Consider the following 221,159-nt stretch of genomic DNA (forward strand, 5'->3'; position numbering starts at 1 on the left):
GGCCAAGGCCAAGCCGGCCGCCCCGGCCGCTCCGACGCCCGCTCCGGCTCCGGTCGCCCCGCCGGTCGAGGCCGCCGCGCCTGCGCCGACCCCGGCTCCGGCCCCCGCGCCGCGTCCGGCCGCTCCGGCCCGCCCGGTGGTCAACTTCGGCCAGCGCGCGCCCAAGCCCCAGGCTCCCGGCCGCACTCCCGCTCCCGGCTTCGGCGCCCGTTCGGCCCGTGAACAGGCCATGGGCGGCGGCGAGCGCAGCTTCACCGACCGTCCCGCCGGCGCCGCCCCGGCCCGGCCGCAAGGCGACCGTCCCCAGGGTGATCGTCCGCAGGGCGCCCGCCCCGCCGGCGCCCGCCCGGCCCAGCCGGTCCGTTACTCGGCCCTGGACCCGCGCCCGGCGCCCGGCGCCGCGCGTCCCGGCGCCCGTACCGGTCCCGGCGGCCGTCCGGCCCCGAACGCTCCGCCCGCGACGCCTGAAGTCGCCCGTCCCGCCCGCGCCGGCTTCGGCCGTCCCGCCGGCAGCCGCGCCGAAGAGGATCGTGACAAGCGCTTCTCGGACGCCGGCCCGGGCAAGGCCGTCAGCCGCACGCGCGGCGAGCCCAAGCGCCGCGAAGGCCGTCTGACCATCCAGGCCGTGGCCGGTGGCGACGAGGACGCCGCCGAGCGCATGCGCTCGCTGGCCTCGGTTCGCCGGGCCCGCGAACGCGAGAAGGAAAAGCGCAAGGGTGGATCCACCGACGCGCCGAACCGTCCGCGTGAAGTCGTCATCCCTGACGTCATCACCGTGCAGGAGCTGTCCAACCGGATGGCCGTGCGCGGCGTCGACATCATCAAATTCCTGATGAAGCAGGGCCTGATGATGAAGATCAACGACGTCATCGACACCGACACCGCCGAGCTGGTCGCCGACGAATTCGGCATGGCCGTGCGCCGCGTGTCCGAGTCCGACGTCGAGACCGGCTTCCTGTCCGACGACGTGGACGACGATGCGACCACGCCCCGCGCGCCGGTCGTGGCCATCATGGGCCACGTCGACCACGGCAAGACCTCGCTGCTCGACGCCCTGCGCACCACCGACGTGGCCGCGGGCGAAGCCGGCGGGATCACCCAGCACATCGGCGCCTATCAGGTCCGCCTGCCGGACGGCCAGCGCGTGACCTTCCTGGACACCCCGGGCCACGCCGCCTTCTCGGCGATGCGCGCCCGCGGCGCCAATGTGACGGACATCGTGGTTCTGGTCGTGGCCGCCGACGACGGCGTCATGCCCCAGACGATTGAGGCCATCCAGCACGCCCGGGCGGCCAACGCGCCCCTGATCGTGGCGGTCAACAAGATCGACAAGCCGGACGCCAACCCGCTGAAGGTCGTCAACGAGCTGCTGCAGTACGAAGTCATCGCCGAGAGCCTGGGTGGCGACACCCAGATCATCGAGGTGTCGGCCAAGAACCGCACCAATCTCGAGGGTCTGATCGACGCCATCCTGGTGCAGGCCGAGGTCATGGACCTTAAGGCCGACCCGGAACGCTCCGCCGAAGGCGTGGTCATCGAGGCCAAGCTGGACAAGGGCCGCGGCCCGGTCGCGACCGTCCTGGTCAAGCGCGGCACGCTGAAGCGCGGCGACATCATCGTGGCCGGCTCCGCCTGGGGCAAGGTTCGCGCCCTGCTGAACGAGCGCAACGAGCAGCTGACCGAAGCCGGTCCGTCCGTCCCCGTCGAGATCCTCGGCCTGGACGAGGCGCCCAGCCCCGGTGAACCGCTGGCCGTGGTGGAATCCGAAGCCCGCGCCCGCGAGCTGACCGAATATCGCGCCCGCGTGAAGCGCGAGAAGGCCACCGGCGGCATCAACCAGGTCTCGCTGGCCGACATGATGGCCAAGCTGGGCACCAAGAAGATCTCGGAGATGCCGGTCATCATCAAGGCCGACGTCCAGGGTTCCGCCGAAGCCATCGTCGGCTCGCTGGAGAAGATGGGCAACGACGAGGTGCGCGCGCGCACCGTCATGTCGGGCGCCGGCGGGATCACCGAGAGCGACGTGCAACTGGCCAAGTCGGCCGGCGCGCCGATCCTCGGCTTCAACGTCCGTGCGTCGAAGCAGGCCCGCGACCTCGCCGACCGCGAGGGCGTCGAGATCCGCTACTACTCGATCATCTACGACCTGCTGGACGACATGAAGGGCGTGCTCTCGGGCATGCTGGCCCCACTGCAACGCGAAACCTTCCTGGGCAACGCGGCCGTGCTTCAGGTCTTCGACATTTCCAAGACCGGCAAGATCGCCGGTTGCCGGGTGTCCGAGGGCGTGGTCCGCAAGGGCGCCAAGGTCCGGATCATCCGCGACGACGTGGTGGTTCTGGAACTGGGCACCCTCACGACGCTCAAGCGCTTCAAGGACGAGGTCAACGAAGTCACGGCGGGCCAGGAGTGCGGCATGCACTTCCAGGGCTTCCAGGACATCAAGGCCGGCGACTACATCGAGTGCTTCACGGTCGAAGAGATCAAGCGCACGCTGGACTAGTCGTTCAGGGGATAAGGGAAAGGCGACGCCGCGGCGTCGCCTTTTCGCCATCCGGATTGGGGATCACTTTTCCATGCGTCGTTTCCTCATCGCCCTGCTGACCCTTTCCGCCGTCGCCGGTCCGGCCGCGGCCGAGACCCGCTACCTGGCCTATGACGCCTCGGACCGGGTGACCCAGGCCCTGACGCGGGGCATCACCCTGGAAGGCAACCGGGGCCTGTTCGGCGCCATCACCGTGCGGCGCATCATCTCCACCTCGAACCGCGGTTCGGCCGAGATTCGCATCGGCGGCCCGGACGCGGCCCGGCGCGCCCTGCCGGCCGGATCGACCGAGAACATCCTCTACACCGTCACGTCGGAAGGCGGCGGACGCGGTCTGGCGCGCGCCCTGTGCCCGGGCGCCGACCAGGCTTTCCTGATCCTGGGCCAGGTGCGCCTGGCCCGCCCGCTGACCGCCCAGGCCATCGGCCGCTGGCCCGACGGCGCCTACCGGCACTGCGTGACCCTGTCCTACACCTGGCGCGGGGAATGGGCGACGCCGCCCGCCGGCGGTCCGGACGAGGATTCGTCTGCCCCTATCGGGCGATAGGTTTTGCACCGGCCGCGCACCCCGCTAGGGTTGCGCGAATGAGCGCCACCGCCATCCCACGACCGCCGGCCGGACGCCGCCGGGGCCTGAAGGGCCTCGCCGGGGCGCTGAGCTTCGTCTGCCTGGTGCTGTTCCTGCTGGCCATCGAGCAGAAGCAGGCGGTCCAGGCCTGGACCGCCGTGCGCGACGGCGCCGCCCCCGCCATGGGCCGCGTCTTCCACTGGGCCGCCGACGGCGCCTCGGACGGATTGGCCGGACTGAAGACCGCCGCGGTTGGGACTGACGGACCGCTGGCCGCCTCCCCGGACGCCGTGGTGCTGGCCGGGGAATTCGGCCCCGCCGACGACGCCACGCGCGACACGAGCGGCGGCGTCACCTTCACGGGGGCGACGATCCGGCTGGAGCGCGGCGAGACCTTCCGCACCCGCCCCCTGCGCATCGCCGCCGGAAGCGAGGCCTTCAACACCCTGCGCGAGACTTTCGCCTCCCGGCTGGACGCCGCCGGAAACGCCCAGATCGAACTGCGCGCGGTGGTCCCTCAGGCGCGCGGTCAGACGGTCGCCGCCTCGCCCCTGTGCGGGGGCGCGGCGCCCGGGGTGGCGGCCTTGCTGCATCGCCGGGACCATGTCGAGCTGATGCTATTCCGTGAGCGGACGATCGTCGGACCGGACGCCCCGGTGGACGGCCTTTGCGGCGTATGGAGATTCCGGGCCCGATGAAGCGTGAACGGACTGGCGTGGGGGCCTTCGTCGCCGCCGGCGTGATCGGGGCGCTCGCCGCCCTGTGGACCTGGACCGCGCCCGGCGATCCGGCGCTGTGGCCGGCGCGGGCCGACGCGCCTGGCGTTGAGATCAGCCTGCTGAACAACGGCTTCCACACCGATCTGGCCGTGCCGCGCGCGGCGCTGGAGGCCCGGGGCGGGCCCCTGGCCGCGGCCGTGCGCGGCCTGCCGCCCGGCGACTGGATCCTGATCGGCTGGGGCGACGCCAAATTCTATGTCGACCAAAGCCCCATCGGCGATCGCCTGCCCGACGGCGCCCGCGCCTTCTTCCGGCCCGGCAACCCGTCCGTGGTCATGCTCGATCCGGCCCAGCGCGACCCGCGCCGGATGTTCTCCGCGGAGAGCCGCCGCGACTTCCGGCTGTCGCAGGCCGGGTTCGAGGCCATGGCCGCCCGGATCGAGGCCTCGCTGGACCTGTCGACGGGCGCGCCGCATGTCGCCGCCGCCCGGGCCGGCGACGACGCCCGCTTCTTCGCCAGCCGCGAGCACTTCTCCATCGGCCACCTGTGCAACCACTGGACCGCCGGGGTGCTGAACGCCGCGGGCATGCCGATCCGGCCCGTGCAATCGATCCGGTCGTCCGAGGTCGTGGCTACTATCGACCGGGCGCAACTGGACACTCCGGCCGCGGGGGACTAGACCGCGCCCTCTTCAATTCCGGGGCGGCGTTCGCCCCCTCGCCTTCCAGCCGGGTCCGAGCCCCGGCGGGCGATCCAGAAGGAGGCCGCCGTCATGGGCCGCAAGCAACACACCCGCAACGCCTCCGGACCGCAAGGACCGTCCCAGCGCCAGCTGCGCGCCGGCGAACTGATCCGCCACGCCCTCGTCGAGGTGCTGCGCGAAGAAGAGATCCACGACCCCGCCATGGAAGGCGTCTCGGTGACGGTGACGGAAGTGCGCCTGTCGCCCGACCTGAAGCACGCCACCTGCTTCGTCGAGCCGCTGGGGGCCGGCGTCGCCGACGCCCCGACCGCCGGTCACGTGAGCGAGATCGTCAAGGCGCTGAACGCCCACGCCAAATTCCTGCGCGGCGTGCTGGGCAAGCATATCGACATGCGCTTCACGCCCGACCTGCGCTTCCGCCACGACGAAAGCTTCGAGGCCGCCGAGCGCCTGAACCGCCTGCTGGACGACCCGCGCGTCCGCGCCGACGTCGAACACTCCGACGAAGACGACGACGCCTGATGGGCCGCAGGAAACGCGGCGAGATCGTCAACGGCTGGGTCTGCCTGGACAAGCCGTACGAGATGGGCTCGACCGAGGCGGTCAGCCGCATCCGCCGCCTGTTCGACGCCCAGAAGGCCGGGCATGCGGGCACCCTGGACCCGCTGGCGTCCGGCATCCTGCCCATCGCCCTGGGCGAAGCGACCAAGACCGTCCCCTTCATGATGGAGGCGCAGAAGATCTATCGCTTCACTATCCAGTGGGGCGTCTCGACCGACAGCCTGGACCGCGAGGGCGAGATTATCGCCCGTTCGGACGTGCGTCCGTCATTGGAGGCGGTGAAGGCCGCCCTGCCCGCCTTCGTCGGCGAGATCGATCAGGTGCCGCCCGCCTTCTCGGCCATCAAGGTGGACGGCCAGCGCGCCTACGACCTGGCCCGCGAGGGCATCGAGGTCGAACTGAAGGCCCGCCGGGTGACGATCCACGAGGCGGCGGTGACCGGCGCTCCGGACGCCGACCACCTGGAAATCACCATGCGGACCGGCAAGGGCGTCTACGTCCGTTCGCTGGCCCGCGACCTGGCCGTCATGCTCGGCGCGGAGGGCCATGTCTCGGCCTTGCGGCGCGAACGGGTGGGGCCGTTCAGCGTGGAAAACGCCGTGACGCTGGATTCTCTGGAGGAAATGGTGCATAGCGGCGCCGCCTCGGAAGGCTTGCTTCCCGTCGCGACCGCCCTGGACGACATCCCGGAGCTGGCCGTGACGGATCAAGACGCCTTCTCGCTTCGGCAGGGACGGCCGATTGTTCTGCTCCCCAGACAGGTCGAAACGCTCAAGGGTCAGCTTCACGGCGACGCCCGAACCGTTTCGGTTTTCCTGGGCCAGACCCTCGTCGCTCTCGGTCAGTTGCGGGCCGGCCGGCTAGAACCCGACCGCGTTTTCAATCTCCCCTGACCAAGCTGTCGGGGGCTCCAACATGGAGAATTCCGATGTCGATCACTGCTACCCGCAAGGGTGAAGTCATTGCCGATAACGCCCGCTCGGAAGGCGACACCGGCTCTGCTGAAGTCCAGGTCGCGATCCTTTCGGAACGCATCGCCAACCTGACCGAGCACTTCAAGACCCACAAGAAGGACAACCACTCGCGCCGCGGCCTGCTCAAGATGGTCTCGCAGCGTCGTCGCCTTCTTGACCACCTGGCGAAGGTCGATCGCGAGCGTTACGCCGCTCTGATCGGCAAGCTGAACCTGCGCCGCTAAGCGCAGATCGCGGAACAGATTCGAGGCGCGGGCCATGTCCGCGCCTCTTTCCGCATCCAGAGACCAGCCGCGCGCCGCGGTTCTTGTTCCGGCGCATGACGCGAGGGCTGAAACCGGTCCTCAGAGACTCCCGGACGGTTCGCGATGGCGCGGACGTCCATGGACCGAAGGACTGAACGCCCGACGCTCCACCCATTGATGGGACTCCGCCGGGAATACGCCCGCCGGAATACGAAAGACGAAACATGTTCGATATCAAACGCAAGACGATCGACTGGGCCGGCCGCCCGCTGACGCTGGAAACCGGCCGCATCGCCCGTCAGGCCGACGGCGCCGTGCTGGCGACCTACGGCGAGACCGTGGTTCTGGCCACCGTCGTTTACGGTCGCGCCCCCAAGCCGGGCCTGGATTTCTTCCCGCTGACCGTCAACTACCAGGAAAAGACCTTCGCCGCCGGCAAGATCCCGGGTGGCTATTTCAAGCGTGAAGGCCGTCCGACCGAGAAGGAGACCCTGGTCTCCCGCCTGATCGACCGTCCGATCCGCCCGCTGTTCGTCAAGGGCTTCAAGAACGAGACCCAGGTCGTCATCACCGTGCTGCAGCACGACCTCGAGAACGATCCGGACGTCGTCGGCATGATCGCCGCCTCGGCCGCCCTGACCATCTCGGGCGTTCCCTTCATGGGCCCGATCGGCGCCGCGCGCGTCGGCTACATCGACGGTGAGCTGGTCCTGAACCCGACCATCGACCAGCTGCCGGACTCGGCGCTGGACCTGGTCGTCGCCGGCACCACCGACGCCCTGATGATGGTGGAATCGGAAGCCAAGGAACTGTCGGAACAGGTCTTCCTGGACGCCCTGATGTTCGCCCACCGCGGCATGCAGCCGGTGATCGAGGCGATCATCGAACTGGCCGAACACGCCGCCAAGGAGCCGTTCGACTTCCAGGCCGAGGACCACTCGGACGTCGTCGCCGCGATCCAGAAGCTGGTCGGCGAGGACATCAAGGCCGCCTACACCCACCCCGGCAAGCATGCCCGCCATGAAGCCGTCGGCGCCGCCAAGAAGAAGGCCTCGGCCGCCCTGGTGAAGACCGAAGAGAACCCGGACGGCGTCGAGTCGGCCAAGTTCGCCACCGCCTTCAAGGAATGCGAAGCCCACGTCCTGCGTCGCGACATCATCGACAACGCTCACCGCGTTGACGGCCGCGCCCTGGACAAGGTCCGCTCGATCGTCTCGGAAGTCGGCGTCTTCCCGCGCACCCACGGTTCGGCCCTGTTCACCCGCGGTGAAACGCAAGCCATCGTCGTCGCCACCCTCGGCACCGGCGAAGACGAGCAGTACATCGACGCCCTGACCGGGACGTACAAAGAGAAGTTCCTGCTCCACTACAACTTCCCTCCCTATTCGGTCGGTGAAACCGGTCGTATGGGCGGCGCGGGCCGTCGGGAAATCGGTCACGGCAAGCTGGCCTGGCGGGCGATCCGTCCGATGCTGCCGACCTCGGAAGAGTTCCCCTACACGATCCGCCTGGTCTCCGAGATCACCGAGTCCAACGGCTCGTCCTCGATGGCCACGGTCTGCGGTTCGTCGCTGGCCCTGATGGACGCCGGCGTGCCCCTGAAGAAGCCCGTCTCGGGCATCGCCATGGGCCTGATCCTGGAGCCGTCGGGCGAGTTCGCCATCCTGTCGGACATCCTGGGTGACGAGGATCACCTGGGCGACATGGACTTCAAGGTCGCCGGCACGCGTGACGGCATCACCTCGCTGCAGATGGACATCAAGGTCGCCGGCATCACCGAAGAGATCATGAAGAAGGCCATCGCCCAGGCTTCGGCCGGCCGCCTTCACATCCTCGACGAGATGGACAAGGCCATCGACGGCGCCCGCACCGAGCTGGGCGAGTTCGCCCCGAAGATCGAGTCGATCAAGGTCCCGGTCGACAAGATCCGCGAAGTGATCGGCACCGGCGGCAAGGTGATCCGCGAGATCGTCGAAAAGACCGGCGCCAAGATCAACATCGAAGACGACGGCACCGTGAAGATCGCCGCCTCGGACCAGGAAAAGATCGACGCCGCCAAGGCCTGGATCTCGTCCATCGTGTCGGAGCCGGAAGTCGGCACCATCTACACCGGCAAGGTCGTGAAGGTCGTCGACTTCGGCGCCTTCGTGAACTTCTTCGGCGCCAAGGACGGTCTGGTCCACGTGTCGCAACTGGCCCTGGAACGCGTCGCCAACCCGGCCGACGTCATTTCGGAAGGCCAGGAGGTCAAGGTCAAATTCCTGGGCCTGGACGACCGCGGCAAGACCAAGCTGTCGATGAAGGTCGTTGATCAGGCCACGGGTGAAGACCTGACGGACAAGATCAACGCCGAGCGCGCCGAGCGTGGCGAAGCCCCGCTGTCGGACGACACCGGCGGCCGTCCCAAGCGTGACGGCGACCGTGGCGGCGACCGTGGTCGCAGCCGCAGCCGCCGGGACTAATCGTCCCGCGCGTCCGCGCTGACTGAACAGGGGCCCCGGTGGAAACGCCGGGGCCCTTTTTCGTGGCCGGAGAACGGTTGATCCGGACAAAAAAGCAGGTGCGGACAGTGCGGATGGAAACACCGTCCGATGCGTCCGATGCGTCCGATGCGTCCGGGTCGCTGACGCCGGGCGGATGTAATGTCAAAGACCAACGCCAGCAGGCGCATGCATCAAAGCACGCGCCTGCGTCAGGATTGGACGTGGTCGCCGTGGATCAGGGGTAGAGGGCGGCGCAGTCGGCGCGGACGGCGGCGGCGCAGGCCTCGAAGGCGATGCCTTCCGGCGTCTCGGGGCTGGGCTTGTAGATGGCCCCGTTTCCGTCGCGCGGGTAGCAGGGCATCATCCGCTGGCCCACGCACTGGCGGTACTGCGGATTGTTCTGGGACGCCGAGACGCCGACCGAAGGGGCGACCGCGAGCAGCAGGACGGCGGGCACGGCGAGCAGGATCTTCATCGGGGAACCTCCGTTAGAGAACGGGCGGCAGGTTCGCGCGCAGGTTGGAGAGATGCAAGCCTTGCGGTTGCGGACTCCCTGAAGGACTAGGCCGCCTCAGGCTGCAGCGGCGCGCGAGGCAGGAGCCAGGGCCCCGCCAGCAGACCGAACAGGAAGCCGCCGACGTGGGCTTCCCACGCCAGGCCGCCGCCAACGCCGGAGAGACGGGCCACGGCGAAGAAGAGCAGGAACAGGATGATGTTGATCTGGGCGACCTGTCTGACCTGGAGCCAGACCTGTCTGGAGCGCAGCGGAGCCACGCCGCCGTCCGGCCCGATGCGGGCGGCCACGCCCCACAGACCGAAGATGGCGCCCGAGGCGCCGACCATGGGCGTGACGCCGGTCGGGTTCACCGCCAGATAGGCGACCGCGCCGGCCAGACCGGTCAGCAGGAACAGGCCCGCATAGCGCAGCCAGCCGTCAGGCCCCGTTCCGAGCCGCGTCATGACCACGGGGGTGAGCCCCAGCAGGACGCTGGCGTTCATCAGCAGATGGCCGAGGCCCCCGTGCGCGAACATGTGGGCCAGGAGCAGGTGCCAGCGTCCCTCGGCCAGGGCCAGGGCGGACACCCCCCAGGCCAACGCCCCGCCGCCCGTGAGCTCGGCGACGAAGACGGCGACGAAAACCACGACCAGCACGATCCCCGGCGCGCCCTCACGGGAGACGAGACCGCTCCATTCGCGCGGATCCAGTATCGACCCCGCCAGCCCCGACCGACCGTCTGAGGCGCGCCGCAGGGCCGCGCTGGCTGTCGTGGGGGTTTCATCGCTCATGCCGGGACTGTGCGATGGAAGGGCGCGGGTTGGCTAGAGCCGCCCCGGCTGTCGCGGGAGTGGCGACGGAGGCGCTGGTCATCAAACCCGGCGGGGCGTTCGAAGGCTGAGCAGACCGAGACCGAGGAGCGCGCCGGTAAGGCCGACCAGCAGAACGATCAGCGCCTCGGCGTAGAACTGGGCGTAGATGGAGAAGGGGAACGGGGGGGTCATACAGATCAGCCCATTCCGTGCGCCCGCCGCGCCATAGAAGGCGCCCAGAACGCCCCAACCGAAGGCGCCGCCGATCCCGATCAATGGGCCAGGCTTCGCGCCGGCGCGCAGGCTGACGACCCCGATCCCGGCCGAGAGGACCGACAGCACCACGCAGGCCTTCAGCACGATGTCCATGTCGATCAGCAAGTACAGCGCGTGGTGAGGGCGCAACTGCGCCAGGGTCATCATCCAGACGAGGCCGACGAGGGCGACGACCCAGGCGACGCCGAGTGTGACGAGCAGGGCGCGGGTTATCATGGCAGCGGCCCCTCCATGACAGTCTCGTTGCGCCGCTCGCCAGGATCATGTGGCGATGAGGGCCCGATACGTCCCCATGCGCGGAGCCTATCCGCTTCAGTCCTCATTCGGGACGAGGCGGCCAAGTGGTTATGTCTGAACTTTCAACAACGGTGTTAGCAGTAGGATTGAGCTGATTTTGCAGTCTACCCAGGGCGATCTTTCGCTCCATTTGTCGAAGTCGCTCTTCCTCTTCAATGGCTTGGGGGTAATAAACCCGGCCAAGATCATCACCGCGAAGGCTATCTGCGATCCCCAGGTCAACAGCCATCTCGCGCAACAGTAGTCGCAACCTCTCATCCTGAACATGACGAGGAACAGCGCTGTCTGTCGCATACGCCAAGAAGAGATTAGCCCAAGCCTCTCGAACCGGACTTGCGTCTCTAAAAACAACATCAATCAGATTGAGAGCTCGCACGGCATCGATGCTGGCGATATACGCCCTCTCCTGCATCAGCGTAGAGAACACCCACATTTTCAGTCTTCGGCGCTCATGCAGATCGTCGTTGTTTCTTCGCAAATCCTCGGCGGCTCTGGCGGCCGCGATAGGTCCCTTCCAAGCGGCCCACGCAGCAATGCCTGTGGCAACGGCACTTAAGAATGCTGCGAGAACAGCAGGATTTTCCAGAAAGTAGTCGATCACGCCAAACCCCGAAGAAGCTTTAGTTTGAAATTCACGGGGCCAAGCGGAGTTGTGAGGGTGATGAAGGGCCTTGTCTCGAAATCCGAAGGAATCTCGATCCCTACGTCGTAAACAAGTCCGTCCGGCCCGGTCGTTACGCCCTGTACAAGCTCGCCGTTGGGTGGGGCCTTAACCGTTACGTGTCCGGTGAAGCCGCCGCTGCTGTCGGGGGCATAAGAGCCATCAAAGATCACACCGAGCGGGTCTGCTCCGACCAGCTTTCCGTCCGAAAGAATAAACATCGCCGAGCCTTCACCAGCTCGACCGGAGAAGAGTGCAGAATAGAATCCATCGAATGATCGCGTCATGCGGGCGGTCCTTGTTTGGATCATCCTATGCGATTCGCGACGCCTTCAAGAATCGCCGTTCGTTAATGCACCCGCGCCTTCCCGATCTCCAGCCCCTCCCCGCCCGCTGACACGGCGATCACCGACCCGTCCTCGATCTCGCCCGCCAGCAGCTTGCGTGCGATCGGATCCACCAGGTCCTTCTGGATGACGCGCTTGAGCGGGCGCGCGCCGTACACCGGGTCATAGCCCTTGTCGGCCAGCCAGGCGGCGGCGCTGTCGTCCAGCGCGAGGGTCAGGCGGCGGTCGGCCAGGAGCTTTTCGAAGCGGGCCAGCTGGATGCGGACGATGCCGCCCATCTGTTCGCGGCCGAGACGGCGGAACAGGATGATCTCGTCGATGCGGTTCAGGAACTCGGGGCGGAAGTGGGCGCGGACGGCGTCCATGACGTAGGGGCGGACCGACTCGACGTCGTCGCCCTCGCCCTGGTTGGCCAGGGCCTCGGAGCCGAGGTTGCTGGTCATGATGATCAGGGTGTTGCGGAAGTCGATGGTGCGGCCCTGGCCGTCGGTCAGGCGGCCGTCGTCGAGCACCTGGAGCAGGACGTTGAAGACGTCGGGGTGGGCCTTTTCGACCTCGTCGAACAGGACGACCTGATAGGGCCGGCGGCGCACGGCCTCGGTCAGGGCGCCGCCCTCGTCATAGCCGACGTAGCCCGGAGGGGCGCCGATCAGGCGGCTGACCGAGTGCTTCTCCATGTATTCGCTCATGTCGAGGCGGGTGATGGCGGCCTCGTCGTCGAACAGGAAGTCGGCCAGGGCCTTGGTCAGCTCGGTCTTGCCGACGCCGGTGGGGCCCAGGAAGAGGAAGCTGCCCAGCGGGCGGTTGGGGTCGTTGAGGCCGGCGCGGGCGCGGCGCACGGCGTCGGAGACGGCCTCCAGCGCCGCGTCCTGGCCGACCACGCGGTGGCGCAGGGCGTCCTCCATCTGGAGCAGCTTCTCGCGTTCGCCCTCCAGCATCTTGTCGACCGGGACGCCGGTCCAGCGGGAGACGACGGCGGCGATCTGTTCGGCGTCCACGACCTCGGGCGTCAACGGTCCGGACCCGGAGCTTTCGGCGGCTTCGGCGTCCGCGAGCTGTTTCTCGATCTGGGGGATCTGGCCGTAGGCGATCTCGGACGCGCGGCCCAGGTCGCCCGCGCGCTGGGCGGCGGCCAGTTCGGCGCGCAGGCGGTCGAGCGTCTCGCGCAGCTGGGCGCCGGCGCCGACCTTTTCCTTCTCGGCCTTCCAGCGGGCGGTCAGGTCGTCGGACTGGCCCTCGAGATCGATGATCTCGTCCTCGAGCTTTTCGAGGCGGTGCTGGGAGGCGTTGTCGGTCTCCTTCTTCAAGGCCTCCCGCTCGATCTTCAGCTGGACCAGGCGGCGGTCGATCTCGTCCAGGGACTCCGGCTTGCTGTCGACGGCCATGCGCACGCGGCTGGCGGCCTCGTCGATCAGGTCGATGGCCTTGTCGGGCAGGAAGCGATCGGTGATGTAGCGGTTCGACAGGGTGGCGGCGGCGACGATGGCGGCGTCGGAAATGCGCACCCCGTGGTGGACCTCATACTTCTCCTTCAGTCCACGGAGGATCGAGACCGTGTCCTCGACCGTGGGCTCGGCGACGAAGACCGGCTGGAAGCGGCGGGCCAGGGCCGCGTCCTTCTCCACGTGCTTGCGGTACTCATCCAGGGTGGTGGCGCCGACGCAGTGCAGCTCGCCGCGGGCCAGGGCGGGCTTGAGCAGGTTGGAGGCGTCCATGGCCCCGTCGCCCTTGCCGGCGCCGACCAGGGTGTGCATCTCGTCGATGAACAGGACGATGCCGCCCTCGGCCGCCGCGACCTCGTTGAGCACGGCCTTGAGCCGCTCCTCGAACTCGCCGCGGTATTTCGCGCCGGCGATCAGGCTGCCCATGTCGAGCGACAGGACCTTCTTGTCGCGCAGGCTTTCGGGCACGTCGCCGTTGACGATGCGCAGGGCCAGGCCCTCGACGATGGCGGTCTTGCCGACGCCGGGCTCGCCGATCAGGACGGGGTTGTTCTTGGTGCGGCGGGCCAGGACCTGGATGGTGCGGCGGATCTCCTCGTCGCGGCCGATGACCGGGTCGATCTTGCCGTCGGCGGCGGCCAGGGTCAGGTCGCGGGCGTAGCGCTTCAGCGCGTCATAGCCGTCTTCGGCCCCGGCGCTGTCGGCGGTCTTGCCCTTGCGGACCTCGACGATGGCGGCGTCCAGCGCATCGGGCTTGGCCCCGGCGGCGGACAGGACGGTGGCGGCCACCCCGCCTTCGCGCGCCAGGGCCGACAGCAGGCGTTCGGTGGTGACGAAGGCGTCGCCGGCCTTCTTGGAGGCGGCCTCGGCGGCGGCGAAGACCCGGGCGGTGTCGCCGTCCAGATAGAGCTGGCCCGAGCCGCCGGAGACCTGGGCGCGCTTGCTCAGCGCGGTCTCGACGTCGGCTTCGGCGCGTTTGGGGTCGCCCCCGGCGGCGGTGATCAGATTACGGGCGAGGCCGTCACGCTCCTCCAGCAGCACCTTGAGCAGGTGCTCGGGCGCGAACTGCTGGTGCCGGCGGGCTAGCGCCAGCGACTGGGCGGACTGGACGGCCTGTTTGGCGCGGTCGGAGTAGAGGTCGAGATTCAAGGCGGGCATCCCCTTCTGAGGCGGATTCCGGAAGACGCGCCCTTTCAAGCAAGCGACGCGCCGTCCGGCTGCAGCTCAGGTGGGTGTGGCCCATTCGCCACGCAAGAGCGAGCCCTTGCGTGGCGTGAGAGCGATCAGCTGCCGGTCGACGGCGCCGAGAAGTCGAACTGTTCCGGCCGCCGCTGGCCGGAGCCGAACGTCCAGGTCAGGCCGATGTAGGCCGCGCGGCCGCCGAAGGTCATGTCGGTGCGGTCGGTGAAGGCCGGGGTGCGGATGGTGGTGGTCGCCCCGAACTCGTCGAAGACGTCACGCACGGTCGCCTGGAAGGACCAGTCCTTGTTGAGCTTGCGGCGGTAGCCGAAGTTCACCAGCGTGGCCTGCACGCGCTCGCCCTGGGCCAACAGCTGATCGCCGGTCCAGATGCCGGAAAGCTGCACGAAGTCGTCCTGGGTCGGCTGCCAGTTGAGCGTCAGACGGCCGCCGACGCTCTCGATCGAGCGGTTGACCGCGCCCGGAATGCCCGCGGCGTCGATCTCCTGGCGGAAGGCGTTGATGCTGGCGTTGTAGCGCAGGGTCGGGTGCAGCGCCCCGTTGGCCACCAGCTCGATCCCCGTGGCGGTGCTGGAGCCGAGGTTCTCGGGCCGGGTCAGGAAGACGCCGCCGCCGATGTCGCTGGTCACCTGGGTGAAGGCGTCCTGGGTGTCGCGATAGTAGACGGTCGCCTGGTAGAAGGTCTGCTGAACCCGCTTCTGCCACATGATCTCGAAGGAATCCGTCTCCTGCGGCAGCAGGTCCGGGTTGCCCGAGCGGTAGTTGAGGTTGTCCTGATAGCTCAGGAAGGGGTTCAGGTCCTGCGGATTGGGCCGCTGGATGCGGCGGCTATAGCTGCCGCGCAGGGTTTCGCCCTCGCTGAGCGTGTAGGACAGGTGCAGCGTCGGATAGGCGCGGAAATAGTCGTTGGACGACTGGATGTTGGTCGTCACCTGGTCGAGGTCGATGTTCGCCTGTTCCAGCCGCAGGCCGAACTGGGCCGACAGCTTCTCGCTGAACGGCTTTTCCCAGGTCGCATAGAGGGCGTGCACCGTCTGATCGACGTGGAAGGCGTTGGAGACGATCGGATCGGGGATCATGCCGCCCGGCGTCGGGCCACGCGCGACGAAGTTGTCGAGCTTCAGGTTCGACGCCTGCAGCTCATAACCGAGGCGCAGGCGGCCGCCGTCGGACAGAGGGCGGACATAGGCGCTGGTGAACCCCAGCTGGTCCTGGCGATTCTGGTTCTCGACCGTCTCATACGACAGGGCCGGCGTCGGAATGCGCAGGTCCACCGTGGTGTCGAAGTCGAGGCTGAAGCGGTTGTGGTCGAAGCGGATCTCGTTGGACCATTCGTGGCCCTGGCCGTCGAAGCGGCGCAGGACGCGCGCCGAACCGCCCGAGAACTGGCCGGAGAAGCCGCCGGTCGAGTTGCGGGCATAGGCCGAGGCCAGGCCGCCGCCGGCCGCGTCGGCCTCATAGAGGTCGAGGGCGTTGATCACGGTGTCGACGTCGACGTGGCGGACTTCGCCGGTGATCTGCGTCTTGTCGTCGAGGTTATGCTCGGCCGCGAGCCGGACGAAGACGTTGTCGGAATGGCCGTCGGCGTCCAGGTTCGAGCGCGCCTGGAGGAAGCGGCCGGCGCCGGTGTCGAACCGTTCACGCAGGCGCTCGATCTCCTGAACGAAGGTGTCGTGACGCACCCCGATATCGGCCGACAGGGTCGTCTTGCCGATCACATGGGCGATGCTGCCGCCGAAATTATAGCGCTCGTTGTCGCCGATATTGGCGCGGATCGAGCCGGTGGTGGTCGCGCCGGGCCGCACGGCGTTGGGCTTGGAGATCAGGTTGATCACCCCGCCCGACCCCTCGGGGCTGTAGGCGGCGGAAGGGTTGGTCATCACCTCGATGCGGGCGTACTGGCTGGCCGGAATCTGCAGCACCATCTGGGCGCGGCTCGGGCCGTTGAACTGGGTCGACGGCCGGCCGTCGACCAGGATGGTGACATTGGCGTCGCCGCGCAGGCTGACGTTGCCGTCGGGATCGACCTCGACCGACGGCACGTTGCGCAGGGCGTCCGCCAGGCTTCCGGTCGCCGCCTGCAGGTCGTTCGCCAGGCTGTAGCTGGTCGAGTCGATCGAGGTGCGGACCTCGTTGGGGGCGGCCGCGACGACCACGTCGCCGATCGTCGTCGGCTCGGCCGGAGCCTCCTGAGGCTTCTCGCCCTCGGCGGCGGGCGGGGCCGGAGCAGGCGTCTGGGCCGGCGCTGGAGCGGGGGTCGGAGCCTGAGCCTGGGTCGGGGCGGGACGCGGCGCGGGCTGCGGAGCCGGAGCGGTCTGGGCGACCGCGGAACCGACAGGCAGCGTCAGGGCGACGCCGGTGAGCAGGATGAGCTTAAGGTTCGACATGGCCCCCAGCCATAGAGATGCGAAAGCCGGGACCGCCTTCGCGCAGCCTTCTGACTAACAGCGAATTGTGTCTCGCCCGAGTTACATCTTTTTCATTTCATTACGGTTTTTACATAACACGTCACTTTTCCGCCCTCTCGTCTGCACAACGATGCGGCGCGGGGATGACGCCGGAAGACGGGCGAGCTAGCGTCCCGGCGAAGTTTGTCGGGAGCATCTCCATGTCCATCCGCCTCACGCGCCGCGCGGCGCTGATCTCGTCACTGGCCGGGGGCGCCGCCCTGCCCGCGACCAGTTGGGCGCAGACGGCGGATCCGGCGACGCTGGCGGATCAGGTCGACGCCTTCGTGAAGCGGGCCATGGCCGCCTTCCCGGGCCAGCCGGCGGTGTCGATCGCCGTGGTCAAGGACGGCCGGCCGGTGCTGACGCGCGGCTACGGCGTGCGCGCCATCGGCGGGGCGGCGGTGGACGAGCACACCCTGTTCGCCATCGCGTCCAACACCAAGGCGGTGACCTGCGCCGCCCTGTCGATCCTGATCGACGAGGGGAAGGTGAAATGGGACGAGCCGGTGCGGACCTATCTGCCTGGTTTCAGCCTGTCCAAGCCCGAGCTGAACGACATGGTCACGGTGCGCGATCTGGTCAGCCACCGCATCGGCTTCGGCCTGGGCGCCGGAGACCTGCTGTTCTGGCCGAACGGGAACCGCAGCCGCGCCGAGATCATGGCCGCCATTCCACATGTGCCGATCGAGGACAGTTTCCGCACGTCGTACCACTACTGCAACCTGATGTTCGTGGCGGCGGGCGAGGTGGTGGCGGCCGCCAGCGGCATGCCGTGGGAGCAGTTCATCCAGACCCGCATCCTGACGCCGCTGAGCATGACCGAGACCCTGCCGCTGATGACCCATGCCGATCCGGCCAAGTCGGCGCTGCCACACGGCCGGATCGGGCCGCCGTTGCGCTACCAGGGCCCGATGCAGACCATCGGCCAGTCGATCAAGGAGGTCTGGGACTGGTCGGCGGCCGGCGCGGCGGGCGGCTTCGTCACCAATCCGGTCGACTGGGCCAAATGGATCGCCGTGCAGCTGAACAGGGGCGCCCTGCCCGACGGGACACGCCTGTGGTCCGAGGCGCGGTCGAACGAGATGTGGCGGCCGAACATCATCATCTCCAGCTCGGGCGGGCCGACGGCGGAACTGCCGGGCCGGGCCATCGCGGCGACCTACGCCACCGGCTGGCAAGTGCAGGACTATCGCGGAGAGCGCTTCATCACCCACGGCGGCGGGGCCCCCGGCTATCTGTCGGGCACGGTGCTGCTGCCGGGCCGCAACGCGGGCTTCAGCTATTTCACCAACGCCGAGGAAAGCCAGCTGACGCGCGCCCTGCGTAGCGGCATCGCCGACATCATCATGGGCAAGGCCGGTTTCGACTGGATCGCCGACGCGGTGCGGCTGACGCAGGAAGGCAACGCGAAATCCATCGCCGCCGCCGCCGAGATCGACGCGAAACAGGCGGCGGGCGCCGCGCCGTCCCTGCCCATCGCGGCCTATGCCGGAGCATGGCGCGATCCCTGGTACGGCGAGATTCGCATCGAGGAGCGCACGACCGGGCGCGGCCGCAACCGCCGCACCGGCCTGCACCTGGACTTCACCCGCACCAACGCCCTGAAGGGGCCGCTGGAGCCGTATGACGGCGACACCTTCCGCACCCGCTTCCCCGACAAGCGCGAGGAGGACGTGTTCGTGACCTTCAAGGTCGAGAACGGCGTGGCGGTTTCGGCGACGATGAAGGCGGTCAGTCCGGACGCGGACTTCAGCTACGATTATCAGGACCTGCGGCTGATGAAGAGCTGACCCGATGATCACGCTCGCTTTTGCATTGATGCTGTCGGCGGCCGCCCCACAGGTCCAGGACGCACCGGTTCCTCCGGCCTGCCTCGAGGCCACCTTCGGCGGCTGGGAAGCCTGTGCGGAGGCCGCCCAGGAGGGCACGCCCGCCTACAGCCTGGCCATGATCAACCTGGGCACCGAGGCCTATTCGCGGGGCGACCTGACCGAGGCGCTGCGATTCTATGACAAGGCCGAGATCCCCGGTCACGCCATGACCTCGGATGTCGTGCTCCACACCTTCAGGGGCGACGCCCGCCGTTATGGCGGGCGCATGGAAGACGCCCGCGCCGACGCCGCCATCGCCTGGGGCTTCCTGGACGGCCGCCCGCCGCCTGATACGCCCGCCTACGCCCTGGGGCCGGTCAATGACGACATGCGCGCCCTGATCCTCAGCATCCTGCTGCCGATCCTGAAGGAGGGCGATCCCGGGGCCTTCCAGAAGGCGCGGGCGATGTATCTGGCGCTTCCGGCAACCGACTGGGAGGCCCTGAGCCGCCGCGCGGGCGCCCTGAGCGAAGTGGGCGAACACGAAGCCGCCGTGGCCGCCAGCAAGGGCGCGTTGGACCTGCAGCCCACGGATCCGCTGACGCAGAACAACCATTGCTACACCCTGGTCGCGGCCGGTCGCGCCGCCGAGGGCGTGACCTATTGCGAGAGGGCGGTCGCGGGTCGACCGGAACTGGCGCCGGTGCGCCACTCCTATGCGGCGGCGCTGGCGGCCTTGGGGCGATGCGCGGACGCCGAGGCCCAGATGGCCGAAGCGCGACGGCTCGATCCCGGCGCAGCCCTGTATCGCGAACCACTGACCTGCACGCCGAAGGGCTGAGGCCCCGTCACCGCACCAGTTCAAGGATCTCCAGCTTGGACTCCACCCGCGGCCACGGGACGACCATGCGCCAGCGCTCGGGGCCGATGCGTTCGAAGACGCCGACCTGGTCGCGTTCGGTTTGGGCGCCGTAGACCGGGAAGCCGGTTTCGTCCGCGCCCCAGGCCTGGGCGCCGATGAAGACAAGGCGACGATCCGTGTCCGGATAAAGCAGGCCGCGCGTGCGCTGCGAACCCGTCGTCTTGGTCAGGATCAGGTCGCCGCCGGGGGTCAGCTCGACCGTGCAGCGGAAGAAGGGGTAGGCGACGTAGGCCAGTCCGCCCTCGGCCTTGGCCCCCAGCTTGACGGTGCGGCAGCGGTAGGTTCCCGGCGAGGGCTGCAGACGCCCCGCCTGACCGGCGTTGGGATCGACCAACGGCCCCAGGGCCTCGACCTGCGATGCGAAGCCCTTGTCCTCGGCCTCGGCGCGGCCGAGACGCCAGGCCTGATCGAGGCGGCCGAGATTGGCGGCGTCGGCGCTGGAGGCGAGGCCGCGCCAGCCGGAGGCTTGCTCCTGCTCTTCTGCCGCCGGAACGGGCGGCGGGGCAGCCGGTTCTCCGGCGGGGGTCGGCGCGGCGGCGGCTTTGTCCGGCGCCGTGGCGGGATCGCGGGTCGCGGGCGCCGAATTATCCCCACAGGCGGCAAGCAGGGCGGTGACGGAAACGACGGCGATCAGGGTCCGCATCGGGCAGGCTCCATATGGCTGAGCTTGCACAACGGGCGACCGTCGATCGGGTTTCCGATCAGGCGGGAACGAGTTCGATCAGGTCGAGGTTGGACTCGTTCTGGGGCCAGGGGATCACCAGCCGCCAGCGGCGCTCGCCGATCCTCTCCAGCGTCGCGACCAGATCCCGGTCGGGGCGCTGACCGTAGGAGTTGGCCGGGGGCTCGGAAGCCAGGGCCATGGAGCCGAGCAGGACCATATGACGGTCGTCCTCGGGGAAGAGCAGGCCGGACGGGCGCTGCGAGCCGGTCAGCTTGACGAATTTCAGCCCGTTAGGGGTCTGTTCGATGCGGCAGGCGAACCAACCGTAGACGACATAGCCCAGACCGTCCTCACCGCCCTGGGAACCCAGTTTGACCGTGCGACAGCGATAATCGCCGGCGGCGGGAATGACGGAGGGCCGCCGCGCGTCCGGATCGATCAGGTCGCCCAGGCTGTTGAGGTCGCCCGAGCCGCGCTGGCGGCGCGCCTGCTGCAGGGCCAGCGACCAGGCCGCGTCGCGGCGGGCGTAGCGATCACGATCGGCGGCGGTGACGATGCCGCGCCAGTCGCGCAGGGTCGCGCCCGGCCCGCCCGAAGGCGGCGGTGGCGGCGGGGCCGGCGGCGTGGCGCAGGCGGACAGGGCCAGAACGGCGCCGACGATCAGGGTCGGCAGCCGGAACAGACGAGGCATGGGCGCTCCCGAACACAGGCTGAGGGCGTGGCTCGGCTCTTTTGGACCGGTCCGGACGGCCGACGTCAAGCACCCTCGCGTCGCGGGGACCTCAGAGACCGGATCGGCGATGACGGTTTTTCCCTCGCGGGAGGCCGCGTCAGCTCTCTTCAGCGGGAGCGTCGGCCTTGCGGCGGGGCGCACGACGCTTGGGCGCCGGAGCCTCTTCAGCGGCCGCCTCGGGCGCCGGAGCGGGCGCGGACGGGGCGGCCGAACGGGTCAGGAAACCCGGCAGGGCGGTGGGCGCCTCGTCGGCGGGCTGTTCCTCGCGGCGCGACCGGCGCGGGGCGCGCTCGGCGCGTTCCGGGGCCTGGACCGGGGCCGGAGCGGTCTCGGCGACGGGCGCGGGCTCGGCCTCGAAGGCCGGAGCGTCGTCACCGGCGTCGGCGGGGGCGTCGCCCTCGCCGTCAAAGCGACGGTTGCGTTCGTCCCGGCGGCGCTCCCAGCGTTCGCGGCGGCTCTCGCGGCGACCGCCCTCGCGGGCCTCGCCGTCAGCGGCGGCGGCGGGCGCGGCGCTTTCGGCGCGCGGTTCACGCGGTTCGCGGGGTTCCCGCGGCTCACGGTCGTCGCGATCACGCCATTCACGGCGCGGCTGTTCGCCCGAGCGTTCGTTCTGGCGCTCTTCCTGTTCGCGCTGACGGGCTTCCTGCTGCGCGACACGGTCGGCCTCGGCCTGTTGGGCGGCCATGATGGCCGCCGCCTGGGCGCCGGATTCGTCCTCGAAATCGATGTCGAAGCCCTGGCCGGCCAGTTCGCGCTGGGCGATCTCGGAGACCGAACGCTGGGGCTGCAGGGCGCGCAGGACGCGGAAATAGTGTTCGGCGTGCTGGGTGTAGTTCTCGGCCAGAACGCGGTCGCCGCCGGCCGACGCGTCGCGCGCCAGCTGCATGTAGCGCTCATAGACGGTCTGGGCGTTGCCGCGGACCTTGATGTTCTCGGGACCTTGCGAGTCCCAGGAACGATTGGGGTTGGTGGCGTTGGCGTTGTTGTTGCCGCCGCTGCCGGGCTTCCTGTTGCGTCCGCGTTGACGCTTCATGCCCTTGAAATCTCTCATCGGACGCTACCGTGCCTTGATGGGGAGGGCGGACCGGGCCTCTGGGCTCGGTATCCGTCCGGGGGTGTTCCGTCTCGGGCGGGGCCTATTCCCCGCTGGCGATGTGTTCGGAAAGCCGTGTCGCCCCGTGGTCCGCCGGGCGACCGGCCCGACCGTCACTGCCCTGAACGCGCGCGAGTCATGAACCAGAGCGGTTCGAGGCGTGCGTTTCGGGTGGGAGACAAGGGAGACTTAGCGCGGGATCATGGCGTTTCCAAGGGTTTTTGTTTTCACCTCAACGGTTCGCCAACCCTGACCGATGAGACTGGGACGCATGGCTTCGTCCTTTTCAACGACGGTTCGGGACATCGGCGTGGGCGTGGCGCTGGGCGTGCTCATCCCCGCCGGGCTGATCTGGTTCGGATTGTGGTTCTGGGCCGATCAGCACTACCGGAAATATATCCCCGAGCAGGTTCCGATCCAGATCATGACGTCGCAGCGTTCACAGGGCTGGTACTCGGCCTGCGGAGGCGCGATCTTCTCCATGTCCCCGGCGGAGAGCGCCCGCTTGCGCCGCGAGGGTTTGGCCGCCTTCGAAGGCGGGACGGTCGGGCGAGGCTATGTCCACACCCGCCGCCCCTCGCCGACCTGGGCGCCCTGGCGGGAAACCACGACCCGGGCGGACCTTGGCGAAGGGCCCCGCCCCGGCCTCCTTTGTCTGCGATCGCCGCTCCAGGACCGGATCGTTGACGCTCTGATGAGGCCCGGATCCTACACGACGTGGGGCGTCGACAGTCAGTTGATCGTGATCCCAGACCTGAACATCGTCGTCTTCCTGTTCGACGACTGACCTACATCTTCGGAATCGGATTGGTCCGGGGATTGGGGCCATTGGTGACGACGCGGTCGCGGTCGGACAGATCCTTGACCACGATGACGTCCTCGAAGCCCGCGGCCTCGAACAGGGCCTTGACCTGCGGGCCCTGGTCCCAGCCGATCTCGACCGCGAAGGTCCCGCCGGGCTTGAGGATGCGCATGATTTCGGGCGCCAGCTCGCGATAGGCGACCAGGCCGTCCTCGCCGCCGTCCAGGGCCAGATGGGGGTCATGCTCGCGCACCTCGGGGTCGAGGCCGGGGATGTCGCCCGACGGAATATAGGGCGGGTTGGAGACCACCAGGTCGAAGCTGTGTTCCGCGAAGCCGGTGGCCCATTCGGTGCGGATGAAGTCGCAGCGGCCGGCAAGATCCAGGTTGGCGGCGTTCTCGCGCGCCACGGCCAGGGCCTCGGTCGAGATGTCCGTGCCGACCCCCTTGGCCGCCGGGCGCTCGGCCAGGGTGGCCAGAAGGATGGCGCCCGAGCCGGTGCCCAGGTCGATCATCGTGAAGGCCTCATGCGGGGCGTAGGCCAGCATGACCACGTCCAGCAGGGCCTCAGTGTCCGCGCGCGGGCTGAGAACGTCCGGGGTGACGTTCAGCATGATCTTCCAGAAGCCCTTCTGGCCGAGGATCTTCGACACCGGCTCACGCTTCAGGCGGCGGGCGATATAGCCGTCCAGCACGGCCCGCTGGGCGTCGGTGACGACGCGGTAGGGGTCGGTCAGGATATCAGTGCGCGAGCAGTCGGCGGCGACCTCCAGCAACAGGCGGGCGTCGATCGAAGGGCTGTCGATGCGGGCCGCCTTGAGGTCGGCCGTGGCCGCCTTCCAGGCGGTCAGCAGGGTGCGGGCGGAGGCAGTGTCGGTCATGCGGACGGATTGGCGCGGCTGGCCGACGATTTCAAGCTCTACCGACCGCAGCGGGGCGGCTTGCCGGACAGCGAAGCCCGCTCTCCAGGAAGCGCCATCATCGACGACTCCAGCTCGATCAGGGGCGCGGCGCGATCCGCATAACCGGCCTCCGACAGGGCCTCGCCGAGCACATAGCCGGCGTAGCCCATGTTGAGACCCAGCCGATCCGACAGCGCATTCATCTTGTCCAGCACCGCGCAAGCCTCGTCAGGCCGCCGCGCGCCCGCAAGGAAGACCGTCCATTGATTGAACAGCATGGTCAGATCCTGGCCATCCGTCCCCTCCACCGGGTCAGCCCTCAGCAACGGTTCGTAGAGGGCGGCGACCGCTCGCACGCGCGCCGGATCGTCGTTGAGACCATCAGCGACGCCGCGAATGTCGGCCAGTCCGGTCAGGGTCGAGAGCGTCTCGATATGACCGGGTCCCAGCCGCGCCACGCGGATGCGATGGGCCTCTTCCAGCCACAGCTCCGCATCCGCCGAGGTCTGAGAGCCGCGGGCCATGAACTCGGTTCTGGCCGCGTCCGAAAGCAGCATCGCCAGCATCCGGCTGTCCGCAGCGAAGCCCTGCCGTCCCTCTGCGACGGCGCGCTTCATATATGGCAGGGCCTGAGTCGCGGCGGAGATGGGGTCGGCGTCGCCATCGACCATCAGGTTCACGCCATAGGCGGTCAGCAGCCGCGCCCGCTCGGCCGCGCCAGGAGTATTCGAGAGCCGGGTTTCGAGCGCCGCGTCGCCGGCCGCCGCGCCGCTCAGGCGGCGAAGCTTGAAGAATGGCGCGGCCGCCTCCTCCAGCGCCTCCGAACTCCAGAGACCGGTGCCGGGATCATCCGGATCCGGCGCCGTTCGGGACGCCTGCGGGGCTGACGGCGGCGGCGAAGCCACCGCGATAGGGGCCACGGCCAGTCCTGCGAGAAAGACGAGACTTGTGAGCCGCATGTTGGTCCCCCGAACCACCCCAAGCTATGACGGGGTTCGCGGAGTCCGCAAGACGGCGGGAACGGCAGGGGCAGCTTGGCCGTTGTCGCGCCCATGCAGCGACAGTCGGGAAAGACAGGCTTGGACAGGAAGACGGGACCGGGTCTGTGGCGCGTCGCCGGCGCCATCGTGGGCGGCCTGGCCGCCGGCGCGGGCGCCGCGCACCTGCTGTACACGCGCGGGCACAAGTTCGGGGTGGAGCTTCGCCCGCAGCGGCCTGAGCCCCTGCCCCCGCGCCCGCCGACGCCCGAGGACTTTGACGCCCAGGAGCCCGGTCGCGGCCGGACGGCGCGGCGGCCCGAACATATTCCGCACAAGGGCTGGGTCGACATCCTGTGGCGCTGGGGCGCCTCCTATTTCGGCGACCGGGTCGGATTCGTGGCCGGCGGGGTGACCTTCTTCGTGGTCCTGTCGCTGTTCCCGACCCTGGCCGCTTTCGTGACCATCTACGGCCTGTTCGCCGATCCGAACGACGCCTGGGGCCGGCTGGAGTTCCTGTACTCGGTGCTCCCGCAAGGGGTGGCCGAGTTCCTGGGCGGGGAGATGCAGCGGCTGGCCGAGAACTCGACCGGCCAGTTGACCTTCACCCTGGTCTGGACGCTGGCGCTGTCGCTGTGGACGGCCAACGGGGCGATCAAGGTGCTCTTCTACGGGCTGAACGTCGCCTATCACGAGGTCGAGCGGCGCAGCCTGATCCGGTACAACCTGCTGTGCATGGCCTTCACCGTGTCCGGCCTGCTGGCGGTGCTGCTGGCGGCGGGCATGGTGGTCGGCGTGCCCGTGGCCCTGAGCGTGCTGGGGCTGGCTGATGAATGGGCCTATCTGGCGCCGTTCCGCTGGCCGCTGCTGCTGCTGATCTACGGCGCGGCGCTGACGCTGATCTACCGCATGGGCCCGTGCCGGCAGAAGGCGCGGTGGCGGTGGCTGACGCCGGGGGCGATCTTCGCCGCCCTGCTGAGCGTGGGGCTGTCGCTGGGCTTCAGCTGGTACCTGCAGACCTTCGTGCGCACGGCCTCCTACGGCCCGCTGGCGGCGATGATGGGCTTCCTGCTGTGGACCTGGCTGAGCGTGCAGATCATCCTGATGGGCGCCGAGCTGAACGCCGAGATCGAGCACCAGACCGCCATCGACACGACCACCGGCGAGCCCATGGCGCTGGGCGAGCGCGGGGCCGTCATGGCCGACAGCGTCGGGCCCAAGCGCGGCAATCCGGCGGCCCTGGCCTTCACGCTGAAGCACGCCGAGGCCCTGTCGGACCGACTGCTGCGACGGAGGATCCGCCCGCGGAACTGAGGGTCAGCCGAACTCGGCTTCCAGATCGGCGAGGCGGGCGGCCTGGTCCTCGGCGATCAGGGCGTTGAGCATCGGGTCGATGTCGCCCTCGAGGATCTGGGGCAGGCTGTGCAGGGTCAGGCCGATGCGGTGGTCGGTGACCCGGCCCTGGGGGAAGTTGTAGGTGCGAATGCGCTCGGACCGGTCGCCCGAGCCGACCTGCGACTTGCGGGCGTCGGAACGGGCGGTGTCCTTCATCTGACGCTGCATGTCGTAGAGGCGGACGCGCAGGTTCTTCATCGCCTTGTCGCGGTTCACGTGCTGCGACTTCTCGGACGAGGTCACCACGATCCCGGACGGGAAGTGGGTGATGCGGACGGCGGAATCGGTCTTGTTGACGTGCTGGCCGCCCGAGCCGGAGGCGCGGAAGGTGTCGATGCGGATGTCCTTGTCCTGGATGTCGATCTCGACGTCCTCGACCTCGGGCAGGACGGCGACGGTGGCGGCCGAGGTGTGGATGCGGCCGCCGGCCTCGGTGGCCGGGACCCGCTGGACGCGGTGGACGCCGCTTTCGAACTTCAGGCGACCGAAGACGCCGTCGCCGGTGACGGTGGCGATGATTTCCTTGTAGCCGCCGGCCTCGCCCTCGGTGGCGCTGTCGACCTCGACCTTCCAGCCCCGGGTGGAGGCGTAACGCGAATACATGCGGAACAGGTCGCCGGCGAACAGGGCGGCTTCGTCGCCGCCGGTGCCGGCGCGAACTTCCAGCACGGCCGAGGCGTTCTCGTCGGCGTCGCGCGGCGCCAGCAGGAGGGCGACCTCGCGCTCCATCTCCGGCAGGCGGTCCTTGAGCGACTGAAGCTCGTCGGCGGCCATGTCGGCCATCTCCGGGTCTTCGGCCATCAGCTCCAGATCGGCCATCTCGGCGCGGGTCCGGGCCAGGCCCTGGACGGCGTCCGCGACCGGCTTCAGTTCGGCGTGCTCCTTGGACAGGCGCACGATCTCGGCGCCGTCCGAGGCCGCGCCCATGCGCGCCTCCACCTCGTGGAAGCGGTCGAGCACCTGATCGAGCCGGGCCTGGGGAAGTCGCAAGTGTTTCTCCGGAAAGGGGCCGATCTCCTATCCGGCCCGTCGGGACCTGTCCAATGCGGCGTCAGTACAGCAGGGTTTTCCGGTGCAGGGTTCCGGCCGTCCCGGGGCTTTCCATCTTGATCAGTTGCTGGGTCGACTTGGCCAGCCAGAAGCGCGCGATCGAGGCCCCGCCGGAGTTGTAGTCCGTCTCGACCACCCAGCAGTCGATCGCCGCGCCGTCCGGACCGGTCAGGACGGCCTCGTCGCCGGCCCGCCAGACATAACGCGCCGGCGGCCCTCCGCCGGGATGGTAGAAGGGGATGGAGACCGCGTACCCCGGCGCCCAGGGCAGGGTCTGCAGCATCTCCATGTCGGTCTCGAAATTGTACGCCGCCTCAGGCGACGGGACTGAGAAGTCGGCGCGGCTGTTGTCGGGCAGATCCGGCAGGCCGGTGATGGCCTCGGGCGAGAAGCGGAACCCTTCGACCACGCGGGTCCCATCGCGGGTGGTGGTCCGGATGTGGGTCAGCGGGCGGAACGTCCCGATTTCGAAGACGGAATCGCGCTCGGCCAGGGACGGCGTCTGCCCGGTCCCGTCCCAGCGCTGGACGATGTGAAGACGCCGGACGCCTTCGATGTCCTCGAAGCGGACCTCGCGCCGCCAGATATCGACGGCGATATGGGCGCCGTCCTTCTCAACCGAGCGCAGATAGGTCCGAGCGCCGGGCTTCAACAGATCGAACCGGGGCAGCGGACGGCCCACGGTCAGCCTATCGACATCGGCGGCGCGGGCGGCGCCGGCCAGGGGCGCGGCGGCCGCGGCGGCCAGGACGAAGCGGCGGGTCGGTTTCATCGACGGCCTCCCGCGGGACGGGCCAGAACTTCGCCGCGGCCCAGGTCGTGGCGCAGCTCTCCATATGCCGCCCAGTCGAACACGGCCTGGATGTAGCCGTCCGAATAGCGGGTCTCGATCCGCGTCCCGTTGGGGCCGGGCTCGAACTGGACGATGCCGTGGTCGGCGTCGGGATATTGAACGACGGTGACGGGACGGCCCTCGGCGGCGAGCGCGGCCAGGCGCGGGCGCGTGCCCTCCATCGGCGCCTCGGTGTCGTTGGCGGCGAGGATCCACAGCATGGGGACATCGAGACCGCGCAGGGTCGGCAGGGGGTCGTAGTCCCACATGATGCCCCACTGGATCTGGGCGAGGATGGCGGTGACCTCTTCGTTCGAAGACTTCAGGAGGATGGGGGTGAAGTCTCCGCCGACGTCCTTGAACCACGGCTCGGCGCCGTAGCGGGCGCGCACGGCGTCGAGATCGGCGAAGCCGACCGCGCCGTTCGACGACATGAAGGCGGCCGTGACGGCGTAGATCTTCTCGGCCTCGGCGAGCACCTCCGGTCCCCAGCCCTTGTCCGTAAGGCTGTCACGGATCTCGCCATGCTCCTCGGCCAGGACGCCCTCGGCCATGCCGAAGCCGATGGTGACGAAGTCGACCGGGGTCTTGGTCGCCGCCAGCGGAGCGACCCAGCCGCCCTGGCTGCCGCCGTGCAGGCCGACGCGTCCGGCGCGGGACCCCGCCGCCCGCCGCGCGGCCTCGACCGCCGCCGCCGCGTCAGTGGCGAGCAGGTCGAAATCCTGGGTGTAGGTCCCTTGAGACCCTCCGGTGCCGCGCTTGTCGTAGACGAAGACGCCGACGCCCGAGGCCGGGGCCAGCCGCTGGAACCAGTTGTAGTCGAGCGCCGCGCTGCTCTCGGAGCCGTGGACCTCGATCATGATCGGAACCGGCCCGTCGCCAGGCGGCAGGATCAGCCGGCCCGCCAGCTGCGCGCCCTCGCCGCCGATGAACGACACCGCTGTGGTGGGCAGTTCGACCCGGCGCGCCTCGCGGCCGTCGAAGGTCATGCGGTCGGCGGTCGTGCAGTCGCCGAAAGAGGCCGCGATGGGGGCGGGACGGTCGGTCCAGCCCTCGGTTCCGGTCCAGGCGCCCGAGGCGTCCTGGCGCAGCCGGGCGGTGCGGCCGTCGATCAGCCGCCAGCGGCCGCCAGGGCCGTCGATGGGCGCAACGTCGATCAGGGTCCCGTCGGCGAGGCGATACAGGCCCACATGACAGGCGAAGGCGGGGTCAGGCCTGGACGGTTCGTTGCCCATCTGCGCCGAGGCCTGTCCGGCGAACATGAGGGCGGTGAAAGTGGCGGCCAGGAGCGTTCGGATCATCATCGCATCATCCCTTCGCGGCGTCGCGAAGCAGGACGAAGCCTTCCAGACGACGCACGGTCCAGTGAAAAAGGGGTAATGCAGCCTGACGGAAACGTGACAGCGTCGCTGTTACAACCGGCGGCTTCGCGCATTAGCTCGATGGGACGCCTCCCGTCCGCGACACCCAGAGCCTTCATGGAAACCTTCCTGCTGTTCCTCGTCGTCGGCTTTGTCGCACAGGCCGTCGACGGGTCCCTGGGCATGGCCTACGGCGTAATCTCCTCCTCGGTGCTGCTGGCCTTCGGCGTGCCGCCGGCGACGGCGTCGGCCAGCGTGCACGGAGCCGAAGTCTTCACCACGGCGGCCTCGGCGGGCAGCCACGCCTGGCACCGCAACGTCGACTGGAAGATGCTGCTGCCGCTGGCGGCGGCCGGCGTCGTCGGCGGTTGTATCGGCGCCTATGTGCTGGCGGGACTGGACAGCAATGTCATCAAGCCGTTCGTCATCGCCTATCTGGCCCTGATGGGGATCTGGATCCTGTGGCGCGCCGGACATGACGTGAAGCCGCGCCTGATCCGCCCGACCTGGATCGTCGCGCCCCTGGGCGCGGTCGGCGGCTTCCTTGACGCCATCGGCGGCGGAGGCTGGGGCCCGACGGTGTCGTCCACCCTGGTCGGCGCCGGGCAGGAACCGCGCCGCGCCATCGGCACGGTCAACACCGCCGAGTTCTTCGTCACGGTCGCCGTCAGCGCGACCTTCGTCTGGTCCCTGCTCAGCGGTCACTGGGAAGAGGCGGACGCCCTGCAGAACCACGCCGCCGCCGTGGGCGGACTGGTGGTCGGCGGCCTGCTGGCCGCGCCTTTCGCCGGCCTGATCGCCAAGCGCGTCCCACGCCGGCCGATGACCTATGCGGTGGGCGGCCTGCTGGTCCTGTTGGCCGGCTTCCAGGGCTTGCAGTTGTCGGGCGTGATGGGCTGAAACGAAAGGCGCGGGACGGACCTAGGTCCGCCCCGCCCCCAGCGGGTTCGAAGACCGGTTCGGCCTACGGATTGGCGCCGGACGTGGCCGCGGCGGCGGCCTGACGGGCGCGTTCGGCTTCCGAGGCCTGCCATGCGGCCTCTTCGGACGGCGTGCGCAGGGTCACGATCAGCGGGTTCGGCTTGAGGTCGTTCAGAGCGCCCGAATTGGCGTCCACAACGCCGCCGACGATGCCGCCGAAGATCACATTGCCGGCCAGACCGGCGGCGCCGCTTCCCGACATGCTGCTTTCAATGTGGTGTTCCTGGGTGACGTAGCCGTTCATCGAAATGGTGGCGCGGAACTCATCCTTGCGCGGCATGCGGAAGGTGCAGGGCGTGGAATCGCACTGGAAGCCGTTCGAGGTCGAGACACGCGCGCCGGGCGGCGTGCTTTCGACGGTGAACTCCTGGCTCGAACCGCGCGTGATGGTGGCGCAGGCAGGCAAGGTCAGCGCGGCGGCGACAAGCGCCAGCGCGCGCACGCCGAAGCGCGCGTAACGGTTGGAAATCATTGGAAGCCCCAAACTAGAGCGGCTCACCCCCCCGGTGAGCCGTGGCGACTACCTGCCATCCAGAAAATCCACGGTCAACGACCGTAGGTAGGTCTGACCTCAGAGTCTCGCCATGGTTCGGCTCAGGCCGGCCGGGTTTCCATGAAGCTGGGCCGCGCCTCCAGCGCCGCCTGCAGGGCGACCAGGCGCGGACGGCCGGTCGTCCAGTCGAAGTCCGGATGGCGGAAGTCGATCCAGGTCAGGGCCACGCCGGTGTTCAGCACGCCGACGTGGAAATCGTCCGCCGACAGGTCGGCGGCTTCCAGCGCGTCGAGGCAGCGATGCATGTTCTCGGTCCAGCGCGTCATCCACGAGGGCGAGCGCTCGCTTTCCGGACGGCGCTTCTCCAGCACCAGTTTCACGCCCATCTCCAGCAGGCCGTCGGCCAGCACCTCAAGCCGCCGCACGCGCAGCCGCTCAGCCCCTTCGGCGGGCAGCAGGCGCGGACCGGAACCGAGGCCGTCCAGATACTCGCAAATCACCGGGCTGTCGTTCACCGGCAGGCCGTCCGGCGCGATCAGCGTCGGGACCTGCACGACCGGATTGGCGGCCAGCAGCTCGGGCGCGTTGGCGTAGGGGTCGACGAAGATCTCCTCGACCGCCAGCCCCTTCTCGCGCGCGACGATGCGGCATTTGCGGGCGAAGGGCGACGGGGCGGTGATGTAGAGCTTCATGGGATCAACGGCGCTCGATGGTCACGCCCTCGGGCGCGGTCAGGGCGTCCAGTCGGGCCTGGGCCGCCGCGTCGCCGAGCGCATGGGCGCGCATGAAGTCCACGGTGGTGGCGGCGATCAGGTCGAAGTCGGCGGCGTCGGCGTTGCCGATCAGGCTGTGGTCGCCGCCGGCGAAGGTCAGCAGCATCTTGCCGCCCGCCGCGCTGGTGTCGAAGGCGAAGCGGTGGTCGACGGGGTCAGTCACGAAGCCCTGCACCAGATCGGCGTCGCCGGTGACGATCAGCACCGGCGTGGTCACCGTCGCGAAGGTGGAGGGATTGATCACGCCGGGGATCTTCCCGGGCGTGGACAAGGCGATGACCGCCTTGACCGCCGGATCGCCCAGCGGGCCCGCGATGGTCTCGGCGCCGGCCTCCATCAGGGAATTCAGCGACCCGAAGGAGTGGCCCGCCGCGATCATCGGCTTGCCCGGATGCGAGGCCTGCACATAGCCGCGCACGGTGGCCAGATCGACGATGCGGGTGATGAAGACGCTGCGCTCGTCGGCCTCGGCGTGGCGCGGGTGCAGCAGCGAATCCAGATGCGTCGGCGCCACGACGGTGAAGCCGTGGGCGGTCCAGTAATCGATGATCCGGTGGTAGCGGGCCGGGTCGCTGTTCCAGCCGTGGCTGAAGACGATGACGCCCTGCTCATCCGCCGCCTGCCAGACGCTGAGGTCGATGGCGCGCCCGTCGGGCGCGGTCAGCGGGACGTGGGTGGCGGCGGAGGCCTGGGCGGAAGCCGGAACAGCCTGCGCCAGAGCGGGCGCGGTCGAGAGCGCTCCCAACGACAGGACAAGCGCGAGCGCGATGACGGCGCGACGGATCATGGACAGTACCCCCAAACCAGACTTCCCGCCTTGCTAGCGCAGGATTCCCGGACGGGACAGACGCTGATTACTCCGCCGCCTCGAAGGCCGGCTCTTCGGCCGCCTTGCGGGCGGCGTCCAGTTCGGCGGCCTTGGCTTCGACCTGGGCGACGATCTCGTCGATCATGCCGTCGTTGGCCTGTTTGTGGGCGATCTTGCCGTTCAGATAGACCATGCCCGCGCCCTTGCCGCCGCCGGTGAAGCCGACGTCGGTGTACAGCGCCTCGCCCGGGCCGTTGACCACGCAGCCGATGATCGACAGCGACATGGGCGTGGTCACGTGGGCCAGCTTCTCTTCCAGGATGCCGACGGTCTCGATGACGTTGAAGCCCTGACGCGCGCAGGACGGGCAGGCGATGATGTTGACGCCGCGGTGGCGCAGGCCCAGCGACTTGAGGATGTCGAAGCCGACCTTGATCTCTTCCACCGGATCGGCGGCCAACGACACGCGGATGGTGTCGCCGATGCCGGCCCACAGCATGGAGCCCATGCCGATGGCCGACTTGATGGTGCCGGTGCGCAGCGGTCCCGCCTCGGTGACACCCAGGTGCAGGGGGCAGTCGATGGCGTCGGCCAGCTGCTGGTAGGCGGCCACGGTCAGGAAGGGGTCGGACGCCTTCACCGAAATCTTGAACTCGTGGAAGTCGTTGTCCTGCAGGATGCGAGCGTGGTTGAGCGCGCTTTCGACCATCGCCTCGGGGCAGGGCTCGCCGTACTTCTCCAGCAACTCGCGCTCCAGCGAGCCGGCGTTGACGCCGATGCGCATGGAGCAGCCGTTGTCGCGGGCGGCCTTGATCACCTCGCGCACCCGGTCGGCGTTGCCGATGTTGCCCGGATTGATGCGCAGGCAGGCCGCGCCCGCCTCGGCGGCCTCGATGCCGCGCTTGTAGTGGAAGTGGATGTCGGCGACGAGCGGCACCCTGGCCTCGCGGGCGATGGTGCGGAAGGCGGCGGTCGACTCCTCGTCCGGGCAGGAGACGCGGACGATGTCGGCGCCGGCCTCTTCCAGCTGACGGATCTGGCCAATCGTCGCATTGGCGTCCGAGGTCGGCGTATTGGTCATCGACTGGACGCTGATGGGCGCATCGCCGCCCACGGCGACATTGCCCACCATGATCTGGCGGCTCTTGCGGCGTTCGATGTGACGCCAGGGACGGACGTGGGTGTGGTCAGCGCTCATTGCGAAGACAACATAGGCTCACGAATGCGGCATGGCCACGACACGCAACGCCGCGCCGTTCAGCCGCCCTGTTGCGCCGGGGCCGGCGAGGCCGACGCGGACGCCTGCAGCGCCACCGCCTGGATCTGGGCCTGGGCCGCCTGGGCGGCGGCCTCGGTGCGGGCGGCGACCTCGGAAGCAGCCTGACGGGCCAGGGCCTGGGCGCGGGTGTTCAGCTGCGACAAGGGCGTCTGCGCCGCCTGCAGGGCGCCGCCGTGCTCGCCGTTCAGATAGACGTCGAAGGCGGCGAAGTCCGAAGCATCGATCACCGCGGCCACGCCCGCCGGAGCGCGCCAGGCCTCGCCGGCGGCCAGTTGGCGGGCGAACAGCACCCGGCCGTCGGCCATGCGCACGACCAGGGCCGCGGCCTTGCGGGCCTGGATGATGACGTCCGAAGCGCTGGCGGAGGCGCCGTAGATGGCGCCGCGCGGGTTGAAGGCCTTGGCGACCGGGGTCGCGGCGGCGGCGGCCATGCCCTCGGGCGAGGTCGGATCGATCCCGGTCAGCTGGGCCTCAAGGCCCGGAGTGACATAGAGGGCGGGAATGGTCTGATCGGGCGGCGCCGGGCGCGGCGCGGTCAGGCGGATGACCGCCTCCTGGCCTGGAACGGTGCCCAGACGCCAGGTTTCCGGCACGTCGGCGATGTCCGAGGGCTGGGGCGCGCGCATCAGGCTGACGCGCTGGAAGACATTCCAGCCGACGACGGCGATCAGCAGCACGGCGCAGCCCGCGATCAGACGGGGCGAATAGCGCTTCACCTCCTCGAAGGCGACGCCGACCGGCGGCTGCAGCGGCACCGACGGATCCGGGCTCTCGCGCTTGAAGCGCTCGACCGCCAGCTGCTCGTCGAGCCCCAGGGCGGCGGCGTAGGCGCGGACATAGCCGATCGAGAAGACGCGGTTGGGCAGGACAGAGAAATCGTTCTGTTCCAGGGCGGTCAGGTAGCGGCCGGGCACCCGCGTGACGCTGGACAGCTCGGCCAGCGATCGGCCCGAATGGTCTCGCGCGATCCGCAGACCTTCGCCCAGAGTCGGAGCATCCGTGACGGAAGGGACCATGTCCTTCCAGTCAGCCTGCGCACCATACTCTTCCGGGCTCTTGCCCGCATCCAGCGCCATAACGCCCGACCCCACACTCGGCGACGCGTCATCCACGCCCGCCGTACTCGAACTCGGCCCCTGTATCATATCGGGATGACAGTCCGAGCCTGCCCCCGCAGACCCGCCGAACTCGCCTTGTGGATAACTCATAAGAGTCGACCGATCAATGATTTGTTAAGCACCTGGACCGTTCCGGCCCGGCACAGATCAAATCGCGACGTTCAACTTCCGGGCCAGAGTTTCGAGCTCGCCGCGCACCGAGCCGGAGGAGGAGCCCAGCAGGCTTGTCATGCCGCGGCGGGCGGCGGCCAGATCGGTGGACAGGATCATGCGCTTGACCGGTCCGACGCCCCCGGCCGGGGCCGACAGACGGGTGAAACCGAGGGTCAGCAGGGCGAAGGCCTCCAGCGGCCGTCCCGCCAGTTCGCCGCAGATCGAGACCGGCGTGCCGGTGTCGGCGCATTTGCGCTGGATCTCGGCCAGAGCCCTCAACGCCGGCGGCGACAGGGGGTCGTAGCGGTCCGAGACCAGAGGGTTCGTGCGGTCGGCGGCGAACATGTACTGGAACAGGTCGTTTGTGCCGACGGAGACGAAGTCGGTCAGCGGCAGCAGGGCGTCCAGGTGCCACAGCAGGCTGGGGCATTCGATCATGGCCCCGACACGCAGCAGGGCCGGCAGCTCGCGGCCCCGGCGGCGCGCCCAGTTGCACTCGATGTCGACCAGTTCGCGCGCAGCGCGGAACTCGTCCACCGTGGCGATCATCGGGAACATGACGCGCAGCTCGCGGCCCGCGGCGGCGGTCAGCAGGGCCCGAAGCTGCAGGCGCAGCAGCCCCGGGCGGTCGAGTCCCAGACGGATGGCGCGGCGGCCCAAGGCGGGATTTTCCTCCCGCTCCGTCTCCAGATAGGGCAGCACCTTGTCGCCGCCGATGTCGAGCGTGCGGAAGGTGACGGGCCGGTCCCCGGCGGTATCGAGCACCAGTTTGTAAAGGGCCGTCTGGCTGTCGAGACGCGGCAGTTCCTCGGAGACCATGAACTGGAACTCGGTGCGGAACAGGCCGATGCCCTCGGCGCCGGTAGCGTCGAGGTTCTCGAGATCCACCGCCAGGCCGGCGTTGGTCAGCAGGCTGATGCGCTGGCCGTCGGCGGTGACGGCGGGCGTGTCACGCAGCTTGGCGAACTCGGCCTGCCGCTGGTGACGCACTTCCATGCGCGACTGGACCGCCGCCAGCATGTCGGGGCGGGGCCGCAGATAGGCCTCGCCGGTCTCGCCGTCGACGATGACCAGATCCGCCTCAGACAGGCGGTCGCGCAGGCCCTGCAATCGTCCGACGCAGGGAATGCCGAGGGCGCGGGCGACGATGGCGGCGTGGCTGGCCGCCGAGCCCTCTTCCAGCAGCAGGCCCCGGAGCTTGTGGCGCGGATACTCCAGCAGGTCGGCGGGACCGAGGTTGCGGGCCACCAGGATCGCGTCGTCCGGCAGATCGCGCTCGCCGGGGCGGTCGCCGGCCAGCACCCGCAGCAGGCGGTTGGCCAGATCCTCGAAGTCGTGCAGCCGCTCCTTGATGTACGGATCGCGGGCCTTGGCGAAGCGGGCGCGGTGTTCGTTGCGGACGCGGTCGACCGCGGCCTCGGCGGTCAGGCCGGTGCGCACCGCCTCCTCCAGCGACCGGTTCCAGCCCCGGTCGTCGGCGAACATGCGGTAGGTTTCCAGCACCTCGAACGACTGGCCGCCCAGCTTGCCGGCGCCGCCTTCCAGCATGCCGTCGATATTGGCCTTCAGCCCGATGAGAGCTTCGCGAAGACGGATCTCCTCGACCTGCTGGTTCTCGGCCAGCAGGTTCTCGGGCGCGACCGGAGCCTCGTGCAGGACCACATGTCCGTAAGCGAGGCCCTCGGCGAAGCGCTGGCCTTTGAGACGTTCCGGACGGTGCGGCGCGACCTCGATGTCGCGCAGTTCGTCCTGGCCCAGCAGCTCGCCCGAGGCCACGGTCTCGGCCAGCACCATGGCGATGGTCTGGATGTCCTCGACCTCGTCCTCGTCATAACGCCGCTCGGAGCGGTTCTGGACGACCAGCACGCCGATGGCCCGGCCGCCGCGCAGAAGCGGTGCGCCGAGGAAGGCGTGATAGGGGTCTTCGCCCGTTTCCGGACGGTAGGAGAAGCTGGGGTGCGACGGCGCATCCGACAGGCTGATCGGGACGGCGCTGCGGGCGACCTCGCCAACCAGCCCCTCGCCGGGGCGCAGGCGGGTGTTGTGCACGGCGTCGGGCCTCAGGCCCTGGGTGGCGAACAGCTCCAGCTCACCGGACGCGCGGCGCAGATAGATGGAGCACACCTCGGCGACCATCGATTGGGCGATGATCCTGACAACGGTGTCGAGCCTGTCCTGGGCCGGCGCGGCCCCCGCCATAGCCTCGCGGATCTGGCGAAGGAGGTTACGCGGCCCCCTCGTCGTCAATCCGCCAATCGGCAATGGCCCCTCCCGAAGATCGGCGCCTCAGATGGGCGCCGCCAAGCTTGATTCCTAGACCGCTTCCAACCCGTAAGCCGAATGAAGCGCACGAACGGCCAGTTCCGCATAGGCCGCATCGATCAGCACGCTGATCTTGATCTCCGACGTGGAGATGGCCTGGAACTTCACGCCCTTGTCCGCGAGCGCCTTGAACATGGTCTGAGCGACACCCGCGTGACTGCGCATGCCGACGCCGACGACCGAGACCTTGGCCACGTCCTCGTCGATGCGCAGTTCCTCGAAGCCGATCTCGCCTTGCGCTGCCTGCATCAGCTCGGCGGCGCGCTGGGCGTCGCGACGACCGGTGGTGAACGTCAGGTTGACCGTCCCGGCGGTGCGGGCCTGCGACTGGACGATCATGTCCACGTTCACATTGGCCTCGGCCAGGCGGGTGAAGACGTCGGCGGGGGCGTCGACCCGGTCGGACAGACCCAGCAGGGTGATGCGGGCCTCGTCGCGGCTCATGGTCACGCCGGACACGATGCGTTTTTCCACGATCTCCTCCTCGTCGCAGATCAGGGTTCCACCCTTGTCGGGCATGACGCCATTGGCGTCCGGTTCGATAAAGCTGGACAGGACCCGAACGGGGACCTGTTTCGCCATGGCCAGTTCGACCGATCGGGTCTGCAGCACCTTGGCCCCCAGGGAGGCCATCTCCAGCATCTCCTCATAGGAGACCTTTTCGAGGCGCCGCGCGCGGGATTCGATGCGCGGGTCGGTCGTGTAGACGCCGTCGACGTCGGTGTAGATGTCGCAGGGGCACTCCAGCGCCGCCGCCACCGCCACCGCCGAGGTGTCGGAGCCGCCGCGGCCCAGGGTCGTGATGCGGCCGTCGCGGGTGACGCCCTGGAAGCCGGGGACCACGGCGATCTCGCCCTTGTCCATGGCGGCGCCCAGCACCTCGCCCGGCACGTCCTCGATCCGGGCGCGGCCGTGGGCGTCGTCCGTGATGATCGGAATCTGCCAGCCCATCCAGCTGCGCGCATTCAGGCCCATGTTGCGCAGCGTCAGGGCCAGCAGGCCCGAGGTCACCTGCTCGCCCGAGGCGACGACGACATCGTATTCGTCGTCCGACATGGCGACACCGGCGCCGGGGCGGCCCGCGCCGTCGGTCCAGGCGACAAGCTCATTGGTCTTGCCGGCCATGGCCGAGACGACGACGGCGATTTTCTTGCCCGAGGCGGCTTCCGCGGCGACGATGCGCGCGGCCCGACGGATACGTTCGAGGTCGCCCATGGACGTGCCTCCGAACTTCATCACCAACCGATCTGACTCAGGCCGCGTCATCTTGCGCAGGTCGCTCCGTCTTGCGTGAAACGGCGCGCGGGTTCATCGCTGCGCCATGGTCGCTTCTAACGGCACGGTATCGGCGCGGGAACCCCAAGGCGCCAAGGAATTCAACGATCAGGCGGCGGGGCCGTCGATCGATCCCGCGGACGTGGCCCGCTTCTCGGCGCAGGCCGCCGAATGGTGGGACGCACGGGGCCCGTTCGCGCCCCTGCATCGCTTCAATCCGGCCCGGCTGGGCTTCGTGCGCGACCGCGCCGCCGAACGTTTCGGACGCGACGTGAAGACCCGTGAAGCCTTCTCCGGCCTGACCCTTCTGGACGTCGGCTGCGGCGGCGGACTGATCGCCGAGCCCATGCGAAGGCTGGGTTTCGCGGTCACCGCCGTGGACGCCTCGGCTGAGAACATCGGCACCGCCCGGGCGCATGCGGACCAGCAGGGCCTCGACATCGCCTACCGCGCCGCCACGGTCGAACAGCTGGAGGCCGAGGGCGCCGGACCGTTCGACGTGGTCCTTACCATGGAGGTCATCGAGCACGTGGCCGACCCCGAGGCCTTCGTGCGCGCCTGCTCGCGGCTGGTGAAACCGGGGGGCCTGATGATCGTGGCGACCCTGAACCGCACCCTGAAGGCGCTGGCGCTGGGCAAGGTCGCGGCGGAGTACGTGCTGCGCTGGGTGCCCGCCGGGACCCATGACTGGCGCCAGTTCCTCAAGCCGGACGAGATCCGCGCCATGTTGGCGGCCGAGCCCGTGACGGTCACCGGCCCCTTCGGCCTCGAGTACAATCCGCTCACGGATCGCTGGAGCGAGGGCGATCCCGACATCAACTACATGATGATCGCCACGCGGGACTGATCCGCCTTACGACGAATTCACCCACCTTGCCCCCTGTAACGGGATCGGGGCAGGACCGTGTGCGACCCCTTGAGCGTCAACTTCGACCTGGGGAACACCATCATGAAACGCCTGCTCATCATCTCCGCCGTCACGGCCGCCGCCCTGCTGAACGCCGCCTGCGTCACCGTCATCGGAGTCGACGGCGACTACCGCTGGACCGGTGAGAACGCCCAACCCTTCGACGGCGCCAAGCGCGACTGCCGCCGCGCCGCAGGCAATGATGAGGGCTCAACGGCCTTCGTTCAGTGCATGGCCGACAAAGGCTGGACCCGCGTCGCCGACTAGAGCGCGCGCATCATGTAGCGGGCGTCGGAGCCATAGGAGGCCAGCTTGGCGGCCAGCTCCAGCGTCTCGCGCACGACGAAGCCGTGCCGGGCCCAGAAGGGCGCGGCGTCATTGACGGCCACCAGCGCCACGGCGGGCCAGCCCGCCCGACGCGCGTCGTCCGCCAGCCGCTCGACCGCCACGCCCGGATAGCCGCCGCCGCGCGCATCGGGATGCAGGGCCATATCGTGCAGGTACATGACCGTCGCGTCGTCGGGGATCGCCTCGATCAGGGTGTTCAGCGCCGGCGCCGCGTCCGCCCGCCAGGGATAGGCGACCATATAGCCCTTCGGTTCGCCGTCGCCGTCCGCCAGCACGAAACAGCCGGACGGGTTCACGGCCAGCCGGTTCACGAACAGGTCGCGGCCCTCGAAATGATCAGGGAAGCCGAGCACGGCGATGGCGGCGACGGCGTCCAGATCGGCCGCCGTCATCGCCCGCCAGGTCAGGTCGGGCAGCGCGCGTTCAGCTCGGCCTTCTGGAACCGCCATCGGATCGCCCTCGCCTGTCCGTCGATCTCGCCCTCGATGCGGGCGTTCAGCACATCGCCGTCGCGTTCATAGATGACCCGCTGCGGGAAGTCGTGGGCCGACTGTTGGAAGACCACCCGGTTCGGAGCGGACTCGATCACCGGGAAGACGGTCAGGGCCTGCCCTTCGGGGTGGGCGAAATAGGCGAAGGGGGCGTTCGTTTCGGGCCCGGTCGGCGCGATCCGCGACAGCTCCCAGCCGACCTGGCCGTTGCGGACCGTGATCGAGGTGCCCGCCATCAGGTTCAGGCGCGGGACGCTCCAGGTCTCGGCCACCTCGCGCCCGCCTTCGCAGGACAGCCAATAGCCGGACATCCACCCCAGATCGGGGCGCAAATCGGTCTGCGGGGCGGCGGTCAGGGCGGCGGTCAGGATCAGGGCGGTCAGCATGGTCGGGTCTCTCCCTCGGTTTCGAAGGCCAAGCTAGGCCGGATGATCGGTCCCGGGCTTGTAGGATTGCGACGCGATGGCCCGGGCCAAGGCCTGCTGCTCGCGCGCCCATTCAGTGGCGGTGCAGCCGAGGAAGCGGCGGAAGTCGCGCGCCATCTGCGGCTGGTCGAAATAGCCGGCCCCCAGCCCCGCCTCCAGCCAGCCCTCGGCTTCAGGGCGGTCCGGGTGAGCGGCGTGGTCGAAGACCCGTCGGAAGCGGAAGATTGACCGCAGCATGCGCGGCGACACCCCCACCCGGTCAGCGAACCGCCGCTGCAGGGCGCGCTGGTCGGCGGGCGAACGGACGGGCGAAGGGCGATCTCCGGCGGCGGCTTCGATCTCGGCCTGAACCAGCGGATCGACGGTCCAGTCGGCGCGGCGGCGCTGATCCGCAAGCCAGGCGGTGAAGGCCGCGACCTGGGCCTCGGGATCGCCGGCAAGCGCCGAGAAGCCTCTCAACCGCTCGACCATGTCCAGCCGCCGGTCGGTGGCCTCGGCCAGAGGCAGGCCCAGCCAGTCGCGGGCGCCGTCGGGCGCGAAGCGGATCGCCACCAGCTCGGTCGGCCCGACCGGCCGCAGGGCCAGGGGCCGGGTCATCTGGCCGGCGAACAGGGCGGACGGCTGCAGCCGCCATTCGCCGTCGTCGGCCTGTTCCTCATAGGGCGCGCCGATGTCGAAGATCAGTTCAGGACAGCCGTCGGGCGCGATACGCTGCACGACCGGAGCCGGGTCGGGGTCGGCATAGGTCCAGATCACCCGCACGAAGGGCTTGAGCGCCACGGGCGGCTCGAACTCCTGATAGCGCTCCCCGCCCCCCGGCATGGCTCAGTTCATCCCGGACTTGTCGGGCGGCAGGACGGGAAGCGGGGCGCAGGGCACGCCGTCGTCCTTGAGTTTCTTCACCTCTGCGGGCGTGGCCTCGCCGTAGATCTCGCGCTTCTCGGATCGGCCCTCATGGATGTCGCGGGCCTCGCGGGCGAAGGCGTCGCCGACGTAGTCGAAATTCTGCTCGACGTGGGTGCGCACCTCGCGGGCCGCCTCCATCATCATGGTCTGCATCTTCGCCGCGACGTCGGGGGCGGGGGTCGACCTCTTCGTGCCCGCGACGGCGGGGGCCATGATCTGCTTGGCCACCCTGGTCGAGCCGCACATCGGGCATTCGACCAGACCGCGCCCGGCCTGATCGTCATAGTCCGACGATGATCCGAACCAGGCCTCGAACCCATGGTCGTGATCACAGCTGAGGGCGTAGCGGATCATGCCGGAAGCGGGGCGGGCGGCGCGAAATCGCGGTCATGGGTCAGTTGCGGCACCGCATGGCGGGCCTTGTCGACCGCATCGAAATCAAGCGTGGCGAACAGGACGCCGGGTTCGTCATTGTCGAGCTTGGCGACGACCTCGCCCCAGGGCGCGACCACGGTCGAGCGGCCCCAGGTGCTGCGTCCGTCCTCGTGCGTCCCGGCCTGGGCCGGAGCCAGGATATAGGCGCCGGTTTCGATGGCCCGGGCGCGCAGCAGGGTTTCCCAATGCGCCTCGCCGGTCGGGACGGTGAAGGCGGCGGGGACCGCGATCATCCTTGCCCCGGCCTTGGCCAGCGCCCGGTACAGCTGCGGGAAGCGGATGTCGTAGCAGATGGTCAGGCCCAGTCCGCCCCAGGGCGTCTGCGCCAGGACCGCCGCCTCGCCCGGCCGGACCGAGGCGCTCTCGCGCCAGCGTTCGCCGGTCGGCAGGTCAACGTCATAGACGTGCAGCTTGTCATAGGTCGCGGTCACCGCGCCCGTGTCGTCGATCAGGAGCGAGCGGTTGGCGGCGCGGTCGTCGCCCTCATGTCCCGACCGCACGATGGCCGAACCGATCAGCAGCCAGACGCCCAGCTCACGGGCCAGATCGCGCAGCTTCCGCACCCCCTCGTCCCGGTCGTCCGTGGTCAGGGCGGCCGCGCGGGCGGCTTGATCACGGATCAGGAAATTGGTGGCCTCGGGCGTCAGGATCAGCTTGGCCCCGCCCGCCGCCGCCTCGCGGATCAGCGGCTCGACATGGGCGAAGGCGGCCCCGGGCGAGGCCGGGGTGCGCGTCTGGATCAGGGCGACGGGGAGCGTGCTCATCAGGCCGCGAGCAGTGCGTCCAGCTCGCCCTTGCGGTCAAGCGCGTGCAGATCGTCGGAACCGCCGATGTGCTTTCCGCCGATGAAAATCTGCGGGAAGGTCATCCGGCCGTTGGAGCGCTGGATCATCTCCTGCTTCTTCTGCGGATCGTTCGAGGCGACAATCTCGGTGTAGTCCACGCCCTTGCGGGCCAGCAGGGCCTCGGCCGCCGCGCAATAGGGGCAACCGGGCTTGGTGTAGATGACGACGTCGGCCAATTTTATCTCCAGACTGATACGACCCCTGTCGCTCGCCGCGCGGCGGCTCGTTGATCGAGGGGCTTCTTCTTCGCTCCCTACATAGTCAGTTCGCGCACGGTTCGCACGCGGGCGATGACCGCCAGGTCCACCGCGCGGGCGCCGGCCTCGAGCAGGGCGCGGGCGCAGGCCTCGGCGGTGGCGCCGGTGGTCAACACGTCATCGACCAGAAGGATGCGCCGCCCCTTGATCCGCCGGGCGCCCCCAGGGGTGACGGCGAAGGCCGCCTTCACGTTCAGGCGGCGGCCACGCGCCGACTTGCCGCCCTGGCTTGTGGTGTGGGCCTGGCGCACCAGGGCGTCGGGCAGGTAGTCGAGCCCCGCGCCCCGGGCCAACGGCCGCGCCACCTCGGCGGCCTGATTGAAGCGCCGCGACAGCAGCCGCCAGCGGTGCAGGGGCACCGGCGCCACCACGTCGGCCTCGGCCAGCAGGGGCGCGGCGGCGCGGCTGAGCCAGCGGGCGAAAAGCGGCGCGAACGGCTGGTGATCGCCGTGCTTGAACTTCAGGATCAGACCGCGCGACGCCTCGTCATAGAGACAGGCCGCCCGCGCCCGGGCGAAGGCGTAGGGCTGGGCCAGGCAGGCCGCGCAGCGCTCGGATGCGAAGACGCCGCCGTCCATCTCGAACGCCGCGCCGCAGCCGTCGCAGACCGGCTCTTCCAGAAACACTACCCGGCTCCAGGCGTCGGCGGTGAGGCCGGCGGAGGCGGAGGCTTCGGGGCTGTCATGGGCCAGCGGCGGCAACAGCAGATCGGCCACGCCCCGGCCCAGAAGACGGCCGAAACCGGCGGCGGCTTCCCATCGCGTGCGCCAGACCCCATCCTGAAGGCTCATGAGCTCCTCCTCCGGTCCCCCCGTCATCTTCGACAGCCAGCGCCGAACGGCAAGGCTTGAGCGCAGCGAAAAGTTGTTTTCCAGCGCCGACTTCCTGCACGCGCGAGCGGCGCAGAACGCTGCCGACAGCCTGGACGCCCTGCTGCGCGACTGGCCCGAGGCCGCCGATCTGTCGGCCCATCCCGGTCCATTCGCCGCCGCCCTGGCCGACAGTCATGCGGCGTCACGGGTCGGGCCGGTGAAGACGGCGGGGGACCGCGCGGCGCGCGCGGCGCCTGGCGCTGCACCGCTGAATCTACCGGACCAGTCGCAGGATCTGATTGTCAGCCTGATGAGCCTGCACTGGGCCAACGATCTGCCGGGCGCGCTAAGCCAGATTCGCCGGGCGCTGAAGCCGGACGGCCTGTTCGTGGGCACGCTTCTGGGCGCGGGGACGCTGAAGGAACTGCGCGCGGTGCTGACCGAGGCGGAGCTGGAGCAGCGCGGCGGAGCGCAGGCGCGGGTGTCGCCCTTCGCCGACGGCTTTGACGGCGCGGCCCTGCTGCAACGGGCCGGCTTCGCCCTGCCCGTGTCAGACGTGGACCGGCTGACGGTCCGCTATCGCAACCTGTTTGCCCTGATCCGCGACCTGCGCGCCATGGGCGAGACCAATGTGCTGGCGGACGGGGGGCGGCCCCTGACGCGCGGCATCGTCGCCCGGGCGGCGCAGCTCTATTCGGAACGGTTCGGCGAACCGGACGGCCGCATCCCCGCGACCTTCGAGATCGTCCACCTGGCCGGGTGGGCGCCGCATGAAAGCCAGCAAAAACCCCTGCCGCGAGGCTCGGCCAAGATGCGGCTGGCGGATGCGTTGGGCGTGAAGGAGCAGACGGGGGACGAGTAGGCCGAGCGGGCCCTCAGCCGCCCATCGCCGCGCGGATCGCATCCATCGCGCCGTTGAAGACGCCGCTGCCGGTCGCGCCGAAGGCGGTCAGGGCGGACAGGATGACCAGGAAGATCAGGGCGAGGATCAGGCCGTACTCGATGGCCGTCGCGCCGCTCTCGTCGCGCCGGAAGCGATCCAGGAAACGTTTCATCGTCGCCTCCCTTTCCGGACGGCTAGAGCAGATCGCGCAACCAGGCGATCAGGGGTTCGTCCGCCGGAGGCATGGGATAGTCCGACAACTGCGCCGGCCGAACCCATTTCAGCGCTGAATGCTCATGCGCCTGAACCACCCCCGACCAACGTCGGCACAGGTACAATGGCATCAACAGGTGAAATGACTCGTAACCGTGACTGGTAAACACGAAGGGCGCCAGGCAGGCCTCGTTGACGTCGATGCCCAGCTCTTCCTTCAGTTCGCGGATCAGGGCGGCCTCGGGGCGCTCGCCCGGCTCGACCTTGCCGCCCGGGAATTCCCACAGCCCCGCCAACTGCTTGCCCTCGGGCCGCTGGGCGATCAGCACCCGGCCGTCAGTGTCGATGAGGGCGACGGCGACGACGAGGACGGTTTTGAGGGGCTCGGTCATAGGCCTTTGCTGATCCACCAGTCTTCAGATTGAAATTCAACCGGAGCGTTCTCAGCGTCGTCCAGACCTTCTGTCAGACCAAGGGCCTCCAGCTCGTCGAAAAATCGGTCACGCAATGGCGCTGGGAAAGCCTTGCCGCTGAACGGGCAGAAGCTCAGGACCTGAATGATCGGGCTTCGCGATCGGACTTTCACGGAAAACTCCCTCATCTTTGGCGAATAGCCAAAGCCGCACTCTCCCCGATCTACGAAGAAGAAGAACTCAGGATAGGAGTCGCGGAAGCAAGTCCTGATCGTCTCCGTCACGAGCGATAGTCGCCGTTGATCTCGACGTAGCGCTTGGTCAGGTCGCAGGTCCAGACGGTGGCCGAGGCGCGGCCCGAACCCACGTCGACGGTGATGTCGATCTCGGCGTTCTTCATATAGGCGCTCATCTTGGCCTCGTCGTAGGTCTGCGACGGAGCGCCGTCGACAGCCGCGACGTGCGGGCCGAATTTGATGGCCAGGCGGTCGCGATCGACCGGCTCCTCGGTCTTGCCGACGGCCATGACCACGCGGCCCCAGTTGGCGTCCTCGCCGGCCAGGGCGGTCTTGACCAGCGGGCTGTCGGCGATGGACTTGGCCAGCTTGCGCGCCGAAGCGGGGCTGGCGGCGCCGTCCACCGTGACCTTGACGAATTTGGTCGCGCCCTCGCCGTCGCGGACCAGTTGGTGGGCGAGGTCGAGCATGACCTGGTCCAGCGCGCGGCTGAAATCCTTCAGGCGGCGGTCGCCGACCCGGCCGATGCGCGGCGCGCCCGAGGCGCCGGTGGCGAACAGCAGGGCGGTGTCATTGGTCGAGGTGTCGCCGTCGACCGTCACGCTGTTGAAGGTCGTGCGGACATGCAGGCCCAGCAGGGCGCGCAGGACGTTCGGATGAATGTCGGCGTCGGTGACGATGAAGGCCAGCATGGTGGCCATGTCGGGCGCGATCATGCCCGAACCCTTGGCGATGCCGGCGATGCGGACCGTATGCCCCTCGATGTCGCACTCGGCGTACGACCCCTTGGGGAAGGTGTCCGTGGTCATGATGGCCTGACCGGCGGCGGCCCAGTTGTCTGAATCCAGGCCCGCCTCGATGTCGTGCAGGCGGGCCGCGATCTTGCGATCGTCCAGCACCACCCCGATCACCCCGGTCGAGGCCAGCATGACGTCGCGCTGACGGCAGCCGAAGCGTTTGGCGACCTCGGAAGCGGTGCGGCGCGCCGCATCGGCACCGGCCTTGCCGGTGAAGGCGTTGGCGCAGCCGGCGTTGACCACCAGCGCCCGCACGTCCTGACCGCCGTCCTCGGCGCCCAGATGGCGTTTGCACCAGTCGACCGGGGCCGAGCCGACCTTGTGGCGGGTGAAAACCCCGGCACAGCTGGTGCCGCGCGCGAAGCTGAACACCACCAGGTCGTCGCGCTCGTGCTTGTAGAAGCCCGCGCGGCCGGTCGCGATCTCGACCCCGCCGATGGGCGGGATGACCGGGAACGGCACGGCCAGCGGCGACACCTGCAGGCCCGGCTTGCCCGGCGCCGCGGCGGCCACGGCCGGTTTCGACGGAGTCGTGGCGCGCTTGATCGCCGTGGTCACCGGCTCCAGGGCCTTCTCGAACGCCTGTTCGATCATCTGGCCGGTCGAACCCCGACCGGGAGGAGTGGGCGTCTTGCTCATCGGGCCTTGGCGGGGACGGGGGCGGGAACAGGGGCGGAAGCGGGAGCGGCCGGGGCCGGCTGGGCGGGGGCCGCCGCGGGCGGTGCTGTGGCGGCGGCCGAGGCGGGTTCCTGCGAAGGCGCGCCCTCGCCGCCCAGCAGGACCTCGACGGCGGCCTTGCCGCGCAGTTCCTCCAGCAGCTGACGCACGCCCTCATAGGTCAGATAGCGCACAATCTGCGGCCGGGCCTGCTCCATGGTCGGCGGGGTCTCACGGCGGCGATCCTCGACGCGCAGCACGGCCCAGCCGCCCTCGGTCTGGAAAGGACCGACGGTCGAGCCGGCGGGCCGGTCGCGCAGGGCATTGCGATAGGCCTCGGGCATGACGTCCAGCGTCGAATAGCCGAGATCGCCGCCCGAGAAGCGGGTCGCGTCGTCGATCGAGCGCTCCATGGCCACCGCCTCGAAGGCCGCGCCCTGCCCCAGGATGCCGACCACGGCGTCGGCCTCGGCGCGGGTGCGCGACAGGATCAGGCGGGTGCGAACCTCTTCCGAGGTGCGGGCCAGGTTCAACTGCCCCTGGTAGATGGCCTCCACCGCCTTGTCGGAAATCTTGTCGTTGACCACCGTCTCGACCAGCATGTCGCCGAGGATGCGTTCGCGGGTGGCCGCCAGGCGACGCTGGGCCAGGGGCGAATTATCCAGACCCCGGCGCTCGGCCTCGTGGGCCAGCAACTTCTGGTCGATGACCTCGTCCAGGACGCGGCGGAACAGGTCGGAGGTCACGTCCAGCGGCTCGCCCTCGCCCACCAGCCCCTGCGCCACGGCCTCGCGCTTCACGTCGGAGGCCCAGATGGTCTCGTCCTGGACCTTCGCCACGGCGCGGTCGCCGGGCTCCGGCGGACGATCGGAGCCGCCGCCCCGGCCGCAGGCGGCGACGGTCAGCGCAAGCGCCATCAGCAGGGGAAACAGGACGCGGGAAGACCTCATGCAGACGCGCTCCGTCGGCGGGCGGCGAAAGGCCCTCGCGTTGACAGGGATAAGGCCGGTGCTTAAGTCCCGGCTGCGCCCAAGTCGAGGGGTTTTCGATCGTTCGCGCGGCCCTCGCGCGCGCCTGTTTTCAAGGGCGCACCGGGCCGTCGTCGCCGGAGCCCCTCTGCGGCGTCCGCCGCCGCCCTTCCGGGACCACAACCAGAGCCATTTGTCGCTCGCCCGCCTTCGGATCCTCCATGCTCGGCTTTGCCAAGAAGATTTTCGGCTCCTCCAACGACCGCAAGGTCAAGGACTTCATGGGCCGCGTTCAGAAGATCAACGCGCTGGAGGAGAAGTACGCCGCCCTCTCGGACGACGAACTGCGGATGATGACGGACGCCTTCCGCGACCGTCTGGCCGGCGGCGAGAGCGTCGACAAGGTCATGAACGACGCCTTCGCGGTGGCTCGTGAGGCCTCCAAGCGCGTCCTCGGCCAGCGCCAGTACGACGTGCAGCTGACCGGCGGCATGATCCTGCATGACGGCGGCATCGCCGAAATGCGCACCGGCGAAGGCAAGACCCTGGTCGCCATCGCGCCGGCCTATCTGAACGCCCTGTCCGGCAAGGGCGTGCACGTCATCACCGTGAACGACTACCTGGCCCGCCGCGACGCCGAATGGATGGGCCGCGTCTATCGCTTCCTGGGTCTGGAAGTGGGCGTGATCGTCAACGGCCTGTCGCAGGGCCAGCGCCAGGCCGCCTACGCCGCCGACATCACCTACGGCACCAACAACGAGTTCGGCTTCGACTATCTGCGCGACAACCTGGTCTATGACCGCAAGGAGATGGTGCAGCGTCCGCACCACTTCGCCATCGTCGATGAAGTCGACTCCATCCTGATCGACGAAGCCCGGACCCCGCTGATCATCTCGGGACCGACCGAGGACCGTTCCGACCTCTATGTGACGGTCGACGCGATCATCAAGGAGCTGATCCAGGACAAGGCCACCTTCGACCTCGACGAAAAGCAGCGTCAGGCACTGCTGACCGAGGAAGGCTCGGAGCTGATCGAACAGCTGATGGAAGAGCGCGGCCTGTTCGCCGAGGACACCACCGGCCTGTACGACGCCGCCAACATCACCCTGGTGCACCACATCAACCAGGCCCTGCGCGCCAACACCCTGTATCAGAAGGACAAGGACTACATCATCAAGGCCGGCGAGGTCATGCTGATCGATGAGTTCACCGGCCGCATGATGCAGGGCCGCCGCCTGTCGGAAGGCCTGCACCAGGCGATCGAGGCCAAGGAGGGCGTGAAGATCATGCCCGAGAACCAGACCCTGGCCTCGGTGACGATCCAGAACTATTTCCGCCTTTATGAGAAGCTGTCCGGCATGACCGGCACGGCCGCGACCGAGGCCCAGGAATTCCTCGACATCTACAAGATGGACGTCCTGGAAGTGCCGACCAACCGTCCGGTTCAACGCATCGACTACGACGACGAGATCTTCCGCACCGAGCGCGAGAAGAACCTGGCCATCGCCGCCCAGATCGCCGAACGCCATCTGGCGGGCCAGCCGGTGCTGGTCGGCACGGTGTCGATCGAGAAGTCCGAGACCCTGTCCGAACTGCTCAAGAATTTCGTCTACAAGGTCGAGGTCTCGCGCACGCCCAAGAAGGAGTTCGAGGGCAAGCCCAAGGACGCCGAGAAGATCGGCGATGCGGCCTATGACATCGAGTACGAGGTAAAACTGCGGGGCATTCCGCACAGCGTCCTGAATGCCCGCCAGCACGAGCAGGAAGCCTATATCGTCGCCGACGCCGGCCTGCCCGGCGTCGTGACCATCGCCACCAACATGGCCGGCCGCGGCACCGACATCCAGCTCGGGGGCAACCTCGAGATGCGGATGCAGAAGTGGCGCACCGACCTGCGCAACATGGCGCAGGAGGTCACCACCGAGATGGAAGCGGCCGAAGAGGCCCGCCTGAAGGCCGACATCGCCGTCCAGAAGGAAATCTCGCTGGCCGCCGGCGGCCTGTTCGTGCTCGGCACCGAACGCCACGAGAGCCGCCGCATCGACAACCAGCTGCGCGGCCGGACCGGCCGTCAGGGCGACCCCGGCACCTCGAAATTCTTCCTGTCCTGCGAGGACGACCTGCTGCGCATCTTCGCCGGCGACCGCCTGGACTCGATCATGAAGTCGTTCGGCGTCGCCGAGGGCGAGGCCATCAGCCACCCGTGGCTGAACAAGGCCGTCGAACAGGCCCAGAAGCGCGTCGAGACCCGCAACTACGACATCCGCAAGAACCTGCTGAAGTACGACGACGTCGTGAACGACCAGCGCAAGGCCGTGTTCGAGCAGCGCCAGGAGTTCATGGACGCCACGGACCTGTCGGAACTGGTCAACGAGTTCCGCAGCGACGTGATTTCGGACCTGGTCGAGAAGCATATGCCGCCCAAGGCCTATGCCGAGCAGTGGGACATCGCCGGCCTGGACGAGAAGGTTCGCTCGACCCTGGGTCTCGAGCTGCCGCTGGCCGACTGGGCCGCCGAGGAAGGCGTGTCCAACGAGGAGATCGAGGAGCGTATCGTCACCGCCGCGGACGCCCGCGCCGAGGAACGCATCGCCCTGGTCGGCGCCGAGCAGATCCGCAACCTCGAACGCCAGTTCATGCTGCAGATGATCGACATGCAGTGGCGCGAACACCTGGTCCAGCTGGACCACCTGCGCGGCGTCATCGGCCTGCGCGGTTATGGCCAGCGCGATCCGCTTAACGAATACAAGACCGAGGCCTTCAACCTGTTCGAGTCGCTGCTGTACGGCCTGCGCCACGATGTGACGCGCTGGCTGATGACGGTGGAGTTCCGCTTCGAACAGCCGCCGGCGATGGAGATGCCCGAGTTCCAGGAAATCCACCTGAACCCCGGCACCGGCGAGAACGAGATGGCCAACCCGCTGGCCCAGCTGCCGGAAGGCGCGCTGGAAGGCGACGCCCGGTCGCGCCTGCCGGTCGACGTCCTGCCCGTCGGCTGGGAGCGCACCTCGCGCAACGCCGACTGTCCCTGCGGCTCGGGCCGCAAGTTCAAGCACTGCCACGGCAGCTTGATCTAAGGGCGCTATCGCTCGGCTCGCGGAGCCTCGCTGCCTGGGCGCGGTGAGGCGCTCGCGCGGTTTGGGCGGCGGTTCAGATCGCCGTCGCCCGGAACCGGCTCCGCGAGGGCGCCGTCGCGACTTCACGCCCCGCAAAGCGCACGATCCGGCGGAATTTGGCGCATGCCATCAGCGTCGGCGCCGTGCAGGCCGAAGCGTGCAGCAGGCCTTCGCGCATTCGCGACAGCTCTTCGATACGGCGGCCGATCTCGTCCGCCCTCGCCCGCAACCGCGCCTTGTCGATGACCGGCTCGGGCGCGCCGCCCAGCATGGCCGCGATCTCGTCCAGCGAGAAGCCAGACGCTTGACCCAGCGCGATCAGGGACAACCGCTCCAGCACCTCCGGATCGAACAGGCGCTTGAGCCCCCGGCGCCCCGTCGAGGCGATCAGCCCCCGCTCCTCGTAGTAGCGCAGCGCCGAGGCGCGCACGCCCGAGCGGCGGGACAATTCGGCGATGTCGATGTCGCGCACTCTTGACCTCAAGTCGGCTTGAACTTGCAGGATGGCCTTGCGGTCCCTTCGCCGCAACCTCGATGGAGACCGAGATGACCGCACCCGCCCTTCCTGGCGTCCCAGGCCAAAGCTACTGGACCCGCTCGGGCGGCTCGGCCTGGGCCGATCTCCAGACCCTGATGGACCGGCTGTACCAGCCGATCGGCGAGGCGGTCGCGGACCGGGCCGACCCGCCCATCGGCGCGCGGGTGCTGGACGTGGGCTGCGGCGCGGGCGCGACGACCCTGGACCTAGCCCGCCGCGTGGGTCCGGCGGGAGGCTGCACCGGCGTCGATATCTCCGCCCCGCTGCTGGAGGCCGCGCGGGGCCGGGCGGCGGCGGCCACCAATGTCGATTTCATCGAGGCCGACGCCCAGACCCACGACTTCGGCGAGGCGGCGTTCGACGCCGTGACGTCACGGTTCGGGGTGATGTTCTTCACCGATCCGGACGCCGCCTTCGCCAATCTGAGGCGGGCGACCAAACCCGGGGGCCGGCTGACCTTCGCCTGCTGGCGTGCGGTCGCCGAGAATGCCCTGACCCAGGTCCCGCTGGAGGCCGCCACGCCCTTCCTGCCCGACCTGCCGCCGCCGCCGCCCGTCGACGCGCCCGGCCGGTTCGCCTTCGCCGATCCGGAACGGGTGCGCGGCATCCTGCGGCGCAGCGGCTGGACCGACATCGAGATCGCGCCGCTGGACACGCCCACGCCCCTGAGCCTGGACGAAATGCTCGACCTCGGCCTGAAGTTCGGCGTGCTGGGAACGGCGCTGCCGCAGCAGGATGAGGCGGTGCAGGCCCAGGTGCGCGAGGCGGTGACCGACCGGCTGAGTACGCACCTCCGGGACGGGATCATTCCGATGAGCGCCGCCTGCTGGCTGGTCTCCGCCCGGGGCTGAGGGCCGCTGGCGGAGACCGCCGCGCCGTGCGACATCCACGACATGACCCACAAGGCCCTGTTCTCCCGCGCCCTGTCCCTGGACCCGGAGCGCCTGCATTTCGCCGCCCACAGTCATCACCTGTGGCCCGACGCCAGCTTCGACGGCCAGATGCGGGCCTGGGTCGAGGCCAACCGGTTCGCCGACCGTAAATGGGATCTGGTCTTCGGCGACGTCGTGCCCGAGGCGCAGAAGCACGTGGCGACGGAGTTGAACCTACCCTCGCCGGACAGCGTCGTCTTCGCGACCAACACCCATGAGTTCCTGCTGCGCATCGTCTCCGGGATCGAGGCCAAGCCCGTGCGCATCCTGTCGACGGACGGCGAGTTCCACTCGTTCCGCCGCCAGGGCGAACGCTGGGAAGAGGCGGGCGAGGCGGTCATCACCCGCGTGCCCCTGCAGCCATTCGACACCTTCGAGGACCGCTTCGTCGAGGCGGCCAAGGGAGGCGGCTTCGACCTGATCGTGATCAGCCAGGTCTTCTTCCGCACCGGCCAGGTGTTCGGCGGCGTCGAGGCCCTGGCCGAACTGGCCAAGCCCGAGGGCCCCTGGGTGGTCATCGACGGCTACCACGGCTTCATGGCGACCCCGACGGACCTGTCGGCGGTGGCGGACCGGGTCTTCTATGTCGCCGGGGGCTACAAATACGCCATGTCGGGCGAAGGCGCGGGCTTCCTGCATGCGCCGGACGGCTTCTGCCCCCGTCCGGTGATCACCGGCTGGTTCGCCGAGTTCGGCAATCTGACCGGGCCTCCGGACGGCGTTCAGTACCGCGAGGACGCGGGCCGCTTCTGGGGCGCGACCATGGAGGCGACGCCCCTGTATCGCTTCAACGGTGCTCGCCGCATGCTGGACGAAGCCGGACTGAGCACCGCGGACGTGGCCGCCCATGCGCGCGGGCTGATGGCGCGGTTCCAGAACGCCGTGCAGGCAGGCGGGGCCGGGCGGCTGGACAAGGCCGAGCTGATCAATCCGGTCGCCGGCGACGCGCCCCGTGCCCGCTTCCTGGCTTTCCGGCACGCGGACGCCCAGGACTGGCGCAAGCGGCTGCTGGACGCCCATGTCGTCACCGATGTGCGCGACGACGTGATCCGCTTCGGCTTCGGCCTGTATCAGGATGAGGCGGACGTGGACCGGCTGATCGAGGTCTGCCGCCGCGTCCTGTGACGCCCTTCTAGTAGAAGGTGGTGTCTTCCTGCTGGCGCGGCTCGGGCGCCTTGCGCGGGGCCGGCGCCTGGATCGGACGCGCCGGAGCCGGGGTCGTCCCTGGCTGAGCCACGCCCGGCTGAGCGGCGCCGGGCTGGGCCGGGGCCTGGCCGGGCACCGGCGTCACCTGCGGCAGGGTCGGATACGGCAGGCCCTGCGGCGCGGGGCCGCCGTCGGGATAGGGCAGCGGCGCCTGACCATCCGCCGCGGGCGCGGCCACCTCAGGCGCGATCCGGTCCGGAGCGTCCAGATCATCGCGGATAAAGGCCCATGAGCGGGAGTCGGAACAGGCGCAGGCCTTCATGAAGCCCTCGCGATCACGCCAGATGATCAGCGGATAACGGGTCTGCAGCCCGGCTTCGCTCAGATTGCGGCTCAGCTGGCCGACGAAGTCGCGGCCGGCGTCTACCACCGCCCCCCGGGCCAGGTTGCCGTCGGCGGACGGAATGCCCGCCGCCGTCCAGTTGTTCACCGGCGTTGCGGTCCAGCGCTGGTACAGGACCCAGTCGCGCGTCAGCCACAGCTCGGCCACCGTGGCGCGCTCAGCGGCCGTGGACTGCTGCAGTCCCTCGCGATCACCGCGCGCGAAGACGAGAATGCGCATCTCGACCCCGGCGGCGCGCAGCTTGGGCCCCTCCTCGCGCTCGAACCGCTGCATGGCGGCGCTGTCGCGATAGCCGATGACGTAGAGAGCCTGACCGCCGCCGCCCGCCGAGATCCACGAGCTTTCATCCAGCAGGCGCTGAATCTCGACCTGGTTGCGAGTGACCGTCACCGGTTGGAAGCGGGCGTAGAAATTCCAGTAGGCCCAGTAGCCGCCGCCCGCGAGGGCGAGGCCGATCACGGCGGCGAGGGCGGACCAGACGAAAAAGCGACGCATGCGGGGGAGCGCTCCAGCTTCACAGTGCGTGGAGGTTAACGCCTAACATCGAAATGCGCTGCCGCGAACGCCGGAAAGGCGAAACCTTTCCGGCTTTCGTCAATCTCAGCCCATCGTCGGAATGACGAAGGAGCTGTCGGCGTGTTCCAGCTCCGAGTCCGGCCAGCGGGCGGTGATGGTCTTGACCTTGGTCCAGAACTTCACGCCTTCCATGCCGTGCTGGTTGGTGTCGCCGAAGGCCGAGCGCTTCCAGCCGCCGAAGGTGTGATAGGCGACCGGCACCGGGATCGGCACATTGATCCCGACCATGCCGACGTTGACGCGGGCGGCGAAGTCGCGGGCCGCGCGGCCGTTCTGGGTGAAGATGGCGACGCCGTTGCCGTACTGGTGCTTGGACGGCAGCGACAGGGCCTCCTCGAAGCTGGCGGCGCGCATGATCTGCAGCACCGGGCCGAAGATCTCTTCCTTGTAGGATTCCATGTCCGCCGTGACGTGGTCGAACAGCGACGGGCCGACGAAATAGCCGTTCTCGTGGCCCTGCAGGGTGAAGCCGCGGCCATCGACGACCAGCTCGGCGCCGTCCTTGACGCCCTGGTCGATCCAGCCCTCGACGCGGGCCTTGTGCGCGGCGGTGACCACCGGGCCGTAGTGGGCGCCCGCGTCGGTCGAGACGCCGACCCGCAGGGTGTCGATCTCGGCGACCATGCGCTCGCGCAGTTCATCGGCGGTCTTCTTGCCCACCGGCACCACGACCGGCAGGGCCATGCAGCGCTCGCCGGCCGAGCCGAAGGCCGCGCCGGACAGGTCCTTGATCACCTGGTCCATGTCGGCGTCGGGCAGGACGATGCCGTGGTTCTTGGCGCCGCCCATGGCCTGGACGCGTTTCCCGTGGGCCGCGCCCAGCTGGTAGACGTAGTGGGCGATGTCGGACGAGCCGACGAAGCTGACGGCGTGGACCTGCGGATGGGTCAGGATGGCGTCGACGGCGGCCTTGTCGCCGTGCACGACGTTCAGCACGCCGGCGGGGGCGCCCGCCTCCATCATGAGCTCGGCCAGACGCACCGGCAGCGAGGGATCACGCTCGGACGGCTTCAGCACGAAGGTGTTGCCGACCGCGATGGCGACGCCGAACATCCACATCGGGATCATGCCGGGGAAGTTGAACGGGGTGATGCCCGAGACCACGCCCAACGGCTGGCGCATCGAATAGACGTCGATGCCGGGGCCGGCGCCGTGGGTGTATTCGCCCTTCAGCACATGCGGGATGCCGCAGGCGAACTCGATCACTTCCAGGCCGCGCTGGATGTCGCCCTTGGAGTCGGCGATCACCTTGCCGTGCTCGCTGGACAGCAGTTCGGCCAGCTCGTTCATGTTCGCCTCGACCAGGCGCTTGAACTCGAACATCACGCGGGCGCGGCGTTGCGGATTGGTCGAGGACCAGCCGTCGAAGGCGGCCTGGGCGGCCTGCACGGCGCGATCGACCTCGCCGGTCGTGGCCAGCTGGACACGGGCCTGGGCCTCGCCGGTGTTCGGATTGAACACATCGCCGAAGCGGCCCGAGGCGCCGACGAACGAGGCGCCGTCGATGAAGTGGTTGATGTCACGCATGATTGAGGCGTTTCCCTGAACCGGAGGCTTGTTCTTGTGGGCGGCGGTTTAGCCGGTGCCGCAAGGGAAAACCAGCCGCGCACGCCCGGCTCGGGCATTGCGAAACGGTAACTGTGCGGCGGAGACGGGCCGTGATCCAAAAAGGCCCGCCCCCGCGCGAGACGCCGCCGGGAGCCGCCGATGGAGGTCGCTATGGACGATGGATCCCTGGAACAACGCCTGATGAGGCTTGAGAGGCGCAATCGCCTGCTGACCGCGGGACTGGTCGCGACCGCGGCCATGGGCCTGATCGCCGCGGCGTCCGCAGGCGCAAATCTCGACCGCTCGCCCCAGGTGTTCGACAAGATCGTCGCGCGCGAGATCGTCGTGGTCGACCCCAACGGCCGCGAACGGGTGGTGATCGCCGCACCCCTGCCCGAACCGCGTCTGGCCGGATCGCTCAGCAAGCGCGGCGAGGCCCTTTCCGGCATCCTGCTGTTCGACAGCGAGGGCAATGAGCGGGGCGGCTATGTCACCGGCGACGATCCGTCGAGCGGGATATCCCTGACGCTGGACGAAATCGGCCGGATGGCCGTGTCGCTCTGGGCCGGCGAGCGCGGATCGTCCGGCCTCAGGTTCGGCAACCAGGACGGCAACTCCGTCGATCTGCAGGTCAATCCGGCCGGAACCTTCCTGACGCTTCGAGAGAAGGGCCAGATCACCGCCGTGTTGCCGGCGTCCGCAACGCCGCCCCCGGCCGCGACCACGCCTCCTCCCGCCCCGGCGGCGCCCGCGGGAGCACCACGATGATCTTTCGCTCCTTGAAACCCGCGGCCCTGGCCGGTCTCTCCCTTCTCGCCATCAGCGTCGGCCCGGCGCAGGCGCAGGACGGCGGCCAGGCGATCCACGCCGCCGGCGATCCCATCAGCCTGAGCCAGCCTCGGGCGGTGACATCCCTGGATATAGACCCGCGCGGCGGGACGCTGGCGGTGAGCGGGCTCGACGGCGCGGTGCGCCTCTGGTCGCTGGCGACCGGCGCCGCCGGGCCGGTGTTCCCGATTCACGAAGGGGACGCGGCGGTCGTGCGCTTCACCGCCGATGGTCGCCGCCTCCTGACGACCGGCGCGGACGGTCTGGTCGCCCTGCTGGACGCCGGCGCCGGAACGCGCGTCCGGACGTGGCGCTTTCCGACCTGGTGCCTTGGGTTGGCCGTCGTGGACGCGGACACCGCCGCCGTGGGCTGCGCCGACCTGAAGATCCGGATCCTGAACCTCGGCGACGATCAGGTGGTGCGCGAAATCCAGGCTCCCGGAGACCTGCAGTACCAGTATGTCCTCTCGCTTTCGGCCTCGCCGGACGGACGACTGCTGGCCTCGAACAACCCGCTCACCCTTTACGACGTGGCGACCGGCGAGCAGCGGGGCAGCGTGCCCAGCTTCGCGCAGCGTGTGACGTTCTCGCCCGATGGCCGCAGCCTTCTGGGCGGCAGCATGAAGGCCGGCGCCTCGGTGGTGTCGGTCGATCCCCTTCAGGCCCGCGCGCGTCTTGTCACGGACGTGGAACAGCAGGTGCAGACGCCGTCCGGGCGCCAGACCGTGCGGCAGGGGATGCCGATCTACGGCCTCGCCTGGTCCCCCGACGGCCGCTTCTTCGCGACCGGCGGCCTGGACCGGCTGGTGCGCATCTGGCGCATGGAGGACGGAGCCGACCCCGTCGAGGTGGCGCGGCTCGAGGGCCATGAAAGCGCGATCTCCGCCCTGGCTTGGCATGGCGACCGGTTGGTCAGCGGCGACCTGGGCGGGCACATCCGGATCTGGCGTCTGACAAGAGGGTCGTGAGACCGCTCCCTCTCAGACCGCCGCCTCGAACAGGGCGTCGCGGGCGACGTCAGCCTTGAGCATGGGGAAGAAGTGGGTCCCGCCCTTCACCGTTTCGACGGTGACCTTGGGCAGACCCGCGGGGCTGCGGGTCGGGAAACAGGTCGAGCCGGTCTCGGCGCGCAGAATGCGGACCGGGCGATCAACCTGCCCGAGCGCCCGCCACGGATCATGGGACTGGGCCGCGTAGTTGGAGGCTTCCCATTCCGGCGCGCAGGCCAGGACGAAGCCCTCGGGCGTCTCGATCAGGCCATCGACCAGATAGTCGGCGATCATCATTTCGGGCCAGCCGCGGAAGGCGCCCCGGCCCGAATAGGCGGCGAGCGCCTGCTCCCGACTGTCGAACACGGCCCGGCGCTTGAGGGCGTTCTTCACCAGCGGAATGCGCGAGGCCAGGCGGTCGAACAGGGGCAGCTGGAACAGGGCCACGGTGACCCGGCCCCAGATCACGGGATCCATCAGCACCAGCTTCGACACCCGCTCCGGACGTTCAGCGGCGGCCAGCAGGGCCGCGGTGCCGCCCATCGAGTGCCCGGCCAGCACCACCGGCGGGCCATCCAGCGCATCCAGCAGGGCGACCAGGTCGTCGCGGTGATCGCTCCAGCCGCGCCGCGCCTGTCGCTCCGTCGGCAGGGTCGTGCGCCCATGGCCGCGTAGATCCGGCGCCCAGATGCGCAGCGTCCCGGACAGGGGCGCCAGCAGGGTGCGGTAGGTCATGGCGTTGAAGCCGTTGGCGTGGACAAAGACCAGGTCCACGGGCCGCTTCGGGTCGCCGAAATCGAGGATCGACATTTCGCCCGCGCCCCACCGGTTATCGACCGGCAGGCTCAGGCGACGGGGCGGGGAGAGCCGGATCGCGTCCATGCGGCAGAGATAGAGACCCGGGAGCCCGTTTTCCAGAGAAACCGACCCGAAGCGGACGTCAGCCGGCGACGCGGCAGGCCGGGCAACGGCCGTGAGCCTCGATCGTGGTGCGCTCGATGACGTAGCCGGCGGCGCCCGCGGCCCGGTCCAACCCCTCGGCGACAGCGGCCGAAACCTCTTCGGTCGCGCCGCAGCAGTCGCAGATCAGGAAGGCCGCCGCATGGTCCGCCGAGCCCGAAGAGCAGGCGACATAGGCGCTGATCGAGGCGATGCGGTGGGCCAGGCCCATGCGCTCGAGGAACTCCAGCGCGCGATAGACGGTGGGCGGCTTGGCCGGCTGACCGTCCTCGCCGAAACGGGCGATCAGGTCATAGGCCTTCACCGGCTCGCCCGCCGCCAGCAGCAGCTCCAGGACCCGCAGGCGGGCCGCGGTCATGCGCTCACCCTCGCCCCTCAGGCGCGCGTCGGCGGCGGCCAGGGCCAGGGCCACGGTCGAGGCGGACGGCGGACCGTCGTGGTGGTGGTGATGACAGGCGTCGCCCATGCCCGAAGAGCTAATGCTTCCCCCGCCCCTCCGCAACCGGATCCCGCTTGACTTCGTGTGATGTTATCTCATAACACCCAAGCACCTGCACCATACGAGTCCCCTCCATGACCCTCGCCGCCGTTTCCCGCGCCGCCCTTCTGACCGCCCTCGGCTGGAGCGCGCTGGCGGGCGCCGCCTCCGCCCAGAGCGCGGCTTCGGCCCCCCGGCAACCGGCGACCGAACTGGACGAGGTGGTCGTGACCGGCGCGCCCTTCGGCATCAGCCAACGGGCCACCACCATCGCCACCACCGTCCTGACCGAGGAACAGCTGGCCCAGGCGCCGGCCGCCTCGCTGGGCGATCTGGTCAACGGCCTGCCGGGTGTGCGTTCGACCGATTTCGCGCCCGGCGCCAGCCGCCCGGTGATCCGCGGTCTGTCGGGCCCCCGCGTGCAGGTGCTGACCAACGGCATCGGCCTGATCGACGCCAGCTCGGTCTCGCCCGACCACCAGGTCGCCACCGACCCCGCCGAAGCCAATCGCATCGAGATCGTGCGCGGCCCGGCGACCCTGGCCTATGGCGGCACCGCCATCGGCGGCGTGGTCAATGTGCTGGACGGCCGTATCCCGGACGCCCTGCCCGATGGCGTGGACGGGATGGTCTCGACCCAGGCGTCCAGCGTCGATGACGGCTGGTCGGCCTCGGGCCGCGCCACCTTCGCGCTCGGCCCCATCGCCGTGAATGTGGAAGGCGTGAAGAAGGACGCCTCGGACTACGACATCCCCGCCCCTGCCATCTCGCAGCGACTGGCGGACGCTGAAGGCGTCGCGCGCGGCGACGGCGGCACGCAGCCGAACAGCTTCTCGCAACTGGAAAGCTGGGGCCTGGGCGCGTCGTACATCGGGTCGCGCGGCTATATCGGCGCGTCGTACAAGGACCTGTCCTCGACCTATGGCACCGTCGCCGAGCCGGATGTCTTCATCGAGCTGAAGCAGACCCGCGAGGATGTGCGCGGCGAGCTGCGCTTCGACGGCGGCCTGTTCCAGGCCCTGCGTGGCTCGGCCGGTCATGCCGAATACACCCACACCGAGTTCGAGGGACCGGGCGAGCCGGGCACCATCTTCAACTCCGATGGTCAGGAAGGCCGCATCGACCTGATCCAGCGCACCCGCGACGGCTGGAACGGCGCCTTCGGGGTGCAGGCCCTGTCGCGCACCTTCGAGGCCATCGGCGACGAGGCCTTCGTCCCATCCAGCAAGATCGAGGAAACGGGCGTCTACACGGTCCAGCGTCTGGACCGCGACGGCTGGGGCCTGGAGGGCGGCCTGCGCTATGACCGGCGCAGCCTCGCCGCCAATCCGCTGAACGGCGACCCGCGCGTCGACCGCAGCTTCGACAACTGGTCCGGTTCGGCGGCGGTCTTCATCCGCCCAACGCATGACCTCTTCCTGGGTCTCAGCCTGGCCCACAACGAACGCGCGCCGTCAGAGGTCGAGCTGTTCGCCGACGGCCTGCACATCGCCACCGCCGTCTATGAGACCGGCGATCCGACGCTGGACAACGAGAAGGTCTCCACCATCGAGGGGACCGTCCACTACGACGCCGGCAAATTCCGCGGCGACCTGCACGTCTATGCGTCCAAGTACGACGGCTTCATCGACGAGCGCGACACCGGCGCCACCTTCATCGACGACGGTGAGGAATTCCCGATCTTCCAGTTCGTCCAGACCGGCGCGAAATTCCGCGGATTCGAGGCCGAGGCCGAATACGAGTTGTGGAGCTCGGGTGATCGGGCGCTGTCGCTGGAAGGCGCCGCCGACTATGTGCATGCCCAGACCGATGTCGGTCCCGCCGCGCGCATCCCGCCCTACAGCGTGACCGGCCGCCTGGCCTGGACCTCGACCCCGTTCGACGCGACCTTCGAGGTCCGCCACGTGGGCGAGCAGGACCGTCTGGCCGAGAATGAGTTGGGCACGGACGGCTACACCCTGGTGAACCTGTCGGGCGTCTGGCGTCCGTTCAGCGACCGCAAGGTCTCCGTCTTCGCCGAGGGCCGCAACCTGACGGACGAGGAGGCTCGCGAACACGTCAGCTTCCTGAAGGATATCGCCCCCCTGCCCGGCCGAAACTTCCGCGTGGGGGTGAGCTACAGCTTCTAGACGAACCTGGAAGGCGAGCCGGTTTGCCGGTGTCACATCTCTGGGCTAGAACGCCCGCCTTCCTCTTTTTTCCAGAGCTGATCGCGTCCATGACCGACACTACCGCCCAGACCGCCGGCCTGTCCGGAAACGTTCTCTTCTACAGCCAGCCCGAGCCCCTGTCGGTCGAGGCCCACGGCACACTCGGCGTCGACCCGGTCGACAAGCCCTACGCCTTCGCCGCCGTCACCAACCTGGTGCCGCTGACCGTGACCGAGTTCGCTCCGGCCGCTCTGTCCTATCCGGTCATCTTCGTGGGCGAGTCCAAGCAGCCGGTCTCCGTGATGGGCCTGCGCACGGGCGAAAACCTGTACGTCAGCGACAACGGCGACTTCCGTCCCGAAGCCTACATCCCGGCCTATGTGCGTCGGTATCCGTTCGTCTTCGCCAATGACGACGCCCAGAAGCGCCTGATCCTGTGCGTCGACCGTGGCGCGTCCTTCCTCAAGGAAGCCGGCCAGACCCCGCTGTTCGTCGACGGCCAGCCGTCGCCGTACACCCAGCAGGCGATGGAGTTCTGCAACAATTTCGAACAGGAACGTCAGCGCACCGACGCCTTCGTCGCCCTGCTGACCGACCTTGATCTGTTCGAGACCAAGGAAGCGGTCTTCACCCCGCGCAACCCGGACGGCACCGCCGCCGAGCCGCAGAAGCTGGCTGAGTATTACGCCATCTCGGAAGACAAGCTGAAGGCTCTGCCGGCCGAGAAGCTGGTTGAACTGCGCGACAACGGCGCCCTGGGCCAGATCTACGCCCACCTGGTGTCGCTGCTGGGCTGGGACCGCCTGATCGCCATGGCTTTCCAGCGCGCCGCGGAACAACCGACCGCCGCCAACGCCTAAGCGTTCGCCGGACCTGAAAATGAAGAGGCCCCGCCGGCGACGGCGGGGCCTTTTTCTTACCGCCGGGCCAGAAGCGAGCGGGTCAGGCAGGAGAAGATCAGCCGTCCCGCCTCGTCCAGCATGTCGTGCTGGGCGATGACGATGCCCTTCTCGTCGCCCACGGGATCCTTGCCCATGACGGTCATGCGTCCGCGCATCAGCTCGCCGGCGGGCGGGTTGCGCATGTAGCGCAAGCCGTCGACCGCCAGCACCTTGGACTGGGCCCATCCCGCCGCCTTGTCGGCGAACAGCCGGCTCCACAGCGCGTAGACCATGGCGTCGGGCGCGCCGTAGGCCGGATCCCAGCCGGGCAGGAAGCGTTCGATGAACACCTCCATCGCCGTCTGGTCGACCATACAGGCTCCCAGCGGCACCACCTCGCCGACGCCCAGATCCTCGAAATGGACGTGCAGGGATTCGGTCATGCGGGGCGCTCCGTCAGGCGGCCGGTTCTTCCGACACCCGAACCAACAGCTTGCCGTCGTGGTCGCCGGTGAACAAGCGGTTCAGCGAGTCGAGCGCGCCTTCCAGCCCGTCGTCGACGTGGACCTTCCACTTCACCCGGCCGTCGGCGAGCATCGGACCGACCTCGGCCACCATCTCCTTGCCGCGATGGCCGTAGTCCAGGACCAGGAAGCCGCGCACGTCGAGCCGATGGGTGATCAGCCGGCTGAAATTCGGCGACGGCGGCATGCGGGTGGCGTTGTACGACGAGATCAGGCCGCAGACGGCCATGCGGCCATGGATCTTCAGCCGGTTGAAGACGGCGTTCATGATATCGCCGCCGACGTTCTCGAAATTCATCTCGAAGCCGTCGGGGGCCAGGCGGTCCAGTGCGTCGCCCACGTCCTCGTTCTTGTAGTCGATGGCGGCGTCGAACCCGAGATCCTCGGTCAGCCAGCGGCATTTCTCGGGCCCGCCGGCGATGCCGATGACCCGTACGCCCCGTGCCTTGGCGATCTGGCCGGCGATCGAGCCGACGGCGCCGGCGGCGGCGGAGATGACGATGGTCTCGCCCGCCTGCGCCTTCAGCACATCGGTGACGCCGGCCCAGGCCGTCAGCCCAGTCATGCCCATCACCGACATGTTGGCGGTCAGCGGCAGGCCGGGCGCGCGATGCACGCGCGAGGCCGTGCTGTCGGGGATGACGGCGTAGTCGGCCCAGCCACCGGCCGCCGTGGTGACGACGTCGCCGGCCTTGAAACGTTCAGACTTGCTGTCCTCGACCACGCCCAGCGTCAGGCCGCGCATCACGCCGCCCAGCGGCACGGCCGGCAGATAGCCCTCGGCCTCGTTCATCCAGGTGCGGTTGGTCGGGTCCAGCGACAGATAGACGGTCCGGACCAGAATCTCGGAATCCTTCAGCTCGGGAAGGGCCGCCTCGATCAACTCCAGATCACCGGGTTGGATCAGGCCCTTGGGTCGCTGACGCAGCACCCACTGACGGTTGGTTCGAGCCATGGGATGTCCCTCCGGGTTTTCTTTCTGGACCCACATAGTGGCGCTCGCCGCGCGCCTGTCCAGACGGGGCAAAGAAAAAGGCGGATCGCAAGGGATCCGCCCGAAGTGGCATCATCGAGAATGAGGCGCGGAGGCGACAGACTGGCTGTGGCCAGTCCTAAGTCGGGGGGGCGTCGCCGCCTCCGCAGATTGATAACGGGGTCTCCCGAAAGGGGTTCCGGACCGCTTCGGATTTTTTCGCGCCTCGAGCGAGACCGGAACGGCGGCGCCGACCGCCGCGTTTAAGAGCTGACCAGGCAACACCGGGAGGCCGTCATGACCCACCAATCCCCGCACGACAAATCCGCCGACGCCGTCCACGAGGGCCGGCCCGTGGAGGCCCAGTATGTCCGGGGCGGTCGGGGCGGCGTGCGCATCCTGACCCTGCTGATCGTTTCGGTCGGCGCGGCGGCCGTCCTGCTGCTGGGCATGTGGTTCGTCAGCAACGGCGGGTTCGAACGCACCAACGCCAACAACGGCGAGCAACCGGTCGACGCCCAGGCCTTCAACCAGGGAGCGGCCACGCCCCCGGCCGCCAACACCTCGACCGGCGCGGCGCCCAACGTCAACGCGCCGACGGCGTCGGCTCAGTAAACGACAAAGGCCCCGGTCGCGGGACCGGGGCCTTATCTTCATGCCTCAGAAGGCGGAAACGGTCAGGCCGCTTCCCGCTGACGCGACGGATGGAAGAACAGCGCCTGGCTGATCGCCGCCTTCACCGTCTCCGGCTGGAAGGGCTTGGTGATCAGGAAGGTCGGCTCCGGCCGCTCACCCGTCAGCAGACGCTCAGGGAAGGCGGTGATGAAGATCACCGGCACATCGACCCGCTTCAGGATGTCCTTGACCGCGTCGATGCCCGACGAGCCGTCGGCCAGCTGGATGTCGGCCAGGACCAGTCCCGGACGGTGGCGGGCGACGGCGTCGACGGCCTCATCGTGGGTGGTGGCGGTGCCGGTGACGCGATGGCCCAGCTCCTTCACCAGGCTTTCGATGTCGGCCGAGATGATGGCCTCATCCTCGATGATCAGGACGTCGGTGGCCAGTTCGGCGTCGATGTCCGACTGGGCTTCTGAGATCAGGCGCTCGACGTCCTGGGCGTCGGCGTCGAGGATCTGGGCGGCTTCCGAAGGTGTGAAGCCCTCGAGAGCGGTCAGCAGGAACGCCTGGCGCGACCGGGGCGCGATGCGCATCAGGCGACCCGAGGGATCGTCGCGGCCTTCGATGCCGCTCTTGTCCTCGAGCTGGGCGCCGGTCGAGGTCCAGATGGCGTGGAACACGTGATAAAGCGCGACGCGCGGCGTCATCTCGGCGGGCAGTTGGCGTTCGCCGGCGGCGAGGGCCTCCAATGCGACACGGACGTAGTTGTCGCCGGTGGTCTGGTCGCCGGTCAACGCGCGGGCGTAGCGGCGAACATAGGGAAGGTGCGGCGCAAGGCGGGCCAGCAGGCTCATACTCGAAGTCCCCGACATAGTTTGCAGGCCCCTGAAGCGGGACCGCGGCAGTCAGTCGAAACGTATCAAATCAGTCACGGTTCCCGGAAGCGAGAGAAAGCTTGAGCATATTTTGGTTCCATGCCCGGAACCCGAAACCGGGGGTGGCGTTTCTCGCTTCTACAATAGCGTCTGGGTGGCGATCTTTTTTACGATGACAGACAAATCCAACCCTCCGGGGAAACCGGCCAAGGATGGAGCCGGCCTCGAAGAGGCTCGCCTGCGTCAGCAGGCCATCGGCGTGAAGCTTAGGCATATGTTCGACGAGGTGGTGAACGAGCCCGTGCCGGACGAGTTCCTCGACATTCTGAGGCGCGCCGACGAGCGCGGGAGCGGCGCATGAGCGGCGCCAACCCGCCGCCCAAGCCGCCTTCAGCCGACGACAACGCCTTCAAGAAGGAGTTGGTCGCGCTGATTCCGCATCTGCGCGCGTTCGCTCGCACCCTGACCGGCGATCCGACGGCGGCCGATGATCTGGCCCAGGACGCGATGATGAAGGCGTGGGACGCCCGCGCCAGCTATCAAATGGGCACCAACATGAAGGCCTGGACCTTCATGATCCTGCGCAACCAGTTCTATTCCGAGAAACGCCGCTCGTGGCGCCAGTCGCAGCTGGACCAGGAAGCGGCCGAGCGGACCCTGGTGGCCGTGGACGATCCGGAATCCCCCGTCGCCCTGGACGAATTGCGCCTGGCCCTGGCCACCCTGCCCGAAGAGCAGCGCGAGGCGCTGATCCTGGTCGGCGCCGGGGGCTTCGCCTACGAGGAGGCCGCCGAAATCTGTCAGTGCGCCGTCGGCACGGTCAAAAGCCGCGTCTCCCGCGCCCGCAAGGCGCTTCAGGCCACGCTGGAGAAGGGCGGTTACGCCCGCGACGGCCGCGCCGCCGGCGACGCCATGCGTTCCATCCTGGCCGCCGCCGATCGCTTGAGCAGCGTCCGGAACTGATCCGGTGCGGATCGGGCGCGCACTAGGAAGAGGACTGGCCCAGCCGAAATTCCAGGGCATCCGCTTCCGACTGGGCGTCGCCCTGGCTCTCGCCCTGCTGCCCATCCTCCTGCTCGGCGCCTTCCAGGCCCAACAGCAGTTCCGCCTGCAGAACACCGAGCGGCGGCAGGACTTGCAGCTGGCCGCCGAACGCACCGCCGCCAGCGCCAAGGCGCGGCTGGACAGCACCAGCGTGCTGCTCCAGGCGCTGCGGCCGGAGGCGCTGGAGCTGTTTTGCGAGCCCCGGCTGACGGCGCTGGTCGACCGGCTGGACGACCTTGACGGCCTCGCCCGACTGACCCCCACCGGCCACACCGCCTGCGCCTCCCAGGCGCTCGGCGCCGCGCCGCCGCCGTGGCTCATCGACGCCCGGCGCAGCGTCTGGTTCCAGCGCCTGCGCGCCGGCGAGAATACGGTGCTGGCCCGCGCGCCCGCCGCGCCGGGACGACCGCCGGGACTGATCGTCGCCCTGCGGCTCGAACGGCCCCTGGGCGCCTTCGACGGCGCCATGATCGCCGTCATCCCCCTGGCCTCGCTGCAGCCGGATGTCGCCGACGCCGCCCTGCCCGAGGGGTCGCAGGCCGCCCTCACCGACGCGCAGGGCCGCATCCTGACGGCCACCGACATCGACGCCTTCACCCTGACCGGCGACCAGAGCCTGCTCGGCTGGGTCGATCGTGCTCGCACGCAGGGATCGTCCATTTTCGAAGGCGATTCCGGCGGTCGGCGCCGGGTCTTCGCCGGCGCGGCCCTGGCCGGACGCGATGTCTACGCCCTGCTGTCGGCGCCGTCGCCGGGCCTGCTGTCGTGGGCGCGGCTGAATCCGGTCGGCCTGCTGCTGATGCCGTTGGCCGCCTGGCTGGCCGCCTTCGTCTCGGTGATGCTGTTCAGCGAGCGCATCGTGGTGCGCTGGCTCGACTATCTGGAGCGGATCGCCGCCATCTACGCCCGCGGCCGCTTCTCGGTGCGCCCCGTGCAGGCGGTCAACGCCCCGTCCGAGATCCGCGTGCTGGCCAAAACCCTGGACGAACTGGCCGAGACCATCACCACCCGCGACGCCGCCCTTCTGGCCTCGGTCGAGGAAAAGGACGCGCTGATGCGCGAGATCCATCACCGGGTGAAGAACAATCTGCAGATCATCTCGTCCCTGCTGTCGATGCAGCAGCGCGCCCTGAAGGATGAGCCGGCCAAGGCGGCCGTGGGCGACACCCGCCAACGGATCGCGGCCCTGGCCCTGATCTACCGCACCCTCTACCAGAGTGACGACCTGCGCTATGCGGACGCCCGCATCTTCCTGACCGAACTGGTCGGCCAGCTGATCGCCAGCGAGAGCGGGCGCGGCCATCTGGTGACGTCGTCAGTCGAGGCCGATTCGCTGGTCGTCGATCCCGACAAGCTGGCCCCGCTGGCCCTGTGGTTGGTCGAGGCGGTGACCAACGCCCAGAAGCACGCCTTTGCGGGCAGGGGCGGTGATCTGAAGGTCCGCTTCCGGGTGCAGGGCGACCAGAGCATCCTGGAGGTGCAGGACAACGGACCGGGCGTCAGCGAGACGGAACGCGCCGGCGTGGGGCGCACCCTGATGGGCGCCTTCGCCAAACAATTGCGCGGCGACGTCGAGATGCTGCCGGCCGAGGGCGGCGGCACGATCGCCCGCATGACCTTCGCCACGCCCGAGGCCGTGGTGCCCGTCGATCCGGCCGACCTGGGAACCGCCAAAGCGCCGCGACGTTGATATGGCAGACGCCTCCCCGGCCTCATGGAGTTCACCGATGCGCAAGATTTTCATTCTGGTCGCCGCCGCCGCCGCCCTGACCACCGCCGCCTGCAACACCGTTTCCGGTGTAGGCCGTGACGCCTCCGCCGCCGGCCACGCGGTCACGGGCGCCGCGGAAGACGCCAAGAACTAGACCCGTTTTCTGAGTTCCCGGCTGCGGTTCCCCCCGACCCGCGATCCGGTTGAAAGAGGCCCGCCGGCGCCCCCCGCCGGCGGGCCTTCGCCTATTCCGTCCACCCTTCCCGCTTGCGCCCGGCGCGGCGCGCTCTAGCATCGCCCCGAAGCGTCCGCAGACGACGCTCACGACGCGGGGAGACGTTGGATGACGCAAGCAGATGAAACCCGGGATGGACCGGGCCTGAAGACGGTCGTGGGCGCCTCGGCGGCGGGCACGGCGTTCGAATGGTACGACTTCTTCGTCTTCGGCTCCCTGGCCACCGTCATCGCCAAACATTTCTTCGCCGACGCGGGCGAGACCGTCAGCTACATCATGGCCCTGCTGACCTTCGGTCTGGGCTTCGTGGTTCGTCCCCTCGGCGCCCTGGTGTTCGGCTGGTTCGGCGACCGGACGGGACGCAAGACCACCTTCCTGGTGACCATCACCCTGATGGGGCTGGCGACCGTCGCCATCGGCCTGCTGCCCGACTACGGAACCATCGGCATCGCCGCGCCGATCCTGCTGCTGATCATGCGCATGCTGCAGGGCTTCGCCCTGGGCGGAGAGTACGGCGGGGCCGCCATCTATGTCGCCGAGCATTCGCCGCCGAAGAAGCGCGGCCTGCTGACGGGTTGGATCCAGACCACCGCCGCCATGGGCCTGATCGGAGCCTTGGCCGTAATCCTCACCACCCGCGCCATCGTCGGGACCGAGGCCTTCGACGACTGGGGCTGGCGCATTCCCTTCTTGCTGTCGGCCCTGCTGCTGATCGTGTCCCTGTGGATCCGGCTGAAGCTGAACGAGAGCCCGGCGTACAAGCGGATGGAGGCGGAGGCCGGTGAAAACCGCGCACCGTACCGCGAAGCCTTCTTCCAGTGGGGCAACGGCCGCTTCGTCCTGATCGCCCTGTTCGGGATCATGATCGCCCAGGGCGCCGTCTGGTACTGCGGCTATTTCTACACCCGCTTCTTCATGGAGAAGGTGCTCAAGGTCGACACCAACACCGTCGACCAGCTCGTGCTGATGGTCACCGTGGCCTCGGCCTTCCTCTATGTCTTCTTCGGCTGGCTGTCGGACAAGGTGGGGCGCAAGCCGGTCATGCTGTTCGGCATGATCCTGGCCCTGATCGCCTTCTTCCCCGGCTTCCACGCCCTGACGAAGGCCGCCAACCCCGCGTTGGCCGAAGCGCAGGCCGCCAGTCCGGTAACCGTCGTGGCCGACCCCGCCGACTGCAACCTGCTGTTCGATCCGATCGGCAAGGCGGTCTTCTCCAGCTCCTGCGACATCGCCCGTATCGCCCTGTCCAACGCCGGCGTTCCTTATGAGACCGTCCACGCGCCCGCCGGCGCGCCGACGGCGATCCGGGTCGGGGACGCCGAGGTCGCCTCGGTCGATGGAAGCGCCATGGCCCCCGCCGCGCTGAAGGCGGCGCGCGCCGACCTGGACACCCGCGCCAAGGCCGCCCTGACCGCCGCCGGCTATCCGGCCAAGGCCGACCCGGCGCGGATCAACATGCCGCTGACCTTCGCCATCCTGATGATCTTCATGGTCGCGGCCTGCGCCCTGTACGGACCGCAGGCGGCGGCGCTGGTCGAGCTGTTCCCGACCCGGGTGCGCTACACGGCGATGAGCCTGCCCTACAACATCGGCACCGGCTGGGTCGGGGGATTATTGCCCGCCGCCAGCTTCGCCCTGGTGGCGGCGTCGGGGAATATCTATTTCGGCCTCTGGTATTCGGTCGCCTTCACGGTGGTGGCGGTCATCGTCAGCCTGATCTGGCTGCCGGAGACCAAGGGCCGCGACCTGGACACGATCCGGACCTGACGCGTTCCCTCCGTTCCTCCCCGAACCGGACGACTGACCATGAACACTTCCGCCCGAGACGCCGGCCTGGCGCTCCTTCGCGAACACGCCTTTATCGCCGGCGAGGCGGTGACGGGGGCGAAGCGGATCGCCGTCGATGATCCCGCCACCGGCGAGGTCATCGGCCACGTCCCCGACCTTGGCGTCGCCGAGACCGAGCGGGCCATCAAGGCGGCGGACGAGGCCTTTCCCACCTGGTCCCGGTCCGACCCGCACAAACGCGCCGCCTTCCTGCGCGAATGGGCGCGGCTGATCGACGAGAACACCGAGGGACTGGGGGCCTTGATGGCGCTGGAGAACGGCAAGCCGTTCGAGGAGGCCAAGGGCGAGGTCGCCTACGCCAACGGCTTCATCAAATGGTTCGCTGGCCAGGCCGAGCGGCTGATCGGCGAGACGCAGGACAGCCCGCTGGGCCACGTCATCCTGACCTTCCGCGAGGCGGTCGGCCCCTGCGCCCTGATCACCCCGTGGAACTTCCCGGCGGCCATGCTGACCCGCAAGCTGGGTCCGGCCTTCGCGGCGGGCTGCACCGCCGTGGTCAAGCCGGCCAGCCAGACGCCGTTCACCGCCCTGGCCCTGGCGGAGTTGGCCTATGCGGCGGGTCTGCCCAAGGGCGCGTTGAGCGTCATCACCGGCGACGCGGCCACCATCGGCGCGGTGCTGACCGCCTCACCCCTGATCCGCAAACTGAGCTTCACCGGCTCGACCCCGGTCGGGCGCAAGCTGGCCGAGCAATGCGCCCCGACCCTGAAGCGGGTGTCGATGGAACTGGGCGGCGCCGCCCCCCTGATCGTCTTCGCCGACGCCGACCTGGATCTGGCGGTGGCCGAGACCATCAAGGGCAAGTTCCGCAACTCGGGCCAGACCTGCGTCTGTCCCAACCGGGTCTATGTCGAGGCCTCGGTCGCCGAGGCCTATGCCGAAAAGCTGGCCGCCGAAGTGGCGAAGATCCCGGTCGGTCCCGCCTTCGAGGCCGGGGTCAAGGTCGGCCCCCTGATCGAGGACAAGGCCATCACCAAGGTCGAGGACCACCTGACCAAGGTCCAGGCCTCAGGCGGTCGAGTGTTGACCGGCGGCGCGCGTCACGAATTGGGCGGACGTTTCTTCCAGCCGACGGTGACCCTGGGCGGCGACGACAAGCTGTTCCGTGAGGAAGAGACCTTCGGCCCGCTGATTCCGGTCTTCCCGTTCGACAGCGAGGACGAGGTGCTGGGCAAGGCGAATGACAGCGAGTTCGGCCTGGCCTCCTATCTGTTCACCCGCGACCTGGACCGCGCCTTCCGCATCGGCCGCCGGATCGAGGCGGGGATGTGCGGCGTGAACACCGGCCTGATCTCGACCGCCGTGGCTCCGTTCGGCGGGGTGAAATCCTCCGGCTACGGCAAGGAGGGCTCGGTCCACGGCATCGACGAGTATGTGGACATCAAGGCCGTGACCCTGGCTCTGAAATAGGCGTCAGGCGAAGACCAACCCCGGCCCGTCGGCGTCGGCGGGCGGGGCCTTGCGGCGCAACGCAGGACGAGGCGTTCGGGCGCCGCGCGCCGCCGGCCGGGGACGGACCGCGGGGATGACGGTCTGCATCCGGGCCTTCGCCGAGGCCAGCAGCGGTTTGAGCCGGGTGTTGGCGGCGATCAGACTGACGGCGGCCATGACCTCGACATAGGCCAGGGCGTCTCCGGCGGCGAGCAGGGCCAGCTCGACCGGCAGGAACTGGATCAGCATCAGCGCACCGACGATGACGAGGGTGTCGCGCACCGCCGAACCGGAGAAGGCCTTCAGCGCCCAGCCGGTGATGCGGTCAGCGATCCGGCGGTCGATGAGGGCGGCGCCAGAAAAGAGAACGGCGAGGCCGGGAAGGAACAGGCCGCCGCCTGTCGCCAAGGCGACCAAGAGTCCGAAAACGCCGAGGAGAAAAAGCAGTCTCCAACCCGCACTGCGATCCTGCATCCACCCCTCCGCTACCTTGACCGTGAGGTGGGGACGGGGCGGCGGGATGCAAGGCTCAGCTGTCGGACGCCAGCGGCCAAAGCTGATCGACAGGCCGTTCCAGCACGCGGGCGGCGACCGGATGGAGGACCTCGGGCGCGAGCCGTCCGCGGCGGACAGCATCGGCGAGCCAGGTCTCGATCGAGCCGCCCTCGCGCGACCAGCGATCCTCGCGCAGCAGGCCGTAGAGCCCCGCCGCCAGCACGTGCATGCCGTCATCCTGGGTGCGCCAGCGGTCGGCCGGATTGCGCGCCACGCCCAGGACCTCGCTGACGGTCTGGTCCAGCGCCTGGCACATGTCCTCGTTCAGGACGCCCTCCAGGGTCGTGTAGCCGAAACGGGGATCGTGCTCGCGGACGATGCGGGTGATCAGCGGATCCCTCTCCAGCACGGCGAGCGCGGCCAGGGCCGTCGGCCCCTCCATCGGCACGGGCGGGTGCAGCAGTTCGTGGGCGGCGATCCGGACGGTGAGGCCCACGTCATAGTCGGCCGACTGCAGGAAGCGCTGGCCGTGCACCTTGATCCCGTGAGGCTTGGAGAACTGCATCAGGGTGATGTCGATACGGGGATCGAAGGTCCGTCCCGTCAGCTTCTCCTCGACCTTGATGATGTCGAAGGCCGGCAGGGCGGCGCGGAGCATCGTCAGCCCGGCCGCCAGCGCCGCGCCGGCCCGCTCGCGGCGCCAGGCGGAGAAGCCGGCCGCCTTCATCGCCTCCAGGATCGAGCGCGTCTCCGGCGCATGGCGGACGAACCAGTCCCAGTCCTTCTGGTCCCAATAGGGGCCGGCCTGATAGGTCGGACGAACGATCGTCTCCGGATCGGCCAGGGCGGCGATCATGTCGTCCAGGGTCGTATCGCGGTCGGCATGGGACAGGATGGTGTTCAGGTTCGGCGAGAACAAGCCGAAGCCCTCGTCCTCGGCCGTCCGCCACAGGGCCGGGACGGCGGTCCGCACCGCCTCGGGCAGACGGGGCGCGAAGGCGGCGACGTCCTCGGCGTAGTAGCGGGTGTAGAGCTCACGGCCCGACAGGGGCGCCAGGAAGGCGATGGCGTCCTGACCCTCGGAGTCATTCACCCGCCAGTCGGTGCGGCCTGTCGGGCGGCTCGAACCCGCGGTCTGCGCCCGTGGGGATGAAGGGACGGCGAGCGCGACGGCGGAAGCCAGGGGCGCGGCCAGGGCGGCGGAGAGGAGGGTGCGTCGATCCATGGCCCAGACCTAGCCGAGCCCGGAGCCTCAGGATTGAACCGACTTGACCCGAAGACGCCCCGGCGAAAGACCGGTCAGGGCGGAGACGGCGCGGCTCATGTGCGCCTGGTCGGCGAAGCCGAGCTCGGCCGCCAGCGCCGCCGGCGGATCCTCGCGCCGCTGAAGCGCCCGGGCGGCCCTCAGCGCCCGCTGTTCGGCGCGATAGCGCCGGGGTGTCGTGCCGAAGACCTGGCGGAAGCCCCGGCTGACCGTCTCGGGAGCCAGGCCGGCGCCAGCCGCCCAGGCCTCAAGCCCAACATCCGACCCTCGGCGAAGCGCGGCCGCCAGCAGGTCCGGCCAGTCGCCTCCCTCATCAGACACGGGTTTCAGCGCTTCGCGGAACAGGCCCAGGGCCTCGACCATGTCGCGCCCGGCGGCCCGTGCGACGACGTCAGGATCGGCGATCCGGCCGACGCCGAAAGCCACCGGATCGACGAAGGGCAGGTTCAACACCATCGCCCCCGACGCCGACACGGCGTCCATGTGGGACTCCCAGGCGCCGTGGATCAGCACCTGACCCGGCGCGGCGCGAAAGCGGCCCCGATCTCCCGCCTCGACATAGCCGCCGGACAGCACGAGAGCGGCGTAGGCGTGCGCGTGGCGATGCCGCTCCATGCGGCCGTCGGCGGTCAGGGTCTGGAAAAGCGAGTGGGCCACCCCGCCAAACTGGGGGCGGGATCGGCCGGGGTCCAGTGTCAAACCGGTAATGCGCCGCGCTTGACCACCGTGCGCATCGCCACGCTGGACGACACCCGGGTCACGCCCGGGATGCGGGTCAGCTCGCGCGAGTGGACCCGTTCCAGGTCGTCCACGTCGCGGACCACGAGACGCAGCAGATAGTCCGAACCGCCGGTCATCAGATAGCATTCCACCACCTCCGGCACGGTGGCGATGGCGGTCTCGAAGGCGGTCAAAGAGGCCTCGGCCTGGGACGACAGGGTCACCGTCACGAAGACGCTGATCGGCAGGCCGACGGCGCGCTCATTGATGATCGCGGCGTAGCGGCTGATCACCCCTTCGCTCTCCAACGCCCTGAGCCTGCGCAGGCAGGCGCTCTCCGACAGGTTCACGGCCCGGGCCAGATCAGCGTTGGTCATGCGCCCGTCGCCCTGCAAGGCGCGAAGCATCTTCCGGTCGGTATCGTCCAGGGCGACAGCGGAAATCGTCTTCACGGGCGGCCTCGTTCGCAGATTCTGCGACTTTACGTCGATCAGTCAGCAAAAAGAACAGGAACCTGCGCGGAAACCGCCGCTAGATTGCGCGCGAAACGCGGCCGCCGCAGAGTGGCTCGTACCCGGTTCAGGCAAGGAAACTCCCCATGCGCGTCGGCGTCCCCAAGGAAATCAAGAAGAACGAGCACCGTATCGGCCTGACGCCGACCGCCGTGCGCGAATACGTGTCCCACGGCCACGCCGTCTCGATCGAGAAGGGCGCCGGTCTGGGCGCAGGCTTCACCGACGCCGACTACGTCAAGGCGGGCGCCAAGATCGTCGACACCGCCGCCGAGATCTTCGCGAACAACGACATGATCGTGAAGGTCAAGGAGCCGCAGAAGGTCGAGTGGGAAATGCTCCGCGAGGACCAGATCCTGTTCACCTACCTCCACCTGGCGCCCGATCCCGAGCAGACCAAGGGCCTGATCGCCTCGAAATGCGCCGCCATCGCCTATGAGACCGTGACGAACGCCCAGGGCGGCCTGCCGCTGCTGGCGCCGATGTCGGAAGTCGCCGGCCGCATCGCCGTCTTCTCGGCCGCCGAGACCCTGCTCAAGCACAACGGCGGCATGGGCCTGCTGTTCTGCGGCGTTCCGGGCGTGGCTCCGGCCCGCGTGCTGGTGCTGGGCGGCGGCGTCGTCGGCCTGAACGCGGCCCGCATGGCCATGGGCCTGGGCGCCGAAGTGGTCGTTCTCGAACGCTCGATCCCGCGCATGGCCTATATCGATGAGGTCACCAACGGCCGGGTCATCACCCGCTACTCCGCGATCGGCGCGATCGAAGAGGAACTGGTCAAGGCTGACGTCATCATCGGCGCCGTCCTGGTCCCGGGCGCCGAGGCGCCCAAGCTGATCAAGAAGGAACACCTGAAGTCGATGAAGCCCGGCTCGGTGCTGGTCGACGTCGCCATCGACCAGGGCGGCTGTTTCGAGACCAGCCACGCCACGACCCATGAAGACCCGACCTATGTCATCGACGGCGTCGTCCACTACTGCGTGGCCAACATGCCGGGCGCCGCCCCGCGCACGTCGTCGGAAGCCCTGAACAACGCCACCCTGCCCTTCGGCCTGGCGCTGGCGGACAAGGGCCTGGACGCCCTGAAGGACAACCCGCACCTCGCCCGCGGCCTGAACGTGCTGAAGGGCGAGCTGACCTATCCGGCCGTCGCCGAGGCGCTGGACATGCCGTGGAGCGATCCGTTCGGCGTCTGGGCGAAGTAGGCCTTCAACCCGATTGAGCGATGAAGGGCGGGATCGGCGACGATCCCGCCCTTTTTCGTCGCCCACCGGTCATGAAATTATCTCGGGGCAGGCCGGAGTTCTCATCCTTTGTGAGACGTCCGCCGCCATGGCCTTCTTCTCCTCGACACAGGGGAAGTGCGCCGATGCCCGGAATGAGAGTGATCCTGATCAGGGTGGTCGCGCTGGCGACGGTCTGCGGCGCTCTGGCCTGCACCGGAAGGCCCGAGGCGGAACCGCGCCGGGCGGCGGCGGTGGCCGCGCCTCAGGAGATCGGGACGCATGTCGGCGTCTGGCGGCAGCCCGAAGGTCTGATCCAGACCCCCATCTGGCCCGGCGCCGCGCCGGACATGGAGGGCGTCTCCCAGCCTCCCGAAAGCGTCCTGACAAAGGAAACGCCCGACGCCATCGGCGGCACGACCTCGCAGGCCGTCCTCGACGTCTCCGTTCCGACCATGACGGTCTTTCCGCCCAAGGGCCGCAACACGGGGGCCGCCATCGTCGTCTTCCCGGGCGGCGGCTTCCGCGCCGTCGTCCTGACCCTCGAGGGCACGGAAATCTGCGACTGGATCACCTCCAAGGGGATCACCTGCATCCTGTCCAAATACCGCGTGCCGGGCAGCAATCACTATTGGAACCCGGAATGCCGCTGCAGCATCACGCCGGAGATCCCCCGGGCCCTTCAGGACGCCCAGCGCACCATCCGCCTGGTCCGCGCCCGAGCCGCCGAGCTCCAGGTCGATCCGGGCAAAATCGGCGTCATGGGCTTCTCGGCCGGGGGCTATCTGGTCGCCCAGACCAGCAATATCTTCGCCCCCGCCTATACCCCCGTCGACGCCGCCGACCGGGTCAGCAGCCGCCCGGACTTCGCCATCGCCTTCTTCCCCGGCCACATCTGCCGTCGTGGCGAGACGCTCGATCCCGGCCTCCGCGTCACCGCCCGGACCCCGCCGACCTTCCTGCTGCAGGCCTGGGATGATCCGGTGGACGACATCTGCAACAGCACCCTGTACGCTCGTGCGCTGGACGCCGCCGACGTCCCGGCGGAGGTGCATTTATTCGCCCGGGGCGGGCACGCCTTCGGCCTGAGGCGTCACGAAAGCCCGGACACCGTCTGGCCCGGACTGGTCGAGACCTGGCTGAAGGGGCTCGGCGTCCTCTAGACGATCAGCGACACCAGACCGCCGCCCAGATCGGCGCCGGCCTGTCCGACCTGGCGGTCCATCTCGGCGACCGCCTTCTCGAGTTCGGCGGCTTCCTGTGGCGACATGGCGTCGTCGTCCTTGCCGGCCTTGGCGCGTTCGGTGGCGGCGCGGACGAGGGCCTTCAGTTCAGCCGCCATCTTGCGGACATCGGCCATCAGTTCGTTGTCGGCCTGCTGCTGACCGCTGCGGCGGGCCATGTCGGCGACCTGCGCCTTCTGCTCGTCGATGGCCTGCTGATAGGGATTGGCGGACTTGCCCGCGTCCTCCTTGCCGGCGTCGGCGTCCCCGGTCTGCGTCTCGCCCGCCGGGGTCTGGTCTCCGGACGCGACGGGCGAGCCCTCGCCCCCGCCCGCCGCGGCGTCACCCTGTGCTCCGGCGGCGTCAGAGCCTGATGCGGGAGCCGCCGGCGCGCCGCCCACGCCCATGCCGGAGGTCACCCCGCCCGCCGCCGCATATTCCTTGACCGCCGCGCCCAGTTCACGCGCGATCTGGGCCGCGATCCGCGCCGTGCCCTTGGGATCGACGGCGGCCATGGAGCGCAGCATCTGAAGCCGCGCCTTCAGCTGTTCGATCTTCTGGCGCGCGGCAGCCTTGCGCTCTTCCGAGGCCTGGCTGCTCTTCGCCCGGAGCGTCTCGGAGGCGGCCTTGGCCTCCCGCAGCCTCGCCTCGGCCGAAGCCTTGAGCCGATCCTCACGCGCCGTGTCCGCCGCCTTGGATGGCGACAGCAGGTTCATCAGGCTTTCGGACGAGATCTTCACCCCACGGATGGTGAGGTGATGCGCGCCGCCTGTAAATCGCCGCTCTCTTGCGGCATAAGCCGCCGATGAAGTTTCTCGACCAGGCCAAGATCTATATCCGCTCCGGCAACGGCGGCGGGGGCTCCGTTTCGTTCCGCCGCGAAAAGTTCATTCCCAACGGCGGGCCGGACGGCGGCGACGGCGGTCATGGCGGCAACGTCTGGATCACGGCCATGGACGGCCTGAACACCCTGATCGACTTCCGCTACCAGCAGCATTTCAAGGCCCAGACCGGTCATCACGGCCAGGGCCGCCAGATGCACGGCGGCAAGGGGGAGGACGTGATCCTGAAGGTCCCGGTCGGCACCCAGGTGCTGGACGAGGACAAGGAGACGGTCCTGCTGGACATGGACTACGCCGGCAAGACCGAGATGTTGCTCAAGGGCGGCAACGGCGGCTGGGGCAACACCCGGTTCAAGGGTCCGTCGAACCAGGCGCCGACCTACGCCAATCCCGGCCAGGAGGGCCAGGAACGCTGGATCTGGCTGCGGCTGAAGCTGATCGCCGACATCGGCCTGGCCGGCCTGCCCAACGCCGGCAAGTCGACCTTCCTGGCAGCGGCGAGCGCCGCGCGGCCCAAGATCGCCGACTATCCGTTCACGACACTGGTGCCCAACCTGGGCATGGTCGACCTGTCGCCCACCGAACGTTTCGTCATCGCCGACATCCCGGGCCTGATCGAGGGCGCCAACGAGGGCGCCGGTCTGGGCACCCGCTTCCTGGGCCACGTCGAGCGCTCGGCCTCGTTGATCCACCTGATCGACGGGACGCAGGAGGACGTAGCCGGAGCGTACCGGATCATCCGCGGCGAACTGGACGCCTATGGCGAGGGCCTGGCCGACAAGACCGAACTGCTGGCGTTGAACAAGATCGACGCCCTGTCGCCGGAAGAGCGCGAAGCCAAGGCCGCGGATCTGGAGGCCGTATCGGGCAAGCGGCCGTTCCTGGTGTCCGGCGTGTCCGGCGAGGGCGTGACCCCGCTGCTGCGCGCGGCCTGGAACGAGGTGCGCAAGACGCGCGGCGAGCTGACCCGGGTGGACGACGAGGACGAGGGCGTGGTCGAGACCCCCGGCGGCTGGGCGCCCTGATCCTCCGTTGAAGCGCCGGCGAAGGCGCCCGCTGACAGCGGCCTAGGCGACCCGGCTCCACTGCATGATCCAGTTCCAGTCCCAGGTCGCGCCGCCGTCGCGGGACGCGCCCTGACGCCAGCGGCAGCTCGTGGCGGTGATCTGATCCCAGCAGCCACGATAGATGACCGCTCCCTGATCGTCGGTGTCGGCGGCGTCGAAATCGCCGACGCCGTCCACGAAGCGGCCGGGCGTGCCGGCCGATCCGGGCACGCCGGTCCTGGCGTTCATCCAGTAGTCCAACCAGACGCCGTTGGCGGCGTCGAGGGTGCGCAGGCCCATGCCGCTGAAGTCCCGGGCCGGAATGCGCAGCTCCTCGACGCTGGCCACGCCGCCCAGAATGCTCCAGCAGGTCGCTTCTCCTTCGAACTCGTCCCAGTCGCCCGGAGCCTTGAGGCGCCGGTTCCGTATGCGCCACTCGCCGGACAGGAAGTCGAACTCTCCGGCGCGCGCCGCGACCTGGGCGCGGGCCGGGACAGCGCCCAGGGCGGGTGCGACGGCGAGGCCGGCGGCGGCTTTCAGGACGCCCCGGCGGCCGGGGCGAAGCGATGCGTCTGTCATGGAATCCTCCCTGTGGAGACCGAACCTGCGCCGGGGCTGCCGCCACCCTGCTGTCAGCATCGGCGACCGACAGCGAAACTGAGGCGACACGGACGATCCCGCGTGTTAGGGCGCGGATGAGCATAAGTCGCGCGAGCCCGCCTTGCCCTTCTTCCACGCCGGTCCCGCGCCGAAGATCGCCGGCCCCCGCACGGGGGCGTTGCGCGACGGCCTGGACCTGCGTCCCGGCATGTCGGTCGGTCTGTTCGGCGGCTCGTTCAATCCCGCCCATGACGGCCACGCCCATGTCGCCGAAACGGCCCTGCGGCGACTGGGGCTGGACCGGGTGGTCTGGCTGGTGTCGCCGCAGAACCCGTTGAAGGACGCCCGCGACAGCGCGCCCCTGGCCGAACGCATGGCCTCCGCCGCGAAAGCGGCCCGGCTGGCGGCCTCCGGCCCGTCGATGATCGTCTCGGATGTCGAGACGCGGCTGGGCACCCAGTGGACCATCGACACCCTGCGCGCCCTCGTCGCCCGTCATCCGGGGGTGAATTTCGTCTGGCTCATGGGTTCGGACAACCTGGCCAGCTTCCACAAATGGCGCGGCTGGACGGACATCATGCGGCTGATGCCGGTGGCGGTGATCGCCCGGCCGGGCTCGCTGCTGGACAGCCGCACCGCACCGGCGGCGGCCCGCTTCGCCGAAGCCCGCATCCCCGCCCAGAAGGCCCGGCTGCTGTCGTCGATGGACGCTCCGGCCTGGACCTATCTGACCGCGCCGCTCAATCCGCGCTCGTCCACGGCGCTGCGCGCGGCCGCCAAAAGCCGCGGTGCGTGACGGCGGGGGCCGTCCGTGCTAGACTGCCGCTTTAGTAACGACCCCCGGAGCCCTCCGCTGACCCCCTCTACCGCGTATGACGCGCACGATGACGCCGTCTCCAACACGGCGCACGAGATGGACGAGATCGAACCCGTTCACTCCGAAGACGGTCAGCAGGCTCCCCTCCCCGTCGGCCTGACGGACCTCGAAAACGCCATCCTGGGCAAGCTCGACGACGACAAGGCGCAGGACATCGTCCTGATCGACCTGCGCGGCAAAAGCCCCATGTCCGACGCCATGATCGTGGCTTCGGGCCGCTCGCACCGCCACGTCGGCGCCCTGGCCGACCACCTGCAGCGGCTGATGAAGGAAAAGGGCCTGGGCAAGGTCAAGGTCTCTGGCCTGCCGCACTGCGACTGGGTGCTGCTGGACGGCGGCGACGTGATCGTCCACCTGTTCCGCCCGGAAGTGCGCGCCTTCTACAACATCGAGAAGATCTGGTCGGTCGAGAGCGGCCACCGCACCGACAGCCGCGCCTGATCCCCTGATCCGACCATGAAGCTGGGCGTCATCGCGATCGGCAAGCCGGGACGCGGGCCCGAAGCCATGCTGGCCGAGGACTACGCCCAGCGCGCCACCCTGGCGGGCCGGGCGCTGGGTCTGGGGCCGCTGGAGCTGATCGATCTGGAGCCGCGCAAGCCGGGCAAGGCGCCGGAAGCCGAGTTGATCCTCAAGGCGGCCGAGGGCGCGCACCTGATCGCCTGCGACGAGCGCGGCAAGACCTTCTCCAGCCGCGCCTTCGCCGACCATATCGCCCTGCTCCGGGACCGGGGCGAGCGGCGGCTGGTGTTCGCCATCGGCGGAGCCGACGGACTGGACGCCAGCGTGCGCGAAGCGGCGGGATCGACCCTGGCCTTCGGCCCCCAGACCTGGCCGCACGCGCTGGCGCGGGCGATGCTGGCGGAACAGCTTTATCGCGCCGTGACCATCCTGGCCGGATCGCCCTACCATAGGGACTAGATGCGTCCCGTCCTTCCCATCCTGCTGATCGGCCTGATCGCTCTGCCCGTCGCCGCCGCGGCGCCGCAGGAGCGAGGCGAGGTCGCGCGCCTGCAGGCCGAGTTCCGCGACGAGCAGGCCCGCGCGCGCCGCCTGAGGGCGGAGGCCGACGACGCGGCCGCCGAAATCGTGAACCTGGAACGCGAACTGGGCCGCCTGACCGCCGCCGTCAGCGCCGACGATCAGCTGATCACCGCCCAGCGGACGCGGCTGCGCGAACTGGGTCAGCGCGAGAACGAGCTGGTCGCCCGCCTGGCGCTGGCGCGCGGACGCCAGGCCCGGCTGCTGTCGGCCCTGCAGATGATGAGCCGTAAGCCGCCGCCGCCCCTGCTGGTGCCGGCCGACGAGGCGGTGGACGCAGTGCGGGCCTCCATCCTGCTGCGCGCCATCGCCCCCGAACTGCAAAGCCGGGCCAGGGCGCTGGCGGATGAGCAGTCCGAACTGACCCGCATCCGGCGGCTGGCCGCGTTGAACAGCGAACAGCTGTTCACGACCGAGAGCGCGCGGGGCGACCGGCGCGGCGAGATCGAAAGCCTGTCGGCCCGCAAGACGGCGCTGCAGGCCGTGTTGCGCGCCGAGGCCGTGCAGGCGGAACGGGCGGGGCGTGCGCTGGAAGCCCGGCTGAACGCGCTCGGCGCCGCCGTGCCCGCGCCGGAGATCGACGCGCCGACGACCGTGGCGCGCCTTCCCGCGGGACGCAGCCGCCTGACCGCCCCAGTCGATGGGGCTCCCTCGACGCGCTTCGGACGCGGCTCGAATGGATGGCGCTGGAGCGCGGACCAGTTGGAGGCCCGCGCCCCTGCCGCGGGGCGCGTGGTCTTCGCCGGCCCCCTGTCGGGTTGGGGGCAGGTGGTGATCGTCGACCTTGGACCCGGCTGGCGCGCGGTCATCGCCGGGCTGGACGAGGTTTCGGTCGAGACCGGGACCCGGGTCTCGGACGGCCAGGCCGTGGGCCGCACCGCCCCCGACGGCGAGGTCTGGTTCGAGCTGCGGCGCGACGAACGCGCCGTCGATCCGGCGCCTTGGCTGAATTGATCCCGGTTGGGTCCCGGACGGGCGAATCCGCTTCCCATCCGCCGATGACGCTGATTTTATCGACCGTTCCCGGATCGGCCACGATTTCGTCGTCGCCCGGGACCTAACTGCCGCCCTGTAAGACCGCCTCCCCGGTCCGCTGAGAAGAAGACGAATGCGCAAGCTGCTGATGATCGGCGCCGCCGCCGCCACCGTGGTCGGCCTGGGGGCCGCGACCGCCGCCGGTCAGACTCCGCGCAACGAAGCCTTCCGCATGATCGGCCTGTTCGGCGACGTGCTGGGCATCGTCGAGCAGGCCTATGTCGTGCCGGTCGACGACAAGAAGCTGATCGAGGCGGCGCTGCAGGGCATGATGGGGGCGCTGGACCCCCACTCCAACTATCTGCCGCCGGAAGGCTACGGCGATCTGCGCGAGCGCACCGAGGGCCACTATTCGGGCGTCGGCCTGACCATCTCGTCCGAGGGCGGGCTGGTGAAGATCATCTCGCCGATGGACGGCGGCCCCGCCGCCCGCGCGGGCGTCAACGCCGGCGACGTCATCTCGGCCATCGACGGCCAGAGCGCCTCGGGCCTGACCGTCAGCCAAGTCTCCGACAAGCTGCGCGGCGCCGTGGGCACCACGGTCAAGGTCACCTTCCTGCGTGACGGCGAGGAGCCGCGCGAGGTGACCCTGACCCGCGAAGTGATCCGCATCGAATCCGTCACCGGCCGCGTCGAGGGCGAGTTCGGCTACCTGCGCGTCTCGACCTTCAACGAGAACACCGGCCGCGAACTGACCGAGACGATCGCCAAGCTCAAGGCCGAGAACCCGGCGTTGAAGGGCTATGTCCTGGACCTGCGCAACAATGGAGGCGGCCTCCTGGACGCGGCCATCGCCGTGTCCGACGCCTTCCTGGAACGCGGCGAGATCGTCAGCCAGCGCGGGCGCAAGCCGGACCAGATCCAGCGCTACGCCGCGACCGCGGGCGACCTGACCAACGGCCTGCCGCTGGTGGTGCTGATCAACTATGGCTCGGCCTCGGCTTCGGAGATCGTCGCCGGCGCCCTGAAGGATCACCAGCGCGCCACGGTCGTTGGCCTGACCAGCTTCGGCAAGGGTTCGGTCCAGACGGTGATCCCGCTGCGCAACGGCGCCGACGGCGCCCTGTCGATCACCACGGCCCGCTACTACACGCCGTCCGGCGCCTCGATCCAGAAGATCGGCATCGAGCCGGACCTGGAAGTGGCCCGCTCCGAGGCCGAGGCGCGCATCATCTCGCGCTCCAGCTTCATCTATTCCGAGGCGGCCTACGCCACGGCGCTGGACGCCTCCATCGGGGCCGAGCGCAAGGGCGCCCACGTGCCGCACGAGGCTCCGGGCGAGGCCTATGACAAGGACAAGGATTACCAGCTGGAGCGCGCCTTCGACGTGCTGCGCGCGGGCGGTCAGCTGACCCGCCTGGCGGCGGCGCCGGAGGGCATCGTCACCTCGGCGCCCGGCACGGTGCTGGCCGACAACGGCGCCGCGGGAAGCCCCGGCGAATAAGCCCGCACATGGCTAACGCGCCGTTAGGGTTTCTTAACCGGCGCTCGGCAATGTGAGCCTCGAAGGGGTCCGCGTGCGCGGGTCCCGCCCATCGAGCGTGCTCACCTGTCCATGTTCGCCAAGCGCCAGTCCGCCCTCGCCGCCACCGCCGGAGCTCCGCCGGTGAAGATTCCCCTGCGCGACCGCCTCGCGCCGCTCGGCCGCGTGCTGAAGAAGCCGCCCGTCGCCGTGGCCGGCGCGGGTTTTCTGCTCCTCGCCGCCGCCGCCCTGTTCATCACCGTGCTGGGCGATCCGCGCGCCGGCGCGCCCTCGGCCCGCGCCACCCTGAAGCGGGAGGCCGCCGCCGGCGCGCCCGCCCCGTCCGGGCTGGACGCCTTCTCGATGAACGGCGGGGCCTATGAGGACCTGATGACCGGCGACGGGACGCTGGATCCTTCGGCCATGGGCCAGGCCATGATCACCCTGCCCGACGGCGCCAGCGTATCGGGCGACGGCGCGCCGGTGACCGCCCCGCGCATCGCCGCCCAGCCCCTGACCCAGGCGCCCATCGCCGGCCTGCACCAGCCCGGTCCGGACGGCGTCCTGCCGCGCATCGCCAGCGACGGCCGCGTTCCCGCCCAGGCCTATGCCCGCCCGTTCAGCGCCAACGGCCGCCCGCGCGTGGCCGTGGTGGTCGGCGGCCTCGGCCTCAACGCCGTGACCACCCGCGCCGCCATTGAGCGCCTGCCCGCCGAGGTGACGCTGAGCTTCGTCCCCTATGCCGAGGGCCTGCAGGGCTGGATCGACCTGGCCCGCGCCCAAGGCCACGAGGTGATGATCGAGATGCCGATGGAGCCCACCGGCTATCCATCGAACGATCCGGGCCCCTACACCCTGCTGTCCTCGGCCGACGCCGCCGATGTGACGGCCAAGATGAACTGGCTGCTCAGCCGCGCCACCGGCTACTTCGCCGTGACCAACTATCTGGGCGACCGCTTCCAGACCTCGGACGAGGGCATGAACGCCTTCATGGGCATGCTGCGCGCGCGCGGCCTCGCCTTCATCGACGACGGCTCCATGAGCCGCAAACCGGGCGCCTGGGCCCGCGCCAGCGCCAACCGCGTCATCGACGAGGAACAGACCCCGGCCGCCATCGTCGGCCAGCTGAACGCGCTGGAGGCCCTGGCCAAGTCGCGCGGACAGGCCATGGGGACCGGCTTCAGCTATCCGGTGACGGTCGAGGCCGTAGCCCGCTGGACCGCCGGCCTGGAAGCGCGCGGACTGCAGCTGGCGCCGGCGAGCGCGATGACGCAGCGACCGGGGCGGTAGCTGTCGAAGCGATTAGTGGTTAGTCACTCCCCTATGACCGACCTCTCCCAGTATCGTCCCAACGTCGGCGTCGTGCTGTTCCATCCGGACGGACGGGTCTGGTACGGGCGACGCGCGGGCACGCCGGGGCCCCATAACTGGCAGTTCCCGCAAGGCGGCGTGGACGACGGCGAGGACTATGAGACCGCGGCCCGCCGGGAACTGGCCGAGGAGACCGGCGTCGTCTCCGCCGACCTGATCGGCGAGATCAGCCAATGGGTCGCCTATGACTTCCCCGAGGGCTACGGCGGGTCCAAGTCCGCGCGCGGCTGGAAGGGACAGAAGCAGAAATGGTTCGCCTTCCGCTTCACCGGCGAAGAGACCGAGATCGACCTCGAACAGCATGACGAGATCGAGTTCGACGCCTGGCGCTGGGGTCGTCTGGACGAGGCGCCCGACCTGATCGTGCCGTTCAAGCGCGAGGCCTATCAGGTGATGGTGTCGACGTTCGCGGCGCTGCTGATCTAGGCCGCCACGCAGCCCCCGGGCTTGAGCACCCGCGCGGTGGAGGCCGGATATTTCGCCAGCAGTTGGGCCGGCCGGATCGGGCGGGCCGCGAATCCGCCGCCGCAATTCGGGCAGACGCCCTTGAGCCGCGTTTCTACGCAGGCGGCGCAGAAAGTGCACTCAAAGGTGCAGATGCGGGCGTCGGCGCTGTCCGGCGGCAGGTCGCGGTCGCAGCATTCGCAATTGGGACGGAGTTCAAGCATCGGAGCCTCCCTCGAGGGACCCTGACACCGGCTCCGTCCCACCGCAACGTCAGTGGGCGCCGCCGCCCGGCGCCAGGCGGAAGAGCACCAGGCCCGACAGCACCAGCACCGCCGCCAGGATGCGCAGCGGATTGATCTGCTCGCCCAGCAGGACCACGCCAACCACGAAGGCGCCGACCGCGCCGATGCCGGTCCACATGACGTAGGCCGTACCCATGGGCAGGGTCTTCATGGAGATGGACAGCAGGGCGAAGCTGACGGTCATGAAGCCAAGCGTGGCGACGCTCGGCCACAGGCGGGTGAAGCCGTGCGACTGCTTCATGAAATAGGCCCACACGATCTCGAGCAGGCCGGCGATGAGAAGATAGATCCAGGCCATGGGTTGCGGCCCTCCTTGCAAAGGGCCGGGCCGTCCCGGACTTGACCCGGCGCTGGAACGCGGGGGCGAGGACGTGGCCTCGTCTTGCAGGGGCTATCTAGGGCGCCGGGCGCGGGGGTCAAGAGCCGGGGCGAACAAGAAAAATCCGGCGGACGCGCTGGGCGTCCGCCGGATCTTCAGATCAGATTTGCGAGGCCGATCAGGCCGCGGCCACTTCCGAGGCTTTTTCAGCCAGGATGGTCAGGCCGGCCGGGGTCACGTCGGCGAAACCGCCGTGGACCTCGAACTGGCGGCGCGAACCGCCGTCGATGACCGTGACCACGCCTTCGCGCAGGGCGGTCATGAAGGGCGCGTGGTCGGCCAGGACGCCGAAGTCGCCCTCGACGCCCGGCGCGTCGACCTGATCCACGAGGCCCGAGAAGACCTCGCGTTCAGGCGAGACGAGGGAGAAGCTCAGCTTGCCGGCCATGATCAGGCTTCCGCGGCCAGCTTCTGGGCCTTCTCGACGGCTTCCTCGATGGCGCCGACCATGTAGAAGGCCGCTTCCGGCAGGTGGTCGTATTCACCGGCCACGATGCCCTTGAACGAGCGGATCGTGTCTTCCAGCGAGACGAACTTGCCGGGCGAGTTGGTGAACTGCTCGGCCACGAAGAACGGCTGCGACAGGAAGCGCGAAATCTTGCGGGCGCGCGACACGACCAGCTTGTCCTCTTCCGACAGCTCATCCATGCCCAGGATGGCGATGATGTCCTTCAGGGCCTTGTACGACTGCAGGACTTCCTGAACCGAACGGGCGACGCGGTAGTGCTCCTCGCCGATGACCAGCGGGTCCATGATCCGCGAGGTCGAATCCAGCGGGTCCACGGCCGGGAAGATGGCCTGGGCGGCGATGTCGCGGCTCAGAACGGTCTTGGCGTCCAAGTGGGCGAACGAGGCGGCGGGCGCCGGGTCGGTCAGGTCGTCGGCGGGAACGTAGATGGCCTGGATCGAGGTGATCGAGCCCTTCTTGGTCGAGGTGATGCGTTCCTGCAGGTTGCCCATCTCGGTCGCCAGCGTCGGCTGATAGCCCACGGCCGACGGGATGCGGCCCAGCAGGGCGGACATTTCCGAACCGGCTTGGGTGAAGCGGAAGATGTTGTCGACGAACAGCAGCACGTCCTTGCCTTCCTCGTCGCGGAAGTACTCGGCCTGGGCCAGACCGGTCAGGGCGACGCGGGCGCGGGCGCCGGGGGGCTCGTTCATTTGGCCGTAAACCAGGGCGCACTTGGAGCCCTCGGTCGAGCCGCCGTTCTTGGCCGGGTCCACGTTCACGTTGGACTCGATCATCTCGTGGTACAGGTCGTTGCCTTCGCGGGTGCGTTCACCCACGCCGGCCAGAACCGAATAACCGCCATAGGCCTTGGCGATGTTGTTGATCAGTTCCTGCATGGTGACGGTCTTGCCGACGCCGGCGCCGCCGAACAGGCCGGTCTTGCCGCCTTTGGTGTAGGGGCACATCAGGTCGATGACCTTGATGCCCGTGACCAGGATTTCCGACGAGGTCGACTGCTCTTCGAACGAAGGCGCCTCGCGGTGGATCGGGCGGTACATGTCGGTCTTGATCGGGCCCTGTTCGTCGATCGGCGCGCCGACGACGTTCATGATGCGGCCGAGCGTGCCCGGGCCGACCGGCGCCAGGATCGAGGAGCCCGTGTCGGTCACCGGCTGGCCGCGCGTCAGGCCTTCCGAGGTGTCCATGGCGATGGTGCGGACCACGTTCTCGCCGAGGTGCTGGGCGACTTCCAGAACCAGGGTGAAGGGCTCGCCCGTCTTCTGGTCGATGTTCTGGGTCGTCAGGGCCGAGAGGATGGCCGGCAGGTGGCCGTCGAACTCAACGTCGACGACGGCGCCGATGACCTGAGAGATGCGGCCGGTGGCGACAGCGCCCGTAGCCTTCGGCGCAGCCTTGGCGGCGGCGGTCTTCGGGGCGGCCTTCGGAGCGGCGGGCTTCTTGGCGGCGGGTTTCTTCGGGGCGGCGGTGTCGGTCATCGGTTCGTTCCGTTCGGAAAGTCTTGTCTGTGCGGGGGTCGGATCAGAGCGCTTCAGCGCCGGCGATGATCTCGATCAGTTCGGTGGTGATCTGGGCCTGGCGCTTGCGGTTGTACTGCAGGGTCAGGCTGTTGATCAGGTCACCCGCGTTGCGGGTGGCGTTGTCCATGGCGCCCATCTGGGCCCCGAAGAAGCTGGCCTGGTTCTCGTACAGCGCGGCCAGCACCTGGGTGGTGATGTTGCGCGGCAGAACGACGTCGAGGATTTCCTCTTCCGAGGGCTCATAGTCGTAGACGGCGCCGTTCAGGTTGATCGGCTCGGCGTCGCCGTCGACGACCGCCGGGATCAGCTGCTTGGGGGTCGGGACCTGGGCGATGACCGACTGGAAGCGGCTGTAGAACAGGGTCACGACGTCGGCGTTGCCGGCCTCGAACTCTTCCGCGATCAGCTGGGCGATCGGCTCGGCGGCGGGCAGGCCCACCACCTTGTGGTCGCTCATCTCGAACGTCTTGATCAGCTTGTCGCCATACAGGCGGGCCAGGCCGTCACGAACCTTGCGGCCCACGGCGACGATCCGCACGTCCTTGCCGGCGGAGACCAGGCTGTTGATCCGTTCCTTGGCGGCGCGGATGACGTTGGTGTTGAAACCACCCGCCAGACCCTTGTCGCCGGTGGCGACGACGATCAGGTGCTTCTGGTCCTTGCCCGTGCCGGCCAGCAGCTTGGGCGCGCCGTCGCCGGACACGCCGGCCGCCAGATTGGCGATCACGGCGGCCATCTTCTTCGCGTACGGACGGGCGCTTTCAGCCTGGTCCTGGGCGCGCTTCAGCTTGGCCGCGGCGACCATGTTCAGGGCTTTCGTGATCTTCTGCGTGGACTTCACGCTGTCGATCCGATTGCGCATTTCCTTGAGGCTGGCCATCCGGCGCTACTTTCTCGCTATCCGGTCCGGTCTCAGGCGAAGGTCTTGGTGAAGGCTTCCAGCACCGACTTCAGCTCGGCTTCGAGCTCGGCGGTGAGGTCCTTCTTAGTGCGGATGCCTTCCAGCAGGCCCGGGTTCGACGACTTCACGCGGGCCAGCAGCTCGCTTTCGAAGCGGCCGATGTCGCCCACCGCGACGGTGTCCAGGTAGCCGCGGGTGCCGGCGTAGACCGACACGACCTGCTCTTCCATGGTCAGCGGCGAGTACTGCGGCTGCTTCAGCAGCTCGGTCAGGCGGGCGCCGCGGGCCAGCAGCTTCTGGGTCGAGGCGTCCAGGTCCGAGCCGAACTTCGCGAAGGCGGCCATTTCACGGTACTGGGCCAGCTCGCCCTTGATGGTGCCGGCGACCTTCTTCATCGCCTTGGTCTGGGCCGAGGAGCCCACGCGCGACACCGAGATGCCGACGTTCACGGCCGGACGGATGCCCTGGTAGAACAGGTCGGACTCCAGGAAGATCTGGCCGTCGGTGATCGAGATCACGTTGGTCGGGATGTAGGCCGAGACGTCGTTGGCCTGGGTCTCGATCAGCGGCAGGGCGGTCAGCGAGCCCGAGCCGTTGTCGGCGTTCAGCTTGGCCGAACGCTCCAGCAGGCGGCTGTGCAGGTAGAAGACGTCGCCCGGATAGGCTTCACGGCCCGGCGGACGGCGCAGCAGCAGCGACATTTGACGATAGGCGACGGCCTGCTTGGAAAGGTCGTCATAGACGATCAGGCCGTGCATGCCGTTGTCGCGGAAATACTCGCCCATGGCGGTGCCGGCGAACGGGGCCAGGAACTGCAGCGGGGCCGGTTCCGACGCCGTGGCGGCCACGACGATGGTGTATTCCAGCGCGCCGGCTTCTTCGAGGGTCTTGACGATCTGGGCGACGGTCGAGCGCTTCTGACCGATGGCCACGTAGATGCAGTACAGCTTGGCGGACTCGTCGTCCGAAGCATTGACCGACTTCTGGTTCAGGATGGTGTCGATGGCGACGGCGGTCTTGCCGACCTGACGGTCACCGATGATCAGCTCGCGCTGGCCGCGGCCGACGGGGATCAGGGTGTCGATGGCCTTCAGGCCGGTCTGCATCGGCTCGTGCACCGACTTGCGCGGGATGATGCCCGGAGCCTTCACGTCCACGCGGCGACGCTCGGTGAACTGGATCGGGCCCTTGCCGTCGATCGGCTCGCCCAGCGGGTTGACGACGCGGCCCAGCAGGCCCTTGCCGACCGGAACGTCCACGATCTCGCCCAGACGGCGGACTTCGTCACCTTCCGCGATGGCGGTGTCAGCACCGAAGATAACCGCGCCGACGTTGTCGCGCTCGAGGTTCAGGGCCATGCCCTTCACGCCGGCCTTGGGGAACTCGATCATCTCGCCGGCCTGGACGTTGTCCAGACCGTGGATGCGGGCGATGCCGTCGCCGACCGACAGCACCTGGCCGACGTCCGAAACGTCCGCTTCCACGCCGAAGTTGGCGATCTGCGACTTGAGGATGGCCGAAATCTCGGCGGCGCGGATGTCCATTTGGATCTCTCTGTCTTCGTCTCAGGGCGGGCCGTCAGGCGCGCTGCATTCTTGTTGTCGGTGCGCGCTTACGCGCGCTTGAGGGCAAACTTCATCTGGTCGAGCTTGGTCTTCAGCGAGGCGTCGAACAGCTTCGAGCCGACCTTGACCTTCAGGCCGCCCAGGATCGCCGGGTCGACACGGGCCGTCAGTTCCGGATCCTTGCCCAGCGAGGCGCGGAGCGTGGTCTGGATGGTCTTGAGCTGGGCGGCGGTCAGCGTCTGGGCGGACACCACCTCGGCGGCGACGACGCCCGTCTTCTTCGCATACAGCGCCTCGAAGCCCGCGATCACGCCCGTCAGGTCGCGAGCGCGGCCGTTCTGGGCCAGCAGGCCGAGGAAATTCTTCGTCACGGCGTTGAACTTCGCCTTGTCGGCGATGGCGGTCAGGCCCTTGCCCTGATCTTCGGCGGCGATCACCGGCGAAGTGGCGAGACGGCGCAGGTCCGCGCTCTCCGCCCAGGCGGCGCGCAGGGACTTCAGATCCGCTCGCACGGCGTCCAGGACGCCCGTCTCGTCTGCCAGGTCGAACAGCGCCTGTGCATAGCGCTCGCCGACTTCCGTCGTTCTGAAATCGTCAGCCACTTATAAGGTCCGCGCGGGTTAGCGTTCGGGTTGGTCGACCGGCCGCGTACCCGCGTCGATCAAAGGCCTGAAATGCTTGAAGAAAGCACACCGGGGACGCGCCTTGCGACGCATCCTCCGGTTCAGCCGGGCGCCTGATAGCACCCCTGCCGTTCCGCCGCAACCGAGACAGGCCGCCACATCCCGCCGCATTGCCGCACCCGCAACTGCCCCGCTACAGATGAGTTTCAGCGTTACGCTCCAGGAAATCCCTACCGATGTTCGACTTCTCCGTCTTCTTCACCGACCCAACCGTCTGGGCGGCGCTCATCACCCTCGTGGTGATGGAGGTGGTGCTCGGCATCGACAATCTGATCTTCATCTCGATCCTGTCGAACAAATTGCCGCCCGAGCACCGCCAGCGCACCCGCCGCATCGGCATCGGCCTGGCCCTGGTCATGCGACTGGGCCTGCTGGCCACCATCGGCTGGATCGTCGGCCTGACCGCACCGGTCTTCGACCTCGGCATCCATGGCGCGCTGAACAGTCACGGCGAGCCCGCGTTCGACACCGCCTTCAGCTGGCGCGACCTGATCCTGATCGCGGGCGGCCTGTTCCTGATCTGGAAAGCCACCAAGGAAATCCACCACGCCACCGACACCACGCCGTCCCACGACCTTCTGGAGAAGGACAAGAAGGATGTGGTCATCAACAACGTCGGCGCGGCCATCTTCCAGATCATCCTGCTGGACCTGGTCTTCTCGATCGATTCGATCCTGACCGCCGTGGGCATGACCGACCACGTCGTCGTCATGATGATCGCCGTCGTCGTCGCCGTCCTGACCATGCTGCTGGCCGCCGACCCGCTGGCCGAGTTCATCGACAAGAACCCGACCGTCGTCATGCTGGCCTTGGGCTTCCTGCTGATGATCGGCGCGGTGCTGATCGCCGACGGCTTCGGCGTCCATGTGCCCAAGGGCTATATCTACGCCGCCATGGCCTTCTCGGCCCTGGTCGAGGGCCTGAACATGCTCAGCCGGGCCTCCGCCAAGAAGAAGGAGGCGGCCCTCGCGGCCCAACAGGCCCAGTTGAACAAGGCCGAGACGGCCGAGCCCGGAGTCTGAGCATGCGGCGGCTGATCCTTTTCGCCGCCACCCTGCTCGCTTCGGCGCCCGCGGCGGCGCTGGCCCAACAGGCCGCGCCCGCCGTCCGGGCCGCCCCCGCGCCCACCGCGACGCCCCACTATGGCTTCGAGGTGGTGCGGACCTATCCCCACGACCCCCACGCCTTCACCCAGGGCCTGATCTGGCGTGACGGCGCCCTGTACGAAAGCACCGGCCGTTCGCCGTCGACCATCCGCAAGGTGCGGCTGGAGGACGGAGCCGTGCTGCAGCGGCGTGTCCTCGACCCCGCCATCTTCGGCGAAGGGCTGACCGAACTGGACGGGCGACTGCTGACCCTGACCTGGACCGACGGCAAGGGCTTCATCTGGGACCCCGCCGACCTGAGCCCCCGGGGCGAGTTCGCCTACGACGGCGAGGGCTGGGGCCTGACCACCGACGGCGAGCGCCTGATCCTGTCCGACGGCGCGCCGCACCTGCGCTTCCTCGACGGTCGCACCCTGACCCAGACCGGCGAGGTTCCCGTGACCCTGGACGGCCATCGGTTGGGCAAGCTGAATGAGCTGGAATGGGTCGAGGGCGAGGTCTTCGCCAACATCTGGCAGACCGACTTCATCGTCCGCATCGATCCGGCGACGGGCGTGGTGAAGGGCGTCATCGACCTGACCGGCCTGCTGCCCGACCGGACGGGCATGGATCCGAACGACGACGTGCTGAACGGCATCGCCTGGGATCCGGTCGGACGGCGGCTGTTCGTGACGGGCAAGAACTGGCCCAGCCTGTTCGAGATCAAGCTCACAGAGCCGCGCTAGCGCCCTACAAGAAGCTATACGGGTCCACGTCAACATTGAGCCTGACGGACGCGGGAACCTTCACCCGGCTGAGCCATACCCGCAGGAAGCCCTGCAGATCGACGTCGCGGTCGGCCCGGACCAGCAGCCGCTTGCGGCGGCGCCCCCGCACCAGCGCGAGCGGCGCGTCGGCCGGGCCGTAGACCTCCAACCGTTCGGCATTGGGGATGGACTCAGCGAGGTCGCGAGCGACCTTCTCGACCGCCTGCGGATTTTCGCCCGACAGAATGATCGCCGCCAGCCGGCCATAGGGCGGCAGGGACGCCGCCTCGCGCTCGGCCATCTCGGCGTCGACGAAGCCGTCGCGGTCGCCCGCCGCCAGCGCCTGCAACACCGGATGCTCCGGCGTCCAGGTCTGCAGGAGGGCGCGGCCCGGCTTGTCCGCCCGCCCCGCCCGGCCCGTGGCCTGGGTCAACAGCTGGAAGGTGCGCTCGGCCGCCCGCAGGTCGCCGCCGCGCAGGCCGAGGTCGGCGTCCACCACCCCGACCAGGGTCAGGTGGGGGAAGTTGTGCCCCTTGGCCGCCGCCTGGGTGGCCACGAGGATGTCGATCTCGCCCTCGGCCATCGACTGGATCAGGGCGCGCGCCGACTTGCCGTCGGGCACGGTATCGGAGCTGAACACCGCCGTGCGGGCTTGCGGGAAGAGGTTGCGCACCTCCTCCTCGACCCGTTCGACGCCGGGGCCGACCGAGACGAGGCTGTCCTCGGCCCCGCAGGACGGACAGAGCTTCGGCCGCAGCATGGAGAAGCCGGTCAGGTGGCAGACCAGCCGCCCGGTGTAGCGGTGCTCGACCAGCCAGCTGTCGGTGTCGGGCGCGGTCAGACGGTGGCCGCAGACGCGGCACAGGACCACCGGGGCATAGCCGCGCCGGTTGAGGAACAGCAGGGTCTGCTCCCCCCGGGCCAGGGTCTCGCCGATGGCCTCTCGTAAGGGTTGGGACAGCCAGGTCTGAGGGTCGGGCGGGGCGGCGCGCAGGTCCAGCAGGCTGACATCCGGCAGCACCGCCGCCCCATGTCGCGCGGCCAGCTTCAGCCAGCGATAGCGGCCCTGATGGGCGTTCCACAGGGTCTCCAGCGACGGCGTGGCCGAGGCCAGCACCACCGTCGCCCGCTCGATCCGCGCCCGGGCCACCGCGAGGTCGCGGCCGTGATAGACCAGCCCCTCCTCCTGCTTGAACGAGCCGTCGTGCTCTTCATCGACCACGATCAAGCGCAGGTTGACGTAGGGCAGGAACAGGGCCGAGCGAGCCCCGACCACGATGTTGCACCGGCCCGCCTGCACCGCCTCCCAGACCTGGCGGCGGCGCGGCGGGGCGACGCCGGAATGCCACTCGGCGGGCGCGGCGCCGAAACGGGCGCCGATGCGCTCGATCAGAGCCTGGGTCAGGGCGATTTCAGGCAACAGGATCAGGATCTGCGCCGCCGGGTCGGCCTTCAGGGCGCGGGCGGCGGCCTCAAGATAAGCTTCCGTCTTGCCCGAGCCCGTGACCCCGTCCAGCAGAAAGGGGATGAACCCCCCGGATGTCACGGCGTCGGCCACGGCCTTCGCGGCGGCGGCCTGGTCCGGGTTCAGGATCGCCGGCGCATGGTCGGGGTCGGGCGGGTCGAAGGCGGCGATCGCCTCGATCTCGATCGTCTCGAGCACGCCCTCGTCCAGCAGCCCTTTGACCACGCCGGACGAGACACCCGCCGCACGCGCCAGGTCGGGGCCGGGCACGGACCTTTCGCCCAGCGCCTCCAGCACCGCCGTGCGCGCCGCAGTGGGACGGGCGGGCGACCGGTCGCCGGCGCGGCGCACCCGCCGCTCGGGCCGGGGGCGCGGCGCGCGCAGGCCTTTCAGGGCCGCCGACGCCATCTCGCCGGGCGCGCTCAGGGTCCAGCGCGCTGCCCATTCGACGAAGTCCACGGTGCGTTCGGGCAGGCGCGGCTCGTCCAGAACATGATCGATGGCCTTGAGCCGACGGTTGGTCCCCGTGGTCTCACGCGCTTCCGACACGATGCCCCGGATCAGGCGCGGCCCCAGCGGCACGGCGACCTGGTCGCCCCGCGCCACCTCGACGCCGTCAGGGATCTCGTAGTCGAAGGCCTCGGGCACCGGCAGCGGAATCAGGACGGATGCGACTTTCACCGCGCTCCCCTCTCCGCTAAAAGCCCGCCCATGAAACTCTTCCTCGACACCGCCGACGTCGCCGTCATCAAGGACCTGCTGCCCACCGGAATGGTGGACGGCGTGACCACCAATCCCACGCTGATCGCAAAGTCCGGGCGCAACATCGCCGAGGTCATCGCTGAAATCTGCGCCCTGGTCGAGGGGCCGATCTCCGCCGAGGCCGTGGCGACCGATTTCGAGACCATGGTCAAGGAAGGCGACAAGCTTGCCGCCATCGCCCCGAACGTGGTGGTGAAGCTGCCGCTGACCTGGGACGGGCTGCGCGCCGCGCGGGCCTTCTCGGACAAGGGGATCAAGACCAACGTGACCCTGTGCTTCTCCGCCGCCCAGGCCATGCTGGCCGCCAAGGCCGGCGCGACCTTCATCTCGCCCTTCGTCGGCCGGCTGGAGGACCACGGCGCGGACGGCATCGCGCTGCTGGAAGAGATCCGCACCCTGTACGACATCCACGGCTTCGAGACCGAGATTCTGGCCGCGTCGCTGCGCAATCCGAACCATGTCTCGGCCGCCGCGCTCGCCGGCGCCGACGCCGCGACCCTGCCGGCGGACACTTTCAAGGCGCTGGTCAAACACCCGTTAACCGACAAGGGGCTTGATGCCTTCCTGGCGGACTGGGGCAAGACCGGACAGTCCATTCTGTAAGACGATGCCTCGAGGAGAGGTTTGTGAGCGTTTCACCCGACCTCTCTGCGAAGCCTGAAGAGCCTCACTGGCCGGACATCCGCGCCTGGCTGCAGGCCCATCCCCAGACCCTGCTGGACGACCGCTCGCTGCTCGAGGAGATCGGGCTGAAGCCGCATGGGCGCAATGTGGTCGAGTTCGGCCGCGCCGCGCTGACCAAGCTGGAAGAGGCCGCCGAGCGCGAGGCCGACGCCCGTAAGCGCATCGAGGCCGTCGCCCGCGCCAATTTCGCCGCCCAGACCCAGACCCATGTCGCGGCGCTGGACCTGATGGAGGCCCGCAATCCCTCCGACCTCGCCCGCCGGCTCGATGCGGTGGCGCAAGGCCGCTTCGGCCTCACGGGGGCCGCCATCGCCATGGAGAAGCCCGGCGGCGTGCCGTTCGGCTGGAAGGCGCTGGAAGTCGGCGGCGTCGACGCCCTTCTCGGCGACCATGGCCTGACCTGGCTGGGCCCTAATTTCGATGGCCTGGGCCTGTTCGGCGCGGCCGAGGACGGGGTCCGGTCGGTGGCCCTGATCCGCATGGCCCCGCAATTCCCGGGGTCCGAGACGCCGGGTCGTCACGCCCTGTGCGCCTTCGGTTCGCCGGAAGAGGACGGCTTCACCCCCAATATGGGCTGCGAACTGGTGGCCTTCATCGCCCGGGTGGTCGAGCGCACGGCCGAACGATGGCCCATTCTCAGCTGACCGCCTCCGAAGCCTTGTCCGCCTGGCTGGAACATCTGGCCCATGAGCGACGGCTGTCGCCCCGAACGCTGGAAGCCTATGGCCATATCGGGCGGCTGTACCTGGCCTTCCTGGAACGCCATCGGGGCGAGCCGCAAGGATTGGCGGACCTGGGCGCGATCACGGCGGCCGAGGTCCGCGCCCACCTGGCCGAGCGCCGAAGCGGGGATCATCCGCTGAACGCCCGCTCGATCAGCCAGACCCTGTCGGCCATCCGCGCCTTCCACGGCTTCCTCGACCGGCGGCTGGATACGCCCGCGCCGCAGCTGGCCCTCGTGCGCGGCCCCCGTCTGAAGCCCACCCTGCCTCGGCCCGTCACCGAGGACCAGGCGCGGGGCCTTCTGGAAGAGACCGAGGCCGATCCGGACGCCGCGCCCTGGGAGGCCGCCCGGGACCGGGCCGTCCTGACCCTGCTGTACGGCTGCGGGCTGCGGATTTCGGAGGGGTTGTCCCTGATCCGGGCCGATGTCCCCTTGCCCGAGACCCTGCGCATCACCGGCAAGGGCGACAAGACCCGGATGGCGCCGGTGCTGCCCGTCGTGCGCGCGGCGGTGGACGCCTATCTGACCCTGCAGCCCTGGCCGTTGGAGCCGTCGGACGCCCTGTTCCGCGCCCGGCGCGGCGGCCCTTTGGGGCCCCGTCAGGTGCAGGCGGCGATGCAGCGGCTGCGCGGCCGTCTGGGCCTGCCCGCCAGCGCCACGCCCCATGCGCTGCGCCACAGCTTCGCGACCCACCTGCTGGGGGCCGGAGCCGACCTGCGCTCGATCCAGCAGTTGCTGGGCCACGCCAGCCTGTCGACGACCCAGAAATACACCGCCGTCGACGCCGCCCGCCTGCTCGACGCCTATGCGGCGGCCCACCCCAGGGCTTGAGAGAACGCGGACTCGCCACGGCGTGCGAACGGCGCCTAGAGTGCGGGAAAATAGAAAAGATAAGGGGGAACGCCGCTGACCTCATATCCCACGCCGACCCTCCCGCGCCGCGACCTGCTCACCGCCCTGGGTGTGGCCGGCGTCGCCGCCGCGGCGCCCGGCCTGACCGCCTTCGCCCGGTCGCAGGACAGGACGCCGCCGCCACAGCAGCCCGGCGATGCCCTGCCGCCCATCTCGGTGCTGGCCAATCTGTTCACCCGGGTCGCCGCCGCGGTGATGATCAATGGCCGAGGCCCCTTCAACTTCGTGATCGACACGGGCGCCGGATCGACCGCCGTCGCCGACACCGTCGCGGCGGAGCTGGCGTTGCCGGCGCGGCCCCCGCTGATGGTCCACGGCATCACCGCGGCGGCCCGGACCGCGAGCGTTCAGGTGGATCGGCTCATGCTGAGCGGGCTCGGCTTCCGGAACCTGCGATGTCCCGTCATTTCGCGTGGACAGCTGGGCGCCGACGGCCTGCTGGGTCTGGATGTGCTGGGGGAGTTCCGGCTGGGCTTCAATATCGAACAACAGTCCGTCTACCTGAGCCCGCGCGGCATACGCGTGCTGATGGGCGGCGACCGGATGGCGACGGGCTCGCGGATCCGCCAGGCCGGGAGTCACACGGTGCGCGGCCGGTTCGGCCAGCTGATCCTGACCTCAACCCTGGTCGAGGGCCAGCCGACCGCCACCTTCATCGACAGCGGCGCGCAATATTCGATCGGCAACAATGCGCTTCGCCGGGCGGTCGCCGCGCGTCGCCCCGACGGTCTGGGCCGATCCCGTCCCCTGCAGCTTTACGGCGTGACGGGCCAGACCCTGTCCGCCGACCTCGCCCGCGTGGACAATATCCGGCTGGGCCGCTCGCGCCTCGGCGCGACGCCGTTGCTGTTCGCCGACCTGCACTGTTTCGAGACGCTGGAACTGGCGGATCGTCCGGCCCTGCTGGTCGGCGCCGACCTGCTCGGCCGGTTCCGGGAGGTCACCATCGACTTCCCCGCGAACACCGTGGATTTCGAAGGCCTGCGCCGCCGGACGACACGCACCATCGAGGATGAGCTGCTGAGCTAGCCGCCGGCTGATGGACCGGGGCCGCCTTCACAGCCGCCTCGGGTCTCGAACATCAGGCCTGCATGGTCCAGTTGTCGACGCCCATCGCCGCCTGTTTGACCGCTTCCGACCGGGTCGGGTGGGCGTGGCAGGTGCGGGCGATGTCTTCCGAGGCGGCGCCGAAGGCCATGGCGATACAGGCCTCGCCGATCATCTCGCCCGCCTGCGGACCATAGATGTGGACGCCCAGCACCTTGTCGGTCTTCGCATCGGCCAGCACCTTCACGAAGCCCTCGGTCTCGTGGTTGATCTTGGCGCGGCTGTTGGCGCTGAAGGGGAATTTGCCCTTCTTGAAGTCGACGCCCGCGGTCTTGAGCTGTTCCTCGGTCTTGCCGACCCAGGCCACTTCCGGGCCGGTGTAGATGACGCTGGGAACCAGGTCGTAGTCGACGTGGCCCGCCTTGCCGGCGATGTACTCGATCACCGCGACGGCTTCTTCTTCCGCCTTGTGCGCCAGCATCGGGCCGTGGGTCACGTCGCCGATGACCCAGATTCCATCCTTGCCGGCTTTCAGGTGGTCGTTGTCGAGGAAGCCGCGCTTGTCGGTCTCGATGCCCACGGTCTCCAGCCCCAGGCCGGCGGTGTAGGGACGGCGCCCGATGGCGACCAGAACCACGTCACCCGTCAGGGTCTCGGCGGTTCCGCCGGCGGCGGGCTCCAGCGTCAGGACGACGCCGTCCTTGGCCACCTTCGCCGAGGTGACCTTGGTCCCCATCTTGAAGGTCATGCCCTGTTTGGTCAGGCCGCGCTGGAAGGCGGTGGCCACCTCGGCGTCCATGCCGGCGCCGACCTTGTCGAGGAACTCGACCACAACGACTTCAGCGCCCAGACGGCGCCAGACCGAACCGAGCTCCAGCCCGATGACGCCGGCGCCGACGACGATCAGCTTCTTGGGCACGGCCGGCAGCGACAGGGCGCCGGTGGAATCAATGACCTTGCCCTCGACGAAGTCCACGCCCGGCAGCGGCGTGGGCTCGGAGCCCGTAGCGATGACGATGTCCTTGGCGGTCAGGGTCGTGACGGTCCCGTCGGCGGCGGTCACCTCGACCGTTCCGGGACCGGTGATCTTGCCCTTGCCCTTGATCCAGTCGGCCTTGTTCTTCTTGAACAGGAATTCGATGCCCTTGGTCAGGGCGCCGACGCTGTCGGCCTTCTGCTTCATCATCTGCGGCAGGTTGACCTTGGGCGTACCGACGTCGATGCCGAGCGTGGAGAACTCCTTGCCCGCGACCTCGAACAGCTCCGAGGCGTGCAGCAGCGCCTTGGACGGCATGCAGCCGACGTTCAGGCAGGTGCCGCCCAGCGTCTCGCGCATCTCGATACAGGCGACCTTCAGCCCCAGCTGCCCGGCGCGGATGGCGGCGTTGTAGCCGCCGGGACCGCCCCCGATGATGACGACGTCATAGGATGCGGCTTCGGCCATGGGGTCTCTCTGATGCTTGTCTGGGCGCGGGAAGGCGCGCGGAACCTAGCGCCGCCCCCGCGAGGGTCAACCGCCGCTTCGTATATGGGAGCGATACCTTGGCGCTAGAAGGCCAACTGGCCCGCGACGCGACGCTTGCGCTGGCGACGGGCCAGGATGACGACCAGCACGCCCAGCAGGAACAGGCCGCCCAGCACCAGCCAGACCGGATCGACCGGCAGGCCGCTGTCCGCCGCCATGGTCGTCGGTCCCGCCGAGCGCGCGCTGGCGTCCGACCCTCCGCTGTCCATGGCCAGCCGCAGCACGGCGTCGGCGATGAAGCCCAGGAAATAGGCCACCGAGGCCTTGGTGTTGCCCGACCCCAGCATCAGGGCGGCGATGAGGTAGAGGACGATGGCTCCGGCCCACAACGCCCAGCCGGGAATGAAGCCGAACAGGTCGCCGCCGGTCAGGGCGTCAGCCTCGGCTCGCATCGCGCCCATGTCCGGGGTGGCGCCGCCGATGATCGGCGACAGAAGAGGCCACGCCAGCCAACCCGCATAGGCGAGGATGACCACCGCGATGAGGATGCGCGCAAACTTCATGACCGGGCTCCGTCTTCGTCGTTAACCACCCTACACCCGGGACGGATAACGTCGATAGCGGGGTCAGGCGCGCTGGAGCTCCGCCTCCTCCACCGGCTGCGGCAGGGTGATGGACACCTCGGCCCCGCCGCCGGGCGCTTCATCGATCGACAGCACGCCGCCTGACTGGCGCGCGAAGGCATAGGCTTGCGACAGGCCCAGACCAGCCGCGCCTTCGCGGGTGGTGAAGAAGGGTTCGACGGCGCGGGCGGCCGTTTCGCGGTCCATTCCGGGGCCGGTGTCACGCACGCCGAGCCGCAGGCCGCCTTCCATCAGGACCTCCAGCCTCACGGCGACGGAGCCCTTGGAGCCCACGGCCTCGACGGCGTTCTGGGTCAGGGCGCGAACCGCGCCCTCGAAGGCGACGGGATCCAGCCGGGCCGGGGCGGCCTCGGACGGCGCCTCGATCATCAGGTCGATCTCCGGACCGGCCATGGCCCGCAACCGGGTCTCCATGCCGCGCAGCAGGACCCCCGCGTCGAGCGTCTGGAACACCGGGGCGTCGTCGCCTTGCGAGAAGGCGGTCAGGCGCCGCGTCAGCTGCTCGCCGCGCTGGCCGGCGGCGAGGGCCGCCTGCCCCAGCCTGCGCACGCGGGCGGGATCGTCGGCCTGGCGCAACATCATATCCAGCGCGCCGGTCATGACGCCCAGCAGAGCGTTGAAGTCATGGGCCAGACCGCCGGTCAGCCGGCCGACGCTTTCCATCCGGCGTCCGCCCTGCAGTTCGAGCTCAGCCTCTTCCCGCGTCTGACGGGCGGCGGCGCGGGCCGCATCGGCCTCCTCGCGCGCGGCGGCGGCGGCGGCGAGCGCCTCCTCGGCCTGACGGCGGGCGGCCTCGGCCTCCTCCCGCAGGGCGAGGGTCTCTTCGGAGACCTCCGGGACCTCGGGCTCAGACGCCGGGCCGAAGGCGATGGTTTCGACCGGAGCCTCCTCGATGACCTCGACCGGCGCCTCCTCCACCACGGGATCGGCGCGCTCGCCGGCCAGCAGCAGGGCGTCGACCCGGCCCTCGGCGTCGGTCAGCGGCAGCATGGACCAGCGGATGCCCTCCGGCGCGCCGCTGCGCGAGACGAAGGCCTCGGCCTCGCCCGCCGGGGCGGACAGGGCGGCGCGCAGGGCCTGACGCCCCTCGACACGCTCGTCCTCGGCCAGGAAGGCGTCGGCGAAATCCCCCTCGGCGGCGTCGCGGCCCAGCACCAGCAAGGCCGTGCGGTTGGCTTCACGCACCAGGCCGTTGGCGGCAACCACCACCAGGGCGCTGGAGGCGGCGTCGAACACCCGCCGGGTCAGGTCGTCGCCGACGATCTGTACGGGTTCCGGCGCGAGAATCTCGGGGGTCTGCAGGCCCTCGGTCTCGACAATGGCGGCGGTCGAGCCGGTGATCTGGCCCAGCTCGTTCTCGATCGGCATGGCCGTGACCGAGACCAGCATCTTCTTTCGGGTGGCGGGGTTGGAGATCAGGTGGTGGAAGCCCTTGACCGTCTGGCCGCGCAGGGCGCGCGCACTGGGCAGCAGGTCCGGCGGCACCGGACGTCCGTCCGGGAAGGTGATGCCCCAGGTGGCCGAGTGGAAGCGCAGGCCGATCAGTTCGGCGTCGCGGCGGCCCAGCAGCTGATGGGCGGCGCGGTTGGCGAAGACGAACTTGCCCTGCTTGTCGGTCTCGACCAGCGCCACCGGGATGGCGTTGAGAGTCTCGAACAGACGCTTCTGCGAATCCTCGGCCACGCGCTGAACCAGATCCAGCTGGCCCGAGGCGTCCACGTGCCGCGACCGGTTGGCCATCGCGAACCACAAGGCGACCAGCCCCACGAGCCAGCCGACGACGGCGACGGCGCCCAGCACCCACATCCAGTTGATCTGGCCTTCGAGAAACATTCGACCTGACTGTCCCGTTCTGGCGCGGCGCGCGCCTGTTCGGGAGACACCTTGCAAACGGCGAACCGCAACGACCGCCTTTCGCCCCCAAGGCGACCTAGCCCTTGATTTCGAAGCGGTCCAGCTTGGCCGTTAACCATTGAGCCGGACAAGCAGAAAGGGGCCGGGCGTCACCGCCCGGCCCCCTCTGTTTCGTCTTCGGACAGGCGTTAGAAGGCGACGCGCATGACCAGCTGGTAAACCGGGCCGGCGCTTTCGGTTTCCAGCTCGTACTCGTCATAGCTGCGGCTGATCTGGTCCGCCCGGTCGCCGAACTTGTCGAACACCTCGTCCTTGGAGCTGTCCAGCAGGTTCGAACCGGTCAGGCGGACGACGGTGTTGGCGAACACGCGCTTCTCGAGGAAGACCTCCAGGTCGGCGCCGTAGGAGGTCTTGACCTCCTCGGCATAGACCCGGCCGAATGCGTCGCCCTGCTTGCGGTAGGTGGCGCCGAAGGCCGCGCCCCAGGTCGGGATGTCGTGGGTGAAGCCGACGTTCACCACATAGTCCGACTGGTCGTTGAAGCGGCGCTCGCCGAGACCGTCCTCGACCGTGCTGTCCAGCCACGAGGCGTTCAGGAACACCCCGGTGTTCTCCATGCCGATGAAGTCCAGCGGCGTGGAGAGGTCGAACTCGACACCATAGACCTGACCGTCGCCAACGTTGTCGATGGACTCGATGAAGGCTTCGATGACGGTGGGCGTAGCGGGGTTGTCGCCGCTGCCCGCTTCACCCGTATTGACGTCCTCGATCAGGTCCGTGATGTCCCGGTAGAAGACGTTGATCCCGAAGACGCCGCGGCGGCCCAGACGACGCTCGAAGCCCGCATCGATACCCCAGGCCAGTTCGGGCTTGAGGTAGGGATTGCCGCGGAAATCGTTGTCGCCGCGCTCTTCCTCGAGCGTGACGGGAGCCAGATCGTCGAAGTCGGGACGGCGGACGGTGCGCGCGACCGACAAGGTCAGGCGATCGGTGTCCGACAGGCGGTAGCGCAGGCTGGCCGAGGGCAGCAGCTCGGCATAGTCGTTCTCGATGCCGGCGATGGTGGTGTCGGTCGTCTCGTAACGCAGACCGGCTTCCCACTTCAGCGCGCCGCTCTCGCCCGAGAACATGACGTAGGGGTCGATCCGGGTCTCTTCGATGGCGTAGGTGCCGGTGGTGAAGACGAACGGCGGCTGGACCGGGCGCGGGGCCGGGGCGTTCGGGATGGTGAAGCGGACCCGGGTAGCCGTGCGGGTGTTCGAATCACGATCCTTCTGGACGCCCTGGAGGCCGAACTCCAGCTCGACACCGTTGCCGAGCTCGCGGGTGTGTTCGATCGCCGCCGAGACTTCTTCGTCCTGCAGGTCGCGGTATTCCAGATCAGCCGTGAAGCGATCCTCTTCCGGGAACGGGTTGGCGTCGCGCAGGTATTCGGACTCGTTCTCGAACTCCATCTGCTCGTCGTTGAAGCTGGCGTAGCCCAGCTTGAAACGGGTCTCGCCGCCGAACATCTCGCGCTCGTAGCGGGCGCGCAGGCTCAGGTTGTCGGTCTCGATGTCAACGTCGTTGTCGTTGACCGTCAGCAGGTTGGCGTTGTTCTCGAGACCGAACTGGTACTCGAGCGAATCCTCGTCCTGCAGGCGCTCGGTGCGGACGAAGACGCCCGACAGGTCCAGCGTGCCGCCGCCGACCTCAACCTCATAGGCCGCGTTGAAGGAGTAGTCGGTGCCGCTGCGGACGTCGGTCTGGACCTCGGTGTTCAGCAGCGTGCCGCCCGGCCGGTCGAAACGCTCGCTATACTTGTTCTTCGGGTTGCGGCGGTCCTGGAGGCTCCCGCCGACCAGCAGCCGGCCCGGTCCGACCTGACCGCCCCAGACGGCGCCGAACGTGCCGCCGATCTCATCGTCCGGGAACATGATGCCACCGGCGCGGACGTAGCCGCCGTCCAGGGCGAGAGCGTCACGCAGGACGATGTTGATGGCGCCGGAGACGGCGTCGCCGGAGCGGTTCGCCGACGACGAGCGCACAACCTCGACCCGCTCGATCAGTTCGGCCGGGATACGGTCCACGAAGAAGGACCGGTCAACGCCGGCGCCGGGCACCTGCTCGCCGTTGATCAGGATCTGGGTATAGCCGGGATCCAGGCCGCGCAGGCGCACGCCGTCAGCTTCGAGGATGTCCGACAGGAAGGTCACCGAAGGCACGCGCTTCAGGGCGTCGCCGACGGTCAGCGGCTCGAAGCGCTGGAAATACTCGAGGTCGTACGACAGGGTCGGAACCACGTCGTCGGTGCGGTTGCGCATGACCGGCTCGCCGGTGACGATGACTTCGTCGAGGGCGGTCGTCGGAACATTTTGAGCGTTCTGGGCCAGGGCCGGGCTGGCCAGGGCGAAGGCGAGCGGCGCGACGGCGGCGCCGAGCAGAAGTCCGATTTTCATTTGAAGCATCCCGATGCGTCCGGTCGACCCCCCGGCCGCCAGCTCTGGGTGCGCCAGCTAGGCCGTGCCGACGACGCAGGCGCGACGATTTCGCGAACGACGCTTGGCGATTTGCGGACGGCGCTGTGACGATCAGTCACTGCACAGATGGATCGTCATGAAGATGACGCCGGACCGTCATCGTGCCTTGGCTTGACCACAACACACGGCGCGTGGTCCAGCGCGCCCGTTCAAGCCTTGGAGGGGCGCATACAATGACTGTCCGGACCCTGATCGTCACCGTCGCCGCCGCGGCCCTTCTCGCCGCCTGCGCGACCCGCGAAGTCGACTACCAGGGCGAGGGCGAAGGCGTCGTGGGTCAAGGCTCGCCCGTTCACGCCGTGCTCGAGACCCCGCCTGTCGGCCTGCCGGGCCAGGACGCCGCCGACGATCCCGCGGTCTGGGCCTCGGCCACGCCGGTCCATATCAAGGGCGCCGTGGTGGACGGCTTCGTGGCCGGCACCGACAAGAAGGCCGGCCTGTACATCTACGGCCTGGACGGCGCGATCCTGCAGTTCCTGCCGGAAGGCCTGCTGAACAATGTCGACGTGGCCGAAGGTCTGAGCATGGGCGGCCGTCCGCAGGTGGTGTTCGGCGCCAGCGACCGCACCCCGGGCAAGACCGGCATCGCCCTGTACCTGTTCGATCCGGCGGCGACCGGCGACAACGGCGTCCGTCACTGGGGCAATGTCGCCACCGATGTGGTCGAGCCCTACGGCTTCTGCTTCGCCCGTCGCGGCGCCGAACTGCACGCCATCCTGGTCGGTCACGAGGGTGAGTTACGCCAGTTCGTGCTGACCGTCGGCGCCGACGGTCGGCCGGCCGCCCGTCTGGTCCGCAGCGCCGAAATCGGCAGCATCTCGGAAGGTTGCGCCGCCGATGAGGCCACCGGCGCCCTCTACATCGCGGAAGAGAACGTCGGCGTCTGGCGCTACGGCCTCGACCCGGCCTCGGGCGCGGCCCGGACGCTGGTGCAACCGATCGCCCCGGGCGTGCTGGTCGCCGACGCGGAAGGCCTGACGATCATCGCCGACGGCGCGGCCCGCTACCTGATCGGCTCCAGCCAGGGCGACTCGACCTTCCCGGTCTGGCGCATCGACGGCGCCGCGCCCGAGTACAAGGGGCGCTTCGTTGTGGCGAGCGGCGCCATCGACGGCGTGACCGGCACCGACGGCCTGGACGCCTTGGGCGGCCGGGTCGGCGACCGCTTCCCCGAGGGCGTGGTCGTGGTGCAGGACGACGTGAACGACGTCGGCAACCAGAACTTCAAGTACATCGACTGGCGCGACATCCGCACCGCGCTGGGCCTTTAGGGTCGGCGATTCCGCCAGGTCACGGCGACCACCCCCACAGGGATGAGGTTGTAGGCCACGCCCGGCAGCCAGGGCGCGGCCTTCAGCAGGGGCGTCGCCGCGATCAGGGCAGAGATCAGTCCGGTCGCGGCCGAAATGGTCCAGGTCGTCGCCCACTGCACGCCCTTGCGGTGCGTAACGGCGTCCCCGCCGCGAAGGGCCCTGGCGGCCTGGGCGAACAGGCCGGCGTTCAGCCCCGACAGCAGGGCGAAGGCCAGGCCGTAGATGACATAGGTCCAGCGCAGATCGGCCAGGCTCGACATCAGCCGCGCGCCCGGCAACACCCCGCCGGAAACATAGTGCGTCGCCGTCTCGGCCAGCAGACGCAGCGGGAAGACAAAGACCAGCACCGCGAACACCACCGCGAGGCTGAGGAAGGTGGTCCAGCCCGTACGCACCGGCGTCAGGGCCGACCACGTCCGGTGCGCCGTCCAGAACAGGGCGATCAGGGCGAAGCCGAAGACGAAGGCCGGAATCCGGGTCAGCGCCGCGGCCAGGTCGGTGAAGGATCGCAGCGGCTCGGTCCCGCCGATGATCAGCAGGGAGACGGCGAAGGCGAAAGCCGCATCGACGAAGGCGTCCAGCCGTTGCGATTCCGGGCCATGGAACACCCGTACTCCCGACGATCCGTCCATCGCGCCCTCCGTCTCAGTGTCCGCCGGAGGGATAGGGGATGGTCACGCCGGTGCTGATGATGCCTGGCAAGGCTTCGCCCAGCCCCATCAGGATGAACTGGATCGCCAGGGCGCACAGGATCAGACCAAGCACCCGCACCACGATGGCCAGGCCGACCTCGCCGAGGATCCGGCTGATCGGGCCGGTCAGGGCGAAGCAGATGAACGAGACCACGCAGGCGCCGGTGATCGCGGCCAGTGAGGCGGCGGTGCCGGCCGGGCCGATCTTGGTGGCTTCACCGGCCTGGATGATGATGGCCGAGATCGCGCCGGGCCCGATCATCAGCGGAATGGCGAAGGGCACGACCAGCCGCTGGAAGCGCCGCTTGGCGTAGCCGCGCACGTCCTTCAGGTCATTGGCCGCATCCTTGTCGGCGAAGGTGGCGAGGAAGTCCTCGCGCGCCATGTCCAGGCCCAGCAGCAGCAACAGGATGCCGCCCGCGATGCGGAAGGCCGCCAGCGAGATGCCGAAGAACTGCAGCAGGCCTAGGCCGGTGAAGAAGAAGAACCCCAGGAAGAGCGCGGCGAAAACGCAGATCAGGAACGAGACCGACACCCGCTGACGCAGCGTCGCGCCCGCTGTCGCCGCCGCGAAGATCGGCAGGTTTCCCACCGGATCCAGCAGCGCGAACAGCGTCACGAACAGGTTGACCCCCAGTTCGACCGCGTCCATGACCTGACCTCACCCCCAATTCACCCAGCCGCCATAAGGGCCGACGCACGTCCGCGCGTCCACCCCCGGCGGCAAAGGAGATCGACCCATGACGCCCGTGCTCAGCGACCCGCGCCTGATCGTCGGCCTGGACCTGCCCTCCCTGGACGCCGCCCGCGCCATGGTCGAGCGGCTGGGCGCGACGATCACCTCGTACAAGGTCGGCCTGACTCTGCTGGCCCGCCCCGGCGGCGTGGCCTTCGCGCATGAGCTGAGAACCGCCGGAAAGATGGTCTTCCAGGATTGGAAGCTGCACGACATCGGCGCCCAGGTGGAGGGCGCCGCCCGCGCCGTGGCCGAGGGCGGCTGCGACCTGCTGACCGTCCACGCCGAGCCGCAGGTCATGAAGGGCGCGGTCAAGGGCCGCGACGCCGCCGGATCAGGGACCAAACTGCTGGCCGTCACGGTCATGACCAGCCTGTCGGACGCCGACCTGGCCGAGATCGGCTACGGCTTCGACGCCGCCGCCCTGGTCGAGCGGCGGGTGCGTCAGGCGCTGGACTGCGGCGTCGACGGCGTCGTCTCCAGTCCGCTGGAAGCCTCCCGGGTGCGCGAGATCGCCGTCGCCGCCGGCCGTCCCGACTTCCTGATCGTCACCCCGGGCGTCCGTCCCGAGGGCGCGGACAAGGGCGACCAGCAGCGCGTGGCAACGCCCCGCGCGGCGCTGGAGGCCGGCGCGACCCATCTGGTCGTGGCCCGTCCGGTGGTTGGGGCTGAAAACCCGCTGCTGGCGGCCTCCGCCATCGTCGAATCGATCGCCGGCGTGGGCCGCTAGAGGCTAGCCCCGCTCGCCGGGCTCCTGGCGGTATTCCTGCCGCGGCGTCTGGCGGCGTGGCGGCTCGGGCCGGCGAGTGCGAGGCGGCGGCGGTGCGACGCGATGCGGCGGCTCATAGCGCGGCGGCTCCGGCAGATAGACGGGCGGATAGGGTGCCGGCCCCCGGTCGCAGTCGCAGGCGCGCCGATCCTCGTAGCGGCGACCGTCGTCGCGGATATAGCCCTCTTCGTAAGCCTCGTAGTCGCTGTAGCTTTCGCGGACCTCGTAGCGGCTCTCGGAATAGCCGTCGTAGCGGTCGTGACGCTCGCTGTAGCCGTAGCGGCCGCCCCGGTCGTAGCGGTCGTCATAGCGGTAGCCGCAGCGCGAGGGCCGCATGTCATCGCGGCCGAAGCCGGTGACCACATAGCCGAACGGCGCCGAGGGACAGGCGCGGCCCTCCAGCACGCGCTCGTCGTAGACCGCCGGACCGCCGGCGTAGTAGCCGGCGTCTCCGCCATAGCCGCCGCCGACATAGACCGTGCCGCCGCCGTAACCGCCGCGGGGTCCGCCCATGTCATAGGTGCGGGCGTTCAGATAGCCGCGCGCGCCCGCCGAAGCGTAGGCCTCGGCCCGCGCGGAGGCGTTGACGTTTACATTGACGTTCGTGTTCCCCCCGCCGTGCACCGGCGGACGCGGCCCGCCACCGCCGCCGTGGCAGCAGGGCGCGGGCGGTCGGGGCTGGTGGCCGCCGCCGCGCGGATCGCCGGCGAAGGCGGGCGAGGCGGCGAGGATCAGAAGTGCGGCTCCGGCCGCGGCGGTGAGCATGCGCATGTCACGGACTCCGTTTCAGGAGCCGCTATTGCGCCTCTCGGCCAGACGCCGCGCGAGCTTGCACCGGCAGGGGGAGCGTCGGGCCACGCTTTCCCCTCAGAGGACGGAAATTAACCCTGTCCGTCGCTCAGCGGTCGTAGACATACACGTCCGGGCCCCGATCGCGGGATCGGCCGTAATGATCGACGTAGCCCTGTCCCCCCGGCCGGGCGCGGTCGTCGTTGTAGCCCCAGTCGTCGCGGTAGCCTTGGTACGGACGGCGGTCGTACCCGCGCCCTTCATAGCCGTACCGGCGGTAACGGCTCGCGCCATAGCCATGACCGTATCCGGTCGCGCGGCCGGGCGCATAGACGTACGGACGCTCGTGAGACCCGTCCGCCCAGCGACCGGTTTCGACGTAGGACCGGGTTTCGATCTCGGACAGGGGCGTTCCGCCGACCGGGCGTCCCCAACTGTCGAGATAGACCGGCTGGCCCCAGGACGGCGCATAGGTCTGGGCCGTCGCGGCGCCCGCGCAGGCGAGGACGACGAGACCCGCTGAGGCGGCGAGAAGGCGGATCATGGACGGCGTCTCCTGAACGTCAGGGTTAACGCTGTTCGGCGGGTTTCGTTCGCCGTCAGAAATCGACGGCGATGCCCTTCTTCTCCCAATCGCCGTAGCGGGTGGGTTCAGGACCGCGCGGACCGCCGTGTTCAACCTCCAGCGCGGCCTGTTCCGAGGCGGCGCGACGATCCGCCGCCTCCAGCAGGGCGCGGCGCGCGGCGTCGCTCAAGGGCCGCTCAGGCGTGGCGTGCGGGACATCCGTGTTGAAAACGGGGGCGGGTTCGGTCTCGGGGGTGGGATGATCGGTCACAGCGTCCTCGCCTTGAGCCATCGCGTTGCAATTCGCAAATTGGAAGCGTCCCCCAACGGCGCCAGTGCGCGCCCCTGTTCGAGTTCAGATGAACCACCTCAAGACCTTCGCCCTGCTCGCCGCGCTGACCGCCCTGTTCATGGGCCTCGGCTATCTGATCGGCGGCGCGCTCGGCATGCTGATCGCGCTGGTCGTGGCCGGCGGGATGAATCTGTTCAGCTACTGGAACGCCGACAAGATCGTTCTGAAGATGTACCGGGCCCAGCCGGTCGACGAGAACCATCCCAACGCCGTGGTGCGGACCTACGTCGCCGACACCCTGCAGATGGCGCGGGACGCCGGCCTGCCGCGGCCGATGATCGCCATCATCCCCAATGACCAGCCCAACGCCTTCGCCACCGGCCGCAATCCGCAGAACGCCGCCGTCTGCGCCACCACCGGCCTGCTGGACATGCTGACCCGCGAGGAGATCCGGGGCGTGATGGCGCACGAACTGGCGCATGTGAAGAACCGCGACACCCTGACCATGACGGTCACCGCCACCATCGCCGGGGCCATAGCGGCGCTGGCCAATTTCGCCCTGTTCTTCGGCGGCGGCGACGACCGCGAGCGGCCCGGCGGCATCATCGGGACCCTGGCCCTGATGATCCTCGCCCCCATGGCCGCGGGCCTGGTGCAGATGGCCATCAGCCGGTCGCGCGAGTACGAGGCCGACCGCGTCGGCGCCGAGATCGCCGGCGACCCGAACGCCCTCGCCTCCGCCCTGCAGAAGATCGAGGCCTACGCCAAGCGCATCCACAACCCGACCGCCGAGCGCAATCCGGCCTCCGGCCAGCTGTTCATCATCAATCCGCTGGCGGGCCGGGGCGCCGACAACCTGTTCTCGACCCACCCGGCCACCGGCAACCGCGTCCGCGCCCTGATGGACCTGGCGATGAAGATGGGCCGCCCGCCCGCGCCGCGGCCGGTCACGCCCGAGCCCGCGCCGGCGCGTCCGCTGACGACCTCCGTCCCCATCACGGGTACCTCGCGTCGAGGCCCCTGGGGCTGACTTCGCGGACTAGGCCGAAGCGGCCAGCGCCGCCAGAACGCCCTTGCCATAACGGTCCAGCTTGGTCTGGCCGACGCCGGAGATATGGCCCAGCATCTCCAGGTCCCCCGGCTCCGCGATGGCGATCTCCAGCAGGGTCTTGTCCTGGAAGATGACATAGGGCGGCACGCGCTGCTCGGCGGCGCGCTCGCGGCGCCAGTTGCGCAGCACCTCGAAGCGGGCGCGGACGTCGGCGTCCATGGTTTCCAGGGCGGCGTTGCGGCCGTTTCGCACCCGTTCGCGCGGGGCCGAGACACGGGCCGGCGTCAACCGCACCTCAATGACCCGCTCGCCGCGATAGACGCCGCGCACGGCCTCGGGATCGCCCAGCCGGACCAGCGGCTTGCCGTCGTTGGGATCCTCGACCAGCAGACCCTCGAACATCAGGTGGTCGATGACGTCGCGCAGGGTGTGGGAGGCGATGTCGGCGCCGATACCCCAGGTCGACAGCGCGGTCTCCCAGGGTTGGACGTCCTTGGTCTTGCCCAGCAGGTGGTCGATGATCCGGGTCTTGCCGAAGCGCTCGCCCAGCCGCTGCACCGCCGCCAGCGCCTTCTGGGCGGGCACGGTGGCGTCGAACAGGGCGGGCGGATCCTGGCAGATGTCGCAAACGCCGCAGCGGTCCGCGCCGGTCTCGCCGAAATAGCGACGCACGGTCTGGGGGCGGCAGGTGGCGCCGTCCAGCATGGCGAACAACTGGCGCGCCTTGCGCACCTGAACCGCCTTGACCTCTTCGACCATGGGACGGCCGTCGAGACGTTTCAGCGTCCAGGCGATGTCGGACGGGCCGTACAGGGTGATGCCCTCGGCCGGTTCGCCGTCGCGTCCCCCCCGCCCGATCTCCTGCCAATAGGCCTCCAGCGAACCGGGCGGATCGGCGTGGATGACGAAGCGCACGTCGGCCTTGTCGACCCCCATGCCGAAGGCGATGGTCGCCACCATCACCGCCCCGTCCTCGGCCAGGAAACGCTCCAGCCGCTTGTCGCGGTCCCGGGCGTCCATACCGGCGTGATAGGCGATGGCGTTGGTTCCGGCGTCGCGCAGGGCCTGGGCCACCCGCTCGCAGCCGTCACGGCTGCCGCAGTAGACCACTCCGGACTTTCCGCGCCGCTGACGCACCAGATCGATCACCGCCGCGTCGGTCTTGGCGCGCGAGCCGTTCTCCTTGCGGATCGCTGACAGCTGCAGGTTCGGGCGGGCGAAGCTGTCGACCACCACCTTGGCGCCGTCCAGCCGCAGGGAGCGGACGATGTCCTCGCGCGTGCGGGCGTCGGCGGTGGCGGTCACGGCGATGCGCGGCACGCCGGGGAACAGCTCGGCCAGCCGGCCCAGCGTTCGGTAATCCGGCCGGAAGTCATGTCCCCATTGCGAGACACAGTGCGCCTCATCAATCGCGATCAGGCTCAGCGGCAGGTCGTGCAGGCGATCGATCAAATGGGGCTGCGCCAGTCCCTCAGGCGAGACATAGAGCAGGTCCAGCTCCCCCGCGCGCGCCGCGCGCCAGATGGCCGAACGGTCGTCCATGGAGACGCCGGAATCCAGTCTCGCCGCCGAGACGCCCTGCTGCTTCAGCGCCTCGACCTGATCCGTCATCAGGGCGATCAGGGGCGACACCACCAGGCCTAGGCCGGGGCGCAGCATGGCGGGGATCTGATAGCAGACCGACTTGCCTCCGCCGGTCGGCAGCACCGCCAGCACGTCCCGCCCGGCGAGGATTTCCTCGACCACCTCGGCCTGCATGCCGCGGAAGTCGCCGTGGCCCCAAACGCGCTCCAGCGTCGCGCGCGCGTCGGCCAGGGTCGGCGCGGGCGGGGCGGAGACTGAGTCGGGGAGCATGGCGGCGTTGTGCCGGATTTGTTCCGGGGTGTCACCGGGCCTCGCGCTCCGCTAGAGGAGCCGGATGACGACGCTTCTCTATGGCCGCCCCCCGGTGGTGTTCGATCCGCCGGGCGCGGCGACACAGACCTCGCCCCTGATCCCCGGCGCGACGCCGCTCGAAACCGTGCCGGAAGGCTCGGCCGACAGCATCATGATCTATGCCCCGCCGGGCGTGCTCGAGCGCCGCTACACCCTGGCCCTGGCCCTGCGCGCCCTGAAGCCGGGCGGACGGCTGGACGTCATGGCCCTCAAGGACAAGGGCGGCTCGCGGCTGAAGAAGGAGCTGGAAGCCTTCGGCGCCGAGGTCGGCGAGAGCTCCAAGGCCCACCACCGCCGCTGCGTGGTCCTCAAGAGCGAAGGCCTGACCGGTCTGGACGCGGCCATCGAAGAGGGCGCGCCGCGCGCCATGTCCCAGGCCAATGGCTTGGGTGGGTTCTGGTCTCAGCCTGGCGTCTTCGCCTGGAACCGCATCGACCCGGGCAGCCGCCTGCTGATCGAAACGACCCTTCTCTATCAGGGCGTCGACTCGCCGCTGAAGGGGGCTGGAGCCGACCTCGGTTGCGGCATTGGCGTTCTCGGAGCGGTCGTTCTGGCCGACGGCCAATGGCCGAAGGTCACCTCCCTGAGGATGATCGATCTTGATCGCCGGGCCATCGAAGCCGCGCGAAAGAATATCACCGACCCCCGGGCTGCCTTCGAACAGACCGACGTGCGGACGCTGGAGCCCGTCGGCGACCTCGACTTCATCATCACCAACCCGCCTTTCCATGACGGCGGCGCCGAGGACAAGCGGCTGGGCCAGGCCTTCATCCGACAGGCCGCGGCCCTGCTCAAGAAGGGCGGCGTCCTGTGGCTCGTCGCCAACCGCCACCTCCCCTACGAGGCCGAGATCAACGAGGCTTTCAAGCGCGTGCGCATGGCCGCTGACGCCGGCGGCTACAAGGTCTTCGAGGCGGTGAAGTAAGGTGGCGAAGATTCCGACCTCGCGCGTCGACAAGCTTCTGGGCTCGCTGGGCTACGGCTCGCGCACCGAGATGGCGCGCATGGGCAAGGCCGGCGGCATCGTGCTGGACGGCGTGGACATCACCGATGTGTCGAAACGCATCCCCGTCACCCCCGACCTGCCGACCCGGATGGAGATCGACGGCGAGCCGCTGGACCCGCCGCAGGGCATCGTCATCCTGCTGCACAAGCCGTTGGGCATGACCTGTTCGCACAAGGAGGACGGGGCGCTTGTCTATGACGTCCTGCCCGACCGCTGGCGCCGCCGCGACCCGGCCATCTCGACCATCGGACGGCTGGACAAGGAGACATCGGGCCTGCTGCTGATGACCGACGACGGCGACCTGCTGCACCGGGTGATCAGCCCCAAGAAGAACGTCGCCAAGATCTATCGCGCGACTCTGGCGCGCCCGCTGAACGGCTCGGAAGCCGCCCTGTTCGCCTCGGGCGAACTGCTGCTTGAAAACGACGACAGGCCGCTGAAACCCGCCGGGCTGGAGGTGATCTCTCCGACCGAGGCGAGGGTCTCGGTGACCGAGGGCCGCTATCACATGGTCCGCCGGATGTTCGCCGCCGTGGGCAATCACGTTGAGGCCCTGCATCGCGAGCGGCTGGGCGGCCTGGGCCTGCCCGACGACCTCGCGCCGGGCGAATGGCGGCTGCTGACATCAAACGAGATCGACTCGATCTTCGCCGGGCCCGGCGACTGAGCGGAACCGGCAGGGCCCTCGTCCGCTAAGGCTCCGCTTCTGCGGAGACGGCATGACCGGGGCGACTCTCAAACGCGATCTCAGGACCGGCCGATCCCTGTGGGCGGACAGTCCAGGGCTGGGCGTGCCGATCCGCCCACTGGCGGCGGCTGTCGCGGTGGACGTCGCGATCGTCGGCGCGGGGATCAGCGGGGCCTTCATGGCGCACGAACTGAGCCACGATCACTCCGTCGCCGTGCTGGATCGGCGGCCGCCGCTGATGGGCTCGACCGTGGCCTCCACCGCCCTGCTGCAATGGGAGATCGACCTGCCGCTGACGGCGCTGGGGGACCGCATAGGCGGGGCGAAGGCGAGGCGGGCCTATCTGCGCTCGCGGTCTGCCGTCGATGATCTGAAGCGGATCGTGGCCGAGGAACGAATCCGCTGCGGGCTGAAGGACAAGGCGACCCTCTATCTGGCCGGCGATGAGTACGGCCATCGCGCCCTGGCGGCGGAGGCGGACGCCCGCGCCGCGATCGGTCTGGAAAGCGACTTTGTCGGACCGGCTGGGCTGCGCGAACGGTTCGGGATCGAACGGACCGGCGCCATCGTCAGTCAAGGCTCGGCCAGCGGCGATCCCGCCCGGCTGGCGGCGGGTCTGCTGCGCCGGGCGGAGACAGCGGGGGCGAAGGTGTATTCGCCCGTTGAGGTGCTAGAGGCCGTCAGCGACCCCGACGGCGTCACCCTTCTGACCGACGCGGGCCATGCGGTGCGGGCGAAGACGGTCATCTTCTGCTGCGGCTACGAGTTTCCCAAGGGCGTTCCGACGCCAGGCGCGAAAGTGATCTCGACCTGGGCCATGGCGTCCAAGCCGCGCCAGCGCTGTCCTGCCTGGCTGCGCGACACCCTGGTCTGGGAGGCGTCCGATCCGTACCTCTATTTCCGCATGGGCGGCGACGGGCGGCTGATCGTCGGCGGCGAGGATGAGCCCTCGCCCGTGGCCCACGCCGACAAGGCCAGGCTGAAACGCAAATGCGCGACGATAACGGCCAAGCTGAAGCGGCTGCTGCCGACCCTCGAATTCGAGATCGACTACAGCTGGGCCGGAGCGTTTGGAGAAAGCGCGACCGGTCTGCCGTCTATCGCCCCCGTACCGGACATGGACCACGCCTGGGCGGTCATGGGTTTCGGCGGCAACGGCATCACCTATTCCGTCATCGCCAGCCAGATCGTGTCGGCGGCGATACGCGGCGGTGGCGATCCGGACGCCGACCTGTACCGGCCTTGACCCCGACGGACGGCGGGCGCACCTGCCGGGCATGACCCGGGCCAAGATCTGCGGACTGACGACGCCTGACACGCTGGACGCGGCCCTGGCCGGCGGCGCGGCCTTCGTCGGCGCGGTCGTGTTCCCGAAGAGTCCGCGCCATATCGCCCCTCTGCACGCCGCCACCCTGTTCGAGCGCGCGCGGAATCGGGCCGCCATCGTGGCGGTCACGGTCGACGCCGACGACGCCCTGCTGACCGAGATCGCCCTGATCCTGAAGCCGGACCTGATCCAGTTGCACGGGTCCGAGACCCCGGCCCGCGCCGAACAGGTCCGAACCCTGACCGGAGCGGGGATCATCAGGGCCCTGCCGATCCGCGTGCATGAGGATTTCGACGAAGCCGTCGCCTGGGAGCCGTTCGCGGATCACCTGATGTTCGACGCCAAACCGCCGGAAGGGTCTGACCTGCCGGGCGGAGTCGGAGCCCGGTTCGACTGGACCCTGCTGGCCGATCGGGCCTTTCGGCATCCGTGGTTCGTCGCGGGCGGGCTGAATCCCGACAACGTCGCCGAAGCCGTGCGGATTTCCGGCGCTCCCCTGGTGGACGTGTCCTCTGGCGTGGAAAGCGCCCCGGGTGTTAAGGACCCGGCCCTGATTGCAGCCTTCCTTCAGGCCGCCCGGACCGCCTGACCTCCCCGCGAGTACGCCCGTGAACGCCATCCTGCCCAACAGCTACAGCTTCCCCGACGCGGAGGGCCGGTTCGGCCCCTATGGCGGACGGTTCGTGGCCGAGACCCTGATGCCGCTCATTCATGAGCTGAACGACGCCTACGAGGCCGCCAAGGCGGACCCCTCGTTCCAGGCGGAGCTGGACGGCTTCCTGACCGACTATGTCGGCCGGCCCAGCCCGATGTATTTCGCCGAACGCCTGACCGAACACCACGGCGGGGCCGACATCTGGTTCAAGCGCGACGAGCTGAACCACACCGGCGCCCACAAGGTGAACAACTGCATGGGCCAGATCCTGCTGGCCATGCGCATGGGCAAGACCCGCATCATCGCCGAGACCGGCGCCGGCCAGCACGGTGTGGCCACCGCCACCGTCTGCGCCCGCTTCGGCCTGAAATGCATCGTCTACATGGGCGCGACCGACGTGGAGCGTCAGTCGCCCAACGTCTTCCGCATGAAGCTGCTGGGCGCGGAGGTGATCCCGGTCACCTCGGGCCGCGGCACGCTGAAGGACGCCATGAACGAGGCGATGCGCGACTGGGTCACCAACGTCGAGGACACCTATTATCTGATCGGCACCGCCGCCGGGCCGCACCCCTATCCGGCCATGGTGCGCGATTTCCAGTCGGTCATCGGCCGCGAGGCCCGGGCCTCCATGCTGGCCCGCAAGGAAAAACTGCCGGACGCCTGCGTGGCCGCCATCGGCGGCGGCTCCAACGCCATCGGCCTGTTCTATCCCTTCATCGAGGACGCCGGCGTGCGCCTGATCGGCGTCGAGGCGGCCGGGCGCGGGCTGGACGGTCCGGACCATGCCGCCTCCATCCAGGGCGGCCGCCCGGGCGTACTGCACGGCAACCGCACCTATCTGCTGCAGGATGACGACGGCCAGATCCTGGAAGGCCATTCGATCTCGGCCGGCCTCGACTATCCCGGCATCGGGCCCGAGCACGCCTGGCTCAAGGACATCGGCCGCGCCGAGTACCGCGCCGCCACCGACCAGGAAGCCCTGGAAGCCTTCCAGCTGTGCTCGAAGCTGGAAGGGATCATCCCCGCCCTGGAGCCAAGCCACGCCCTCGCCCGCGTCGGCGAGATCGCGAAAGAAGTGGGCAAGGGCGGCGATGTCGTGCTGAATATGTGCGGACGGGGCGACAAGGACATCTTCGCTGTCGCGAAGCATCTGGGCGTGGAGCTCTAGGACAATATGAAGACCCTCATTCTCGCCGCTGTGGCCGCACTGTGCGTGACGCCAGCCATGGCCCAAACGGCGACGCCGGCGCCGCTCAACGTTGAAATCCCCGAACTGCCGCAGGTCACCGCCGACCCGACCTGCGGCGGCAAGCCCGCTCTCGCCCAGCAGGCGTTCTGCGTGACGACCACCCAGGCCGGCGTCGGTAATGTGGTCGACGCCTACAGCGCCACCTTCTCCCAACAGGGCTGGTTGGCCGCGGGCGGAGACAACAATCTGGTGATCTACGTCAAGCGCAAGCCGGACGGCGGCTGTGACGGCTTCCAGATGCTGGCCTTCGCCGACGACACGCGCGCGGCCGCGCCCGGCGCCCCGGCCTGGCTGGCCTTCGCCACGATTCCCGGCAACGTCTGCGCCGCGGCGCCCGCGTCCGCCGGCCCGCAGGCGGGTCCGCCGGCCCCAGCGCAGTGACCCCTTTCCCGGCTTCGGCCACGACCTCTTCCTCGACGGCCCCATGACCACCCAACGCATCGACGCCCGCTTCTCCGCCCTCAAGGCGCAGGGCCGGGCCGGTTTCGTCGCCTATGTCATGGCGGGCGACCCCACGCGCGACGAGGCGCTGGAGATTCTGCGCGGCCTCCCCGCCGCCGGGGCCGACATCATCGAACTGGGCTTCCCCTTCTCCGACCCCATGGCCGAGGGCCCGCCGATCCAGCGCGCCGCCCTGCGCGGCCTCAAGGCCGGACTGACGCTGAAGGGCACGCTGGATCTGGCTCGCGACTTCCGCGCCGGCGACGCCGATACCCCCCTGATCCTGATGGGCTATCTGAACCCCATCGAGAGCTATGGCCACGAGGCCTTCGCGCGCGACGCGGCCGCCAGCGGCGTGGACGGCGTCATCGTCGTCGACTGCCCGCCGGAAGAGGCCGATCCGCTCACCGACGCCCTGGACGCCCACCAGGTTTCGCTGATCCGTCTGGCCACCCCGACGTCGGACGACGACCGGCTCAAGGTCATCGCCCAACGGACCTCGGGCTTCGTCTACTACGTCTCCGTGGCGGGCGTGACCGGGGTCAAGGAAGCCCAGGCCGGATCGGTCGCCCCGGCCGTCGAGCGGGTGCGCAAGGCCTCGGGCCTGCCGGTCGCCGTCGGCTTCGGCATCAAGACGCCGGAACGGGCCGCCGAGGTGGCGCGCGTGTCCGACGCCGTCGTCGCCGGCTCGGTGCTGGTGGACGAGGTCGCCGCCGCGCTGGACTCGAACGAACCCGCCGCCCCGCGCGTTCTGGCCAAGGTGCGCAGCCTCGCGGACGCCGTGAAGGGTGCGCGCGCGACAGAAACCGTCTAAAGCGCGCCCATGGTCGACAAGAACAAACCCCAGCAAGAGAAGCGCGGCGGCTGGCTGTCCCGCTTCGCCCCCGGCGTGCGCAAGATCGTCAGCCGGCGGGACACGCCCGACAATCTCTGGGTCAAGGACCCCGACACCGGCGACATGCTGTACCGCTCGGACCTGGAAGGCGCCCTGTGGGTCACGCCGTCTGGCCGGCACATGCGCATCGACGCGCCCACACGCCTGCGCTTCACCTTCGACGACGGCAAGTACGAGTCCATCGACACGCCGGATGTGCCGGAAGACCCGCTGAAATTCTCGGACGGCAAGCCCTACAAGGACCGCCTGAACGCCGCCCGCAAGGCCGCCGGCCGCAAGGACACCATGGCCATCGGCTTCGGTGAGATCGGCGGCGCCGAGGCCGTCGCCATCGTTCAGGACTTCACCTTCATGGGCGGTTCGCTCGGCATGGCCGCGGGCGAGGCCTTCATCGCCGCCGCCCGCGCCGCCGTCGCGCGCGGCGTGCCGCTGGTCTGCTTCACCGCCGCCGGCGGCGCCCGGATGCAGGAAGGCGCGCTCAGCCTGATGCAGATGGCCCGCACCACGCTGGCGATCCAGGAGCTGAAGGCGGTTCAACTGCCGTTCGTCGTTGTCCTGACCGACCCCACCACGGGCGGCGTGACCGCCAGTTACGCCATGTTGGGCGACGTCCACCTGGCCGAGCCGGGCGCCCTGATCGGCTTCGCCGGTCCGCGCGTCATCGAGGCCACCATCCGCGAGAAGCTGCCGCCGGGGTTCCAGCGCGCCGAATACCTTCAGGAGAAAGGCATGGTCGACAAGGTCGTCGCCCGTGGCGACCTGCCCGAGGTGCTGGGTCAGATCCTGTCGATGCTGATGGGCGGGAAGCGCCGGGCCGCGTAAGACACGCGCCCATGGATCCGATCTCCGAACGCTTGCGCGCCCGCCATCCGCAGCGCATCGACCTGTCGCTGGACCGGATGCGGGTCCTGTGCGCGGCCCTGGGTGATCCTCAGAACCGCCTGCCACCGGTCATCCATGTCGCCGGCACCAACGGCAAGGGGTCGACCGTGGCCCTGCTACGCGCCATCGCCGAAGCGGCGGGTCTGAAGGTCCATGTCTATACCTCGCCCCATCTGGTGCGCTTCAACGAGCGGATCCGGCTGGCCGGCGAACTGATCACTGATGAGGCTCTGAACGGCATCCTCGATCGTATCGAGGCGGTGGCGAGCGAGGCGACGGTGTTCGAGAGCACCACGGCCGCCGCCTTCGTGGCCATGAGCGAAACCGCCGCCGACCTGGCCATCATCGAGGTGGGCCTCGGCGGCGTTCTGGACGCCACCAACGTCATCGAACGCCCCCTGCTCAGCCTAATCACCCCGGTCGATCTGGACCACGCCGAGTTCCTCGGGACCTCCCTGCGCGGTGTCGCGGTGGAGAAGGCGGGCATTCTCAAGCCCGGCGCGCGGGGCCTGATCGCGCGACAGACGCCCGAGGCCATGGAGGCCATCGAGGCCGCCGCCCTGGCCGTGAGCGCTCCCCTGACCGTCATGGGCACGGACTTTGACGCCTGGGCCGAGCGCGGCGGGCTGGCCTTCCAGGATCAGGAACGCTTCCTTGACCTGCCGGCGCCCGCCCTGGCGGGGCCGCATCAGATCGACAACGCCGGGTTGGCCGTCGCCGCCGCGCTGGAACTCGACCTGCCCGAGGCCGCCATTGCCGAAGGTCTGCGGACCGTGCGCTGGCCGGCCCGGATGCAACGGTTGACCGAAGGCCCCTACGCCGATGCCGCCCGGGCCGCCGACGCCGAGTTGTGGCTGGACGGCGGACACAATCCGCACGCCGCCCGGGCCCTCGCCCTGACCCTGGCCCGGCGACAGGCCACGGCGCCCCGGCCCACGGCCCTGATCGTCGGCATGCTGGGCAACAAGGACGCAGGCGGCTTCTTCGAGGCGTTAAACCAGTCCGGCGCGACGGTCTTCACCGTCGGCTTCGAAGGCGCGGCCGCCGAACCCGAGGCGCTGGCGGCGGTCGCGCGCGGCCACGGCCTCGGGGCGACGACGGCCGGGACCGTGGAGCAGGCCCTGGCGCAGGCGCTCCGGCTCGGGGCCGGGCGCGTGGTCATCTGCGGATCGTTGTATCTGGCCGGCGAGGTCCTGGGCGCGGCGCGCGAGACCTGGCCGACCTGACGCGCCGATTCAGGCGGTGGCGGAGGCGGTGGAGGTGACGCCGTTTTCGGCCAGCCATTCGACGATCTTGCCCTTGGGCATGGCGCCGACCTTCATCGAGGCCATCTGGCCGTCCTTGAACAGCATCAGGGTCGGAATGCCCTTCACGCCCAGCTTGGACGGGATCATCGGGCTGTCGTCGATGTTGACCTTGGCGATGGTCACCTGACCCTGAAGATCGTCGGCGATCTGCTCCAGCGCCGGACCGATCTGTTTGCAGGGGCCGCACCATTCCGCCCAGAAATCGACCAGCACGGGCTGGGACGCCTTCAGGACGTCGGTTTCGAAGCTTTCGTCGGTGACCTTGACGGTGGCCATTGCGGTTCTCCTTGCGGCCCGCCTTGCAGGCGCGCCTCATAAAATCAGCCGGCGATAATAGCGTGATTCCGGTCCGTTGCAGCCGATTTGGGATGCCGAAGGCGGCAAATCAACGGACTAGGGCGGCGGCCATCAGATCGTCGGGCACGGCCATCAGCTTGGGTCCGTCCGTCCAAACGAGCGCCGCCTCCACCGGACGGTCCGGATAGAGTTGTCTCACGATCGAGACGTAGATCGCCAACTGCAGCACATAGGCTGGTTCTGCGTCCTCGATCCGATCCGGCGCCGGGCGATTGGTCTTGTAGTCGACAACCAGAATTCGCTCCGGCGTGACCACCAGCCGGTCTATCCGCCCCGAGACGGCCACGCCCGCCGCCCGCCCGGTCAGGGGCACCTCTGGCCGCGAACCGGGACCAAAGACCGGGGCGAAGCGAACGTCCTCCAATACCGAGAAGGCGGCGGCGATCATCTCGCCGCGCTGGTCATCGCCGAGGTCTCGCTCCCGAGACAGTAGCCGTCGCGCCGCGTCCGGCCGTTCGGCCGCCGCGAGTTCGGGCAGGCGTTCCAGCAGGCGGTGGATCAGGTCCCCGCGCCGGAACCGGCCCAGACTTCCCGCCGCCACGGCCAGCGGCGACGGCGCGGGCAGGCGCAGCACCTCGTCCATCTGCGACGGCGAGGCGATGCGCGCCGTCGGATCGGGCGCCGGCGAGATCCCCGCCCAGGCCGGAACGGTCGCGGCCGTCGCGGTTACCGCCCCCTGTGGCGGAAGCCGGACTGGATCGGCGCCGAACCGGCGCACCCCGTCCGCCTCATGCACCCGATCGCCCAGCCGGCCGAAAGTTTCGCTCAGGACATCCCACCAGCTGCCCTCGTCGAAGCCGGCCTTGGTCTTGGCGCTCCCCCGGCCCATGATCACGATCCGGTCGCGGGCGCGGGTCAGGGCGACATAGAGCAGGCGCAGGGTCTCGGCGTCGGTGCGCGCCTGCCGGGCCTCACGAGCGGCCCCGGACGCCTCGCAGTCGTCCGCCGCCCGCCCCGGACACATCAGCCAGGCCTCGGACCCGTCCTCCAGCGCCACGGGCATCAGGGCCGGACCCTGCGCCTTCGCCCGGCTGGTGGTGTCGGGCAGGATGACCACGGGCGCCTCCAACCCCTTGGCCCCGTGCACGGTCATGACCCGCACCTCGCCGCGCGGCCCCTCCAGCTCCCGTTTCACCTCGACGTCGGCGGCCTCCAGCCGGGCGACGCAGGTCTCCAGATCGACCGCGCCGCGATCTTCGGCGGCCAGCACCTGGTTCAGGGTTTCGTCGATCGCCTCCTCGGCCTCGCGGCCCAGACGGCGCAGCACCCGCGCCCGGCCCGAGACGCCGGTCTCGTCCACGCGGTTCAGCAGGGCGGAGAAGAAGCCGAACGGATCGCGATCCCGCGCCGACAGGGCGAAAGCCAGCATATCGCGCGCACGAGACCACTCCGGCCGCTCCCCGGCCCGGTCGCGCAGCTCCCGCCACAGCCGGCCGCGCTTCGCGGTCTCCCCGGCCAGGGCGAACAGACTGGCCTCGTCCACGTCGCAGAACGGACTGCGCAGCACCCCCGCCAGCGACAGGTCGTCGTCGGGGTAGAGGACGAAACGGGCCAGCGCGATCAGGTCGTCGAAAACGATGTGCGACGACAGCTTCAACCGGTCCGCCCCCGCCACGGGCACGCCCGCCGATTTCAGCGCGCGAATGATCTCCTCGAAGGTCGCATCCCGGCGGCGCACCAGGATCAGGAAGTCGCCATAGCCCGATGCCCGCGGCGCGCGCGTCTTGCGGTCATGGACGGCGACGCCGGTCTCCACCTGCCGCTTGATGTCGGCCGCCAGATCAAAGGCCAGCCGCTTGCGCGCCGAGGCGACGGTCTCGTGGTCCAGCGGCGCATCCCAGGCCTCGCGCTCCGGCCCCTTGATCTCTTCATGCAGCGGCCACAGGTCGACCGATCCGGCCTCGCCCTCGCGCATGGCGGCGTGGGGTGGGATGGCCGCCAGCCCGTCGCCGACCAGGGCGCGGGTCCGCTCGCCCCCCTCGAACACCGCATCGACGAAGCTCAACACTTCCGGCGTCGAACGGAAGGATTTGGCAAGCTCCACGCCCTCGAACCGGGCGTTCGCGCCCCGCGCCAGCATGTCATAGCGCTGGGACTCTTGCCGCAAGCGCTCCGGCCGCGCCCCCTGGAAGGAGTAGATCGACTGCTTCTCGTCGCCGACGGCGAAGACCGTCCGGTCCAGCCTCTCTCCCGAAGCGGGCATGGGGGTGAAGCGCCGCCCGCCCTCGCCGGCGAAGAAGCCCTCGGTCAGGGCCTTGAGGATGTCCCACTGCTGGGGCGCGGTGTCCTGCGCTTCATCGACCAGCACATGCTCGACCCCGCCGTCCAGCTTGTACAGCACCCAGGCCGCCGAGGCCCGACGGGTCAGCAGGTCCACCGTGCGGGCGACCAGGTCGCCGAAGTCGAGCGCTCCCTTGGCGATCTTGGCCTGGTCGTAGAGGTGGGCGTGGGCCTGGGCGAGGGTGAGCACATGGATGGTGTCGCGCACCACCCGCACCCGCTTCAGCCGCTCCAGCGCGGCGACGTACTTCAGCTGCAGATCCAGCAGCCAGACCCCCGCCGCCGGCGGGGCCTTGGCCGTCGCCATCGCCTTGCGCGGCTCGCCGCCGGTCAGGAAGACATTGGCCAGGCCGGGGAAGGTCCAGGCGGCTTCCCGCATACGGTCGGCGCATTTCTGGTCGTTGGTTGAGCCCGTCGCCATGGCCGCCGCCGTCTCCAGCCACTGGCCCCGGTCGAGGAAGCGGATGAAGTCGTTCTCCAGCCCCTCGACCGTATCCTCGGGATGGGCGCCCGCCACCACATGCGGCCCCGGCGCGAGCCCGTCGGCGACCCGGGCGACATAGGCGACCAGCTTGTCCCGCTCGGCCTCGATCATGGCCAGCAGCGACTGGAAAGAGGCCCAGTCCAGCTCGACCGCGAAATGGCTGTAGGCTTGGCCGATCACCCCGTCGGCGTCGCGCAGGGCGGCCCGGGCCAGTTCCTCGCGCGCCGAGTGCGACAGGGCCGTCGCCGCCTCGTTCTCCAGCACGGTGAAGCCCGGCGTCACCCCGGCCTCGATGGGGAAGCGGCGCAGCAGCTTTTCGCAGAAGGCGTGGATGGTCTGGATCTTCAGCCCGCCCGGCGTCTCCAGCGCTTTGGCGAACAGCCGGCGTGCGTCTGACAGGTCCTGGCCCGACAGCCGGGCCGGATCGCGCCCGTCCAGATCAGCCAGCGACTGCGCCAGCCGCCCGTCATCCATCACCGCCCACTCGCCCAGCCGGTCGAACAGCCGCGCCTGCATCTCGGCGGCGGCGGCCTTGGTGTAGGTCACGCACAGGATCTCGCCCGGCTGGACCTCGCGGAGCAGCAGCCGCGCCACCCGGTCAACCAGGGTCGAGGTCTTGCCCGAGCCGGCGTTGGCGGTGACGAAGACCGACTGGCCGGGGTCGGCCGCGGCGATCTGGGCGGGATCGGGCAGGATGCGCGCGCTCATTCCGCGTCTCCCTCGTCGCCGCCGACCACATGCCATTCCCAGACCCGGGCGAGGTGGTCGTAGTTGCCGCCGAAATTGCCCATGAACTGCGGTGCGACCCAGCTCAGATAGGGCGTCTCTTCGCTGTCGAACCGTTCGATGCGCGCGGTCAGTCCCGCCAGCGCCGCCTGCGACAGGGCCAGCGCCTCGGCCCCCGACGCCCGCACCGCCGCCTGCCCCGGCTCCTTGCGGCCGACGACGCGGACATAGGTCAGCTCCTCCGGCTCGACCGGCCCGGTATCCTTCAGCCCGGCCTCGGCCAGGATGGCGCCGGTTAGGGTCAGCTGGGGCGAAAAGCCGGTGCGCACCTGTTTCGGCGAGGGGATGGAGCCGGTCTTGAAGTCCAGCACCGCCGCGCCCGTGGCCGACAGTTCGATCCGATCGGCCTTGGCGGTCAGCTTGAACGGCCCCGCCGGGGCCGGGATCAGCATCTCGACCCGTTCCTCAACCCGGATCTCCACGCCCCGCGCCCGGCGCTCGGCCTCGAATCTGGCCAGCCACACCGCGCTGTTGCGGGCCAGCGGCGTCTCGCGCGCCATGGCCGCGTCCTCGAACCCGGCGGAGGTCAGCTCCTCGAGCAGCAACCGCTCCAGTTGTTCGGCGCTGTCCTCGGGCAGAACGTCGGGCCAGGACAGGGTCATCCGCTCGACCGCCTTGTGCACGGCGTTGCCCCGCGCGATCGCCTCGGCGGACTGGCCGGGCCGATCCATTTGTCTCAGATTCAGGACGTAGCGGGCATAGACGGCGTAAGGATCGCGCACCCAGCGCTCGACCCCGGTCACCGGCAACTCGCGCGGACGCCGGTCGACGGGCGGCCGCGGCGCGGGTCGAGGCGCATACTCCGGCGTGGTCCGCGCCGGCGCATCCAGAGCCCGCGCCTGATCCAGCAGGCCGGAAGGGCGGGCGACGGACACCGGCGTCTCAGGCGTATCGGCGCCGCGCGTCAGCATCTCCAGCCGCCACAGCCAGCGCGATTTCACCGCCGGTTGACCGCCGCGCCGCTCGCAGTGCACCAGAATGGCCTCGTCGGCGCTGGCGGCCTGGACGAAGTCCTGCGCCGTCTGGCCCAGACGCCGTTCGGGCGGCGGCAGGCCCATTGTCCCGCGCATGGGACGAGACAGGAAGGGATCGGTCGGAGCGGCGTTGGGCCAGACTCCTTCCTCCAGCCCGGCCAGGATCATCCGGTCGGCCCGCACCAGACGGGCCTCAATGGCGCCGAGGATGCGCAGACGCGGTTGACTGGCCCCGCCGGTGCGCACCGTCTCGTCGGTGAGCAGGCCGTGAACCAGCTCGGCGAAGTCTTCGCGCGACACGGCCCCAAGCGATCCGCCGCCCTCGATCAAGGCCGACAGCAGACTCGCCGCCGCCTCTCCGTCCGGCCCTGCCCAGGCCTGCTGCCCGGCCACGGCCTCGATCAGGCCGGTCAGGGCGCGGGCGGCGGCGTCCAACGCCGCCTCGTCCCGGAACGGCGTCCGCGCTTCGGCCGACAGCGCCTCCAGCCGATCCAGAAGAACCCGCGCCGCCGCCAATCTCGTCAGCGTGACGTCGGACGGAACCCGCCCGTCGTCGCGCGGCTGGCCGGCCTCCAGCAGAGCCTTGCGGGCGCGCGACCAGTCGCGGCGGCGCGGGCCGCGCAACGCAAAGGCCTCCAGCGCCTCGACCGCACCCCGGAACTCCGTCTCACCGAGGTCCAGTTGCACCAGCGGATGTTTGAGCAGGCCCAGCAGGGCATGAGGGTCCAGCGGATCGGCGAGGAAGCGCACGGCCAGGTCCATCAGCCGCCCGGCCGGCATGCGCGACAGGGGCTGCCCCGACGACACGTCGGCGCTGACGCCCCAGCGCTCCAGCCGCGCCGCCACCCGACGACCCAGCGCCAGATCGGGCGTGACCAGGGCGCAGGTCTTGCCCGGCGTCTCCAGCGTCTCGCGCATCATCAGGGCGATGGCCCCCGCCGCGTCCTCTTCGGCCCGCGCCGTGACGACGGACAGACCGCGCAGTCCCTCTGCGATGGGATCGGCGGACTGGGTCCCCGCCGCCTCGGCGCGCATGGCGCGGATCAGCTTGCGCCAGTCGTCGGTGGCGTCGGCGGGCCGCAGCGCCTCATTGAGCAGCCGCTGGCGGGCGCGGCCGCGCGCCTCCACAGCGGAGTCGATCGGGGGACGGAACCACGGGCGCACGGCCTCGCGCTCGACCCGCCCCCAGAGCAGCCGCCACAGGGCGTTCTGCGGGTGCTGCTCGTTGTCCCCCAACCGAGACCAGACCGCCGGGTCCAGGTCGGAATCCAGCCCGGGCAGAACGACACAGCCCTGCGGGGCCTTGGCGACGGCGGCCAGCACATCGGCGGCGGCCGGCGCCGAACCGGTCGAGCCGGCGGCGATCACCGGATGCTCGGGCGGCCGCGCCTCCCAGCTCTCGGCCAGCAATCGCAACAGCTTCGCCCGTCGCCAGGCCGGATCCACCAGCCCCAGCGCCGCCAGTCGCTTCGGCCATGTCTCGGCGGCGAGGCTTAAGAATCGCGCCGACTCCCGCCAGTGTTCGGCCAGATCCCCCTCAACCAGAGTGGCCACCCTGCCGATATCCTCGACTTCTTCCAGGTGGCAGGAATCGAGGAAGCCGCCCAGCGCGTCCGCCAACTCCAACGCGCGCAGGGGCGACAGGTCCGAGCGGAAATCCTCCACGATCATCCGCGCCATCTCGAAGCGGCGGGTCAAGGGGGCGATGGCCGGCGGCAGGTCCAGCCCGACCTCGCCCGGCGCGAACGGCGGCTCATCCTCTTCCAGATCCCCCAGCGGCCGCACCTGCGGCAGCAGCACGGGACGCCCGCCCGCCTGTTTGGTCAGGGCCGCGGTGAAGGCCCGCGCCGCGCGTCGATTGGGCAGCAGGATGACCGCGTCCGACAAGGTCTCGGGCGGCTTGTCGCCCAACCAGTCCAGCACGCCCGCGGCCAGATCCTCCAGGAACGGCCGATGCGCCTCGACCGCGTACCAGCGGGGCTTGTCGCCAAGGAAAGGATCAAACCGGGCGGTCATTCCTGAGCGCCTATCGCTCGACGCCCGGCGTCTCGCTGCCTGAGGCGCACCTCATCCGCCTCCGGCCAGTTTCGCCTCGGCCTCGTCACGGGCCTGCGGGTCGCCGACGTGCATCCAGTCGCCGTCCATCACCACGCCGTACAGCCGCCCGGCCGCTGCCGACCGGCGCCAGAACTGGCTCAGCGAGAAGGGGCCATCGGGACCGTCGGCGACATAATCGGGCCGACAGATGTGGACGCCCATGTAGGCGAAGGGCGCCGACGTCGCCTCGCCCCGGAAGGTCAGCTTGCCGTCGTCGCCCAGGAAGAAGTCTCCGTCGCCCTCGAATCCGATGGAGCCTTCGCGCCGCGCGAGAAGAAGCGCCGCATCCATGATTGACGGATTCCACAACCGCGCGAGTTGATTCAAGGCGTCGCCCCGATCGACCCAGACGCTGTCGATATTGGCCACGAAGACCGGATCGTCGCCCAGCAGCGGCGCCGCCTTCTTCAGGCCCCCGCCCGTCTCCAGCAGGGTTTCCCGTTCGTCGGAGATCACGATCTCCGGTCCGCGTCCGCGCGCCGCGAGATGGCTTTCCAGCCGATCGGCGAACCAGTGGACATTGACCACGACCTTTTCCACGCCTGCATCGGCCAGCCGATCCAGCACATGGTCGATCAGGGCCCTTCCGGCGACCTCGACCAGGGCCTTGGGCCGGTCGTCGGTCAGAGGACGCATACGGGTGCCTAGACCGGCGGCCAGCACCATCGCGGTCTTGGGGGCGGTCCTCGGAGCGGTCATAGGCGGCTGGTCTCCGGCACATGGGCGTCGAACCAGGCGCGAACGGTCTCGAGGCCGGGCTTGGTCAGATTGGCGTTCAGGTGCGCCCACATGCGCGGCATGAAGGCGCGGTAGCGCGGCTTGCCGTCACGCACGATCAGCCGGGCGAAGATGCCGAGGATGCGCGCCTCGTTCAGCGCCGCCAACCCGGCGTAGTCGCGCATGAACCCGGCCCGGTCGACGCCGGGACGCAGGCTGAAATAGTGGTCCAGCGCCCTGGCCTCCAACGCCGGCGAAACATCCCGGCGGGCGTCCTGCAGCAGGGAGTGGAGATCCCACGACGGGTGGGCGCGTACGGCGTCCTGGAAGTCGATCATCCCGACCATGGCCGCGCCCCGGCGGTCCGGCAGGCGGATCAGGTTCTCGGCGTGATAGTCGCGATGCGCCATGACCGTGGCCCCCGCCGCGCCGCGCTCGACCACCGGCCTCCACGCCTCGCGCCAGCCGGCGACGGCGGCGGCATCGAAGGTCAGAGCCGGGTCCAGCGCCGGCATCCATTCGACGAACAGGTCGGCTCCGCCCTGCAGCGCCGTCTCGTCATAGACCAGCAGCGGCCAGTCCCCCGCCGCCCCGCTCAGCCGCACGGGCGGCTCGACAGCGTGCAGGGCCGCCAGGGCCTCGACGGCGGCCAGGTAGAGCGGCTCCTCGGCCTCCCCGGCCTCGATGACCCGGGCGAACAGGGCGTCGCCGAAATCCTCCAGCACGGCCAGGCCGGCGGCGGCGTCGATGGCGATGATCTCCGGCGCCGACAGGCCGAGCGCCCGCAGGTGGTCGGCCACGGCGGCGAAGGCCTCGATCCGGCCCGCCGACAGCCGCGCGGTGGCGTTCCAGCCCGAGGCCAGGCGCTGCGCCGGCGTCCACGCCGGGTCGGCCGGGGGGCTTTCGGCGTTGGCCGGCTGATCCATCAGCATGAGCGACCGCCCGTCCGCCGTCGTCAGCCGTTCATAGCGCCGCGTCGAGGCGTCGCCGGGCAGAGGTTCGCGCGCCGCCTCGGACAGGCCGGCGGCCTTCAGGAAGGCGAGACGAAGGGCTTCGCGATCAGACATTCAGGTCCTTCAGTTTCTCAACCCAGGCGCCGGCGCCCGATATGGACGCCCGGCGGCCATCACCGTCCTCGGCCAGGGAGACCGTCAGCCGGTCCGGTCCCAGCCAGGGGTCCGGGTCCTCACCCAACCGCTCAGGCCATTCGATGAGCGCACAGCCTTCGTCCAGCGCCTCGTCCAGCCCGATCTCGGCAGCTTCCTCCGGTCGGGTCAGGCGGTAGAGGTCGAAATGCGCCACCGGCGGATCGCTCTCATAGAACTGCACCAGGGTGAAGGTCGGCGACGGCACGTCTTCGTCGGGCGAGGTCAGCGCCCGGATCAGGCCCCGCGCCAGCGTCGACTTGCCCATGCCCAGCGGCCCGTACAGCAGCACTGTCTCGCCCGGCGTCAGCAGGGGGGCGATGGCCGCGCCCAGCCGGGTCGTGGCGATCGCGTCGCGCAGGGTGAAAACGACCTCAGGCAAAGTCGGCGTCCGGCTGGCTGGGCAGGACCCGTTCGGTGAAAGCCTTGAGAGCGTAGGTCGCCTTGCCCGCGTCGATGTCGAGACGCGAGGCCGGGATCGGCTTGCCGACCATCAGCTGGAACGGCTTCTTCCGCTTGTTCAGCAGCTCGTGGAACAGGGTGATGTCCCGCAGCTCCTGCGACACCTGGTCGAACCAGTGGAACAGGCGGGAATAGGGGCCGGCCACATGGATCGGAACCACCGGAGCCTCGTATTTCCGCGCCAGGGAGGCTGCGGTCGAGGCCCATTCCGGATCGGTGACCGAGCCGTCCTTGCCGATCCGCGCCAACCGGCCGGCCGGGAACATGACCACGCAGCGCTCGGCCTCGAAGGCCGCCTTGGCGGCCTGCAGGGTTTCGCGGGTCTTCTCGCGGGTGCGTTTATCGACCACCCATTCCACCGGGATGACGGTTTCGCCCAGCCGCGGCGAGACCCGCAGGGCGTCGGCATTGGCGAAGAAGATGGCGTCCGGCCGCCGCGTCTTGATCGCGTCGAACACGGCGATCCCGTCGGCGATGCCGGTCGGATGGTTGGCGACGATGATGCAGCGCCCCGTCGCCGGAATGCGCTCGGGGTTCATCACCGAGACCTTCAGGTCCAGCAGGTCGCTCATATAGTCCAGCGCCGCCGCGCCTGAGAGGGGCCGGACCGCGTCGGCCATCCGCACGGCCTGGCGATAGTTGAGCAGCCGGTACAGCACGGGCCGCACCACCGGCCAGAAGACGGACGCCGTCAGCCGGGGCGCGCGCTCGGCGATCAGCACGTCGCAGATGTGCGGCTCGGAGCGGACGGGCGTGGGGGCGGCGGCGGTCATTCGAGGCCGGTTGTCGCCGCTCGCGGGGCGCACGGCAAGCGGCTTGGCGGCGGCGGGAAGCGTGTTACCTCTTGCGCTGGACGTGGAGGGGTGAAGATGGCGATCCGGATGGAACTTCTGGTCGGCGCGACGGTGCTGGCGCTCGGCGCTGGCGCGCTGCCGGCCATGGCCCAGACGCCAGCCCAGGCGCCGGCTCCGGCGAAAGCGCCGACCGCGACAGACGCCGCGCCTTCGACCCTGCCCACGGTGGCGGGCGGGCTCAGCCCCGGCCAGCTCGCGATGATGGAGCGGGCTTCCGACCCCCGCCTGTCGCCCGACGGCCGCCGCGTCCTCTACAACCTTCGCACCACCGACTGGGCGGGCAACCGCGGCGTCGGCGCCCTGTGGGTGATCGAGGCCGACGGGACCTCCCGGCGGCTGGCGGCGTCGGACGGCGGCGCGGCTTCCGGTCGCTGGGCCCCGGACGGGAACGGCGTCTACTTCCTGTCCAGCCGCGGCGGCTCCAACCAGGTCTGGCGCACGGATCGCGACGGCCAGGCGGCGACCCAGGTCACCAGCCTGCCGGTGGATGTCACCGCCTTCCGCCTGTCCGGCGACGGGCGGACATTGATCGTCGCCCTGCCGGTCTTCCTCGACTGCGCCGACCTGGACTGCACCCGCGACCGGCTGAAGGCGCAGGCCGCGCCGGGCTCGACCGTACGTGGCTTTGACCGCCTGCCGCTGCGGCCGTGGGACAGCTGGAACGACGGGCGGCGCAGCCATCTGTTCGCCCTGACCCTCAACGCCTCGGGCCTCGCGGCGGGAACGCCGCGCGACCTGATGAGCGGGCTGGACGGCGACACGCCCTCGCGGCCGCTCGGCGACGACAGCGAGTTCACGCTCTCGCCGGACGGAACCCGGCTGGTCTTCCAAACCCAGACGCAAGGCCGCACCGAGGCCCTGACCAACAACACCGACGTCTGGATGGTCCCGGTCGCCGGCGGCGCGCCCGTGAACTTGACGCAAGCCAACACGGCTCCCGATTCCAACGCGGTCTTCTCGCCCGACGGCCGCCGCCTCGCCTGGCTGGCCGGACGGCGGGAGAATATCTTTGGCGACCAGCCGGTGCTGATGATCGCCGACGCCGACGGCGCCAAAGCCCGGCCGTTGGCCGCCGACTGGGATCGCGGCGCGGCCGGCCTGCGCTGGCGGCCCGACGGTCAGGCGCTGTACGTGCTCGCCGCCGAGAACGGCCAGCAGAAGCTGTTCGAGATCAACGCCCGCACCGGCGCGGTCCGGGCGGTCACCGACCAGGGCACGGTGTCCGGGTTCGACGCCGTGGGCGACCGGCTGGTGCTGTCCCGCGAGACCTTCACCAGCCCGTCCCAGATCGTCGAGGCGGGCCGGGACGGCCTGAGCCCCCTGACCCGCCACAACGCCGATCTGCTGGCCGGGACCGACCTGCCGGCGGGCGAGAGCTTCAGCTTCCCCGGCTGGAACGGCGAGCCCGTACAGGGCTGGACCTTCAAGCCCGCCGGCTACGTCGAGGGCCGTCGCTACCCGGTCGTTTACCTGATCCATGGCGGACCCAAGTCGCCGTGGACCGACGGCTGGAGCTACCGCTGGAATCCGCAGATCTACACCGGCGCCGGATACGGGGTGGTGATGGTCAATTTCCACGGTTCGCCGGGCTTCGGACAGGCCTTCACCGACGCCATCAACGATCACTGGGGCGACCGTCCGCTGGAGGACCTGCAGAAGGGCTGGCAGGCGGCGCTGGACCGCAACGGCTGGATGGACGGCGGCCGCGCCTGCGCGCTCGGCGCTTCGTATGGCGGCTATATGATCAACCTGATCGCCGGACGCTGGAACGGGCCGTGGGCCTGCCTGGTCAACCACGCGGGTGTGTTCGACGTCGGCCAACTGATGAACGCCATGGACATCGGCAACTTCAGTTCCGAGTTCGGCGGCGCCTCTTGGGAGAAGCCGGAACTCTATCGCGCCTTCAGCCCCAACACCTACGTAGGCGACTGGTCCAAGCCCATGCTGGTGCTGCACGGCTCGCGCGACTTCCGGGTGCCGGTCGAACAGGGACTGGGGACCTTCTCGGCCCTGCAACGGCGCGGCATCGAGAGCCGTTTCGTGCATGTGCCAGACGAGAACCACTGGGTCCTGAAGCCGCGCAACTGGGTCGACTGGCAATCGGAAATCCTCGCCTGGACCGGCCACTACACGGCTGAGTGAGGCGACGGAGCACGACTTTCGCTGCGTTTCACGTGGTGCTACGCCAGCGGCCAAGTTGGCGATCAAGCCATGAGGAACCGCCCATGCGTCACCGCTCCCTGCTCTCGTGCGCCGTCGCCGCCATCGCGCTGGCGACCGCCGTCCCCGCCCTGGCCGAGGCGCCCGCCGCCTCCCCCGCTCCGGCGGCGTCCCAGGCGCGCGAAGCGTTCAACTACAACGACATGATCTCGGCCAACCGGCTGGGCGATCCGCAGGTGTCGCCGGACGGCCGCTGGGTCGTCTATTCAGTGACCACCACCGACGTGGCCGCCAACCGCCGCGCCGGCGCCCTGTTCGTGATCGACCTGCAGAACCCAGGTGAAGGCCGCCGCCTGGCCATCAACGAGGGCGGCGCCAACACCGCCCGCTGGGGTTCGGACGGCAAGCTGTACTTCCTCTCGGGCCGCTCGGGCTCGAGCCAGGTCTGGCGCGCCGAGGCCGACGGGACCGCCCCGGCGCAGGTCACCAACCTGCCGCTCGACGTGAACGCCTACCGCCTCAGCCCCGACGCCTCGCAGGTGGCCGTATCGCTGGCCGTCTTCCCGGAGTGCGAGACGCTGGCCTGCACGGTCGACCGCAACAAGGCGGTGGCCGACGATCCCTCCACCGGCCAGACCTATGACCGCATGTTCGTGCGCCACTGGGACACCTGGAACGACGGCACCCAGAACCACCTGTTCGTGGTTCCGACGGCCGGCGGGCGGGACCCGGTCTGGGTGACCCGCGGCTTCGACGGCGACACCCCCTCCAAGCCGTTCGGCGACGAGAGCGAGTTCACCTTCACCCCGGACGGCCAGGGCATCGTCTTCTCGGCCCGCGAGGCCGGCAAGTCCGAACCGTGGAGCACCAATTTCGACCTCTATCAGGTCGCCATCGCCGAGCCGGGCCGGCTGACCAACCTGACCGACGCCAACGACGCCTGGGACACCGGCCCCGTCTATTCGCCGGACGGCAAGACCCTGGCCTACCGCGCCATGGCCCGCCCGGGCTTCGAGGCCGACAAGTATGCGATCTTCCTGCGTGACGTGGCGACGGGCCAGACCCGCCAGATCGCCGCCGACTGGGATCGCTCTGCCGACACCCTGCAATGGTCCAAGGACGGCCGCACCCTCTACACCACCGCCGGCGACGTGGGTCAGACCCGCATCTTCGCCGTGGATGCGCGCAACGGGTCGGTCACGCCGATCACGGGCGAGGGCCATGTCTCCGCCTTCCAGCAGACGCCCTCGGGCTTCGTCTTCGCCCAGGACACTCTGACCCGTCCCAGCGAGCTGTTCGTCAAGACCTTCCGGGGTCGCGAAATGCCCGCCCGGATCACCAATGTGAACCCGCAACTGGACGCCAAGGCGTTCGGCGAGGCCGAGCAGTTCAACTTCCCGGGTTGGAACGGCGAGACGGTCCACGGCTATGTCATCAAGCCGGCCAACTACGTCGAGGGGCGGAAATACCCCGTCGCCTTCCTGATCCATGGCGGACCGCAGGGCTCGTTCGGCAACGGCTGGTCCTACCGCTGGAACCCCGAGACCTACGCCGGCGCCGGCTATGCCGTCGTCATGATCGATTTCCACGGCTCGACCGGCTACGGCCAGGCCTTCACCGACTCGATCAGCCAGCACTGGGGCGACCGCCCGTTCGAGGACCTGCAGAAGGGTTGGGCCGCCGCGCAGGCCAAGTACGGCTTCCTGGACGGCGACAACGCCTGCGCCCTGGGCGCCTCGTACGGCGGCTATATGATCAACTGGATCGCCGGCAACTGGCCGGGCGAGTTCAAATGCCTGGTCAACCACGACGGCGTCTTCGACATCCGCGGCATGGGCTACGGCACCGAGGAGCTGTGGTTCACCGAGTGGGAGTACGGCGGCACGCCGTACGAGAATCCGCAGGGCTATGAGCAGTTCAACCCGGTCCATCACGTGGCCAACTGGCGCGACCCGATGCTGGTGGTGCAGGGCGACCTGGACTACCGCATCCCCACCGCCCAGGGCCTGTCGACCTTCACGGCGCTGCAGCGTCGCGGCATCGACAGCCGCCTGCTGTTCTTCCCCAATGAGAACCACTGGGTGCTGAAGCCGGCCAACAGCCTGCAATGGCACAACGAGGTGTTCGGCTGGCTGGACAAGTATCTGAAGCCGGCGAACTGATCGCCGCTTCCGGGCAAGAGAAAGGGCGCTCCCGTCGGGAGCGCCCTTTTTTCTAGCGTGGTCCGTCTCTTATCGGGCTGTGCGGGCGTAGGTCGTGGCGGCGCTGACGTAGCGGGCATGCTCGATCGAGGTCATGCAGCGCGGGGTCGCCCAGGCAGGGTCGGACGGCTGCAGCGCCAGGGCTTCGCGGGCGGTGATGAAGACCGGCGCGGCGCCGTGCTCACGCGTGAACGCGCGGCGGGTGGCGGCGTCCGTGCCGCAGACCAGCACCGGCCGGGCCGTCGACGACTGGGCCGCGTCATGGGCGGCGGCGGGCAGGGCCGACAGGGCGGAAGCGGCGACCGCGAGGGCGGCAAGGGCGCGGATTGTGCGCATAGGAGTTCCTCCAGAACGCCTGAAATGCTCAGGACTCGGAGCGAATAATGCGCCAAACGCTGCGGATGTAAATGTTATGTGACGTTTGAAAGTATGAAATTTGACATACGGTCGAAACGCTGGCCCTGAGCCTTTCGGACCCCTCATGCGTTGTGCAGGCTTCAACGGAGCCGCGCCGCTTGCCCAACCCTTTGAAAGAAAAGCTGAACTGGACTGCTTTCCGCGACCGCGTCCTGGTTCCGGCGGGGGCCCGCGTGCGGGAATGGCGCGACAACGACCCCTTCATCGCCGCGGTCCGGTGTCCGGGCGCGGCCGAAAGGGCGGCGGCGGGGCTCACCGTGCTGCTGATCCTCGCCGTCGTGGCCTTCCTGATGCTGTTCGACTGGAACTGGCTGCGCGGCCCGATCGGCCGCTGGGCCTCGGCGAAATACGAGCGTGAGATCCAGCTGAACGGCGACCTGGACGTGAAGCTGTTCAGCTGGACCCCCTCGGTCCAGGTCCGCGACCTACGCGTCGGCGGTCCTGTCTGGGCGCGCGAGCGCGACACTCTGCGGGTCGCCGACGTGCAGGCCTCGGTGCGGCTGCGCACGCTCTTCGTGGGCCGGATCGAGATGCCCATGGTGGCCATCACCCGCCCTGAGGTGGTGCTGATCGCCACCCCGGACGGCCGTCAGAGCTGGAAACTGAACCCGGACAAACCCGACGACGGCCAGGGCCTGAAGCTGCCGCCAATCAACCGGTTGATCATCCGCGACGGCAGGGTCTCGCTCGATGAACAGCGCCGTAAGATCAGGCTGGAGGCCACCATCACCGCCCGGGAAAGTTCGGACGGCGACGCCGGTTTCAACCTTCAGGGCGATGGCACGATCAACGGCACGCCCCTGACGCTGGCGGTGCGCGGCGGACCGTTCATCAACATCCGCCGCGACCATCCCTACGGCTTCCAGGCCACCCTGTCGGGTGTCGGCTCGCGGTTGGAGGCGCGCGGCTCGATCACCCGCCCCTTCGACCTGGGCCAGTTCCGCTCGAGCCTGAGCCTTGAGGGCCGCGACCTGGCGGACCTCTACCTGCTGACCGGCATCACGACGCCGAACACCCCGCCCTATCGCCTGTCGGGGACCCTGACCCGCGACGACGCCAAATTCACCTTCAGCGACTTCACCGGACGGGTCGGGTCCTCGGACCTGTCCGGCGACCTCGTGGTCGACAAGGTCGGAGACCGCCGCCGCGTCGATGCGGTCCTGCACTCCCGCCTGCTGGACATCGACGATCTGGCCTCGGTGCTGGGGGGCCGGCCGACGGTGACTCCCACGGGCAATACGGTGATGACCTCCGGCACGCCCGGCCGCCTGCTCCCCGACGCCCCGTTGGCCGTCGAGCGGCTGCGCAGCATGGACGGGTCGCTGAGATACACCGCCGCCCAGGTGAAGCGGAACGAGCTGGACATCCGCAAGGTCGAGCTCGGCGCCGAACTGAAGGACGCCATTCTCGACCTCGACCCGGTCGCCTTCAACTTCAACCGCGGCGAACTGCGCGGCACGGCGCGGATCAACGCCAAGCGCGACACGCCCTACAGCGCCATCGACTTCCGCCTACGCGGCTATCCGCTGGAGTCCATCATCCCCACGCGCGGCGGCGCCCCGACCGTCACCGGAAGCGCCCTGGGCCGAGCGCGGCTGGAAGGCCCCGGCGCCTCGATCCATGACTTCGCCGCCGCCTCCAAGGGACAGGTCACCGTGGTCGTGCCGCAGGGTCGCATGCGCTCGGCCTTCGCCGAACTGCTGGGCATCAACGCCACGGCGGGCCTGTTCCGGCTGCTGGGTGGAGACGAGTCCACCACCGAAATCCGCTGCGGCGTCGCCGACTTCAACGTCGCCGGCGGGGTCGCCACCGCCCGCACCTTCGTCATCGACACCACCCCGGTTCTGGCCCAAGGCGCGGGGACCATCGACCTGGGCGCCGAGACCCTGAACCTGCGTATCGACGGCGAGACCAAGCAGGCGCGGCTGGTTCGGCTATGGTCTCCCATCGTGGTGCAGGGTCCGCTGACCGCGCCGCGCGCGAGCATCGACACCGGTTCGGTGGTGGCCCAGGCCGGTCTGGCGGGCATCCTCGGCGCTGTGGTCAACCCGCTGATCGCCCTACTGCCCTTCGTCGATCCGGGTCTGGCCGAGGACGCCAACTGCGGCGCGCTGATTTCTTCGGCCCGGTGAGCGTGGGCATCTTGGTCCGAAGCCCGTCTTCGTGCGTATCTGGCGCATGACCCGACGCGGCTTTCTCGTCCCCACCCTCGGCGCCCTGGCCGCCGCCTGCTCTCCCCTCGGCCTGCTGAACGGCCTGGGCCCGCGTGATGGAGGCGTGCGCCGCGCCGCGCACAACCTCTCCTATGGCCCCGACGACCGGCAGACGCTGGATGTTTGGACGCCCATCCCGCCCTCGACCGGCCCCCGCCCAGTGCTGGTCTTCTTCTACGGCGGCGGATGGTATGCGGGCGACAAGGACCTGTACGGCTGGGCGGCCCAGGCCCTCGCCGCGCGCGGCTTCGTGGTCGTGGTCCCCGACTACCGCCTCGTACCCGAGGTCCATTTCCCCGCCTTCGTCGAGGACGCGGCGGCGGCGACCGCCATGGCCGGACGGATCGCGGCGCAGTATGGCGGCGACCCGACCCGGCTGGGGGTCCTGGGCCATTCGGCGGGCGCCCATCTGGCCATGATGATCACCCTGGACCGCCGCTACATGGCCGCCGTCGAGGCGCCGGACCTGATCAAGGCGGCCGCCGGACTGGCCGGACCCTATGACTTCCTGCCGCTGGACACGCCGTCCTCGATCAACGCCTTCGGCCGCGCGCCGGACCTGACCCTGACCCAGCCGGTCTCCTTCGTCCGCGCCGACGCGCCGCCGATCTGGGCCGGGCACGGCGTGAACGACAAGGTCGTCCATGCCGAGGACACCACCATCCTGTGCGAACGGATGCATGCCGTCGGCGGTCGCTGCGAGGCCAAACTCTATCCCGGCCTGTCGCACGAGGACCTGATCGCGACCTTCTCGCCCCTGTTCCGCAAGAAGGCTCCAGTGCTGGAGGACGTCGTCGCCTTCTTCCACCGCGAACTGGGCTGAGTGTCAGACCGCGTCACTGGACGGCGACGGGGATCGGCGCATTCTGCGAGCAGGGAGAACCGCCGCCATGAAGATCGCCGCTCTGCTGGCCTCGAGCCTTGTCTGGGGCCTGTTGACCGCCGCCGCGCCGCAGGCCGGCCAGCGACAGGCCGAAGCCGCCTTCGCCGCCGCGCGGACGGTCAGCCCGACCCCGCTGCGGTTGGACATCGAGCGGCGGGAATGGCTCCAGGAGCGTGGATTCGAGAGCGCCGACATCGAAGAAACCGATGAGCGTTGGGCCGCGCGCTGGACCGCGTCCGCCCTGACCGACGCCCGGGTCCGCGCGCTCGCGGTCCGCGCCGCCGGCCTGCCGGACGCCTGCGTCGAGATCGGCCTGGACAACTGCACCACCTCCACCGGCGGCTATCTGAACATCGACGGGGAGCGCCTGATCTGGCAGCTCCAGAACGGTTTCACCCCGCAGGACGGCGGCGTCGCGGGCTATGTCCTGCTGACCGGCGGTGAACGCTTGCAGGCCCAGACTTGGGACCATGGGGGCATTCGGTACGAGCCGCCCCAAATCTTCCGCGTCGGGGATCAGGTCTATGTGGCCGTGGCCGGCGTCATTGCCGGCACCGGGGCGTACAACGCCGACGCCCTGTACCGCTTCACTCCGGGCGCAGATCATCCGCTGACCGAGATCGACAACGAAAGCTGGCGCGACACCGACCTGCCCGCCCGGCTGCCTACGGGCCTCGAAATCTGGAAGGGCGTCGCCTTCAACTACGACAGCCTGACCGCCCGGACCTCGCTGTGGACGCCCCACGATGGCAACTGCTGCCCGACCGGCGGCACGGCCACGCTGGAGTTCGAGATTCGCGGCGACCGGCTGGTCCTGACCCAATTGATCAAGGACGATGCGCCCTAAGCTCCGCCGTCTCGCCAAGGTCATGATCTTCCGCTAGGGGAGGTCATGACAAACACGATGACAGCACAGGCGGCGCTGGACCGCCTCGAAACCCTCTACAGCCAATCCGTCGCCAATCTTCGCGACGCCGTGAAGACCTTCCTCGCCACCGGCGAGCGTCCCGACGCCGAGGCGCGGGCCCAAGGCCTCTTCTCCTATCCCGAGCTTCGCGTCAGCTGGTTCGGCGACCGGCCGGCCAATCTGGCGACCCGCTCCTACGCCCGCCTTTCGCGGCAGGGCGTCTATTCCACCACCATCACTCGGCCCGACCTGTACCGTTCGTACCTGAACGAACAGCTCAATCTGCTCGAGGAAGACTACGGCGCGACCTTCGACGTCGGCCCGTCGGAACAGGAGATTCCCTTCCCCTATGTGCTGGACGGCTCGGACGTGGTGCTGGACGCCAGCATGACGGCGGCCATCGCGCGCTATTTCCCGACCACCGACCTGGCCCACATCGGCGACGAGATCTCCGACGGCCTGTTCGATCCGGCCGAGGACTTCCCGCTGTCGCAGTTCGACGGCCTGCGCACCGACTTCTCCCTGGCCCGGCTGCGCCACTACACCGGCACCCCGGTCGAGGACGTTCAGAACTACATCCTGTTCACCAACTACAACCGCTACGTCGACGAGTTCGTGCGGTGGGCGCTGGAGCAGATCAAGGATCCGAACAGTCTCTACGAGACCTTCTCCACCTCGGGCGGCGTGGTCGTCACCCGCGACACGCCGAACCCCGAGGCCGTCGTCGCCGACGCCGCGTGGAAGAAGCACCAGATGCCGGCCTATCACCTGACGGCGCCGGGCTGGAACGGGATCACCCTGGTCAACATCGGCGTTGGCCCGTCCAACGCCAAGACCATCTGCGACCACCTGGCCGTCACCCGCCCCCACGCCTGGATGATGATCGGCCACTGCGGCGGCCTGCGCCCCTCCCAGACCATCGGCGACTACGTCCTGGCCCACGCCTATCTACGCGACGACCACGTGCTGGACGCGGTGCTGCCGCCGGACATCCCGATCCCCTCGATCGCCGAGGTCCAGCGCGCCCTCTATGACGCGGCCAAGATCGTCTCCGGCGCGCCGGGCGAAGAGGTCAAGAAGCGTCTGCGCACCGGCACCGTCGTCACCACCGACGACCGAAACTGGGAGCTGCGCTATTCCAAATCGGCCCTGCGCTTTAACCAGAGCCGCGCCGTCGCCATCGACATGGAATCGGCCACCATCGCCGCCCAGGGCTATCGCTTCCGCGTGCCGTACGGGACGCTGCTGTGCGTGTCGGACAAGCCGCTGCACGGCGAGATCAAACTGCCGGGTCAGGCCAACCGCTTCTACGAGGGCTCCATTTCGGAACACCTCCAGATCGGCATCCAGGCCGTCGACCTGCTGCGCGCCGAGGGCAACCGCCTGCACTCACGCAAGCTGCGCGCCTTCGACGAGCCGCCGTTCCGGTAAGAATGGGCGACTAAGCCCTATTCGTCGTCACCGCCGAAGGCCTCTTCAACCTCCTCCTCGGTGATCCGTTTCGACGGATCGCCGGGCTGGTTCAGGTTCTGCTCTTCGGTGCCGTCGCCCATCATGCCGGGATGCGGGTCGGTCTTCTTGGGATCGTCAGCCATCTGGGCCTCCGTTGCTACGAAGGCGGAAGCCTTGGCCGCGCGACTCGTTCCCTACTTCCGGAGCCGTTTCGCATTGGCGGTGGCCGCCGCGTGGATCGGCTGCAGGGCGTCGGTCTGAAGCTTCATCAGGGCCGCGCCCATGGCCCAGCCGTCCTGCATCGAACGGGTCCAGGCGTTGGCCGCCCACAGCCCCTGGGCGGTCATCGCTTCGACCGGGGTGTTCGAGGTCATCACCGCATCGAAGGCCCGGCTGGCCGCCGCCGTCTCGCGCGCGGCCATGGTCTGCGCGGTCTGGGCCAGCGCCATCGCCCCCGTCATGCCCACGCGGGCGGACGCGGCCATGGCCTCGACCTTCTCGGAACTCATCAGGGACAGTTCGCGCATGTCGGCCTTCGCCGGATCGCGCAGGGCGTCCGCGACGATGCCCAGCCGCCGGGCGATCACATCGCCCGAGGCTTCCAGCAGTTCCTGTCCGGCGCGGGCGGCCCGCGCGGCCTCGTCAATGGGGCTCATACCGGGACCGTGCGCTTCGCCGGAGGTTACGGCAACACTTCGTTCGAGAAGTCGGCCACGTCGGCCAGCAGGGCCGGGACCGCCGCGTCGATGATGGTCTGGCCGTGCTCGGGGCTGGCCAGCGCCGGATCGGAGCCGATGCGGCCGTCCGGGAAGCGCGCCCGATAGTCCAGCGCGTCGCGGATCGGGCCGCTCGGCGCGATCTTGGGGCTGTAGTCCGCCGTCTTGATCCGGTCCGGATAGGCGGCCTGGGTCACGGCGATCTCGGACGGTGTGGCGTGCATGCCGTGGCCCACGGGGAACAGGCGGTTGCACAGGCTGTGCACCCCCGGCAGGTCCCACCAGTTGCGCAGCTTCAGCACGAAGGGCGGACGCTCCTCCACGAAGCTCCACTCGGCGTAGATCTCGGCGAAGGTGGCCTCGATGGTCGCGACATTGCCGCCGTGGCCGTTGAGGAAATAGATCCGCTCAAAGCCGTGCCGCTGCAGCGACATCACCCAGTCGGTGATCGCCGCCATGAAGGTCGAGGGGCGCAGCGAGATGGTGCCCGCGAAGGCCAGATGATGCTGGGCCATGCCGATGTTGAAGGTCGGCGCCACAACCAGCTGTTCGTCAGCCTTCTCGGCCGCATGGGCGATGATCTCGGGGCACAGCCAATCGGTGCCCAGCAGGCCCGTCGGCCCGTGCTGTTCATTGGAGCCGATCGGCACGACCACGGTCTTGGTGGTCTTCAGCCGGGCGTCGATCTCGGGCCAGGACGACAGATGGATCAGCATGGGCGCGCTCGCGGATAGGGGAACAGGCGCGGTCTACACCCATCCTCCGCCGCCGTCATTCCGGGGCGAAGGCCCTCAGGAAGCGGCGGGTCACCTCGGCGGCCCGGCGGTCGCGGTCGATCGGCGGATGCGGCACGCCCAGCACGCTGCGCAGGTGGCCATGGCCCAGCACCATGCCCGTGAACATCTCCGCGGCGTAGTCGGGGTCGGGCACCGACAGCACGCCCAGTCGATCCTGCTCGGTCAGCCAGGCCGAGATCTTGCGCAGGCTTTCGCCTGGACCGGCGTCATAGATGGCTCGGGCCACGTCCGGCGCGTGCGGCGACATCAGCACCACCCCGCGCATCGAGGCCTTGGCGCCGTCATTGCCGCAGATCTTGTCGAGCAGCAGACCGGCCAGCGTCCGCAGCACGGTCTCGGCGTCGCCGCCCGAGCGCAGCGGCGCGCTGATCGCATCCGACCGGCGCGAGGCCAGCGCCCGGCCCATCTCCACCTTGGAGGGGAAGCGGTTGTACAGGGTCTGGCGCGACACCCCGGCCCGGCGGGCGATGGCGTCCATCGACACCGCCGCGCCCTTTTCGGCGAACAGCGCCTGCGCGGCCTCCAGGATGGCCTCGGTCTTGGTCTCGTCGACCTGTCCGACAACGCGAGGCATCAGTGGGCGTCCGAGGCCGCGGGCGGCGCGCCCGCCTGCGGCTTCACCGGCTTGGCCAGCAGGGTGACGAAGGCCGCGAAGGCGCAGCCGATGGCGAGCATGGCGAAGGCGTCGCCGAAGGCCAGCGTCGTCGCCTGCAGCTGCAGCATGCCGTAAACCGCCTTCATCGAGGCGCCGGCGGGATCGATCGAGCCCGCGAACCGCTCCTGCATCCCCGCCAGCATGCCCGCCATGCCCGCATTGGTGTTCTGGATGTTCTGGGTCAGCTCGCTCATGTGCAGGGCGGTATTGGTCGTCAGCGAGGTGTTCAGCAGGGCCAGGCCCACCGCCCCGCCGACGTTGCGGAACAGGTTCACCAGCCCCGAGGCGTTTTTCACCATGTGCGGCGGCAGGGTCGACATGGTCACCTGCTGCGAGGCGATCATGGCGATCATCACGCCGACGCCGCGCAGGGCCTGAACCCCCGCGAACTCCCAGAAGCCCCACTGATCGGTCACCGCATGGGCGTCCCACATGCCCCAGGCGCACATCATGAAGCCGCCGAACATCAGGATGCGCGGATCAACGGCCCGCACCAGACGGCCGGCGAAGGGACCGGTGGCGAACATGGCCAGGCCCGACACCACCATCGTCGTGCCGACCTCGGCCGCCGAATAGTGGCGCACCCGCCCCAGGAACAGCGGCAGCAGGAAGGTCCCGCCGAACAGGGCCAGGCCGACGGTGAAGGTCATCACGACGCCGACGAAGAAGTTGCGGTTGGCGAACGCCCGCAGCTCCACGATCGGGTTGTAGTAGGTCAGGGTCCGCCAGATGAAGGCGGGTCCGGTGACAGCGACGACGACGGCGAGCAGCAGGATGTGGTCGTCGGCGAACCAGTCGTTCTTGGCTCCCTCCTCCAGCACGAACTGCAGGCTCATCAGGAAGGTCGCCATCAGGCCCAGGCCGAACCAGTCGAAGCCCTTGGACAGTGACGGGTCGCCCTTGTCGAAATTGGCGTAGCGGCTGACCAGGAACAGCACCAGCATGCCCGGAGGCACGTTGATGAAGAACAGCCAGCGCCAGCTGAGCTGTTCGGTCAGGTGGCCGCCCAGCGTCGGCCCGATGGTCGGAGCCAGGGTCACGATCAGGCCCATGATCACGCTGGCCGTCACGCGTTGCGCGGGCGGGAAGGCCGTGAAGGCCACCGCGAAGACGGTCGGGATCATCGCCCCGCCGACGAAGCCCTGGATGGCGCGGAAGAAGATCATCTGCTCGACCGAGCCGGACAGGCCGACCGCGACGCTCATCAGGATGAAGCCCGAACAGGACAGCAGGAAGACCCGCTGCGTCCCCCATAGCCGCGACAGGTATCCCGAAAGAGGGATCATCACGACCTCGGGGATCAGATAGGCGGTCTGGATCCAGCTGATCTCGTCCGCCGAGGCGCCCACGCCCGCCTGGATCTGCGGCAGGGACGAGGCGACGATCTGGATGTCCAGGATAGCCATGAACTGGCCGATCACCATGCCGGCGAAGCCGAGCAGGAGGATCGTCCAATTGACCTGCGGCGCCGCGGGGGCGGGCGCCGAAGTCTGTGCGACGGACTGGGACGTCATGGTTCAACCTTCCCCATGAGGGGAGAAAATCACTGCGCCGTGGCTGTCGGGGCGGCGGCGGTCTGGATCGTGCCGGCGGCGGATTCGGCGAAGGTCAGGCCGCCTTCGCTCTTCAGATCGACCTTGACCTCGACCGACAGACCGGGCCGCAGGGCCGCGCCTTCGCGACGGTCGACCCGGATGCGAACCGGAATCCGTTGGGTGATCTTGGTGAAGTTGCCGGTGGCGTTCTCGACCGGGATCAGGGCGAACTCCGAGCCGGTGGCCGGAGCGAAGCTGTCGATATGGCCGACCAAGGGCTCGCCCTTGAAGGCGTCGGCCTTGATCTCGACCGTCTGGCCGATGCGCAGGCGGCCCAGCTGGGTCTCCTTGAAGTTGGCCACCACATAGGTGTCGCCCAGCGGCACGATCGACAGAATGGTCCCACCCGGCCGGACATACTGGCCCACGCGCACGCCCCGCGCACCCACCACGCCGGCGACGGGCGCGCGGATCACCGTGCGCTCCAGGGCGATGCGGGCCTTGTCGACCGAGGCGCGGGCCTGTTCGACCGAGGCGACCGACTGTTCGCGGGTCGAGCCCAGCACGCCGGCGGCGCGCTGTTCAGCGACCAGCGCGGCCTGGGCTTCGGCGACGCTGGCCTGCGCGGTGCGCACGCCCGCCTGCTCGCTCTCGATGCGTTGCTGCGAGACCCAGCCCTTCTCGGCCAGTTGGCCATAGCGATTGACCTGCTGGCGGGCGAGGTCGGCCTGGGCCTGGGCCTGGGCCACCGAAGCGGCGCGGCTGGCGATCATGGCCTGTTCCTGCTGGGCGCGGGCGTCGACGTTCGTCACGCCGGCCTGCAGAGCGACCAGATTGGCCTCGGCCTGGGCCAGGTTGGCCTTGGCGTCGGCGTCGTCCAGGCGGATCAGCACCTGTCCAGCCTCGACGCGTTGGTTGTCGGCGACCAGCACCTCGACCACATAGCCCTCGATCTGCGGGCTCACCTCGGTGGTGTCGGCCTGAACGAAGGCGTTGTCGGTGGCCTCCCACCGCTGCTTGCCCTGCCACCACACGACCCCGCCCACGATCAGGGCGAGGCCCACGACCGCGGCGACGATCAGGGGCAGGCGTTTCTTGACGGCGGGATTCAGGGCCATGTGCGGAAATCTCGAGTGGAGGCGTTCGGGGAGGAACGAGCGCATAAATGGACACAAACGTCTAAAAATCAACTCCGCTCTTTTCGGCGCCGCAACACGTGATGTTTCGATGTGTGATCCGGACCTCCCGGAGAACGGCGCCTTGAAGCTTTGCGCCGCTTCGGCGACAGGTCGCATACCCATCCGTCAGGACCGCGATGACCGATATCCTCCCCGCCTCCGTCGATGTCGCCATCATCGGCGCCGGCGCGGCCGGCCTCGCCGCCGCCCGCGCCCTGTCAGGCCGCCCGCTGACCGTCGCCGTGCTGGAGGCGCGGGACCGCGTCGGCGGTCGCGCCTGGACCGCGCCGTTCGAGGGCGAAGGCCTCGACATGGGCTGCGGCTGGCTGCACTCCGCCGACGAGAACCCGCTCGCCGCCCTGGTCGAGCCCACGGGCCTGACCGTCGATCGCACCCCGCCGCCGTGGCAGAATCAGGCCTTCGGCCATGAAGTCACATCGACCGAACAGGCCGAGTTCCGCGCCGCCTTCGACGCCTTCGACGACCGGATCGCCGAGGCCGCCGCCCGCGGTCAGGAAGGCCCGGCTTCGACCCTGCTGGAGCCGGACTGCCGATGGAATGGCCGCATGGACGCCATCTCCGGCGCCCTGAACGGCGCGCGCTTCGCCGAGGTCTCCATCCTCGACTACGACGCCTATCGCGACACAGGGATCAACTGGCGGGTGCGCGAAGGCTATGGCCGCCTGATCGAGACCCTGGGCCGCCCGATCCCGGTGGTCACGGGTTGCCCGGTGCGCCGGATCGACCGGTCGGGACCCGTGCTGCGGCTCGAAACCGACCGGGGCGTGGTCGAGACCCGCACCGTCATCGTCACCGTTCCCACCGACCTGATCGCGCGCGGGACCCTGCGTTTCGACCCGCCCCTGCCCGATCTGGTCGAGGCCGCGACCTATGTGCCGCTGGGATTGGCCTCCAAGATGCATATTACTGTCGCCAGAGCCGAGGACTTCCCGCCTGACAGCCAGCTGTGGGGCCGTCGCGACACCGGCGACACCGGCGGCTATCACCTGCGCCCCTTCGGCCGCCCGATGATCGAGGGCTACTACGGCGCCGATCTGGCCCGGGGACTGGAAGCCGAGGGGCAGGCCGGCTTCTTCGCCTTCGCCGTGGAGGAGCTGGTGCACCTGCTCGGCTCGGACATGCGCAAGCGGCTGGCCCCGGTCGTGGCCACCATGTGGGGCGCCGACCCCTGGTCGCACGGCGCCTACTCCCACGCCATGCCGGGCCACGCGGGCGACCGCCGCAAGCTCAAGGCCCCGATCGAGAACCGCATCTTCCTCGCCGGCGAAGCCACCGCCGAGGCCTTCTACGGCACCGCTCACGGCGCCTGGATGGAAGGCGAACGCGCGGCGCGGGAGGCGCTGGCGGCCCTGGAGCTCGAGGATTCCCGCGCGGACGAGGGGTAGGATTTTCGAAAGAGGCTCCGGTGCAATTGGCCTGAAACCGGAGACGCGGCGATGTTCAGATCCGTCCTCACGATCACGTTGGCCGCCTTGGCGCTGACCGGATGCGGCGGCGGCGGAGAACCCGTTCGGCCGGGCGAATGGGAGATCACCAGAACCGCCGGTGCACCCAATGGCCGCCAGACGGACCAATCCACATCGAAGCGCTGCTTCCGCGAAACCCAGGGCGACCCCACCCGCGACATCGTCCTGAAGCTGGTCGGTCGCGACAGCTGCGAACACGATAAGGTGCGAATCGGCGGCGGCCGGATCGGCGGCGTCCTGCAATGTCCGGAGTTCTACGGCTTTTCGGCTCACGAGGAACCAGTCAGGGGGCGCTACTCCGCCGACGCCATCGAGCTGACAGTCGATATGCCGATCTTCGGACATGTGCTGAGACAAAGCGTGGCGGCGAAACGGGTCGGCGAGTGCTGATCATCGCCGCGGCGACTTGACCCCCGCGACCGAACTCTGGCCTTGGAGCCGATGGCCAGATCCACGCCCCCAAAAGCCCGCTCCGGCAAGCCCGCCTCCAAACGCCCCGCCGTCATGACCGGCGCGGCCATTCCGATGCTGCGCTGGCCGCCGGACGAGGACCGGGTCGAGACCATCTTCGAGCGGCTGTCGGCGGTCATGCCGGACCCGAAGACCGAGCTGAACTACTCCAACCCCTTCACCTTCGTCGTGGCCGTCGCCCTCTCGGCCCAGGCCACCGACGTCGGGGTCAACAAGGCCACGGACAAGCTGTTCAAGGTCGCCGACACGCCCGAGAAGATGCTGGCGCTCGGGGAGGAGGGCCTGATCCCCTACATTTCCTCGATCGGCCTGTATCGGGGGAAGGCGCGCAACGTCATCGCGCTGAGCCGCATCGTGCTGGAGCAGCACGGGGGCGAAATCCCTCTGACCCGCGAGGCGTTGCAGGCTCTCCCCGGCGTCGGCCGCAAGACCGCCAGCGTCGTGCTCAATGAAATGGGCGTCGAGCCCGCCATCGCCGTCGACACTCATGTGTTCCGCGTCTCGCACCGCCTCGGCCTGGCCAACGCCGGCACCCCCGACAAGGTCGAGGCCCAGTTGCACCTCATCGTGCCCGATGAGTGGCTGCCCAAGGCCCACCACTGGCTGATCCTGCACGGCCGCTACACCTGCACGGCCCGCAAGCCGAAATGCTCGAGCTGCGTGATCAGCGACCTGTGCCCGTCGCGTGCGGGTCTCCAGGCGCTGGGCGAAGCGGCCTAGAGCGCCGCCCGCACCGCTTCCGCGAACCGCGCCCCGCCTTCGGGCGCCGAGCCCAGATAGAAGTCCGGCTCGATCAGTTCGGCCTCCATCAGCAACCATTGACCGTCCGGTCCCGGGGCCATGTCGATGCGGGCGTAGAGCAGATCCTCGCCGATGGCCGCCAGCGTCGCCTCGGCCAGCGCCAGCGCGCCCGCCGGCGGCTCCGGCAGGGCGACGTACTGCCCGCCGAACTGCACCTGAATGCGGAAGTCGCCGTTCACGGGCCGCTTGTTGACCACGTGACTCAGCCGGCCGCCGAAGAACAGCAGGCTGGTCTCGCCTTCCGTTTCGATCGACGGAAGATAGGGCTGGATCATCGCCGGCCCCTCGGGCGCGTCCCGCATCGTCTCGCCCCGCGTCAGCCGCAACGTCTTCCACGCTCCGCCCGAGACGCGCGGCTTGACCACCACCACGTCGGTCCCGAAGCGGTCGAAGGCGGCGTCCACGTCCGCCTGGGTCACGCCCTCGACCCAGACCGTGTCCGGCATGGCCACGCCCTTGTCGGCCAGGCGGCCCAGATAGCTCTTGTCCGAGTTCCAGCCGATCACCGACGCCGGGTTGCGCATCGTCACCCCCGCCGCCTCCCAGGTCCGGCAGGCCTGCATCCAGCGTCCGTGATCGCGGTGATAGCCCCATACGATCAGCGGCAGCACCAGCGGATAGGCGGTCAGGCCCGAGGCGTCCGTGATGTGGTCGGTCCACGGCGTCGGCTCGACGGTGACCTCCGCCGCCGCCAGCGCCTGGGACAGCCGCTCCAGCACGCCCGGCCACTGCCCGGCGTATGAGGGATCGGCGGGATCGGGGGTCAGGACGGCGATACGGGTCATGCGGCCGGTGATAGCGGGGCCTCTCAGGGGTGAGTAGTGCCATTGAGCAAGAAGTGACCCGGTTCGCGCCGCAGCCGAGGGCGTCCGCTCACCACGCGCTCACTCGCACGCCCCATCCGGCCCCTCGCCAAACCCCGTCCGGACCGCTATGGCGCGCCCATGACCCAGAACCCCACCTATGACGTCATCGCCGTCGGCAACGCCATCGTCGACGTCCTGGCCCCCTGCGAGCCCGCCTTCCTGGACGCCCAGGGCCTGATCGTCGGCTCGATGCAGCTGGTCGATGCGAACCGCAGCGCCGCCCTCTACGCCGCCATGGCGGCGGGGGTCGAAGCCTCGGGCGGGTCGGCGGGCAACACCGTCGCGGGCGTCGGCAGCTTCGGCGGCCGCGCGGCCTATATCGGCAAGGTCGCCGACGACCAGCTGGGCGGCGTCTTCACCCATGACATCCGGGCCGTGGGCGTCCACTTCGAGACCCCGCCGCTCAAGGACGGCGCCGCGACCGGCCACGCCACCGGCGTGTGCATGATCAACGTCACCGCCGACGGCCAGCGCACCATGTGCACCTTCCTGGGCGCCGCCAACCAGCTGACGGTCGCCGACATCGACGCCGACCTGATCGGCGCCTCGGCCATCGTCTATCTGGAAGGCTATCTGTTCGACCCGGCTCCGGCCCGCGCCGCCTTCGAGGCCGCCGCCGCCGCCGCCCACGCGGCGGGCCGCAAGGTCGCCATCACCCTGTCGGACAGCTTCGTCGTCCACCGCTGGCGGGCGGAGCTCCTGGCCTTCATCGAGGCCTCGGCGGACATCGTCCTGGCCAACGAGGCCGAGCTGGCCGCCCTGTTCGAGACGGATGACTTCGACGCCGCCGCCGAACGCCTCGCCTCAATGGTTGATGTGGCCGCCGTCACACGCGGCGCCGAGGGCTCGGTCGTCATCTCGGGGGACCAACGCGTCGCCGTCGCCGCCGTCGCGGTCGAGAAGGTCGTCGACACCACCGGCGCCGGCGACCAATACGCCGCCGGCCTGCTGCTGGGCCTCGCCCGCGGCCTGTCGCTGGAGGATTCCGGCAAGCTCGGCTCCCTCGCCGCCGCCGAGGTCATCGCCCATTGGGGCCCGCGCCCGATGGCGAAGCTGGAGGAACTGGCTGAGTTGGCCGGACTGACGCTTCGGGCCTGATGAAAATCATCCAGGTCATCGATGGCGCGGACAACGCCACCTTCAGCCTGTTCCAGGCCACCGAAGAGGAGTTCGCCCTCCTCTTTCCCGGCGAGGGACAGGACATGGCCTTGAGTGAGGATATCGAGACCTACGCGCATGCCGATCAGGCCTTCGCCGCGCTTCAGAACATCTGGGAGCGCCCGATCCTGAAGCGGGACGCCCACGGCCTGCACGGCACGCTCTTCTATGAGAATGAACGTCGCCGGCCATACATCCCGGCCAGCCGCCGCGAGGTAGATACGCCTGAAGGTGGTCTCAACACCGCACAGCGCGCCCTGTTCGCCAAGCATCGCTAGGCCTCGTCGCAGGCCGAGGGGCGGGTCAGTTCCGCCGGATCGTCACATACAGCGCGCCGTCGCCGCCGTGGTGGCGCGCGGCGGGGGCGAAACCCGACACCACGGTCCTCAGCCCCGGCGCCTGCAGCCACTCATGCACCGAGGCGCGGATGACGCCGGTTCCGCCGCGACGGCCCTGGCCGGTGACCACCAGCACTGAGCGGTAGCCGCGCGCCTGCGCGCCCATCAGGAAGGCGGTCAAGGCGTCCTGGGCCTGGAAGCGTCCATAGCCGTGCAAGTCGATCTTCGCCTCGATCGGATCGCGCTCTCGCGACAGGCGGCGCTTGCGGCGCGGCTCTAATTCCTCGGGCAGGCCCCGACCGCGCGGCGCGGACGACGGCGCGACGGACGCCGGGGGACCGGGCCGGGGCGGCTTGATGAATTTCGGCGGCGTTTTCGTCGGAGCCTTCGGATGGGGTGCGGCGGGCGGATCGACCTCCACCGCTCCGGGCGTGACCCGCAGGGCCTTCTTGGCGACCTTCTCCTTCACCGAGCCCGAGACCCGGGCCCAGATGCGGCGGTCTTCAGGGCTCAGGTCGGCCCGGCGGCTCATGAGGTTCCGTCGGCGTCCTCGTCGGAGCCGAGATCCTGCGGCCCCGGCGACCAGGCCAGCAGGTCGCCCGGCTGGCAGTTCAGCTCGCGGCACAGGGCGTCCAGGGTGGTGAAGCGGATGGCGCGCGCCTTGCCGGTCTTCAGGATCGACAGATTGGCCAGGGTCACGCCCACGCGATCAGCGAGCTCGGTCAGCGACATGCGCCGTTCGACGAGGATGCGGTCAAGCTGGACGCGGATGGCCATGGGGACTGCTCTAACTCAACAGGATCAGATCGTCAGGTCGGATTCGCGGCGCAGGCGGGCGCCTTCGCGGAACACCTCGGCCAGCACGAACACGACCAGGACGGAGAAGGCGGGGGTGACCAGGTTGAACAGGCTCGGCGGCTCCAGCGCGCCGCGCACCAGCCGCGAGACCAGGGTCTGGCCCACCCAGGCGCCCCCGGTCACGGTGGCCAGCGTCAGGCCGATTTGCTTCAGCCGGCTGACATTGGCGGGCTGGAAGGGGTCGCCGATGCGCAGGGTGTGCACGATCACCTTCAGGTGGCGCAGGATCAGGGCGAAGCCGCCCAGATAGCCGACGAAGGCGCCCAGGCCGAACAGCAGATAGGCGCGCGGCACGGGCACGCGCGTGCCTTCATCGCCGGAGGTGGCGGTCAGGCCCATCGGGCCCATCGGCACGAAGGCCACGAAGATGAAGGCGAGAATGGCCGCCAGGGTGGCCAGGGCCAGGGCCCAGAAGGCGGCGCGCAGCGCAACGCCCAGAAGTCTCGTCATCGATCCGGCGCGAAGGCCCGGCAGGGCGGGGGCGCGGACGGAAGGCAGGCGAAACCCGAGGGATGACGGCTTCGGGAGACGCATGGGTCGGCCTTTCTCAGACCGGATGTCGGGGCGCGATCGCCGCGCGGGGTCCGGTGAACCCACGCGCGGTCTTATTATTCGCGTTTGTCATGCGGATCGTCAAAGCTCCCGACCGGGGTCGATCAGAAGAACTGGACGAGGGTCGCAACGAAGGCCGTCGGCATGGCGGCGAGCAGGAAGGCGTTCAGGACGCCGTGGCCGACCTTTTCGATGAAGTAGGAAGCGTTCATGGTGTTCATAGTCGTTCTCCGTCAGTCCTGAGTGAGGGATGTTTTCACCCCTCTTTCGTTGATCCGCTGGATCGATCTTGCCGGGGAAGGCCTTGACCGGGGAACGTTGCGGCGTCCGTTCTTGAGATAATAGATAGGCCGTGCCCCGGGGTAAGTCATGTTACATATCGTTTAACGATATTAAACTTGTGCAATGAATCATTACAGCGTCGCTTGAGGTCAAAATGTTGAAGCTTGTCAAAGGGATGCGGATTCTCGCGGCGACCCACAATCCGGGCAAGGTTCCCGAGATCGAGGCGCTTCTGGGCGGACATTACGAGGTGGTCACCGCCGGGAGCCTGAATCTGCCCGAGCCGGACGAGACCGAGAGCACTTTCGTGGGCAACGCCCTGCTCAAGGCCCGTCATGCGGCGGATCTGTCGGGCGAAGTCTCGCTGGCCGACGACTCCGGCCTGTCAGTGGCGGCGCTGGACGGCGCCCCGGGCATCTTTTCCGCCCGCTGGGCCGGGCCGGACAAGGATTTCGCCTTCGCCATGCGCCGCGTGGAAGAACGGCTCGAGGAAATCGGCTCCGACGACAAGCGCGCCTGGTTCACCTCGGCCCTCGCGGTCGCCTGGCCGAACGGACCCGCCGTGGTGGTCGAGGGCCAGGTCCATGGCCTGCTGACCTTCCCTCCGCGCGGCGACCGCGGCTTCGGCTACGACCCCATCTTCATCCCCGAGGGCCAGACCCAGACCTTCGGCGAACTGGACCCGGCAGTGAAGGACGCCCTCAGCCACCGCGCCTTGGCGTTCGCCAAGCTGAAGGCGGCGTTGATGGAGTGAGGGCGGACAACCGCCTTCGTCCGCTGTACACGCCGCCCATGCCCCCCCATCCCGGCAGCGACGTCGCCCTCTATGTCCACTGGCCCTACTGCGCCCGGATCTGTCCCTATTGCGACTTCAACGTCGTGCGGGACCGGGGCCGGACGGAGGAGCAGGCCGCCCTCGCCGACGCCATCGTCGCGGACCTTGAAGCGCAGACGGCCCTGACCGGCCCGCGCCGCCTGGCCTCCATCTTCTTCGGCGGCGGCACGCCCTCGCTGATGGACCCCGCCGCCGTCGCCCGGGTGATCGCGCGGGCCCAGGCCCTGTTCGAACCGCGTGGCCCCATCGAGATCACGCTCGAGGCCAATCCCACCGACGCGGAAAGCCACCGCTTCGCCGCCCTGGCCGACGCCGGGATCAACCGCCTGTCCATGGGCGTGCAGGCGCTGGACGACGCGGCCCTGACAATGCTGGGCCGCGACCATTCCGCCGCCGAAGCCCGCCGCGCCGTGACCATGGCCGCCCGCGCCTTCCCGCGCCTGTCCATCGACCTGATCTACGCCCGCCCGGGCCAAAGCGTCGCCGACTGGCGCGCCGAACTGTCCGAGGCGCTCGACCTCGGCTTCGAGCACGTCTCGCCCTACCAGCTGACCATAGAGCCCGCGACCGCCTTCGGTCGCGCCTTCGTCCGGGGGACGCTGGTCCCACCCGACGAGGACCTGGCCGCCGAACTCTACGAAACCACCCAGACCGTGCTCGAGGCCGCGGGCTTCGACGCTTACGAGGTTTCCAACCACGCTCGGGGGGAGGCGGCCCGCTCCGCCCACAACCTGCATGTCTGGCGCGGCGGCGACTATGTCGGCGTCGGTCCCGGCGCTCACGGGCGCTTGACGCTGGACGGCGTCCGCATCGCCACCGTCGCCCACCGATCCATCGTTGATTACGTGGCGGGCGTCGCCTCTGGCGATCCGTGGAGCGAGCGCGAGGGCCAGTCCCCCCTCGACGCCGCCGAGGAACGCATCCTGCTGGGCCTGCGCACCGTCGAGGGCGTCGCCCTGACCGATCTTGATGCGCTGGGCCTGGCGCCGGAGACCGGCCGCTTCGCCGACCTGCTCGCCGACGGTTTCCTCATCCGCCAGGGCGACCGCATCGCCGCCACCGCCGTGGGCCGCCCGGTCCTCGACAGCGTCCTCAAGGCCCTGCTGATCTGACCGCCCTTGAGCCGGACGCCCCCCTCAGGCACGGTCCCGCCGATGCCTGATCCGTCTGTCTTCCCGCCGACCGCCCCGCCGCCGCGCACCGTCGCGCCCGGCCTCTATCTGGTGGCGACGCCGATCGGGAACCTGCGCGACATGACCCTGAGGGCGCTCGATGTGTTGGCCGCCGCCGACCTGGTGCTGGCCGAGGACACCCGCGTCACCGCCAAGTTGCTATCCGCCTATGGCCTCAAGGCGAAGCTGGAACGCTGCGACGACCACGCCTCGGAACGGGCCGCCGAACTGGCCATCGAACGGCTCAGGGACGGCGCCGTCGTCGCCCTCGTCTCGGACGCCGGCACGCCGCTGATCTCGGATCCCGGCTTCGTCGTCGCCCGCGCCGTGCTGGCCGAGGGCCTGCCAGTGCATCCGATCCCCGGCGCCTCCAGCCTGCTGGCCGCCCTGTGCATCGCCGGCCTGCCCGCCGACCGGGTCCTGTTCGCCGGCTTCCTGCCGCCCAAGTCGGGCGCCCGCCGCACGGCGCTGGAAGAGCTGCGGACGGGCCGCCAGACCCTGGTCTTCTTCGAGAGCGGCCCGCGCCTGGCCGACAGCCTGGCCGACATGGGCGCCGTGCTGGGGCCCCGCCCCGCCGCCGTCGCCCGCGAGCTGACCAAGCTGTACGAGGAGTGTGTGCGCGGGACCCTGCCGGAGCTCGCCGTCGATCCGCGCTGCCAGTCGCCCAAGGGCGAGATCGTCATCGTGGTCGGCCCCGGCGAGGCCGAGGTCGCCTCCGAGGCCGACGCCGACGCCGCCCTGAAGGAGGCCATGACCCGCCTGCCGCCCGGCGAGGCCGCCGCCGAGGTGTCCCGGGCGCTGAACCTGCCCCGCAAGCCGCTCTACAAGCGCGCGCTGGAGCTTCAGGGCCGGTGACCGCCAAACGACCCTCGGCCCGCCTCAAGGCGCCGAAGGTCGTCAAGGCTCCGCGCGGCTGGCGCGTCAGCCTGGGCAGGCTGTCCCATCGGCTGGGCCATCGCTCGGAATGGCTGGCCGCGGCCCTGCTGATGCTCAAGGGCTATCAGATCCTCGGCTTCCGGCTGAAGACACGCGCCGGAGAGATCGACCTCCTGGCCCGCCGCGGCCGCACCCTGGCCGTGGTCGAGGTCAAGCGCCGCGCCACCATCGAGCAGGCCCTGCTCGCCCTGAAGCCGGATCAATACGCGCGCCTGCTCGACGCCGGGCGGGCGGTGTTGCGCCAAAGACCCAGCTTGGCCGGGCATCTGTTGCGCATCGATATCGTGGCGCTGGCTCCCCGCCGCTTTCCGCGCCATCGTCGGGACGTGAACCGGGGGCGGGCATGACACGCGACGAGGCCGAGAAGGGGCTGACGGAGGCCGGTCTGGCCGATGACGACGACTTCCCCTTGCTGGAAGCGGCCATCGCCTGCGCCATCCACGACTACCCCTTCCGCGAGGCCGAGCCGGTCCGGCTGCTGGCCGCCCACGCCGCCGAACGCTTGGCCGAACGGCTACCCAACGAGGGACCGGAGGACGCCCTGGCCGAGACGATGGCCGGCGACCTGCGGCTGAACGGCGACCTGATCAACTACGATCACGTCGGCAACACCGACATCATCGATGTGGCCGAGCGCCGCCGGGGCCTGTCCGCCGCACTGGCGGTCTTCTACCTCGACGCCGCCCGCCGCGCCGGGATCAAGGCCCAGGGCGTCGACTTCCCCGGCCACTTCCTGCTGCGGATCGAGACGTCGGAAGGGCCGGTGGCGCTGGACCCCTTCAGCCAGGGCCGGCTGGTCCTGCCGTCCGAGCTGACCCGGCGCGCGCTTCGGGCCGGGCTGACCCCCCACGTCGCCGACCGCCTCGACGTACTGATGGCCCCGGTCAGCGACCGGCAGGCCCTGATCCGCTTGCAGAACTTGCTCTTCATCCGTGCCATCAAGGTCCAGGACTATGAGAGCGCCGAACGCTCGGCCCTGCGCCGCGCCCTGCTGGACCCCGAGGACCACCGTCCGTGGCTCGACGTCGCGGCGGCCCGCGAGAAGCAGGGGGCGTTGGCCGGAGCGCTGGAAGCCCTGTCCCACGCCCGCACCCTGGACGATCCCGGTGAAGTCCGCCGCCGCATGTCGGTGGATCGGGTGCGGCTGCAATTGAACTAGCCTCCAAGGCTTGCGCCCAGCCTCCCCGGCGCCCATTAGCCAAGCTGCTCCCACCCGGAAGGACAGCCCATGCTGAAGGTCGCGATCCAGATGGACCCCATCGAAGGGGTCAACATCGAGTCGGACACCACCTGGCTGCAGGCCATCGAGGCCCAGAACCGGGGCTATCCGCTCTGGGTCTATGACTTCCGCACCCTGGCGCTGGAGGACGGCGTCCTGTTCTGCCGCGCCCGCCCGGTGACCCTGCGCCAGACCGTCGGCGACCATGTGACCTTCGGCGACGAGGTGAAGCTGGACCTGTCGAAGGATGTCGACGTCATCCTGATGCGTCAGGATCCCCCCTTCGACATGGCCTATGTCACCGCCACCTATCTGCTGGAGACGGTGCATCCCAGGACCCTGGTGGTGAACGATCCGGCCGAGGTGCGTTCCGCCCCCGAGAAGCTGCTGGTCACCCATTTCCCCGGCCTGACCCCGCCGACCCTGATCAGCTCGGACCCGGTCGCCCTTGTCGATTTCCACGAACGGCACGGCGACGTGGTGCTGAAGCCCCTGCACGGCGCGGCGGGTTCGGGCGTGGTCAAGCTGAAGGCGGGCGATCCCAACCTCGAAGCCCTGATCGAGATCCACGCCGTCGGCAGCCGCGACCCGCTGGTGATCCAGAAATTCATTCCCGCCGTCTCGAAGGGCGACAAGCGCATCATCCTGATCGACGGCGAGCCCGTCGGCGCCATCAACCGCATCCCGGCCAAGGATCAGGTGCGCTCCAACCTGCGCGTCGGCGGCACCGCGGCCCCGGTCGAACTGACCCCGCGCGATCTGGAAATCTGCAAGGCCATCGGTCCGACCCTCAAGGAACGCGGCCTGATCTTCGTCGGCATCGACGTGATCGGCGACTATCTGACCGAGATCAACGTCACCTCCCCCACCGGCGCCCAGCAGCTGCTGCGCTTCACCGGAATCAATGCGGCGGCGCTGATGTGGGACGCGATCGAGAAGAAGCGCGCCGCATAACGACGCTCTTGTAAAGGCTGTCGGTTCGTGTTTCGTTCTTTCCCGGATAGCGGGAGGAAACGATGCACGCCAGCGTCTTCACGGTGGCTTTCGAAGGCGTCGACGCCCGGCGGGTCGATGTGCAGGTGTCGCAACTGCATTCGGGCAACGAGGGCAGCTTCACCCTCGTCGGCCTCGCCGACAAGGCGGTGGCCGAGAGCCGGGAACGGGTGCGCGGCGCCTTCGCGGGCATAGGGCTGGCGCTGCCGTCCATGCGGATCATCGCCAATCTCGCGCCGGCCGACCTGCGCAAGGAGGGCAACCATTTCGACCTGCCCATCGCCCTGGCCCTGCTGGCCTCGATGGGGGTCATTCCGCCCGACGCCCTGTCCGGCTGGGCCTCCATCGGCGAGCTAGGACTGGACGGGCGGATCGCGCCGGTGGGCGGGACCCTTCCCGCGGCGGTGGCCGCCGACGCCCTGGGACTGGGCCTGATCTGTCCGGAGGCCAACGGGCCGGAAGCCGCCTGGGCGGGCGATGTGGCGGTGCTGGCTCCGCGTTCGCTGATCGCCCTGGTCAATCACTTCAAGGGAACGCAGGTGCTGCGGCGGCCCGAGCCGGGGGCGATGCGGTCGGGCGACCGCGTCCCCGACCTGCGCGAGGTCAAGGGACAGGAAAGCGCCAAGCGGGCGCTGGAGATCGCCGCCGCCGGCGGCCACAACCTGCTGTTCGTCGGCCCGCCGGGCTCGGGCAAGTCGATGATGGCGGCGCGCCTGCCCGGCCTGTTGCCGCCGCTGACGCCCAAGGAGCTTCTGGAGACCTCGATGGTCTGGTCGGTGGCCGGGCTGATCGAGCGCGGCGCCCTGACACGGGACAGGCCCTTCCGCGCCCCGCACCATTCCGCCTCCATGGCCGCCCTGACCGGCGGCGGCCTGCGCGCCAAGCCGGGCGAGGCCTCGCTCGCCCACAACGGCGTGCTCTTTCTGGATGAACTGCCGGAGTATTCCGGCCTTATGGAGCAAAGCCACCCACGAGCCGCTTCAACCGCATTTTAAGTCAGATGTCGGTCAGCTCGCGCCATGTCCTACAGAACCGTTCTGGCGCTGGAGAGCGAGCATCGAGGGCTCGCTGTAAAACTCCGGCATCTCCTAGTCGCAATTGTCGGCGAGGCCGATTTGGCAGGCAAATTTGCAGAACTAGACGCCGATGTCACCCGGACCCGAGATGGTTTGGCGGCGCTTGAGACATGCATCCAAATGTTCGAACCCGATTGGGTTCCGGCAATGAATCCCGTGAAGCGGACCTGGACCAAGCGTAGTCCATTCGGGTTTCGCCAGCTTAGAGGTCACCTGATGGCCCTACTCCGCCCGGCAGACCGGTGGTGGTCCGTAAGAGAACTCGCCGATGAAGTGGTCGCGCGACATGTGCCCGGCGGCCTGTCGGCACCCGACCGACACAACTTGCAGCGAAGCATATGGAGTCAAATGCAGCGAGACGAAGAAACGGGTCTCGTGGAGACTGATGAAGATAGCCCCGCCCGATGGCGGTTTATCCCAAAGGGTGAACGCGCACGGTGAGGGCGTTAGACGCCGACTTCCAGGGCCTCTTGCGGCGTTTGACGCCTTCATGCTGCCAACGCTGCCAGTAACCTGTCCAGCGGCGAGATTGAGGGGCATCGGCCACGGCCGCAATTAGCATGAACCATTGCATCCCATTGTCGACGCGACGGTGATCCTCTCGCCAGGAAATTTCCTCGGCGTAGAGGTCCAGGTTGTGCCCACAGATGCGATAGTGGACGCCCTCCTCGGCCCGCTGGAGCCGAGCGAACAGACTTTCAGCCTGATTGTTGTCGATCCCGTTGATCGAGAACCCCTGCTTGTGGATGACTTTGTCGTGCTGTCCGATGTGGCTGAAGTCCCAACCTCCGTCAGAGACCACGTGACTGCCGTCGACGATGACTTCGGTCACCCAGCCATCGGCGTTGCGTTCATCACCCTGCACAACTTTGACCCGGCTCTCGCCACCCGGTCCGCGTTCACGCACCACGACGACCGATTGTGATTTCCCGCCGTAGGTCTTTTGCCCCTGCTTATATTGCCATGGCCGGCGATGACCCCCGACCACCTTACCGTCCACCTCGACGATACGTTCTCCACCGAGTTCGCGCTTCGATCGGGACCATGCCAGCGCCTCTCGAACTTTGTGCTGGAACACGAAGGGCGTCTTGTAATTGGTGCGGTTCGCGCGACGCAGGCGCAGGGCCGCCACGCCGCTCACCCCATCGGTGAGCACCATGAGCGCATAGAGAATGTTGCGGAACTTCCGTTTGCGGCAGGCCAATTCCCGGCGCGACGTGACCGAAAACTGGCGACGGCAAGCGGCGCATTTGTAGATCGGCTGAACAAAACCTTCGCGGGCACGTCGCTGCTGCCGTGCGGTGTTTAGTGTGTAGCATCGCCGGTGACCGCACTCTTCGTGCGGGCAGAGCGGTTCCCCACCATTCTGGCGAAACGTGATCGCCTCATAGATTTTGTAGGCCTCTGCTTCGGACAGTCGCGCCACTTCCTCTTCCGAGATCGTGACGGCTCCAGCGGTGAGGAGGAAGTGCTGTTGCTCCTGGCCCAGGGCGTTAGGCGGCAGACGACGGACGCGCTTGTTGAGCGCCCGCTTCTCCTCCTTTCCCTTTTCAGCCTTTCGGGCCACGCACAGCATCCGGCGCCGCCGGGTGTGGCGACGTCGGTGCGGCTGCAAGGGCCAATCCGACGTTTTGTGACTCAACTCGTTGGAAAACGAGACCAAATCGTCGGGTTTCGTGACTCGGCGCTTCTCGCTGATGACGGCTGATCTCGCCGTTTCAAAACGACACGCCTTCGACCTCTATTGCGAGGGCCGGGCCACTGGACGGCGAGTGGCGCCGGTCTTCTCGGCCGCCGCATCCCAACGGGCGATGTCTTCAGCCTGTGCGTGCACCCGGCCGTAGAGCGCGTTGGCGAAGCGCCGGCCGTCGGCCGGTTCAAGGTGAGCCTTCAGCGCAGGTCGGAGGAGTTTTGGGTAGCGCCGCTGCATCTCCGCTTCGCCGTAGGTCGTATGATGACCCATGCGTGAATGCTGGATCAGCCGGGGACCACACTGCGGACAGGTGCCTTGGAACATGCGCTGCGCACCGACAACAATCCCGTCTTTCGATCCGGCCAACACCAGTTCAGCGAGCGGCTTCAGGTCAGGAATCTCGGCTCCGCATGAGCAATTTTCTGAATAGGTCACGGTGACTCTGGCTGGTTTCGATGGCCTGAAATCTTGACAAATCGGCGAATTTCGAGTAATGATAATTTCGCCCGGCCTCGCCGACGAGGAGGCATGGGTAGTTCGATTCCCCTGAGTATAAATGTCTTCAGATGATGAAGTCGTGCGCTATGTGCACGACTGGGACGCGCCTCCGCCCATTCGTTGGCAGGACCCCGATTACGACCGCACGCTGATCTACATGCTGTTCGATGCGCTTCACGCGCTCTCGAAGCGAGTGGTTCCGGGCTACGATATTCACATTCAGCCGAGCGTTGAAGGCATGAGAACGAACGCCGCGCTGCCAATCGGCATGTTCGATGTTCTCTGGCTCGAAGAGTGACGATCGTTAACCGGCCATAAGTTCGGCTTGGGTAGGCCTCCCGTGGGAGGCCTAAATGCACAAGACCCAGGACGATCCGCACCACCGTTTGCAAGTCGTCATCGAGCGGATCAAGCGCGATCCCGTCTACAGTCGGGAGAAGGTGATACTGAGCCGCCAAACCGGCGCCATTCGGACCGCAATGGAGGCTGTATCTACGGGGCGCAAGGCTGTCTCGGCCGCTATGGTCGGTTCCGGCCTCGAACTAGCATTCTCGGGGTCAGAGGACCTGAGGACCCAACTTTCCTATCGCGTGATCCCCGATAATACTGCGCTGACCTTCAACTTTTACAGCAATACGGTGAAAGTTGCATCCGGCGCTCGTGGCTTTACGCCCGTCGAGCACGACTACGATAAGTTCTCAGTGTTAACGGTCATCGGAGATTTTGCCGACTTCCTGGAGAAGGCTGTTAAGCCGGCCTGAAGCCCGCCACCGAGAGCCCCGCCGCACTCGATCGACCGAGAATTCGCGCGAGTGGCGTCGCTCCACAAACGCACCCTGACGATCTAACCCACCTTGGGATGCCGGCCGCTCGGTAGCGGCGAGGGCGGAGTAGCCGGATCATCAGGCTCGGCGAAGAAGGCCGCCAGCGGCACCCGCATCACCTCCGCTAAACGGTCCAGCAGATCGACCGACGCGTTGCCCAGGCCGCGTTCGAGTTCGCTGACGTAAGCACGATCCACGCCGGTATCGGCGGCCAGCCGCTCTTGCGAGATGCCCCGTTCCGTCCGCAGCTTTCGAAGATTCCAAGCCACCAGGGCGCGCCCGTTCATGCGCGCAGGCGACAGCTTCATCGACCGTTAAACCACGGGCTATAGCCTACAGATTATTGTTTGGGGCTTAGACATGCTGCGCACCGTCCTGGTTTGGGCCGTCGTCTTCTTGAGTGGCGTTCTGGTCACCGTGCTCCTTCTGCCGCTCGTGATGGGCGAAAGACCCCAAGCCCAGCTGCGTGCTGTATCGACGGCCGGCAGACAGGAATCGATCGGCACACCCGTCGGCGCCGTGTCCGCAACCCCTGAGCCCACCAGGACCGCTCCGGCGACATCCGACAACAGCGAGTATGCGTATCGGGCGGCCGCCCTCGACACGTTGGGACGCTTCAAGGCCCAAATGCGCGACCCCGGCAGCGTCACTTTTCGCAACTTGGTGATCGTCCATGTCGCGGGCGGCGCCAGGACGTGGGAGAACTCGGCCGTGTGCGGCGAGGTGAACGCCCGAAACGGCTTCGGCGGCTTCACGGGATTCGTCCCGTTCATTGCCGCCGACACATTCTCCACGACGCCGTCCGATCAGAGTTTTAGCGCGCTATTCGCCGCGAACTGCAATCCGTCGCAGCAGGTGATGGCGATCGTCTACTAGGTGGTCAGGGGTCGGTATCGCGAAACTGCTTGGCGGCTCGCAGGAGGGTTTTGACCTCCTCAACACTTGAGCCTTCGACCTCGACATCTCCGATCTTGATCCGCACTTTCCGGCCGGCTCGCGCAGCCATCCAGGTGGCAATGGCTGTTATGCCAACAGGCATTATCGTCTGGATGAAGAACGTCCCCATGTGGACCGAGTGCAAGTCGGCGGATTTCCTCATGAGGACCAGTTCCCGAACGGGCGTCCCACTAGCCTTTAGGGCTCCACCAACTTCCTTGAGGCTGGCCTGATAGGCGGGGTCTTCCCGGTCTAGGTCACCCGATCCGGAGATGAGCGACACTTCCATTTGTTCGGGGTCCATGGTCCTCATTCAGATCCAACGATCTCAGAAATCGAGAAAAAGATTCTCGAACGGATTGGCCTCAAGGTCGCGGCTGTCGATCGCCCACATATTGGCTGGATGAGTGTTGACGGTCTGAGCGGCGCACAATGCGTGCTCGACAAAATGTCCTCGCTCCCGAAGTGCTCGCGCGCACGCCAACAGGTGGCCGCCGCTGGTCGCAACATCGTCAACAAGCACGATGTGGCTCGGCGGGCCGTCCAAAACGACAAGGTTGGCTTGCAAGACGGCCGCGTCTCGCGTTCCGCCCGCAGCGGCTTTTCCTAGTTCTTGTCGCCAGTGGAGTCCGTCGATCACCCTAAAACCGGCGTGCCGGGTGGCGATCGCGTCCGCAAGCGCGCGGCCCTTGGCATCCGAACCAAATGCCACACATCCCGACGACGGAACGGCCATGAGCACCCCTTCCGCCAGCCCGAGTTCTCGGAGTTTGCCTGCCGCCCACTCGCCAAAAATACGGAATGCTGGCGTCCTAGAATTCGCTTCGATTCTCACCCACTGACCACTCGGGGTTTGAAGCTGAGCGTAGCCCTTGAAGGGTTGTCCCTTGAGCGCCTTAACCAGCTTCATGGCGTCGTAGTCGGTGTTGGTCCAATCCTCGGCATTTCCGGCATAGCTCGGATATCCGCCGTGCACGTGGAGCCAGAGCGCCATCAGCCGTAAATCGTCCGCAGCATCTGCTCGGTGTTCTCAAGCGGCACGAACTTGTCGTAGCTCAAGAAGCGGGCGGGCCATGTCAGGTTTGGGTCGTCGATGACGCTCTTGGCTATCCCCAGCCACCTCCCCAAGCGCACACATTCGGCTGCTTGGTGAAGACTTCCCGAAGTGTCCGACGCCTCGATCACTATGCTCGCATCGGACAGTGCAGCCATGGTTCGGTTGCGCGCCGGGAAGTTCGAGGGGAAGACGCGCCCGCCTGAACGAAATTGGGATACCAGGAGATGATCGCGATAGATTTCTTCCTGGAGGCGCTTGTTCTTCGCCGGATAGGCTTGATCCAAAGGCGTGCCGATCACCGCAACGACACTGCCTCCGCTTTCAATGGCGGCACTCAAGGCGGCGGTATCTATGCCTTCAGCCAAGCCCGAAACGATAACGACCCCATTGGCGACCAACTGTCGGGCAAGCTTTTGGGCTCGCTGCGTTCCAGCAGGAGAGGCTTTTCGAGCCCCGATGACCGCGATGCACGGCCGCTTCAGCAGAGATGTGTCGCCGGCGACGAACACGCTTCCAGCCTCACCGGAAGCCCCTTGGGTGACCGCGTTAATCCAGTCGCTTTGCTTGGCGCCGAAATGGCCCCGAGGTGTTCCTTCAAGTAGGTCAGAAACCGACTCGACATGCCACTCCGACGGCGGCGCATATCCACCACGTGAACCGCCAGCCTGATTTGCAGAGGGGCTATTCGGTCTGCGGATTTCTAAGGCCTCGGTTCGCAAGAGTTGGAATGCCTCTAAGCTAGATCGGCCAACGAACATCGCCAAATGCCGACTGCGAAAATTGCTGCGAATCACGCGAACGCTGCCAGTGAATCACCTATAGATAGACGGCACAACAAAGCAGAGGTTGAGATGGCCACTAAAGGCATCACGCAGAAGGGCGATCTGACGGCCGCTTTCGACAATCAAATGATGAAGTTTCTCGACGCTGTGTGGGATGGCATTCGGTCAGGACAGATGACCGAAGCCCAGGGCAAGGCCTACGTGGGGCACATCATCGCTGCGATGCACGTCCAAGGAGCTGATGCCGTCGCCGGATATTTTGATGTTGTGTTGGAAAAGCCCGTGGATACGCGCTGGAAAATCTAATAGCGGCGCAAGCGCGGTTCAGGTCACGAATGGCCCAAGATCAATCGCAACTGGAGGACGCCGACTCTCCGTCACCTCCCATTTGGCTCCACTGGCGAGCGCGAACCCTGGCGAGTTAATCCCTCCGTTTAGCCAGCCGCACAGCTTCGAAAGATGCCCAGGTTGGAAGAACTCTTTGGCGCTTTCGATAGCGTCGACACAGTGTTCAGCAACCTCCAGATCGACGTCCGCCTGACGGACGATTTGGGAGAGGCGGGGAGTGGGCTTGTCTTGAGTCCCCTGCCCGATTGCGACGAGCCCTCTAAGGCGCGCGACAATGTCAGTCAGGGTGCTCGATGGGCATCGGTCCGCGCGAATCCAATCGGCGCCCTGAAGTCCGCCGTGATCGAACTCGGTGGTTTTCATGATTGGCTGGCCGGCACCTAGCCGCGCCTTCAGTTGAGCGTGGCGGCGTGTGTATTCGTGGTTGTTCAGCCCGAGTTCCATCAGCTTCCCGACCTCGACCAGGAACTCGCCCATCACAGCTTCTTCGGCCGCGTCGTCGCGGGCCTCGGTGGTGTGAACCAGGCGCAGGACCGATCCAACGTCGGACGGCCTTAGGGCGCGAAGCTTGGCGACTGTGCGCGGCGCATCTTGCTCCAGCCTGTTCCGTCCCGCCCGCAGGACGCGCGCTTGGCCGCTCGAAGCGATAGCGGCCAACTCGTCGATCCTAGCCGGCAGGTCGTCTCGAAGACGAAGCCAGCGCGTCAGCACATCGTAGCGGCGCTTCGTCCGCGTTCGGGCGTTCGAGGCCAAACGGTAATCCGTGCCATAGGCCTTCGGTCCGCAGGTGCTGCCGAGGAGGAAGCGTCGCCCCTGAGTATCCCGAAGAACGAACCCATGCCGATGTGGCTGATGCTGCGGACAGTGAGCGCAGGGAACAGCAGCATCCTCCGGAGCCAGATCGTATGCGAGTTCGATCTGAAACTCGCCCAGGTCGGTCGGGATCGAGGGATAGATGTTTGGCAGGGACATTGGATCGTCGGTCGACCACTGAACCAACAGAAGCTGATCGTCCGTGAGGCTGTCCCAGCCTTGCTCGACATACGACGCGGACGCGCCCGCGTGGTCTTTGGTCGCCTTGGGCATTGGAAGCCTTTCGAGAATCGGCGGTTGATCAACCATACAACCGGCGGCCCTGAAGAACAAACCGGGACCAAGAGCCGTCCCCAACATTCACCAACCAAAACGGTTCTATTGACACCGTTTTTCGGACATGCCAGAAACGGTCCCAATAGGACCGATTATTATGCTCTCTGACCTTCCCGCCGTGACTACTGCTCGTGCCGCCGAAATCGTGGGCATCGGCTACGAGGGCCTGCGCTCCTATCTCAAGCGCGGCCTGCTAGGGCGCGTCGGCATGCTTCCTGGCTTCTACGCATCGGACGCTGAAGCTAACGATCCGCCAGCACCTCGGGCGGGTTGGACCCGATACGGGTTTACGGACCTCTGTCTGATGCGCGTCGCAAAGATGCTCATTGATGCCGGCTTCTCCTTCGAGAGCGCGAACGCGGTGGTCTCCCGGCATCACCTCTGGAGCCCGTTGGCCCATGACGAGCAACCCACCACACGCTTCCTGCTGGTCTGGCCGCCATACGCCGACCACGTCATTTATGACCGGGAAGCCCTGAAGCATCTGGCCGATGACGTGGAGAAGGTGAGCGCCCAAGGGGCGTTCACGCTCGTGAACCTGGGTGACGTGCAGCGCCATGTGAGGGACGCTCTAATCGCAAGCCCCGCGCTCTAGGCCCACCGGCGCGCGCCCAGGATCAACGCGCGCGCTACGCCCGCCCGGTCAGGCGCCGTCGCAACCACACGGCCGTTGCGGAGCCCGACGAAACCTCCCCCCTCACGATCAGGCGTGATCTGGTAGAGGCGGCTTCCCTGGAAGAACGCCAGCGTGGTCATCGCTCCCCCTTCCGGATGATCTGCCAGCCCAGGAGGTTGCTGCCTTCGAGATCGATCGAGCGGACGTAGCCTTGGTTCTTCTTCGTCTTCAGGCAGGCGCCGACGCGCTTGGTCATCATGACGACGACATCCCGGTCATCGACGTTCAGCCCCCGCTCGCGCATCAGAATCTTGGCGATGTCGCGCGACGTGAGCGGCTGCTTGGCCTCCCGCAGCGCCTTGAAGACGATCCGGGTCACCTCACCCTTGAACGCCGCGTGACGCGGCGGGACCGGACGCGGGTGGATCGCCATCATGTCGATGTCGGGATCGAAGATGCGGATCGTGGCCTCGATCGCGTCAAGTTCGACGATCAGCTTGCGAAGCTGCCGTTGGTTGGCCTCGATCTGGCCGGCGAGTTCGGCGCGTTTGGCGACCAGCCCGTTCAACAGGTTCGGGTGGTCCGCGTCCTCGGAAATTGCATGATGAACCATGCCTGAGAACGTATTGGGAACAATGACTTAGTCTAGGCGGCTCGTGGGTGGCTTTGCTCCATAAGGCCGGAGTATTCGGCGCAGGCGCTCGATTCCCTGCGCCAGCCGCTGGAGACGGGCGAGATCGTGGTCGCCCGCGCCAACGCCCACGTTCGCTATCCGGCCCGTTTCCAGCTGATCGCGGCCATGAACCCCTGCCGCTGCGGGATGGGCGGGGCCGGGCGCGGCGCCTGCGGCAAGGCCCCGCGTTGTCAGCGCGACTATCGCAACCGGATCTCGGGCCCGATGTTCGACCGCATCGACCTGACGGTGGAGACCCCGCCGGTCACCGCGTCCGACATGGCCTTGCCTCCGCCCGCCGAAGGCACGGCCGAGGCCGCGGCCCGGGTGCTGACCGCCCGCCTGATGCAGGCGGACCGGTTGCGCGCCGCCGGGATCGATCCCGAGACGGCGCAGGACCAGGCCGTCAACGCCCGGGCCTCGGGCGAGACGCTGGACCGCTTCGCCACTCCCGATGAGACGGGCCGGGCCCTGCTGATGAAGGCGGGCGAGGTCGGCGGCCTGACCGCGCGCGGCTGGACCCGCACCCTGAGGCTGGCCCGCACCATCGCCGACCTGGACGGCTGCGACGGCGTGCTGCGCCGTCACGTGGCCGAGGCCCTGATCTACCGCCGCAGCACCACCGAGGCCGAAGGCGCCTTCGAGGCCCGCCGCGCCGATACCTCCGCGCCGTTCTCGCCGACCGCCGCGTGGTGATGTCTTAACGTCTTCAGGGCAGGCTGTGCTTGAGGGAGACCGGCATGGCGCGGCGACGGACGGACAAGGCGACGGCGACACCCCCGCAGGCGACGAGCGGGGCGTCAGCGGAACAACAGTTCCTGCGCCTCATGAGCCACGAGATGCGCACGCCTCTGAACGGCGTCATCGGCATGCTGGGCCTGTTGTCCCGCACCCGGCTGGACGGCGCCCAGCGCGCCTACGCCGAGGCCGCGCGGTCGTCCGCCGAACACCTACTGGGTCTGGTCAACGACCTGCTGGACTACGCCCGCCTGGAGGCCGGCAAGCTGGAGTTCGACGCCGCCCGGGTCGATCTGGAATCCCTGGTGCGCGGCGTCGCCGAACTGCTGAGCCCCCGCGCCCATGAGCGCGGCCTGGAGATCGCCTGGTCGGTCGACGCCGACGCCCCCGACGTCCTGGCCGACGAGGGGCGTCTGCGTCAGGTGCTGTTCAACCTGGCCGGCAACGCCGTGAAGTTCACCGCCGAGGGCGGGGTCCGCATCGCCGTGGAGCGCGCCGGCGGGACCGCCGGAAGGCCCCGCCTCGCCTTCGTCATCGACGACACCGGCCCGGGCGTGCCCGCCGAAGCGCGCGAACGCATCTTCGAGGAATTCGGCCACGTCGACGCCAGCGACGCCAGCCGCTTCGGCGGCGCCGGCCTGGGCCTGGCCGTGGTGCGCAAACTGGCCGCCGCCATGGACGGCTCCGTCTCGGTCGCCGACCGTCCCGACGGCCCGGGCGCCCGCTTCCGTTTCGAGGCCGACTTCGACGCCGCTCCCGACGCCGAGCGCGGCCGCCCCCTGGCCGGACTGACGGTCAGCGTGGTCAGCCCCGACCCCTTCGTGCGCCGGACCGCCACGTCCCAGGTCGAGGCCTCGGGCGGCGCGGTCGTGGACGGCGCATCCGTCGTCCTGGTCGACCACGCGGCCCGCGAGAGCATCCACGGTCTCGCCGTCCGCCCCGCCGACAGCCGCGCCGTGGTCCTGCTCAAACCGTCCGAGCGCGACCTGATCGCCCGCTACCGCTCGGCCGGCTTCCACGGCTATCTGATCAAGCCGCTGCGCCGGGCCTCGCTGGCCGAACGGGTGCTGGCCGCCGCCGGCAGCCAGACCGCGTCGCGCCCCGGACCACCGCCCGCTCCGCCCGCCGACGACGACCGCGTCCTGCCCGGCCGCTTCTCGGGCACGCGGGTCCTGCTGGTCGAGGACAACCCCGTCGGCGCCCTGCTGGCCTCGACCCTGCTCAAGCGCGAGGGCTGCGCCGTCGAGACCGCCGCCAGCGGCGACGAGGCGCTGGAGGCGATGAAGCGGGCCCGCTACGATCTGGTCTTCATGGACATGCGCATGCCCGGCATGGACGGCCCGACCGCCGCCCGGGAACTGCGCGCCCGCGGCGACCGCACCCCCATCGTCGCCCTGACCGCCAACGCCTTCGCTGAGGACCGCAAGGCCTGCCTCGAGGCGGGGATGAACGACCATCTGGTCAAGCCGCTGGAGCTGGAGTCGCTGCGCTCCGCCCTCAGCCGCTGGACGAACCGCGAAGTCCGCGCCAAGGTCGCCGTCTGACAAGAGACGCCGGGGGGCGTCCGGAGACGCCATGACCGACAACCCGACCACCCAGGCCCCGCGCAAGCCCGGAGCCCGTGACGTCTTCAAGGCGCTCGGCCGCGGCCGCGTCCTGATCACCCTGCTGCTCGGCTTCGGCTCGGGTCTGCCCTTCCTCCTGACCGGCGCGACCCTGAGCATCTGGCTAGCCGAGGGCGACGTGGCCCTGTCGGCGATCGGATTCATCTCCTGGGTCGGCCTGGCCTATTCGTTCAAATTCATCTGGGCGCCGGTGGTGGACCGGTTCGATGTCCCTCTGCTCGGCAAGCTGGGTCGACGGCGCGGCTGGATGATCCTGTCCCAGCTGGTGGTCGGCGGCGCCCTGATCGCCATGGCGATCATCGGGCCGGAGGGCGGCCTGACGGCGCTGGGAACCGCGGCGCTGGTGACCGCCTTCGCTTCGGCGACCCAGGACATCGTCGTGGACGCCTGGCGGATCGAGAGCGCCGAGAACGAAGACGACATGGGTCTGCTGACCTCGGCCTTCCAGCTCGGCTACCGCTTCGCCATCCTGGCCGGCAATGCGCTGATCCTCTTCTTCGCCAGCTGGTTTGGCTGGAACGGCGCCTACGCCATCTGGGGCGCGGCCATGGCCATCGCCATCGGCGCCACCCTGTTCGCCAAGGAGCCGATCGACCGGCGCGAGATCGCCGCCGCCACGGGCGGCGCGCCGCCGTGGACCTTGCGAGGCATGTTCGACGTCGTCGTCGGCCCCTTCATCAACTTCCTGAAAACGCACAAGGCCGCCGCCTTCCTGATGCTGGCGGCCATCAGCCTGTATCGCCTGCCGGACTTCGTGATGGGTCCGATGGTGGGGCCGTTCTACATCGACCTGGGCCTGACCAAGGAGGCGATCGGCGCCATGCGCCTGAGCGTCGGTCTGGTCGCGGCCTTCGTCGGCATCGCGGCCGGGGGACTGAGCGCGGTGCGCTTCGGCTTCGGACCGACCCTGCTGCTGGGCGCCCTGATCGGGCCGATGTCCAACCTCGGCTACACCCTCATGGCGATGGTCGGCCTGTCGACGCCGATGTTCGCCGGCGTGCTGTTCGTCGAGAACTTCTCGGAGGGCTTCGCGGGCGCGGCGCTAGTCGCCTACATGTCGAGCTTGACGGGCATCGGCTACACCGCGACCCAGTACGCCCTGCTCAGCTCATTCTATGCCCTGCTCGGCAAGTTCCTGAAGGGCTTCTCGGGCGTGGTGGTCGAGGGGCTGGAGGCCGGCCATCCGCTGATGACCGCCTACGCCCTCTTCTTCGCCGGCACGGCGGCGGTCGGCATCCCGGCGGTCGTCCTGTGCTGGTTCCTGGAACGCCGCAACCAGCGTCTCAAGCGCGAGGCCGAGGCGGCCGGAACGACCTAGGTCGACCCGTTTGCCCTGAGGGATGCCGATGTCGTTGTTCGAGGAGAACGCCGCGATCCTGCGGAAGATGGAAGCCGGCGGCGTCGATCTCGACCCGCCGCGCTCCATCGATTTCTCACACGTCTTTCCCGATCAGGCCTCCGCTGACGCCTTCGCCCAGGACGCTGAGCGGGAGGGCTTCGCCGCCACAGTGAAGGCGTTCGATGACGGGGAAGACCCCTGGGACGTCGTTGCGTCCAAGACGATGCGGCCCACCTGCGAGACCATCACGGACACGGAGGCGCGCCTGGACGCCCTGGCGCGGTCGCACGGCGGGCGCGCGGACGGCTGGGGCTTCCTCCGGGTCTGACCGATCAGGACGCCGGCGGTCGGCTACTCCTCGCCTTCAGCGCCTTCTTCATAGGCGGCGAAGGTGGCGGCGGTGATGATCTCCGAGACCGAGGCGCCCAGGGAGACGATCTGCACCGACTTCTCCAGACCGACCAGCAGCGGGCCGATCACGGTCGCGCCGCCCAGGGACTGGACCAGTCGCGTCGAGATCGCGGCTGAATGAATGGCCGGCATGACCAAGACGTTGGCGTGGCCGGTCAGGCGCATGAACGGGTAGCGCCCGCGCAGTTCCGGATCGAGCGCCAGCTCGGGCGGCATCTCGCCCTCGTATTCGAAGTCCACGCCCTTGCAGTCGAGGATGCGGATGGCCTCGCGCACCTTCTCGCCGCGATCTCCCGGCGGGTTGCCGAAGGTGGAATAGCTGAGGAAGGCCACGCGCGGGACCTTACCCAGCTTGCGCACGGTGGCGGCGGCCTGGATGGCGATCTCGGCCAGTTCGTCGGCGTTGGGCAGTTCGTGGATCGAGGTGTCGGCGACGAACAGGGTGCGGCCCTTGGCCAGCAGGATCGACAGGCCGATCATCCGCTCCTTCACGTCCAGGACGCGGCGGACTTCCTTGAGCACCATGTTGAAGTTGCGGGTCACGCCAGTGACCATGGCGTCGGCCTGACCGCGCGCGATCATGGTCGCGCCGAAATAGTTGCGGTCCTGGTTGATCATCCGCTGCACGTCGCGGCGCAGATAACCCCGGCGCTGCAGCTTGGCGTACAGCCAGTCGGTGTACTCCTCGTTGCGGTCGCTGATCCGCGCGTTGATGATCTCGATGCCCATCTCGTCGAAGCTCAGACCGGCTTCGGCGGCGTTCTTGCGGATCAGCTCCTCGCGGCCCAGCAGGATCGGCGTGCCCAGCTCGGCCTGTTTGAAGCCCCAGGCGGCGCGGATCACGGCCGTCTCTTCGCCCTCGGCGAAGACCACGCGCTTGTTCGGCGCCGCGCGCACGGCGCCCGAGATATTCTGCATCAGGGCGGCCGACGGATCGAGGCGCTGGCGCAGGGAGACGCGATAGGCGTCCATGTCCTCGATCGGCTGTCGGGCCACGCCGGTGTCCATGGCGGCCTGGGCCACGAACGGCGGGATGAACCAGATCAGGCGCGGATCGAACGGCGACGGGATGATGTAGTCCGGCCCGAACTTCAGCTTGCGCCCGCGATAGGCGGCGGCGACCTCGTCCGGCACGTCCTCGCGGGCCAGGGCGGCCAGGGCCTCGGCGCAGGCGACCTTCATCTCGTGGTTCACGCGGCGGGCGCGCACGTCCAGCGCCCCGCGGAAGATGTAGGGGAAGCCCAGCACGTTGTTGACCTGGTTCGGATAGTCCGACCGGCCGGTGGCGATGATGGCGTCGGAGCGGACCGAGCGCACGTCTTCCGGCGTGATCTCCGGGTCCGGGTTGGCCATGGCGAAGATGATCGGATTGGGCGCCATCGAGGCGACCATTTCCTTGGTGATCGCGCCCTTGGCGGCCAGGCCCAGCACCACGTCGGCGCCGACCATGGCTTCTTCCAGCGTGCGGTGCGGCGTGTCGGTGGCGTGCGCCGCCTTCCACTGGTCGATGTTGGGGCGGCCCTTGTAGACGACGCCGTCGCGGTCGAGGATCACGGTGTTCTCGGCCCGGACGCCCGCCGCCTTCATCAGGCCGATGGACGACAGGCCCGCGGCGCCGGCGCCGACCAGGACCACCTTCAGGTCTTCCAGCTTCTTGCCGGCGATGTGGGCGGCGTTGATCAGGCCGGCGGTCGAGATGATGGCCGTGCCGTGCTGGTCGTCATGGAAGACCGGGATGTCCAGCAGGTCCTGCAGCTGGCTTTCGATCTCGAAGCATTCCGGGGACTTGATGTCCTCCAGATTGATGCCGCCCCAGGTGTCGCCGATGTTCTTGACGACGGTGATGAACTCGTCCGGATCGGTGGTCTTCACCTCGATGTCGAAGCTGTCGACGTCGGCGAAGCGTTTGAACAGGACGGCCTTGCCCTCCATCACCGGCTTGGACGCCATGTGACCGAGGTTGCCCAGGCCCAGGATGGCTGTGCCGTTCGAGATGACGGCGACCAGATTGCCCTTGGAGGTGTAGTCGTAGGCCTTGTCGATATCGGCGGCGATGGCCAGCACCGGCACCGCCACGCCCGGCGAATAAGCCAGCGACAGGTCGCGCTGGGTCGCCATGGGCTTGATCGGGGCCATCGAGATCTTGCCCGGAGCGGGGTAGCGGTGGAAGTCCAGCGCGTCCTGGTCGGAGAAGGTCTGCTTGTCTGTCAGGTCGGGCATGGCTCTCGGCGTTTCCGGTCGCGCCTTCGCGCGTGTTCAGTTCGACCCTGTTCCTAGTGCGCGGGGCCGGAAGGAACAACCGCTGACGCGAGGGAAGCCGCGTCCCGGCGGCGCGGGCTTTGAACGCCGGGGTAGGCCGAGACTGTCCGGAAAATGTGACAGCGGGCGGCGCTTTTTGAGCGGATTTCCGCCGACCCGGCCGCCTGCGGCGAAAGGCGGCCCGCCAGATCGGTTGTCAGGGCGGAGGGCGGCTGTTACTGCGAGCCGTTCTCAATATCAGCCCTCCCCCAAGGCGATCCCGTGACCCTCCGCTCCATCCTGCTGCTCTCCACCGCCGCCGCCGGACTGGCCGCAGGCCCCGCCTTCGCACAGGACGCCCAGACCACCGACCTGGGTGAAGTCGTGGTGACCGGCTCGCAGGTCCGGCAGGCCCCAGCCTATGCCGGCGGCCAGGTCGCCACCGGCGGCCGGGTGGGCATGTTCGGCTCGCAGGACCTGATGGACACGCCCTTCACCGTGACCAGCTACACCGAGCGGCTGGCCCGCAACCAGCAGGCCCGCAGCGTCGGCGACGTGCTGCAGAACGACCCGGCGGTGCGCGTCACCAAGGGCTTCGGCAATTTCCAGGAGCTATACGTCATCCGCGGCTTCCCCGTGTACTCGGACGACATGACCTGGAACGGCCTGTACGGCATCCTGCCGCGCCAGTTCGTGGCCTCGGAGTTCATCGAGCGGGTCGAGGTCTTCCATGGCGCCACGGCCTTCCTGAATGGCGCGGCTCCCGGCGGCAGCGGCGTCGGCGGCGCCTTCAACCTGACGCCCAAGCGCGCGGGCGACGCTCCGTTGAACCGCCTGACGCTGGGCTGGGACGGCGGCGACGCCCTCTATGCCGCCGGCGATTTCTCGCGCCGCTTCGGCGCCGACAACGAGTGGGGCGCCCGTCTGAACGTCGCGGCCCGCGACGGCGAAAGCACGGTCGACGGCGAGAACCGCGAGCTTCAGGTGCTCGGCCTCGGCATCGACCGCCGCGGCGACCGCGCCCGCTTCTCGGCCGACCTCGGCTGGCAGAACCATCACATCGACGCTCCGCGCCCGACGGTCACCCCGCTCGGCGCCGTTCCGACGCCGCCCTCGGCGGACGGCAGTTTCGCCCAGCCCTGGACCTATACCGACGAGGAACAGCTGTTCGGCGTCGCCCGCGGCGAGTTCGACCTGACCGACGACGTCACCGTCTGGGCGGCCTTCGGCGGCCGCACCGGCAAGGAAGACAACAGCCTCGCCAACCCCAACAGCACTCCGGCCGGGGCGCTGAGCGCGGCCCGTTTCGACAACATCCGCGAGGACACCGTCTGGTCCGGCGACGTGGGCATTCGCGCCGACCTGAGGACCGGCCCGGTGGGTCACCGCCTGGTCGCCTCCGCCTCGTCGCTGCAGCTGAAATCGCGCAACGCCTACACCTACTCCGACGTCAATGTGGCGTGGGACCTCTATGCGCCCACCGTCGTCGCGGCCCCGACCACCTACTATCCCGGCGGCGGCGACATGGGTGACCCGCAGGTCACCGAGCGGGTCCGCACCTCCAGCCTCGCGATCGCCGACCAGATGTCCTTCCTCGACGGCCGCCTGCTGGCCACCATCGGCGCGCGCTACCAGAAGGTCGAAACCGGCTCCTACAGCTACGTCACCGGCGCATACGGCTCGAGCTATGAGGGGGACGCGATCACCCCGGCCTTCGCCCTGGTCTACAAGCCGACCGGGAACATCTCGCTCTACGCCAACTACGCCGAGGCGTTGATCCCGTCGAAGACCGCCCCGGCCTTCGTCAACGGCGTGCGGGTCAGCAACGAGGGCGAGGTCTTGGACCCCTTCCGGGGCGAGCAGGTCGAGGCCGGGGTCAAATACGACGCCGGGACTTTCGGCGCGACGCTGAACGCCTTCCGCCTGACCCTGCCGAACGAACTGTTCACGCCCACGGCGGGCAGCACCCCGCCCACCGGCGTCTATTCCGCCGGCGGCGAGCAGCGGAACCAGGGGATCGAGCTGTCGGTCTATGGCGAGCTTGTCGAGGGCCTTCGTCTGCTGGGCGGTCTGACCCTGATGGACGCCGAGGTCACCCGCTCCATTACGCCTGCGCTGTCGGGCAAGGCCGCCATCGGCGTGCCGGAGGTCCAGGCCAACCTGAACGTCGAATGGGACGTGGCGGCCGTGTCGGGCCTGACCCTTGAGGGCCGCGCCATCTACACCGGATCGCAGCCGGTCAGCGCCGACAACACCATCGAGCTGGACTCCTGGACCCGCTTCGACGCCGGCGTGCGTTATGAGTTCGAAGCCGGCGAGCGTCCGCTGACGATCCGCGCGCGGGTCGAGAACCTGGCGGACGAGGACCAATGGGTCGCCGCCGGCGGCTATCCGGGCGCCAACTACCTGACGCTCGGCGCCCCGCGCACCTTCCGGGTGTCGATCTCGACGGACTTCTGAAGCGGATGAAGCCCCGGACCCTCCGCGCCTGGTCCTGGGTTCACAAGTGGTCGAGCCTGGTCTCGACCACGTTCCTGCTGATGCTCTGCATCACGGGGCTTCCGCTCGTCTTCACGCACGAGCTGGATCACGTCCTGCTGGGCCACGAAGCCGCCGCACCCGCCGACCCGGGCGCGGACAAACTGAACCTCGACCAGGTCCTGGACGTCGCCCTCGCTCGCAAGCCCGGCGAGATTCCCGCCTTCATGAGCTTCGATGTCGAACGGCCGGTGGTGAACGTCACCAGCATCGACCCGAACGGTCCCGACGGGAAATACAGCTTCCAGCCGATCGACCAGCTCACCGGCCAGGCCGCGCCGCTGGTGGCCGGCCATCCGGTGATGGAGTTCATTCTACAACTGCACACCGACATGTTCCTGGGGCTTGCGGGGATGCTGTTCCTCGGCGCCATGGGCCTGCTGCTGGTGGCGGCGCTGGTGTCGGGCGTGGTGCTCTACGCCCCCTTCATGCGCCGCCTGCCGTTCGGCACGGTGCGGGCGGGCAAGGCCGCGCGGACCCGCTGGTTGGACTATCACAACCTGCTGGGGGTGGTGACCGTGGCCTGGGTGCTGGTCGTGGGTCTGACCGGGGTGGTCAACACCCTGGCGGTGCCGATCATCGCCTACTGGAAGGACACCGCGCTGAAGGAGCTGACGGCGGCCTATGACGCGCCCGTGGCCCTGACGGAGCGCAGATCGCTGGACGCCGCCGTCGAGCGAGCCAAACAGGCGCTGCCGGGCATGACGTTGCAGTTCGTAGCCTTCCCCGGCTCCACCTATTCGACCGAAAATCACTATGCCGTCTTCTTCCACGGCGACACGCCGCTGACCGAGCATCTGACGACGCCGGCCCTGATCGACGCCCGGACCGGCGAACTGGCGGCGGTCGCCCCCGCGCCCTGGTATGTGAAGACCCTGTCTCTGTCCCAGCCGCTGCATTTCGGCGACTACGGCGGCCTGCCGCTGAAGATCCTGTGGGCCCTCCTGGACCTGGCGACCATCGTCATTCTGGGCAGCGGGCTTTACCTCTGGTGGGTCAAGCATCGGTCGGTGAAGCGGGGCGCGAAATGAAGACCGGCCCTTTGAGCCTGAAGGCGATCTTCGCCGTTCCGCTGGTCGTGGCCATTCTGTCCCTGACCGGACTGGTCGGCGCCCTGCTGGGCGACGGCGCCTGGGACGGGATCGGCTGGCTGGGCCTGGGCGCCTGCGTCGCGGTGACCGTCTGGGCGCTGATCGCCCGGCGGCATCGTTAGACCGCCAGCAGCCCCGTCCGCTCGACCTCGATCGGGCCGGTCATGAAGACGTGGTCCGAGGCCTCGTCCCAGTCGATCACCAGACGGCCGCCGTCGACGTCCACCGTCGCATGACGCCCGGTGACGCCCCGTCGGGCCGAGGCGACTAGGGCCGCGCAGGCGCCGGTGCCGCAGGCCTTGGTCAGACCCGCGCCGCGCTCCCACACCCGCAGGCGGATATGATCGGGGGACAGGGCGTGGACGAAGCCGACATTGACCCCTTCGGGGAACAGCGGGTGATGCTCGACCAGCGAGCCGGAGCCGCGCACGAAGCCGTCGTTCGGCGCATGATCCATGAAGAAGACCACATGCGGATTGCCCATCGAGACCGCGCCCGGCGTGTGCAGGACCGGATCGTCGATCGGCCCGACCTGAAGCTCGATGCCGCGGGTGTCCATCTCCTCGGCCAGCGGCACCTGGGTCCAGTCCAGACGCGGCGCGCCCATGTCGACGGTCACCTGGCCGCCCGCCGCGCGGGTGGCGACGGTCGGCCCGCCGGCGGTGTCGATCACTACCCGGTCCTTGCCGGTCGACTCCATCAACACCCAGCCCACGCAGCGCAGGGCGTTGCCGCAGGTCTCGACCATGCTCCCGTCGGCGTTCCACACGCGCATGAAGGCGTCGGCGTCGATCGAGGGTTCGATGGAGATCAGCTGGTCGCAGCCCTCGCCCGTCTCGCGGTCGGCGATGGCGCGCACCTGCTCGACCGTCGGCGTGAACGGCGTTTCCAGCGCATTGACGACGACGAAGTCGTTGCCGGCGCCGTTCATCTTGACGAAGGGACGGGTCATTTCAGCCTTCATATAGGGCCAGACTGGACCTGACACGAGAGAACGGCGTTAAGCTGGGCCATGAGTCGTGCGAAGCCTGCCCCAAAGACCGCCGGAAAAGCCGCCCGGAAGGCCGCGTCCGTGGTCGAGCCGCCGAAGGCCGAGGGCCTGCGCCTGCGGGCCCGGCTGCGCTATCTCTACCACGGCTCGTCGCCACTGGCGGTGCGGTTCCGGCTGGCGGTCATCGTCGTCGATTTCGCCATCATCGCCTTCTTCCTGGCCACGCCGATCCTGCAGGAGGCCGGGCTGGTCTTCTATGTGATCGACTATCTGATCGCGACGATCCTGACCCTGGACCTGGCGGGACGCGCCTACGCCCACACCGACCTCAAAGACTGGCTCAAGAAGCCCGCCACTTGGGTCGATCTGTTCATCCTGGCCACCCTGCTGTTCCCCGACGTCCTGGGCAATTTCGGTTTCTTGCGGCTGCTGCGCCTGTGGACCCTGCTGAACTCCGAGTTCTTCTGGCGCACGGTCGGCCACAAATGGGACGACACCCGGGTGGAGGAGATCACCCGGGCGTTGTCCGCCCTGGTCACCTTCATCTTCGTGGTCACGGGCTTTGTCTACGCGACCTTCCGCGGCCACAACTCCGACATCCACGGCTATCTGGACGCGCTCTACTTCACTGTCGCCACGCTGACGACCACCGGTTTCGGCGACATCACCTTGCCTGGAGCCTGGGGCCGGGTCCTGTCGATCGTGGTCATGCTGACCGGCATCACTCTGTTCCTGCGGCTGGCCCAGACTATCTTCCGACCGCACAAGATCAGCCACGACTGCCCCACCTGCGGCCTGAAGAAACACGATCCCGACGCCGTCCACTGCAAGGCCTGCGGCAAGGTCCTGTGCATTCCGGACGAGGGCGCGTGACGCCGCCCGCATGACAAACCTGTAACGTTTGAGGCTTCGCCTTGTCGGGGGGACGACGGCGGATAAGGTGCCGCGACATTTTCGGGGGAGTACCCACATGATCCGTTCCGCCGCGCTCGCCGCGCTTCTCGCCACCTCCGCCCTTTCGAGCGCCGCCATGGCCCAGACCGCCGCCCCCGCCTCCGCCAACGCCCCGACCGGAGGGTTCGCCACCTCGGACGCGACCGATCCCTATCTGTGGCTGGAAGAGGTCGAGGGCGAGCGGGCGATGGAGTGGGTCCGGGTCCACAACGAACGGTCGCTCGGCGTCCTGCAGGGCGATCCCCGCTACGCCCAGCTGCACGCCCAGGCGCTAGAGATCGTCCAGTCGCGTGACCGCATCCCGGGCGTCGGCTTCAACCGCGACGGCACGCTGGACAATTTCTGGCAGGATGCGACGCACGTGCGCGGCGTCTGGCGCACCACGACCCTGGACAGCTACCGCACGGCGGAGCCGCGCTGGGAGACCATCCTGGACATCGACGCTCTGGCCGCGTCGGAGGGCAAGAACTGGGTCTACAAGGGCGTCACCTGCTTGCCGCCGCAAGAGACTCACTGCCTGGTCATGCTCTCCGATGGGGGCAAGGACGCCGTCACGGTCCGCGAGTTCGACCGGCAGACGAAACAGTTCGTCGACGGCGGCTTCGTCCTGCCGGAGTCCAAGGGCGGCGCGACCTGGATCGACGCCGACACCCTGCTGATCTCACGCGACTTCGGCGAAGGCACTCTGACCGACTCCGGCTATCCGCGCACCCTGCGCCTGCTGCGCCGCGGCCAGTCGCTCGACCAGGCCACGGTCGTGTTCGAGGGCCAGAAGACCGACGTCTCGGTCGGCGGCTACACCCTGCGTGACGCCGACGGCGTGGTGAAGGCGACCCTGATAAATCGTGGTGTAAGCTTCTACGAAGGCGAGACCTGGCGGCTGAACGCCGACGGCACGACGACCCAGCTGCAACTGCCGGCCAAATCCAACATCAACGCCCTGGTTCAGGGCCAGCTGGTAGTTACCACCGATCAGGACTGGACCGCTCCGTCGGGCCAGCAGTTCCGCACCGGCGACGTGATCGCCTGGAACCTGGAGCAATGGCTGGCCAATCCGGCCACACCCGCCCAGCTGGTCATCCGCCCGACCGACCGCGAGGCCATCGAGGGCATCTCGAACACCCGCAACAAGCTGGTCGTGGCGCTGTACGAGAACGTCCGCGGCTCGGTCTATGTCTATGAGCCCAACCCGTCGGGCGAATGGGCGCGCACTCGCCTGGACCTGCCGCAGAACGTCACCGTCGGCGTCGGCTCGGCCTCGGACAGCGACGACAAGGTCTTCGTCAGCGTCGCCGGCTACCTGAACCCGTCCAGCCTGTACCTCGCGGACGCGGCGACAACCCAGGCGGCCGTCGTGAAGTCCCTGCCCGCCAAGTTCGACGCCACCGGCATGGTGGTCGAGCAGTTCGAGGCCCGCAGCGCCGACGGGACCATGATCCCCTACTTCGTCGTCCATAAGGGCGACATGCCGGTGGACGGCTCCAACCCGACCCTGCTGTACGGCTACGGCGGCTATCAGAACTCCCTGCTGCCCGGCTATTCGGCCACGGTCGGCAAGCTGTGGCTGGAGCGCGGCGGCGTCTATGTGGTCGCCAACACCCGCGGCGGCGGCGAGTTCGGCCCGCGCTGGCACCAAGCGGCCCTGCAGCAGAACCGCCAGCGCGCCCACGAGGACTTCCAGGCCGTGGCCCTGGACCTGGAGGCCCGCAACATCACCAGCCAGCCGCACCTGGGAATCATGGGCGGCTCGCAGGGCGGCCTGTTCATGGGCGCCATGCTGACCCAGCGCCCGGACCTGATCAACGGCGCCGTCATCCAGGTGCCCCTGTTCGACATGCTGCGTTTCCACAAGCTGCTGGCCGGCGCCTCCTGGATCGCCGAATACGGCAATCCGGACATCCCCGAGCAGCGCGCCTGGATCGAGCAGTATTCGCCCTACCAGAACCTGCGGGCGGGCCAGCCCTATCCGGAAGTCTTCATCCATACCTCGACCAAGGACGACCGCGTCCACCCGGGCCACGCCCGCAAGGCGGCGGCCCGTCTGGAAGAGCTCGGCTATCCGGTGCTGTTCTATGAGAACACCGACGGCGGGCACGCGGCCGGCGCCAACCTGCAGGAAACGGCACGCCGTCTGGCGCTCGAATACACCTATCTGACCCGCCGCCTGATGGACTCGCCGGCGCAGGAATAGGCAGACTGAGCCCCTCCCCCTTGGGGGAGGAACTGATGAGCGGAGTGAAAGCGATGATGAAGTCACTGATGCTGAGCGTGGCCGTAGTCGCCCTCGCCTCGCCCGCGTTCGCCCAAACGGCGGGCTCGGATGAAGTCGTCATCGCGGATCCCCGCCGCCCCGCGCCCCACTACCCCGCCGATCTCACCCCCGCCGGCGTTCGCGCCGCCGATGACCATCTGGCGCTGGAAGAGGTCAACGGGACCGAGGCCATGGCCTTTGTCCGCGCCGAGAACGAACGGTCGCTGGCCGCCCTGACCGGCGACCCGCGCTACGAGACCTTCCGCGCCGAGGCCGAGGCCATCCTGACGGCCACCGACCGTATCCCCTCGCCCAGCTTCCTCGGCGACGGCATCGGCAATTTCTGGCAGGACGCAACCAATCCCAAGGGCATCTGGCGGCGCACGACACTGGACGGCTATCGCGCGGCGAACACCCGTTGGGAGACCTTGCTGGACATTGACGCGCTATCGCGCGCGGAGGGCAAGGACTGGGTCTGGAAGGGCGCCGACTGCCTGGCGCCGGATGAGACCCGCTGCCTGATCAGCCTGTCGGACGGCGGCAAGGACGCCGTGGTCGTGCGCGAGTTCGACACGACGACCCGCAGGTTCGTGGACGGAGGGTTCGTCCTGCCCGAGGGCAAGCACCGCCTCGAATGGCTGGACCGCGACACCCTTCTGGTCGCCACCGATTTTGGTCCCGGGACCCTGACGGAGAGCGGCTACCCCTTCATCGTCAAATCCCTCAGGCGCGGCCAGACCCTGGCCCAGGCGACCGAGGTCTATCGCGGTCAACAGGGCGACGGCGGCTATGGCGTCAGCCCGAGCGTCTATCGGAACAAGGACGGCGGCGTGGAAGCCGTCATCATCAGCCGCCCCCTGGACACCTTCAGCTCCGAGACCTGGGAACTGGTCGACGGCCGACCGGTGCGGCTGAAGCTGCCCGGCAAGGTGTCGATCTACGGCACGTCCGGCGGACTGCTGATCTTCTCGCCGGACGAGAGGTGGCGGAACGGAGGCCGCGATATCGTCGCGGGCAGCCTTCAGGCCTATGCCCCGGCCGAATTGCGTGAGAACGGCGACGTTATCGTTAGCAACCAGTCGCATGAGATCTTCGCGCCGGGTCCACGCCAGTCGATCGACAGCGTCGCCGTGTTCTCGGACCGGGTCGTCGTCGCCTATAACGACAATGTCCGCGGCCGCCTGTCGATCTTCGCCAACCGGGGCGAATGGGGCTGGGCCCAACGCGAGGTCGCGGTTCCCGACAACAGCGCCATCGCGCTGGGCGACCGCTCCAAGGGCCGGGACGAACTGTTCGTCTCGTCCCAGAACTTCCTCACCCCGCCGTCGCTGGGCCTGCTCGACGTCGATTTCCCGATCACCCGCCGCTCGGACGCGTCGGCGCGCTCGCCGAACGCCATCGTCCCGATCCGCTCCGCCCCCGCCAAGTTCGACGCCTCGACCCACGTCACCGAGCAGTTCGAGGCCACCTCGTCGGACGGGACGAAGATTCCCTATTTCGTCACCCGCCCGCGCAACCAGAGCGGCCCGGCCCCGACCATCCTGTTCGGCTATGGCGGCTTCCAGGTCAGCTTCCCGCCCGCCTACAAGCCCGAGATGGGCAAGCTGTGGCTCGAGAACGGCGGCGTCTTCGTGCAGGCCAACATCCGCGGCGGCGGCGAGTTCGGACCGCAGTGGCACCAGGCCGTGCTCAACGAGAACCGCCAGCTGGCCTTCGACGACTTCGCCGCCGTGGCGCGCGACCTGGAGCAACGGGGCATCACCTCGCCGCGCCGCCTGGGCATCTACGGCCGGTCGAACGGCGGGGTCCTGACCTCGGTGTCGATCACCCAGCACCCGGAACTGTTCCACGCGGCGGTCATCGAAAGCCCGCTGATCGACATGCTGCGCTATCACGAGCTGCCCGCCGGGGCGTCGTGGATCGGCGAATACGGCGACCCGCGCATTCCCGAGGAAGCCGCCTGGATCGCCCGCTATTCCGCCTATCAGCAGCTTCGTCCGGGCGCACACTATCCGCGCGTCTACATCACGACCAACACCCGCGACGACCGCGTCCATCCGGGCCATGCGCGCAAGTTCGCGGCGCGGCTGGGCGACCTCGGCTACGACCATCTGTACTATGAGGAAACGGCCGGCGGGCACTCGAACGACGCCGACCCGGTCGCCAACGCCCGCCGCTGGGCCCGCCACTACGTCTATCTGGCGCAGCAGCTGATGGACTGAGCCGCCAGAGCCGGCGGCGGCCAACCGGCCCCGTCGGCGGCTTGGAAGTGATTAGTGGCTAGTGATTAGTGGATGGCGGCGTCAGCGCCGACGCCCGCGATTTACGCGCCGAGGCACGCGGCATCGAACCACTAATCACTAGCCACTAATCACTAGCTGGGCTCGCCGCTTGCCGCCCCGAGCGCGACCGAGCCTGCCGCCTACGCCGGCTCCAGCGCCTTGGTCTTCTTCACCTTGGCGGGCTTTTCCGTCTTGGCGGGCTTGTCGGCCTTCTTGGCGGCCTTCTCGGCCTTCTTCATCTCGCGGGCGGCCTTCTTAGCGGCCTTGGCTTCGGCCTTGGCCTTCACCGGCGCGGCGTCGGCTTCACCGGCCAGTTCGCCCAACAGCTCCAGGAAGCCGTCGCGCTTGCCCTTGGGCAGCAGGGCCATGATCCGCTTGTCGGCGGCCTCGACCCGCGGGCGGGCGGCTTCCAGCGCGACCTCGCCGGCGGCCGACAGGCGCACCGCCTTGGCGCGGGCGTCGATGGCCGATTTCTCGCGGTCCAGCAGGCCCTTGGTGGTCATGCGGGCGACCAGATCGGCCAGGGTCGAACGGTCGATGCCGGTGGCGCGGACCAAGTCGGTCTGGGTCAGGCCCGCCTTGTGGCTGACCGCCTCCAGGACCGCGAACTGACGCTGGGTCAGACCGTCCGGACCCGTCTCTTCGGCATAGATGTCGAGCGCCAACTGCAGGGCGCGGTGAATCAGATGGCTCGGAGAGGCCGCGAGGGCTCCGCCGCGCTTCGGCTTGTTACCGGACTTGACCATGAACCGTATCCCCTCGGCTGCAGCGCTACAGGTAGCAGGCACGTTTTACGGTTTGACGACGGACGATCCCGCGATGGCTACAGACCGGTATCGGGCGAGACCGGATCCGGTTCCACATCGTCCTTGATCAGATGCTTCATGATGAAGAACACCTGCCAGATGCCGAAGGCGGCCGAGGCGATCCAGAGCCCGCCCCGGAAGGCCACCCAGGTGTCGTCGCCCTGGGTGCGCCAGACGATCTCGTTCACGATGGCCACCGCCGCGAAATACAGGCCGTAGCGCAGGGTCAGCCCGCGCCAGCCGAGATCCGTGATCTTGATCGCGTCGCCCAGCAGATATTTGAACGGATATTTCTTCAGCGGCAGCGACCCCAGCAGCACGACGGCCAGAAGGCCGTTCTGAATGGTCAGCTTGATCTTCAGCAGCGTCGGATCGTGGAAGACCAGGGTCAGCACGCCGAAGATCAGGGCGAAACCGCCGGTCAGCAGGGGCAGCGGAGCCAGCCGCTTCTCGACCACATAGCCGACGATCAGGGCGAGGGCGGACGCACCCACCAGCACCCAGGTCGCCTGGACGAGGGCTTCCTGTCCGTCCAGCCCGCGGGCGAAGCGATTGACCGCATAGGCGGCCATGAAGGCCAGCAGGGCGCCGAAATCGACGGCCTGACGGATGTTGGAGTTGCGGCGCTCGGCGGTGCTGCTCTCGGTCATGGTCTAGTCCTCGAGTCCCACCAGAGACCTTGAAAAGGCTCGCGCGTCAAAGGGTTGCAGATCGTCGACGCCCTCGCCGACGCCGATCAGCTTGATCGGGGCGTCCGAGGCCTGCGCCACGGGCACCAGGACCCCGCCCCGCGCCGTGCCGTCCAGCTTGGTCATCACCACGCCGGAAACATAGGCCGTCCGTCCGAAGATCTTTTCCTGCTCCAGCGCATTGCGGCCGACCGTGGCGTCCAGCACCAGCAGGGTTTCATGCGGGGCGTCCGGATCGACCTTCTTCAGCACGCGAACGATCTTCAGCAGTTCGTCCATCAGGGCGGACTTGTTCTGCAGCCGCCCGGCGGTGTCGATCAGGACGACATCAAACCCTTCGGCCTTGGCCCGGGTATAGGCGTCGAAGGCCAGGCCGGCGGGATCGGCCCCGTCGCGGCGGCTCTCGAAGGTCGCGCCGGCGCGGTCCGACCAGACTTTCAGCTGCTCGCGAGCGGCGGCGCGGAAGGTGTCGCAGGCCACGATCATGACCTTGGCGCCCTGGCCGGTCAGATCCGAGGCGATCTTGCCCAGGGTCGTGGTCTTGCCTGATCCGTTGACGCCGACAAACAGGGTGACGAAGGGCTTTTCGCCGCCCAGCGGCTCGTAGCGGGCCTGGTGGTTGATCAGTTCGGCGGCCACGGCCTCGGCCAGGGCCTCCTTGACCTCACGCTCATTGGCGCCCGCGCCGAAGCGCAGGTCGCGGAAGCGTTCGACGATCCGGTCGGTCGCCGCCGGGCCCAGGTCGCTCTCCAGCAGATGCTCTTCCAGCTGCTCCAGCGCCTTGTCGCTGAGCGGCTCCTTCACGAAGGTGGCGACGACCTGTTCGGTCATCTGCTTGGAGGAACGGCTCAGGCCTTCGGTGAGCCGGGAGAGCCAGCCTTTTTTCGGCGCGTCAGTCATGACTTCCGTTTAGCGGTCGGAGTCACCAAGGTCACGGGCTAACGTAGCCGCAGTCCGACTTCGGCTCTATATGAGCAAAAGACCTGAAGGATCGCGCCTTGGCTGAGACGTCTTCGTTCCACTCGCCCGCCACGCACGGCTTCGTCCGCGTCGCCGCCGCGACCCCGGTCGTGCACACCGCCGATCCGGTCGCCAACGCCGACGAACACATCGCCCTGATCAAGCAGGCGGGCGAGCGGGGCGTCGACCTGATCGTCTTCCCGGAGCTGTCGCTGAGCGGCTACGCCATCGACGACCTGCTGATGCAGGACGCCCTCCTGGCCGAGGTGGATCGCCAGATGCTGCGCGTGGCAGAGGCGACGCGTGAGGCCGGCGTGACCGTCGTCGTCGGCGCGCCCCTGCGCAACGGCGACGCCCTGTTCAACTGCGCCGTCGTCCTGGCCAACGGCTTCGTCTGCGGCGTCGTCCCCAAGACCTATCTGCCGAACTATCGGGAATACTACGAAAAGCGGTGGTTCTCCCCGGCGGGGCCGATCGGGGGCGAGACCAGCATCCTGATCGGCGGCGTCTCGCAATCGTTCGGGACCGATCTGCTCTTCCAGGCCGACAACCGCCCCGGCTTCGTCTTCGGCGTCGAGATCTGCGAGGACTACTGGGCGCCGCTGCCGCCCTCCACGCGTCAGGCCCTCGCCGGGGCCCGCATCCTGTTGAACCTGTCGGCCTCCAATGTGGTGATCGGCAAGTCCGAGGATCGCGCCCTGCTGTGCGCCAGCCAGTCATCGCGGGCGATGGCGGCCTATGTCTTCGCCGCCTCGGGCTGGGGCGAGAGCACCACCGATCTCGCCTGGGACGGCCAGGCGACCATCTTCGAGCTCGGCGCCCGGCTGGCCGAGGGCGAGCGCTTCTCGATGGAAAGCCATCTGACCGTCGCCGATGTCGACGTCGGGCGGATCGGGCTGGAGCGTCTGCGCACCGGCACCTTCGCGGACTGCGCCCGGCGCGAGCTCGAGCCCGAGATCTTCCACACGATTGGCTTCACCGCCCGCGAGGCCGCGCCGGCCGCCGACCTGATCCGCCCCCTCGACCGCTTCCCCTTCGTGCCGGACGATCCCGCGCGGCTGGATCAGGACTGCTACGAGGCCTTCAACATCCAGGTGCAGGGCCTGATGCGGCGGCTGAAGGCGACCGGATCCAAGACGCTGGTGATCGGCGTCTCGGGCGGGCTGGACTCGACGCAGGCCCTGCTGGTCGCCTGCCGCGCCTTCGACCGGCTGGGCCTGCCGCGCACCGGCATTCGCGGCTTCACCCTGCCCGGCTTCGCCACCTCGGAGGGGACGAAGTCCAACGCCTGGGCGCTGATGACCGCGTTGGGCGTGACAGCCGGGGAGATCGACATCCGCCCCGCCGCCGAGCGCATGCTGGCCGACATCGGCCATCCCTATGCGAAGGGCGAGCCGGTCTATGACATCACGTTCGAGAATGTGCAGGCGGGCCTGAGGACCGACTATCTGTTCCGGCTGGCCAACCAGAACGGCGGGCTGGTGCTGGGCACCGGCGACCTGTCGGAACTGGCGCTGGGCTGGGCCACCTACGGCGTCGGCGACCACATGAGCCACTACAACGTCAACGGCGGCGTGGCGAAGACCCTGATCCGGCACCTGATCCGCTGGGTGGCGGCGAAGGAACACGAGGGCGAAACGGCCCGCGTCCTGCACGCCATCCTCGACACGGAGATCTCGCCCGAACTGGTCCCGGCCAAGGACGGCAAGATCCAGTCCACGGAGGGGACCGTCGGCCCCTACGCCCTGAACGACTTCTTCCTGTTCTACGTCACCCGCTTCGGCCTGAGCCCGTCCAAGGTGGCCTTCCTGGCCCATCAGGCGTGGAAGGATGCGTCCACCGGCCACTGGCCCGAAGGCACGCCCGAAGACGAGAAGGTCGAATACGACCTGGCGACCATCAAGGCTTGGCTGCGCAAATTCCTGCACCGCTTCTTCCAGACCAGCCAGTTCAAGCGCTCGGCCGTCCCGAACGGACCGAAGGTGGTCACGGGCGGTTCGCTGTCGCCCCGCGGCGACTGGCGCGCGCCCTCGGACGCGACGGCCCGGGTCTGGCTGGACGAGCTGGAAGCCAACGTCCCGGAGACCTGATCCGGCGTCAGCCGGTCACGGGCAGTTCGCGCACCTCGACGATCCCGCCCGCCTCGTAGGTCGGATTTCCCGTCACCAGGGCCTGGGCCTGATCCAGGTCATCGGCGACGATCCGGACGAAACCGGACAAGGATGCGGTGACCGCGGCCTCGGCTCCGTCCCGGCGCAAGGCCACGCCGGCCCCGATCGCGCTCCCGCCCCTCAGCGCGCCCTTGGCCGCCAGCCCGTCCAGATAGGGGGCCCAGTCAGCCATCGCCTCGTCGCCGGCCGGGGCGTGCATCAGCAGGATGAAGTCGGGCATCTGGCTCTCCCGGGTCACGGAAACGAACCCGCCGGCGCATCCTGACACGCTTCAATCCCCGACGGCAGGGTCGCCCCCCCGGAGTGGGTCAGGGCACTTCGCTCAGGAACGGGAAGATGGCCGCCTTGGCCTCGGGCTCGTCCAGCATGGGCGCATGGCCGACGCCCGGAACCTCGACGAAATCCATCTTGGGCGCACGCTTGCGCATCTTGGCGGCGATGGCCTCGCTGAGCAGGTCGGAGTTCTGGCCGCGCACCAGCAGGACCTGACGGCCCCGGGTCAGGCGGCCGAACATGGGCCACAGGTTGGGAACCAGCGCCTTGGCGCCCGCCGCCTTGATCGGCACGGAAATGTCCGGGTCATAGTTCAGCACCGGCGCGCCCTCCGTCCCCTCGCGGAAGATGCGGCGGGCGAAGGCGTCCCAGTCGGCGTCCACATAGTGCGGGAAGGCGACTTCGTTGATCCGCTTGGCGTAGGCGGCGGCGTCGGCCCAGGTCGGGGTGTCGACGGGCTGACCGGAATAGGCGGCGATCCGCATCAGCCCTTCCTTCGCCACCTCGGGACCGATGTCGTTGATGATGGCCGCGGCGACGACCTTCGAGCGGATGGCGGCCAGGGCCATGGTGATCAGCCCGCCCATCGAGGTGCCCAGGAAGACCGCGCGCTCGATGCCCGTCTGTTTCAGCAGGGCCAGCACGTCCTGCGCATAGGTCGCCGGCTGGTAGGTCATCGGATCGCGCGCCTCGTCCGACAGGCCGCGCCCGCGCACATCGATGGCCAGCACCCGGCGGCCGCTCTGGGCGATCAGCGGGGCGATGACCTCGAAATCCTTCGAATTGCGGGTCAGCCCATGGATGGCGATGACCGGCAGCTTGGCCGGACCGCCCGAGGGGGCGTAGTCGCGGGCGTAGAGGCTGAGGTCATCGGCGCTGTTCCAGCGACGGTCGACATAGGGCTGGCTCATGCGGTCTCCGGGGTAGAGACCCGATCGTATTTCATCGCCGCGCGAAATCCCACCGGTCGAACCCTGACGATCCCGTCACCGGCGCCTCAGTGACCCAGGAGCTCGCGCACGAAATCATCCAGATTGCCGCCCTCGAAACGGAAGCCGGGAATGCCGGCGCGGCGGGCCGCTTCCATGTCGGTCGGCTGGTCGCCGATCATGAAGCTGCGCGCGGGGTCGATGTGATGCTCGGCGATGGCGCGCAGGATCATGCCGGGGTTGGGCTTCCGGTCCGGATGGTCCGGGTGGATATAGGCCTCGACCCGGCCTTCTGAATGATAGGGGCAGGCGTAGACCGCGCCGATGCGTCCGCCGCCCAGCGCCAGCCGCCGCACGATCAGATCGTTGAAGGCGTGCATCTGCTGCTCGGTGAACAGGCCCCGCGCCACGCCCGACTGGTTGGTCACGATGACGCAGAGATAGCCCAGGCGATTGAGCCGCCGCACCGCTTCGGCCGCGCCGGGCATGATGCGCAGCTGGGATTCGAGATGGGGGTAGCCTGTGTCCTCGATCAGCACGCCGTCGCGGTCGAGAAACACAGCAGGATGGCCGGTCGACATGGCGACGGGGATAGGCGCCCGCGCGGTTCGTTGCAATCCCTCACCCGAAGTGACCCGTTGCGATTTGGCGCGAACGCAGGCGATTTGGTAGGGAGCGCCCACCCTGAACGGCGCGTTGAATCCACGCCGCCCCCGCCCGCGCGTCCGCGACCGGAGAATTCCGACATGACCATTCCCTTCATCGACCTGCAGGCCCAGCGCCTGCGTCTGGCCGGAAAGATCGAGGCCGCCGTCCAGGAGGCTGTCGTTGGCGGCGCCTGGGTCATGGGCCCGCAGGTGCGTCAGTTCGAGGCCGACCTGGCCGCCTTCGGTCACGCGAAGCACGCCCTGGGCTGCGCCAACGGCACGGACGCCCTGGCTCTGCCGCTGATGGCGTGGGGAATCGGTCGTGGAGACGCGGTCTTCGTGCCCAGCTTCACCTTCGCCGCCACCGCCGAGATCGTGCCGTGGTTCGACGCCGAGCCCGTCTTCATCGACGTGGACGCAACGACCTACAACATGGATCCGGGCCACCTGGAGGCCGCCATCGAGGCGACGCTCAAGGAAGGCCGCCTGACGCCGCGCGTGGTCATCGCCGTCGATCTGTTCGGCCAGCCCGCCGACTATCCGGCCATCAAGGCCATCTGCGACAAGCACGGCCTGAAGCTGATCTGCGACTCGGCCCAGGGCTTCGGCTGCACCATCAACGGCGAGCACCCGCTGAAGTGGGCCGACATCACCACCACCAGCTTCTTCCCGGCCAAGCCGCTGGGCTGCTACGGCGACGGCGGGGCGGTGCTGACCAATGACGACGAACTGGCCCAGCTGATCGATTCGATCCGCGTGCACGGCAAGGCCGTCGCCATCGACCTGAAGGACCGCACCTTCGAGCACGACCCGAAATACCTGAACATGCGCATCGGGCTGAACAGCCGTCTGGACACGATCCAGGCCGCCGTCCTGATCGAGAAGCTGAAGGTCTTCGGCGAAGAGATCGAATGGCGCAACCGCATCGCCGCCCGCTACAACGAGGGCCTGCGCGCCCACGTCGCCGCCGTGCCGGACGTGCCCGCCGGCAACGTCTCCAACTGGGCCCAATACACGATCGAGCATGACGACCGCGACGCCCTGGCCGCGCACCTGAAGGAACAGGGCGTGCCCACCGCGGTCTACTATCCGATCCCGCTGCACCTGCAGCCGGCCTACGACATGTACCCGCGCGGCCCCCAGGGCCTGCCCGTGACCGAGCGCCTGAAGGACCGCGTCATCAGCCTGCCGATGCACGCCGACCTCGACGAGGCGACGCAGGACCGCATCATCGCCGCCGTGGCCAGCTTCAAGGGATAAGCGGATGACCGTTCAGACCACCCCGCTCACGGCCGGCGTCGCCGGCGTCGGCGTCATGGGGCGCAACCACGCCCGCGTGCTGTCGGACATCCGCGACTTCAACCTGACGGCGGTGTTCGACCCGGACGAAGCCACCGCCTCGGGCGTCGCCGGCCTGTATGACGCCAAGGCCTTCACCCGCGCCGAGGACTTCGTCGCCGCAGGGCTGGACGCCGCCGTGGTCGCCACGCCCAACCGCCACCATGCCGACCTGTCGGTCGCCCTGCTGGAAAGGGGCGTCCATGTGCTGGTCGAGAAGCCCATCGCCGCCACGGTCGCTGACGCCCAGCGCATGATCGACGCCGCCAAGGCCAACGACCGCGTCCTGATGGTCGGCCAGGTCGAGCGCTTCAATCCGGCGGTCGAGGCGGTCAAGCGCGCCATCCAGGGCGAGAAGGTCATCTCCATCCAGATCACCCGCGTCGGCCCGTTCCCGCCGCGCATGGGGGAGGTCGGCGTGGTCATCGATCTGACGGTCCACGACATCGATATCATTCGCCACCTGACGGACTCCGAGATCGTCGAGGTCCAGCCCCAGTTGGCTCGAACCAAGGCCGAGCGCGAAGACACCGCCCTGCTCCAGTTCCGGCTGGAGAACGGAACCATCGCTCACATCACCACCAACTGGGTCACCCCCTACAAGGTCCGTACGCTCCAGGTGGCGACCGAGGGCAAGTTCGTGGTCGCCGATCTGATGACCCGTCAGGTCACCGAGTATTTCGGCCAGCAGCCGGACGGCAGCTATTCGACGCGCGGCGTCATGAGCTGGCCGAACGAGCCACTGAAGAAAGAGCTGGAGGCCTTCGCCCACGCCATCCGCACCGGCGAGACCCCCGCGGTCACCGGCGAGGACGGCCTGCGCAATCTGGAAGTCGCCCTGCGCTGCCTCGGCGAGGGCTGATCGGCCTCAGGCCTCTGACGGCGCGGACTCCCGGAACAGGGGGTCGCGTCGGCCCGGAGCGGGGCGGAAGGTCAGCCGGGCCTTCAGCCCGCCCGCCGCATAGTCCAGCTCGGCCGAGCCGCTGAGGTCGCCCTTCAGGCTGGTGGCGATCAGACGCGAGCCGAAGCCGACCCGCTCCGGCGAGGCGGCGATCGCGGGCCCATCGCTTTCAATCCAGTCCAGCAGCACGGTTCCGGCCTCGCCCGGCGCCGCCCAGGACACGGTCACGCACCCCCCCGCGATGCTCAGCGCCCCGTGCTTGGTGGCGTTGGTGACCAGTTCGTGGATCACCATGCCCATGGCCAGGGCCTGTGGCGGTTCGAACAGCACGGTGGGCCCCTGCAGCCGGAACTGGTCCTGCGAATAGGGCCGCAGCTCCTTGGCCAGCAGGTCCTGCAACGTCGTCTGTTCCCAGCCCGTCGCGGTCAGCAGGTTGTGGGTCTCGGACAGCGCCATGAGCCGCGCCTCGAAAAGGGCGGAGAATTCCGCCACCGAGGTCGCCCGGCGCGCGGTCAGGGCGGCGATCGCCTGGATGGTCGCCAGGGTGTTCTTCACCCGGTGGTTCAGTTCATTGATCAGCAGCTTCTGGCGGCGCTCGCTGGTCTCCAGCGCTTCGAAGGCGCGGCGGCGGTCAGTGCTGTCATTGACCACTCCGGCCAGCTTCAGCGACCGTCCGGAGCGCGAGCGGATCAAACTGCCCCGCGAATGGACCCAGCGTCCGCTTCCGGCGATCGGATATTCCACATCATAGTCCGCCTCGCCCGCCAGCGCGGCTTCCAGCGCGAGGTTGCGAGCGGGAAGCTGATCCTCGTCCAGCCAGACGGGCTGGCCCACGTCGCCGGTCGCCTGGTCCACGCCCAGCCCGACCAGTTCCCGCGCCCGGGGCGACAGGGCGAAGGTTCGGTCGCGGGGATTGACCTCCCAGTAGCCGACCCCCGCCGCCGCCAGCACGGACAACAGTCGCGCGCGCTCATCCGCCATGGAGGCGGCCAGGCCGATGAACAGGATCACCGCCGTGACGGCCGCGACACTGACCGCGATGGCCAGCGGCGGCGCCCCGTCATGGCCGATGCCGCCGCTTACCGGCTGGAGGTGGAGCGCGGCCATGCCCGTGTAGTGCATGCCGACCACGGCCACGCCGAGGATGGCCGCGGCCACGGCGCGCCAGCCCACCGACGTCTCGCGCCGGCTGGCCCACAGGGCGGCGATCGAGGCGCCGATGGCGATGATTATGGAGACGATAACCAGCTCGATGCGCCAGCCGATCGTCGCGGTCGTCCGCATCGCCGCCATGCCGACGTAGTGCATCAGGGCGATAGCCCCGCCCATGACCGCGCCGGCGACCGGAATTCGCCCGGCGCCCAGCCGGTCCTGCGAAGCGGCGAAGAAGGCCGCCGCCGTGCCCGCCACGGCGAGCAGGAAAGACAGGACCGTCAGACCGGGATCGTAACGGACCGGCGCGCCCGGATTGAACCCCAGCATGGCGATGAAATGCATGGCCCAGATGCCGCCGCCCATGGCGACGGCGGCGGTGGCCAGCCACGGCGTCTGGTCCCGGCCTTCTCGCCCCCGGATGCGCTGGAACAGGTCGAGCGCGGTCCAGGCCGCCAGAACCGCGACCGCGTAGGACAGGAGCAGGAAGACGGCGCCGTGGTCGTGGTGCAAGGGCGATGTCCCGTAGGAAGGTCTCGAATCGCTGTTATCGACCGAGCAAGGCGAGGACGTCCACTAAACTCAACCTGCAAGCATCTGCATGCTCAACCATTCGGCGATCAGGGCGGGTTTCTCGCCGCCTTCGATCTCGACGGTCAGCTCATGCTTGATCAGCCAGCGGCCGCCGCCTTTGTCCTCCGCCGACAGCAGTTTGAAGCGGCCGCGAATCTTCGAACCGGCGGGCACGGGGGCGATAAAGCGCAGTTTGTCGAAGCCGTAGTTGACGCCCATCGCCACGCCCTCCAGCGGCTTGACGCAGTCATAGGACATGGCCGAGGCGAGGCTGAGGGTCAGGAAGCCGTGGGCGATCGTGCCGCCGAAGGGCGTCTGTTTCGCCAGCTCCGGGTTCACATGGATGAACTGCCAGTCTTCGGTAGCGTCCGCGAAGGCGTCGATCTTCGCCTGATCGACCAGGAACCAGCGGGAGAGCCCGACCTCGGTCCCGACGAGCGACTGCAGTTCTGACGGCTTGGGCATGCGATCCTCCGGTTTTCCAGCCACGCTACCGGCGTCCGTCTTCTCTCGAAACCCCTTATTCGCCCTTGAACCGGCCCTCGATGATCTCCGAGAACAGGGTCGGATCGACGTTGCCGCCGGACAAAACGACCGCCGTCGTCCGGTTCTTCGCCTCGACCTTTCCGGCCAGCAGGGCGGCCAGGGACACCGCGCCGCCCGGCTCCACCACCAGTTTCAGGGCGTGGAAGGCGTAGCGCACGGCTTCGGCCACCTCCGCGTCGGACACGGTCTCGACACGCGCCAGCCGGCGGTTGATTGGGAAGGTCAGCTCACCCGGCCGGTCGGTCATCAGGGCGTCGCAGATGGTGCCCTTGGCCGGGGCGTACGTCAGGCGCTCGCCCGCCGCCATCGACAGCTGGGTGTCGTTGTAGTCGCGCGGTTCGATCCCGATGACCGGAACGTCGGGCGCCAGGGCCGCCATGGACAGGTTGATGCCCGCGATCAGACCGCCGCCCGAGGCGCCGCACAGCAGCTGGTCAATGGTTGCGCCGGCGCCGTCCGCCTGCTCGACAATCTCCAGACCGACGGTGCCCTGGCCTTCGATCACGAAGGGGTCGTCGAAGGGACGGACCAGCACGCTGCCGCGCGTCCGGGCGATCTCCTCGCCGATGTCCTCGCGGCTCTCGGTGTAGCGGTCATAGAGGCGAACCTCGCCGCCGAAGCCGATGACGCCCGCGACCTTCACCTTGGGGCTGTCGGCGGGCATGACGATGATGGCCGAGGTCCCCATCATCTTGGCCGCGCAGGCCACCGCCTGGGCGTGGTTGCCCGACGAATAGGCGACCACCCCGCGCTTCAGCTCGTCCGGCGTCAGGCGGCTGATGCGGTTCCAGGCGCCCCGGAACTTGAAGGCCCCCGCCTGCTGCAGGTTTTCGGCCTTCAGCAGCACCCGGCCGCCCAGCCGTTCGTTCAGCGCGGGGCTTTCGATCAGCGGGGTGCGGACGGCATGGCCGAGGAGCTGGCGGGCGGCGTCGCGGACGCCTTCGAAGGACGCGGTGTGCATGCGATGCACATACCTTTCCGCCCGCCGCGGCGAAAGGCTAACCTCCCCTCATGAAGAGCCTCATCCTCGCCATCGACCAGGGCACGACCTCGACCCGGGCCATCGCCTTCGGCCGCACGGACGACGGTGGTCTGCGCCCCGTGGCCGTCAGCCAGATCGAGTTGGAACAGCATTTCCCCCATCCCGGCTGGGTCGAGCACGACGCCGCCGAGATCTGGGCCGCGACCCTGCAGACCTGCCGCGAGGTGGTGCGCAAGGCCGGCGGGGTCGGGCGGTTCGCCGCCATCGGCATCACCAACCAGCGCGAGACCTCGGTGATCTGGGACGCGGAAACCGGCGAACCCCTGCACCGGGCCATCGTCTGGCAGGACCGGCGCACGGCGGCGGCGACCGGTCAGCTGGCGGCCGCGGGCCACGAACCCGAGGTGCAGGCGGCGACCGGCCTGATCCTGGACCCCTATTTCTCGGCCTCGAAATTCGCCTGGCTGCTGGACGCCGTTCCCGGCGCGCGGGCGCGGGCCGAAGCGGGCGAGGTCAAGCTGGGCACGATCGAGACCTGGCTGATCTGGAAGCTGACGAACGGGGCCAGCCACGTCACCGACGCCACCAACGCCAGCCGCACCTCACTGATGGACCTGCGCACACGGCGGTGGCGATCCGACCTGGCCGCGATGTTCAATGTCCCCGTGGCGGGACTTCCGGAAATCCGCGGATGCGCCGATCACCTGGGCGACAGCGAGCCGTCGCTTCTGGGCGCGGCCCTGCCGATCCACGGCGCAGCGGGCGATCAGCAGGCCGCGCTTGTGGGACATGGCGCGCTGAAGGCCGGAGACGCCAAGATCACCTACGGCACCGGGGCCTTCCTGGTGGCCAACGTCGGCGCGGCGCCCATGACCTCGACCAGCCGACTGCTGGGGACCTTAGGCTATGAGGCGCAGGGCGTGGCGGCCTATGCGCTGGAGGGCTCCATCTTCTCGGCCGGATCGGCGATCCAGTGGCTGCGCGACGGGCTGAAGGTGATTTCGGAATCGCGCCAGTCCGAAGCCATGGCCCAGGGACTGAAGGACAACGGCGGCGTCTATCTCGTCCCCGGCTTCACCGGCCTGGGCGCGCCGTGGTGGGAGCCGGACGCGCGCGGGACCATCGTCGGCCTGACCCGCGACAGCGGCCCGGCCCACATGGTCCGGGCCGCGCTGGAATCGCTCGCCTATCAGACCCACGATCTGCTGGACGCGCTGGAGAAGGACGGGGCTCCGAAACTGTCGGTGCTGAAGGTCGATGGCGGGGTCACCGCCAACGCCTTCGCCATGCAGTTCGTGGCCGACATCTGCGCGGTGACCGTCGAACGGCCCGCGTTCCAGGAGATGACGGCCCTGGGCGCGGCCAAGCTGGCGGCGCTGGGGTGCGGCCTGATCGACACGCTTGACGCAGCGCCCGCCGAGGCTCCGGCCGTCTGGCGCCCCCGCATGGCCGCCGATGAGCGCGAGCGGCTGCTGAAAGGCTGGCGCGGCGCCGTGAAGGCCGCCATCATCGCCGTGCAATGACCGACACGTCGAATGATCCGCAGTCGACCTTCTCCGGCACCCGGGCCGTCGACCCCCGCTATGCGCTGGACGAAGGGGCGCTGGACGCTTGGCTGACGGCCCATGTCGAGGGCTACGCCGGGCCGCTCACGGTGCGCCAGTTCAACGGCGGCCAGTCGAACCCGACCTATGAACTGTCCACGCCGGGCCGGACCTATGTCCTGCGCCGCAAGCCGCCGGGCACGCTGCTGCCCAGCGCCCACGCGGTCGACCGCGAGTTCACCGTCATCTCGGGCCTGCACGCCCAGGGCTATCCGGTCGCGCGCCCGTGGGCCCTGTGCACCGACGATGCGGTCATCGGCTCGATGTTCTACGTCATGGACAAGGTCGAGGGCCGGGTCCTGTGGGACCTCAAGCTGCCGGGGATGGAGCCCGCCCAGCGCCGCGCCATCTATGACGCCCAGGTGGATACGCTGGCCGCGCTGCACCGCTTTGACCCCGCCGCCATCGGCCTGGGCGACTACGGCAAGCCCGGCAACTATTTCGAGCGTCAGGTCGGCCGCTGGACCAAACAGTACCGCGCCTCCGAGATCGATCCGATCCCGTCGATGGATCGGCTGATCGACTTCCTGCCCGCCACCCTGCCGCCGGAAGGCCCGGCCCGGATCGTCCATGGCGACTTCCGCCTCGACAATCTGATCCTCGCGCCCGACGCCCCCGAGGTCCGGGCCGTACTGGACTGGGAGCTGTCGACGCTGGGCGACCCGATGGCGGACTTCTCCTACCTGCTGATCGCCTGGGCCATTCCCCAGTCCGTGCGCAACGGACTGGCCGGCGCCGATCTGGAAGCGCTGGGCATTCCGTCTGTCGATGAGGTGGTCGAGCGCTACGCGGCGCAGACCGGCGGCGAGCGCCCCCGGAACCTCGACTGGCTGTTCGCCTACAATCTCTTCCGGCTGGCGGCCATCTGCCAGGGCATCGCCGGACGGGTCCGTGACGGCACCGCCGCCTCGCCGCAGGCCAGGACCATGGCGGCCCAGGTGCCCTTCCTCGCGGAAGCGGCCTGGAGCTATGCGAAGAAGGCCGGGGCCTAGCCCGCCTACGCCGGCGTCATCCCGGCTCGCCGACCAGCGTGAACGCCGCCCAATAGGCCGGATGCGACCAGCGGCGCTCGGCGCGGACGGCGCGCTGGCCGGCCTGCAGCGCCCGGGCTCGGACGCCGGGATCGCCCGCGGCATGGCTGTCCAGATCGGCGAAGGTGGCGGTGATCAGGGTGGTGGTGGCCGCGTCCGACACCTCCCAGTGCGAGACCATCACCGACCGCGCGCCGGCGTAGAAAAAGGCTCGCGCCAGTCCCGACAGCCCCTCCCCGCCCGGCCGGCCGTCGGAGGCGGCGGTATTGCAGGCGGACAGGACCACGAACTCGGCGTTCAGCCTCAGTTGGGCGGCCTCGGAGGCGCTGAGATAGCCGTCATCAGCCTCCGTCGCCTCGTCCGGCGGGGTCATGACCAGCCCCGGCTCCGCGGCCGCGGAGCCCGCCATCAGGCCGTGGGTCGAAAAGACCACGAAGCGCGCCCGCGACAGGGCGTCGAAATCGACCGCCCGCACCGCATGCTCGGTCGCCTCCGAACCGATGCGGACGATGGAGTCGGGATAGCGGGCCTTGAGCGTCTCCAGCTCCAGCCGCGAGCCACGCAGATAGGGCAGAGCCTTGAGCCTGGCCACGTCGGCCAGACGACCGTCCATCACCGTATCAGCGGCGGGCGCGCCGCGCGTCGGATCGGCGGGCGCGCCGCTCAGCAGGGGCGCGCCGAAGGCGGCCAGCCGCAAGGGCCTGGCCGAGGCCCTCCCGCGCGGCGCGGCGACGGTCGGCATGGCCGGACAGCCGGGGCTACGCGCCGCCGGGTCGGCGACCAGATAGCAGCGCAGGGCCCGCAGGCTCGACACCGCCGGCAGGCTGGCCAGGGCGTAGCGGTCGGCCAGCCAGGGCGTGGCCGCCAGCGCATCCAGATCGGCGTCTTCGCCCTGGGGCGGCGCCGTGGTCAGCACCGACAGCGGCAGGGTCGACAGGGCGCCCGTGGTGACGGTGATCAGGGTGGTCTTGTCCTTGAAGGTCTCCTCCACCGGCAGGATCAGCTCGGCATAGAGACGATAGCTCTCGGCCCGGTCGAAGGGCGCCGGCTGACGGCCCGCGAACAAGGTCGGGTCCACGTCGTCGCCGCGCGGCGCGGCGGTGGCGCTGAGCGACAGGCGCAGCGTGTCGACCGCCGCCTTGAGCCGGGCCTCGTCCAGCGCCTCGGACCGGGTCCAGGCCACCCGCTCGCGGGTCACCGCCCAGACATAGGTCGCCTCGGGATTGGCCAGCACCAGCAGCAGGCCCTCGTCGGGACGCAGCAGCTGCTGGGTCTCGGCGATCGATAGCGCGCGCGGACTGGTCAGTTCGGAATAGGCGGGGAAGCGCGCCTCGATATCGGCGTCGATGACCGCCAGCCGGTCGGTCGCCGCCTCCCAGTCCGACTGGGCCCGGGTGCGGACGATCAGGTCGGCCGGATCGGTGGAGGCGTAGTGGCGCTCCAGTTCGCGCTCCAGCCGGTCGCGGCGCACGATCAGGTCCTCGCGCTCTTCGGCCAAACGGCCCAGCGCATCGTCGCCCTGGGCGAAGCGGGCGGACACCCGGGCCAGGGCGTCCGCGGCGTCCGAGGCGATCGCCCACTGGGCGGCCTCGAAGGCCTCGGCGCGCAGGGCGTCGGGCGTATCCGGATCCGCCGGAGCCTCGCCCGCCGCGAACAGCAGACCGACCGCCGCCAGGACCCCCGCCCAACGCATCAGTTGCTCAGCACCTGAATGCTGGTCCAGACGTCGCCCCGGTTGGAGATGGCGACGCGCATCTTGCCTCCGGCGCGCGAGGAGACGGTGCAGACCGGATAGTGGTCGCCGAAGCCGTCGCGGCAGACCGTCGTCCCACGCTGGTCGCGGATGGTCAGGTCGATGTCGGTGTCGCCGTCGCCGATGGCGGCGACCCGCAGCACCTCGCCCGCACGCGCGTCGACCTCGAAGCCCCAGCTTTCGCGGGCCTGAAGCTGTTTGACGGTGAACACCGGCCCCGCGCCAAAGGGCGAGGAGCGGACGCCGCGCGTCATCGGCTGGCGCAGGCGGTCGATGGCGTCGATGATCGGCTGGTTCCCCGCCGACAGGGCCGCGGCCTCGTCCAGCAGGCGGCCGGGGGTCAGGATCGGTTCGGGCCCCTCGCCCTGCCGGACGGGGACCTCGGACAACAGGCGGGCGGCCATGATCAGGGCGCCGGCGTCGCCGCGCTCGCGACCCCAGGCGGCCAGCTCGGCGGCGGTGACGGCCTGGGCGACTCCGCGGGCCTCGGGCGAAACGGCGGACTCGGGATCGGAGGTGAAGGCGGCCGCGCCCACGGCGGCGGTCAGGACCGCGGCGACCGCCAGCCCCTTCAAGACAGGCTTCATGCCGACCATGCGCGGATCCCCCAATGCCGTCGCCCCAACGCTGCGAAGAAGGGCGTCTCGAGGCCGATCATGCACTGTGCGGGCGTGGGAGAGAACAGGCTACTGATCGAAGCTGACGATAGGATAGGCTCCGGAGGTCAGCGGCTCTCCAGAACGGCCCCGTTCAGGATGCGGCGGTCCGCGCGCGACTGGACCAGGACCGCCACGGCCTGATCCGACGACGGGGCGTCCGGCAGGGCGTAGAGGACCGGGCGCCCCGCCCACGGACCCAGCACCCGCACGGATCGGACCACGTTCACATGCCGGACCTTCTGGCCGCGGTTGTCGCCCGAGGCGATCTCCACCGTCTGCGGACCCGGGGTGTAGAAGACGGCCACCACCTCGGCTCCACCCGATGGGGGCCGGCCCGAGCCGACGCCGACCCGGTCTCCGGTCTCGCGGAACTCGATCTGGGGCGGGAAGGTGCGGCGCAGCCCCTCCTCGTCGATGGCGGCCTGCAGCGCCTCGGCGGTGGCGGGGGCCTGGCGGCGGCCGTCGATCACCACCTGCGGCGTCGAAACGTTGCGCAGGCGCAGGGCATGGCGATAGTCGCGCTGACGCTGGGCGAACTCAGGCCGTGCGAAGGTGTCGGCCCAGCCCAGATAGTCCCAGTAGTCGACGGCGTAGGTCAGGACGATCACGCCCGGCTCGGCGGACACGGCTTCGACATGAGTATTGGCCTCGGGGCAGCCGGCGCAGCCCTGGGCGGTGAACAGCTCGACCACCACCGGCTCGGCCGGCGTCGCGCGATGGCGCACGCGCGTCGCCGACGGCTGGGCCGATGAGGCCGCCGCAAGCAGCGCGGTCAGGGCGACCGCGACAGGAAGTGTCCACCCCCGAGTGCGCATGCGGACACCTTAATCACGCCGGGCCGGCCCGCGCCGGTCATTTTCGCGTGAGGGGCGCGTCAGATCCGCCCGTCCGGCCCGCCCTCAGACCCGGATATCGAGCAGGCTGCCGGGGCGGGTCGATCGCAGGCCCGCATCGCCTTCGGAGGGCCGGGCCGCGACGGAACGGACCGGGGTGTCGCGCACCGGGGCCGGGGCGACGGACGCGGCGGCCTGCACGGCCGGGGCCGAAGCGTTCGACAGGACGGCCTGGAAGAAGGCTGACCGCGAGGCCTGGGCCGGAGACGAGGGCGCCTGCGACGGGAACAGCGGCGACGGAACGGGGGGGCGAATCGCGCTCATGCCGACAGGGTTAATGAAATCCGTCGGAAATGGGTTAACGCCCGCCCCGCAAGGATTCTAGCGGCCCTCTAGCGACTGGTGGCGGTCGGCAGAGGGCGCGGCGGGGCCTGGATGGCGGCGACCAGGCGCTCGATCTCCGCATCCTCCAGCATCGGGCCGGAGAATTTCGCCACCACATTGCCCATGGCGTCGACCGCGAAGGTCTCGGGCGCGCCGGTGATGCCCAGATCCAGCCCGGCCCGGCCCTCCTGGTCCACCAGGACCATCGAATAGGGATTGCCCAGCTCGTCCAGGAAGGCGCGGGTCTTGGCGGGATCGTCCTTCCACGCCACCCCGACGACGGCGACGCCGCGCGCCTTCAGGGCCATCAGCTTCGGATGCTCGGCGCGGCACGGGGTGCACCAGCTGGCGAAGACATTGATCAGCATCGGCTTGCCGACGCCGGCGGTCTTCAGGTCCACATGGCCGGGCCCGGCCTGGGCGCCGGTCAGCATGGGCAGGACGGTCTCGGGCACGGGTTGCCCCACGAGGGCCTCGGGCTTGACCGAGGGATCGCGCTTCAGCGACCAGCCGATGAACAGGGCGGCCAGGGCGGCCAGCACCACCAGCGGAACGACGGCGAACCAGCGACTCATTTCGGATCGGACTCCAGCCGCTTCAGCTCCGCCGACCAGCGCTGGGCCGCCGTCAGGGCGCGCGCGGCGAGCGCCGCCAGCACCACGGCGCTGATCCCCCAGGCCGGCCAGACGTAGGCGGCGTACTTGCCCATATCGAGATCAAGCATCATCAGGCCTCCAGAGCCTTGCGGGCGCGGATGGACAGCACCCGACGGCGCACGATCTCGGTGCGGATGGCGGTGATCCAGACGGCGAGGAAGAAGATCAGATAGGCCGCCATCATGACCAGCAGCGGGGCCAACATCCCCTCCGCCAGCGACGGTCCGTCGGCCCGGATCAGCGAGGCGGGCTGATGCAGGGTGTTCCACCAGTCGACCGAGAATTTCACGATCGGCAGGTTGATCAGGCCGACGAGGCCCAGCACCGCGGCGGCGCGCGCGGCCTTCGCCTCGTCGTCGATCGAGGCCCGCAGCGCCATATAGCCGATGTAGAAGAGCAGCAGGATCAGCTCGCTCATCAGCCGAGCGTCGCCCCAGACCCACCAGGCGCCCCACATCGGCTTGCCCCACAGACTGCCCGTGACCAGCGCCAGAAGCGTGTAGGCGGCCCCCGGAAGAGCCGCGCCGCGCGCCGCGGCGTCGGCCAGCGGATGGCGGAACACCAGGGCGAAGAAGCTGGAAACGCCCAGCGCGCCGTAGATCATCAGCCCGACCGAGGCGGCCGGAACATGCACGAACATGATCCGCACGGTGTCGCCCTGCTGGTAGTCCTCGGGGGCCGTGAAGGCGAGCCACGTCCCGACAATCAGCAGCACGGCGGTGGCCGCCCACAGCACCGGGACGAGCGGGCGCGTGAAGCGGGCGAAGCGGTCGGGATTGGCGAGGCCGAACATGATCGGGGTCTTTAGTCGCCTATCGCGCGTCGCGCTACTTGAGGCGTTGCGGGGGCCATGTGCTAGAGCGTCGCGCTCAGGCGAGGACCGACCATGACCGACGACGTGACCAAGGATTCCAACGGAAACATCCTCGCCGACGGCGACAGCGTGACTCTGATCAAGGACCTCAAGGTCAAGGGCTCGGGCGGAGTGACGCTGAAGCGCGGGACCCTGGTCAAGAACATCCGCCTGACCGGCGACACCGACGAGATCGAGGCCAATGTGGAGAAGGTGCGCGGCCTCGTCCTGCGCACCGAGTTCGTCAAGAAGGCCTGATCACCAGGCCGCCCTGATTACGAAGCCGTAAGTGGCTTGGCCCGGCGGCCTGCGGTAGCGCTTGCGAAATTGGAGGGATCCATGACCGCACGCGCCGCCGCCGCCCTGATGGGCGGCCTGACTCTCGCCCTATCGGCCACCCCCGCCTTCGCCCAGGCGACGCCGGATCCGGTCCCCGCCTTCATCACCGAGCCGCGCGACTGGTCCGCCACCCTGCGCGAGGACGCCACGGCGCTCCATGCTGTGATCATGGACAGCCACCCCGGGCCCTACGACGACCGCAACCCGACCTTCCGGGCCAAGGCCGACGCCAGCCTGGCCCTGGCGCTGCGGCGCGCCGAGACGACCCGGGACGCGGGCGGCTGGTGGTGGGCCATGCGCGCCTTCGTCGCCGGCTTCGACGACGGCCATGTGCAGATGGGGCTGAAGGACCAGAGCGGCGGCTTCCCCACCCGCTGGCCCGGCTTCCTGACCGCCTATCGGGGCGCCGACCAGGTCGTCGCCAACCGGGACGAGGCCGACGCCGACACCCCGCCGCTGGGGGCCAGGCTGATCGACTGCGACGGCGTCCCCGCCGACCGACTGGCGGCCGAACGCATCGGCGCCTTCCGGGGCCGCTGGTCGCTGGAAGCCCAGCACGTCGCCTTCGGCGACTGGATGTTCATGAACGCCTCCAATCCCTGGACCCCGGAGATGCGCGAGTGTCGGTTCGAGGCCGAGGGCCGGGTCCGCAGCTGGCCCCTGGCCTGGCGGCCCATCGCCTCGGCCGACCTCTCGGCGCGCCGGACGGCGGTCTCGGGACGGGGCGGCTACGAATTCGGCCTCAAGACCCTGGATGACGGCGGCGTCTGGCTGTCGGCGCCCTCCTTCAACGGCGACCCCGCTGGCCAGCCCCACGCCAAGCTCACCGCCATCCTGGCCCAGATGACCGAGCAGCAGGCCGCCCTGCGCGCCGCCCCCTATGTCGTGCTGGACCTGCGCGGCAACGGCGGCGGCTCCTCGCACTGGAGCGAACACATCGCCGTCGAACTGTGGGGTATCGACTGGGTGCGGGCGCACAATCTGCCGCCCATCGAAGCCATCGAATGGCGGGCCTCGGAGGCCAACCTGGCCACCCTGCAGTCCTATGTCGACGAATGGACCGCCGCCGGCGAGGACGCCGAACGCATCGACTGGGCCAGGAACGTCGTCGATGGCATGACCGCCGCCCGCGCCGAAGGGAAGCCCTATTTCCGCGACGCCGCCGGCCCGCGCGAGCCCGTCGCCCCCGGCCCGGCGCCCGCGCAGCTGGTCCACGGCCCGGTCTATGTCCTGACCGACGCCGGCTGCGGATCGGCCTGTCTCGACGCCGTCGACCTGTGGAAGTCCGAAGGCGCGATCCAGATCGGCCGCGAGACCTCGGCCGACACCGTCTACATGGACGTGCGCGGCGCCGAACTGCCCAGCGGCCTGGCCCAGCTGGCCATTCCGATGAAGGTCTGGCGCGGCCGCCAGCGCGGCAACAACGAGCCCCAGCTGCCGGCCCACGTCTTCGACGGGGACATGACCGACGACGCCGCCCTGGTCGCCTGGGTGAGATCGCTCGGCTAGGCGCGCTTGTGGCGCGCGCCGAACTCGGAAAGAACACGGGCGCCGGATATCCGGCGCGCCTTCCGCGAGGAAGAGGGGGACATCCGATGAAGACCACGGCCGCAATCGTCACCGGCCTTTGGGCTGTCCTCGCCGCCCCCGTCCTGGCGCAGGAGGCCGACCCCCAGGCGTGGATGGCGGAACCTCGCGACTGGTCCGCCACCCTGGTCCAGGATGCGACGGCGCTCCACGACATCGTCATCGACAGCCATCCGGGCGTTCACGACCCCCTTAACCCCGCGTTCAAGGGCCGGGTCGACGCCGGCCTGGCGCTGGCGCTCGAGCGGGCCAGGACCACGACCACACCCGGCGGCTGGTGGTGGGCGATGCGATCCTATGTCGCCGGCTTCGATGACGGCCACGTGCAGATCGGCCTGAAGGCCGGCTCCCTGCCCCTGCGCTGGCCGGGCTTCCTGACCACCTACCGGGGGGCGGATCAGATCGTGGCCGACCGTGACAAAAGCGATCCGGGCGCGCCACCCCTCGGCGCCCGCCTGATCGACTGCGACGGCGTGCCCGCAGAACGTCTGGCCGAAGAGCGCATCGGCGCCTTCCGCGGCCGCTGGTTCCTGCAGTCGCAGCGGGTCACCTTCGGCGATTGGCAATTCCTGAGCGCCGCCAATCCGTGGGTCACGGAGATGCGGACCTGCCGGTTCGAGAGCGACGGCCAGACGCGCGCCTACGCCCTGAACTGGCGGTCCGCCGACGGCGTGGATCTGCCCGCCCGCCGGGCCCGGCTGTCGCAGCGCGCCCACACCGCCATCGCGATGAAGACGCTGGCGGACGGCGGCTACTGGCTGTCCGCGCCCAATTTCGACGGCACGCCGGACACCGAGACGTTCCGCAGCCTGACGGCCCTTGTCGACGAGGCCCTGGCGAAACAGGCCGACCTGCGCCAGGCCCCCTATGTCGTGCTGGACCTGCGCGGCAACGGCGGCGGCTCGTCCCGCTGGGGAAGCCGGCTCGCGGTCGCTCTGTGGGGCCTCGACTGGGCGCGCGCCCACAACCTGGCGCCGATCGAGGCGATCGACTGGCGGGCCTCCGAGGCCAACCAAGCCCGAATGCAGGCCTATGCCGACGAAGCCCGGGCCGCCGGCCAGGACGCCCGGACCATCGCCGACTTCGAGGCCACGGCGAACGCGCTCGGCGCCGCCCGCGCTGCGGGCGAGATCTACTGGCGCGAGGCCGGCGGCTCTCCACAGCCCCGGCCCGTGGTTGAGCAACTGGTCCGGGGGCCGGTCTTCCTGCTGACCGACCCGGTCTGCGCTTCGGCCTGTCTGGACACCGTGGACCTGTGGAAGGCCCTGGGCGCGATCCAGGTCGGCGCCGAGACCTCGGCCGACACCGTCTACATGGAGATACGCCCCGCCGCCCTGCCCAGCGACCGGGCCGACGTCGCCATTCCCATGAAGGTCTGGCGCGGCCGGGCGCGGGGCAACAACGAGCCGCAGCGGCCGGTCCACCTCTATACCGGCGATCTCAGCGACGACGCCGCGGTCCAGGCTTGGATCGCGGGTCTGGCGGCTCCGAACTGACGTCCTGGCCCGAAACTAGCCCTGGGCGTTGCGGATCGCCGCGGCGCCCGCGAAGGGCGTGATGAGGCCGGCGAACAGGACATAGGCGACCAGGAAGGCCAACGCCGGGGCGGGCGACAGGCCGTTGGCGGCCCGCTCCAGCGCGCCCGCGCCGAACACCACGGGCGGGATGAACAGGGGCAGGACGACGACCGCGATCAGCAATCCGCCGCGCTTCGACCCCAGGGCCAGGGCCGCGCCCAGCGCCCCGGTCAGGGCGAAGCCGAGGCCGCCGATCAGGGCCGCCAGCGCCGCCAGCGGAGCCAGCGACGGCGGCAGGCCCAGGGTGATCGCCGCCACTGGAGCGGTAACCGCCAGCGGCCAGCCGACCGCCAGCCATTGCGCCTTGGCCTTGGCGATGACGGCCAGTTCCAGCGGGACGGGACCGAGGGTGATCAGGTCCAGCGTCCCATCCTCGAAGTCGCGCTCGAACAGCCTTTCCAGCGACAGGATCGACGAGACCGCCAGCGCCACCCAGGCGACGCCGCCGGCCACGGGCTTCAGCCCCGCCGGATCGCCTCCGGCCGCCAGCGGGACCAGCACCGTCAGGCACAGGAAGAAGCCGCAAGCCAGCAGGGGTCCGCCGCCGCCCGCCCAGGCCAGCGACAGCTCGCGCCGCCACAGGATCATCAGCGCCCTCACCGGCCCGCTCCGATGTCGAGCGTGCGGTGGGCGACCGGCAGGGGATCGTGGACAGCGGCGATGATGGTCCCACCCCGCTCCACGTGAGCCTGCATCAGCAGACCCAGCGCCGCGCGCCAGCGGGCGTCCAACGGGCTGAGCGGTTCGTCCAGCAGCCAGATCGGACGCTGCACGGCGATCAGCCGCGCGAAGGCCAGGCGGCGGCGCTGCCCGGCGGACAGCTTGCGCACCTCCAGATCCAGCAACGGCTCCAGCGCCAGCACATCGACCGCGGCCGCGACGCCGTCGGCCCCGGCGCCCAGCCATTGCGACTGGAAGACCAGTTCCTCACGGGCGCGGCGCGCGCCCTTCAACCCGTCCTGATGGCCCAACCAGTGCAGATGTTTCGTCCGCGCCTCGGCCGGATCGACCTCGGCGAAGGTCACGGTCCCGGCGTCCGGGCGCAGGAAACCGGCCAAGGCGCGCAGCAGGCTCGTCTTGCCCGCGCCATTGGCGCCGGTCAGGCCCAGGACCTCTCCGGACACGGCCGAAAACGAGAGATCGCGGAACAGGACGCGCTCGCCGCGGGACAGGGTCAGGCCGTTGGCGGCGATCATCAGGCACACCCCCAGTTGCGAACGTCTCTCAATACCCATGTCGGCGGCATGGATTCATGGACGGACAACGGAACCATCGCTATATGCGCGGTCGCCGCAGCAGGCGTTCGCCGCGCGCGTCGGGGACCTGTGCGCCCCGCCGTCAGCCGCGCGAGCGTGCAACCGGATTGTCGGGCGGCGTTGACCAGAGGAAGCCTCTCCATGCCGTCGAACGACAGCCTCAAGACCCGTCAGGACCTTTCCGTCGGGCGCAAGAAATACGCCTATTACAGCCTTCCCGCCGCCGAGGAAGCCGGTCTGGCCGGGATTTCCCGCCTGCCGCGCTCGATGAAGGTGCTTCTCGAGAACCTGCTGCGCAACGAGGACGGGGTTTCGGTCACCGAAGCCGACCTGCGCGCCGTCGCCGCCTGGATCGAGAACAAGGGCTCGGTCGAGCACGAGATCGCCTTCCGTCCGGCCCGCGTGCTCATGCAGGACTTCACCGGCGTTCCCGCCGTCGTCGACCTGGCCGCGATGCGCGACGCCATGTCGGCCCTCGGCGCCGATGCCACCAAGATCAACCCGCTGAACCCCGTCGACCTGGTCATCGACCACTCGGTCATGGTCGACCACTTCGGCACCGCCGGCGCCTTCAACCAGAACGTCGAGCGCGAGTACGAGCGCAACATCGAGCGCTACAACTTCCTGCGCTGGGGCTCCTCGGCCTTCAACAATTTCCGCGTCGTGCCCCCCGGCACCGGCATCTGCCACCAGGTGAACCTCGAGAACCTGGCCCAGACCGTCTGGACTCTGGAAGAGGGCAAGAAGACCGTCGCCTATCCCGACACCGTCGTCGGCACCGACAGCCACACCACCATGATCAACGGCCTGGCCGTCCTGGGCTGGGGCGTGGGCGGCATCGAGGCTGAAGCGGCCATGCTGGGCCAGCCGATCCCGATGCTGATTCCGGAAGTCATCGGCTTCCGCCTGACCGGCGCCATGACCGAGGGCACCACGGCCACCGACCTGGTGCTGACCGTCACCCAGATGCTGCGCAAGAAGGGCGTGGTCGGCAAGTTCGTCGAGTTCTTCGGTCCGGCCATCGCCGGCATGACCATCGAGGACCAGGCCACCATCGCCAACATGGCCCCGGAATACGGCGCCACCTGCGGCTTCTTCCCGGTGTCGCGCGCGACCATCGACTATCTGACGGCCACGGGCCGCGACAAGGCGCGCGTCGCCCTGGTCGAAGCCTACGCCAAGGCGCAAGGCCTGTGGATCGACGAAACCTCGGAAGACCCGGTCTTCACCGACGTTCTGGAGCTGGACATCTCGACCGTCGTGCCGTCGCTGGCCGGCCCCAAGCGTCCGCAGGACAAGGTCGAGCTGACCACCGCCGCGCCGCAGTTCGAAACGGCGCTGGGTGAAGTGTTCAGCCGTCCGGCCGACGCCCCGCGCGTCAAGGTCGAGGGCGAGAAGTTCGACCTCGGCGACGGCGATGTCGTCATCGCCGCCATCACCAGCTGCACCAACACCTCCAACCCGTCGGTCCTGATCGCCGCCGGCCTGGTCGCCCAGAAGGCCAACAAGCTGGGCCTGAAGGTCAAGCCGTGGGTCAAGACTTCGCTGGCCCCGGGCTCGCAGGTCGTCACCGACTATCTGACGGCCGCCGGCCTGCAGAAGGAGCTGGACGCCCTGGGCTTCAACCTGGTCGGCTACGGCTGCACCACCTGCATCGGCAACTCGGGCCCGCTGGCGGACACCGTCTCCAAGGCGATCAACGACAACGGCCTGGTCGGCGTGTCGGTCCTGTCGGGCAACCGCAATTTCGAAGGCCGCGTGAACCCGGACGTCCAGGCCAACTACCTGGCCTCGCCGCCGCTGGTCGTCGCCTACGCCCTGGCCGGTTCGATGCGCATCGACATCACCAAGGATCCGATCGGCAAGGACAAGAAGGGCAAGGACGTCTTCCTGAAGGACGTCTGGCCGACCACCGCCGAGATCGCCGCCATCCAGAAGAAGTCGGTCACCCCGGCCATGTTCGCCAAACGCTATGCGGACGTGTTCAAGGGCGACAAGCACTGGCAGGCCATCAAGGTCACCGGCGGCCAGACCTACGCCTGGGATGACAGCTCGACCTACGTCGCCAACCCGCCGTATTTCGAAGGCCTGTCGATGGAGCCGACCCCGGTCACCGACATCGTCGAGGCCCGTGTGCTGGCCATCTTCGGCGACTCGATCACCACCGACCACATCAGCCCGGCCGGTTCGATCAAGAAGACCTCGCCCGCCGGCGCCTATCTGACCAGCCGCGGCGTCGACGCCCTGGACTTCAACAGCTACGGCGCCCGCCGCGGCCACCACGAAGTCATGATGCGCGGCACCTTCGCCAACATCCGTATCCGCAACAAGATCACCCCGGATATCGAAGGCGGCGTGACCAAGCATTTCCCGTCGCAGGACACGATGTCCATCTACGACGCGGCCATGCGCTACCAGTCGGAAGGCCGTCCGCTGGTCGTCTTCGCCGGCAAGGAATACGGCACCGGCTCGTCGCGTGACTGGGCCGCCAAGGGCACCCGCCTGCTGGGCGTGCGCGCCGTCATCGCCGAAAGCTACGAGCGCATCCACCGCTCGAACCTGGTCGGGATGGGCGTCGTGCCGCTGCAGTTCAAGCAGGACGGCTGGCAGAAGCTGAACCTGACCGGCGAGGAGATCGTCACGATCCGCGGCCTGTCGGACGTCAACATCGGCAAGCTGCGTCCGCGTCAGGACCTGTGGGTCGAGCTGTTCCGCCCGTCGGACGGCAAGATGGCCCGCTTCCCGGTCCGCTGCCGCATCGATAACCAGACCGAGCTGGACTACTTCAAGGCCGGTGGCGTCATGCCCTATGTGCTGCGCAACCTCGCCGGCGGCGCGACCCCGGCGCCGGAAGCCGTCGCGGCGGAATAGCGCTCAAGCAGCGAGCCGCCGCGCGGCGAGCGATAGCGCAAAAAAGATGAGGGCCGGCGGAGCGATCCGCCGGCCCTTTTGTTTGGACGCCCGAGGAACAGCACGCCGTCCTGTTCAGATCACCAGGCGCAGAGCGATCGTGACGTCGGCGTCAGATGCGCCGTCTCGATCTTGCGCCAGCACAGGCTGTCCAGGCGCGGATGGATGTCCGCCGCCCAATCGGCGTTCCGACGCAGACGCTCCTGATGGCGTGACGCGGCCGCCGCGTCTTCATGGCATTCGAACCAGACGAAAACCGTCTCTCCCTCGCGAACCGGGAGCCTGGGAAAACCGTTCGCGCCTCGCTCCGTGACGAACACGGCGTCCACGCGCGCGCTGGCCCCCTGGAGGATCGGAAGTGCGTGATCGAGGAAGTCGCGCGCGAAATCGCCCTCCGTCCCGGGCGCCAGCGAACAGGTGTTCGCGATCACGACGCCTCCCGTTTCGGGCCGCCCCATCTCCTGCTTTCGCTGCAGATTGCGCGCGAAGGGCTGCATGCCGCCTGCCGATTTCAGGAGCAGCACATTGTCCGAGTTGAGCATCGTCGTGTTCGCGTCCGGCCCGTACCTTTTCCAGACCGCTCCTGAATAGAAGGACTGAAGCGCTTCCGTCCGCGCCTCCATGTCCCGGAATGAGCGCACCCAGACAAAGGCGTCGGGATCATCGCAGTCGCGAAACTCCCCCTCGATCCGCATCCCCAGCGCCTCCTGCGGCTCCACGAACTCCCGGTCGAACAGGCTGATCAGCGGTTCCCGCCCCCCGGGGCGCAGCCGGTAGCGGCGCAGTTCGAATATCGTGTGGGGTTCCATGCCCTCTCCAGACAGGTCGATCATCCTGTTTCAGGAAGAGGACGATTGACCTGTTTTGTCAAGATGCTTAGCCTCGGGGCCGCATGACCGAGAACAGAAGAACCAACGACCCCCAGGGCGTACGCCGCCGGATCGTCGACGCGGCGTATGACGCCTTCGTCAGTCAGGGTTATATGGCGACCGGGATGCTGGAGATCCGTGAAAGGGCTTCGGTGTCCGGCGGCGCCATGGCGCATCATTTTCCGGCGAAACGTCAGCTGGGGCTGGCGGTCATCCGCGACCGCGTGAGTCACGCCGTTCAGCAGACGTGGATCGAGCCGCTGGATGCATGCGTCGATGCACCTGCCGCCATCGATCTGATTTTCGAAGGCATTATCGGCGAACTGACGCCCAAGAGCTCGATTTCGGGCTGTCCGCTCAACAACATGGTCATGGAGGTCTCCCCCCATGATCCGGAAATGCGCGACGCTCTCAGCGAAATCTTCGCCGTCTGGCGCGACGCCTTGTCTGCGAAATTTCGGGCGGACCTGGCGTCAGGACGCGCCGATAATCTCCATCCGGACCGCTTTGCGACACTCGTGATCGCCGCCTATTCCGGCGCCATGGCGATGGCGAAGGCAGGCCAGACTGTTCGTCCGCTCGTCGAATCCCGAACCGAACTGGCGGCGCTCCTGGCGCTTAAATATCGCGCTGACTGAAGCCGCGTCAGAATCCCGGGGCTAGCCGTTGGAGCGATCCGGCGGCCGTCGCCACATCGCTTCATACGTCGCTCAACCCTTGAGCCATCCCTGGGCGCGCAGTTCGCCCACCCTGGCCCGCGACACCGGGGCCTCCAACCCGCCCGTCAGCCGTAGCCGCAGGTTCCGACCGTCCTCGAGCACGCCCTCCACGGCCGAACGGGCGACCCACCATGAGCGATGGGTGCGCGCGCCCTCCACGTCCTGCAAACCGGCCATCGCCTGCGACAGCGACATCAGGACCAGGGTCGAGCCGCGCGGGGTGTGAACCCGGACATAGTGGTCCTCCATCTGCAGGCACAGGACCTCGCGCCCCAGCGCGGGCGGCAGGCGATCGCGCGGGTCCGCCGACTCCGCGCTCGCTGCACCTCCCTCGGGACGGCGCTTCACCCACCACAGCAGCGCAGCCGTGGCGATCAGGCTGACCACCACGGACTGGGCGTACCATTCCAGTCGCGGCACCCGCCCGACCTCCGGCCACATGGCTCCCGCCAACAGGCGGCTGAGGATCGCGGCGGGCAGCGCCAGAAGCGCGATCACCGGCGGGACCCAGATCCAGGCGGAGATGCGTCGTCGCGCGGCGACGCTCGCGACCGACGGCACGATCAGGCCGAAGAAGGCCCAGCCGCCCCACAGGCTCAGCACCCAGTAGGCGACCCGCGCCAGAAGCGGACCGTTGGAATAGCTGCCGAACGGCCCGATCACACCCAGCAGCAGGCCGAGCGCCGTCGATACGGCGAACCCCGCCGCCGCCAGGCCTGTCCCCCATCGTTTCAACAGCCTCGAATCCATCGGCCGATCCTGACACAGCCCGGCAGGATGCGCATTCGCGCCCGCTCGCCAGATCACGCGCCCGTTGGCCCATTCACGCAATCGGCGTGGCGGGGCGGGTCCGGAGGCGAAAGAAGGCGGCTCCCGTTCTTCCGGAACCGCCTCATGTCCCTGACCGCCGCCCTCGCCGCCATCGCCCTCGCCACCGCCGCGCCGTCCGTACCCCCGCCCCCGTCCGGGTCCCCGACACAGGCCGCCGCGCAGGCCGAGACCGTTACGTTCACACGCCGCACGATCCCCGACGGCGATGTGGCTATCGAGGTCGGCGTCTGGCGCCCGACCGAAGTCCCCGCGGACGTTCGCCTCCCGCTGGTCGTCATCTCGCACGGCAATGGCGGCGACTATCGCGGGCATGAGGACACAGCCCGCGCCCTGGCGGCCGCCGGCTTCATCGTCGCGTCCCTGACCCATACCGGCGACAACTGGCGCGATCAGAGCCGGGCCACCGACGTGGCCCTGCGGCCGCGCCAACTGTCCCTGCTGATCGAGGCCATGGTGCAGGAGCCGGATGTGGATCCGAACCGTGTTGGAGCCTTCGGCTTTTCGGCGGGCGGGCTGACCGTCCTCACGGCGGCGGGCGCAGAGCCTGATCTGTCACGCGTCGCGGCGCACTGTCAGAGCCATCCGGCCTTCTATGACTGCCAACTGATCGCCGCCCGGGGCGTCCCGGCCTCGCGCGCGGATACGGTCTGGACCCACAACGCGCGCATCAGGGCGGTCGTCGCCGCCGCCCCCGCGCTGGGCTTCACCCTGACGCCCGAGCACCTGGCCGCCGTCACCCAGCCCGTGCAGCTGTGGCGGGGAGAGAACGACCGCGTCCTGCCGTCACCCTTCTACGTCGAGCCGGTGCGCGACGGCCTGCCCCGCCCGCCGGAGGTCCACACGGTTCCGGGCGCCGGCCATTTCGACTTCCTGCCGCCCTGCTCGCCGCAGCTGGCGGCCAACGCGCCGATGATCTGCGCGCCCACCCCGGGCTTCGACCGGGCCGCCTTCCACGAGACCTTCAATCGCGAGATCGTCCGCTTCTTCCGCCGGACGCTGGTCAGCGGAAACTCCTGACGCCTTGGCTTGTCGCCCATGCGACCGTATCTGACGGATCGCGGCGCCATAATGCCGGCTATGAACCGGCCGCTGACAAAACCCGCACTGTGCGAATTTTCCACGTCATGGAAATCAGTGACTTACGTGGAATTTTCGCACTGTTCGCACTCGCTTTTTCTGCAATCAGCGCCCGAACACCTCGACCCCGACCTCGCCCGTGGTCGTCAGCCAGGCCCGCTTCATGCCCTGGCTGTTGAACGGGGCGGCGATATTGCCCGCGCGGTCCAGCGCGATCAGGCCGCCGTCGCCGCCCAGCGATCCGATGTCGTCGATCACGGCGCGCGCGGCCTCGCTCAACGATTGACCGGCGGCCACCCGCCACGCGGTCTGGGCGCAGGCGGCGACGCGGATGAAGTATTCGCCCTGGCCGGTGCCCGAGACGGCGACGTTGCCGTCGGCCCAGGTCCCCGCCGCCGGGATCGGCGTGTCGCCGACCCGTCCGGGCATCTTGCCGAACACGCCCGCGGTCGAGGTCGCGGCGGCTAGCCGACCCTCGGCGTCCAGCACGCAGCAGCCGACGGTGCCGTGGCTCAACGTCCCCGGCGGATGATTGTCCTCGCCCTGGCCGGCGCGGGTGAACCAGGCCTCCTCGTCGGCAATGGGCTCCAGTCCCTGGTCCAGCGCGAACAGGGCCGCGCCCTCTCCGGCCAGCATGACGTGGGGGGTGCGGTCCATCACCGCGCGCGCGGCGATCACCGGGTTGCGGAAGCCCTGCAGGGCGGCGACCGCGCCCGCCCGGCGGGTCGCACCGTCCATGAGGCTGGCGTCCAGCTCATAGGCCCCCGCGAGATTGGGCGACGCGCCCCGTCCGGCGACGTACAGGCCGGAATCCTCCAGCATCGTCACCGCCTCAACGGCCACGTCCAGGGCCGAGGCGCCAGCGTCCAGGCGCGCCTTCATCGCCTCCACCACCTCGCGCATGTGCACGACCTCGCGATCGTAGTTGCGCTCGCGCCGGGCGCCCGCGCCGCCGTGGAGGATGAGGGCCGTCATTCGCTCTGTCTCCTGATCGCCCCTTTTCAACGGGCGTGGCGCTGCTTAGCGTCCCAATGACGCGAGCGCCACGGGCGTGCGCTCCCTCCTCCCAAGGATCAACAATGCGCGCTGTTCTCTCCAAGGCCCCCGGCGGCCCCGACACCCTGGTGGTCGAGGAGGTCCTGGACCCCCGCCCGATGAAGGGCGAGGTCGTCATCGAGGTGAAGGCCATCGGCGTGAACTTCCCCGACACGTTGATCATCGAGGACAAATACCAGTTCAAGCCGCAGCGGCCCTTCTCGCCGGGCGGCGAGGTGGCCGGGATCGTCGAGGCGGTCGGCGAGGGCGTGAAGGGCATCTTCAAGGGCGACCGGGTCATCGCCGTCCCCGGCTGGGGCGGCATGGTCGAGCGGCTGGCCGTGCCCGCCGCCTCGGTGATCAAGATCCCGGACGGCATGGACTTCCAGACCGCCGCCGCCCTCGTCATGACCTACGGCACCTCCTACTACGCCCTGAAGGACCGGGCGCAGCTGAAGGCGGGCGAAAGCCTGCTGGTGCTCGGCGCCGCGGGCGGCGTCGGCGTCGCGGCGGTCGAATTGGGCAAGGCCATGGGCGCCCACGTGATCGCCGCCGCCTCGACCAACGACAAGGTCCAGTTCGCCCTCGAGGCCGGGGCCGACAACGGCCTGATCTATCCGTCGGGCAAGATGGACAAGGCGGCCCAGAAGGAACTGTCCGGCGAGCTGAAGCTGGCCTCGGGCCGCGACGGTCCGGACGTGGTCTATGACGGCGTCGGCGGCGACTATTGCGAGCCGGCCCTGCGCGCCATGGACTGGAACGGCCGCTATCTGGTGGTCGGCTTCCCGGCGGGCATTCCGTCCCTGCCGCTGAACCTGACCTTGCTCAAGTCGGTGTCGGTGATCGGGGTGTTCTGGGGCGCGGCCGTCGCCCGTGATCCGGGCATCCACGCCGCCAACATGGCCGACCTGTTCAAGTTCTGGAGCGAAGGCAAGATCCGCCCGCGCATCAGCCGCACCTTCCCGCTGGAGCGCGCCCACGAGGCCATCCAGGCCCTGGGCGACCGCTCGGTCATGGGCAAGGTCGTCGTCACGATCGAGGACTGACGTGACCGACTTCCAGATCGGTCCGCATCTCGATCCGGCGCGGATCGGACCGGTCTTCCGGCGCGCCGGGCGGCTGCACATGCCCGATTTCCTGGACGCCGCCGGCGCGGCGCGGCTGCATACGGCGCTGACGTCGTCCACTGCCTGGTCCCGGTCTCTCATGCTGGGCCACAAGGCCTTCACCCTGCCGACGGCGGACTGGGACGCCCTGCCCGCGGACAATCGGGCCGAACTGGAAGCGGGCATGCTCCAGGAGGCGCGCGCCGGATTTCAGTACGCCTTCGACACCTGGCCGGTGTCGGATGAGATCGAGGCCGGCCGTCGGAACGGGCATCCGGCCGAGGCCTTCCACGACTTCCTCAACAGTCCGGCGTTTCTGGACTGGATCCGGGAGACGACGGGCGACGGCCGCGCGGCCTATTGCGACGCCCAGTGCACCCGTTATCGGCCCGGCGACTATCTGAACCGCCATACCGATGCGGCCGAAGGCAAGAACCGGCTGTTCGCCTATGTGATGAACCTGACGCCCGGCTGGAGCGTCGACTGGGGCGGCCTGCTCCAGTTCATCGACCAGGACGGCCATGTCGCCGAGGCCTACACCCCGGCCTTCAACGCCCTGAACATCTTCAAGGTGCCGCAGCCGCACTCGGTGTCCCTGGTCGCGCCCTTCGCCGGCGGCGACCGGCTGGCCATCACCGGCTGGATCCGGTCAAGGCGGCCGGACTAGTCCTTCAGCCGCTCCAGCGCCTCTTCGGCCTGCTTGCGGTGCCGGCTCTTGATGTTGGCGCCCAGGGTGGCGATCAGGGCCGCGATCACCGCCGCGTCGTCGGTGAAGCCGATGCCGGCGAAGATGTCGGGAATGGCGTCGATCGGCAGGACGAAATAGGCCAGCGCGCCCATCATGATCCCCTTGGCCGCCATCGGCGTCTCGGGATCGCGGGCGGAGTAGTAGACGCTGACCAGCTGGGCCGCGAACGGAATCCGGGCCGCGGTCCGCCGCAGCTTCGGCCAGAAGCCCTTTCGGACCCTAACCTCGTTGACCTGCAGCACCGAGGGCACGAGCGCCCTGGACGGGTCCAGCGCCTCATCAGGCGTCACAGGTTTGGCTTTGGCGGTCATGGCGGCTAAATCCCCCGCGACATTACTCGGTTCACACAAGACATAGGGGCTCCGGCCATGAAACTCGACAGCAGCATCGCCGCAGTGGTCACCGGCGGGGCCTCGGGCCTCGGTGAAGGCACGGCTCGCGCCATCGCCGCCACGGGCGCCCGGGTCGCCCTGTTCGACCTGAACGAGGAGAAGGGCGAGGCCGTCGCCGCCGAGATCGGCGGCGTCTTCTGCAAGGTCGATGTCACCGACGACGAGAGCGTCGCCGCCGCCTTCGCCAAGGCCCGCGCCGCCCACGGCCAGGAACGCCTGACCGTCAACTGCGCCGGCATCGCCACGGGCCAGAAGACCGTCAGCCGCAAGAAGGACACCGGCGAGATCCGCGCCCACGACATGGCCGGTTTCGAGCGCACCGTGCGGGTCAACCTGTTCGGCACCTTCCGCGTCCTGTCCCAGTCGGCGGCGGGCATGGTGACGCTGGAGCCCATGGCCGACGGCGAGCGTGGCCTGATCGTCAACACCGCCTCGGTGGCCGCCCAGGACGGCCAGATCGGTCAGGCGGCCTATTCGGCGTCCAAGGGCGGCGTCTACGCCATGACCCTGCCGGTCGCCCGCGACCTCGCCCAGGAAGGCATCCGCTGCAACACCATCCTGCCCGGCATCATGTGGACGCCGATGATGGCCGGCATGGACCAGAAGATCCAGGACGCCCTGGCCGCCGCCATCCCCTTCCCGAGCCGCCTGGGCACGCCCTCCGACTACGCCTCGCTGGTGCTGGAACTGGCCCGCAACGTCTACATCAACGGCGAGTGCATCCGTCTCGACGGCGCGATTCGTCTGGCTCCGCGCTAAATTCGCGAAAGGGGGCTTGCGAGGGTCCGCGAGGGTCCGCTATACGCCCCCTCCTCGACACGGGACGGCCTCGCCGTTCCACGGAGTGCGGGCGTAGCTCAGTGGTAGAGCACAACCTTGCCAAGGTTGGGGTCGAGAGTTCGAATCTCTTCGCCCGCTCCAGTCGACTTTGGAAAAGGGCCGTCCTTCGGGGCGGCCCTTTCTTCGTCTGGGCTTCGGCGAAAGCGGCCCATTGACCCGCTACCTGGCCCTTGGGATCATCGGCAAGACGCAGAGACCCGGCACGCGCGGAGAGTTCTCGTGCCGCCCGAGCGTGCAGTCAGGGCCGAGATTTCGGCGCCGGTGAGGAAGGGCTCGGGATGTTCGGTTCGAAGAAGCTCAACGATCTGATGGAGCAGCTCAGGCCCGACCTGAACCGGGAATCGCTCGGCGTCGGCCCCGACTTCCCTGGC

Annotated in this window: 220 protein-coding genes, 1 tRNA gene and 2 pseudogenes (1 of these 223 running past the window's edge); 107 read left to right on the forward strand and 116 right to left on the reverse strand. The window is 69.0% G+C overall.

The genetic code is table 11. The features are described from left to right. The 8 genes from infB to pnp all read left to right on the forward strand — a co-directional run. The coding region (infB, locus tag AC1RRF_RS09300) for a translation initiation factor IF-2 (RefSeq protein ID WP_492834161.1) at positions 1 to 2,503 on the forward strand (2,503 nt) is incomplete at its 5' end. Positions 2,504 to 2,576: 73 nt separating this feature from the next. Next, entirely contained in the window at positions 2,577 to 3,092 is a 516-nt protein-coding gene (locus AC1RRF_RS09305) for a hypothetical protein (RefSeq protein WP_492834162.1), read from the forward strand. Positions 3,093 to 3,130: 38 nt separating this feature from the next. Further along, the gene (locus tag AC1RRF_RS09310; protein ID WP_492834163.1) at positions 3,131 to 3,811 is read left to right on the forward strand and encodes a hypothetical protein; all 681 of its coding nucleotides are present in this window, start codon (positions 3,131 to 3,133) and stop codon (positions 3,809 to 3,811) included. Then, a complete protein-coding gene (locus tag AC1RRF_RS09315) occupies positions 3,808 to 4,512 on the forward strand; it encodes a DUF2459 domain-containing protein (protein WP_492834164.1) in 705 nt (234 codons plus the stop codon). The genes AC1RRF_RS09310 and AC1RRF_RS09315 overlap by 4 nt, the downstream gene beginning before the upstream one ends. 93 nt (positions 4,513 to 4,605) lie before the next feature. Then, a complete protein-coding gene (gene rbfA, locus AC1RRF_RS09320; protein ID WP_492834165.1) occupies positions 4,606 to 5,058 on the forward strand; it encodes a 30S ribosome-binding factor RbfA in 453 nt (150 codons plus the stop codon). Beyond that, a complete protein-coding gene (truB, locus tag AC1RRF_RS09325; protein WP_492834166.1) occupies positions 5,058 to 5,990 on the forward strand; it encodes a tRNA pseudouridine(55) synthase TruB in 933 nt (310 codons plus the stop codon). The genes rbfA and truB overlap by 1 nt, the downstream gene beginning before the upstream one ends. 35 nt (positions 5,991 to 6,025) lie before the next feature. Continuing rightward, positions 6,026 to 6,295, forward strand: a complete 270-nt coding sequence (gene rpsO / locus AC1RRF_RS09330) for a 30S ribosomal protein S15 (RefSeq protein WP_492834167.1) — start codon at positions 6,026 to 6,028, stop codon at positions 6,293 to 6,295. A gap of 245 nt (positions 6,296 to 6,540) precedes the next feature. Continuing rightward, positions 6,541 to 8,778, forward strand: coding sequence for a polyribonucleotide nucleotidyltransferase (pnp, locus tag AC1RRF_RS09335; protein ID WP_492834168.1), 2,238 nt, complete (start codon positions 6,541 to 6,543; stop codon positions 8,776 to 8,778). Between the two features lie 256 nt (positions 8,779 to 9,034). On the opposite strand, the gene AC1RRF_RS09340 is transcribed toward pnp, so the two are convergent. The 7 genes from AC1RRF_RS09340 to AC1RRF_RS09370 all read right to left on the reverse strand — a co-directional run bounded on the left by AC1RRF_RS09340 (position 9,035) and on the right by AC1RRF_RS09370 (position 16,717). Then, positions 9,035 to 9,274, reverse strand: coding sequence for a hypothetical protein (locus AC1RRF_RS09340; protein WP_492834169.1), 240 nt, complete (start codon positions 9,272 to 9,274; stop codon positions 9,035 to 9,037). An 86-nt stretch (positions 9,275 to 9,360) separates the two neighbouring features. Continuing rightward, entirely contained in the window at positions 9,361 to 10,086 is a 726-nt protein-coding gene (locus AC1RRF_RS09345) for a rhomboid family intramembrane serine protease (protein ID WP_492834170.1), read from the reverse strand. Positions 10,087 to 10,167: 81 nt separating this feature from the next. Then, the gene (locus AC1RRF_RS09350) at positions 10,168 to 10,599 is read right to left on the reverse strand and encodes a hypothetical protein (protein ID WP_492834171.1); all 432 of its coding nucleotides are present in this window, start codon (positions 10,597 to 10,599) and stop codon (positions 10,168 to 10,170) included. Between the two features lie 103 nt (positions 10,600 to 10,702). Then, entirely contained in the window at positions 10,703 to 11,281 is a 579-nt protein-coding gene (locus AC1RRF_RS09355; RefSeq protein ID WP_492834172.1) for a DUF6680 family protein, read from the reverse strand. Beyond that, complete coding sequence (locus AC1RRF_RS09360; RefSeq protein WP_492834173.1) at positions 11,278 to 11,628, reverse strand: hypothetical protein; 351 nt, start codon at positions 11,626 to 11,628, stop codon at positions 11,278 to 11,280. The genes AC1RRF_RS09355 and AC1RRF_RS09360 overlap by 4 nt, the downstream gene beginning before the upstream one ends. A 62-nt stretch (positions 11,629 to 11,690) precedes the next feature. After that, positions 11,691 to 14,279 (reverse strand): ATP-dependent chaperone ClpB, encoded by a 2,589-nt coding sequence (gene clpB, locus AC1RRF_RS09365; protein ID WP_492834174.1) that lies wholly within the window; start codon positions 14,277 to 14,279, stop codon positions 11,691 to 11,693. A 134-nt stretch (positions 14,280 to 14,413) separates the two neighbouring features. Further along, positions 14,414 to 16,717, reverse strand: a complete 2,304-nt coding sequence (locus AC1RRF_RS09370; RefSeq protein ID WP_492834175.1) for a TonB-dependent receptor domain-containing protein — start codon at positions 16,715 to 16,717, stop codon at positions 14,414 to 14,416. 221 nt (positions 16,718 to 16,938) lie between these two features. On the opposite strand from AC1RRF_RS09370, the gene AC1RRF_RS09375 reads away from it, so the two are divergent. Further along, positions 16,939 to 18,570, forward strand: a complete 1,632-nt coding sequence (locus AC1RRF_RS09375; RefSeq protein WP_492834176.1) for a serine hydrolase — start codon at positions 16,939 to 16,941, stop codon at positions 18,568 to 18,570. 4 nt (positions 18,571 to 18,574) lie between these two features. Further along, positions 18,575 to 19,432 carry a hypothetical protein gene (locus AC1RRF_RS09380; protein ID WP_492834177.1) on the forward strand — a complete coding sequence of 286 codons (858 nt, stop codon included), beginning with the start codon at positions 18,575 to 18,577 and terminating at the stop codon, positions 19,430 to 19,432. 7 nt (positions 19,433 to 19,439) lie between these two features. On the opposite strand, the gene AC1RRF_RS09385 is transcribed toward AC1RRF_RS09380, so the two are convergent. The 3 genes from AC1RRF_RS09385 to AC1RRF_RS09395 all read right to left on the reverse strand — a co-directional run bounded on the left by AC1RRF_RS09385 (position 19,440) and on the right by AC1RRF_RS09395 (position 21,943). After that, complete coding sequence (locus tag AC1RRF_RS09385) at positions 19,440 to 20,156, reverse strand: DUF4893 domain-containing protein (protein WP_492834178.1); 717 nt, start codon at positions 20,154 to 20,156, stop codon at positions 19,440 to 19,442. 58 nt (positions 20,157 to 20,214) lie between these two features. After that, positions 20,215 to 20,868, reverse strand: a complete 654-nt coding sequence (locus AC1RRF_RS09390) for a DUF4893 domain-containing protein (protein ID WP_492834179.1) — start codon at positions 20,866 to 20,868, stop codon at positions 20,215 to 20,217. 139 nt (positions 20,869 to 21,007) lie between these two features. After that, entirely contained in the window at positions 21,008 to 21,943 is a 936-nt protein-coding gene (locus AC1RRF_RS09395; protein WP_492834180.1) for a DUF4167 domain-containing protein, read from the reverse strand. Between the two features lie 331 nt (positions 21,944 to 22,274). On the opposite strand from AC1RRF_RS09395, the gene AC1RRF_RS09400 reads away from it, so the two are divergent. Beyond that, positions 22,275 to 22,790, forward strand: coding sequence for a hypothetical protein (locus AC1RRF_RS09400; RefSeq protein WP_492834181.1), 516 nt, complete (start codon positions 22,275 to 22,277; stop codon positions 22,788 to 22,790). Between the two features lies 1 nt (position 22,791). Here AC1RRF_RS09400 and prmC read toward each other — a convergent pair whose 3' ends face one another. Further along, positions 22,792 to 23,685, reverse strand: coding sequence for a peptide chain release factor N(5)-glutamine methyltransferase (prmC, locus tag AC1RRF_RS09405; protein ID WP_492834182.1), 894 nt, complete (start codon positions 23,683 to 23,685; stop codon positions 22,792 to 22,794). A gap of 38 nt (positions 23,686 to 23,723) precedes the next feature. Continuing rightward, positions 23,724 to 24,626, reverse strand: a complete 903-nt coding sequence (locus tag AC1RRF_RS09410) for a hypothetical protein (RefSeq protein ID WP_492834183.1) — start codon at positions 24,624 to 24,626, stop codon at positions 23,724 to 23,726. Between the two features lie 159 nt (positions 24,627 to 24,785). On the opposite strand from AC1RRF_RS09410, the gene AC1RRF_RS09415 reads away from it, so the two are divergent. Beyond that, on the forward strand, positions 24,786 to 25,997 hold the full coding sequence (locus tag AC1RRF_RS09415; RefSeq protein WP_492834184.1) for a YihY/virulence factor BrkB family protein: 1,212 nt from the start codon (positions 24,786 to 24,788) through the stop codon (positions 25,995 to 25,997). 3 nt (positions 25,998 to 26,000) lie between these two features. Here the strand turns inward: AC1RRF_RS09415 and prfA are convergent, their stop codons facing one another. The 3 genes from prfA to AC1RRF_RS09430 all read right to left on the reverse strand — a co-directional run bounded on the left by prfA (position 26,001) and on the right by AC1RRF_RS09430 (position 29,261). Beyond that, positions 26,001 to 27,068: a peptide chain release factor 1 gene (gene prfA, locus AC1RRF_RS09420; RefSeq protein WP_492834185.1), complete on the reverse strand. Its 1,068-nt coding sequence runs from the start codon at positions 27,066 to 27,068 to the stop codon at positions 26,001 to 26,003. A 61-nt stretch (positions 27,069 to 27,129) separates the two neighbouring features. After that, positions 27,130 to 27,900 carry a DUF3108 domain-containing protein gene (locus AC1RRF_RS09425; RefSeq protein ID WP_492834186.1) on the reverse strand — a complete coding sequence of 257 codons (771 nt, stop codon included), beginning with the start codon at positions 27,898 to 27,900 and terminating at the stop codon, positions 27,130 to 27,132. Beyond that, positions 27,897 to 29,261, reverse strand: a complete 1,365-nt coding sequence (locus AC1RRF_RS09430) for an alpha/beta hydrolase family protein (RefSeq protein WP_492834187.1) — start codon at positions 29,259 to 29,261, stop codon at positions 27,897 to 27,899. Before AC1RRF_RS09430 ends, AC1RRF_RS09425 begins: the two co-directional genes overlap by 4 nt. A 177-nt stretch (positions 29,262 to 29,438) precedes the next feature. On the opposite strand from AC1RRF_RS09430, the gene AC1RRF_RS09435 reads away from it, so the two are divergent. After that, entirely contained in the window at positions 29,439 to 30,221 is a 783-nt protein-coding gene (locus tag AC1RRF_RS09435) for a sulfite exporter TauE/SafE family protein (protein WP_492834188.1), read from the forward strand. A gap of 64 nt (positions 30,222 to 30,285) precedes the next feature. On the opposite strand, the gene AC1RRF_RS09440 is transcribed toward AC1RRF_RS09435, so the two are convergent. From AC1RRF_RS09440 to AC1RRF_RS09470, 7 genes are all read right to left on the reverse strand, one after another. After that, on the reverse strand, positions 30,286 to 30,774 hold the full coding sequence (locus AC1RRF_RS09440; RefSeq protein ID WP_492834189.1) for a translation initiation factor 2: 489 nt from the start codon (positions 30,772 to 30,774) through the stop codon (positions 30,286 to 30,288). A gap of 122 nt (positions 30,775 to 30,896) precedes the next feature. After that, positions 30,897 to 31,487, reverse strand: coding sequence for a glutathione S-transferase N-terminal domain-containing protein (locus tag AC1RRF_RS09445; RefSeq protein ID WP_492834190.1), 591 nt, complete (start codon positions 31,485 to 31,487; stop codon positions 30,897 to 30,899). Between the two features lie 4 nt (positions 31,488 to 31,491). Further along, positions 31,492 to 32,355 carry an alpha/beta hydrolase family protein gene (locus AC1RRF_RS09450; RefSeq protein WP_492834191.1) on the reverse strand — a complete coding sequence of 288 codons (864 nt, stop codon included), beginning with the start codon at positions 32,353 to 32,355 and terminating at the stop codon, positions 31,492 to 31,494. Between the two features lie 67 nt (positions 32,356 to 32,422). Next, a complete protein-coding gene (gene ispG / locus AC1RRF_RS09455; protein WP_492311774.1) occupies positions 32,423 to 33,574 on the reverse strand; it encodes a flavodoxin-dependent (E)-4-hydroxy-3-methylbut-2-enyl-diphosphate synthase in 1,152 nt (383 codons plus the stop codon). Between the two features lie 59 nt (positions 33,575 to 33,633). Next, complete coding sequence (locus tag AC1RRF_RS09460) at positions 33,634 to 34,746, reverse strand: helix-turn-helix domain-containing protein (RefSeq protein ID WP_492834192.1); 1,113 nt, start codon at positions 34,744 to 34,746, stop codon at positions 33,634 to 33,636. 174 nt (positions 34,747 to 34,920) lie between these two features. Then, on the reverse strand, positions 34,921 to 37,125 hold the full coding sequence (gene ptsP / locus AC1RRF_RS09465; RefSeq protein ID WP_492834193.1) for a phosphoenolpyruvate--protein phosphotransferase: 2,205 nt from the start codon (positions 37,123 to 37,125) through the stop codon (positions 34,921 to 34,923). 114 nt (positions 37,126 to 37,239) lie between these two features. After that, positions 37,240 to 38,514 carry an aspartate kinase gene (locus AC1RRF_RS09470; RefSeq protein WP_492834194.1) on the reverse strand — a complete coding sequence of 425 codons (1,275 nt, stop codon included), beginning with the start codon at positions 38,512 to 38,514 and terminating at the stop codon, positions 37,240 to 37,242. Between the two features lie 55 nt (positions 38,515 to 38,569). On the opposite strand from AC1RRF_RS09470, the gene ubiG reads away from it, so the two are divergent. After that, positions 38,570 to 39,370: a bifunctional 2-polyprenyl-6-hydroxyphenol methylase/3-demethylubiquinol 3-O-methyltransferase UbiG gene (gene ubiG / locus AC1RRF_RS09475; RefSeq protein WP_492834195.1), complete on the forward strand. Its 801-nt coding sequence runs from the start codon at positions 38,570 to 38,572 to the stop codon at positions 39,368 to 39,370. A gap of 102 nt (positions 39,371 to 39,472) precedes the next feature. Next, positions 39,473 to 39,697: a hypothetical protein gene (locus tag AC1RRF_RS09480; protein WP_492834196.1), complete on the forward strand. Its 225-nt coding sequence runs from the start codon at positions 39,473 to 39,475 to the stop codon at positions 39,695 to 39,697. On the opposite strand, the gene AC1RRF_RS09485 is transcribed toward AC1RRF_RS09480, so the two are convergent. From AC1RRF_RS09485 to AC1RRF_RS09515, 7 genes are all read right to left on the reverse strand, one after another. Next, the gene (locus AC1RRF_RS09485; protein WP_492834197.1) at positions 39,694 to 40,227 is read right to left on the reverse strand and encodes a GNAT family N-acetyltransferase; all 534 of its coding nucleotides are present in this window, start codon (positions 40,225 to 40,227) and stop codon (positions 39,694 to 39,696) included. The two genes, AC1RRF_RS09480 and AC1RRF_RS09485, sit on opposite strands and share 4 nt — an antisense overlap. Next, positions 40,182 to 40,655 (reverse strand): DUF6265 family protein, encoded by a 474-nt coding sequence (locus tag AC1RRF_RS09490; RefSeq protein WP_492834198.1) that lies wholly within the window; start codon positions 40,653 to 40,655, stop codon positions 40,182 to 40,184. Before AC1RRF_RS09490 ends, AC1RRF_RS09485 begins: the two co-directional genes overlap by 46 nt. A gap of 33 nt (positions 40,656 to 40,688) precedes the next feature. Beyond that, positions 40,689 to 41,516 carry a DUF6597 domain-containing transcriptional factor gene (locus AC1RRF_RS09495; RefSeq protein ID WP_492834199.1) on the reverse strand — a complete coding sequence of 276 codons (828 nt, stop codon included), beginning with the start codon at positions 41,514 to 41,516 and terminating at the stop codon, positions 40,689 to 40,691. Between the two features lie 3 nt (positions 41,517 to 41,519). Beyond that, a complete protein-coding gene (locus tag AC1RRF_RS09500) occupies positions 41,520 to 41,954 on the reverse strand; it encodes a DUF1178 family protein (protein WP_492834200.1) in 435 nt (144 codons plus the stop codon). Continuing rightward, on the reverse strand, positions 41,951 to 42,799 hold the full coding sequence (locus AC1RRF_RS09505) for a carbon-nitrogen hydrolase family protein (RefSeq protein ID WP_492834201.1): 849 nt from the start codon (positions 42,797 to 42,799) through the stop codon (positions 41,951 to 41,953). Before AC1RRF_RS09505 ends, AC1RRF_RS09500 begins: the two co-directional genes overlap by 4 nt. Continuing rightward, a complete protein-coding gene (grxC, locus tag AC1RRF_RS09510; RefSeq protein WP_291836487.1) occupies positions 42,799 to 43,056 on the reverse strand; it encodes a glutaredoxin 3 in 258 nt (85 codons plus the stop codon). Before grxC ends, AC1RRF_RS09505 begins: the two co-directional genes overlap by 1 nt. Positions 43,057 to 43,133: 77 nt before the next feature. Continuing rightward, positions 43,134 to 43,928 (reverse strand): ComFC family protein, encoded by a 795-nt coding sequence (locus tag AC1RRF_RS09515; RefSeq protein ID WP_492834202.1) that lies wholly within the window; start codon positions 43,926 to 43,928, stop codon positions 43,134 to 43,136. Here AC1RRF_RS09515 and AC1RRF_RS09520 point away from each other — a divergent pair. Then, complete coding sequence (locus AC1RRF_RS09520; protein WP_492834203.1) at positions 43,927 to 44,811, forward strand: methyltransferase domain-containing protein; 885 nt, start codon at positions 43,927 to 43,929, stop codon at positions 44,809 to 44,811. The genes AC1RRF_RS09515 and AC1RRF_RS09520 overlap by 2 nt on opposite strands. 13 nt (positions 44,812 to 44,824) lie before the next feature. On the opposite strand, the gene AC1RRF_RS09525 is transcribed toward AC1RRF_RS09520, so the two are convergent. The 5 genes from AC1RRF_RS09525 to AC1RRF_RS09545 are packed head-to-tail and all read right to left on the reverse strand — an operon-like array spanning position 44,825 to position 48,098. Then, positions 44,825 to 45,004 carry a Flp family type IVb pilin gene (locus AC1RRF_RS09525; RefSeq protein ID WP_291836497.1) on the reverse strand — a complete coding sequence of 60 codons (180 nt, stop codon included), beginning with the start codon at positions 45,002 to 45,004 and terminating at the stop codon, positions 44,825 to 44,827. Positions 45,005 to 45,026: 22 nt separating this feature from the next. Further along, entirely contained in the window at positions 45,027 to 45,437 is a 411-nt protein-coding gene (locus AC1RRF_RS09530) for a (deoxy)nucleoside triphosphate pyrophosphohydrolase (protein ID WP_492834204.1), read from the reverse strand. Continuing rightward, the gene (locus AC1RRF_RS09535; RefSeq protein WP_492834205.1) at positions 45,434 to 45,742 is read right to left on the reverse strand and encodes a DUF6980 family protein; all 309 of its coding nucleotides are present in this window, start codon (positions 45,740 to 45,742) and stop codon (positions 45,434 to 45,436) included. The genes AC1RRF_RS09530 and AC1RRF_RS09535 overlap by 4 nt, the downstream gene beginning before the upstream one ends. Then, positions 45,739 to 47,130 (reverse strand): bifunctional glutamate N-acetyltransferase/amino-acid acetyltransferase ArgJ, encoded by a 1,392-nt coding sequence (gene argJ / locus AC1RRF_RS09540; protein WP_492834206.1) that lies wholly within the window; start codon positions 47,128 to 47,130, stop codon positions 45,739 to 45,741. The genes AC1RRF_RS09535 and argJ overlap by 4 nt, the downstream gene beginning before the upstream one ends. Continuing rightward, positions 47,127 to 48,098: a peptidylprolyl isomerase gene (locus AC1RRF_RS09545; RefSeq protein WP_492834207.1), complete on the reverse strand. Its 972-nt coding sequence runs from the start codon at positions 48,096 to 48,098 to the stop codon at positions 47,127 to 47,129. Before AC1RRF_RS09545 ends, argJ begins: the two co-directional genes overlap by 4 nt. Positions 48,099 to 48,337: 239 nt before the next feature. Between AC1RRF_RS09545 and secA the strand changes: the two genes are divergently transcribed. After that, positions 48,338 to 51,193, forward strand: coding sequence for a preprotein translocase subunit SecA (gene secA / locus AC1RRF_RS09550; RefSeq protein ID WP_492834208.1), 2,856 nt, complete (start codon positions 48,338 to 48,340; stop codon positions 51,191 to 51,193). Positions 51,194 to 51,266: 73 nt separating this feature from the next. Here secA and AC1RRF_RS09555 read toward each other — a convergent pair whose 3' ends face one another. After that, positions 51,267 to 51,704: a helix-turn-helix domain-containing protein gene (locus tag AC1RRF_RS09555; RefSeq protein WP_492834209.1), complete on the reverse strand. Its 438-nt coding sequence runs from the start codon at positions 51,702 to 51,704 to the stop codon at positions 51,267 to 51,269. Positions 51,705 to 51,778: 74 nt separating this feature from the next. Between AC1RRF_RS09555 and AC1RRF_RS09560 the strand changes: the two genes are divergently transcribed. Together AC1RRF_RS09560 and AC1RRF_RS09565 are read left to right on the forward strand one after the other, a co-directional pair. Further along, a complete protein-coding gene (locus AC1RRF_RS09560; RefSeq protein WP_492834210.1) occupies positions 51,779 to 52,621 on the forward strand; it encodes a class I SAM-dependent methyltransferase in 843 nt (280 codons plus the stop codon). A gap of 42 nt (positions 52,622 to 52,663) precedes the next feature. Further along, on the forward strand, positions 52,664 to 53,827 hold the full coding sequence (locus AC1RRF_RS09565) for an aminotransferase class V-fold PLP-dependent enzyme (protein WP_492834211.1): 1,164 nt from the start codon (positions 52,664 to 52,666) through the stop codon (positions 53,825 to 53,827). Between the two features lie 7 nt (positions 53,828 to 53,834). On the opposite strand, the gene AC1RRF_RS09570 is transcribed toward AC1RRF_RS09565, so the two are convergent. Further along, entirely contained in the window at positions 53,835 to 54,746 is a 912-nt protein-coding gene (locus tag AC1RRF_RS09570) for a hypothetical protein (protein ID WP_492834212.1), read from the reverse strand. Positions 54,747 to 54,851: 105 nt separating this feature from the next. Then, a complete protein-coding gene (locus tag AC1RRF_RS09575; protein WP_492834213.1) occupies positions 54,852 to 56,354 on the reverse strand; it encodes a CoA-acylating methylmalonate-semialdehyde dehydrogenase in 1,503 nt (500 codons plus the stop codon). Between the two features lie 192 nt (positions 56,355 to 56,546). Here AC1RRF_RS09575 and AC1RRF_RS09580 point away from each other — a divergent pair, with 192 nt between their 5' ends. Both AC1RRF_RS09580 and AC1RRF_RS09585 read left to right on the forward strand, forming a co-directional pair. Beyond that, positions 56,547 to 57,143, forward strand: coding sequence for a hypothetical protein (locus AC1RRF_RS09580; protein ID WP_492834214.1), 597 nt, complete (start codon positions 56,547 to 56,549; stop codon positions 57,141 to 57,143). Beyond that, positions 57,140 to 58,171: a WD40 repeat domain-containing protein gene (locus AC1RRF_RS09585; protein ID WP_492834215.1), complete on the forward strand. Its 1,032-nt coding sequence runs from the start codon at positions 57,140 to 57,142 to the stop codon at positions 58,169 to 58,171. Before AC1RRF_RS09580 ends, AC1RRF_RS09585 begins: the two co-directional genes overlap by 4 nt. A gap of 12 nt (positions 58,172 to 58,183) precedes the next feature. Here AC1RRF_RS09585 and AC1RRF_RS09590 read toward each other — a convergent pair whose 3' ends face one another. After that, positions 58,184 to 59,074 carry an alpha/beta hydrolase gene (locus AC1RRF_RS09590; RefSeq protein ID WP_492834216.1) on the reverse strand — a complete coding sequence of 297 codons (891 nt, stop codon included), beginning with the start codon at positions 59,072 to 59,074 and terminating at the stop codon, positions 58,184 to 58,186. A gap of 58 nt (positions 59,075 to 59,132) precedes the next feature. Continuing rightward, on the reverse strand, positions 59,133 to 59,618 hold the full coding sequence (locus AC1RRF_RS09595) for a Fur family transcriptional regulator (protein ID WP_492834217.1): 486 nt from the start codon (positions 59,616 to 59,618) through the stop codon (positions 59,133 to 59,135). Positions 59,619 to 59,725: 107 nt separating this feature from the next. Here AC1RRF_RS09595 and AC1RRF_RS09600 point away from each other — a divergent pair, with 107 nt between their 5' ends. Both AC1RRF_RS09600 and AC1RRF_RS09605 read left to right on the forward strand, forming a co-directional pair. Further along, positions 59,726 to 61,759: a TonB-dependent receptor gene (locus AC1RRF_RS09600; protein ID WP_492834218.1), complete on the forward strand. Its 2,034-nt coding sequence runs from the start codon at positions 59,726 to 59,728 to the stop codon at positions 61,757 to 61,759. 89 nt (positions 61,760 to 61,848) lie between these two features. Further along, a complete protein-coding gene (locus AC1RRF_RS09605) occupies positions 61,849 to 62,640 on the forward strand; it encodes a SapC family protein (protein ID WP_492834219.1) in 792 nt (263 codons plus the stop codon). Positions 62,641 to 62,696: 56 nt separating this feature from the next. On the opposite strand, the gene AC1RRF_RS09610 is transcribed toward AC1RRF_RS09605, so the two are convergent. Next, complete coding sequence (locus AC1RRF_RS09610) at positions 62,697 to 63,104, reverse strand: acyl dehydratase (RefSeq protein WP_492834220.1); 408 nt, start codon at positions 63,102 to 63,104, stop codon at positions 62,697 to 62,699. A 13-nt stretch (positions 63,105 to 63,117) separates the two neighbouring features. Continuing rightward, positions 63,118 to 64,140, reverse strand: a complete 1,023-nt coding sequence (locus AC1RRF_RS09615) for an NADP-dependent oxidoreductase (protein WP_492834221.1) — start codon at positions 64,138 to 64,140, stop codon at positions 63,118 to 63,120. 315 nt (positions 64,141 to 64,455) lie between these two features. Here AC1RRF_RS09615 and AC1RRF_RS09620 point away from each other — a divergent pair, with 315 nt between their 5' ends. Next, a complete protein-coding gene (locus tag AC1RRF_RS09620) occupies positions 64,456 to 64,773 on the forward strand; it encodes a hypothetical protein (protein WP_492834222.1) in 318 nt (105 codons plus the stop codon). Between the two features lie 62 nt (positions 64,774 to 64,835). On the opposite strand, the gene phyR is transcribed toward AC1RRF_RS09620, so the two are convergent. Next, positions 64,836 to 65,630, reverse strand: a complete 795-nt coding sequence (phyR, locus tag AC1RRF_RS09625; protein ID WP_492834223.1) for an anti-anti sigma factor/receiver protein PhyR — start codon at positions 65,628 to 65,630, stop codon at positions 64,836 to 64,838. A 193-nt stretch (positions 65,631 to 65,823) separates the two neighbouring features. Here phyR and nepR point away from each other — a divergent pair, with 193 nt between their 5' ends. From nepR to AC1RRF_RS09655, 6 genes are all read left to right on the forward strand, one after another. Beyond that, complete coding sequence (nepR, locus tag AC1RRF_RS09630) at positions 65,824 to 66,012, forward strand: anti-sigma T factor NepR (protein WP_291836347.1); 189 nt, start codon at positions 65,824 to 65,826, stop codon at positions 66,010 to 66,012. Next, entirely contained in the window at positions 66,009 to 66,614 is a 606-nt protein-coding gene (locus AC1RRF_RS09635; RefSeq protein WP_492834224.1) for a sigma-70 family RNA polymerase sigma factor, read from the forward strand. The genes nepR and AC1RRF_RS09635 overlap by 4 nt, the downstream gene beginning before the upstream one ends. A gap of 4 nt (positions 66,615 to 66,618) precedes the next feature. After that, a complete protein-coding gene (gene phyK / locus AC1RRF_RS09640; RefSeq protein WP_492834225.1) occupies positions 66,619 to 68,385 on the forward strand; it encodes a sensor histidine kinase PhyK in 1,767 nt (588 codons plus the stop codon). A 37-nt stretch (positions 68,386 to 68,422) separates the two neighbouring features. Continuing rightward, positions 68,423 to 68,560, forward strand: a complete 138-nt coding sequence (locus AC1RRF_RS09645) for an entericidin A/B family lipoprotein (protein WP_492834226.1) — start codon at positions 68,423 to 68,425, stop codon at positions 68,558 to 68,560. Between the two features lie 189 nt (positions 68,561 to 68,749). Further along, positions 68,750 to 70,408, forward strand: a complete 1,659-nt coding sequence (locus tag AC1RRF_RS09650; RefSeq protein ID WP_492834227.1) for an MFS transporter — start codon at positions 68,750 to 68,752, stop codon at positions 70,406 to 70,408. Positions 70,409 to 70,447: 39 nt separating this feature from the next. Further along, a complete protein-coding gene (locus tag AC1RRF_RS09655; RefSeq protein WP_492834228.1) occupies positions 70,448 to 71,899 on the forward strand; it encodes an NAD-dependent succinate-semialdehyde dehydrogenase in 1,452 nt (483 codons plus the stop codon). Between the two features lie 3 nt (positions 71,900 to 71,902). On the opposite strand, the gene AC1RRF_RS09660 is transcribed toward AC1RRF_RS09655, so the two are convergent. The 4 genes from AC1RRF_RS09660 to AC1RRF_RS09675 form a co-directional block, all read right to left on the reverse strand. Further along, complete coding sequence (locus tag AC1RRF_RS09660; RefSeq protein ID WP_492834229.1) at positions 71,903 to 72,328, reverse strand: hypothetical protein; 426 nt, start codon at positions 72,326 to 72,328, stop codon at positions 71,903 to 71,905. A 121-nt stretch (positions 72,329 to 72,449) separates the two neighbouring features. Further along, positions 72,450 to 73,640: a hypothetical protein gene (locus AC1RRF_RS09665; protein WP_492834230.1), complete on the reverse strand. Its 1,191-nt coding sequence runs from the start codon at positions 73,638 to 73,640 to the stop codon at positions 72,450 to 72,452. 27 nt (positions 73,641 to 73,667) lie between these two features. Beyond that, a complete protein-coding gene (locus AC1RRF_RS09670; protein WP_492834231.1) occupies positions 73,668 to 74,336 on the reverse strand; it encodes a helix-turn-helix domain-containing protein in 669 nt (222 codons plus the stop codon). A gap of 38 nt (positions 74,337 to 74,374) precedes the next feature. Further along, complete coding sequence (locus tag AC1RRF_RS09675; RefSeq protein ID WP_492834789.1) at positions 74,375 to 74,842, reverse strand: Lrp/AsnC family transcriptional regulator; 468 nt, start codon at positions 74,840 to 74,842, stop codon at positions 74,375 to 74,377. Positions 74,843 to 74,997: 155 nt separating this feature from the next. On the opposite strand from AC1RRF_RS09675, the gene ald reads away from it, so the two are divergent. Next, entirely contained in the window at positions 74,998 to 76,113 is a 1,116-nt protein-coding gene (gene ald / locus AC1RRF_RS09680; protein WP_492834232.1) for an alanine dehydrogenase, read from the forward strand. Between the two features lie 164 nt (positions 76,114 to 76,277). After that, a complete protein-coding gene (locus tag AC1RRF_RS09685) occupies positions 76,278 to 77,294 on the forward strand; it encodes an alpha/beta hydrolase (protein ID WP_492834233.1) in 1,017 nt (338 codons plus the stop codon). Here the strand turns inward: AC1RRF_RS09685 and AC1RRF_RS09690 are convergent. After that, positions 77,291 to 78,094, reverse strand: coding sequence for a hypothetical protein (locus AC1RRF_RS09690; protein ID WP_492834234.1), 804 nt, complete (start codon positions 78,092 to 78,094; stop codon positions 77,291 to 77,293). The two genes, AC1RRF_RS09685 and AC1RRF_RS09690, sit on opposite strands and share 4 nt — an antisense overlap. Before the next feature lie 65 nt (positions 78,095 to 78,159). Between AC1RRF_RS09690 and obgE the strand changes: the two genes are divergently transcribed. Then, positions 78,160 to 79,221, forward strand: coding sequence for a GTPase ObgE (gene obgE / locus AC1RRF_RS09695; protein WP_492834235.1), 1,062 nt, complete (start codon positions 78,160 to 78,162; stop codon positions 79,219 to 79,221). A 42-nt stretch (positions 79,222 to 79,263) separates the two neighbouring features. On the opposite strand, the gene AC1RRF_RS09700 is transcribed toward obgE, so the two are convergent. After that, on the reverse strand, positions 79,264 to 79,821 hold the full coding sequence (locus AC1RRF_RS09700; RefSeq protein ID WP_492834236.1) for a DUF1579 domain-containing protein: 558 nt from the start codon (positions 79,819 to 79,821) through the stop codon (positions 79,264 to 79,266). Positions 79,822 to 79,963: 142 nt separating this feature from the next. Between AC1RRF_RS09700 and AC1RRF_RS09705 the strand changes: the two genes are divergently transcribed. The 7 genes from AC1RRF_RS09705 to AC1RRF_RS09735 all read left to right on the forward strand — a co-directional run bounded on the left by AC1RRF_RS09705 (position 79,964) and on the right by AC1RRF_RS09735 (position 86,054). Then, the gene (locus AC1RRF_RS09705) at positions 79,964 to 80,638 is read left to right on the forward strand and encodes a nicotinate-nucleotide adenylyltransferase (RefSeq protein WP_492834237.1); all 675 of its coding nucleotides are present in this window, start codon (positions 79,964 to 79,966) and stop codon (positions 80,636 to 80,638) included. 117 nt (positions 80,639 to 80,755) lie between these two features. Continuing rightward, positions 80,756 to 81,160: a ribosome silencing factor gene (gene rsfS / locus AC1RRF_RS09710; protein WP_291840035.1), complete on the forward strand. Its 405-nt coding sequence runs from the start codon at positions 80,756 to 80,758 to the stop codon at positions 81,158 to 81,160. 15 nt (positions 81,161 to 81,175) lie between these two features. Then, on the forward strand, positions 81,176 to 81,640 hold the full coding sequence (rlmH, locus tag AC1RRF_RS09715; protein WP_492834238.1) for a 23S rRNA (pseudouridine(1915)-N(3))-methyltransferase RlmH: 465 nt from the start codon (positions 81,176 to 81,178) through the stop codon (positions 81,638 to 81,640). Continuing rightward, the gene (locus AC1RRF_RS09720; protein ID WP_492834239.1) at positions 81,641 to 82,714 is read left to right on the forward strand and encodes a murein hydrolase activator EnvC family protein; all 1,074 of its coding nucleotides are present in this window, start codon (positions 81,641 to 81,643) and stop codon (positions 82,712 to 82,714) included. It abuts the gene before it with no gap. 154 nt (positions 82,715 to 82,868) lie between these two features. Next, positions 82,869 to 84,239, forward strand: a complete 1,371-nt coding sequence (locus AC1RRF_RS09725; RefSeq protein ID WP_492834240.1) for a S41 family peptidase — start codon at positions 82,869 to 82,871, stop codon at positions 84,237 to 84,239. A 111-nt stretch (positions 84,240 to 84,350) separates the two neighbouring features. Beyond that, entirely contained in the window at positions 84,351 to 85,547 is a 1,197-nt protein-coding gene (locus AC1RRF_RS09730; RefSeq protein ID WP_492834241.1) for a divergent polysaccharide deacetylase family protein, read from the forward strand. A 33-nt stretch (positions 85,548 to 85,580) separates the two neighbouring features. Next, on the forward strand, positions 85,581 to 86,054 hold the full coding sequence (locus tag AC1RRF_RS09735; RefSeq protein ID WP_492834242.1) for an RNA pyrophosphohydrolase: 474 nt from the start codon (positions 85,581 to 85,583) through the stop codon (positions 86,052 to 86,054). On the opposite strand, the gene AC1RRF_RS09740 is transcribed toward AC1RRF_RS09735, so the two are convergent. The 7 genes from AC1RRF_RS09740 to AC1RRF_RS09770 all read right to left on the reverse strand — a co-directional run bounded on the left by AC1RRF_RS09740 (position 86,051) and on the right by AC1RRF_RS09770 (position 91,813). Then, entirely contained in the window at positions 86,051 to 86,296 is a 246-nt protein-coding gene (locus AC1RRF_RS09740) for a DUF1272 domain-containing protein (RefSeq protein WP_492834243.1), read from the reverse strand. The genes AC1RRF_RS09735 and AC1RRF_RS09740 overlap by 4 nt on opposite strands. Positions 86,297 to 86,345: 49 nt before the next feature. Next, positions 86,346 to 86,675 carry a DMT family transporter gene (locus tag AC1RRF_RS09745; RefSeq protein WP_291836895.1) on the reverse strand — a complete coding sequence of 110 codons (330 nt, stop codon included), beginning with the start codon at positions 86,673 to 86,675 and terminating at the stop codon, positions 86,346 to 86,348. Between the two features lie 199 nt (positions 86,676 to 86,874). Continuing rightward, positions 86,875 to 87,144, reverse strand: a complete 270-nt coding sequence (locus AC1RRF_RS09750) for an ATP synthase F1 subunit epsilon (protein WP_492834244.1) — start codon at positions 87,142 to 87,144, stop codon at positions 86,875 to 86,877. A gap of 2 nt (positions 87,145 to 87,146) precedes the next feature. Beyond that, positions 87,147 to 88,703 carry a F0F1 ATP synthase subunit beta gene (atpD, locus tag AC1RRF_RS09755; protein WP_492834245.1) on the reverse strand — a complete coding sequence of 519 codons (1,557 nt, stop codon included), beginning with the start codon at positions 88,701 to 88,703 and terminating at the stop codon, positions 87,147 to 87,149. Between the two features lie 43 nt (positions 88,704 to 88,746). After that, a complete protein-coding gene (locus AC1RRF_RS09760) occupies positions 88,747 to 89,625 on the reverse strand; it encodes a F0F1 ATP synthase subunit gamma (RefSeq protein WP_492834246.1) in 879 nt (292 codons plus the stop codon). A gap of 32 nt (positions 89,626 to 89,657) precedes the next feature. Continuing rightward, on the reverse strand, positions 89,658 to 91,190 hold the full coding sequence (gene atpA / locus AC1RRF_RS09765) for a F0F1 ATP synthase subunit alpha (RefSeq protein WP_291836902.1): 1,533 nt from the start codon (positions 91,188 to 91,190) through the stop codon (positions 89,658 to 89,660). Between the two features lie 68 nt (positions 91,191 to 91,258). Beyond that, complete coding sequence (locus tag AC1RRF_RS09770; RefSeq protein ID WP_492834247.1) at positions 91,259 to 91,813, reverse strand: F0F1 ATP synthase subunit delta; 555 nt, start codon at positions 91,811 to 91,813, stop codon at positions 91,259 to 91,261. Positions 91,814 to 92,070: 257 nt separating this feature from the next. Here AC1RRF_RS09770 and AC1RRF_RS09775 point away from each other — a divergent pair, with 257 nt between their 5' ends. Both AC1RRF_RS09775 and AC1RRF_RS09780 read left to right on the forward strand, forming a co-directional pair. After that, positions 92,071 to 92,916, forward strand: a complete 846-nt coding sequence (locus AC1RRF_RS09775; protein WP_492834248.1) for a TerC family protein — start codon at positions 92,071 to 92,073, stop codon at positions 92,914 to 92,916. Positions 92,917 to 92,918: 2 nt separating this feature from the next. After that, positions 92,919 to 93,725 (forward strand): glutaminyl-peptide cyclotransferase, encoded by an 807-nt coding sequence (locus tag AC1RRF_RS09780; RefSeq protein ID WP_492834249.1) that lies wholly within the window; start codon positions 92,919 to 92,921, stop codon positions 93,723 to 93,725. Positions 93,726 to 93,729: 4 nt separating this feature from the next. On the opposite strand, the gene AC1RRF_RS09785 is transcribed toward AC1RRF_RS09780, so the two are convergent. Continuing rightward, on the reverse strand, positions 93,730 to 95,892 hold the full coding sequence (locus AC1RRF_RS09785; RefSeq protein WP_492834250.1) for a primosomal protein N': 2,163 nt from the start codon (positions 95,890 to 95,892) through the stop codon (positions 93,730 to 93,732). Between the two features lie 30 nt (positions 95,893 to 95,922). Between AC1RRF_RS09785 and fsa the strand changes: the two genes are divergently transcribed. The 4 genes from fsa (at position 95,923) to AC1RRF_RS09805 (ending at position 99,322) form a co-directional block, all read left to right on the forward strand. Continuing rightward, the gene (gene fsa / locus AC1RRF_RS09790) at positions 95,923 to 96,576 is read left to right on the forward strand and encodes a fructose-6-phosphate aldolase (protein ID WP_492834251.1); all 654 of its coding nucleotides are present in this window, start codon (positions 95,923 to 95,925) and stop codon (positions 96,574 to 96,576) included. A gap of 23 nt (positions 96,577 to 96,599) precedes the next feature. After that, positions 96,600 to 97,301, forward strand: a complete 702-nt coding sequence (locus AC1RRF_RS09795) for a DUF484 family protein (RefSeq protein WP_492834252.1) — start codon at positions 96,600 to 96,602, stop codon at positions 97,299 to 97,301. Next, on the forward strand, positions 97,283 to 98,212 hold the full coding sequence (locus AC1RRF_RS09800) for a tyrosine recombinase XerC (RefSeq protein ID WP_492834253.1): 930 nt from the start codon (positions 97,283 to 97,285) through the stop codon (positions 98,210 to 98,212). Before AC1RRF_RS09795 ends, AC1RRF_RS09800 begins: the two co-directional genes overlap by 19 nt. 132 nt (positions 98,213 to 98,344) lie before the next feature. Beyond that, a complete protein-coding gene (locus tag AC1RRF_RS09805; protein WP_492834254.1) occupies positions 98,345 to 99,322 on the forward strand; it encodes a retropepsin-like aspartic protease in 978 nt (325 codons plus the stop codon). Between the two features lie 52 nt (positions 99,323 to 99,374). On the opposite strand, the gene lpdA is transcribed toward AC1RRF_RS09805, so the two are convergent. The 4 genes from lpdA to AC1RRF_RS09825 all read right to left on the reverse strand — a co-directional run bounded on the left by lpdA (position 99,375) and on the right by AC1RRF_RS09825 (position 105,741). After that, entirely contained in the window at positions 99,375 to 100,784 is a 1,410-nt protein-coding gene (gene lpdA, locus AC1RRF_RS09810) for a dihydrolipoyl dehydrogenase (RefSeq protein WP_492834255.1), read from the reverse strand. A 104-nt stretch (positions 100,785 to 100,888) separates the two neighbouring features. After that, positions 100,889 to 101,368 (reverse strand): hypothetical protein, encoded by a 480-nt coding sequence (locus tag AC1RRF_RS09815; protein WP_492834256.1) that lies wholly within the window; start codon positions 101,366 to 101,368, stop codon positions 100,889 to 100,891. Between the two features lie 63 nt (positions 101,369 to 101,431). Beyond that, positions 101,432 to 103,282, reverse strand: a complete 1,851-nt coding sequence (locus AC1RRF_RS09820; RefSeq protein WP_492834257.1) for an ATP-binding protein — start codon at positions 103,280 to 103,282, stop codon at positions 101,432 to 101,434. 209 nt (positions 103,283 to 103,491) lie between these two features. Then, complete coding sequence (locus AC1RRF_RS09825; RefSeq protein WP_492834258.1) at positions 103,492 to 105,741, reverse strand: TonB-dependent receptor plug domain-containing protein; 2,250 nt, start codon at positions 105,739 to 105,741, stop codon at positions 103,492 to 103,494. 254 nt (positions 105,742 to 105,995) lie between these two features. Here AC1RRF_RS09825 and AC1RRF_RS09830 point away from each other — a divergent pair, with 254 nt between their 5' ends. Then, positions 105,996 to 107,093, forward strand: a complete 1,098-nt coding sequence (locus tag AC1RRF_RS09830) for a phytase (RefSeq protein WP_492834259.1) — start codon at positions 105,996 to 105,998, stop codon at positions 107,091 to 107,093. Here the strand turns inward: AC1RRF_RS09830 and AC1RRF_RS09835 are convergent. Together AC1RRF_RS09835 and AC1RRF_RS09840 are read right to left on the reverse strand one after the other, a co-directional pair. Beyond that, positions 107,090 to 107,767 carry a TMEM175 family protein gene (locus AC1RRF_RS09835; protein WP_492834260.1) on the reverse strand — a complete coding sequence of 226 codons (678 nt, stop codon included), beginning with the start codon at positions 107,765 to 107,767 and terminating at the stop codon, positions 107,090 to 107,092. The two genes, AC1RRF_RS09830 and AC1RRF_RS09835, sit on opposite strands and share 4 nt — an antisense overlap. Before the next feature lie 13 nt (positions 107,768 to 107,780). Then, entirely contained in the window at positions 107,781 to 108,479 is a 699-nt protein-coding gene (locus AC1RRF_RS09840; protein ID WP_291835315.1) for a MarC family protein, read from the reverse strand. Positions 108,480 to 108,576: 97 nt separating this feature from the next. Here AC1RRF_RS09840 and pyrF point away from each other — a divergent pair, with 97 nt between their 5' ends. Beyond that, the gene (gene pyrF / locus AC1RRF_RS09845; protein WP_492834791.1) at positions 108,577 to 109,293 is read left to right on the forward strand and encodes an orotidine-5'-phosphate decarboxylase; all 717 of its coding nucleotides are present in this window, start codon (positions 108,577 to 108,579) and stop codon (positions 109,291 to 109,293) included. 3 nt (positions 109,294 to 109,296) lie between these two features. On the opposite strand, the gene AC1RRF_RS09850 is transcribed toward pyrF, so the two are convergent. From AC1RRF_RS09850 to AC1RRF_RS09860, 3 genes are all read right to left on the reverse strand, one after another. Beyond that, the gene (locus AC1RRF_RS09850) at positions 109,297 to 110,103 is read right to left on the reverse strand and encodes a hypothetical protein (RefSeq protein ID WP_492834261.1); all 807 of its coding nucleotides are present in this window, start codon (positions 110,101 to 110,103) and stop codon (positions 109,297 to 109,299) included. Between the two features lie 127 nt (positions 110,104 to 110,230). Beyond that, positions 110,231 to 110,665 (reverse strand): hypothetical protein, encoded by a 435-nt coding sequence (locus AC1RRF_RS09855; RefSeq protein WP_492834262.1) that lies wholly within the window; start codon positions 110,663 to 110,665, stop codon positions 110,231 to 110,233. A 55-nt stretch (positions 110,666 to 110,720) separates the two neighbouring features. Then, positions 110,721 to 110,957 carry a DUF1674 domain-containing protein gene (locus AC1RRF_RS09860; protein ID WP_492834263.1) on the reverse strand — a complete coding sequence of 79 codons (237 nt, stop codon included), beginning with the start codon at positions 110,955 to 110,957 and terminating at the stop codon, positions 110,721 to 110,723. Positions 110,958 to 111,045: 88 nt separating this feature from the next. Between AC1RRF_RS09860 and htpX the strand changes: the two genes are divergently transcribed. Further along, positions 111,046 to 112,008 (forward strand): zinc metalloprotease HtpX, encoded by a 963-nt coding sequence (gene htpX, locus AC1RRF_RS09865; RefSeq protein WP_492834264.1) that lies wholly within the window; start codon positions 111,046 to 111,048, stop codon positions 112,006 to 112,008. 9 nt (positions 112,009 to 112,017) lie between these two features. On the opposite strand, the gene recQ is transcribed toward htpX, so the two are convergent. Continuing rightward, a complete protein-coding gene (gene recQ / locus AC1RRF_RS09870; protein ID WP_492834265.1) occupies positions 112,018 to 113,883 on the reverse strand; it encodes a DNA helicase RecQ in 1,866 nt (621 codons plus the stop codon). A gap of 64 nt (positions 113,884 to 113,947) precedes the next feature. Between recQ and AC1RRF_RS09875 the strand changes: the two genes are divergently transcribed. The 9 genes from AC1RRF_RS09875 to AC1RRF_RS09915 are packed head-to-tail and all read left to right on the forward strand — an operon-like array spanning position 113,948 to position 122,333. After that, positions 113,948 to 114,889 carry a class I SAM-dependent methyltransferase gene (locus AC1RRF_RS09875; protein WP_492834266.1) on the forward strand — a complete coding sequence of 314 codons (942 nt, stop codon included), beginning with the start codon at positions 113,948 to 113,950 and terminating at the stop codon, positions 114,887 to 114,889. A 1-nt stretch (position 114,890) separates the two neighbouring features. Continuing rightward, positions 114,891 to 115,637, forward strand: a complete 747-nt coding sequence (locus tag AC1RRF_RS09880; protein ID WP_492834267.1) for a pseudouridine synthase — start codon at positions 114,891 to 114,893, stop codon at positions 115,635 to 115,637. Positions 115,638 to 115,689: 52 nt separating this feature from the next. Continuing rightward, a complete protein-coding gene (locus AC1RRF_RS09885) occupies positions 115,690 to 116,904 on the forward strand; it encodes an NAD(P)/FAD-dependent oxidoreductase (protein ID WP_492834268.1) in 1,215 nt (404 codons plus the stop codon). 31 nt (positions 116,905 to 116,935) lie between these two features. Beyond that, on the forward strand, positions 116,936 to 117,574 hold the full coding sequence (locus tag AC1RRF_RS09890; RefSeq protein WP_492834269.1) for a phosphoribosylanthranilate isomerase: 639 nt from the start codon (positions 116,936 to 116,938) through the stop codon (positions 117,572 to 117,574). A 19-nt stretch (positions 117,575 to 117,593) separates the two neighbouring features. Beyond that, complete coding sequence (trpB, locus tag AC1RRF_RS09895; RefSeq protein ID WP_291833855.1) at positions 117,594 to 118,808, forward strand: tryptophan synthase subunit beta; 1,215 nt, start codon at positions 117,594 to 117,596, stop codon at positions 118,806 to 118,808. Between the two features lie 6 nt (positions 118,809 to 118,814). Continuing rightward, entirely contained in the window at positions 118,815 to 119,270 is a 456-nt protein-coding gene (locus AC1RRF_RS09900; RefSeq protein ID WP_492834270.1) for a hypothetical protein, read from the forward strand. Between the two features lie 43 nt (positions 119,271 to 119,313). After that, on the forward strand, positions 119,314 to 120,144 hold the full coding sequence (gene trpA, locus AC1RRF_RS09905; protein WP_492834271.1) for a tryptophan synthase subunit alpha: 831 nt from the start codon (positions 119,314 to 119,316) through the stop codon (positions 120,142 to 120,144). A 9-nt stretch (positions 120,145 to 120,153) separates the two neighbouring features. Beyond that, on the forward strand, positions 120,154 to 121,047 hold the full coding sequence (locus tag AC1RRF_RS09910) for an acetyl-CoA carboxylase carboxyltransferase subunit beta (protein ID WP_492834272.1): 894 nt from the start codon (positions 120,154 to 120,156) through the stop codon (positions 121,045 to 121,047). A gap of 11 nt (positions 121,048 to 121,058) precedes the next feature. Beyond that, positions 121,059 to 122,333, forward strand: a complete 1,275-nt coding sequence (locus AC1RRF_RS09915) for a bifunctional folylpolyglutamate synthase/dihydrofolate synthase (RefSeq protein WP_492834273.1) — start codon at positions 121,059 to 121,061, stop codon at positions 122,331 to 122,333. 9 nt (positions 122,334 to 122,342) lie between these two features. Here AC1RRF_RS09915 and trxA read toward each other — a convergent pair whose 3' ends face one another. The 7 genes from trxA to AC1RRF_RS09950 form a co-directional block, all read right to left on the reverse strand. Next, on the reverse strand, positions 122,343 to 122,690 hold the full coding sequence (gene trxA / locus AC1RRF_RS09920) for a thioredoxin (RefSeq protein ID WP_492834274.1): 348 nt from the start codon (positions 122,688 to 122,690) through the stop codon (positions 122,343 to 122,345). A gap of 109 nt (positions 122,691 to 122,799) precedes the next feature. Continuing rightward, positions 122,800 to 126,243: a double-strand break repair helicase AddA gene (gene addA, locus AC1RRF_RS09925; protein ID WP_492834275.1), complete on the reverse strand. Its 3,444-nt coding sequence runs from the start codon at positions 126,241 to 126,243 to the stop codon at positions 122,800 to 122,802. Continuing rightward, the gene (gene addB, locus AC1RRF_RS09930) at positions 126,240 to 129,311 is read right to left on the reverse strand and encodes a double-strand break repair protein AddB (RefSeq protein ID WP_492834276.1); all 3,072 of its coding nucleotides are present in this window, start codon (positions 129,309 to 129,311) and stop codon (positions 126,240 to 126,242) included. Before addB ends, addA begins: the two co-directional genes overlap by 4 nt. A gap of 51 nt (positions 129,312 to 129,362) precedes the next feature. Continuing rightward, positions 129,363 to 130,058, reverse strand: a complete 696-nt coding sequence (murU, locus tag AC1RRF_RS09935; RefSeq protein WP_492834793.1) for an N-acetylmuramate alpha-1-phosphate uridylyltransferase MurU — start codon at positions 130,056 to 130,058, stop codon at positions 129,363 to 129,365. Between the two features lie 29 nt (positions 130,059 to 130,087). Then, entirely contained in the window at positions 130,088 to 131,176 is a 1,089-nt protein-coding gene (gene amgK / locus AC1RRF_RS09940; protein ID WP_492834277.1) for an N-acetylmuramate/N-acetylglucosamine kinase AmgK, read from the reverse strand. Then, a complete protein-coding gene (tsaE, locus tag AC1RRF_RS09945; RefSeq protein ID WP_492834278.1) occupies positions 131,169 to 131,636 on the reverse strand; it encodes a tRNA (adenosine(37)-N6)-threonylcarbamoyltransferase complex ATPase subunit type 1 TsaE in 468 nt (155 codons plus the stop codon). The genes amgK and tsaE overlap by 8 nt, the downstream gene beginning before the upstream one ends. Next, positions 131,629 to 132,489: a GNAT family N-acetyltransferase gene (locus AC1RRF_RS09950; RefSeq protein WP_492834279.1), complete on the reverse strand. Its 861-nt coding sequence runs from the start codon at positions 132,487 to 132,489 to the stop codon at positions 131,629 to 131,631. Before AC1RRF_RS09950 ends, tsaE begins: the two co-directional genes overlap by 8 nt. 108 nt (positions 132,490 to 132,597) lie before the next feature. Here AC1RRF_RS09950 and AC1RRF_RS09955 point away from each other — a divergent pair, with 108 nt between their 5' ends. Both AC1RRF_RS09955 and AC1RRF_RS09960 read left to right on the forward strand, forming a co-directional pair. After that, positions 132,598 to 134,712: a S9 family peptidase gene (locus AC1RRF_RS09955; protein WP_492834280.1), complete on the forward strand. Its 2,115-nt coding sequence runs from the start codon at positions 132,598 to 132,600 to the stop codon at positions 134,710 to 134,712. Positions 134,713 to 134,795: 83 nt separating this feature from the next. Continuing rightward, the gene (locus AC1RRF_RS09960) at positions 134,796 to 136,892 is read left to right on the forward strand and encodes a S9 family peptidase (RefSeq protein ID WP_492834281.1); all 2,097 of its coding nucleotides are present in this window, start codon (positions 134,796 to 134,798) and stop codon (positions 136,890 to 136,892) included. 69 nt (positions 136,893 to 136,961) lie between these two features. Here AC1RRF_RS09960 and AC1RRF_RS09965 read toward each other — a convergent pair whose 3' ends face one another. Beyond that, complete coding sequence (locus AC1RRF_RS09965) at positions 136,962 to 137,267, reverse strand: hypothetical protein (RefSeq protein ID WP_492834282.1); 306 nt, start codon at positions 137,265 to 137,267, stop codon at positions 136,962 to 136,964. A 179-nt stretch (positions 137,268 to 137,446) separates the two neighbouring features. Here AC1RRF_RS09965 and AC1RRF_RS09970 point away from each other — a divergent pair, with 179 nt between their 5' ends. The 4 genes from AC1RRF_RS09970 (at position 137,447) to AC1RRF_RS09985 (ending at position 142,782) form a co-directional block, all read left to right on the forward strand. Further along, entirely contained in the window at positions 137,447 to 139,480 is a 2,034-nt protein-coding gene (locus tag AC1RRF_RS09970; protein ID WP_492834283.1) for an AsmA family protein, read from the forward strand. A gap of 31 nt (positions 139,481 to 139,511) precedes the next feature. Next, on the forward strand, positions 139,512 to 140,384 hold the full coding sequence (locus AC1RRF_RS09975; RefSeq protein WP_492834284.1) for an alpha/beta hydrolase: 873 nt from the start codon (positions 139,512 to 139,514) through the stop codon (positions 140,382 to 140,384). 67 nt (positions 140,385 to 140,451) lie between these two features. After that, the gene (locus AC1RRF_RS09980; protein WP_492834285.1) at positions 140,452 to 141,291 is read left to right on the forward strand and encodes a hypothetical protein; all 840 of its coding nucleotides are present in this window, start codon (positions 140,452 to 140,454) and stop codon (positions 141,289 to 141,291) included. Between the two features lie 45 nt (positions 141,292 to 141,336). Next, the gene (locus tag AC1RRF_RS09985; RefSeq protein ID WP_492834286.1) at positions 141,337 to 142,782 is read left to right on the forward strand and encodes an AMP nucleosidase; all 1,446 of its coding nucleotides are present in this window, start codon (positions 141,337 to 141,339) and stop codon (positions 142,780 to 142,782) included. Between the two features lie 17 nt (positions 142,783 to 142,799). On the opposite strand, the gene AC1RRF_RS09990 is transcribed toward AC1RRF_RS09985, so the two are convergent. From AC1RRF_RS09990 to AC1RRF_RS10015, 6 genes are read right to left on the reverse strand one after another with little or no spacing between them, the layout of a single operon-like run. After that, positions 142,800 to 142,946 carry a hypothetical protein gene (locus AC1RRF_RS09990; protein ID WP_492311846.1) on the reverse strand — a complete coding sequence of 49 codons (147 nt, stop codon included), beginning with the start codon at positions 142,944 to 142,946 and terminating at the stop codon, positions 142,800 to 142,802. Positions 142,947 to 142,997: 51 nt separating this feature from the next. Continuing rightward, entirely contained in the window at positions 142,998 to 143,459 is a 462-nt protein-coding gene (locus tag AC1RRF_RS09995; RefSeq protein WP_492834287.1) for a phasin family protein, read from the reverse strand. 26 nt (positions 143,460 to 143,485) lie between these two features. Continuing rightward, positions 143,486 to 144,235 carry a creatininase family protein gene (locus AC1RRF_RS10000; protein ID WP_492834288.1) on the reverse strand — a complete coding sequence of 250 codons (750 nt, stop codon included), beginning with the start codon at positions 144,233 to 144,235 and terminating at the stop codon, positions 143,486 to 143,488. Between the two features lie 55 nt (positions 144,236 to 144,290). Then, complete coding sequence (locus AC1RRF_RS10005) at positions 144,291 to 144,890, reverse strand: TetR/AcrR family transcriptional regulator (protein ID WP_492834289.1); 600 nt, start codon at positions 144,888 to 144,890, stop codon at positions 144,291 to 144,293. Further along, complete coding sequence (locus AC1RRF_RS10010; protein WP_492834290.1) at positions 144,890 to 146,485, reverse strand: DHA2 family efflux MFS transporter permease subunit; 1,596 nt, start codon at positions 146,483 to 146,485, stop codon at positions 144,890 to 144,892. The genes AC1RRF_RS10005 and AC1RRF_RS10010 overlap by 1 nt, the downstream gene beginning before the upstream one ends. A 29-nt stretch (positions 146,486 to 146,514) precedes the next feature. Beyond that, positions 146,515 to 147,624, reverse strand: a complete 1,110-nt coding sequence (locus AC1RRF_RS10015) for an HlyD family secretion protein (RefSeq protein WP_492834291.1) — start codon at positions 147,622 to 147,624, stop codon at positions 146,515 to 146,517. A 197-nt stretch (positions 147,625 to 147,821) separates the two neighbouring features. On the opposite strand from AC1RRF_RS10015, the gene AC1RRF_RS10020 reads away from it, so the two are divergent. Genes AC1RRF_RS10020 through nth form a run of 3 tightly spaced genes read left to right on the forward strand, consistent with a single transcriptional unit; the run spans position 147,822 to position 150,362 of the window. Beyond that, positions 147,822 to 149,090 carry a flavin monoamine oxidase family protein gene (locus tag AC1RRF_RS10020; protein WP_492834292.1) on the forward strand — a complete coding sequence of 423 codons (1,269 nt, stop codon included), beginning with the start codon at positions 147,822 to 147,824 and terminating at the stop codon, positions 149,088 to 149,090. 51 nt (positions 149,091 to 149,141) lie between these two features. After that, entirely contained in the window at positions 149,142 to 149,561 is a 420-nt protein-coding gene (locus AC1RRF_RS10025) for a DUF3617 domain-containing protein (protein ID WP_492834293.1), read from the forward strand. Positions 149,562 to 149,612: 51 nt separating this feature from the next. After that, complete coding sequence (gene nth / locus AC1RRF_RS10030; protein ID WP_492834294.1) at positions 149,613 to 150,362, forward strand: endonuclease III; 750 nt, start codon at positions 149,613 to 149,615, stop codon at positions 150,360 to 150,362. Here nth and AC1RRF_RS10035 read toward each other — a convergent pair. Beyond that, complete coding sequence (locus AC1RRF_RS10035; protein WP_492834295.1) at positions 150,359 to 151,228, reverse strand: ATP-grasp domain-containing protein; 870 nt, start codon at positions 151,226 to 151,228, stop codon at positions 150,359 to 150,361. The genes nth and AC1RRF_RS10035 overlap by 4 nt on opposite strands. A 159-nt stretch (positions 151,229 to 151,387) precedes the next feature. On the opposite strand from AC1RRF_RS10035, the gene AC1RRF_RS10040 reads away from it, so the two are divergent. Further along, complete coding sequence (locus AC1RRF_RS10040; protein ID WP_492834296.1) at positions 151,388 to 152,407, forward strand: adenosine kinase; 1,020 nt, start codon at positions 151,388 to 151,390, stop codon at positions 152,405 to 152,407. Further along, complete coding sequence (locus AC1RRF_RS10045; protein WP_492834297.1) at positions 152,407 to 152,745, forward strand: hypothetical protein; 339 nt, start codon at positions 152,407 to 152,409, stop codon at positions 152,743 to 152,745. The genes AC1RRF_RS10040 and AC1RRF_RS10045 overlap by 1 nt, the downstream gene beginning before the upstream one ends. 25 nt (positions 152,746 to 152,770) lie before the next feature. On the opposite strand, the gene AC1RRF_RS10050 is transcribed toward AC1RRF_RS10045, so the two are convergent. The 3 genes from AC1RRF_RS10050 to AC1RRF_RS10060 are packed head-to-tail and all read right to left on the reverse strand — an operon-like array spanning position 152,771 to position 154,113. Beyond that, positions 152,771 to 153,337, reverse strand: a complete 567-nt coding sequence (locus AC1RRF_RS10050) for a Smr/MutS family protein (RefSeq protein ID WP_492834298.1) — start codon at positions 153,335 to 153,337, stop codon at positions 152,771 to 152,773. Continuing rightward, complete coding sequence (locus tag AC1RRF_RS10055) at positions 153,334 to 153,582, reverse strand: helix-turn-helix domain-containing protein (protein WP_492834299.1); 249 nt, start codon at positions 153,580 to 153,582, stop codon at positions 153,334 to 153,336. Before AC1RRF_RS10055 ends, AC1RRF_RS10050 begins: the two co-directional genes overlap by 4 nt. Before the next feature lie 24 nt (positions 153,583 to 153,606). Next, positions 153,607 to 154,113 carry a DUF2975 domain-containing protein gene (locus tag AC1RRF_RS10060; RefSeq protein WP_492834300.1) on the reverse strand — a complete coding sequence of 169 codons (507 nt, stop codon included), beginning with the start codon at positions 154,111 to 154,113 and terminating at the stop codon, positions 153,607 to 153,609. A gap of 538 nt (positions 154,114 to 154,651) precedes the next feature. Here AC1RRF_RS10060 and rdgB point away from each other — a divergent pair. The 7 genes and pseudogenes from rdgB to AC1RRF_RS10095 form a co-directional block, all read left to right on the forward strand. After that, positions 154,652 to 155,251 (forward strand): RdgB/HAM1 family non-canonical purine NTP pyrophosphatase, encoded by a 600-nt coding sequence (rdgB, locus tag AC1RRF_RS10065; protein ID WP_492834301.1) that lies wholly within the window; start codon positions 154,652 to 154,654, stop codon positions 155,249 to 155,251. A 38-nt stretch (positions 155,252 to 155,289) separates the two neighbouring features. After that, complete coding sequence (gene hemW / locus AC1RRF_RS10070) at positions 155,290 to 156,444, forward strand: radical SAM family heme chaperone HemW (protein ID WP_492834302.1); 1,155 nt, start codon at positions 155,290 to 155,292, stop codon at positions 156,442 to 156,444. A 42-nt stretch (positions 156,445 to 156,486) separates the two neighbouring features. Continuing rightward, positions 156,487 to 157,359: a 16S rRNA (cytidine(1402)-2'-O)-methyltransferase gene (gene rsmI / locus AC1RRF_RS10075; protein ID WP_492834303.1), complete on the forward strand. Its 873-nt coding sequence runs from the start codon at positions 156,487 to 156,489 to the stop codon at positions 157,357 to 157,359. Beyond that, on the forward strand, positions 157,356 to 157,787 hold the full coding sequence (locus AC1RRF_RS10080) for a YraN family protein (RefSeq protein ID WP_492834304.1): 432 nt from the start codon (positions 157,356 to 157,358) through the stop codon (positions 157,785 to 157,787). The genes rsmI and AC1RRF_RS10080 overlap by 4 nt, the downstream gene beginning before the upstream one ends. Continuing rightward, positions 157,784 to 158,599 carry a SirB1 family protein gene (locus AC1RRF_RS10085; protein ID WP_492834305.1) on the forward strand — a complete coding sequence of 272 codons (816 nt, stop codon included), beginning with the start codon at positions 157,784 to 157,786 and terminating at the stop codon, positions 158,597 to 158,599. The genes AC1RRF_RS10080 and AC1RRF_RS10085 overlap by 4 nt, the downstream gene beginning before the upstream one ends. Before the next feature lie 69 nt (positions 158,600 to 158,668). Beyond that, entirely contained in the window at positions 158,669 to 159,613 is a 945-nt protein-coding gene (gshB, locus tag AC1RRF_RS10090; RefSeq protein WP_492834306.1) for a glutathione synthase, read from the forward strand. Between the two features lie 62 nt (positions 159,614 to 159,675). Further along, positions 159,676 to 160,596, forward strand: a pseudogene (locus AC1RRF_RS10095) (YifB family Mg chelatase-like AAA ATPase); the annotation flags it as partial. A gap of 544 nt (positions 160,597 to 161,140) precedes the next feature. Here the strand turns inward: AC1RRF_RS10095 and AC1RRF_RS10100 are convergent. Both AC1RRF_RS10100 and AC1RRF_RS10105 read right to left on the reverse strand, forming a co-directional pair. Further along, a complete protein-coding gene (locus AC1RRF_RS10100; RefSeq protein WP_492834307.1) occupies positions 161,141 to 162,295 on the reverse strand; it encodes an IS1595 family transposase in 1,155 nt (384 codons plus the stop codon). Between the two features lie 174 nt (positions 162,296 to 162,469). Further along, the gene (locus AC1RRF_RS10105; RefSeq protein WP_492834308.1) at positions 162,470 to 162,856 is read right to left on the reverse strand and encodes a hypothetical protein; all 387 of its coding nucleotides are present in this window, start codon (positions 162,854 to 162,856) and stop codon (positions 162,470 to 162,472) included. Positions 162,857 to 162,977: 121 nt separating this feature from the next. Here AC1RRF_RS10105 and AC1RRF_RS10110 point away from each other — a divergent pair, with 121 nt between their 5' ends. Then, positions 162,978 to 163,217 (forward strand): hypothetical protein, encoded by a 240-nt coding sequence (locus AC1RRF_RS10110; RefSeq protein ID WP_492834309.1) that lies wholly within the window; start codon positions 162,978 to 162,980, stop codon positions 163,215 to 163,217. Between the two features lie 55 nt (positions 163,218 to 163,272). Then, positions 163,273 to 163,680 (forward strand): hypothetical protein, encoded by a 408-nt coding sequence (locus AC1RRF_RS10115; protein ID WP_492834310.1) that lies wholly within the window; start codon positions 163,273 to 163,275, stop codon positions 163,678 to 163,680. An 83-nt stretch (positions 163,681 to 163,763) separates the two neighbouring features. Here the strand turns inward: AC1RRF_RS10115 and AC1RRF_RS10120 are convergent, their stop codons facing one another. Beyond that, positions 163,764 to 164,051, reverse strand: coding sequence for a helix-turn-helix domain-containing protein (locus tag AC1RRF_RS10120; RefSeq protein WP_492834311.1), 288 nt, complete (start codon positions 164,049 to 164,051; stop codon positions 163,764 to 163,766). A 52-nt stretch (positions 164,052 to 164,103) separates the two neighbouring features. Between AC1RRF_RS10120 and AC1RRF_RS10125 the strand changes: the two genes are divergently transcribed. Then, on the forward strand, positions 164,104 to 164,619 hold the full coding sequence (locus AC1RRF_RS10125; protein WP_492834312.1) for a hypothetical protein: 516 nt from the start codon (positions 164,104 to 164,106) through the stop codon (positions 164,617 to 164,619). A gap of 4 nt (positions 164,620 to 164,623) precedes the next feature. Here the strand turns inward: AC1RRF_RS10125 and AC1RRF_RS10130 are convergent, their stop codons facing one another. The 3 genes from AC1RRF_RS10130 to AC1RRF_RS10140 are packed head-to-tail and all read right to left on the reverse strand — an operon-like array spanning position 164,624 to position 166,245. After that, on the reverse strand, positions 164,624 to 164,983 hold the full coding sequence (locus tag AC1RRF_RS10130; protein WP_492834313.1) for a hypothetical protein: 360 nt from the start codon (positions 164,981 to 164,983) through the stop codon (positions 164,624 to 164,626). Between the two features lie 24 nt (positions 164,984 to 165,007). After that, positions 165,008 to 165,673 carry a hypothetical protein gene (locus tag AC1RRF_RS10135; protein WP_492834314.1) on the reverse strand — a complete coding sequence of 222 codons (666 nt, stop codon included), beginning with the start codon at positions 165,671 to 165,673 and terminating at the stop codon, positions 165,008 to 165,010. Next, entirely contained in the window at positions 165,673 to 166,245 is a 573-nt protein-coding gene (locus tag AC1RRF_RS10140; RefSeq protein WP_492834315.1) for a DNA-processing protein DprA, read from the reverse strand. Before AC1RRF_RS10140 ends, AC1RRF_RS10135 begins: the two co-directional genes overlap by 1 nt. 342 nt (positions 166,246 to 166,587) lie before the next feature. Here AC1RRF_RS10140 and AC1RRF_RS10145 point away from each other — a divergent pair, with 342 nt between their 5' ends. After that, the gene (locus AC1RRF_RS10145) at positions 166,588 to 166,824 is read left to right on the forward strand and encodes a hypothetical protein (RefSeq protein ID WP_492834316.1); all 237 of its coding nucleotides are present in this window, start codon (positions 166,588 to 166,590) and stop codon (positions 166,822 to 166,824) included. Positions 166,825 to 166,842: 18 nt separating this feature from the next. On the opposite strand, the gene AC1RRF_RS10150 is transcribed toward AC1RRF_RS10145, so the two are convergent. Next, a complete protein-coding gene (locus tag AC1RRF_RS10150; RefSeq protein ID WP_492834317.1) occupies positions 166,843 to 167,952 on the reverse strand; it encodes a hypothetical protein in 1,110 nt (369 codons plus the stop codon). A 160-nt stretch (positions 167,953 to 168,112) separates the two neighbouring features. Between AC1RRF_RS10150 and AC1RRF_RS10155 the strand changes: the two genes are divergently transcribed. Next, a complete protein-coding gene (locus AC1RRF_RS10155) occupies positions 168,113 to 168,610 on the forward strand; it encodes a hypothetical protein (RefSeq protein ID WP_492834318.1) in 498 nt (165 codons plus the stop codon). A gap of 157 nt (positions 168,611 to 168,767) precedes the next feature. Here AC1RRF_RS10155 and AC1RRF_RS10160 read toward each other — a convergent pair whose 3' ends face one another. Next, positions 168,768 to 169,199 carry a hypothetical protein gene (locus AC1RRF_RS10160; protein WP_492834319.1) on the reverse strand — a complete coding sequence of 144 codons (432 nt, stop codon included), beginning with the start codon at positions 169,197 to 169,199 and terminating at the stop codon, positions 168,768 to 168,770. A gap of 111 nt (positions 169,200 to 169,310) precedes the next feature. On the opposite strand from AC1RRF_RS10160, the pseudogene AC1RRF_RS10165 reads away from it, so the two are divergent. The 4 genes and pseudogenes from AC1RRF_RS10165 to AC1RRF_RS10180 form a co-directional block, all read left to right on the forward strand. After that, positions 169,311 to 170,000, forward strand: a pseudogene (locus tag AC1RRF_RS10165) (ATP-binding protein); the annotation flags it as partial. 44 nt (positions 170,001 to 170,044) lie between these two features. Further along, entirely contained in the window at positions 170,045 to 171,586 is a 1,542-nt protein-coding gene (locus AC1RRF_RS10170) for a response regulator (RefSeq protein ID WP_492834320.1), read from the forward strand. A 31-nt stretch (positions 171,587 to 171,617) separates the two neighbouring features. Continuing rightward, positions 171,618 to 172,985: an AmpG family muropeptide MFS transporter gene (locus tag AC1RRF_RS10175; RefSeq protein WP_492834321.1), complete on the forward strand. Its 1,368-nt coding sequence runs from the start codon at positions 171,618 to 171,620 to the stop codon at positions 172,983 to 172,985. A gap of 28 nt (positions 172,986 to 173,013) precedes the next feature. Then, entirely contained in the window at positions 173,014 to 173,334 is a 321-nt protein-coding gene (locus AC1RRF_RS10180) for a ribonuclease E inhibitor RraB (protein WP_492834322.1), read from the forward strand. 23 nt (positions 173,335 to 173,357) lie between these two features. Here AC1RRF_RS10180 and AC1RRF_RS10185 read toward each other — a convergent pair whose 3' ends face one another. Next, positions 173,358 to 175,637: an NADP-dependent malic enzyme gene (locus AC1RRF_RS10185; protein WP_492834323.1), complete on the reverse strand. Its 2,280-nt coding sequence runs from the start codon at positions 175,635 to 175,637 to the stop codon at positions 173,358 to 173,360. 300 nt (positions 175,638 to 175,937) lie between these two features. Here AC1RRF_RS10185 and AC1RRF_RS10190 point away from each other — a divergent pair, with 300 nt between their 5' ends. From AC1RRF_RS10190 to AC1RRF_RS10200, 3 genes are read left to right on the forward strand one after another with little or no spacing between them, the layout of a single operon-like run. Beyond that, a complete protein-coding gene (locus AC1RRF_RS10190) occupies positions 175,938 to 178,115 on the forward strand; it encodes a TonB-dependent receptor (RefSeq protein WP_492834324.1) in 2,178 nt (725 codons plus the stop codon). After that, a complete protein-coding gene (locus AC1RRF_RS10195) occupies positions 178,025 to 179,224 on the forward strand; it encodes a PepSY-associated TM helix domain-containing protein (protein ID WP_492834325.1) in 1,200 nt (399 codons plus the stop codon). The genes AC1RRF_RS10190 and AC1RRF_RS10195 overlap by 91 nt, the downstream gene beginning before the upstream one ends. Next, entirely contained in the window at positions 179,221 to 179,406 is a 186-nt protein-coding gene (locus AC1RRF_RS10200) for a hypothetical protein (protein WP_492834326.1), read from the forward strand. The genes AC1RRF_RS10195 and AC1RRF_RS10200 overlap by 4 nt, the downstream gene beginning before the upstream one ends. On the opposite strand, the gene dapF is transcribed toward AC1RRF_RS10200, so the two are convergent. Further along, a complete protein-coding gene (gene dapF / locus AC1RRF_RS10205) occupies positions 179,403 to 180,236 on the reverse strand; it encodes a diaminopimelate epimerase (RefSeq protein ID WP_492834327.1) in 834 nt (277 codons plus the stop codon). The two genes, AC1RRF_RS10200 and dapF, sit on opposite strands and share 4 nt — an antisense overlap. 60 nt (positions 180,237 to 180,296) lie before the next feature. Between dapF and AC1RRF_RS10210 the strand changes: the two genes are divergently transcribed. The 3 genes from AC1RRF_RS10210 (at position 180,297) to AC1RRF_RS10220 (ending at position 185,702) form a co-directional block, all read left to right on the forward strand. Then, entirely contained in the window at positions 180,297 to 181,148 is an 852-nt protein-coding gene (locus AC1RRF_RS10210; protein ID WP_492834328.1) for a potassium channel family protein, read from the forward strand. A 97-nt stretch (positions 181,149 to 181,245) separates the two neighbouring features. Next, entirely contained in the window at positions 181,246 to 183,420 is a 2,175-nt protein-coding gene (locus AC1RRF_RS10215; RefSeq protein ID WP_492834329.1) for a prolyl oligopeptidase family serine peptidase, read from the forward strand. Between the two features lie 35 nt (positions 183,421 to 183,455). Continuing rightward, positions 183,456 to 185,702 carry a prolyl oligopeptidase family serine peptidase gene (locus AC1RRF_RS10220; RefSeq protein WP_492834330.1) on the forward strand — a complete coding sequence of 749 codons (2,247 nt, stop codon included), beginning with the start codon at positions 183,456 to 183,458 and terminating at the stop codon, positions 185,700 to 185,702. Between the two features lie 200 nt (positions 185,703 to 185,902). On the opposite strand, the gene AC1RRF_RS10225 is transcribed toward AC1RRF_RS10220, so the two are convergent. From AC1RRF_RS10225 to ftsY, 3 genes are all read right to left on the reverse strand, one after another. Continuing rightward, on the reverse strand, positions 185,903 to 186,508 hold the full coding sequence (locus AC1RRF_RS10225) for a MarR family winged helix-turn-helix transcriptional regulator (RefSeq protein WP_492834331.1): 606 nt from the start codon (positions 186,506 to 186,508) through the stop codon (positions 185,903 to 185,905). 77 nt (positions 186,509 to 186,585) lie between these two features. Then, a complete protein-coding gene (locus tag AC1RRF_RS10230; RefSeq protein WP_492834332.1) occupies positions 186,586 to 187,218 on the reverse strand; it encodes an inner membrane-spanning protein YciB in 633 nt (210 codons plus the stop codon). A 3-nt stretch (positions 187,219 to 187,221) separates the two neighbouring features. After that, positions 187,222 to 188,157 (reverse strand): signal recognition particle-docking protein FtsY, encoded by a 936-nt coding sequence (gene ftsY / locus AC1RRF_RS10235; RefSeq protein ID WP_492834333.1) that lies wholly within the window; start codon positions 188,155 to 188,157, stop codon positions 187,222 to 187,224. A 98-nt stretch (positions 188,158 to 188,255) separates the two neighbouring features. Here ftsY and AC1RRF_RS10240 point away from each other — a divergent pair, with 98 nt between their 5' ends. Next, positions 188,256 to 190,307, forward strand: coding sequence for an NAD(+) synthase (locus tag AC1RRF_RS10240; protein ID WP_492834334.1), 2,052 nt, complete (start codon positions 188,256 to 188,258; stop codon positions 190,305 to 190,307). Between the two features lie 7 nt (positions 190,308 to 190,314). Here the strand turns inward: AC1RRF_RS10240 and AC1RRF_RS10245 are convergent, their stop codons facing one another. The 3 genes from AC1RRF_RS10245 to AC1RRF_RS10255 form a co-directional block, all read right to left on the reverse strand. Then, positions 190,315 to 190,608 carry a YciI family protein gene (locus tag AC1RRF_RS10245; protein WP_492834335.1) on the reverse strand — a complete coding sequence of 98 codons (294 nt, stop codon included), beginning with the start codon at positions 190,606 to 190,608 and terminating at the stop codon, positions 190,315 to 190,317. An 88-nt stretch (positions 190,609 to 190,696) separates the two neighbouring features. Then, positions 190,697 to 191,572 (reverse strand): alpha/beta fold hydrolase, encoded by an 876-nt coding sequence (locus AC1RRF_RS10250; RefSeq protein ID WP_492834336.1) that lies wholly within the window; start codon positions 191,570 to 191,572, stop codon positions 190,697 to 190,699. Positions 191,573 to 191,658: 86 nt separating this feature from the next. Further along, complete coding sequence (locus tag AC1RRF_RS10255; protein ID WP_291834668.1) at positions 191,659 to 192,171, reverse strand: D-glycero-alpha-D-manno-heptose-1,7-bisphosphate 7-phosphatase; 513 nt, start codon at positions 192,169 to 192,171, stop codon at positions 191,659 to 191,661. Between the two features lie 165 nt (positions 192,172 to 192,336). On the opposite strand from AC1RRF_RS10255, the gene AC1RRF_RS10260 reads away from it, so the two are divergent. Further along, positions 192,337 to 193,497, forward strand: coding sequence for a DegT/DnrJ/EryC1/StrS family aminotransferase (locus AC1RRF_RS10260; protein ID WP_492834337.1), 1,161 nt, complete (start codon positions 192,337 to 192,339; stop codon positions 193,495 to 193,497). Positions 193,498 to 193,501: 4 nt separating this feature from the next. Continuing rightward, positions 193,502 to 194,437 carry a Gfo/Idh/MocA family protein gene (locus AC1RRF_RS10265; RefSeq protein ID WP_492834338.1) on the forward strand — a complete coding sequence of 312 codons (936 nt, stop codon included), beginning with the start codon at positions 193,502 to 193,504 and terminating at the stop codon, positions 194,435 to 194,437. Between the two features lie 6 nt (positions 194,438 to 194,443). On the opposite strand, the gene AC1RRF_RS10270 is transcribed toward AC1RRF_RS10265, so the two are convergent. The 3 genes from AC1RRF_RS10270 to AC1RRF_RS10280 form a co-directional block, all read right to left on the reverse strand. Then, positions 194,444 to 196,141, reverse strand: coding sequence for an MHYT domain-containing protein (locus tag AC1RRF_RS10270; RefSeq protein ID WP_492834339.1), 1,698 nt, complete (start codon positions 196,139 to 196,141; stop codon positions 194,444 to 194,446). Positions 196,142 to 196,210: 69 nt separating this feature from the next. Next, entirely contained in the window at positions 196,211 to 196,666 is a 456-nt protein-coding gene (locus tag AC1RRF_RS10275) for a MaoC family dehydratase (RefSeq protein WP_492834340.1), read from the reverse strand. A gap of 55 nt (positions 196,667 to 196,721) precedes the next feature. Next, on the reverse strand, positions 196,722 to 197,708 hold the full coding sequence (locus tag AC1RRF_RS10280; RefSeq protein ID WP_492834341.1) for a threonine ammonia-lyase: 987 nt from the start codon (positions 197,706 to 197,708) through the stop codon (positions 196,722 to 196,724). Positions 197,709 to 197,758: 50 nt separating this feature from the next. Between AC1RRF_RS10280 and glpK the strand changes: the two genes are divergently transcribed. Further along, the gene (gene glpK / locus AC1RRF_RS10285) at positions 197,759 to 199,252 is read left to right on the forward strand and encodes a glycerol kinase GlpK (RefSeq protein ID WP_492834342.1); all 1,494 of its coding nucleotides are present in this window, start codon (positions 197,759 to 197,761) and stop codon (positions 199,250 to 199,252) included. Beyond that, positions 199,249 to 200,325 (forward strand): phosphotransferase family protein, encoded by a 1,077-nt coding sequence (locus AC1RRF_RS10290; protein ID WP_492834343.1) that lies wholly within the window; start codon positions 199,249 to 199,251, stop codon positions 200,323 to 200,325. Before glpK ends, AC1RRF_RS10290 begins: the two co-directional genes overlap by 4 nt. 16 nt (positions 200,326 to 200,341) lie before the next feature. Here AC1RRF_RS10290 and AC1RRF_RS10295 read toward each other — a convergent pair whose 3' ends face one another. The 7 genes from AC1RRF_RS10295 to ccmC form a co-directional block, all read right to left on the reverse strand. Beyond that, complete coding sequence (locus tag AC1RRF_RS10295; protein ID WP_492834344.1) at positions 200,342 to 202,057, reverse strand: CHAT domain-containing protein; 1,716 nt, start codon at positions 202,055 to 202,057, stop codon at positions 200,342 to 200,344. Beyond that, positions 202,057 to 202,704, reverse strand: a complete 648-nt coding sequence (locus AC1RRF_RS10300; protein WP_492834345.1) for a hypothetical protein — start codon at positions 202,702 to 202,704, stop codon at positions 202,057 to 202,059. The genes AC1RRF_RS10295 and AC1RRF_RS10300 overlap by 1 nt, the downstream gene beginning before the upstream one ends. A 137-nt stretch (positions 202,705 to 202,841) precedes the next feature. After that, positions 202,842 to 203,591: a DUF1223 domain-containing protein gene (locus tag AC1RRF_RS10305; protein WP_492834346.1), complete on the reverse strand. Its 750-nt coding sequence runs from the start codon at positions 203,589 to 203,591 to the stop codon at positions 202,842 to 202,844. Positions 203,592 to 203,675: 84 nt separating this feature from the next. Continuing rightward, positions 203,676 to 203,933, reverse strand: coding sequence for a hypothetical protein (locus AC1RRF_RS10310; RefSeq protein WP_492834347.1), 258 nt, complete (start codon positions 203,931 to 203,933; stop codon positions 203,676 to 203,678). 68 nt (positions 203,934 to 204,001) lie between these two features. Beyond that, positions 204,002 to 204,568: a DsbE family thiol:disulfide interchange protein gene (locus AC1RRF_RS10315; protein ID WP_492834348.1), complete on the reverse strand. Its 567-nt coding sequence runs from the start codon at positions 204,566 to 204,568 to the stop codon at positions 204,002 to 204,004. After that, complete coding sequence (gene ccmD / locus AC1RRF_RS10320; protein WP_492834349.1) at positions 204,565 to 204,717, reverse strand: heme exporter protein CcmD; 153 nt, start codon at positions 204,715 to 204,717, stop codon at positions 204,565 to 204,567. The genes AC1RRF_RS10315 and ccmD overlap by 4 nt, the downstream gene beginning before the upstream one ends. Positions 204,718 to 204,719: 2 nt before the next feature. Beyond that, entirely contained in the window at positions 204,720 to 205,442 is a 723-nt protein-coding gene (gene ccmC / locus AC1RRF_RS10325; RefSeq protein ID WP_492834350.1) for a heme ABC transporter permease CcmC, read from the reverse strand. A 93-nt stretch (positions 205,443 to 205,535) separates the two neighbouring features. Between ccmC and AC1RRF_RS10330 the strand changes: the two genes are divergently transcribed. From AC1RRF_RS10330 to AC1RRF_RS10340, 3 genes are all read left to right on the forward strand, one after another. Then, the gene (locus tag AC1RRF_RS10330; RefSeq protein WP_055754537.1) at positions 205,536 to 205,760 is read left to right on the forward strand and encodes an alkylphosphonate utilization protein; all 225 of its coding nucleotides are present in this window, start codon (positions 205,536 to 205,538) and stop codon (positions 205,758 to 205,760) included. Between the two features lie 81 nt (positions 205,761 to 205,841). Further along, positions 205,842 to 207,350, forward strand: coding sequence for a S41 family peptidase (locus AC1RRF_RS10335; protein ID WP_492834351.1), 1,509 nt, complete (start codon positions 205,842 to 205,844; stop codon positions 207,348 to 207,350). Positions 207,351 to 207,436: 86 nt separating this feature from the next. Continuing rightward, complete coding sequence (locus AC1RRF_RS10340; RefSeq protein WP_492834352.1) at positions 207,437 to 208,924, forward strand: S41 family peptidase; 1,488 nt, start codon at positions 207,437 to 207,439, stop codon at positions 208,922 to 208,924. A gap of 15 nt (positions 208,925 to 208,939) precedes the next feature. Here AC1RRF_RS10340 and ccmB read toward each other — a convergent pair whose 3' ends face one another. Together ccmB and ccmA are read right to left on the reverse strand one after the other, a co-directional pair. Beyond that, on the reverse strand, positions 208,940 to 209,605 hold the full coding sequence (gene ccmB, locus AC1RRF_RS10345; protein ID WP_492834353.1) for a heme exporter protein CcmB: 666 nt from the start codon (positions 209,603 to 209,605) through the stop codon (positions 208,940 to 208,942). Continuing rightward, positions 209,602 to 210,210, reverse strand: a complete 609-nt coding sequence (ccmA, locus tag AC1RRF_RS10350) for a heme ABC exporter ATP-binding protein CcmA (protein ID WP_492834795.1) — start codon at positions 210,208 to 210,210, stop codon at positions 209,602 to 209,604. The genes ccmB and ccmA overlap by 4 nt, the downstream gene beginning before the upstream one ends. A 192-nt stretch (positions 210,211 to 210,402) precedes the next feature. Here ccmA and acnA point away from each other — a divergent pair, with 192 nt between their 5' ends. Next, the gene (gene acnA, locus AC1RRF_RS10355; protein WP_492834354.1) at positions 210,403 to 213,132 is read left to right on the forward strand and encodes an aconitate hydratase AcnA; all 2,730 of its coding nucleotides are present in this window, start codon (positions 210,403 to 210,405) and stop codon (positions 213,130 to 213,132) included. 119 nt (positions 213,133 to 213,251) lie between these two features. Here acnA and AC1RRF_RS10360 read toward each other — a convergent pair whose 3' ends face one another. Next, complete coding sequence (locus tag AC1RRF_RS10360; protein WP_492834355.1) at positions 213,252 to 214,004, reverse strand: NIPSNAP family protein; 753 nt, start codon at positions 214,002 to 214,004, stop codon at positions 213,252 to 213,254. Positions 214,005 to 214,063: 59 nt separating this feature from the next. Here AC1RRF_RS10360 and AC1RRF_RS10365 point away from each other — a divergent pair, with 59 nt between their 5' ends. Beyond that, positions 214,064 to 214,678: a TetR/AcrR family transcriptional regulator gene (locus AC1RRF_RS10365; RefSeq protein ID WP_492834356.1), complete on the forward strand. Its 615-nt coding sequence runs from the start codon at positions 214,064 to 214,066 to the stop codon at positions 214,676 to 214,678. A 72-nt stretch (positions 214,679 to 214,750) separates the two neighbouring features. Here the strand turns inward: AC1RRF_RS10365 and AC1RRF_RS10370 are convergent, their stop codons facing one another. Next, entirely contained in the window at positions 214,751 to 215,509 is a 759-nt protein-coding gene (locus AC1RRF_RS10370) for a LytTR family DNA-binding domain-containing protein (protein WP_492834357.1), read from the reverse strand. A 144-nt stretch (positions 215,510 to 215,653) separates the two neighbouring features. On the opposite strand from AC1RRF_RS10370, the gene AC1RRF_RS10375 reads away from it, so the two are divergent. Then, positions 215,654 to 216,607 carry an alpha/beta hydrolase family protein gene (locus AC1RRF_RS10375; RefSeq protein WP_492834358.1) on the forward strand — a complete coding sequence of 318 codons (954 nt, stop codon included), beginning with the start codon at positions 215,654 to 215,656 and terminating at the stop codon, positions 216,605 to 216,607. Between the two features lie 165 nt (positions 216,608 to 216,772). Here the strand turns inward: AC1RRF_RS10375 and AC1RRF_RS10380 are convergent, their stop codons facing one another. After that, positions 216,773 to 217,642, reverse strand: a complete 870-nt coding sequence (locus tag AC1RRF_RS10380) for an isoaspartyl peptidase/L-asparaginase family protein (RefSeq protein ID WP_492834359.1) — start codon at positions 217,640 to 217,642, stop codon at positions 216,773 to 216,775. A gap of 104 nt (positions 217,643 to 217,746) precedes the next feature. Between AC1RRF_RS10380 and AC1RRF_RS10385 the strand changes: the two genes are divergently transcribed. Continuing rightward, positions 217,747 to 218,748: an NADPH:quinone oxidoreductase family protein gene (locus AC1RRF_RS10385; RefSeq protein ID WP_492834360.1), complete on the forward strand. Its 1,002-nt coding sequence runs from the start codon at positions 217,747 to 217,749 to the stop codon at positions 218,746 to 218,748. A gap of 1 nt (position 218,749) precedes the next feature. Next, entirely contained in the window at positions 218,750 to 219,475 is a 726-nt protein-coding gene (locus AC1RRF_RS10390) for a 2OG-Fe(II) oxygenase (protein WP_492834361.1), read from the forward strand. Here AC1RRF_RS10390 and AC1RRF_RS10395 read toward each other — a convergent pair. Continuing rightward, complete coding sequence (locus tag AC1RRF_RS10395; protein ID WP_492834362.1) at positions 219,472 to 219,867, reverse strand: YkvA family protein; 396 nt, start codon at positions 219,865 to 219,867, stop codon at positions 219,472 to 219,474. The genes AC1RRF_RS10390 and AC1RRF_RS10395 overlap by 4 nt on opposite strands. 57 nt (positions 219,868 to 219,924) lie before the next feature. Here AC1RRF_RS10395 and AC1RRF_RS10400 point away from each other — a divergent pair, with 57 nt between their 5' ends. From AC1RRF_RS10400 to AC1RRF_RS10410, 3 genes are all read left to right on the forward strand, one after another. Continuing rightward, complete coding sequence (locus tag AC1RRF_RS10400; protein WP_492834363.1) at positions 219,925 to 220,707, forward strand: SDR family oxidoreductase; 783 nt, start codon at positions 219,925 to 219,927, stop codon at positions 220,705 to 220,707. An 87-nt stretch (positions 220,708 to 220,794) separates the two neighbouring features. Beyond that, positions 220,795 to 220,869: transfer RNA gene (locus AC1RRF_RS10405), tRNA-Gly, on the forward strand. A gap of 197 nt (positions 220,870 to 221,066) precedes the next feature. Then, a protein-coding gene (locus AC1RRF_RS10410) for a hypothetical protein (RefSeq protein WP_492834364.1) crosses the window boundary here: on the forward strand, positions 221,067 to 221,159 show its beginning. The gene runs 342 nt beyond the window's last position; the window shows 93 of its 435 coding nt (coding positions 1-93); the start codon lies at positions 221,067 to 221,069; its stop codon lies off the right edge, out of view.

This window comes from Brevundimonas sp. GW821-FHT12C05, assembly GCF_058807475.1.

Bases quoted from the DNA above. Each gene is read 5' to 3' on its own strand.
- AC1RRF_RS09305 (WP_492834162.1), top strand. From the start codon at position 2,577: ATGCGTCGTTTCCTCATCGCCCTGCTGACCCTTTCCGCCGTCGCCGGT.
- AC1RRF_RS09310 (WP_492834163.1), top strand. From the start codon at position 3,131: ATGAGCGCCACCGCCATCCCACGACCGCCGGCCGGACGCCGCCGGGGC.
- AC1RRF_RS09315 (WP_492834164.1), top strand. From the start codon at position 3,808: ATGAAGCGTGAACGGACTGGCGTGGGGGCCTTCGTCGCCGCCGGCGTG.
- rbfA (WP_492834165.1), top strand. From the start codon at position 4,606: ATGGGCCGCAAGCAACACACCCGCAACGCCTCCGGACCGCAAGGACCG.
- truB (WP_492834166.1), top strand. From the start codon at position 5,058: ATGGGCCGCAGGAAACGCGGCGAGATCGTCAACGGCTGGGTCTGCCTG.
- rpsO (WP_492834167.1), top strand. From the start codon at position 6,026: ATGTCGATCACTGCTACCCGCAAGGGTGAAGTCATTGCCGATAACGCC.
- pnp (WP_492834168.1), top strand. From the start codon at position 6,541: ATGTTCGATATCAAACGCAAGACGATCGACTGGGCCGGCCGCCCGCTG.
- AC1RRF_RS09340 (WP_492834169.1), bottom strand. From the start codon at position 9,274: ATGAAGATCCTGCTCGCCGTGCCCGCCGTCCTGCTGCTCGCGGTCGCC.
- AC1RRF_RS09345 (WP_492834170.1), bottom strand. From the start codon at position 10,086: ATGAGCGATGAAACCCCCACGACAGCCAGCGCGGCCCTGCGGCGCGCC.
- AC1RRF_RS09350 (WP_492834171.1), bottom strand. From the start codon at position 10,599: ATGATAACCCGCGCCCTGCTCGTCACACTCGGCGTCGCCTGGGTCGTC.
- AC1RRF_RS09360 (WP_492834173.1), bottom strand. From the start codon at position 11,628: ATGACGCGATCATTCGATGGATTCTATTCTGCACTCTTCTCCGGTCGA.
- AC1RRF_RS09370 (WP_492834175.1), bottom strand. From the start codon at position 16,717: ATGTCGAACCTTAAGCTCATCCTGCTCACCGGCGTCGCCCTGACGCTG.
- AC1RRF_RS09375 (WP_492834176.1), top strand. From the start codon at position 16,939: ATGTCCATCCGCCTCACGCGCCGCGCGGCGCTGATCTCGTCACTGGCC.
- AC1RRF_RS09380 (WP_492834177.1), top strand. From the start codon at position 18,575: ATGATCACGCTCGCTTTTGCATTGATGCTGTCGGCGGCCGCCCCACAG.
- AC1RRF_RS09385 (WP_492834178.1), bottom strand. From the start codon at position 20,156: ATGCGGACCCTGATCGCCGTCGTTTCCGTCACCGCCCTGCTTGCCGCC.
- AC1RRF_RS09390 (WP_492834179.1), bottom strand. From the start codon at position 20,868: ATGCCTCGTCTGTTCCGGCTGCCGACCCTGATCGTCGGCGCCGTTCTG.
- AC1RRF_RS09395 (WP_492834180.1), bottom strand. From the start codon at position 21,943: ATGAAGCGTCAACGCGGACGCAACAGGAAGCCCGGCAGCGGCGGCAAC.
- AC1RRF_RS09400 (WP_492834181.1), top strand. From the start codon at position 22,275: ATGGCTTCGTCCTTTTCAACGACGGTTCGGGACATCGGCGTGGGCGTG.
- prmC (WP_492834182.1), bottom strand. From the start codon at position 23,685: ATGACCGACACTGCCTCCGCCCGCACCCTGCTGACCGCCTGGAAGGCG.
- AC1RRF_RS09425 (WP_492834186.1), bottom strand. From the start codon at position 27,900: ATGAAACCGACCCGCCGCTTCGTCCTGGCCGCCGCGGCCGCCGCGCCC.
- AC1RRF_RS09430 (WP_492834187.1), bottom strand. From the start codon at position 29,261: ATGATCCGAACGCTCCTGGCCGCCACTTTCACCGCCCTCATGTTCGCC.
- AC1RRF_RS09435 (WP_492834188.1), top strand. From the start codon at position 29,439: ATGGAAACCTTCCTGCTGTTCCTCGTCGTCGGCTTTGTCGCACAGGCC.
- AC1RRF_RS09440 (WP_492834189.1), bottom strand. From the start codon at position 30,774: ATGATTTCCAACCGTTACGCGCGCTTCGGCGTGCGCGCGCTGGCGCTT.
- AC1RRF_RS09445 (WP_492834190.1), bottom strand. From the start codon at position 31,487: ATGAAGCTCTACATCACCGCCCCGTCGCCCTTCGCCCGCAAATGCCGC.
- AC1RRF_RS09450 (WP_492834191.1), bottom strand. From the start codon at position 32,355: ATGATCCGTCGCGCCGTCATCGCGCTCGCGCTTGTCCTGTCGTTGGGA.
- ispG (WP_492311774.1), bottom strand. From the start codon at position 33,574: ATGAGCGCTGACCACACCCACGTCCGTCCCTGGCGTCACATCGAACGC.
- ptsP (WP_492834193.1), bottom strand. From the start codon at position 37,125: ATGGCGGGGGCCGCGCCGGCCCAGGACAGGCTCGACACCGTTGTCAGG.
- AC1RRF_RS09470 (WP_492834194.1), bottom strand. From the start codon at position 38,514: ATGACGCGGCCTGAGTCAGATCGGTTGGTGATGAAGTTCGGAGGCACG.
- ubiG (WP_492834195.1), top strand. From the start codon at position 38,570: ATGGTCGCTTCTAACGGCACGGTATCGGCGCGGGAACCCCAAGGCGCC.
- AC1RRF_RS09480 (WP_492834196.1), top strand. From the start codon at position 39,473: ATGAAACGCCTGCTCATCATCTCCGCCGTCACGGCCGCCGCCCTGCTG.
- AC1RRF_RS09485 (WP_492834197.1), bottom strand. From the start codon at position 40,227: ATGGCGGTTCCAGAAGGCCGAGCTGAACGCGCGCTGCCCGACCTGACC.
- AC1RRF_RS09490 (WP_492834198.1), bottom strand. From the start codon at position 40,655: ATGCTGACCGCCCTGATCCTGACCGCCGCCCTGACCGCCGCCCCGCAG.
- AC1RRF_RS09495 (WP_492834199.1), bottom strand. From the start codon at position 41,516: ATGCCGGGGGGCGGGGAGCGCTATCAGGAGTTCGAGCCGCCCGTGGCG.
- AC1RRF_RS09500 (WP_492834200.1), bottom strand. From the start codon at position 41,954: ATGATCCGCTACGCCCTCAGCTGTGATCACGACCATGGGTTCGAGGCC.
- AC1RRF_RS09505 (WP_492834201.1), bottom strand. From the start codon at position 42,799: ATGAGCACGCTCCCCGTCGCCCTGATCCAGACGCGCACCCCGGCCTCG.
- AC1RRF_RS09520 (WP_492834203.1), top strand. From the start codon at position 43,927: ATGAGCTCCTCCTCCGGTCCCCCCGTCATCTTCGACAGCCAGCGCCGA.
- AC1RRF_RS09515 (WP_492834202.1), bottom strand. From the start codon at position 43,928: ATGAGCCTTCAGGATGGGGTCTGGCGCACGCGATGGGAAGCCGCCGCC.
- AC1RRF_RS09525 (WP_291836497.1), bottom strand. From the start codon at position 45,004: ATGAAACGTTTCCTGGATCGCTTCCGGCGCGACGAGAGCGGCGCGACG.
- AC1RRF_RS09530 (WP_492834204.1), bottom strand. From the start codon at position 45,437: ATGACCGAGCCCCTCAAAACCGTCCTCGTCGTCGCCGTCGCCCTCATC.
- argJ (WP_492834206.1), bottom strand. From the start codon at position 47,130: ATGAGCAAGACGCCCACTCCTCCCGGTCGGGGTTCGACCGGCCAGATG.
- AC1RRF_RS09545 (WP_492834207.1), bottom strand. From the start codon at position 48,098: ATGAGGTCTTCCCGCGTCCTGTTTCCCCTGCTGATGGCGCTTGCGCTG.
- secA (WP_492834208.1), top strand. From the start codon at position 48,338: ATGCTCGGCTTTGCCAAGAAGATTTTCGGCTCCTCCAACGACCGCAAG.
- AC1RRF_RS09560 (WP_492834210.1), top strand. From the start codon at position 51,779: ATGACCGCACCCGCCCTTCCTGGCGTCCCAGGCCAAAGCTACTGGACC.
- AC1RRF_RS09565 (WP_492834211.1), top strand. From the start codon at position 52,664: ATGACCCACAAGGCCCTGTTCTCCCGCGCCCTGTCCCTGGACCCGGAG.
- AC1RRF_RS09570 (WP_492834212.1), bottom strand. From the start codon at position 54,746: ATGCGTCGCTTTTTCGTCTGGTCCGCCCTCGCCGCCGTGATCGGCCTC.
- AC1RRF_RS09575 (WP_492834213.1), bottom strand. From the start codon at position 56,354: ATGCGTGACATCAACCACTTCATCGACGGCGCCTCGTTCGTCGGCGCC.
- AC1RRF_RS09580 (WP_492834214.1), top strand. From the start codon at position 56,547: ATGGACGATGGATCCCTGGAACAACGCCTGATGAGGCTTGAGAGGCGC.
- AC1RRF_RS09585 (WP_492834215.1), top strand. From the start codon at position 57,140: ATGATCTTTCGCTCCTTGAAACCCGCGGCCCTGGCCGGTCTCTCCCTT.
- AC1RRF_RS09590 (WP_492834216.1), bottom strand. From the start codon at position 59,074: ATGGACGCGATCCGGCTCTCCCCGCCCCGTCGCCTGAGCCTGCCGGTC.
- AC1RRF_RS09595 (WP_492834217.1), bottom strand. From the start codon at position 59,618: ATGGGCGACGCCTGTCATCACCACCACCACGACGGTCCGCCGTCCGCC.
- AC1RRF_RS09600 (WP_492834218.1), top strand. From the start codon at position 59,726: ATGACCCTCGCCGCCGTTTCCCGCGCCGCCCTTCTGACCGCCCTCGGC.
- AC1RRF_RS09605 (WP_492834219.1), top strand. From the start codon at position 61,849: ATGACCGACACTACCGCCCAGACCGCCGGCCTGTCCGGAAACGTTCTC.
- AC1RRF_RS09610 (WP_492834220.1), bottom strand. From the start codon at position 63,104: ATGACCGAATCCCTGCACGTCCATTTCGAGGATCTGGGCGTCGGCGAG.
- AC1RRF_RS09615 (WP_492834221.1), bottom strand. From the start codon at position 64,140: ATGGCTCGAACCAACCGTCAGTGGGTGCTGCGTCAGCGACCCAAGGGC.
- AC1RRF_RS09620 (WP_492834222.1), top strand. From the start codon at position 64,456: ATGACCCACCAATCCCCGCACGACAAATCCGCCGACGCCGTCCACGAG.
- phyR (WP_492834223.1), bottom strand. From the start codon at position 65,630: ATGAGCCTGCTGGCCCGCCTTGCGCCGCACCTTCCCTATGTTCGCCGC.
- nepR (WP_291836347.1), top strand. From the start codon at position 65,824: ATGACAGACAAATCCAACCCTCCGGGGAAACCGGCCAAGGATGGAGCC.
- AC1RRF_RS09635 (WP_492834224.1), top strand. From the start codon at position 66,009: ATGAGCGGCGCCAACCCGCCGCCCAAGCCGCCTTCAGCCGACGACAAC.
- AC1RRF_RS09645 (WP_492834226.1), top strand. From the start codon at position 68,423: ATGCGCAAGATTTTCATTCTGGTCGCCGCCGCCGCCGCCCTGACCACC.
- AC1RRF_RS09650 (WP_492834227.1), top strand. From the start codon at position 68,750: ATGACGCAAGCAGATGAAACCCGGGATGGACCGGGCCTGAAGACGGTC.
- AC1RRF_RS09655 (WP_492834228.1), top strand. From the start codon at position 70,448: ATGAACACTTCCGCCCGAGACGCCGGCCTGGCGCTCCTTCGCGAACAC.
- AC1RRF_RS09665 (WP_492834230.1), bottom strand. From the start codon at position 73,640: ATGGATCGACGCACCCTCCTCTCCGCCGCCCTGGCCGCGCCCCTGGCT.
- ald (WP_492834232.1), top strand. From the start codon at position 74,998: ATGCGCGTCGGCGTCCCCAAGGAAATCAAGAAGAACGAGCACCGTATC.
- AC1RRF_RS09685 (WP_492834233.1), top strand. From the start codon at position 76,278: ATGCCCGGAATGAGAGTGATCCTGATCAGGGTGGTCGCGCTGGCGACG.
- obgE (WP_492834235.1), top strand. From the start codon at position 78,160: ATGAAGTTTCTCGACCAGGCCAAGATCTATATCCGCTCCGGCAACGGC.
- AC1RRF_RS09700 (WP_492834236.1), bottom strand. From the start codon at position 79,821: ATGACAGACGCATCGCTTCGCCCCGGCCGCCGGGGCGTCCTGAAAGCC.
- rsfS (WP_291840035.1), top strand. From the start codon at position 80,756: ATGGACGAGATCGAACCCGTTCACTCCGAAGACGGTCAGCAGGCTCCC.
- rlmH (WP_492834238.1), top strand. From the start codon at position 81,176: ATGAAGCTGGGCGTCATCGCGATCGGCAAGCCGGGACGCGGGCCCGAA.
- AC1RRF_RS09720 (WP_492834239.1), top strand. From the start codon at position 81,641: ATGCGTCCCGTCCTTCCCATCCTGCTGATCGGCCTGATCGCTCTGCCC.
- AC1RRF_RS09725 (WP_492834240.1), top strand. From the start codon at position 82,869: ATGCGCAAGCTGCTGATGATCGGCGCCGCCGCCGCCACCGTGGTCGGC.
- AC1RRF_RS09730 (WP_492834241.1), top strand. From the start codon at position 84,351: ATGTTCGCCAAGCGCCAGTCCGCCCTCGCCGCCACCGCCGGAGCTCCG.
- AC1RRF_RS09735 (WP_492834242.1), top strand. From the start codon at position 85,581: ATGACCGACCTCTCCCAGTATCGTCCCAACGTCGGCGTCGTGCTGTTC.
- AC1RRF_RS09740 (WP_492834243.1), bottom strand. From the start codon at position 86,296: ATGCTTGAACTCCGTCCCAATTGCGAATGCTGCGACCGCGACCTGCCG.
- AC1RRF_RS09745 (WP_291836895.1), bottom strand. From the start codon at position 86,675: ATGGCCTGGATCTATCTTCTCATCGCCGGCCTGCTCGAGATCGTGTGG.
- AC1RRF_RS09750 (WP_492834244.1), bottom strand. From the start codon at position 87,144: ATGGCCGGCAAGCTGAGCTTCTCCCTCGTCTCGCCTGAACGCGAGGTC.
- atpD (WP_492834245.1), bottom strand. From the start codon at position 88,703: ATGACCGACACCGCCGCCCCGAAGAAACCCGCCGCCAAGAAGCCCGCC.
- AC1RRF_RS09760 (WP_492834246.1), bottom strand. From the start codon at position 89,625: ATGGCCAGCCTCAAGGAAATGCGCAATCGGATCGACAGCGTGAAGTCC.
- atpA (WP_291836902.1), bottom strand. From the start codon at position 91,190: ATGGACATCCGCGCCGCCGAGATTTCGGCCATCCTCAAGTCGCAGATC.
- AC1RRF_RS09775 (WP_492834248.1), top strand. From the start codon at position 92,071: ATGTTCGACTTCTCCGTCTTCTTCACCGACCCAACCGTCTGGGCGGCG.
- AC1RRF_RS09780 (WP_492834249.1), top strand. From the start codon at position 92,919: ATGCGGCGGCTGATCCTTTTCGCCGCCACCCTGCTCGCTTCGGCGCCC.
- fsa (WP_492834251.1), top strand. From the start codon at position 95,923: ATGAAACTCTTCCTCGACACCGCCGACGTCGCCGTCATCAAGGACCTG.
- AC1RRF_RS09800 (WP_492834253.1), top strand. From the start codon at position 97,283: ATGGCCCATTCTCAGCTGACCGCCTCCGAAGCCTTGTCCGCCTGGCTG.
- lpdA (WP_492834255.1), bottom strand. From the start codon at position 100,784: ATGGCCGAAGCCGCATCCTATGACGTCGTCATCATCGGGGGCGGTCCC.
- AC1RRF_RS09815 (WP_492834256.1), bottom strand. From the start codon at position 101,368: ATGAAGTTTGCGCGCATCCTCATCGCGGTGGTCATCCTCGCCTATGCG.
- AC1RRF_RS09820 (WP_492834257.1), bottom strand. From the start codon at position 103,282: ATGTTTCTCGAAGGCCAGATCAACTGGATGTGGGTGCTGGGCGCCGTC.
- AC1RRF_RS09825 (WP_492834258.1), bottom strand. From the start codon at position 105,741: ATGAAAATCGGACTTCTGCTCGGCGCCGCCGTCGCGCCGCTCGCCTTC.
- AC1RRF_RS09830 (WP_492834259.1), top strand. From the start codon at position 105,996: ATGACTGTCCGGACCCTGATCGTCACCGTCGCCGCCGCGGCCCTTCTC.
- AC1RRF_RS09835 (WP_492834260.1), bottom strand. From the start codon at position 107,767: ATGGACGGATCGTCGGGAGTACGGGTGTTCCATGGCCCGGAATCGCAA.
- AC1RRF_RS09840 (WP_291835315.1), bottom strand. From the start codon at position 108,479: ATGGACGCGGTCGAACTGGGGGTCAACCTGTTCGTGACGCTGTTCGCG.
- AC1RRF_RS09850 (WP_492834261.1), bottom strand. From the start codon at position 110,103: ATGCGCATGCTCACCGCCGCGGCCGGAGCCGCACTTCTGATCCTCGCC.
- AC1RRF_RS09855 (WP_492834262.1), bottom strand. From the start codon at position 110,665: ATGATCCGCCTTCTCGCCGCCTCAGCGGGTCTCGTCGTCCTCGCCTGC.
- htpX (WP_492834264.1), top strand. From the start codon at position 111,046: ATGAACCACCTCAAGACCTTCGCCCTGCTCGCCGCGCTGACCGCCCTG.
- recQ (WP_492834265.1), bottom strand. From the start codon at position 113,883: ATGCTCCCCGACTCAGTCTCCGCCCCGCCCGCGCCGACCCTGGCCGAC.
- AC1RRF_RS09875 (WP_492834266.1), top strand. From the start codon at position 113,948: ATGACGACGCTTCTCTATGGCCGCCCCCCGGTGGTGTTCGATCCGCCG.
- AC1RRF_RS09885 (WP_492834268.1), top strand. From the start codon at position 115,690: ATGACCGGGGCGACTCTCAAACGCGATCTCAGGACCGGCCGATCCCTG.
- AC1RRF_RS09890 (WP_492834269.1), top strand. From the start codon at position 116,936: ATGACCCGGGCCAAGATCTGCGGACTGACGACGCCTGACACGCTGGAC.
- AC1RRF_RS09900 (WP_492834270.1), top strand. From the start codon at position 118,815: ATGAAGACCCTCATTCTCGCCGCTGTGGCCGCACTGTGCGTGACGCCA.
- trpA (WP_492834271.1), top strand. From the start codon at position 119,314: ATGACCACCCAACGCATCGACGCCCGCTTCTCCGCCCTCAAGGCGCAG.
- AC1RRF_RS09910 (WP_492834272.1), top strand. From the start codon at position 120,154: ATGGTCGACAAGAACAAACCCCAGCAAGAGAAGCGCGGCGGCTGGCTG.
- AC1RRF_RS09915 (WP_492834273.1), top strand. From the start codon at position 121,059: ATGGATCCGATCTCCGAACGCTTGCGCGCCCGCCATCCGCAGCGCATC.
- trxA (WP_492834274.1), bottom strand. From the start codon at position 122,690: ATGGCCACCGTCAAGGTCACCGACGAAAGCTTCGAAACCGACGTCCTG.
- addA (WP_492834275.1), bottom strand. From the start codon at position 126,243: ATGAGCGCGCGCATCCTGCCCGATCCCGCCCAGATCGCCGCGGCCGAC.
- addB (WP_492834276.1), bottom strand. From the start codon at position 129,311: ATGACCGCCCGGTTTGATCCTTTCCTTGGCGACAAGCCCCGCTGGTAC.
- murU (WP_492834793.1), bottom strand. From the start codon at position 130,058: ATGGTGCTGGCCGCCGGTCTAGGCACCCGTATGCGTCCTCTGACCGAC.
- amgK (WP_492834277.1), bottom strand. From the start codon at position 131,176: ATGTCTGATCGCGAAGCCCTTCGTCTCGCCTTCCTGAAGGCCGCCGGC.
- AC1RRF_RS09950 (WP_492834279.1), bottom strand. From the start codon at position 132,489: ATGACCGCCGCCGCCCCCACGCCCGTCCGCTCCGAGCCGCACATCTGC.
- AC1RRF_RS09955 (WP_492834280.1), top strand. From the start codon at position 132,598: ATGGAACTTCTGGTCGGCGCGACGGTGCTGGCGCTCGGCGCTGGCGCG.
- AC1RRF_RS09960 (WP_492834281.1), top strand. From the start codon at position 134,796: ATGCGTCACCGCTCCCTGCTCTCGTGCGCCGTCGCCGCCATCGCGCTG.
- AC1RRF_RS09965 (WP_492834282.1), bottom strand. From the start codon at position 137,267: ATGCGCACAATCCGCGCCCTTGCCGCCCTCGCGGTCGCCGCTTCCGCC.
- AC1RRF_RS09980 (WP_492834285.1), top strand. From the start codon at position 140,452: ATGAAGATCGCCGCTCTGCTGGCCTCGAGCCTTGTCTGGGGCCTGTTG.
- AC1RRF_RS09985 (WP_492834286.1), top strand. From the start codon at position 141,337: ATGACAAACACGATGACAGCACAGGCGGCGCTGGACCGCCTCGAAACC.
- AC1RRF_RS09990 (WP_492311846.1), bottom strand. From the start codon at position 142,946: ATGGCTGACGATCCCAAGAAGACCGACCCGCATCCCGGCATGATGGGC.
- AC1RRF_RS09995 (WP_492834287.1), bottom strand. From the start codon at position 143,459: ATGAGCCCCATTGACGAGGCCGCGCGGGCCGCCCGCGCCGGACAGGAA.
- AC1RRF_RS10000 (WP_492834288.1), bottom strand. From the start codon at position 144,235: ATGCTGATCCATCTGTCGTCCTGGCCCGAGATCGACGCCCGGCTGAAG.
- AC1RRF_RS10005 (WP_492834289.1), bottom strand. From the start codon at position 144,890: ATGCCTCGCGTTGTCGGACAGGTCGACGAGACCAAGACCGAGGCCATC.
- AC1RRF_RS10010 (WP_492834290.1), bottom strand. From the start codon at position 146,485: ATGACGTCCCAGTCCGTCGCACAGACTTCGGCGCCCGCCCCCGCGGCG.
- AC1RRF_RS10015 (WP_492834291.1), bottom strand. From the start codon at position 147,624: ATGGCCCTGAATCCCGCCGTCAAGAAACGCCTGCCCCTGATCGTCGCC.
- AC1RRF_RS10020 (WP_492834292.1), top strand. From the start codon at position 147,822: ATGACCGATATCCTCCCCGCCTCCGTCGATGTCGCCATCATCGGCGCC.
- AC1RRF_RS10025 (WP_492834293.1), top strand. From the start codon at position 149,142: ATGTTCAGATCCGTCCTCACGATCACGTTGGCCGCCTTGGCGCTGACC.
- nth (WP_492834294.1), top strand. From the start codon at position 149,613: ATGGCCAGATCCACGCCCCCAAAAGCCCGCTCCGGCAAGCCCGCCTCC.
- AC1RRF_RS10035 (WP_492834295.1), bottom strand. From the start codon at position 151,228: ATGACCCGTATCGCCGTCCTGACCCCCGATCCCGCCGATCCCTCATAC.
- AC1RRF_RS10040 (WP_492834296.1), top strand. From the start codon at position 151,388: ATGACCCAGAACCCCACCTATGACGTCATCGCCGTCGGCAACGCCATC.
- AC1RRF_RS10045 (WP_492834297.1), top strand. From the start codon at position 152,407: ATGAAAATCATCCAGGTCATCGATGGCGCGGACAACGCCACCTTCAGC.
- AC1RRF_RS10050 (WP_492834298.1), bottom strand. From the start codon at position 153,337: ATGAGCCGCCGGGCCGACCTGAGCCCTGAAGACCGCCGCATCTGGGCC.
- AC1RRF_RS10055 (WP_492834299.1), bottom strand. From the start codon at position 153,582: ATGGCCATCCGCGTCCAGCTTGACCGCATCCTCGTCGAACGGCGCATG.
- AC1RRF_RS10060 (WP_492834300.1), bottom strand. From the start codon at position 154,113: ATGACGAGACTTCTGGGCGTTGCGCTGCGCGCCGCCTTCTGGGCCCTG.
- rdgB (WP_492834301.1), top strand. From the start codon at position 154,652: ATGTTGAAGCTTGTCAAAGGGATGCGGATTCTCGCGGCGACCCACAAT.
- hemW (WP_492834302.1), top strand. From the start codon at position 155,290: ATGCCCCCCCATCCCGGCAGCGACGTCGCCCTCTATGTCCACTGGCCC.
- rsmI (WP_492834303.1), top strand. From the start codon at position 156,487: ATGCCTGATCCGTCTGTCTTCCCGCCGACCGCCCCGCCGCCGCGCACC.
- AC1RRF_RS10085 (WP_492834305.1), top strand. From the start codon at position 157,784: ATGACACGCGACGAGGCCGAGAAGGGGCTGACGGAGGCCGGTCTGGCC.
- gshB (WP_492834306.1), top strand. From the start codon at position 158,669: ATGCTGAAGGTCGCGATCCAGATGGACCCCATCGAAGGGGTCAACATC.
- AC1RRF_RS10110 (WP_492834309.1), top strand. From the start codon at position 162,978: ATGTCTTCAGATGATGAAGTCGTGCGCTATGTGCACGACTGGGACGCG.
- AC1RRF_RS10115 (WP_492834310.1), top strand. From the start codon at position 163,273: ATGCACAAGACCCAGGACGATCCGCACCACCGTTTGCAAGTCGTCATC.
- AC1RRF_RS10120 (WP_492834311.1), bottom strand. From the start codon at position 164,051: ATGAAGCTGTCGCCTGCGCGCATGAACGGGCGCGCCCTGGTGGCTTGG.
- AC1RRF_RS10125 (WP_492834312.1), top strand. From the start codon at position 164,104: ATGCTGCGCACCGTCCTGGTTTGGGCCGTCGTCTTCTTGAGTGGCGTT.
- AC1RRF_RS10130 (WP_492834313.1), bottom strand. From the start codon at position 164,983: ATGGACCCCGAACAAATGGAAGTGTCGCTCATCTCCGGATCGGGTGAC.
- AC1RRF_RS10135 (WP_492834314.1), bottom strand. From the start codon at position 165,673: ATGGCGCTCTGGCTCCACGTGCACGGCGGATATCCGAGCTATGCCGGA.
- AC1RRF_RS10145 (WP_492834316.1), top strand. From the start codon at position 166,588: ATGGCCACTAAAGGCATCACGCAGAAGGGCGATCTGACGGCCGCTTTC.
- AC1RRF_RS10150 (WP_492834317.1), bottom strand. From the start codon at position 167,952: ATGCCCAAGGCGACCAAAGACCACGCGGGCGCGTCCGCGTCGTATGTC.
- AC1RRF_RS10155 (WP_492834318.1), top strand. From the start codon at position 168,113: ATGCTCTCTGACCTTCCCGCCGTGACTACTGCTCGTGCCGCCGAAATC.
- AC1RRF_RS10170 (WP_492834320.1), top strand. From the start codon at position 170,045: ATGGCGCGGCGACGGACGGACAAGGCGACGGCGACACCCCCGCAGGCG.
- AC1RRF_RS10175 (WP_492834321.1), top strand. From the start codon at position 171,618: ATGACCGACAACCCGACCACCCAGGCCCCGCGCAAGCCCGGAGCCCGT.
- AC1RRF_RS10180 (WP_492834322.1), top strand. From the start codon at position 173,014: ATGTCGTTGTTCGAGGAGAACGCCGCGATCCTGCGGAAGATGGAAGCC.
- AC1RRF_RS10185 (WP_492834323.1), bottom strand. From the start codon at position 175,637: ATGCCCGACCTGACAGACAAGCAGACCTTCTCCGACCAGGACGCGCTG.
- AC1RRF_RS10195 (WP_492834325.1), top strand. From the start codon at position 178,025: ATGGGTCGCCGCCGGCGGCTATCCGGGCGCCAACTACCTGACGCTCGG.
- AC1RRF_RS10200 (WP_492834326.1), top strand. From the start codon at position 179,221: ATGAAGACCGGCCCTTTGAGCCTGAAGGCGATCTTCGCCGTTCCGCTG.
- dapF (WP_492834327.1), bottom strand. From the start codon at position 180,236: ATGACCCGTCCCTTCGTCAAGATGAACGGCGCCGGCAACGACTTCGTC.
- AC1RRF_RS10210 (WP_492834328.1), top strand. From the start codon at position 180,297: ATGAGTCGTGCGAAGCCTGCCCCAAAGACCGCCGGAAAAGCCGCCCGG.
- AC1RRF_RS10215 (WP_492834329.1), top strand. From the start codon at position 181,246: ATGATCCGTTCCGCCGCGCTCGCCGCGCTTCTCGCCACCTCCGCCCTT.
- AC1RRF_RS10220 (WP_492834330.1), top strand. From the start codon at position 183,456: ATGAGCGGAGTGAAAGCGATGATGAAGTCACTGATGCTGAGCGTGGCC.
- AC1RRF_RS10225 (WP_492834331.1), bottom strand. From the start codon at position 186,508: ATGGTCAAGTCCGGTAACAAGCCGAAGCGCGGCGGAGCCCTCGCGGCC.
- AC1RRF_RS10230 (WP_492834332.1), bottom strand. From the start codon at position 187,218: ATGACCGAGAGCAGCACCGCCGAGCGCCGCAACTCCAACATCCGTCAG.
- ftsY (WP_492834333.1), bottom strand. From the start codon at position 188,157: ATGACTGACGCGCCGAAAAAAGGCTGGCTCTCCCGGCTCACCGAAGGC.
- AC1RRF_RS10245 (WP_492834335.1), bottom strand. From the start codon at position 190,608: ATGCCCGACTTCATCCTGCTGATGCACGCCCCGGCCGGCGACGAGGCG.
- AC1RRF_RS10250 (WP_492834336.1), bottom strand. From the start codon at position 191,572: ATGAGCCAGCCCTATGTCGACCGTCGCTGGAACAGCGCCGATGACCTC.
- AC1RRF_RS10255 (WP_291834668.1), bottom strand. From the start codon at position 192,171: ATGTCGACCGGCCATCCTGCTGTGTTTCTCGACCGCGACGGCGTGCTG.
- AC1RRF_RS10260 (WP_492834337.1), top strand. From the start codon at position 192,337: ATGACCATTCCCTTCATCGACCTGCAGGCCCAGCGCCTGCGTCTGGCC.
- AC1RRF_RS10265 (WP_492834338.1), top strand. From the start codon at position 193,502: ATGACCGTTCAGACCACCCCGCTCACGGCCGGCGTCGCCGGCGTCGGC.
- AC1RRF_RS10275 (WP_492834340.1), bottom strand. From the start codon at position 196,666: ATGCCCAAGCCGTCAGAACTGCAGTCGCTCGTCGGGACCGAGGTCGGG.
- AC1RRF_RS10280 (WP_492834341.1), bottom strand. From the start codon at position 197,708: ATGCACACCGCGTCCTTCGAAGGCGTCCGCGACGCCGCCCGCCAGCTC.
- glpK (WP_492834342.1), top strand. From the start codon at position 197,759: ATGAAGAGCCTCATCCTCGCCATCGACCAGGGCACGACCTCGACCCGG.
- AC1RRF_RS10290 (WP_492834343.1), top strand. From the start codon at position 199,249: ATGACCGACACGTCGAATGATCCGCAGTCGACCTTCTCCGGCACCCGG.
- AC1RRF_RS10295 (WP_492834344.1), bottom strand. From the start codon at position 202,057: ATGCGTTGGGCGGGGGTCCTGGCGGCGGTCGGTCTGCTGTTCGCGGCG.
- AC1RRF_RS10300 (WP_492834345.1), bottom strand. From the start codon at position 202,704: ATGAAGCCTGTCTTGAAGGGGCTGGCGGTCGCCGCGGTCCTGACCGCC.
- AC1RRF_RS10305 (WP_492834346.1), bottom strand. From the start codon at position 203,591: ATGCGCACTCGGGGGTGGACACTTCCTGTCGCGGTCGCCCTGACCGCG.
- AC1RRF_RS10310 (WP_492834347.1), bottom strand. From the start codon at position 203,933: ATGAGCGCGATTCGCCCCCCCGTTCCGTCGCCGCTGTTCCCGTCGCAG.
- AC1RRF_RS10315 (WP_492834348.1), bottom strand. From the start codon at position 204,568: ATGAGTCGCTGGTTCGCCGTCGTTCCGCTGGTGGTGCTGGCCGCCCTG.
- ccmD (WP_492834349.1), bottom strand. From the start codon at position 204,717: ATGCTTGATCTCGATATGGGCAAGTACGCCGCCTACGTCTGGCCGGCC.
- ccmC (WP_492834350.1), bottom strand. From the start codon at position 205,442: ATGTTCGGCCTCGCCAATCCCGACCGCTTCGCCCGCTTCACGCGCCCG.
- AC1RRF_RS10330 (WP_055754537.1), top strand. From the start codon at position 205,536: ATGACCGACGACGTGACCAAGGATTCCAACGGAAACATCCTCGCCGAC.
- AC1RRF_RS10335 (WP_492834351.1), top strand. From the start codon at position 205,842: ATGACCGCACGCGCCGCCGCCGCCCTGATGGGCGGCCTGACTCTCGCC.
- AC1RRF_RS10340 (WP_492834352.1), top strand. From the start codon at position 207,437: ATGAAGACCACGGCCGCAATCGTCACCGGCCTTTGGGCTGTCCTCGCC.
- acnA (WP_492834354.1), top strand. From the start codon at position 210,403: ATGCCGTCGAACGACAGCCTCAAGACCCGTCAGGACCTTTCCGTCGGG.
- AC1RRF_RS10360 (WP_492834355.1), bottom strand. From the start codon at position 214,004: ATGATCGACCTGTCTGGAGAGGGCATGGAACCCCACACGATATTCGAA.
- AC1RRF_RS10365 (WP_492834356.1), top strand. From the start codon at position 214,064: ATGACCGAGAACAGAAGAACCAACGACCCCCAGGGCGTACGCCGCCGG.
- AC1RRF_RS10370 (WP_492834357.1), bottom strand. From the start codon at position 215,509: ATGGATTCGAGGCTGTTGAAACGATGGGGGACAGGCCTGGCGGCGGCG.
- AC1RRF_RS10375 (WP_492834358.1), top strand. From the start codon at position 215,654: ATGTCCCTGACCGCCGCCCTCGCCGCCATCGCCCTCGCCACCGCCGCG.
- AC1RRF_RS10380 (WP_492834359.1), bottom strand. From the start codon at position 217,642: ATGACGGCCCTCATCCTCCACGGCGGCGCGGGCGCCCGGCGCGAGCGC.
- AC1RRF_RS10385 (WP_492834360.1), top strand. From the start codon at position 217,747: ATGCGCGCTGTTCTCTCCAAGGCCCCCGGCGGCCCCGACACCCTGGTG.
- AC1RRF_RS10395 (WP_492834362.1), bottom strand. From the start codon at position 219,867: ATGACCGCCAAAGCCAAACCTGTGACGCCTGATGAGGCGCTGGACCCG.
- AC1RRF_RS10400 (WP_492834363.1), top strand. From the start codon at position 219,925: ATGAAACTCGACAGCAGCATCGCCGCAGTGGTCACCGGCGGGGCCTCG.